General features: G+C 73.3%; 207 protein-coding genes, 4 tRNA genes and 1 pseudogene. 92 read left to right on the top strand and 120 right to left on the bottom strand.

The window, feature by feature from the left end:
• The first annotated feature begins 84 nt into the window (after nt 1–84).
• The 10 genes and pseudogenes from IFT90_RS01330 (at nt 85) to IFT90_RS01285 (ending at nt 9,462) form a co-directional block, all read left to right on the top strand.
• Nucleotides 85–735, top strand: a complete 651-nt coding sequence (locus tag IFT90_RS01330; protein ID WP_371741027.1) for a response regulator — start codon at nt 85–87, stop codon at nt 733–735.
• Nucleotides 732–1,910: a sensor histidine kinase gene (locus tag IFT90_RS01325; protein WP_371812041.1), complete on the top strand. Its 1,179-nt coding sequence runs from the start codon at nt 732–734 to the stop codon at nt 1,908–1,910. The genes IFT90_RS01330 and IFT90_RS01325 overlap by 4 nt, the downstream gene beginning before the upstream one ends.
• A gap of 117 nt (nt 1,911–2,027) precedes the next feature.
• Nucleotides 2,028–2,570 carry a flagellar protein FlgN gene (locus tag IFT90_RS01320; protein ID WP_123547621.1) on the top strand — a complete coding sequence of 181 codons (543 nt, stop codon included), beginning with the start codon at nt 2,028–2,030 and terminating at the stop codon, nt 2,568–2,570.
• Complete coding sequence (gene flgK / locus IFT90_RS01315) at nt 2,570–3,985, top strand: flagellar hook-associated protein FlgK (protein ID WP_192041373.1); 1,416 nt, start codon at nt 2,570–2,572, stop codon at nt 3,983–3,985. Before IFT90_RS01320 ends, flgK begins: the two co-directional genes overlap by 1 nt.
• A 17-nt stretch (nt 3,986–4,002) precedes the next feature.
• Nucleotides 4,003–4,872 carry a flagellin gene (locus IFT90_RS01310; RefSeq protein ID WP_370544925.1) on the top strand — a complete coding sequence of 290 codons (870 nt, stop codon included), beginning with the start codon at nt 4,003–4,005 and terminating at the stop codon, nt 4,870–4,872.
• Nucleotides 4,869–5,261, top strand: a complete 393-nt coding sequence (fliW, locus tag IFT90_RS01305) for a flagellar assembly protein FliW (protein WP_133738192.1) — start codon at nt 4,869–4,871, stop codon at nt 5,259–5,261. The genes IFT90_RS01310 and fliW overlap by 4 nt, the downstream gene beginning before the upstream one ends.
• Before the next feature lie 119 nt (nt 5,262–5,380).
• Nucleotides 5,381–6,619: a sorbosone dehydrogenase family protein gene (locus IFT90_RS01300; RefSeq protein WP_192040669.1), complete on the top strand. Its 1,239-nt coding sequence runs from the start codon at nt 5,381–5,383 to the stop codon at nt 6,617–6,619.
• 239 nt (nt 6,620–6,858) lie between these two features.
• Nucleotides 6,859–8,103, top strand: coding sequence for a tetratricopeptide repeat protein (locus IFT90_RS01295; protein ID WP_192040668.1), 1,245 nt, complete (start codon nt 6,859–6,861; stop codon nt 8,101–8,103).
• A 72-nt stretch (nt 8,104–8,175) separates the two neighbouring features.
• Nucleotides 8,176–8,550, top strand: a pseudogene (locus IFT90_RS16760) (SprT-like domain-containing protein); the annotation flags it as partial.
• A 267-nt stretch (nt 8,551–8,817) separates the two neighbouring features.
• Entirely contained in the window at nt 8,818–9,462 is a 645-nt protein-coding gene (locus IFT90_RS01285) for a CGNR zinc finger domain-containing protein (protein ID WP_192040666.1), read from the top strand.
• A 195-nt stretch (nt 9,463–9,657) separates the two neighbouring features.
• Here the strand turns inward: IFT90_RS01285 and IFT90_RS01280 are convergent, their stop codons facing one another.
• The gene (locus IFT90_RS01280) at nt 9,658–9,963 is read right to left on the bottom strand and encodes a DUF427 domain-containing protein (RefSeq protein WP_123547613.1); all 306 of its coding nucleotides are present in this window, start codon (nt 9,961–9,963) and stop codon (nt 9,658–9,660) included.
• Between the two features lie 51 nt (nt 9,964–10,014).
• Nucleotides 10,015–10,719, bottom strand: a complete 705-nt coding sequence (locus IFT90_RS01275; protein WP_192040665.1) for a hypothetical protein — start codon at nt 10,717–10,719, stop codon at nt 10,015–10,017.
• Between the two features lie 243 nt (nt 10,720–10,962).
• On the opposite strand from IFT90_RS01275, the gene IFT90_RS01270 reads away from it, so the two are divergent.
• Nucleotides 10,963–11,454: a hypothetical protein gene (locus IFT90_RS01270; protein WP_192040664.1), complete on the top strand. Its 492-nt coding sequence runs from the start codon at nt 10,963–10,965 to the stop codon at nt 11,452–11,454.
• Nucleotides 11,455–11,495: 41 nt separating this feature from the next.
• On the opposite strand, the gene IFT90_RS01265 is transcribed toward IFT90_RS01270, so the two are convergent.
• Nucleotides 11,496–11,822, bottom strand: a complete 327-nt coding sequence (locus IFT90_RS01265) for a DUF4333 domain-containing protein (RefSeq protein WP_192040663.1) — start codon at nt 11,820–11,822, stop codon at nt 11,496–11,498.
• A 172-nt stretch (nt 11,823–11,994) separates the two neighbouring features.
• On the opposite strand from IFT90_RS01265, the gene IFT90_RS01260 reads away from it, so the two are divergent.
• The 3 genes from IFT90_RS01260 to IFT90_RS01250 all read left to right on the top strand — a co-directional run bounded on the left by IFT90_RS01260 (nt 11,995) and on the right by IFT90_RS01250 (nt 15,362).
• A complete protein-coding gene (locus IFT90_RS01260) occupies nt 11,995–12,621 on the top strand; it encodes a DUF1684 domain-containing protein (protein WP_146903578.1) in 627 nt (208 codons plus the stop codon).
• 56 nt (nt 12,622–12,677) lie between these two features.
• Nucleotides 12,678–13,082, top strand: coding sequence for a hypothetical protein (locus tag IFT90_RS01255; protein WP_192040661.1), 405 nt, complete (start codon nt 12,678–12,680; stop codon nt 13,080–13,082).
• A gap of 411 nt (nt 13,083–13,493) precedes the next feature.
• Nucleotides 13,494–15,362: a DEAD/DEAH box helicase gene (locus IFT90_RS01250; RefSeq protein WP_192040660.1), complete on the top strand. Its 1,869-nt coding sequence runs from the start codon at nt 13,494–13,496 to the stop codon at nt 15,360–15,362.
• 256 nt (nt 15,363–15,618) lie between these two features.
• Here the strand turns inward: IFT90_RS01250 and IFT90_RS01245 are convergent, their stop codons facing one another.
• Together IFT90_RS01245 and IFT90_RS01240 are read right to left on the bottom strand one after the other, a co-directional pair.
• The gene (locus tag IFT90_RS01245) at nt 15,619–16,533 is read right to left on the bottom strand and encodes a hypothetical protein (protein WP_192040659.1); all 915 of its coding nucleotides are present in this window, start codon (nt 16,531–16,533) and stop codon (nt 15,619–15,621) included.
• A 147-nt stretch (nt 16,534–16,680) separates the two neighbouring features.
• The gene (locus tag IFT90_RS01240) at nt 16,681–17,238 is read right to left on the bottom strand and encodes an NUDIX hydrolase family protein (RefSeq protein WP_146902586.1); all 558 of its coding nucleotides are present in this window, start codon (nt 17,236–17,238) and stop codon (nt 16,681–16,683) included.
• Between the two features lie 100 nt (nt 17,239–17,338).
• Between IFT90_RS01240 and IFT90_RS01235 the strand changes: the two genes are divergently transcribed.
• Both IFT90_RS01235 and IFT90_RS01230 read left to right on the top strand, forming a co-directional pair.
• A complete protein-coding gene (locus tag IFT90_RS01235) occupies nt 17,339–18,040 on the top strand; it encodes an alpha/beta hydrolase (protein ID WP_192040658.1) in 702 nt (233 codons plus the stop codon).
• A gap of 101 nt (nt 18,041–18,141) precedes the next feature.
• Entirely contained in the window at nt 18,142–18,819 is a 678-nt protein-coding gene (locus IFT90_RS01230; RefSeq protein ID WP_192040657.1) for an SIMPL domain-containing protein, read from the top strand.
• A gap of 34 nt (nt 18,820–18,853) precedes the next feature.
• On the opposite strand, the gene IFT90_RS01225 is transcribed toward IFT90_RS01230, so the two are convergent.
• The gene (locus IFT90_RS01225) at nt 18,854–20,011 is read right to left on the bottom strand and encodes a GNAT family N-acetyltransferase (protein WP_192040656.1); all 1,158 of its coding nucleotides are present in this window, start codon (nt 20,009–20,011) and stop codon (nt 18,854–18,856) included.
• A 134-nt stretch (nt 20,012–20,145) separates the two neighbouring features.
• On the opposite strand from IFT90_RS01225, the gene IFT90_RS01220 reads away from it, so the two are divergent.
• Nucleotides 20,146–20,598: a DUF1810 domain-containing protein gene (locus tag IFT90_RS01220; protein ID WP_192040655.1), complete on the top strand. Its 453-nt coding sequence runs from the start codon at nt 20,146–20,148 to the stop codon at nt 20,596–20,598.
• Nucleotides 20,599–21,026: 428 nt separating this feature from the next.
• The gene (locus IFT90_RS01215; RefSeq protein WP_192040654.1) at nt 21,027–21,878 is read left to right on the top strand and encodes an SDR family NAD(P)-dependent oxidoreductase; all 852 of its coding nucleotides are present in this window, start codon (nt 21,027–21,029) and stop codon (nt 21,876–21,878) included.
• A 376-nt stretch (nt 21,879–22,254) separates the two neighbouring features.
• Here IFT90_RS01215 and IFT90_RS01210 read toward each other — a convergent pair whose 3' ends face one another.
• Both IFT90_RS01210 and IFT90_RS01205 read right to left on the bottom strand, forming a co-directional pair.
• A complete protein-coding gene (locus IFT90_RS01210; protein WP_192040653.1) occupies nt 22,255–23,148 on the bottom strand; it encodes an SDR family oxidoreductase in 894 nt (297 codons plus the stop codon).
• A 200-nt stretch (nt 23,149–23,348) separates the two neighbouring features.
• A complete protein-coding gene (locus IFT90_RS01205) occupies nt 23,349–24,329 on the bottom strand; it encodes an aldo/keto reductase (RefSeq protein WP_192040652.1) in 981 nt (326 codons plus the stop codon).
• Between the two features lie 143 nt (nt 24,330–24,472).
• Here IFT90_RS01205 and IFT90_RS01200 point away from each other — a divergent pair, with 143 nt between their 5' ends.
• Nucleotides 24,473–24,895 (top strand): hypothetical protein, encoded by a 423-nt coding sequence (locus tag IFT90_RS01200; protein WP_192040651.1) that lies wholly within the window; start codon nt 24,473–24,475, stop codon nt 24,893–24,895.
• Here IFT90_RS01200 and IFT90_RS01195 read toward each other — a convergent pair.
• Together IFT90_RS01195 and IFT90_RS01190 are read right to left on the bottom strand one after the other, a co-directional pair.
• Nucleotides 24,876–25,163 (bottom strand): hypothetical protein, encoded by a 288-nt coding sequence (locus IFT90_RS01195; protein WP_192040650.1) that lies wholly within the window; start codon nt 25,161–25,163, stop codon nt 24,876–24,878. The two genes, IFT90_RS01200 and IFT90_RS01195, sit on opposite strands and share 20 nt — an antisense overlap.
• Nucleotides 25,160–25,804 carry an FMN-dependent NADH-azoreductase gene (locus IFT90_RS01190; protein ID WP_192040649.1) on the bottom strand — a complete coding sequence of 215 codons (645 nt, stop codon included), beginning with the start codon at nt 25,802–25,804 and terminating at the stop codon, nt 25,160–25,162. The genes IFT90_RS01195 and IFT90_RS01190 overlap by 4 nt, the downstream gene beginning before the upstream one ends.
• A gap of 110 nt (nt 25,805–25,914) precedes the next feature.
• On the opposite strand from IFT90_RS01190, the gene IFT90_RS01185 reads away from it, so the two are divergent.
• The 3 genes from IFT90_RS01185 (at nt 25,915) to IFT90_RS01175 (ending at nt 32,710) form a co-directional block, all read left to right on the top strand.
• On the top strand, nt 25,915–30,927 hold the full coding sequence (locus IFT90_RS01185; protein WP_192040648.1) for a DEAD/DEAH box helicase: 5,013 nt from the start codon (nt 25,915–25,917) through the stop codon (nt 30,925–30,927).
• A gap of 210 nt (nt 30,928–31,137) precedes the next feature.
• Nucleotides 31,138–31,914, top strand: coding sequence for an Fpg/Nei family DNA glycosylase (locus tag IFT90_RS01180; RefSeq protein WP_192040647.1), 777 nt, complete (start codon nt 31,138–31,140; stop codon nt 31,912–31,914).
• 139 nt (nt 31,915–32,053) lie between these two features.
• On the top strand, nt 32,054–32,710 hold the full coding sequence (locus tag IFT90_RS01175) for a peroxiredoxin-like family protein (RefSeq protein WP_192040646.1): 657 nt from the start codon (nt 32,054–32,056) through the stop codon (nt 32,708–32,710).
• A 128-nt stretch (nt 32,711–32,838) separates the two neighbouring features.
• Here the strand turns inward: IFT90_RS01175 and IFT90_RS01170 are convergent, their stop codons facing one another.
• Nucleotides 32,839–34,371: an APC family permease gene (locus IFT90_RS01170; RefSeq protein WP_192040645.1), complete on the bottom strand. Its 1,533-nt coding sequence runs from the start codon at nt 34,369–34,371 to the stop codon at nt 32,839–32,841.
• A 206-nt stretch (nt 34,372–34,577) separates the two neighbouring features.
• Between IFT90_RS01170 and IFT90_RS01165 the strand changes: the two genes are divergently transcribed.
• Complete coding sequence (locus IFT90_RS01165) at nt 34,578–36,461, top strand: PQQ-binding-like beta-propeller repeat protein (RefSeq protein ID WP_192040644.1); 1,884 nt, start codon at nt 34,578–34,580, stop codon at nt 36,459–36,461.
• A 153-nt stretch (nt 36,462–36,614) separates the two neighbouring features.
• Here IFT90_RS01165 and IFT90_RS01160 read toward each other — a convergent pair whose 3' ends face one another.
• The gene (locus IFT90_RS01160) at nt 36,615–36,770 is read right to left on the bottom strand and encodes a hypothetical protein (RefSeq protein WP_192040643.1); all 156 of its coding nucleotides are present in this window, start codon (nt 36,768–36,770) and stop codon (nt 36,615–36,617) included.
• Nucleotides 36,771–37,054: 284 nt separating this feature from the next.
• Between IFT90_RS01160 and IFT90_RS01155 the strand changes: the two genes are divergently transcribed.
• Entirely contained in the window at nt 37,055–38,731 is a 1,677-nt protein-coding gene (locus tag IFT90_RS01155; RefSeq protein WP_192040642.1) for a PQQ-binding-like beta-propeller repeat protein, read from the top strand.
• A 143-nt stretch (nt 38,732–38,874) separates the two neighbouring features.
• Here the strand turns inward: IFT90_RS01155 and IFT90_RS01150 are convergent, their stop codons facing one another.
• From IFT90_RS01150 to IFT90_RS01135, 4 genes are all read right to left on the bottom strand, one after another.
• Nucleotides 38,875–40,968, bottom strand: a complete 2,094-nt coding sequence (locus IFT90_RS01150; protein WP_192040641.1) for a glycosyl hydrolase — start codon at nt 40,966–40,968, stop codon at nt 38,875–38,877.
• Between the two features lie 224 nt (nt 40,969–41,192).
• Nucleotides 41,193–41,924: an HlyD family efflux transporter periplasmic adaptor subunit gene (locus IFT90_RS01145; RefSeq protein ID WP_148050099.1), complete on the bottom strand. Its 732-nt coding sequence runs from the start codon at nt 41,922–41,924 to the stop codon at nt 41,193–41,195.
• On the bottom strand, nt 41,921–44,239 hold the full coding sequence (locus IFT90_RS01140) for a glycosyltransferase family 2 protein (RefSeq protein WP_244638738.1): 2,319 nt from the start codon (nt 44,237–44,239) through the stop codon (nt 41,921–41,923). The genes IFT90_RS01145 and IFT90_RS01140 overlap by 4 nt, the downstream gene beginning before the upstream one ends.
• 559 nt (nt 44,240–44,798) lie before the next feature.
• Nucleotides 44,799–45,710 (bottom strand): hypothetical protein, encoded by a 912-nt coding sequence (locus IFT90_RS01135; RefSeq protein ID WP_192040640.1) that lies wholly within the window; start codon nt 45,708–45,710, stop codon nt 44,799–44,801.
• Nucleotides 45,711–45,819: 109 nt separating this feature from the next.
• Here IFT90_RS01135 and IFT90_RS01130 point away from each other — a divergent pair, with 109 nt between their 5' ends.
• On the top strand, nt 45,820–46,275 hold the full coding sequence (locus IFT90_RS01130) for a hypothetical protein (RefSeq protein WP_192040639.1): 456 nt from the start codon (nt 45,820–45,822) through the stop codon (nt 46,273–46,275).
• Between the two features lie 25 nt (nt 46,276–46,300).
• The gene (locus IFT90_RS01125) at nt 46,301–46,993 is read left to right on the top strand and encodes an SDR family oxidoreductase (RefSeq protein WP_192040638.1); all 693 of its coding nucleotides are present in this window, start codon (nt 46,301–46,303) and stop codon (nt 46,991–46,993) included.
• Between the two features lie 67 nt (nt 46,994–47,060).
• On the opposite strand, the gene IFT90_RS01120 is transcribed toward IFT90_RS01125, so the two are convergent.
• The 12 genes from IFT90_RS01120 to IFT90_RS01065 form a co-directional block, all read right to left on the bottom strand.
• Entirely contained in the window at nt 47,061–47,993 is a 933-nt protein-coding gene (locus IFT90_RS01120; protein ID WP_192040637.1) for a hypothetical protein, read from the bottom strand.
• Between the two features lie 1,227 nt (nt 47,994–49,220).
• Nucleotides 49,221–50,159, bottom strand: a complete 939-nt coding sequence (locus IFT90_RS01115) for a hypothetical protein (RefSeq protein WP_192040636.1) — start codon at nt 50,157–50,159, stop codon at nt 49,221–49,223.
• 245 nt (nt 50,160–50,404) lie between these two features.
• Nucleotides 50,405–53,992, bottom strand: coding sequence for a hypothetical protein (locus tag IFT90_RS01110; protein WP_192040635.1), 3,588 nt, complete (start codon nt 53,990–53,992; stop codon nt 50,405–50,407).
• Entirely contained in the window at nt 53,989–54,297 is a 309-nt protein-coding gene (locus IFT90_RS01105) for a WXG100 family type VII secretion target (protein WP_123547579.1), read from the bottom strand. Before IFT90_RS01105 ends, IFT90_RS01110 begins: the two co-directional genes overlap by 4 nt.
• Complete coding sequence (locus tag IFT90_RS01100) at nt 54,294–54,689, bottom strand: WXG100 family type VII secretion target (RefSeq protein ID WP_192040634.1); 396 nt, start codon at nt 54,687–54,689, stop codon at nt 54,294–54,296. The genes IFT90_RS01105 and IFT90_RS01100 overlap by 4 nt, the downstream gene beginning before the upstream one ends.
• Before the next feature lie 65 nt (nt 54,690–54,754).
• Nucleotides 54,755–55,048: a WXG100 family type VII secretion target gene (locus tag IFT90_RS01095; RefSeq protein ID WP_158614657.1), complete on the bottom strand. Its 294-nt coding sequence runs from the start codon at nt 55,046–55,048 to the stop codon at nt 54,755–54,757.
• A gap of 153 nt (nt 55,049–55,201) precedes the next feature.
• Nucleotides 55,202–56,047, bottom strand: coding sequence for a hypothetical protein (locus IFT90_RS01090; RefSeq protein WP_192040633.1), 846 nt, complete (start codon nt 56,045–56,047; stop codon nt 55,202–55,204).
• Entirely contained in the window at nt 56,041–56,370 is a 330-nt protein-coding gene (locus tag IFT90_RS01085) for a hypothetical protein (protein ID WP_123547575.1), read from the bottom strand. Before IFT90_RS01085 ends, IFT90_RS01090 begins: the two co-directional genes overlap by 7 nt.
• A gap of 108 nt (nt 56,371–56,478) precedes the next feature.
• On the bottom strand, nt 56,479–57,072 hold the full coding sequence (locus IFT90_RS01080; RefSeq protein ID WP_192040632.1) for a hypothetical protein: 594 nt from the start codon (nt 57,070–57,072) through the stop codon (nt 56,479–56,481).
• A gap of 94 nt (nt 57,073–57,166) precedes the next feature.
• Entirely contained in the window at nt 57,167–57,781 is a 615-nt protein-coding gene (locus IFT90_RS01075) for an FHA domain-containing protein (RefSeq protein ID WP_192040631.1), read from the bottom strand.
• Between the two features lie 212 nt (nt 57,782–57,993).
• Nucleotides 57,994–62,403 carry an FtsK/SpoIIIE domain-containing protein gene (locus IFT90_RS01070; RefSeq protein ID WP_192040630.1) on the bottom strand — a complete coding sequence of 1,470 codons (4,410 nt, stop codon included), beginning with the start codon at nt 62,401–62,403 and terminating at the stop codon, nt 57,994–57,996.
• The gene (locus IFT90_RS01065) at nt 62,400–63,713 is read right to left on the bottom strand and encodes a hypothetical protein (RefSeq protein WP_192040629.1); all 1,314 of its coding nucleotides are present in this window, start codon (nt 63,711–63,713) and stop codon (nt 62,400–62,402) included. The genes IFT90_RS01070 and IFT90_RS01065 overlap by 4 nt, the downstream gene beginning before the upstream one ends.
• A gap of 81 nt (nt 63,714–63,794) precedes the next feature.
• Between IFT90_RS01065 and IFT90_RS01060 the strand changes: the two genes are divergently transcribed.
• The 3 genes from IFT90_RS01060 (at nt 63,795) to IFT90_RS01050 (ending at nt 66,896) form a co-directional block, all read left to right on the top strand.
• Entirely contained in the window at nt 63,795–64,637 is an 843-nt protein-coding gene (locus tag IFT90_RS01060; protein ID WP_192040628.1) for a hypothetical protein, read from the top strand.
• The gene (locus IFT90_RS01055) at nt 64,627–65,379 is read left to right on the top strand and encodes a hypothetical protein (RefSeq protein WP_192040627.1); all 753 of its coding nucleotides are present in this window, start codon (nt 64,627–64,629) and stop codon (nt 65,377–65,379) included. Before IFT90_RS01060 ends, IFT90_RS01055 begins: the two co-directional genes overlap by 11 nt.
• 65 nt (nt 65,380–65,444) lie before the next feature.
• Nucleotides 65,445–66,896 (top strand): glucose-6-phosphate dehydrogenase, encoded by a 1,452-nt coding sequence (locus IFT90_RS01050; protein WP_192040626.1) that lies wholly within the window; start codon nt 65,445–65,447, stop codon nt 66,894–66,896.
• A gap of 156 nt (nt 66,897–67,052) precedes the next feature.
• Here the strand turns inward: IFT90_RS01050 and IFT90_RS01045 are convergent, their stop codons facing one another.
• Nucleotides 67,053–67,850, bottom strand: coding sequence for a transglutaminase family protein (locus IFT90_RS01045; RefSeq protein WP_192040625.1), 798 nt, complete (start codon nt 67,848–67,850; stop codon nt 67,053–67,055).
• Nucleotides 67,851–67,969: 119 nt separating this feature from the next.
• Between IFT90_RS01045 and IFT90_RS01040 the strand changes: the two genes are divergently transcribed.
• Together IFT90_RS01040 and IFT90_RS01035 are read left to right on the top strand one after the other, a co-directional pair.
• Complete coding sequence (locus IFT90_RS01040) at nt 67,970–68,266, top strand: hypothetical protein (RefSeq protein WP_192040624.1); 297 nt, start codon at nt 67,970–67,972, stop codon at nt 68,264–68,266.
• A 101-nt stretch (nt 68,267–68,367) separates the two neighbouring features.
• Complete coding sequence (locus tag IFT90_RS01035) at nt 68,368–68,640, top strand: hypothetical protein (protein ID WP_192040623.1); 273 nt, start codon at nt 68,368–68,370, stop codon at nt 68,638–68,640.
• Nucleotides 68,641–68,770: 130 nt separating this feature from the next.
• Here IFT90_RS01035 and IFT90_RS01030 read toward each other — a convergent pair whose 3' ends face one another.
• The 3 genes from IFT90_RS01030 to IFT90_RS01020 form a co-directional block, all read right to left on the bottom strand.
• On the bottom strand, nt 68,771–69,709 hold the full coding sequence (locus IFT90_RS01030; protein ID WP_244638739.1) for a hypothetical protein: 939 nt from the start codon (nt 69,707–69,709) through the stop codon (nt 68,771–68,773).
• A gap of 434 nt (nt 69,710–70,143) precedes the next feature.
• Nucleotides 70,144–78,540, bottom strand: a complete 8,397-nt coding sequence (locus IFT90_RS01025; RefSeq protein ID WP_192040622.1) for an SdrD B-like domain-containing protein — start codon at nt 78,538–78,540, stop codon at nt 70,144–70,146.
• A gap of 238 nt (nt 78,541–78,778) precedes the next feature.
• On the bottom strand, nt 78,779–79,084 hold the full coding sequence (locus tag IFT90_RS01020; RefSeq protein WP_192040621.1) for a DUF1653 domain-containing protein: 306 nt from the start codon (nt 79,082–79,084) through the stop codon (nt 78,779–78,781).
• A 56-nt stretch (nt 79,085–79,140) separates the two neighbouring features.
• Here IFT90_RS01020 and IFT90_RS01015 point away from each other — a divergent pair, with 56 nt between their 5' ends.
• Complete coding sequence (locus IFT90_RS01015; protein ID WP_192040620.1) at nt 79,141–79,812, top strand: hypothetical protein; 672 nt, start codon at nt 79,141–79,143, stop codon at nt 79,810–79,812.
• Between the two features lie 185 nt (nt 79,813–79,997).
• Here IFT90_RS01015 and hxlA read toward each other — a convergent pair whose 3' ends face one another.
• The gene (gene hxlA, locus IFT90_RS01010) at nt 79,998–80,621 is read right to left on the bottom strand and encodes a 3-hexulose-6-phosphate synthase (protein WP_123547560.1); all 624 of its coding nucleotides are present in this window, start codon (nt 80,619–80,621) and stop codon (nt 79,998–80,000) included.
• 49 nt (nt 80,622–80,670) lie between these two features.
• Complete coding sequence (hxlB, locus tag IFT90_RS01005) at nt 80,671–81,279, bottom strand: 6-phospho-3-hexuloisomerase (RefSeq protein ID WP_192040619.1); 609 nt, start codon at nt 81,277–81,279, stop codon at nt 80,671–80,673.
• A 110-nt stretch (nt 81,280–81,389) separates the two neighbouring features.
• Between hxlB and IFT90_RS01000 the strand changes: the two genes are divergently transcribed.
• From IFT90_RS01000 to IFT90_RS00990, 3 genes are all read left to right on the top strand, one after another.
• A complete protein-coding gene (locus IFT90_RS01000; protein ID WP_371812038.1) occupies nt 81,390–82,295 on the top strand; it encodes a LuxR C-terminal-related transcriptional regulator in 906 nt (301 codons plus the stop codon).
• Nucleotides 82,296–82,424: 129 nt separating this feature from the next.
• On the top strand, nt 82,425–82,970 hold the full coding sequence (locus IFT90_RS00995; RefSeq protein WP_244644727.1) for an RNA polymerase sigma factor: 546 nt from the start codon (nt 82,425–82,427) through the stop codon (nt 82,968–82,970).
• Nucleotides 82,960–84,222 carry a hypothetical protein gene (locus tag IFT90_RS00990; RefSeq protein ID WP_192040618.1) on the top strand — a complete coding sequence of 421 codons (1,263 nt, stop codon included), beginning with the start codon at nt 82,960–82,962 and terminating at the stop codon, nt 84,220–84,222. The genes IFT90_RS00995 and IFT90_RS00990 overlap by 11 nt, the downstream gene beginning before the upstream one ends.
• A 188-nt stretch (nt 84,223–84,410) precedes the next feature.
• Here the strand turns inward: IFT90_RS00990 and IFT90_RS00985 are convergent, their stop codons facing one another.
• Both IFT90_RS00985 and IFT90_RS00980 read right to left on the bottom strand, forming a co-directional pair.
• Nucleotides 84,411–85,814 carry a carboxylesterase family protein gene (locus tag IFT90_RS00985; protein ID WP_192040617.1) on the bottom strand — a complete coding sequence of 468 codons (1,404 nt, stop codon included), beginning with the start codon at nt 85,812–85,814 and terminating at the stop codon, nt 84,411–84,413.
• Nucleotides 85,811–86,779, bottom strand: a complete 969-nt coding sequence (locus IFT90_RS00980) for a LysR family transcriptional regulator ArgP (protein WP_199861620.1) — start codon at nt 86,777–86,779, stop codon at nt 85,811–85,813. The genes IFT90_RS00985 and IFT90_RS00980 overlap by 4 nt, the downstream gene beginning before the upstream one ends.
• A gap of 69 nt (nt 86,780–86,848) precedes the next feature.
• Here IFT90_RS00980 and IFT90_RS00975 point away from each other — a divergent pair, with 69 nt between their 5' ends.
• A complete protein-coding gene (locus tag IFT90_RS00975) occupies nt 86,849–87,481 on the top strand; it encodes a LysE/ArgO family amino acid transporter (RefSeq protein ID WP_371812036.1) in 633 nt (210 codons plus the stop codon).
• A 135-nt stretch (nt 87,482–87,616) separates the two neighbouring features.
• Complete coding sequence (locus IFT90_RS00970) at nt 87,617–87,874, top strand: hypothetical protein (protein ID WP_192040616.1); 258 nt, start codon at nt 87,617–87,619, stop codon at nt 87,872–87,874.
• A gap of 195 nt (nt 87,875–88,069) precedes the next feature.
• Here IFT90_RS00970 and IFT90_RS00965 read toward each other — a convergent pair whose 3' ends face one another.
• The 3 genes from IFT90_RS00965 to IFT90_RS00955 all read right to left on the bottom strand — a co-directional run bounded on the left by IFT90_RS00965 (nt 88,070) and on the right by IFT90_RS00955 (nt 89,415).
• Nucleotides 88,070–88,327: a hypothetical protein gene (locus tag IFT90_RS00965; RefSeq protein ID WP_192040615.1), complete on the bottom strand. Its 258-nt coding sequence runs from the start codon at nt 88,325–88,327 to the stop codon at nt 88,070–88,072.
• A 130-nt stretch (nt 88,328–88,457) separates the two neighbouring features.
• Nucleotides 88,458–89,048 carry a dienelactone hydrolase family protein gene (locus tag IFT90_RS00960; protein WP_192040614.1) on the bottom strand — a complete coding sequence of 197 codons (591 nt, stop codon included), beginning with the start codon at nt 89,046–89,048 and terminating at the stop codon, nt 88,458–88,460.
• 79 nt (nt 89,049–89,127) lie between these two features.
• Nucleotides 89,128–89,415 (bottom strand): hypothetical protein, encoded by a 288-nt coding sequence (locus IFT90_RS00955; protein ID WP_192040613.1) that lies wholly within the window; start codon nt 89,413–89,415, stop codon nt 89,128–89,130.
• A 337-nt stretch (nt 89,416–89,752) separates the two neighbouring features.
• Here IFT90_RS00955 and IFT90_RS00950 point away from each other — a divergent pair, with 337 nt between their 5' ends.
• Nucleotides 89,753–91,072 carry an NAD(P)/FAD-dependent oxidoreductase gene (locus IFT90_RS00950; RefSeq protein ID WP_192040612.1) on the top strand — a complete coding sequence of 440 codons (1,320 nt, stop codon included), beginning with the start codon at nt 89,753–89,755 and terminating at the stop codon, nt 91,070–91,072.
• 103 nt (nt 91,073–91,175) lie between these two features.
• Here the strand turns inward: IFT90_RS00950 and IFT90_RS00945 are convergent, their stop codons facing one another.
• Nucleotides 91,176–92,654, bottom strand: coding sequence for an MFS transporter (locus IFT90_RS00945; protein WP_197980773.1), 1,479 nt, complete (start codon nt 92,652–92,654; stop codon nt 91,176–91,178).
• A gap of 115 nt (nt 92,655–92,769) precedes the next feature.
• Here IFT90_RS00945 and IFT90_RS00940 point away from each other — a divergent pair, with 115 nt between their 5' ends.
• The gene (locus tag IFT90_RS00940) at nt 92,770–93,372 is read left to right on the top strand and encodes a TetR family transcriptional regulator (protein WP_192040611.1); all 603 of its coding nucleotides are present in this window, start codon (nt 92,770–92,772) and stop codon (nt 93,370–93,372) included.
• Between the two features lie 23 nt (nt 93,373–93,395).
• Here the strand turns inward: IFT90_RS00940 and IFT90_RS00935 are convergent, their stop codons facing one another.
• On the bottom strand, nt 93,396–93,887 hold the full coding sequence (locus IFT90_RS00935; protein WP_192040610.1) for an FBP domain-containing protein: 492 nt from the start codon (nt 93,885–93,887) through the stop codon (nt 93,396–93,398).
• Between the two features lie 471 nt (nt 93,888–94,358).
• Here IFT90_RS00935 and IFT90_RS00930 point away from each other — a divergent pair, with 471 nt between their 5' ends.
• Nucleotides 94,359–94,676: a hypothetical protein gene (locus IFT90_RS00930; protein WP_192040609.1), complete on the top strand. Its 318-nt coding sequence runs from the start codon at nt 94,359–94,361 to the stop codon at nt 94,674–94,676.
• Nucleotides 94,677–94,708: 32 nt separating this feature from the next.
• On the opposite strand, the gene IFT90_RS00925 is transcribed toward IFT90_RS00930, so the two are convergent.
• The gene (locus IFT90_RS00925; protein ID WP_244638770.1) at nt 94,709–95,047 is read right to left on the bottom strand and encodes a helix-turn-helix domain-containing protein; all 339 of its coding nucleotides are present in this window, start codon (nt 95,045–95,047) and stop codon (nt 94,709–94,711) included.
• 191 nt (nt 95,048–95,238) lie between these two features.
• Here IFT90_RS00925 and IFT90_RS00920 point away from each other — a divergent pair, with 191 nt between their 5' ends.
• The gene (locus IFT90_RS00920; protein WP_192040607.1) at nt 95,239–95,889 is read left to right on the top strand and encodes an NAD(P)-dependent oxidoreductase; all 651 of its coding nucleotides are present in this window, start codon (nt 95,239–95,241) and stop codon (nt 95,887–95,889) included.
• 80 nt (nt 95,890–95,969) lie between these two features.
• Here IFT90_RS00920 and IFT90_RS00915 read toward each other — a convergent pair whose 3' ends face one another.
• Nucleotides 95,970–96,845, bottom strand: a complete 876-nt coding sequence (locus IFT90_RS00915) for an SDR family NAD(P)-dependent oxidoreductase (RefSeq protein WP_123547542.1) — start codon at nt 96,843–96,845, stop codon at nt 95,970–95,972.
• Nucleotides 96,846–97,246: 401 nt separating this feature from the next.
• Here IFT90_RS00915 and IFT90_RS17235 point away from each other — a divergent pair, with 401 nt between their 5' ends.
• From IFT90_RS17235 to IFT90_RS00895, 4 genes are all read left to right on the top strand, one after another.
• Nucleotides 97,247–98,767: an Ig-like domain-containing protein gene (locus tag IFT90_RS17235; protein ID WP_192040606.1), complete on the top strand. Its 1,521-nt coding sequence runs from the start codon at nt 97,247–97,249 to the stop codon at nt 98,765–98,767.
• A gap of 48 nt (nt 98,768–98,815) precedes the next feature.
• Nucleotides 98,816–99,808 (top strand): NAD-dependent epimerase/dehydratase family protein, encoded by a 993-nt coding sequence (locus IFT90_RS00905; protein ID WP_192040605.1) that lies wholly within the window; start codon nt 98,816–98,818, stop codon nt 99,806–99,808.
• Between the two features lie 253 nt (nt 99,809–100,061).
• Complete coding sequence (locus IFT90_RS00900; protein ID WP_192040604.1) at nt 100,062–100,727, top strand: SDR family NAD(P)-dependent oxidoreductase; 666 nt, start codon at nt 100,062–100,064, stop codon at nt 100,725–100,727.
• A 251-nt stretch (nt 100,728–100,978) separates the two neighbouring features.
• The gene (locus IFT90_RS00895) at nt 100,979–101,380 is read left to right on the top strand and encodes a cupin domain-containing protein (RefSeq protein ID WP_192040603.1); all 402 of its coding nucleotides are present in this window, start codon (nt 100,979–100,981) and stop codon (nt 101,378–101,380) included.
• Nucleotides 101,381–101,426: 46 nt separating this feature from the next.
• Here IFT90_RS00895 and IFT90_RS00890 read toward each other — a convergent pair whose 3' ends face one another.
• The gene (locus IFT90_RS00890; RefSeq protein ID WP_192040602.1) at nt 101,427–102,095 is read right to left on the bottom strand and encodes a histidine phosphatase family protein; all 669 of its coding nucleotides are present in this window, start codon (nt 102,093–102,095) and stop codon (nt 101,427–101,429) included.
• Between the two features lie 137 nt (nt 102,096–102,232).
• Between IFT90_RS00890 and chrA the strand changes: the two genes are divergently transcribed.
• Nucleotides 102,233–103,492, top strand: coding sequence for a chromate efflux transporter (gene chrA / locus IFT90_RS00885; protein ID WP_192040601.1), 1,260 nt, complete (start codon nt 102,233–102,235; stop codon nt 103,490–103,492).
• A 130-nt stretch (nt 103,493–103,622) separates the two neighbouring features.
• On the opposite strand, the gene IFT90_RS00880 is transcribed toward chrA, so the two are convergent.
• The 5 genes from IFT90_RS00880 to IFT90_RS00860 form a co-directional block, all read right to left on the bottom strand.
• On the bottom strand, nt 103,623–103,793 hold the full coding sequence (locus IFT90_RS00880) for an antitoxin (RefSeq protein WP_192040600.1): 171 nt from the start codon (nt 103,791–103,793) through the stop codon (nt 103,623–103,625).
• A 116-nt stretch (nt 103,794–103,909) separates the two neighbouring features.
• Nucleotides 103,910–105,100 (bottom strand): FtsX-like permease family protein, encoded by a 1,191-nt coding sequence (locus IFT90_RS00875; RefSeq protein WP_192040599.1) that lies wholly within the window; start codon nt 105,098–105,100, stop codon nt 103,910–103,912.
• The gene (locus tag IFT90_RS00870; protein ID WP_192040598.1) at nt 105,097–105,882 is read right to left on the bottom strand and encodes an ABC transporter ATP-binding protein; all 786 of its coding nucleotides are present in this window, start codon (nt 105,880–105,882) and stop codon (nt 105,097–105,099) included. The genes IFT90_RS00875 and IFT90_RS00870 overlap by 4 nt, the downstream gene beginning before the upstream one ends.
• The gene (locus tag IFT90_RS17460) at nt 105,879–106,982 is read right to left on the bottom strand and encodes a peptidoglycan-binding protein (RefSeq protein WP_192040597.1); all 1,104 of its coding nucleotides are present in this window, start codon (nt 106,980–106,982) and stop codon (nt 105,879–105,881) included. Before IFT90_RS17460 ends, IFT90_RS00870 begins: the two co-directional genes overlap by 4 nt.
• Nucleotides 106,979–107,503, bottom strand: coding sequence for a hypothetical protein (locus IFT90_RS00860; protein ID WP_192040596.1), 525 nt, complete (start codon nt 107,501–107,503; stop codon nt 106,979–106,981). Before IFT90_RS00860 ends, IFT90_RS17460 begins: the two co-directional genes overlap by 4 nt.
• A gap of 197 nt (nt 107,504–107,700) precedes the next feature.
• On the opposite strand from IFT90_RS00860, the gene IFT90_RS00855 reads away from it, so the two are divergent.
• On the top strand, nt 107,701–108,462 hold the full coding sequence (locus tag IFT90_RS00855; RefSeq protein WP_192040595.1) for a response regulator: 762 nt from the start codon (nt 107,701–107,703) through the stop codon (nt 108,460–108,462).
• Complete coding sequence (locus IFT90_RS00850; RefSeq protein WP_192040594.1) at nt 108,459–109,661, top strand: HAMP domain-containing sensor histidine kinase; 1,203 nt, start codon at nt 108,459–108,461, stop codon at nt 109,659–109,661. Before IFT90_RS00855 ends, IFT90_RS00850 begins: the two co-directional genes overlap by 4 nt.
• A gap of 129 nt (nt 109,662–109,790) precedes the next feature.
• Here the strand turns inward: IFT90_RS00850 and IFT90_RS00845 are convergent, their stop codons facing one another.
• The gene (locus tag IFT90_RS00845; RefSeq protein WP_192040593.1) at nt 109,791–110,942 is read right to left on the bottom strand and encodes an ATP-binding protein; all 1,152 of its coding nucleotides are present in this window, start codon (nt 110,940–110,942) and stop codon (nt 109,791–109,793) included.
• Nucleotides 110,935–111,630, bottom strand: a complete 696-nt coding sequence (locus IFT90_RS00840) for a response regulator transcription factor (RefSeq protein WP_192040592.1) — start codon at nt 111,628–111,630, stop codon at nt 110,935–110,937. Before IFT90_RS00840 ends, IFT90_RS00845 begins: the two co-directional genes overlap by 8 nt.
• Before the next feature lie 87 nt (nt 111,631–111,717).
• Here IFT90_RS00840 and IFT90_RS00835 point away from each other — a divergent pair, with 87 nt between their 5' ends.
• Genes IFT90_RS00835 through IFT90_RS00815 form a run of 5 tightly spaced genes read left to right on the top strand, consistent with a single transcriptional unit; the run spans nt 111,718 to nt 117,760 of the window.
• Nucleotides 111,718–112,506, top strand: a complete 789-nt coding sequence (locus IFT90_RS00835) for a M15 family metallopeptidase (RefSeq protein ID WP_244638742.1) — start codon at nt 111,718–111,720, stop codon at nt 112,504–112,506.
• Nucleotides 112,503–113,738 (top strand): alanine racemase, encoded by a 1,236-nt coding sequence (gene alr / locus IFT90_RS00830; RefSeq protein ID WP_371812034.1) that lies wholly within the window; start codon nt 112,503–112,505, stop codon nt 113,736–113,738. The genes IFT90_RS00835 and alr overlap by 4 nt, the downstream gene beginning before the upstream one ends.
• Nucleotides 113,735–114,751: an ATP-grasp domain-containing protein gene (locus IFT90_RS00825; protein ID WP_192040591.1), complete on the top strand. Its 1,017-nt coding sequence runs from the start codon at nt 113,735–113,737 to the stop codon at nt 114,749–114,751. The genes alr and IFT90_RS00825 overlap by 4 nt, the downstream gene beginning before the upstream one ends.
• An 11-nt stretch (nt 114,752–114,762) precedes the next feature.
• On the top strand, nt 114,763–116,958 hold the full coding sequence (locus IFT90_RS17455) for a CapA family protein (protein WP_192040590.1): 2,196 nt from the start codon (nt 114,763–114,765) through the stop codon (nt 116,956–116,958).
• Nucleotides 116,959–117,010: 52 nt separating this feature from the next.
• A complete protein-coding gene (locus IFT90_RS00815) occupies nt 117,011–117,760 on the top strand; it encodes a GntR family transcriptional regulator (RefSeq protein WP_371741032.1) in 750 nt (249 codons plus the stop codon).
• Between the two features lie 62 nt (nt 117,761–117,822).
• On the opposite strand, the gene IFT90_RS00810 is transcribed toward IFT90_RS00815, so the two are convergent.
• The 7 genes from IFT90_RS00810 to IFT90_RS00780 form a co-directional block, all read right to left on the bottom strand.
• Nucleotides 117,823–118,989, bottom strand: coding sequence for an alcohol dehydrogenase catalytic domain-containing protein (locus tag IFT90_RS00810; protein WP_192040589.1), 1,167 nt, complete (start codon nt 118,987–118,989; stop codon nt 117,823–117,825).
• Between the two features lie 38 nt (nt 118,990–119,027).
• A complete protein-coding gene (locus IFT90_RS00805) occupies nt 119,028–119,810 on the bottom strand; it encodes a phosphonatase-like hydrolase (RefSeq protein ID WP_192040588.1) in 783 nt (260 codons plus the stop codon).
• Nucleotides 119,807–121,075 carry a TIGR03364 family FAD-dependent oxidoreductase gene (locus IFT90_RS00800; protein WP_192040587.1) on the bottom strand — a complete coding sequence of 423 codons (1,269 nt, stop codon included), beginning with the start codon at nt 121,073–121,075 and terminating at the stop codon, nt 119,807–119,809. The genes IFT90_RS00805 and IFT90_RS00800 overlap by 4 nt, the downstream gene beginning before the upstream one ends.
• The gene (locus tag IFT90_RS00795; protein ID WP_192040586.1) at nt 121,072–122,907 is read right to left on the bottom strand and encodes an ABC transporter permease; all 1,836 of its coding nucleotides are present in this window, start codon (nt 122,905–122,907) and stop codon (nt 121,072–121,074) included. Before IFT90_RS00795 ends, IFT90_RS00800 begins: the two co-directional genes overlap by 4 nt.
• Nucleotides 122,904–123,815, bottom strand: a complete 912-nt coding sequence (gene phnC / locus IFT90_RS00790; protein WP_192040585.1) for a phosphonate ABC transporter ATP-binding protein — start codon at nt 123,813–123,815, stop codon at nt 122,904–122,906. Before phnC ends, IFT90_RS00795 begins: the two co-directional genes overlap by 4 nt.
• A gap of 151 nt (nt 123,816–123,966) precedes the next feature.
• Nucleotides 123,967–124,899 carry a phosphate/phosphite/phosphonate ABC transporter substrate-binding protein gene (locus tag IFT90_RS00785; RefSeq protein WP_192040584.1) on the bottom strand — a complete coding sequence of 311 codons (933 nt, stop codon included), beginning with the start codon at nt 124,897–124,899 and terminating at the stop codon, nt 123,967–123,969.
• 262 nt (nt 124,900–125,161) lie between these two features.
• The gene (locus IFT90_RS00780; RefSeq protein WP_192040583.1) at nt 125,162–126,055 is read right to left on the bottom strand and encodes an EamA family transporter; all 894 of its coding nucleotides are present in this window, start codon (nt 126,053–126,055) and stop codon (nt 125,162–125,164) included.
• 233 nt (nt 126,056–126,288) lie between these two features.
• On the opposite strand from IFT90_RS00780, the gene IFT90_RS00775 reads away from it, so the two are divergent.
• Nucleotides 126,289–126,774: a DUF1772 domain-containing protein gene (locus IFT90_RS00775; RefSeq protein ID WP_192040582.1), complete on the top strand. Its 486-nt coding sequence runs from the start codon at nt 126,289–126,291 to the stop codon at nt 126,772–126,774.
• A gap of 60 nt (nt 126,775–126,834) precedes the next feature.
• On the opposite strand, the gene IFT90_RS00770 is transcribed toward IFT90_RS00775, so the two are convergent.
• Nucleotides 126,835–127,956: an epoxide hydrolase family protein gene (locus IFT90_RS00770; protein ID WP_192040581.1), complete on the bottom strand. Its 1,122-nt coding sequence runs from the start codon at nt 127,954–127,956 to the stop codon at nt 126,835–126,837.
• A gap of 48 nt (nt 127,957–128,004) precedes the next feature.
• Here IFT90_RS00770 and IFT90_RS00765 point away from each other — a divergent pair, with 48 nt between their 5' ends.
• Nucleotides 128,005–128,538: a hypothetical protein gene (locus tag IFT90_RS00765; RefSeq protein WP_192040580.1), complete on the top strand. Its 534-nt coding sequence runs from the start codon at nt 128,005–128,007 to the stop codon at nt 128,536–128,538.
• 60 nt (nt 128,539–128,598) lie between these two features.
• On the opposite strand, the gene IFT90_RS00760 is transcribed toward IFT90_RS00765, so the two are convergent.
• Nucleotides 128,599–129,021, bottom strand: coding sequence for a VOC family protein (locus tag IFT90_RS00760; RefSeq protein ID WP_192040579.1), 423 nt, complete (start codon nt 129,019–129,021; stop codon nt 128,599–128,601).
• Between the two features lie 121 nt (nt 129,022–129,142).
• Between IFT90_RS00760 and IFT90_RS00755 the strand changes: the two genes are divergently transcribed.
• From IFT90_RS00755 to IFT90_RS00740, 4 genes are all read left to right on the top strand, one after another.
• On the top strand, nt 129,143–129,787 hold the full coding sequence (locus IFT90_RS00755) for a TetR/AcrR family transcriptional regulator (RefSeq protein ID WP_192040578.1): 645 nt from the start codon (nt 129,143–129,145) through the stop codon (nt 129,785–129,787).
• 102 nt (nt 129,788–129,889) lie between these two features.
• The gene (locus tag IFT90_RS00750) at nt 129,890–130,747 is read left to right on the top strand and encodes a 3-hydroxyacyl-CoA dehydrogenase (protein WP_192040577.1); all 858 of its coding nucleotides are present in this window, start codon (nt 129,890–129,892) and stop codon (nt 130,745–130,747) included.
• 198 nt (nt 130,748–130,945) lie between these two features.
• Nucleotides 130,946–131,188, top strand: coding sequence for a hypothetical protein (locus IFT90_RS00745; protein ID WP_192040576.1), 243 nt, complete (start codon nt 130,946–130,948; stop codon nt 131,186–131,188).
• A 47-nt stretch (nt 131,189–131,235) separates the two neighbouring features.
• Nucleotides 131,236–132,111, top strand: coding sequence for an aldo/keto reductase (locus tag IFT90_RS00740; RefSeq protein WP_192040575.1), 876 nt, complete (start codon nt 131,236–131,238; stop codon nt 132,109–132,111).
• 278 nt (nt 132,112–132,389) lie between these two features.
• Here the strand turns inward: IFT90_RS00740 and IFT90_RS00735 are convergent, their stop codons facing one another.
• The 7 genes from IFT90_RS00735 to IFT90_RS00710 form a co-directional block, all read right to left on the bottom strand.
• On the bottom strand, nt 132,390–132,599 hold the full coding sequence (locus IFT90_RS00735) for a hypothetical protein (RefSeq protein WP_192040574.1): 210 nt from the start codon (nt 132,597–132,599) through the stop codon (nt 132,390–132,392).
• A gap of 167 nt (nt 132,600–132,766) precedes the next feature.
• Nucleotides 132,767–132,955, bottom strand: a complete 189-nt coding sequence (locus IFT90_RS00730; protein WP_192040573.1) for a hypothetical protein — start codon at nt 132,953–132,955, stop codon at nt 132,767–132,769.
• 284 nt (nt 132,956–133,239) lie between these two features.
• Nucleotides 133,240–134,175, bottom strand: a complete 936-nt coding sequence (locus tag IFT90_RS00725) for a hypothetical protein (protein WP_192040572.1) — start codon at nt 134,173–134,175, stop codon at nt 133,240–133,242.
• Entirely contained in the window at nt 134,172–134,507 is a 336-nt protein-coding gene (locus IFT90_RS17450; RefSeq protein ID WP_371812032.1) for a DUF6527 family protein, read from the bottom strand. The genes IFT90_RS00725 and IFT90_RS17450 overlap by 4 nt, the downstream gene beginning before the upstream one ends.
• Nucleotides 134,495–135,871 (bottom strand): ThiF family adenylyltransferase, encoded by a 1,377-nt coding sequence (locus IFT90_RS00720; protein ID WP_192040571.1) that lies wholly within the window; start codon nt 135,869–135,871, stop codon nt 134,495–134,497. The genes IFT90_RS17450 and IFT90_RS00720 overlap by 13 nt, the downstream gene beginning before the upstream one ends.
• The gene (locus IFT90_RS00715; RefSeq protein ID WP_192040570.1) at nt 135,868–136,251 is read right to left on the bottom strand and encodes an E2/UBC family protein; all 384 of its coding nucleotides are present in this window, start codon (nt 136,249–136,251) and stop codon (nt 135,868–135,870) included. Before IFT90_RS00715 ends, IFT90_RS00720 begins: the two co-directional genes overlap by 4 nt.
• Complete coding sequence (locus IFT90_RS00710) at nt 136,248–136,712, bottom strand: multiubiquitin domain-containing protein (protein ID WP_192040569.1); 465 nt, start codon at nt 136,710–136,712, stop codon at nt 136,248–136,250. The genes IFT90_RS00715 and IFT90_RS00710 overlap by 4 nt, the downstream gene beginning before the upstream one ends.
• Before the next feature lie 92 nt (nt 136,713–136,804).
• On the opposite strand from IFT90_RS00710, the gene IFT90_RS00705 reads away from it, so the two are divergent.
• Entirely contained in the window at nt 136,805–137,008 is a 204-nt protein-coding gene (locus IFT90_RS00705; protein ID WP_192040568.1) for a hypothetical protein, read from the top strand.
• 1,071 nt (nt 137,009–138,079) lie between these two features.
• Here the strand turns inward: IFT90_RS00705 and IFT90_RS00700 are convergent.
• The 5 genes from IFT90_RS00700 to IFT90_RS17445 form a co-directional block, all read right to left on the bottom strand.
• On the bottom strand, nt 138,080–138,820 hold the full coding sequence (locus IFT90_RS00700) for a hypothetical protein (RefSeq protein WP_192040567.1): 741 nt from the start codon (nt 138,818–138,820) through the stop codon (nt 138,080–138,082).
• A gap of 180 nt (nt 138,821–139,000) precedes the next feature.
• A complete protein-coding gene (locus IFT90_RS00695; RefSeq protein ID WP_192040566.1) occupies nt 139,001–139,954 on the bottom strand; it encodes a nucleotidyl transferase AbiEii/AbiGii toxin family protein in 954 nt (317 codons plus the stop codon).
• Nucleotides 139,954–140,649, bottom strand: a complete 696-nt coding sequence (locus IFT90_RS00690) for a hypothetical protein (protein WP_192040565.1) — start codon at nt 140,647–140,649, stop codon at nt 139,954–139,956. Before IFT90_RS00690 ends, IFT90_RS00695 begins: the two co-directional genes overlap by 1 nt.
• Before the next feature lie 393 nt (nt 140,650–141,042).
• Nucleotides 141,043–141,477 (bottom strand): hypothetical protein, encoded by a 435-nt coding sequence (locus IFT90_RS00685; protein WP_192040564.1) that lies wholly within the window; start codon nt 141,475–141,477, stop codon nt 141,043–141,045.
• 208 nt (nt 141,478–141,685) lie between these two features.
• On the bottom strand, nt 141,686–141,961 hold the full coding sequence (locus IFT90_RS17445) for a helix-turn-helix transcriptional regulator (protein WP_192040563.1): 276 nt from the start codon (nt 141,959–141,961) through the stop codon (nt 141,686–141,688).
• Nucleotides 141,962–142,067: 106 nt separating this feature from the next.
• Between IFT90_RS17445 and IFT90_RS00675 the strand changes: the two genes are divergently transcribed.
• Both IFT90_RS00675 and IFT90_RS00670 read left to right on the top strand, forming a co-directional pair.
• Nucleotides 142,068–143,054, top strand: a complete 987-nt coding sequence (locus IFT90_RS00675; protein WP_192040562.1) for a hypothetical protein — start codon at nt 142,068–142,070, stop codon at nt 143,052–143,054.
• A 120-nt stretch (nt 143,055–143,174) separates the two neighbouring features.
• Entirely contained in the window at nt 143,175–143,978 is an 804-nt protein-coding gene (locus IFT90_RS00670) for a hypothetical protein (RefSeq protein WP_192040561.1), read from the top strand.
• A 3-nt stretch (nt 143,979–143,981) separates the two neighbouring features.
• Here the strand turns inward: IFT90_RS00670 and IFT90_RS00665 are convergent, their stop codons facing one another.
• Nucleotides 143,982–144,422, bottom strand: a complete 441-nt coding sequence (locus IFT90_RS00665; protein ID WP_192040560.1) for a DUF488 family protein — start codon at nt 144,420–144,422, stop codon at nt 143,982–143,984.
• A 119-nt stretch (nt 144,423–144,541) separates the two neighbouring features.
• On the opposite strand from IFT90_RS00665, the gene IFT90_RS00660 reads away from it, so the two are divergent.
• Nucleotides 144,542–145,075, top strand: a complete 534-nt coding sequence (locus IFT90_RS00660; protein WP_192040559.1) for a hypothetical protein — start codon at nt 144,542–144,544, stop codon at nt 145,073–145,075.
• A 639-nt stretch (nt 145,076–145,714) separates the two neighbouring features.
• Here IFT90_RS00660 and IFT90_RS00655 read toward each other — a convergent pair.
• A complete protein-coding gene (locus tag IFT90_RS00655) occupies nt 145,715–146,224 on the bottom strand; it encodes a hypothetical protein (RefSeq protein WP_192040558.1) in 510 nt (169 codons plus the stop codon).
• 237 nt (nt 146,225–146,461) lie between these two features.
• Between IFT90_RS00655 and IFT90_RS00650 the strand changes: the two genes are divergently transcribed.
• The gene (locus IFT90_RS00650; RefSeq protein WP_192040557.1) at nt 146,462–147,358 is read left to right on the top strand and encodes a site-specific integrase; all 897 of its coding nucleotides are present in this window, start codon (nt 146,462–146,464) and stop codon (nt 147,356–147,358) included.
• Complete coding sequence (locus IFT90_RS00645; protein ID WP_192040556.1) at nt 147,355–149,274, top strand: hypothetical protein; 1,920 nt, start codon at nt 147,355–147,357, stop codon at nt 149,272–149,274. The genes IFT90_RS00650 and IFT90_RS00645 overlap by 4 nt, the downstream gene beginning before the upstream one ends.
• 240 nt (nt 149,275–149,514) lie before the next feature.
• Here IFT90_RS00645 and IFT90_RS00640 read toward each other — a convergent pair.
• A tRNA-Ser gene (locus IFT90_RS00640) sits at nt 149,515–149,605 on the bottom strand.
• A gap of 214 nt (nt 149,606–149,819) precedes the next feature.
• Here IFT90_RS00640 and IFT90_RS00635 point away from each other — a divergent pair.
• Nucleotides 149,820–150,695 (top strand): SGNH/GDSL hydrolase family protein, encoded by an 876-nt coding sequence (locus tag IFT90_RS00635; RefSeq protein ID WP_192040555.1) that lies wholly within the window; start codon nt 149,820–149,822, stop codon nt 150,693–150,695.
• Nucleotides 150,696–150,796: 101 nt separating this feature from the next.
• On the opposite strand, the gene IFT90_RS17440 is transcribed toward IFT90_RS00635, so the two are convergent.
• Entirely contained in the window at nt 150,797–153,340 is a 2,544-nt protein-coding gene (locus IFT90_RS17440) for an Ig-like domain repeat protein (protein WP_192040554.1), read from the bottom strand.
• A gap of 285 nt (nt 153,341–153,625) precedes the next feature.
• Between IFT90_RS17440 and radA the strand changes: the two genes are divergently transcribed.
• Nucleotides 153,626–154,990 (top strand): DNA repair protein RadA, encoded by a 1,365-nt coding sequence (gene radA, locus IFT90_RS00625; RefSeq protein WP_192040553.1) that lies wholly within the window; start codon nt 153,626–153,628, stop codon nt 154,988–154,990.
• A gap of 156 nt (nt 154,991–155,146) precedes the next feature.
• On the opposite strand, the gene IFT90_RS00620 is transcribed toward radA, so the two are convergent.
• The 4 genes from IFT90_RS00620 to IFT90_RS00605 all read right to left on the bottom strand — a co-directional run bounded on the left by IFT90_RS00620 (nt 155,147) and on the right by IFT90_RS00605 (nt 159,573).
• Complete coding sequence (locus tag IFT90_RS00620) at nt 155,147–155,599, bottom strand: dehydrogenase (protein WP_192040552.1); 453 nt, start codon at nt 155,597–155,599, stop codon at nt 155,147–155,149.
• A gap of 3 nt (nt 155,600–155,602) precedes the next feature.
• Entirely contained in the window at nt 155,603–156,268 is a 666-nt protein-coding gene (locus IFT90_RS00615) for a hypothetical protein (RefSeq protein WP_192040551.1), read from the bottom strand.
• Between the two features lie 111 nt (nt 156,269–156,379).
• Nucleotides 156,380–156,916 (bottom strand): amino-acid N-acetyltransferase, encoded by a 537-nt coding sequence (locus tag IFT90_RS00610; protein WP_192040550.1) that lies wholly within the window; start codon nt 156,914–156,916, stop codon nt 156,380–156,382.
• Between the two features lie 167 nt (nt 156,917–157,083).
• Nucleotides 157,084–159,573: an ATP-dependent Clp protease ATP-binding subunit gene (locus IFT90_RS00605; RefSeq protein WP_146902288.1), complete on the bottom strand. Its 2,490-nt coding sequence runs from the start codon at nt 159,571–159,573 to the stop codon at nt 157,084–157,086.
• Nucleotides 159,574–159,826: 253 nt separating this feature from the next.
• Here IFT90_RS00605 and IFT90_RS00600 point away from each other — a divergent pair, with 253 nt between their 5' ends.
• On the top strand, nt 159,827–160,831 hold the full coding sequence (locus IFT90_RS00600) for an NAD(+)/NADH kinase (RefSeq protein WP_192040549.1): 1,005 nt from the start codon (nt 159,827–159,829) through the stop codon (nt 160,829–160,831).
• A gap of 152 nt (nt 160,832–160,983) precedes the next feature.
• Here IFT90_RS00600 and IFT90_RS00595 read toward each other — a convergent pair whose 3' ends face one another.
• The 17 genes from IFT90_RS00595 to tilS all read right to left on the bottom strand — a co-directional run bounded on the left by IFT90_RS00595 (nt 160,984) and on the right by tilS (nt 178,934).
• Complete coding sequence (locus IFT90_RS00595; protein WP_244644726.1) at nt 160,984–161,922, bottom strand: serine protein kinase RIO; 939 nt, start codon at nt 161,920–161,922, stop codon at nt 160,984–160,986.
• Nucleotides 161,923–162,229: 307 nt separating this feature from the next.
• Nucleotides 162,230–162,721, bottom strand: a complete 492-nt coding sequence (locus tag IFT90_RS00590) for a hypothetical protein (protein WP_192040548.1) — start codon at nt 162,719–162,721, stop codon at nt 162,230–162,232.
• A gap of 810 nt (nt 162,722–163,531) precedes the next feature.
• Nucleotides 163,532–164,557: a sigma-70 family RNA polymerase sigma factor gene (locus IFT90_RS00585; RefSeq protein ID WP_192040547.1), complete on the bottom strand. Its 1,026-nt coding sequence runs from the start codon at nt 164,555–164,557 to the stop codon at nt 163,532–163,534.
• A 394-nt stretch (nt 164,558–164,951) separates the two neighbouring features.
• Entirely contained in the window at nt 164,952–165,152 is a 201-nt protein-coding gene (locus IFT90_RS00580; RefSeq protein ID WP_123547471.1) for a hypothetical protein, read from the bottom strand.
• A gap of 117 nt (nt 165,153–165,269) precedes the next feature.
• Nucleotides 165,270–165,623 carry a GntR family transcriptional regulator gene (locus IFT90_RS00575; RefSeq protein ID WP_133739119.1) on the bottom strand — a complete coding sequence of 118 codons (354 nt, stop codon included), beginning with the start codon at nt 165,621–165,623 and terminating at the stop codon, nt 165,270–165,272.
• Nucleotides 165,620–166,570: a hypothetical protein gene (locus tag IFT90_RS00570; RefSeq protein ID WP_192040546.1), complete on the bottom strand. Its 951-nt coding sequence runs from the start codon at nt 166,568–166,570 to the stop codon at nt 165,620–165,622. The genes IFT90_RS00575 and IFT90_RS00570 overlap by 4 nt, the downstream gene beginning before the upstream one ends.
• 87 nt (nt 166,571–166,657) lie before the next feature.
• The gene (gene lysS, locus IFT90_RS00565) at nt 166,658–168,196 is read right to left on the bottom strand and encodes a lysine--tRNA ligase (protein WP_192040545.1); all 1,539 of its coding nucleotides are present in this window, start codon (nt 168,194–168,196) and stop codon (nt 166,658–166,660) included.
• A gap of 104 nt (nt 168,197–168,300) precedes the next feature.
• Entirely contained in the window at nt 168,301–169,065 is a 765-nt protein-coding gene (locus tag IFT90_RS00560; RefSeq protein WP_123547467.1) for a Rossmann-like and DUF2520 domain-containing protein, read from the bottom strand.
• A complete protein-coding gene (locus tag IFT90_RS00555; RefSeq protein WP_371741036.1) occupies nt 169,062–171,035 on the bottom strand; it encodes a PH domain-containing protein in 1,974 nt (657 codons plus the stop codon). The genes IFT90_RS00560 and IFT90_RS00555 overlap by 4 nt, the downstream gene beginning before the upstream one ends.
• A gap of 113 nt (nt 171,036–171,148) precedes the next feature.
• Nucleotides 171,149–171,628: a PH domain-containing protein gene (locus tag IFT90_RS00550; RefSeq protein ID WP_192040543.1), complete on the bottom strand. Its 480-nt coding sequence runs from the start codon at nt 171,626–171,628 to the stop codon at nt 171,149–171,151.
• 69 nt (nt 171,629–171,697) lie between these two features.
• Entirely contained in the window at nt 171,698–172,168 is a 471-nt protein-coding gene (locus tag IFT90_RS17230) for a DUF3180 domain-containing protein (RefSeq protein ID WP_123547464.1), read from the bottom strand.
• Nucleotides 172,165–172,926, bottom strand: coding sequence for a 2-amino-4-hydroxy-6-hydroxymethyldihydropteridine diphosphokinase (gene folK, locus IFT90_RS17225; RefSeq protein WP_371812028.1), 762 nt, complete (start codon nt 172,924–172,926; stop codon nt 172,165–172,167). The genes IFT90_RS17230 and folK overlap by 4 nt, the downstream gene beginning before the upstream one ends.
• Complete coding sequence (gene folB, locus IFT90_RS00535) at nt 172,923–173,348, bottom strand: dihydroneopterin aldolase (RefSeq protein ID WP_192040542.1); 426 nt, start codon at nt 173,346–173,348, stop codon at nt 172,923–172,925. The genes folK and folB overlap by 4 nt, the downstream gene beginning before the upstream one ends.
• Nucleotides 173,345–175,027, bottom strand: coding sequence for a dihydropteroate synthase (folP, locus tag IFT90_RS17435; protein ID WP_371812027.1), 1,683 nt, complete (start codon nt 175,025–175,027; stop codon nt 173,345–173,347). The genes folB and folP overlap by 4 nt, the downstream gene beginning before the upstream one ends.
• A 90-nt stretch (nt 175,028–175,117) precedes the next feature.
• Nucleotides 175,118–177,109 carry an ATP-dependent zinc metalloprotease FtsH gene (gene ftsH / locus IFT90_RS00525; protein WP_192040541.1) on the bottom strand — a complete coding sequence of 664 codons (1,992 nt, stop codon included), beginning with the start codon at nt 177,107–177,109 and terminating at the stop codon, nt 175,118–175,120.
• 236 nt (nt 177,110–177,345) lie between these two features.
• A complete protein-coding gene (gene hpt, locus IFT90_RS00520) occupies nt 177,346–177,897 on the bottom strand; it encodes a hypoxanthine phosphoribosyltransferase (RefSeq protein WP_123547461.1) in 552 nt (183 codons plus the stop codon).
• 44 nt (nt 177,898–177,941) lie between these two features.
• Complete coding sequence (gene tilS / locus IFT90_RS00515; RefSeq protein ID WP_192040540.1) at nt 177,942–178,934, bottom strand: tRNA lysidine(34) synthetase TilS; 993 nt, start codon at nt 178,932–178,934, stop codon at nt 177,942–177,944.
• 69 nt (nt 178,935–179,003) lie between these two features.
• Here tilS and ppa point away from each other — a divergent pair, with 69 nt between their 5' ends.
• Nucleotides 179,004–179,495 carry an inorganic diphosphatase gene (gene ppa, locus IFT90_RS00510; RefSeq protein ID WP_192040539.1) on the top strand — a complete coding sequence of 164 codons (492 nt, stop codon included), beginning with the start codon at nt 179,004–179,006 and terminating at the stop codon, nt 179,493–179,495.
• A 69-nt stretch (nt 179,496–179,564) separates the two neighbouring features.
• On the opposite strand, the gene IFT90_RS00505 is transcribed toward ppa, so the two are convergent.
• Nucleotides 179,565–180,857 carry a peptidoglycan DD-metalloendopeptidase family protein gene (locus IFT90_RS00505; protein WP_192040538.1) on the bottom strand — a complete coding sequence of 431 codons (1,293 nt, stop codon included), beginning with the start codon at nt 180,855–180,857 and terminating at the stop codon, nt 179,565–179,567.
• 263 nt (nt 180,858–181,120) lie between these two features.
• Here IFT90_RS00505 and IFT90_RS00500 point away from each other — a divergent pair.
• From IFT90_RS00500 to IFT90_RS00485, 4 genes are all read left to right on the top strand, one after another.
• A tRNA-Glu gene (locus IFT90_RS00500) sits at nt 181,121–181,193 on the top strand.
• Between the two features lie 102 nt (nt 181,194–181,295).
• Nucleotides 181,296–181,372 (top strand) — tRNA-Asp (locus tag IFT90_RS00495).
• Between the two features lie 63 nt (nt 181,373–181,435).
• Nucleotides 181,436–181,508 (top strand) — tRNA-Phe (locus IFT90_RS00490).
• Nucleotides 181,509–181,784: 276 nt separating this feature from the next.
• A complete protein-coding gene (locus tag IFT90_RS00485; RefSeq protein WP_192040537.1) occupies nt 181,785–183,308 on the top strand; it encodes a glycosyltransferase family 39 protein in 1,524 nt (507 codons plus the stop codon).
• A gap of 54 nt (nt 183,309–183,362) precedes the next feature.
• Here IFT90_RS00485 and rocD read toward each other — a convergent pair whose 3' ends face one another.
• Both rocD and ddaH read right to left on the bottom strand, forming a co-directional pair.
• The gene (gene rocD, locus IFT90_RS00480) at nt 183,363–184,610 is read right to left on the bottom strand and encodes an ornithine--oxo-acid transaminase (protein WP_192040536.1); all 1,248 of its coding nucleotides are present in this window, start codon (nt 184,608–184,610) and stop codon (nt 183,363–183,365) included.
• Nucleotides 184,607–185,398 carry a dimethylargininase gene (gene ddaH / locus IFT90_RS00475; protein ID WP_123548260.1) on the bottom strand — a complete coding sequence of 264 codons (792 nt, stop codon included), beginning with the start codon at nt 185,396–185,398 and terminating at the stop codon, nt 184,607–184,609. The genes rocD and ddaH overlap by 4 nt, the downstream gene beginning before the upstream one ends.
• 188 nt (nt 185,399–185,586) lie before the next feature.
• Between ddaH and IFT90_RS00470 the strand changes: the two genes are divergently transcribed.
• Complete coding sequence (locus IFT90_RS00470; protein WP_123547455.1) at nt 185,587–186,024, top strand: Lrp/AsnC family transcriptional regulator; 438 nt, start codon at nt 185,587–185,589, stop codon at nt 186,022–186,024.
• Between the two features lie 393 nt (nt 186,025–186,417).
• Here IFT90_RS00470 and IFT90_RS00465 read toward each other — a convergent pair whose 3' ends face one another.
• Nucleotides 186,418–190,047 (bottom strand): proline dehydrogenase family protein, encoded by a 3,630-nt coding sequence (locus IFT90_RS00465; RefSeq protein WP_192040535.1) that lies wholly within the window; start codon nt 190,045–190,047, stop codon nt 186,418–186,420.
• A 41-nt stretch (nt 190,048–190,088) separates the two neighbouring features.
• On the opposite strand from IFT90_RS00465, the gene IFT90_RS00460 reads away from it, so the two are divergent.
• Entirely contained in the window at nt 190,089–190,631 is a 543-nt protein-coding gene (locus IFT90_RS00460) for a MarR family winged helix-turn-helix transcriptional regulator (RefSeq protein ID WP_192040534.1), read from the top strand.
• Between the two features lie 35 nt (nt 190,632–190,666).
• Here IFT90_RS00460 and IFT90_RS00455 read toward each other — a convergent pair whose 3' ends face one another.
• Entirely contained in the window at nt 190,667–191,620 is a 954-nt protein-coding gene (locus IFT90_RS00455) for a DNA-3-methyladenine glycosylase (protein WP_371812025.1), read from the bottom strand.
• A 90-nt stretch (nt 191,621–191,710) separates the two neighbouring features.
• On the opposite strand from IFT90_RS00455, the gene IFT90_RS16630 reads away from it, so the two are divergent.
• Together IFT90_RS16630 and IFT90_RS16625 are read left to right on the top strand one after the other, a co-directional pair.
• Nucleotides 191,711–192,490 carry a GntR family transcriptional regulator gene (locus IFT90_RS16630; protein WP_371812024.1) on the top strand — a complete coding sequence of 260 codons (780 nt, stop codon included), beginning with the start codon at nt 191,711–191,713 and terminating at the stop codon, nt 192,488–192,490.
• On the top strand, nt 192,487–193,221 hold the full coding sequence (locus IFT90_RS16625; protein ID WP_197980776.1) for a sugar transferase: 735 nt from the start codon (nt 192,487–192,489) through the stop codon (nt 193,219–193,221). Before IFT90_RS16630 ends, IFT90_RS16625 begins: the two co-directional genes overlap by 4 nt.
• A 28-nt stretch (nt 193,222–193,249) precedes the next feature.
• On the opposite strand, the gene IFT90_RS00440 is transcribed toward IFT90_RS16625, so the two are convergent.
• Together IFT90_RS00440 and IFT90_RS00435 are read right to left on the bottom strand one after the other, a co-directional pair.
• Nucleotides 193,250–193,903 (bottom strand): GntR family transcriptional regulator, encoded by a 654-nt coding sequence (locus IFT90_RS00440; protein ID WP_192040533.1) that lies wholly within the window; start codon nt 193,901–193,903, stop codon nt 193,250–193,252.
• Between the two features lie 5 nt (nt 193,904–193,908).
• Nucleotides 193,909–194,625 carry a GntR family transcriptional regulator gene (locus IFT90_RS00435; protein WP_192040532.1) on the bottom strand — a complete coding sequence of 239 codons (717 nt, stop codon included), beginning with the start codon at nt 194,623–194,625 and terminating at the stop codon, nt 193,909–193,911.
• Nucleotides 194,626–194,710: 85 nt separating this feature from the next.
• On the opposite strand from IFT90_RS00435, the gene IFT90_RS00430 reads away from it, so the two are divergent.
• Nucleotides 194,711–195,631: a rhodanese-related sulfurtransferase gene (locus IFT90_RS00430; RefSeq protein WP_192040531.1), complete on the top strand. Its 921-nt coding sequence runs from the start codon at nt 194,711–194,713 to the stop codon at nt 195,629–195,631.
• A complete protein-coding gene (locus tag IFT90_RS00425; RefSeq protein ID WP_192040530.1) occupies nt 195,628–196,113 on the top strand; it encodes a pyridoxamine 5'-phosphate oxidase family protein in 486 nt (161 codons plus the stop codon). The genes IFT90_RS00430 and IFT90_RS00425 overlap by 4 nt, the downstream gene beginning before the upstream one ends.
• A 44-nt stretch (nt 196,114–196,157) precedes the next feature.
• On the opposite strand, the gene IFT90_RS00420 is transcribed toward IFT90_RS00425, so the two are convergent.
• Nucleotides 196,158–196,775: a DUF4190 domain-containing protein gene (locus IFT90_RS00420; protein ID WP_192040529.1), complete on the bottom strand. Its 618-nt coding sequence runs from the start codon at nt 196,773–196,775 to the stop codon at nt 196,158–196,160.
• Between the two features lie 138 nt (nt 196,776–196,913).
• Here IFT90_RS00420 and IFT90_RS00415 point away from each other — a divergent pair, with 138 nt between their 5' ends.
• The 6 genes from IFT90_RS00415 (at nt 196,914) to IFT90_RS00390 (ending at nt 202,791) form a co-directional block, all read left to right on the top strand.
• Nucleotides 196,914–197,939, top strand: a complete 1,026-nt coding sequence (locus IFT90_RS00415) for a 6-phosphofructokinase (RefSeq protein ID WP_123548256.1) — start codon at nt 196,914–196,916, stop codon at nt 197,937–197,939.
• Nucleotides 197,940–198,039: 100 nt separating this feature from the next.
• On the top strand, nt 198,040–198,531 hold the full coding sequence (locus IFT90_RS00410; RefSeq protein ID WP_192040528.1) for an NfeD family protein: 492 nt from the start codon (nt 198,040–198,042) through the stop codon (nt 198,529–198,531).
• 133 nt (nt 198,532–198,664) lie between these two features.
• Complete coding sequence (locus IFT90_RS00405) at nt 198,665–200,089, top strand: SPFH domain-containing protein (RefSeq protein ID WP_192040527.1); 1,425 nt, start codon at nt 198,665–198,667, stop codon at nt 200,087–200,089.
• A gap of 27 nt (nt 200,090–200,116) precedes the next feature.
• Nucleotides 200,117–201,088, top strand: a complete 972-nt coding sequence (locus IFT90_RS00400) for an MDR family oxidoreductase (RefSeq protein ID WP_192040526.1) — start codon at nt 200,117–200,119, stop codon at nt 201,086–201,088.
• Nucleotides 201,089–201,277: 189 nt separating this feature from the next.
• The gene (locus IFT90_RS00395; RefSeq protein ID WP_192040525.1) at nt 201,278–201,967 is read left to right on the top strand and encodes a GntR family transcriptional regulator; all 690 of its coding nucleotides are present in this window, start codon (nt 201,278–201,280) and stop codon (nt 201,965–201,967) included.
• On the top strand, nt 201,964–202,791 hold the full coding sequence (locus tag IFT90_RS00390) for an ABC transporter ATP-binding protein (RefSeq protein ID WP_192040524.1): 828 nt from the start codon (nt 201,964–201,966) through the stop codon (nt 202,789–202,791). The genes IFT90_RS00395 and IFT90_RS00390 overlap by 4 nt, the downstream gene beginning before the upstream one ends.
• A 67-nt stretch (nt 202,792–202,858) precedes the next feature.
• Here the strand turns inward: IFT90_RS00390 and hemL are convergent, their stop codons facing one another.
• From hemL to IFT90_RS00330, 12 genes are all read right to left on the bottom strand, one after another.
• Entirely contained in the window at nt 202,859–204,205 is a 1,347-nt protein-coding gene (gene hemL, locus IFT90_RS00385) for a glutamate-1-semialdehyde 2,1-aminomutase (protein ID WP_192040523.1), read from the bottom strand.
• Nucleotides 204,205–205,194 (bottom strand): porphobilinogen synthase, encoded by a 990-nt coding sequence (gene hemB, locus IFT90_RS00380; RefSeq protein ID WP_133739101.1) that lies wholly within the window; start codon nt 205,192–205,194, stop codon nt 204,205–204,207. The genes hemL and hemB overlap by 1 nt, the downstream gene beginning before the upstream one ends.
• A gap of 92 nt (nt 205,195–205,286) precedes the next feature.
• On the bottom strand, nt 205,287–206,084 hold the full coding sequence (locus IFT90_RS00375; protein ID WP_192040522.1) for a uroporphyrinogen-III synthase: 798 nt from the start codon (nt 206,082–206,084) through the stop codon (nt 205,287–205,289).
• A complete protein-coding gene (gene hemC, locus IFT90_RS00370; protein WP_192040521.1) occupies nt 206,081–207,064 on the bottom strand; it encodes a hydroxymethylbilane synthase in 984 nt (327 codons plus the stop codon). The genes IFT90_RS00375 and hemC overlap by 4 nt, the downstream gene beginning before the upstream one ends.
• A gap of 4 nt (nt 207,065–207,068) precedes the next feature.
• Nucleotides 207,069–208,292 carry a ferrochelatase gene (locus IFT90_RS00365; protein ID WP_192040520.1) on the bottom strand — a complete coding sequence of 408 codons (1,224 nt, stop codon included), beginning with the start codon at nt 208,290–208,292 and terminating at the stop codon, nt 207,069–207,071.
• On the bottom strand, nt 208,289–209,026 hold the full coding sequence (gene hemQ, locus IFT90_RS00360; protein ID WP_192040519.1) for a hydrogen peroxide-dependent heme synthase: 738 nt from the start codon (nt 209,024–209,026) through the stop codon (nt 208,289–208,291). The genes IFT90_RS00365 and hemQ overlap by 4 nt, the downstream gene beginning before the upstream one ends.
• Before the next feature lie 151 nt (nt 209,027–209,177).
• Nucleotides 209,178–209,450, bottom strand: a complete 273-nt coding sequence (locus IFT90_RS17220) for a DUF3618 domain-containing protein (protein WP_192040518.1) — start codon at nt 209,448–209,450, stop codon at nt 209,178–209,180.
• A gap of 71 nt (nt 209,451–209,521) precedes the next feature.
• Nucleotides 209,522–209,971 carry a phage holin family protein gene (locus IFT90_RS00350; protein WP_371741040.1) on the bottom strand — a complete coding sequence of 150 codons (450 nt, stop codon included), beginning with the start codon at nt 209,969–209,971 and terminating at the stop codon, nt 209,522–209,524.
• The gene (locus IFT90_RS00345; protein WP_123547434.1) at nt 209,968–210,219 is read right to left on the bottom strand and encodes a hypothetical protein; all 252 of its coding nucleotides are present in this window, start codon (nt 210,217–210,219) and stop codon (nt 209,968–209,970) included. The genes IFT90_RS00350 and IFT90_RS00345 overlap by 4 nt, the downstream gene beginning before the upstream one ends.
• Before the next feature lie 192 nt (nt 210,220–210,411).
• Nucleotides 210,412–211,791, bottom strand: a complete 1,380-nt coding sequence (locus tag IFT90_RS00340; RefSeq protein ID WP_371812023.1) for an NAD(P)/FAD-dependent oxidoreductase — start codon at nt 211,789–211,791, stop codon at nt 210,412–210,414.
• Nucleotides 211,792–211,804: 13 nt separating this feature from the next.
• Nucleotides 211,805–212,860: a uroporphyrinogen decarboxylase gene (hemE, locus tag IFT90_RS00335; protein ID WP_192040517.1), complete on the bottom strand. Its 1,056-nt coding sequence runs from the start codon at nt 212,858–212,860 to the stop codon at nt 211,805–211,807.
• Nucleotides 212,861–212,983: 123 nt separating this feature from the next.
• On the bottom strand, nt 212,984–214,027 hold the full coding sequence (locus IFT90_RS00330; RefSeq protein WP_192040516.1) for an NADP-dependent oxidoreductase: 1,044 nt from the start codon (nt 214,025–214,027) through the stop codon (nt 212,984–212,986).
• 177 nt (nt 214,028–214,204) lie between these two features.
• Between IFT90_RS00330 and IFT90_RS00325 the strand changes: the two genes are divergently transcribed.
• Together IFT90_RS00325 and IFT90_RS00320 are read left to right on the top strand one after the other, a co-directional pair.
• Complete coding sequence (locus IFT90_RS00325; RefSeq protein WP_192040515.1) at nt 214,205–215,497, top strand: glutamyl-tRNA reductase; 1,293 nt, start codon at nt 214,205–214,207, stop codon at nt 215,495–215,497.
• Nucleotides 215,498–215,665: 168 nt separating this feature from the next.
• Complete coding sequence (locus tag IFT90_RS00320; protein ID WP_192040514.1) at nt 215,666–216,073, top strand: NUDIX domain-containing protein; 408 nt, start codon at nt 215,666–215,668, stop codon at nt 216,071–216,073.
• Nucleotides 216,074–216,297: 224 nt separating this feature from the next.
• On the opposite strand, the gene IFT90_RS00315 is transcribed toward IFT90_RS00320, so the two are convergent.
• Nucleotides 216,298–217,173 (bottom strand): serine hydrolase, encoded by an 876-nt coding sequence (locus tag IFT90_RS00315; RefSeq protein WP_192040513.1) that lies wholly within the window; start codon nt 217,171–217,173, stop codon nt 216,298–216,300.
• 122 nt (nt 217,174–217,295) lie between these two features.
• Nucleotides 217,296–219,260: a M13 family metallopeptidase gene (locus IFT90_RS00310; RefSeq protein WP_192040512.1), complete on the bottom strand. Its 1,965-nt coding sequence runs from the start codon at nt 219,258–219,260 to the stop codon at nt 217,296–217,298.
• A 128-nt stretch (nt 219,261–219,388) separates the two neighbouring features.
• Between IFT90_RS00310 and IFT90_RS00305 the strand changes: the two genes are divergently transcribed.
• Nucleotides 219,389–220,654, top strand: a complete 1,266-nt coding sequence (locus tag IFT90_RS00305) for a uracil-xanthine permease family protein (protein ID WP_192040511.1) — start codon at nt 219,389–219,391, stop codon at nt 220,652–220,654.
• A 2-nt stretch (nt 220,655–220,656) separates the two neighbouring features.
• Nucleotides 220,657–221,982 carry an MATE family efflux transporter gene (locus IFT90_RS00300; RefSeq protein ID WP_371812022.1) on the top strand — a complete coding sequence of 442 codons (1,326 nt, stop codon included), beginning with the start codon at nt 220,657–220,659 and terminating at the stop codon, nt 221,980–221,982.
• A gap of 141 nt (nt 221,983–222,123) precedes the next feature.
• Here the strand turns inward: IFT90_RS00300 and IFT90_RS00295 are convergent, their stop codons facing one another.
• Nucleotides 222,124–223,191, bottom strand: a complete 1,068-nt coding sequence (locus IFT90_RS00295) for a LacI family DNA-binding transcriptional regulator (RefSeq protein ID WP_192040510.1) — start codon at nt 223,189–223,191, stop codon at nt 222,124–222,126.
• A gap of 80 nt (nt 223,192–223,271) precedes the next feature.
• Between IFT90_RS00295 and nucS the strand changes: the two genes are divergently transcribed.
• From nucS to IFT90_RS00280, 3 genes are read left to right on the top strand one after another with little or no spacing between them, the layout of a single operon-like run.
• On the top strand, nt 223,272–223,967 hold the full coding sequence (gene nucS, locus IFT90_RS00290; RefSeq protein ID WP_123547425.1) for an endonuclease NucS: 696 nt from the start codon (nt 223,272–223,274) through the stop codon (nt 223,965–223,967).
• A 48-nt stretch (nt 223,968–224,015) separates the two neighbouring features.
• Nucleotides 224,016–224,705: an HAD hydrolase-like protein gene (locus tag IFT90_RS00285; RefSeq protein WP_192040509.1), complete on the top strand. Its 690-nt coding sequence runs from the start codon at nt 224,016–224,018 to the stop codon at nt 224,703–224,705.
• Nucleotides 224,702–225,979 (top strand): MFS transporter, encoded by a 1,278-nt coding sequence (locus IFT90_RS00280; protein WP_192040508.1) that lies wholly within the window; start codon nt 224,702–224,704, stop codon nt 225,977–225,979. Before IFT90_RS00285 ends, IFT90_RS00280 begins: the two co-directional genes overlap by 4 nt.
• Nucleotides 225,980–226,045 lie beyond the last annotated feature (66 nt).

The following is a 226,045-nucleotide window of genomic DNA, read 5'->3' as shown; positions in this document are numbered from 1 at the left end:
GCCTCGTGTCGTCCGGGCAGCCGCACCCCCGCACCCCCGCACCCGCACCCGCACCCGCACCGACACCGAGAGGCGGTCCCGACCGTGACCGACAGCCCCGTCTCCGTGGTGGTCGTCGACGACGAGGGCCTCGTCCGGTCGGGCATCGCCCTGGTGCTCGACGCCTCCCCCGACATCGCGGTCGTCGCGGCCGTGCCGAGCCCCGAGGCGGTCGAGGCGGTCCGCGAGCACGCGCCCGCCGTCGTCCTGCTCGACGTGCGCATGCCGCCGCCCGACGGGTTGACGGTGCTCGCCGCCCTGATGGACCTGCCCGTCCCCCCGGTGGTCGCGATGCTCACGACCTTCGACACCGACGACCTCGTGCTGGAGGCGCTGCACCGCGGTGCGTCCGGGTTCCTGCTCAAGGACACCGATCCCGAGCAGCTCGCCCGCCACGTGCTGACGCTCGCCTCGGGCGGCGTCGTCCTCGCGCCCGGCCTGCGACACCGTCGGCTGTTCCGCGACGCCGGCGACGACTCGCAGACCGCGAGGGTCGCCGGGCTCTCCGCGCGCGAGACGGCCGTGCTGCGCTCCCTGGCGCGCGGCTCGTCGAACGCCGAGATCGGCGTCGAGTGCGGCCTCCCCCTCGGCACCGTCAAGGAGGCGGTCAGCTCGGTCGTCGCCGCGCTCGGGGTCCGCTCGCGGGTGGAGGCCGCGATCGTGGCCGACCGGGCAGGGCTGGTGGACCGAAGGTGAGCGAGAGCGCGGGCGCGGGCCAGGGCCAGGGCGCCAGCCGGGTCGAGCGCGCGGGCACGGACGTCGCCGGGCGGGCAGCCGGTCCGACCGCCCGCGCCGCCCGCCCCTGGCTGTCGGCGCTCGTCGACGTCGCCGTCGCCCTCGGCGCGGGGGCGGGCTCGTCCGTCGTGCTCGTCGACTCCGACCCGGGCAGCGTCGCGCTCGGCGCCGTGGCCTGCGCGGGCCTGCTCGTGCGGCGTCGGCTGCCCTGGGTCAGCCTGCTGCTGACGCTGCCCGCCTTCGCGTGGGCCGACGCGTTCGTGCCCGTGATGGTGGCCCTCTTCACGCTCGGGACGATGCCGTCGCAGCGACGCACGACCGTCGTCGCCGTGGTGCTGTCGGCGCTCGTGCACCTGGTGTCGGTCGACACCTGGGAGTTCCCGGACTTCGTCACCGAGGACGTCGTCGACGCCGCCCTCTACACGGCGGTCCCGGCGTTGCTCGGTGCGTTCCTGCAGGCGCGCCGGTCGCTGGCCGATCAGCTGGGCGCCCTCCGCGCCTCCTCCGCCCGCGAGCGCGAACGCGACGCGCACGACGCGCTCGAGCGCGAGCGCGCCGTCCTCGCCCGGGAGATGCACGACGTGGTCTCGCACCAGGTGAGCCTCATCGCCGTGCAGGCCGGCGCGCTGCAGATGGTCGCCCGCGACGACGAGACCCGCGGGGCCGCGCGCACGATCCGCCGGCTCAGCGTCGCCACCCTCGACGAGCTGCGGTCGATGGTGGAGGTGCTGCGCGCCTCCGGGGGCGACGACCGGGACGCGTCCCCGCAGCCTGCGCTCGTCGACGTGCCCCGGCTGGTCGCCGAGAGCGGGATCGACGCGACCCTCGACCTCTGCCTGCCCGACGACCTGACGAGCGCCCAGCAGCGCGCGCTCTACCGGGCCGTCCAGGAGGGGCTGACGAACGCCCGCAAGCACTCGACCGGGGCCCCGGTCGCGATCAGCGCCCGGGTCGAGGCCGGCACCGTCCTGCTGCACGTCGACGCCGGCCCGGCGAGCGAGCCGCTGCCCGACCTGCCCAGCGCACGCCTGGGCATGACCGGCCTCGGCGAGCGCGCCGAGCTGCTCGGCGGGACCGTCTCGGGCGTCACCCGCGACGACGGCTCGCACCGCCTCACCCTGCAGTTCCCGCTCTGACGCCCGCGAGGGACGCCCGTCGCCTAACGCCGGGGAGAGGGACGCCGATAGTCCCCCGTGCAGAGGACGTCACCGCTCCGCTGCACCACCCGACGACCCCCTGACCGAGGAGGCCCCATGGGCGCGAACGAACTGTCCGCGCTGCTCTGGCGTGAGCGAGAGCTGCTGGAGCTGCTGACCTTCAAGCTGGAGGAGGAGCAGCTGCTGCTCACCGCCGGCCGCACCCGCTGGATCGAGCACGCGACCCGCGAGGTCGAGCAGGTGCTCGAGCGCCTCCGCGAGGCCGGGCTGGCCCGTGCCGTCGAGGTCTCGTCGGTCGCCCAGGAGTGGGGCACGGACGAGGAGGCGCCCCTCCGCGAGATCATCGCCGCGGCTCCCGCAGGCCCCTGGGGAGAGATCTTCACGGCTCACCTGAGGTCGATGACCGACCTCACCGCCCGCATCGCGCAGCTGCGCGACGAGAACGAGCGGTTCCTCCGCGCCGCCGCCCGGGCGACGCAGGAGACCATGGCCACGGCGGCCGACGCGGCCGCCGGCAGCATCTACGACGCCAGCGGCTCGGTCGGGGGCGCCTCGGCGTCGCGCGCCGGACGTGCCGGCGCGGGAGCCGCCTCCGGCAGCCAGGTCTCCGGCGGCCAGCTCTTCGACGGGCGGCTGTGATGGTCAGCACCTTCGGCAGCCTGCACACCGCCTACACCGGCCTCGTCGCCGCCCGCACCGGCATCGACGTGACCGGCCAGAACATCGCCAACGTCAACACCGAGGGCTACACGCGCCAACGCGTCGGCCAGAGCTCGGTCGAGGCCCCGGCCCGGATGGGCCGCTTCAGCGCGGGCGTCGTGCCCGGGCAGGGCGTCGCGGTCGACGCGATCGCCCGCCTCGGCAACGCCGTCGTCGACGGCCAGGTCCGCGGCGCCGCGGCCGCCGCCGGCTACCAGTCGGTGCGCGCGGAAGCGCTGTCCTCCCTCGAGCAGGGCCTCGGCGAGCCGCGCAGCACGGGCATCACCGCCCAGCTCGGCGCCTTCTGGAACTCGTGGAGCGACGTCGGCAGCCACCCCGACCAGACCGGCCCCGCCTCGGTGCTGCTCGGCCAGGCGAAGACCCTCGCTGCGAGCATCGCCTCCGGCCACCAGGCCGTCGAGGACCAGTGGAGCGCCACCCGCGGCACCGCCCAGACCCTCGGCGTCCAGCTGAACGACGCCGCCCGCCAGGTCGCCGACCTCAACGGCCGCATCCGCTCGGCCGTGCAGGACGGCACGAGCGCCAACGAGCTGATCGACGCCCGTGCCCGCCTCACCGAGCAGATCGCCTCGATCGCCGGCGGCACCGTCCGCGACGCCGGCGACGGCACGGTCGACGTCCTGATCGGCGGCAACGCGCTCGTCAGCGGCACCACGGCGCGGAGCGTCGTCGTCGAGGGCGAGTTCGCGATGAGCGCCTCGACCGGCGTGACCGTCGAGTGGGCGCACCGCCCCGGCGACGCCGTGGCCATGGACGGCGGCAGCCTCGCCGGTGCCGTCTCGCTGCTCGGCCCCGCGGCCGGCGGACAGGGCGGCGCCCTCGCCGAGGCCGCCGCGTCGTACGACGCCCTCGCCACGCAGCTCGCGACGCAGGTCAACGCCGTGCACGCCGGCGGCGTCCGCGCCGACGGCCAGCCCGCCGGCCAGTTCTTCGCCCTGGCGCCCGGCGTCTCGGCGGCACGCGGCCTCACGGTCGTGCCGACCGGCGCCTCCTCGATCGCGTCGGGCGGCGGCGCGGGAGCCCTCGACGGCTCCGTCGCGCAGCGCATCGCGCAGATCGGCGTCGGGTCGGGCTCGCCCGACCGCGCCTGGTCGTCGATCGTCGCCGGCATCGGGGCCTCCGCCAAGAGCGAGATGGCCCAGTCGTCGCTCGCCGACCTCGCCGCCTCGTCGGCGAAGAACCGGCAGCTCTCGGGCTCTGGCGTGAGCCTCGACGAGGAGAACGTCTCGCTGCTCAGCTACCAGCACGCCTACCAGGGCGCTGCACGCGTGATGACGGCGATCGACGAGATGCTCGACACGCTGATCAACGGCATGGGCCGGGTCGGGAGGTAGGGACGATGCTGACACGCGTGACGAACCAGATGACGGCGCTGCAGTCGCAGCAGCACCTGCAGGCGGGCTCCGTGCGCCTGGCGCAGGCGCAGGAGCGGGCCACGAGCCTCGACAAGCTGAGCCGCCCCTCCGACGACCCCACCGCCACGGCCGAGGCCCTGCGCGTGAAGAGCCTGCAGTCGGCCCACGCCCAGCACACCCGCAACGTCGCCGACGGCGACGGCTGGCTGAGCACGACCGACTCCGCGCTGATCGCCGCCGACTCGCTGATGGCCAAGGTGCGCGAGCTGACGCTGCAGGGCGCCAACGGCTCGCTGTCCCCGAACGCCAAGGAGGCGGTGGCCGTCGAGCTGGAGGGCCTCAAGGCCGACCTGTTGGGCGTCGCCAACACGAGCATCAACGGCCGCAGCGTCTTCGCCGGCACCTCGGACGCCGGGGTCGCCTTCCGCGCCGACTACAGCTGGACCGGCACCGCCGGCTCCAGCGTCACCCGCCGCATCGGGCCGGAGACGACCGTCGCGGTCGACTCGGACGGCTCCGCCGCGTTCGGCACCGGCGCCTCCTCCGTCTTCGCCCTGATCGACGACATCGCGACCAGCCTCCGCACCGGAGGCGACGTCGCGTCCCACCTGACCACCGTCGACGCCCGTGTGTCCGGCCTGCGCAGCGTGCAGTCCGACATGGGCGCGCGACACGCCCAGCTGCTGAGAGCCGAGGACACCCTGATGGACACGAAGGTCACGCTGGAGGCACAGCGCGCCGGGCTCGAGGACCTCGACCTCGGCCAGGCCGTGCTCGACCTGCAGCTGCAGAACAACTCGTACCAGGCCGCCCTGCAGGTCACCGCGAAGGTGCTGCAGGTCTCGCTGATGGACTTCCTCCGATGAGCGCCGTGACCGCCCCCGTGGCGTTCGTCGCGCCTCCCTTCGGGCTCGAGCCGCTGGTCGACTTCGTCCTCGACGAGGTCGAGGGCGCGACCGGCCTGTTCGCGCTGCGGGCGACGGACACGTCGTCCGAGGTGCGGCTCTACGTGCTCGACGCCGCCGTGCACCTGCCCGACTACTCGCCGGTGCTGACCGACGAGCAGACCACCGGGCTCGACCTGCACGACGCCGCGGAGGCGCTGCTGCTCGTCGTCGCGACCCCCGCGGCCAGCGGCATGACGGTGAACCTGCTCGCGCCGGTCGTCGTCAACACGCGCACCGGCCAGGCCGCGCAGCTCATCCTCGAGGGCCAGGACTGGCCGCTCCGCGCGGAGCTCGCCGCCCGCGCCTGAGCACCGCTCACACGTCACGGTCGGGTGACGGACTCGTCACGGTCGTGCAACGATGCGCCGCACCCGTCGCTCGACCCGCTCCTCCTCGTGTCTGATTGAGGCACGAGGAGGCGCACCCCATGACACGAGACCGGCCCCGACACCGGCCCGCCCGGCGCGCCCGCGTCGTGGTCGCCGGCGCCGCCGTGACGACCTCCCTCGCCCTGCTGCTCGCGGGCTGCACCGGAGGCGACGAGGCGTCCACGGGCACGTCGTCGTCCCGCTCGGCGAGCGACGCCGCCGCACCCGTCGAGACGACGCCGGGCCCCGGTCCGGTCGCGCCGACCACGGACACCACGGCGGTCCGCGTCGCCGACGGAGCCGAGCCGACCGACGTGGCCACCGGCCTCGAGGCCCCCTGGTCGGTCGTGCGGCTCGACACCGGGTCGTCCCTGATCAGCCTCCGCGACAGCGGCCGCGTCGTCGAGCTGACCGGCGACGGGTCGGTCCGCGACGTCGCGACCCTCGACGGCGTCGTGCACCAGGGCGAGTCGGGCCTGCTGGGGCTGGCCGTGCTCGCCGGGTCGCCCTCGTACCTCTACGCCTACCTGACGACCGCCGACGACAACCGCATCGTGCGCGCGCCCCTGACGGGCGAGCCCGGCTCGTACGGGCTCGGCTCCGTCGAGGACGTCTTCACCGGCATCCCGGCCGCCCGCAACCACGACGGCGGCCGCATCGCCTTCGGCCCCGACGGCATGCTCTGGGCGACCACCGGTGACGCCTCCGACGACACCGCGTCGCAGGACGAGACCTCGCTCGGCGGCAAGGTGCTGCGGATGTCGCCGACCGGCGCCGTGCCGAGCGACAACCCGATGCCCGGGTCGCCCGTCTGGAGCCTCGGCCACCGCAACCCGCAGGGCATCGCGTGGGACGCGTGGGGCGGCGGCTGGGTCGCCGAGTTCGGCCAGGACACCTGGGACGAGCTGAACTCCCTCGCCCCGGGCGCGAACTACGGCTGGCCCGAGGTCGAGGGGCGCGGGTCGTCCGGTGCCTCCGGCTCGTCGGGCCGGTTCCTCGAGCCGGTGCTGCAGTGGCGCACCGACCAGGCGAGCCCGAGCGGCCTCACGGCCGTCGGGTCGACCTTGTTCCTCGCGGGGCTCGGCGGCGAGGCGCTCTTCGAGATCCAGGTGCCCGAGGGCGGCGAGGCGACCTCGACCGAGCGGTTCTCGGGCGACGAGTCGCTCGGGCGGATCCGCGACGTGCTGCCGGGGCCGGACGGCACGCTCTGGTTGCTGACGAACAACACCGACGGCCGCGGCGACGCCCGGCAGGGCGACGACCGGATCGTCAGCGTGCCGCTGCAGCCGGTCGACTGAGCGCCGCGGGGGTCCTGCGGGGCCGACCCGCGCCTCCTGCGGGCTGGTCGGTCATCCGCAGCCGCAGCCGCGAAGCGAGACAGATCCTGCTCGGCCGTCACTGGCAGCCCAACTCGCTCGGCCACGATGCGGCGGATCACTCTCAATTTTTGAGAGGCCCGACATCGAAACCGAGAGGACCCGTGCCGAGCGCGCGCCGGACGACCCGAACGAGCACCCTGCGGTTACCCTCGTACTCGATGAGCCAGCACGACTCGAACCCCGGATCCGCGACCGGCAGCACCCGCCCCCGCAGCGTGCCGCCGGGCTCCGACGCGCCCTCGGGCCGCACCTCCCGCCCCGTGCCCGGCGTCGAGCCGATCAGCCTCCGCGCCGCCGTCGACGTGCGGACCGCGGAGGCCCGCCTCACGGCCCTCGGCCAGAGCCGCAGCACCTCCGCCCTGGGCGAGCGCGCCGACCTGCTGCGCACCCTCGGCCGCCTGGACGAGGCCCTGGCCATCGCCGAGGAGGCGTTCCGCCTCGCCCACTTCACCGGCGACCGAGCCGACTCCACGGCGGCGCGCATCCGTCGTGCGCACGTCCTGCGCGAGCAGGGCAAGCTCGAGCGCGCGCTCGGCGACCTGCACACCAGCCGCATCACCGCCTCCACCGAGGAATGGCGCGTGCTCGAGGCCACCGCCGCCGAGCTCGAGGGCTACACGCTCTTCGACCTGGGCCGGTACGACGAGAGCGACGAGGTCCTCACCGCCGCGCTGACGGCCTACGAGCAGGCCGGTGCCGCCCGCGACCGGCTCGACGCGCTCCGCACCGTTATCGAGGGGCTGATGCGGGCCGCGCACGAGGGCCCCGCGCACGCCCGCGAGACCGGCTCGATCACGCCGATCGGCCGGGCCGCGGCGGGCGCCCACGCGGCCGTCGCCTCCCCGCCGGAGGAAGGCGACACGAACCCCTCGGGCCTGCCCCGCGTCGGGGACGGGTCGCCCACGTCCGCTGCCGTCGGGCACGGCGACCAGGGCGAAGGAGGCGCGCAGCAGTCCCCGGAGCACGCGGACGTCCCTGCTCCCGCCTCCGCCGCGCCCGCCCCGACTTCACCCGCGACGCCCGAGTCCGGCGCGACTGCCACGTCGGCCTCGGAGGCCCCTGCCCTGCAGGCCCCTGCGCCGATCGAGCCTGCCCTCGCCGCCGCGATGCGGATCGATCCCGGTGACGCGCCCGCCGCCTCCTCGGCGCCTGCCGCCCCGTCGGAGCCCGTGCTCGACAAGCCGTCGACCCGCGCCGACACCAGCCTCTGGGGCAAGATCTCCAGCCTCGCGGCGAACGCCGCCGGGCACCGCGACCGCGACGGCGAGCGTGCCGTGGTCGTCGACGCACCCGCGGTGGACGACGACGGCGAGCCCCGCCGCGGCGCCACCGGCGTCACCGGGGTCGTCGACGGACTGCCGCGCGACGACGAGCCGACCACCTGGCCGTTCCCGGCGCGCTGACCTGCGCGTCGATGCTGCACCGCACCTCCTCGTGACGCCCCGGGCCGTGCCCTCCCTCGGGAGGCGCTGACCGTGGCCGACCTCGACCGGGTGCGGCGCTGGGCCGACGCCCTGATCGCCCTGCACCTCGACCCTGCCGTGTGGAGCTTCGGCTTCGACGCGGCCAAGACCCGTGCGGGGCTCTGCGACTACGGCAAGAAGCGGATCACCGTCTCCCGGCACCTCGCGGGCAGGTACGAGGACGACGAGATCCACCAGGTGCTGCTGCACGAGGTCGCGCACGCCGTCGCCGGGTCGCGGGCGGGCCACGGTCCGCGCTGGAAGAGCGTCGCGACCGAGCTCGGCTACGTCGGCGGCCGGCTGCACGACGGGGCCATCGCCTCCGAGCTGGCCCCGTGGGTCGGCGTCTGCGCCGCCGGACACGAGCACTTCCGCTACCGGGAGCCGAAGGGCGGATCCCTCTCACATTTGAGAGGGATCCACCCGTCGGCGACCCGGGACTCAGACCCGCGGGGAGTCATCCGCCAGATCTCTCTCGCTTTGCTGCCGCTGCCGCTGCCGCTGCCGCCATGCCCGCAAATGCCGACCGCAGGCCCTCGACACGCCCGGGATTCGCCTCCACACGTGGCGTGTCGCACGTCCGCGGTCGGCATGTGCGGAGCCGCAGAGCAGAGGAGGCGCGGGCCCCGCTGCATAACCAGCTAGGGTGGTCAGATGACGACTGGGCAGTGGCTGCGCTCCGACACCGGCACGCGCTGGTTCTTCGACTCCGGGGCGCTCGCGCTCGACTTCGCGTACCTCGGCGGGTTCCGCGCCGGCTCGCGCCTCGGCCCCGAGTCGGGTCTCGCGCAGCCGATCGACGGCTCGTCGCCCTGGGACGGCCTCCTGCTGCCCGCCGACCTCGACGACTGGCTCGCCGAGCGGTTCCCCGGCATCGGCGGCGGAGCCTCCGACCGCGAGCTCGCGGACGCCCGCGGCCTCCGCGACGCGATCGCCCGGCTGGCCGTCGCCGCGGTCGACGGGGCCTCGCCCGACCCCGGCGACGTCGACATGCTCAACCTGTTCGCCGCGACGCCGGACGTGCCTCCCGCACTCGCCGGGGGACGCCGTCAGGCCGGTGCGGGGCGGCTGCGGCTGGGTCAGGCGCTCGCCTCGGTCGCCCGCGACGGGGTGCGGCTCTTCGACGAGGTGGGGTTCGGCGGCGGGGACGAGTCACGCCTCCGGCGCTGTGCCAACCCGCTGTGCGGTCTCGTCTACCGTGACGAGTCGCGGGCCCGCAGCCGCCGCTGGTGCTCGATGCAGCGCTGCGGCAACCGGGCGAAGGTCCGTGCGCACAGGGCGCGTTCGGCTCAGCGGTGACGCGCCAGCGTCACGCCGAACGCGCCGGGTGAGCCTGCGAACCCGGGTCGGCTCAGCGGTGACGCGCCAGCGTCACGCCGAACCCCCGGGTGAGCCTGCAGCCCGCACGCCCCCACACCACACCCCCGAACGAGCAGCACACCCTCGGATTCGGGGGTGTGCTGCTCGTTCGGGGGTGTGAGGCGACAGGTGCGCCTACTCGACGACCTGCACGTCCTTCCAGAACGCGACGTAGCCGGTGTAGTCCTTGCCGACGCGGTCGAACGACGCGGGGATCGGCGTCGGGTAGCTCCACGCGCGGTCCTGCAGGAGCGTCTCGCCGTCCTTCACGCTGAAGTACTGGGTGTCGCCCTTCCACGGGCAGTGGTACTGGGTGGGGCTCTTCTCGAAGAGCTCGTCGTTGACGCTCGCGGGCGGGAAGTACCAGTTGCCCTCGATCGAGATCAGCTCGTCCTTCGGGGCCTCGGCCACCACGGTGCCGTCGCTCAGAACTGCCTTCATCGTCCACTCCTCTGGTCGGGGGCTCGGTCGGCCCGCGTGCTGAGCAGAACGCTACGCCGACTCGCTCTGTTCCCCGTGCGAACGGTGCGTGCCCGGGGCACCGCCGTCGGCGGCCGCACCGCCGACTCGGCCGGTCGCCTCGGCCACGAAGGGCACGCGGTGCACCGTCGCGACCGCGGCCGGCGTGCGGGCCGCGACCAGCGCCTCCTCGCGTCCGGTCGCCGCGAGCTCGACAGCGGACGAGGAGGCGGTCAGCAAGTGGGACTGCGCCCCCCGCAGCGAGACGGCGGCGGCGCACGCGACGGCGGCCTCGGGCGACGAGAAGTCGATGCCGGAGGCGGCGAGCGCGTCGACCACGGCCCCCGCGGCGAGGACGTCCTCGACGGCGGACCGGAACCCGTCGTCGTCGAGCGCTCCCGCGGCGACCACGGCCACGACCGCGCGGTCGCCCCGCTCGGTCTGGCGCGCGAGGACCCGGCGGGCGACGTCGGCCGAGGAGGCGGCGGTCGCGTGCAGCACGAGCGCCTCGGCGTCCGAGACGGCGGCGACCGCGTCGAGCACGTCGACCGTCGAGAGCAGGCCGTGCCCGTCGAGGACGTCGACCACGACCACGACGTGCGCCCCGGACGCGACGCGGGCCGCACCGGCGACGCCCTGGTCGAGGCGGACCTGGTACTTGGACTGGTGCGGCTTCTGCTGCTGCGGTTCCTGCTGGTGCGAGGCCGTCTGCTGCGGGGTCGTCTGCGGAGCTGTCACCTCCTCAGGGTAGGTCGGGGCGCCTCCTCGGCTCAGCGGGTTGCGCCGCGTTACGCGCCGCGTCCTCGCCTCGGGCCTCTCACTGTTCAGGAGATCGCGACCCGCACCTCCTGGACCGTGCACGACTCAGGACAGCGAGTCACCCCGGTGCGCGACTCAGGAGCGAAGTTCCTGGATGAGGAGAGGAGAGCCGAGCAGGCCCGCCGCGCCCGCCGCCCAGCCCACGGGAGCAGACTCGTCCGCATGCACGTGCAGCTCAAGATCCGACTCGCCTGTCCCGTCGACGCCGCGGCCGACGCCCTGCGCGACCCCGCCGTCATGGTCGCCGTGACCAAGCCGCTGGTGCGCTACCGCTCGCTCGCGCCCGGGGGCTTCCCCGACCGCTGGACCGAGGAGGCGCACCCCGTGACCGCACACATCCTGGGCCTGCTGCCCCTCGGCGACACGCACGTCGACCTCGACTGGCACGACCGTGACGGCGCCTGGATCCAGCGCGACACCGGGAAGGGCACCGCCGGCCAGTTCTCGCGGATGCGCATCGACCACCGCATGGCCGTCTCACCGCTGGGCCCAGACGAGACCCTGCTGCGCGACCGCCTGGTCTTCCACGCCGGGCCGATCGGCATCGCGCTCTGGCCCGGGCTCTGGCTCGTCTGGCAGTGGCGCGCGCTCCGGATGCGCGCCCTCGCGCCGGGCTGGCGCGCACCCGAGGCGCACCCGCGGCACGCAGGCTGACCGCGAGGGCCGGGGCGTGACGCGCCCGGCCCCTCCTGCTCCTACTCCTTCGGCTGCTCGTCGACGGCGACGTCCACGTGGTAGTCCTCGCCGCCGTCGGTGCTGATGGTCACGAGCGAGTCGTAGACGACGTCGTAGCCCGGCGTGTTCACGTCGCAGTGGACCTCCCCACCGTCCACCACGTCGATCGCCTCGTCGCCGCAGTCGACGTCGGGCCGGGTGCCGACGGACTCCTCCAGGCCGTCCGCCACGGTCGTGGCGAACTTGTCGGCCGACACGGTCCGGTTCGCCTCGACGGTGCAGCCGGCGAGGCCGGCGGCCAGCACGGCGATCGTGACGACGCTGCCAGCGGTGTGCAGTGCTCGCATGGTGTTCCCCCTCGTTCCGGGGAACGCCCCTCGCTCCCCGTCGTCGAGTCTGGCACCGACACAGTGCGCCCGGACTACCGTCGCCCGCGTGACCGACCCGACCCCCGCCTCCTCGTCCCCCACCTCCCCGTCCTCCACCGCCGCAGGCGACGCCGGCGCGGCTGCGCCGCTCGTGCCCGACACCGACTCGGGCCTCGCGCTGGCCGCGTGGCGCCGGACGATCCACGGGCTGTACCGGCAGGTGCGCGAGGCGACCGACCTCGAGGCGGCGCACGACCTGTGGCGGCGCACCCGCGACGAGCTCTTCACGACGAACCCGGTCACGCCGCTGCTCCCCGAGGACAGGCCGCACTTCACGGGCCTGCCGACGAAGCCGTACGACGCCGCCTGGCGCTTCGAGGTGCCGATCCTGCCCGCGGAGCCGCACCGCATGGTCGTCGAGACGGGCACCGACGGCGACGTGCCCTTCGACCGGGTCGGCCGGGTCGAGGTGCCGGGCGTCGGCTCGCTCGACGTCTGGCGGCTGCGCTCGTACGGGGGCGGCCTGTTCGTCCCGGTCGGGGACGCGCTCGCCGGCAAGCCGGGCGGCACGTACGGAGGTGGTCGGTACCTGATCGACTCCGTCAAGGGCGCCGACCTCGGGCCGGGCTCGGAGCCGGGCACGATCGTGCTCGACTTCAACTTCGCCTACAACCCGAGCTGCGCCTACGACCCCGCGTGGGCCTGCCCGCTCGCGCAGCCCGGCAACCGCGTGGCCGTCGAGATCCCCGTCGGCGAGCGGTACTCGGGGGCGCACTGAGCCCCGGCACGGACGGTGCGGCAGGGGCAGGACGACCTGTCCGCTAGCGTGGCCCCATGACCGCGACGACGCCGCCCGACGGCTCCTCCTCCGCGCCGCCGGCACCCTCGTCGCCCGAGGTCGTGACGGAGGCGCTGCTCGTGCTCGGCCGCGACCCCGCGAACCCGTTCACGGTCGCCGTCGAGGGCGACAGGATCGTCGCCACCTGGGTGTACCAGGACGCCCGGGGCATGTTCGGCAACAGCCGCTCCAGCTACCGGCTGCGCATCACGCTGCTGCCTGAGACCCATGAGTACAAGCGGTCGGAGATCAACACCGAGCGCAGCGTCGGGACGGCGTCCGGCTCGTACACGTTCAACTCGGCGAAGGTGGTCGGTCCCGTCAAACGGACCCTCGCCGCACACGGCTGGCACCGTCGGAGGACGGCCCTCGGCAAGGCCATCCGCAGCCTCTTCTCCTAGGCCTCCGCGCCCGCCCGGCGTGCGCGCCCTGCCTGCGCGGCCCGCGCCTCCTCGCGTGCCCGCGCCGCACCTCCTCGCGTGCCCGCACCGCACCTCCTCGCGTTCTGCGACGAGTGCCGCTAAGCTGGGGTCACTTGCGAGTCGGCCCGACCGGCTCCCTGCGTCGTAGCACGCCCCTCCTCGCCTCTCGCCCTGGCACACACCCAGGCACCCAGCAGGCGCGCGAAGCTCACTCTGCGGCGAAACGATCGTGCACACCTGCACCGTCGCCACACCTCGAGCCCGGCTACGACAGCCGCTCACCGGCTCTGCACCGCCGTTCTCCGGAACCCCACGACCACGCGTCGGGGCGACCGAGACGCGTGGCCCGCAGCCTCGGCCCGGCTCGACACCTGCCCCTGAAAGGCACGCATGTCACTCACCACCGACTCCCCCGTCGTCCCGGCCGCCGACGCGACCGACGCGCCCGCCGTCTCGTTCGCCTCCCTCGGGGTCCCCGCCCCGATCGTCTCCGCCCTCGCGAAGGACGGCAAGGAGAACGCGTTCCCGATCCAGGTCGACACGCTCCCCGACACCCTCGGCGGACGCGACGTCCTCGGCCGCGGCAAGACCGGCTCGGGCAAGACCCTCGCCTTCTCCATCCCGATGGCCGCCCGCCTCGGCGGCAAGCTCGCCGGCGGCAAGCGCCGCCCCGGCCGCCCGCTCGGCCTCGTGCTCGCCCCGACCCGGGAGCTCGCCACGCAGATCGACGCCGTCCTGGCGCCGATGGCGGCCGCGTACGGCATGAACACCACCACGATCTTCGGCGGCGTCTCGCAGAACCGCCAGGTCCAGGCCCTCAAGTCGGGCGTCGACATCGTCATCGCCTGCCCCGGTCGCCTCGAGGACCTGATGAAGCAGGGCTTCATCAAGCTCGACGCCGTCGAGATCACCGTGCTCGACGAGGCCGACCACATGGCCGACCTGGGCTTCCTGCCCGGCGTCACCCGCATCATGAAGGCCACCCCGAACGACGGCCAGCGCCTGCTCTTCAGCGCGACCCTCGACAACGGCGTGGACAAGCTGGTCAAGCAGTTCCTCCACAACGAGGTGCTGCACTCGGTCGACGAGGCCAACTCGCCCGTCGCCGCGATGACCCACCACGTCTTCGAGACGCCCGACCTCGACAGCAAGAACGCCCTCGTGCAGAAGCTCGCCTCGGGCAAGGGCCGCCGCATCCTCTTCATGCGCACCAAGCACCACGCCAAGAAGCTCGCCAAGAAGCTGACCGAGGCCGGCATCCCCTCGGTCGACCTGCACGGCAACCTGTCGCAGCCGCAGCGCGACCGCAACCTCGCCGCGTTCCAGGACGGCTCGGCTCGCGTGCTCGTCGCCACCGACGTCGCCGCCCGCGGCGTGCACGTCGACGACATCGAGCTCGTGATCCACGTCGACCCGCCCACCGAGCACAAGGCGTACCTGCACCGCTCGGGCCGCACCGCCCGTGCCGGGGCCGAGGGCGACGTCGTCACCCTCGTCATCCCCAGCCAGAAGCGCGACGTCGCGCAGCTGATGAAGAAGGCCGACATCAAGCCGACCACCACGGCCGTCACGACCTCCTCCCCCGAGGTCGCGGCGCTCGTCGGCGAGGTCGCCGCGTACGTGAAGCCCCTGCCGAAGTCGGCCGTCCAGCAGCAGCAGGGCGGCAACGGCGGAGGCGGCGGAGGTCGCTCGCAGGGCGCCAACGCCCAGCGCAAGCGCGCCGCTCGCCAGGACAGCACCGGCGCCCCGATCGCTCGTGCCGACCGCTCGGGTCGTCCCGCTGCGGGCGGCGGGCGTGCAGGAGGCGCGGGTCGCGACGGCGGGCCCGCCCGCTCGGGCGGTCGTGACGGGGCACCCCGTGGCGGTCGTGACGGCGGTCGCTCGCGCGACGCTGCTCCCCGCGGCGGCGCCTCGACGTTCTACTCGACCGAGTCGGGCCGCGGCGCGGTGTCGCCGGTGCGCGACGGCGGCGCTCGTGACGGCGGCGCCCGCGACGGCGCTGCCCGCGACGCCGAGGCTCGCGGCACCCGCCAGCCCGGACGCCGCGCCCAGAGCGACGGCGGCCAGAGCCGCACGAACGCCGTGCGCAACGACCAGGCCGACTTCGCGGCGTCGCAGGGCGAGCGTTCGCAGGGCGGTCGCTCCGGCGGCGGCTCGCGTCGCGCCTCCTCGGACGGCGGTCGCCCCGGCGGCCTCAAGGTCGGCGGACTCGTCGGCGGCAAGCCCCGCAGCGGCGGCGGCCAGCGCGGCGGCCGTTAGGCCCCACGCACCACCTGCACCCACGCCCCCGGGCGGCGCCACCGCGCCGCCCGGGGGCGTCGCGCTGCGCCCGCGCTGCGCTCCCGCGCGCCCGCGCCCGCGCGCCCGCCCGCGAGAACTGCACTTCCGGACCCGCAGGGGGTGCAGCGCCGCGCGCTGCACCCCCGAACCCGCACAACACCTGCAGAACCGCTGGTGCAGTGCCGGACAGGGGGTGCACCGCCCGGCGGGGACCACGCGCTCGGGCGGTACCGCCTCAGCAGACGCCCGCGCGGGCGAGCTTCCGGAGGAGCGGCTCGACCGCGAGCGCCTCCGCCCAGCCCCAGCGCACGACGGTGCGGACGCCGGGCAGTGCACGCAGGGCGTCCTCCCGCAGCTTCTCGTCGACGACGACCTGCTCGGCGGTGCGCCCTGCGCGCATCGCGGCGTCCCCGTACTTCACCTCTCCGTCGAACTCGCCGATCACCCCGCAGCACGGCCACCAGAAGTCGACGAACCCCACGAGCGACCCCTCGGCCGGCAGACGGGCCTGCAGCTCGGGTCGCGTCAACCCCGCGGAGTGCATCGCGGCGCGGCTGATCGACTCCCCGGGCGACTCGGCTCGCCCGTCGGCGAAGGCCACGGAGGCGGCGGCCCGCCGGCTGCCCTGCGCACGACCGTGCTCGGCGAGGACCCCCTCGAGGTCTTCTCGGGAGAACGCGCCGACGGCGAGACCGTGGTCGAGCACGACGACCCCGCTACGGAGGTCCCGTCGGCGGACGACGTCGACCGCTGCCCGTCGCGCCAGCACCGCCGGCAGCCCCTGGACCACGCAGGTCTCGTCGTCCCGCAGGGCCACGGCATGTCGGTGCACGGTCGAGCTGACCTTGGTGCGCGGGCGTCCCCGGGACACGACGTGCACCCGCGTCGGCCACTCGCCCAGCAGCGGGAAGCCCTGCAGCGCCAGGGCCGACTCGTGCGACACGAACGTGTCCGGCCCGAGCCGCGGCACGACCGCGTGCACGCGGGCCGCGTGCCGCTCTGCGCGGGTCAGGGCGGCCCACTCGTCGGCGCGGACGTACGCCCCTGCGGTCAGGCGGACGAGGCGCCCGCGCCGGGCGTCGCGCTCGAGGGTCGAGCTGTCGCCCCCGTCGGCCACGACCTCCTGCCGGAGGATGAGCAGTCCTGACATCTCACGCACGAGATGAGCATGTCGCAGGCGGTCCTCGGGGCGCGACCCGCGCCTCCTCGGCTGTGGACAAGTCGCCCGCCGCACCCTCGGTTCCAGGGGTGCAGCGCTGGTTCAGGGGTGCAGCGATGCCGCCGGCAGCGCAGCGCGCTAGTGCAGCGCGCCGACCGAGGCGAGCGCGCTCCGCAGCAGCGCTCCGCGCCCGCCCTCCATCTCGCCGGCGACGTCGTCCGACGCGGCCTGGTGCGGCGTCAGCCAGGTGAGCTCGAGCGCGTCCTGGCGGGGGTCGCAGGTGCCGGTGACGGGCACGACGTACGCGAGCGACACGGCGTGCTGGCGGGCGTCCGTGTAGACCGACGAGCCCGGCAGCGGGAAGTACTCGGCGACCTGGAAGGGCACCGGCGACGGCGGCAGCTGCGGGAACGCCATCGGCCCGAGGTCCTTCTCGAGGTGGCGGAACAGCGCCGTCCGCAGGCTCTCGCCGTACATCACGCGCCCCGAGACGAGCATCCGCGAGATCGACCCCTCCTCGGAGGCGCGCAGCAGCACCCCGACCTCGGTCACGACGCCCATGCCGTCGGTCCGCACCGGCACCGCCTCGACGTAGAGGATCGGCATGCGCTGCCGGATCGTGTACAGCTCCTCCTCGGACAGCCAGCCCGGGTTGGGGTCGCCGGGCGTGGGGTCGGGGGTCTGCACGGAGCTCATGGCCCCTGTCTACTAGGCCTTCGTCACGGTCGGGTGACGAAACGCTCTCCGAGCCCCGAGGAGGCGCGCGTCCCGCCAGCCCGTCTGGCAGGGTCGAGGCATGGTCACGATCGATCCCGCCCTCGTCCGCTGGTCCGTCGAGGAGCCCGACCGGGCCGGGCGGCCGCTCGTCGTGCTGCTGCACGGCGTCGGGTCGCACGAGGGCGACCTGATCGGGCTCGCCCCCTACCTGCCGCAGAACGTCGTGCTCGCGTCGCTGCGCGCCCCGATGCCGCACGGCGACGGCTTCTCCTGGTACCCGCTCAGCACGCCGGGCGCACCGTCGGCGGGCGCCGTGGACGACGCCGCGGAGGCGGTGCTCGCCTGGCTCGACTCGCTCGGCGACGCGCACCCCTCGGTCAGCCTGCTCGGCTTCTCGCAGGGCGGCTCGCTGTCGCTGCAGCTGCTGCGCCACGCTCCTCGCCGCTTCGAGTTCGCCGCGGTGCTGGCGGGCTTCGTCGTGCCGACCGCCTCCGACGCCGACCCCGACACCGCGGCCGCGTCCGCTGCCCGTGACGAGGCCCTCGCCGAGGTCCGACCGCCCGTCTTCTACGGTCGGGGCGACGTCGACTCGATCATCCCGGTCGCCGCGGTCGAGCGCACCTCCGCCTGGCTCGAGGCGCACGCCGACGCCGAGCAGACCGTCTACCCGGGCCTCGCGCACGGCGTCTCGCAGGAGGAGCTCGCCGACCTCGTCGCGTTCATGTCGCGGGTCACGGCTCCCGCGGTGCTCGACGGCGCGGGCGAGGCGCCCGTAGCCTGAGGCGCAGCCCGGCCCCAGAGGCCGAGCCCGGCCTGCCGAGCGTCGACCGCCGAGGAGGCGCGCCCCGCCCCGGCAGACCGCCCGCCACTCGAGGAGGCACCATGACCACGATCGCCGTCACCGGCTCCGTCGTCCACCGGCACCGCGCCGAGCGGGGGGTCGTGCACCTGTCGCTCGTCGCCGAGGGCACCGACCGTGCGGCCGTCGTCGCCGAGGCCGAGTCGCTGCACGCGCAGGTCTCCGAGCAGGCCACGGGGCACCGACGGCAGGGTGCCGCCACCTGGTGGAGCGCGCAGGACGTGACCGTGGGCCCCGTGGCCCCGCCGGTCCGCTGGGACGCGGACGGCACCTCCTCGGCTCCCGACCCCGACCTGCCCGCCCGCTTCCGGGCGCGATCGGTCGTCGTCGTGCGGTTCAGCGACTTCGCGGCGCTCTCGGCCTGGGTGTCCGAGCTGGCCCGCGTCGACGGTGTCTCGGTCGACGCGCTCGAGTGGTCGCTCGGCCACGACTCGCGGGCGGAGGCCGAGCGGGCGGCCCGTGTCGCGGCCGTGGCCGACGCGGTGACGCGAGCGGGCGACTACGCCGAGGCGCTGGGCCTGTCGCAGCCCGTGCTCGTCGCCGTCTTCGAGCCCGGACTGCGCCCCGGGGCGGCGGGCGGCGCGACGACGTTCGGCCTCGCCCGCGCCGCGATGTCGCCCGCGGGAGGCGGTGGCGGCTTCGACCTCGCCCCCGCCGACATCGAGGTGCACGCCGAGATCAGCGCCGACTTCACGGCGTAGGTCGCGGGCGTCGCCGGAGCGGGGCGGAGCTGGCCTACAGCTTCTTGCTCCACGCCCCCTCGTGCTCGAACGGCACGAATCCCACGGCCTCGTTGACGTCGAGCATCGGCCGGTTCTCCTCCGCGTTGAAGGTGAACACCGCGGGGTGCCCAGGTCGCTCGGCCTGCAGGAGGTCGGTCGTGGCGACCTTGAGCAGCCAGCCGAGCCGGTGACCTCGGTGCTCGCGCAGCACGAGGGTGTCCTGCTGGAACGCTGGTCGCGCGCGGTCGGCCGGCGCCTCGACCTGGCTGAACCCGACGAGCCGGCCGGAGGCGACGTGCTCGACCACCGCCGTGAACCGGGTGCGCGGACCGGAGAGCGAGCGCTCCTCCTCGTCGCGCCAGCGCTCAGCGGTCCAGACGTCCTCCGGCTCGTCGAGGCCGCCGGCGGGGGCGTCCGTGCTCATCCGCGTCTCGAGCGCGGCGAGGTCGTCGACCCAGCGCCCGGGCGAACGGCCGACCCACGTGTGCAGGCGGTAGGCGTCGCCCGCGGCCGACCGGGCGCGCTCGCGGACCGTGCCGAGCGCCTCCTCGTCCGGGGGCAGCGGCAGCCGGCTGCAGCGCATCACCTGGCCGAGCGCCCACCCCCGCGCGAGCAAGAACTGCACCTCGCCGTTCTCGCGCGGCACGGACCCGGCATCGGTGGGGGGAAGGAGGCGCGGCTCGCCCTCGCCCCGGGAGCGCACGTAGGCGATCACCTGCGTCCGCCCCTCGGCGCGGGCGAGCTGCTCGAGGTGCTCGGCCAGCAGCGTGCCGTGGCCGCGGCGGCGGGCCTCGGGCAGCACCGACACGTCGAGCCACGCAGTCGTCGCCGCGTCGCCCTCCCGTCGCGTCTCGTACCAGCCGACCGCGACGAGGCGGCCCTGCTCGCGCACGCCGAAGAGCCGGTGGTCGCTGTGCACCTCGTCGAGCAGGTGGGGGAGCTGCTCGTCGGGCTCCCACGAGAGCTCGTCGGAGCCGATCGCGGCGCGGCGGACGGCGTTCTCGAGGTCGACGGCGGCGACGTAGTCGGCGGCAGCGGGTGCGTCGGCGGCGTCCGGCGACACGGACGCGGGGAAGGGGATCTGCTCGACGACGGCGTGCGTCGGCGTCTCGACGGCGTGCGTCGGCGTCTCGGGGACGGGCTCGCGGCCGGGCTCGGCGGTGGAGGTCATCGTGGTCTCTCGGGCCGCGGGGGCGTGCGGCGGGGACGCACCGCCCGGTCCGGGCAGCCGACCAGACTAGCTCGTGCGGAGGCGGGCGCACCAGCCCCCTGACCCGGCTCCGCCGCGGGGCGTAGACCGGGACGATGACCGACGACGACCTGCTCTCCCGCCACGACCTCGACCGCTTCGTCGACGCCCAGGAGGCGGACGGCACGTACGACCACGCGCTGCGGGAGCTGCGCGCCAGCCGCAAGCGCGGCCACTGGATGTGGTTCGTGTTCCCGCAGGCGGCCGGGCTGGGGACCAGCGCGACCTCGCGGCGCTTCGCCCTCGAGACGGTCGGTGCCGCCCGGGCGTTCCTCGCGCACCCGGTGCTCGGCCCGCGCCTCCTCGACTGCGTCGACGCCCTGCTCGAGCTGCCCGACGGTGCCGACGCTCCCTCCGCCGCAGACGTGCTCGGCGAGGTCGACGCGATGAAGCTGCACTCGTCGCTGACGCTCTTCGCCCAGGCGGACCCCTCCGAGGAGCGCTTCGCCCGCGCGCTCGGCCGGTTCTTCGACGGGACGCTCGACCCGGCGACGCTCGAGCGGCTCTGAGCCGCCGCACCCGTCCCGAACTCGCTGCCGCCTGCCCGGGCACAGCTGCCGGCCGCTGGCCGCTGGCCGCAAATGCCGACCATCTGGCCTCGAAACCGCATCCAGCGACCGGAAAAGCCACTATTGCGGGCTCTCCGGTCGGCATTTGCTGCACTGACAGTCGGCGGCGGTGGCGTTCGCGGTCGGTGTCCGCAGGCGGCGCGGCCCGCGTCCGCTGTTCCGGGGTCGACGCCTGCGGCAGGCGCGGCCCGCGGCGGCGGGAAGCGGCAAAAGCCGACCACCTGGCCTCGAAACCGCATCGGGCGGCCGGAATTGCCACTATTGCGGGCTCTCCGGTCGGCTTTTGCAGCTTCCGGCGGCAGCGGCAGACAGGAGGCGCGGGGCGCCCTGCCCAGGCCGGGCCGCACCTCCGTGGGTACGCTCGATCGATGAGCATCGTCATCGCCGGCTGCGGCGACCTGGGCACCGAGACCGGCCTGCGGTTCGCCGCCGAGGGGCATCGCGTGGTGGGCCTGCGCCGTCGGCCGGAGGTGCTGCCCGAGCAGCTCGAGGGCCGCGCCGTCGACCTGCGCACCGAGGTGCCCGTGATCGACGACGACGCGACGGTCGTCGTGGTCGCCCTCTCCGCAGGCAGCCGCGACCCCGACGAGTACCGGGCCACGTACGTCGACGGGCTGGCGCACGTCCTCGACGGGATCGAGCGCTCGGCGGCCGACCCGCGCCTCCTCGTGGTCTCGTCGACCGCGGTGTACGACGTCGAGGACGGCGGGCTCGTCACCGAGGAGACCCCCGCGACCGGCGGCACGCCCACGGCCGCAGTGCTGGTCGAGGCGGAGGCGCTGCTGCGCGACCGCGCACCGCACGCGACCCTGGTGCGCCTCTCGGGCATCTACGGTCCGGGGCGCGAACGCCTGATCGAGCAGGTGCGCGGCGGGTCGGCGACCCTGGCCGAGACGCCGGGCACGTCGCCGCACACCAACCGGATCCACCGGGACGACGCCGCCGCCGCGCTCGTCCACCTCGCCGGGCTCGCGATGGTCGGGCCGGTCTACCTCGGCACCGACGACGAGCCTGCGCGGCTCGACGACGTCCTGGAGTTCCTGGCCGCGGAACTGGGCGTCCCTGCTCCGCAGCCCGCACCTCCTGCGGGGCGTCAGGCGGGCGGCGACAAGCGGCTGTCGAACGGGCTGCTGCGCGGGACGGGCTTCACGTTCGCCTACCCGACGTTCCGCGAGGGGTACCGGGCCGTGCTCGCGGGCCAGGGCACGCGCTGGTCCTGAGCGCAGCGGGTGCTGGCGCGGACGAGGGCTGGACAGAAGCCCGGACGCGGACGCGGACGCGGACGCGGACGCGGAACACTCTCAAATTTGAGAGTGTCCCTGAGTCCGGGGCCGCAAGGAGGCGGCAACGCGGTCGCGACGGAGGATCCGTCTCGCATTGCGGCACGTGGACCCGACCCCAGCCCCGGCCCTGGCCCTGGCCCTGGCTCACCCGCAAATTCGAGAGTGATCCTCGCGCCGGGACTCGGAGGAGGCGGCAGAACGGACGTGCAGGACAGGATCTGTCTCGGATCGCGACGACACGCTGCCTCGAGGGCGACGAACGGCCCGCCCCGCAGGAGCAGGACGGGCCGTCGTCGACCGCAGGAGGCGCGGCTCAGTGGATCGGCGTGCCGCCGGTCACCGCGATGGTCTCGCCGCTGATGTAGCTGGACTCCTGGCTCGCGAGGAACACGAACGACGGGGCCAGCTCGACGGGCTGTCCGGGACGGCCGTAGGCGGCCTCCGACCCGAACGTCTCGATCTTCTCGTTCGGCACGAACGCGGGCTGCAGCGGGGTCCAGACGGGGCCGGGGGCGACGCCGTTGACGCGGATGCCGCGCTCGGCGAGCTGCTGGGCCATGGCGCGGGTCCAGTTGGCGATGCCGGCCTTCGAGACGGCGTACTCGGCCAGCGAGGGCGACGGCTGGAAGCCCTGGATCGACGAACAGGTGAGGATCGACGCACCCGGCTCCAGGTGCGGCGACGCCGCCTTCGTCAGCCAGAACAGCGGGTAGATGTTGGCCTTCAGGACGTGGTCGAGCGTCTTCGTCTCGAAGTCGTCGATGCTGTCGACGGTCGGCATGACCCCGGCGATGATCGCGAGGATGTCGAGCCCGCCGAGCTCCGAGACCGTCTTCTCGACGACCTCGACGTTGGTCTGCTCGTCCTGGAGGTCTCCGGGAAGCAGCACCGCGGTGCGTCCGGCGTCGCGGACGAGCTGGGCGACCTCCTCGGCCTGGGCCTGCTCCTCGGGGAGGTAGCTGAGCGCGACGTCGGCACCCTCACGGGCGTAGGCGATGGCGGTCGCGCGGCCGATGCCGCTGTCGGCACCGGTGACGAGCGCCTTGCGACCGGCCAGCCGGCCGCTGCCGACGTAGCTGGTCTCGCCGTGGTCGGGCTCGGGCTTCATCGCGTGGACGTCCCCGGGCGCGGACTGCTGCTGCGGCTCGAAGGGAGGCTGCGGGTACTGCTCGATGGGGTTCTGGGGCGTGTACATGTTGTCGGCCATGACCCCGGTCTACGCCGGGGCGGCTGCCCGGCTGGTCAGGTCGCTGTACCCCGGCGCGAGCACGGGCCGGACCCAACCGAGCCCGACGGCGGCCCGACGGCGGCCCGGTGCGAGCGCGACCGCGGCCCGGCCGGGCACACGAGAGGCCCGAGATCGACGTCGGCGCGCGCGCCGGGGTCGATCTCGGGCCTCTCACGAGGTCACCAGCGCGGGTGGACCGCCCCGCGGAAGTACTCGTCGTAGATGCGGACGACCTCGGAGTCGAGGCCCTCCTCGAGCTCGACGTCGCCGGCCGCCGCGTTGGCCTTCGCCTGCTCGACGTTGCGCGCCCCCGGGATGACGGTGCTGACGCCCGGCTGGTCGACGATCCAGGCGAGTGCCGCCTGGGGCACGGTGACGCCGTCGGGCACGGCCGCGGCGAACTCCTGCGCGGCGCGGACGCCCTGCTCGAAGTCGACGCCGCTGAACGTCTCGCCCTGGTCGAAGGCCTCGCCGTGGCGGTTGAAGGTGCGGTGGTCGTTCTCGGCGAACGTCGTCTCGCTCGTGTACTTGCCCGAGAGCAGCCCGCTGGCGAGCGGCACGCGGGCGATGATGCCGACCCCGGCCCGCTGAGCCGCCGGGAGGACCTCGTCGAGCGGCTTGAGCCGGAACGCGTTGAGGATGATCTGGACGGTCGCGACGCCGGGGCGGGCGATCGCGGTCAGCGCCTGCTGCGCCTCCTCGACGGACACCCCGTAGGAGGCGATGGCCCCGTTCTGGACGAGCTCGTCGAGCGCGTCGTAGACGGCGTCGTCGTCGTACACGGCGGACGGCGGGCAGTGCAGCTGGACCAGGTCGAGGGTGTCGACGCCGAGGTTGCGACGCGAGCGGTCGGTCCAGGCGATGAAGTTCTCGCGCACGTAGTTCGAGGGCACCTGGTCGAGGCGGCGGCCCATCTTGGTGGCGACGGTCAGCGGGACATCGGGGTTCGCCGCGCGGAACGTGCTGATGACCTTCTCGCTGCGGCCGTCGCCGTAGACGTCGGCGGTGTCGAAGAAGGTGACACCCGACTCGACGGAGGCGCCCAGCACCTCGAGCGCGTCGCTCTCGCTGACGTCGCCCCAGTCGGCGCCGAGCTGCCAGGTGCCGAGGCCGATGACGGATACTTCGCGGCCGGTGCGGCCCAGGGTGCGACTGTGCATGGTCCGACCCTAGGCGCTGCCGCCGACAGCGGGGCCGACGGCGTGCCCGGTCGCCGCCCCGGGCTCCTCCCCCGCGAGGGGGTTGGCGCCCGGACCGCGAGACCGCCATCCTGGGACCTCACCCCGATCGTCGAGAGGCCCTCATGTCGAGCGAGCTCGTCCCCGTCCCGCCCCGCCGGCCCACGCCTCCCCGTGCGCTGGTCCAGTACGGCGACATCACCCTGACCGAGCACGAGCTCGTGACCCCGTCGGGCACGCGTCCGCTCGCGGGCACGCAGCTCTTCGTCCAGGACTTGTCGCGGACCGATCGCTACACGCCGGGCTGGGCGATCGCCCTCGGCGTCGTGCTGCTCGTGCTGTTCTTCTGGACGATCATCGGCCTGGGGGCGATCGCGTTCTTCTTCGTCAAGGCGGACCGCCGCTCGGGCTTCGTCCAGTTCACCGCGACGAACGGCTCGTTCACCCACCAGAGCTTCGAGCCCGCGCTGCCCGACGGCCAGGCGCAGCTGTTCGAGGCCCAGTCGCGCCTCAACTACGGTCGCGGACTCATCGCCCGGGTCGCCTGAGGCGGGAGCCGCGCCGCGAGCTGGGCCGGTCCGGTCCGGGCCGGTCCGGGCTGCGCCGGTCCACGCTGCGCCGGTTCACGCTGCGGACGAAGGCGTACGCGATCGCGACGAGCACGAAGGCGGCGAGCAACAGCAGGCCGCCCACGCCGGGGCTGCCCTTGGCGAGCGTCACGACGCCGACGACGGCGAGCACGGCCGAGAGGTAGCCGAGCACCCGGGCCGCGACGATCTGCGCGCGGCGGCCGAGGCGGCCGGCACGGCCGCTCACCCGAGTCGGCGCGCGGCGTCGGCGGCCGCCGCGGGCGCCTCGGCCAGCTCGCGCTCGGCTCGCTCGCGCGCCCCGTCGGGCATCGCGATCTGCCCGCTCAGGGTGAGGTTCACGGCGATCACCTCGACGACCATGCCGAGCGTCGACCCCAGGATCTGCTCGAGCACCGGCACCGCGTGGTCCCAGCCCTCGGTCGGCGAGCCGACGTCGTACGAGCCGCCCCGGCTGGTCGCGATCAGCAGCGGACGGCCGAGCATCGGCTGCTGGTCGTCGCCGTCGAAGGGCGCGGTGACCCCGGGCAGGTGCACGTTGTCGAGCCAGGCCTTGAGCGTCGACGGCACCGTGTAGTTGTAGAGCGGGGCGCCGACGACGACCACGTCGGCGGCCGTCAGCTCGGCGATCAGCTCGGCCTGGAGCGCCTCGGCGGCAGGGTCGGGGGCGGCGCCGGGGAGCCGCAGCCGCGCGGGCCAGTGCAGGGCCGGGTCGCTGAGGTGCGGCGGCTGGTCGACGTGCAGGTCGCGGCGCGTCACCGTGTGGTCGTCGCCGAGCGACCGCCAGGCGTCGGCGAAGGAGGCGGTGATCGCGCGCGACCGGCTGGTCGCCGTGTCGGCGGACGAATCGAGGTGCAGCAGGTTCGGCATGCGCCCACCGTAGCGGCGGCCCCCGACGTCCGGGCGCGAGGCCCGGGCAGCCGTCGTCGCGCCGCGCTCTCGGCACAGTGTCGGTGGTCCGGAGCAGGATGGTCCTCACGATGACCGACATCCTCGAGCGCTTCTCCCCCGCGACCCGCGAGTGGTTCCGTGGCGCGTTCGCTGCGCCCACGCTCGCTCAGCTGGGGGCGTGGCAGGCGATCAGCGAGGGCGACGACGCCCTCGTCATCGCCCCGACAGGCTCGGGCAAGACCCTCGCGTCGTTCCTCTGGTCGATCGACACGCTCGCGAGCGGGCCGCCCCCCGAGGTGAAGGAACACCGCACGCGGGTCCTCTACATCTCGCCGCTCAAGGCCCTCGGCGTCGACGTCGAGCGCAACCTGCGCTCGCCCCTCGTCGGCATCACCCAGACGGCCCGCCGGCTCGGCATCGACGCACCCGAGCTCACCGTGGGGGTGCGGTCGGGCGACACGTCCTCCGGCGACCGCCGCCTCCTGCAGCGCACCCCGCCCGACATCCTCATCACGACTCCCGAGTCGCTCTACCTGATGCTCACGTCGGCGGCGCGCGAGAACCTCAAGGGCGTGCACACGGTCATCGTCGACGAGGTGCACGCGGTCGCCGCCACGAAGCGCGGTGCCCACCTCGCCCTGTCGCTCGAGCGGCTCGACGCGCTGCTCGAGAAGCCCGCGCAGCGCGTCGGGCTGTCCGCGACGGTGCGCCCGCCGACCGAGGTGGCCCGGTTCCTCTCCGGCCGCAAGCCCGTCACGATCGTGAACCCGCGCTCGGAGAAGACCTTCGACCTGCGCGTCGTCGTGCCCGTCGACGACATGACCGAGCTGGGCACGGCCGCGCCGCTCGAGGGCTCCGCCGCGGGCAGTGCCCCCCAGGGCTCGATCTGGCCCCACGTCGAAGAGGGCATCGTCGACCTGATCCTCGACCACCGTTCGACGATCGTCTTCTCGAACTCGCGTCGGCTGGCCGAGCGGCTCACCGCGCGCCTCAACGACATCTACCTCGAGCGCACCGGCGCCGACGTCGAGACCCGGGCCGCCGCGCTGCAGGCCGCCGACGAGGCGCGGGGCGAGCTGGTGCCCGCCGGTGCCGTGCCCGAGGTCGCGGCCGGCGCCTCCGGCAGCTCCGACCCCTCGGACTCGTCCACCGTGGTCGATCCCTTCGCGCCGTCCGCACCGGCGAACCCGCCCCGCAACCCCATGGTGGGAGGCGGCGCACCTGCCCAGCTGATCGGCGGCAGCGGGCAGACCCAGGGCAGCGAGCCGCTGCTCGCGCGCGCGCACCACGGCTCCGTCTCGAAAGACCAACGAGCGATCATCGAGGACGACCTGAAGAGCGGACGCCTCCGCTGCGTCGTCGCGACCAGCTCGCTCGAGCTCGGCATCGACATGGGCGCGGTCGACCTCGTCGTCCAGGTCGAGTCGCCGCCGTCGGTCGCCAGCGGGCTGCAGCGCGTCGGGCGGGCAGGGCACCAGGTCGGCGAGATCAGCCGCGGCGTCATGTTCCCGAAGCACCGGGCCGACCTGATCCACTCGGCCGTCGCCGCCGAGCGGATGGTGGCGGGCCTGATCGAAGAGCTGCGCGTGCCGACGAACCCCCTCGACGTGCTCGCCCAGCAGACCGTCGCGGCCGTCGCCCTCGACGAGATCGACGCCGACGAGTGGTTCGAGACCGTGCGCCGCAGCGCGCCGTTCGCGACCCTGCCGCGCTCGGCCTACGACGCGACGCTCGACCTGCTGAGCGGCAAGTACCCCTCCGACGAGTTCGCCGAGCTGCGGCCCCGCATCGTCTGGGACCGCGTGCACGGCACGCTCACCGGTCGTCCCGGCGCCCAGCGGCTGGCGGTCACGAGCGGCGGCACCATCCCCGACCGCGGCCTGTTCGGCGTCTTCATGGTCGGCGAGAAGGCCGCCCGCGTCGGCGAGCTCGACGAGGAGATGGTCTACGAGTCCCGTGTCGGCGACGTCTTCGCCCTCGGCGCGACGAGCTGGCGCATCGAGGACATCACGCACGACCGCGTGCTCGTCTCCCCTGCCTACGGGCAGCCGGGTCGCGTCCCGTTCTGGAAGGGCGACGGGATCGGCCGTCCGGCCGAGCTGGGCCGCGCGATCGGGGGCTACATCCGCGAGCTCGCCAGCTCGTCGACGGACGACGCCACCCAGCGGGTCACGCAGGGCGGGCTCGACGAGCGCGCGGCCCGCAACCTGTTGGCCTTCGTCACGGAGCAGCGCGAGGCGACCGGGCACGTGCCGTCCGACACGACCCTCGTCGTCGAGCGCTTCCGCGACGAGCTCGGCGACTGGCGGCTCGTCCTCCACTCCCCCTACGGCATGCAGGTGCACGCGCCGTGGGCCCTCGCGATCTCGGCCCGCATCCGCGACCAGCTCGGCGTCGACGGCGGCGCGATGGCGGCCGACGACGGGATCGTCGTGCGCATCCCCGACACCGACGCCGAGCCTCCCGGGTCCGAGCTCTTCCGGTTCGAGGGCGACGACCTCGACGCGATCGTGACGGAGGAGGTGGGCGGCTCCGCCCTCTTCTCCTCCCGCTTCCGCGAGTGCGCGGCCCGCGCGCTGTTGCTGCCCCGGTACAACCCCGGCCGTCGCTCACCGCTCTGGCAGCAGCGCCAGCGGGCGTCACAGCTGCTCGACGTGGCGCGCAAGTACCCGCAGTTCCCGATCGTGCTCGAGGCCGTGCGCGAGGTCCTGCAAGACGTCTACGACCTGCCCGCGCTGATGAGCCTCACCCGCGAGCTGGAGACCCGCGCCGTGCGCGTCGTCGAGGTCGAGACCGAGGTGCCCTCGCCGTTCGCCCGGTCGCTGCTCTTCGGCTACGTCGCCGCGTTCATGTACGAGGGCGACTCCCCGCTGGCCGAGCGCCGTGCGGCCGCGCTCTCGCTCGACTCGACCCTGCTGCAGGAGCTGCTGGGCCGAGCAGAGCTCCGCGAGCTGCTCGACGCCGACGTCATCGACCAGCACGAGCTCGAGCTGCAGCGCCTCGCTCCCGATCGCCGCGCCCGCGACATCGAGGGCGTCGTCGACCTGCTGCGCCTGCTCGGGCCGCTGACCACCTCCGAGATCGTCGACCGGAGCTGGCTGGCGACGACCGCCGGCAGCGCGGCGACCAGCACGGTCGAGGGCGAGACCGAGACCGAGGGCGCAGAGGGCGCCGGTGCGGGCGCCCCGGCGAGCGACGCCGTGGCTGCCGAGTCTGCAGAGGCGGCCGAACGGCGCACCAAGCTCGAGGCGGCGCTCACCGACCTCGTCCGCTCGAACCGCGTGCTGCGCTTCACCCACGGCGGCACCGAGCGCTGGGCCGGCATCGAGGACGCGTCGCGACTGCGCGACGCCCTCGGCGTCGCCCTGCCGATCGGTGTGCCGACGGCCTTCGTCGAGCCGGTCGACGACCCGCTCGGCGACCTCGTCGGTCGCTTCGCGCGCACCCACGCCCCGTTCACGCCGCAGATGGTCGCGGACCGGCTCGGGCTCGGCACGGCCGTCGTGCTCGACACGCTGCGCAAGCTCGGGGTGCAGCGGCGCGTCGTCGAGGGCGAGTTCCGACCGCAGCAGCAGGGCAGCGAGTGGTGCGACTCCGAGGTGCTCAAGCGGCTCCGCAGCAGGTCGCTCGCGGCGCTGCGGCACGAGGTCGAGCCGGTCGCGCCCGACACGCTCGGCCGGTTCCTCCCGGCCTGGCAGCACGTCGCCACCGGCACCAAGGGCTCGGGGCTGCGCGGGCTCGACGGCGTGGTGCAGGTCGTCGACCAGCTCAGCGGGGTCGCGTTGCCTGCCTCCGCGTGGGAGACGCTGATCCTGCCCGCGCGCGTCACCGACTACGGCCCCGGCATGCTCGACGAGCTGACGGCGACCGGCGAGGTCATCTGGTCGGGCTCGGGCAGCCTGGCCGGGAACGACGGCTGGGTCAGCCTGCACCTCGCCGACGGTGCGCAGGTGACGCTGCCCGAGCCGCTCGGCGCCGACACCAACGAGCTGCAGCGCGAGGTGCTCGGCGCGCTGGCCGGCGGCGGGGCGTACTTCTTCCGGCAGCTCTCGGACGCCGTGGGCAGCACCGACGACGCGGCGCTCGTCACGGCCATCTGGGACCTCGTCTGGGCAGGGCAGATCACCAACGACACGTTCGCGCCGCTGCGCACCCAGGTGAGCGGCAAGGCGTCCCGTCCCCGCACGCCGACCCGGTCGCGGTCGTCGTACCGCAGCCGAGGGCGGGTGACGATGCCACGCCAGGCCGGGCCGCCGACGGTCGGCGGGCGCTGGTCGCTGTTGCCCCTGGCCGAGCCCGACGCCACCGTGCGCGCCGCGGCACAGGCCGAGATCCTGCTCGAGCGACACGGCGTCGTGACGCGCGGCGCCGTCATGAACGAGGGCGTCCGAGGCGGCTTCTCGACGGTCTACAAGGTGCTGAGCGGCTTCGAGGAGACGGGCCGGGCCCGCCGTGGCTACTTCGTCGAGGGCCTGGGCGCCGCCCAGTTCGCGACCGGGCCGACGGTCGACCGGCTGCGGTCGTTCGTCCGCGACGAGACCGACCGCCGCGACGACGACGCCCTCGCGTCGGCCGGGCGCGGGCGCGAGATCCCCGTCGTGACCCTGGCCGCGACCGACCCCGCGAACCCCTACGGAGCCGCCCTGCCCTGGCCCGGGCAGCCCGCCGCTGCCGAGGGCACCGACGGTGCCGTGGCCGCGGCGGCGGGGCTGACCCGTCCCGACGGAGCAGGCACTGCCCCGGACCGGCCGACCGCCGGCGCGGGCACCGGCACGACCACCGGCACCGGCACCGGCACCGGCACGTCGAAGAAGACCGGCCACCGTCCGGGACGCAAGGCCGGCTCGCTCGTCGTGCTCGTGGACGGACGCCTCACCGTCTACGTCGAGCGCGGCGGCAAGACCCTGCTCACCTTCGGCGAGCCCGACGACCGCGAGCTCGCGCTGGCCGCGGGCTCGCTCGCGTCGGTCGTGCGGACGAGGCTGGGCAAGCTCGCGGTCGACCGCGTCGACGGCGAGTTCGTCCTCGGCACCCGTCTCGGCGACGCCCTGCGCGACGCCGGCTTCGCCCCGACCCCGAGCGGGATCCGGCTGCGGTCGTAGACCGCGCCCGGCCGTCGCCGTGCCGGGGCCGACCACCCCAGTCGTCCCCCGGCGGCGGCGGCACACCGCATCACCACCACTACCAGCACCAGCACCAGCGCGCGAACATCATGCCCGCACCCGCACCTGCACCGCCACCCACACCCACACCCACAGCACCGCACTGCACCGCACCGCACCGCACCGCACCGACCAGGAGGAGCCCGCACCGTGCCCGAGGGAGACACCGTCTACCGCTCCGCCAAGAACCTCGACGCCGTGCTCCACGGCCAGGTGCTGACGGCGACCGACTTCCGCGTCCCGGCGTTCGCCACGGTCGACCTCAGCGGAGAGGTGGTCGACGACGTGATCGCCCGCGGCAAGCACCTCCTGCACCACATCGGCGACCACACCCTGCACACGCACCTCAAGATGGAGGGCTCGTGGCACGTGTACAAGCACGGCACGAAGTGGCGACGGCCCGCGTACCAGGCCCGGGTCGTGCTCGAGACGGAGGAGTGGGTCACCGTCGGCTTCGACCTCGGCATCGTCGAGCTCGTCGCCCGCGACCCGGAGGACTCGGTCACGGCGTACCTCGGCCCCGACCTGCTCGGCCCCGACTGGGACGCCGCGCTGGCCCTGAGCAACCTCGAGGCCGACCCCGGGCGCGAGGTCGGGCTCGCCCTGCTCGACCAGCGCGTGCTCGCCGGCCTCGGCAACGTCTACCGGGCCGAGGTCTGCTTCCTGCGCGGGGTGCTCCCGACCCGTCCGGTCGGCGAGGTCGAGAACCGCCCGAAGATGATCGACCTCGCGCACCGGCTCATCGTCGCGAACAAGGACAGGATCGAGCGCACCACCACGGGCAACCTGCGCGGCACCACCGACTGGGTCTACGGGCGGGCAGGCAAGCCGTGCCTCCGCTGCGGCACGAAGATCGTCCGGGGCGAGCTCGGCGAGTCGGAGCTCGAGCTGCGCGACACCTACTGGTGCCCCCACTGCCAGAGCTGACGCGCCTCCTCGCCGCCCAGCGACGGCGACGGCGTTCGTGACGAACCGTGACGCACCTGGGAACGACCCCGAGGAGGTGCCCCTACAGTCGCACGCACCCGGCCCGCACCCGACGCGCGGCCTCACCGAGGAGCACGCCATGACGACCGACATCGCCACGCAGGTCAGCACGTTCAACGAGGGCTTCACGGCCCAGATCGGCCCCGAGCTCAGCGCCGTCTTCGACGCCGAGCAGCGCGGCCTCCGCGAGGCCGGCGTCCCCGAGGACTCGATCGCCGTCGGCGACCAGGTCGTCGACGCCACGCTGCTCACCCCGGCGGGCGACGAGGTCTCCCTCGCCGAGACGATCGGCGAGTCGGCGGCGGTGCTCGTCTTCTACCGCGGCGCCTGGTGCCCGTACTGCAACCTGACGCTGAAGACCTACCAGGAGGAGCTGCTCCCGACCCTGCGCGAGCGCGGCGTCGCCCTGGTCGCCATCAGCCCCCAGACCCCCGAGGGCAGCGACCTCGCGACGACGAACGGCTCGCTCGAGTTCCCGGTGCTGTCCGACCCGGGCAACGTCCTCAGCCGCGCGCTCGGCATCGTGACCGAGCCCACCGCCGACGCGCGCGCGGCCCACACCCAGCTCGGCTTCGACGTCGCCGACAGCAACGCCGACGCGACGGGCGACATCCCGTTCCCGACCGTGCTCGTGGTCGACCGCGACGGCCGGGTCGTCTTCGCCGACGTGCACGTCGACTACACGACCCGCACCGAGGTCGCCGAGGTCGTCGCCGCCCTCGACCAGCTGAGCTGACCCGGGAGCGCCCGGACGCGGGTGCCCCCGGGGGCGAGCCGACGCGAAAGGGACAAGACGACGCGGGCCCCCGTCGTCTTGTCCCTTTCGCGTCGCTCCGCGCACGCGCCGACCGCAGCCCGCGCACCCTACGGGCGGGGCGCCTCCTGCAGCTCGGCCGCCTGCTCGCGCCCGACGCGCGAGTGCCGCCGTCCGTACGCGAAGTACACGACCACGCCGATCACGAGCCACACGGCGAACCGCGCCCAGGTCAGCGTCGTGAGGTTGAGCATCAGCCAGATGCAGAGCACCGCCGACAGGATCGGCAGGAACGGCACGAGCGGCACGCGGAACGCGCGCGGCAGGTCCGAGCGCGTGCGGCGCAGCACGATGACGCCGATGCTCACCAGGACGAACGCCGACAGGGTGCCGATGTTGATCATCTCCTCGAGCACGCCGACGTCGGTGAGCCCGGCGATGAGCGCGACGACGACGCCCGCGAGCACCTGCACGCGCACGGGCGTGCCGCGCTTGGCGGAGGTCTTCGAGAGGCCGCGGGGCAGCAGCCCGTCGCGGCTCATCGAGAAGACGATGCGGGCGAGGCCGAGCAGCAGCACCATGATCACGGTGGTGAGGCCGACGAGCGCCCCGACGGCGATGACCTTGGCGGCCCAGTCGACGCCGACGAGCTCGAACGCGGTGGCCAGGTTCGGCGTCTCGCTCGAGGCGAGGTCGCGGTACGAGACCATCCCGGTCAGCACCACGGCGACGAGCACGTAGAGCAGCGTGACGATGCCGAGGCCGAGGAAGATGCCGCGGGGCATGGTCTTCTGCGGGTCCTTGACCTCTTCCGCGCTGGTGGCGACGATGTCGAACCCGATGAAGGCGAAGAAGACCAGGGAGGCGCCGGCCAGCAGGCCGAAGACGCCGTACTGGGCCGGGGCGGCCCCGCTGAGGAACGAGAACAGCGACTGCGTCCAGGCGTCGGTCGAGCCCTCTCCGGTGCGCGGCTGCGACTCCGGGATGAACGGCGTGTAGTTCGACGCCTTGACGAAGAAGAAGCCGACGACGATCACGAACAGCACGATGCCGACCTTGATCACCGTGAAGACGCTGCCGACGCGCGAGCTCAGCTGGGTGCCGAGCACGAGCAGCACCGTGAAGACGGCGACGATGAGGAACGGCCCCCAGCTCAGCTGGACCGGCCCGAGCGCGATCGTGTCGGGCAGCGGCACGCCGAACTGCTCGAACACGGTGCTGAGGTAGATGCCCCAGTACTTCGCGAGGACGGCCGCGCCGGTGAGGGTCTCGAGGATGAGGTCCCACCCGATGATCCACGCGAGGAACTCGCCCATCGTCGCGTAGGTGAAGGTGTACGCGCTGCCGGCCACGGGGATGGTCGAGGCGAACTCGGCGTAGCACATGATGGCGAGGCCGCAGGTGACGGCCGCGAGGACGAACGAGATGATGACGCCGGGCCCGGCGAAGTTCGCGGCGGCGTTCGCGCCGACCGAGAAGATGCCCGCGCCGACGGCGACGGCGATCCCCATCAGGGTCAGGTCGGTGACGCCCAGCGAGCGCTTCAGCTTGCTCTCGCCCTCGAGGGAGTCCTGGATCGACGACTCGACGGACTTCGTGCGCATCAGGCCGCGGCGGGCGCTCGGGGGCGGGGTGGTCGCCATGGGTGGCTCCTCGGTGGGCGGACGCGGCCCCCGGCCGGGGGCGACGCGCCAGCATACTGCGGGCTGTGCACGCGCGCGAGGCGGCGTCGAGGAGGCGGACGTCGGCTCGACCACGACCGCCGCGTGACTGGACGGTCGGTCGCGGAGGGGCGGCGGCGGAGGCGCGGGCCGGCCCGGTCGCCCCGGTCCCGACCTAGCATGGAGCCGTGCGGGACGACGACGATCAGGCCTGGCGCCCGGCGGTTCCCGCCCGGGCGTCGGCCGTGTGGGAGCGGGCGTCGGCGCGGAGCGACGGCGGGCCCCGCGCCGCTGAGGTCGACGACGCGGGCGACCTCGCCCCCGCAGCGCCGGACCCGGCCGTGTCGACGGCCGGCCCCCTCCGCCCTCCCGGTCGCGCCTCCTCGGCCCTGACCGGCGTCGCGCGTGCCGCGGCCGCTCGCTGGCGACGGCTGACCCCGACGCGGCGGGTGGCGGTCCTGCTCGGCGCGACCGCCCTCGTCGCCGCCCTGGTGGCGGTCGGGGGCGTCGCGGCGGGGCCCGAGTACGCCCCCGTGGCCAGGGCCTCCCTCGAGGTCGACGACCTCCGCACGGCCCCGACGACGACGGCGTGGAGCGCCGACCTGCGATCGGCCCTCGCGCCCGGCGCGGAGGCGGACTGCGTCGGCTTCGACGGCAGCACGCGGCTCGGCGACGACGACGTGCTCGTCACGACGTCGGCGCAGGGGTACGTGCCCGACTCCGGCTGCGAGGACGCTCCCGGCAGGCTGGCCCGCCTCGACGCGCGCACGGGCGAGGTGCTCTGGGTCGCCGACGTCGCCGAGGCGGTCGGCGTCGACGCGATCGGGCTCCAGGCGAGCGTCGACCCGGCGACCGGGGACGCCCTGGTCGCGGTGCAGTCGATCGTCGGCTCGGGCCTCGCCCGGATCGACACGGAGACCGGGGAGGTGCGGGAGGTGCTGCGCGGACCGCCGGACGACGGCGCGACGGGCCAGGTGGACGAGTCGGACGGATCGGACGGGTCGGCCACGGGCGGCGCCGACGACGGCAGCGACCCCGGCTACGACCCCGAGGGCTCGGGCCCGTCCACCGGCACCGGCACCGGCACCGGCACCGGCAGCAGCACCGGCACCGTCCTCCAGGTGGAGGGCCTCAGCACGACGGCCGTCGTCGTCTCCGAGCAGCCCGTCGAGCGCTTCTCGGACGGAGGGGCCGCCGTCTCCCAGGGCGGCCGCTCGCTCTACCGCCTCTACCGGGCGGACGACCTGTCGGCGCCGACCTGGACGGGGAGCGCCGGCGCCGGGCTCAGCGTGCGCCTGGTCGGCGACCTGCTGGTCATCGACGTGGGCGACGAACCCCTCGTCGTCGACGCGCGTGACGGCGCGGTCGAGCCGCTGCCGGGCGGCCTGCGCAACGTCGAGTCGTGGGCCGCGTCGCTCGACGGGGTCGTGCTCAGCGGGCGAGCCGGGGGCGAGCCGACGATGGTGTCGCTCGACTCCGACGGCGCGCTCCGCTGGTCGGCCCGCCTCCCGTCGACGAGCTACCCGTCCGTGACCGACTCGTGCATCTCGGTCACCGTCCCCGGCGGCGAGGTCACCTGCCTCGACCCCCGCACCGGCGACGAGCTCTGGAGCCGCACGCTCCAGGCCCCGGGCCGCGGCGGCGACGGCGACGGGGGTCCTGGCAGCGGCGAGGCCGAGCAGGTGCAGGCGTACTTCGGCACGGCGACCGACGACGTGCTGGCGGCCGTCGTCGACGCGGACGAGCAGGGCGACCCGAGCGGTCTGGACCGAGGCAAGGAGGTGCACGCCCTGGCCGCGCTCTCCGGCGACGAGCGGTGGGTGACGGAGCTGCCGGTCGCCTCCTACGTCATCGCCACCTCGCGGACGACCGGCTACGCGGCGACGTTCTTCCCGAGCGGCCGCGACACCCCCACCCTGATCGCGTTCGACCTGTCCGACGGCCGCACCCTGTGGACGATCGAGCTCTCGTCGGGCTCGTTCACGTCGGCGTTCTGGGGGCCGACGCTCGTCCGCGTCGACCCCGACGGGGTCGTGCACGGGCTGACGACGGGCGTCGAGCTCGCCGGCTGAGGGTGGTCGCGGCTCAGCAGCACCTCGACGCGGCGTCACGTGCCGGGCTGGCCCGTTCCGGACACGATGACGCGATCCAGCGCGTCACCATGTCCGGAACGCGTCGCCGCAGGCACGGGTCGGTTCCCGCGGACGAGCAGCGGACCGCGCCCGTCAGTTCCCGCGGACGAGCAGCGGGAAGACGAAGACCGCGAAGAGGAAGAAGGCCGCGGTCACGGCGAAGATCACGTAGGTGCCGCGCCCGACCGGGTCCTGGCCGGCGGCCTGGCGGCGGCGCATGACCCGGCGGCGGTACAGGACCTGCATCACGATGAGGACGACCGCCGCGACGGCGAGGATCGAGATGACCAGGGCTTCGATGAGGGAGTCCTTCGGGCTGGGGCGGCGGTGATCGGGCGGGACCAGCTTAAGGGCGGGCGGTTCCGGGCGAGCCGAGAGAGATCCGTCGCCGGACGACCGCGGCTCCGGCCTCCGCAGGGCCGCACGGTGCGGATCACTCTCAATTGTGAGAGTGATCGGCAGGAGGGGGCAGCAAGGGCAGGAGGAGCGGCGGCCGTACCATCGGCGGAGGCGCGCGAGAGGGGACGAGCACCGTGACGGACCACGAGGACACGCGCCCCTTGGGCGACGCGCGGGACGACGAACGCGGAGCGGACGGCGAAGCCCGGGCCCGCGCTGCGCGGCCGGGCGGACGAGGAGGCGGCCTGCGCGCTCGCTGGCAGCGCGCCTCCTCCGGTCGTCGGGCGGGCACGGCCGCCGCGGCGGGCCTCGTCGCGGCAGCCCTCGTCGTCGCCGGGGGGCTCGCCGCTCAGCCCGAGTACCCGGAGGGCGATCCGGCGGACGGGGTCGTCGTCGACGAGCTGCGGAGCGCTCCGGTGGCCGAGGGCTGGCGGATCGACCCTGCAGACCTCGGGGCGACCGACGTGCAGCCCGGCTGCCTCGACCTGCGCGTGCTGGCCCGGGCGGGCGACGACGTGCTCGTCCTGACGACCACGCAGCTCGGCACGGCAACGACGGGCTGCTTCGACCGCGCCGCCCGAGGCGACCGCCTCGCCCGGGTCGACCCGCGCACGGGAGACGTGCGGTGGAGCACGGCGACCTCTGACGTGAGCGACGTCGTCTCCCCCGGGCAGCTCGGCGCCTGGGTCGACGACGACGCGTCGACGGCCGTCGTCGCCAACGGGACGGCCGGACTCGGCTCCGCGAGCTCGACGGTCGCGCGCCTCGACCTCGCGACGGGCCTCGTGCTCGAGCGGTACACGTCGCCGGAGGGCCCGCTCGTCGTGGTGGAGGTCGACGACCGGTGGGTGCTCACGCAGACGCAGGTCGGCGGCGGGGGCGACCGCGGCCAGGGCTTCGTCGACGGACCGGCCCGGACGCTGACGACGGTCCTGGCACGGGAGGACGTGGGACGCGCGGTCTGGCAGACCGCCCTCGGGGTCGACGGGCACGCGGACCTCGTCGGGGGCGGGGTGCTCGTCGTGGCCGACGGCGCAGGGTCGCTCGTCGATCCGGAGACGGGCGCGGCGGCCGTGTGGGGCGAGCCCTGGCGGAGCGACTCGGCGACCACGGTCGACGGGGACGTCGTGTTCGTCGACCTGCTGACGGACGGCACGACGACGACGTCCCCCCAGCGGGTCGCGCACCGGCTCGACGGGCGGGAGACGTGGCGGCGCGACTCCGGGCGGGACGAGGCCCCCGTGCTCTCGGGCGACTGCGTCCTCTTCTCGGAGGGCGCCTCCCTGACCTGCGTCGACCGGGACACCGGCGACGAGCGCTGGACGGTCAGCGGCGACCCCCATCCCGACGGCGTGCCCGCACCGGCGCCCCTCGCGCTCGAGCCCGCGGCGGGGCAACGCGGCGGGGACGTGCTCGCGCGGGCGGCCACCTCCCGAGGGGACGACGGCTCAGCAGGCTCGTCAGGTTCGTCGGGTTCGTCGGGCCGTGAGCAGGCCCTGCTCGTGCTCGACGCCGACACGGGAGCCGAGCGCACCCGGATCTGGGCGCCCGTCGACGCGGCGCCCCTCGCGATGTCGCGCACCGTGCTCGCCGTGACGACCGGGCCTCGCGTGGGCCTGGACGGCGGCGTCCTCGCCGGCGCGGTGGCGGCGTACGACCTCGCCGACGGCCGCGCGCTGTGGCAGCTCACGCCCGGCGAGGGCGACGCCACCGGCATGCGCGACCTGCAGTTCTGGGGCGGCACCCTCGTCGCGGTCGGCGACGACGGCGTCGTCACGCAGCTCGTCGACGACACGCGCGTCGTCGGCTGACGCCGTCCCGGACGCGAGGAACCGCGTTCCGCACCATGGACCGCGAGAAAACGCGGTTCATGGTGCGGAACGCGGTTCGAGGCGGGCGCAGCCGCAGCCACAGCCACACCCGCGGGCGCACCCGCAGCCGCAGCCGCGCGCAGCTAGCCGCGCGCCTGCGCCGCCAGGATCCAGGCCATGGCGTACGACCGCGAGTTGCCGTCGTCGATCCCCGTGTCGGGCAGCGCGGCGAGCGTCGTGAGCGCCGACGCGGCCGCGTCCTTCCCGGCCAGGGCCGAGTACATCAGGACGTAGTCGGCGAGCGGCCCGTCGAAGCCGTCCGGGGCTGCCTCCGCGACGAACGCGTCGACCTGCTCCGCGCCTCCTGCGGCCTCGGCGGTCAGGTAGTCGACCGACGTCGGGCTCAGCGGGATCAGCTGGATGCCCGCGATGGCCGACGGCTCGGCCGAGAACCAGGTCGCCCAGTCCCGCTTGCCGCCCCAGTTGAGCGACACGACCGTGTGGTCGAAGGTCGTCGTGCCGGCCGCGCCCTGGAACACGGGGTCGCTGAGGTCGGGCGCCACGAAGTAGGCGAGGGCCGCCTGGGACTCGGCGCTGAGCATCCAGCTCGCCTCGCCGCCGAGGGCCTCGTCGCCGGTGGCCGATGCCCAGAGCGACAGGCCCGCGTAGGCGCCCACCGCCTCCGACGACGACTCCTGGTTGTTGCCGTCGGCGAACGGCGAGTAGCCGCTGGCCCAGCTGTGCGACCAGAACGGGTCGAACGCGCGGCGGTCGGGGAACGAGCCGTTCTGCGAGCCCGACGCGATGTCGGCGGCGAGGAGGTCCATCACCGGCTGCCAGCCCTGGGCCAGCGAGGGGTCGTCCGCGGCCATGACGCCGGCCGCGTAGAGGAAGTAGCCGTAGTGGAAGTAGTGGTCGTTGAACTCGTCCGAGCCGAACGACGCCGCCTTGCCGACGACGCCCTTCACCGCGGGGTCGTAGACGAAGCACTCCTGGTCGCGCGACTCGCAGCCGTCGGGCTCGGTCCAGAGGTCGAGCTGGTCGACGATGCGCTTCTTGAGGTCGGCCGCCACCTCCTGGTCGTCGAGCTGCACGGCGAGCTGGTAGAGCATCGACGCCCGGTAGAGCGCCTTGCCGCCGTAGTACGTGTCGGCCGCGAAGGTCGGCGTCAGGCTGACGTCGATCTCGAGCTGGTCGCGCACGGAGGCGCGCTCGGCGTCGCTCAGCCCGCTCAGGTCGAGCGCCGCCGAGGCCGTCGTGGTGGGCGCCCCGAACGACAGGCCGGTGCCGATCGAGAGGGGCACCGTCCCGTAGACGGTCGGGTACGTGAGGCCGGTGTCGGTGCCGCCGGCCGCCGGGCCGGAGTCGCCCTGGTGCGGCGCCGCGACGACGAGGGCGTCGCCGCCCGCCGCCGTCACGTAGCCGAGCTCGGTGGTCTGCTGCTGCTGGTCGCCGCTGCCGCTCGTGCCGTACGAGGTGGTGACGCCGGTCAGCGGCGAGGCCGCCGCGTCGAGCACCTGCGTGGTCTGGTCGGAGGAGGCGCCGGCCGGGACCGAGACGAGCACGACCGAGCCCCCCTCGTCCAGCGCGACGGAGGAGGCGTCGGCGTCGAGGGTGCCGCCGGTGACGACGACCCCCCAGGTGGCGTCGCCGACCTCGACCGTCGCGCGGCCGTCGCCGGCCGCCTCGAAGGTGCCGTCGCCGAGCACGGAGAGCGCGTCGGTCTGCGCCGTCGCCGCGGTGTACGACACCGTGGGCGAGCCCTCGGCGATCGTCGTGTGGCCGAGCACGGTGTCGCCGTCGCGGTGCTCCAGGGTGACCGACACGTCGTCGTAGCCGCTCACGACGAAGTCGGACGAGCCGAGGTCGACCGAGACGTCGGTCAGCGCGGGGCCGACGATCGCGGTGGCGGACGGCACCGGGGCGGGCTGGCCGGCGGCGAAGCCGTCGTCGGTCAGCTGGAACGAGATCGGGAACGGGAAGACCGGCATCGGCTCGTCGCCGAAGACCAGTCCCGAGAACCAGCGGTTGGTCGGCGGCAGGACGCCGTCGGCGAGCCGCATGGTCGGGACGTCGGCGACCGACTCCTCGGGCAGGGCGGCCACGAGCGGGTCGACCTGCGAGGCGGGCAGCACGTCGCCGGCCGCGGTGGTGCGGCCCGCGGTGATGCCGCCGTCGGGGCCGGCCGAGCCGTCGTCGCTCGTGCAGCCGGCGAGCACGAGGCTGCCGGCGGTCACGAGCGCCAGGGCCGCGACGAGGCGACCGGCCGGGCTGCGACCGGCCGGGCGGCGGCCTGCGGGGCCGTTCCCTGCGGGGCGGGGGGTGCCGAGGAGGCGCGGCGCGCGTCGGGTGTCGACCCGCGCCTCCTCGGCGTGACGGGTGGTCGCGGCGTCGGTCGAGGGTCCCGAACGACCCAGCCCACGACGACGACCCGTCGTCTCTTCTCCTGCGTCAGCGATGATCAGACCCCGATCTGACGCAGGAAGTCGGTGAGGGAGTCGACGGGGCCGGCGAGCACCCCGTCGTCCCGGAGGTGCAGCTTCGCCTCGACGGGCGTGCCCGGCGTGACGAGCCCGTTGTAGGCGCCCTCGACGAGCTGGTCGCTCGAGACCTGCAGCGTCGTCTCGGCGTCGCCGTCCTTGGTCTCGACGTTCACGACGCCGACCTTGCCCGTGATGGTGGTCTGGTTCGGCAGCATGAGGTCGACCTCGGCGCCGGACTCGATCCGCTCGTAGTCACGCGGCGTCAGCACGAAGTCGGCGGCGACGAAGAGGGTGTCCTCCTTGTCGATGGTGCCGAGCGAGCCGCCGGCCTGGACGAAGCTGCCCTCCTTGAGCAGCACGTCGGCGACGGTGCCGTCGACGGCGGCCTTCAGGGTGAGGGTGCCGTCGGGGGCCACCGAGTAGGTCGCGGTGTCGTAGGTCACCAGGCCGCGCGAGATGTCCTGCAGCAGCGAGAGGCTCTGCACCTCGAAGAGCGTGTCGCCCTCCTTCACCTCGTCGCCGTTCTCGACGTACGAACGGGTGATGGTGCCGCTGTAGTCGGTGCCGACCGAGTACTCCTGGGCGGCGATCTCGGCGCTCGTGCTGTTCACCTGCTGCTGGCGCTGCGTGAAGATCATCGTGAAGGCGGCGACCAGCACGAGCACGACGAGCATGCCGGCGGTCATCTTGAGGCGGTTCATCCAGGTCATGACGTGACCCTCTCCTGCTGGTCGGCGCGGGCGCCGGAGTCGTCGGCGCTGGCGCCGTTGTCGGGGGCGGCGCCGTGGTCGGGGGCGGCGTCGGAGGCGCGGCGGCCGCTGGGCCGGTCGGCCCGGCGTGCTGCGCCGACGAGAGAGTCGGGGTCGTGCTCGGCGGCGTGCGCCAGCGCCTCCCTCTCGTGGGCGTGGGCGAAGGCGCGGGACGCCGCGAGCTCGGCCTGGCGGGCCTGGTCGCGAGCCGTCTGCTCCGGGTCGTCGGAGGGCGTGCGGTCGGCGAGGCGGTGCGCGGTCGCGAGGTCCGCCTCCTTCGCCGCTGCCTGCTCGGCCTCGTCGGCCTGCTGCAGGGCGAGGATCTCCTCGCCGGTGCGCGGTGCGGGCCGCGAGACCTGCGTGCGACGCGACGCGGGCGCCGAGCCGGGAGGCGCGGTGAGCACCACGGGGGCGTCGGTCACCTCGCCGCGCTGCTCGGCCTTCGCGAAGCGCTTGAGCGTGCGGCCCTCGCGCCAGGCGGCGACGAGGAACGCAGACAGGATGAAGGTGTTGAGCAGGTTCCACACGGTCGCCAGCGTCAGCACGCCGTTGTCGGCGTCACGGACGAGCGCGACGCACGAGGTCAGCGTGAGGAACAGCCAGAACAGCACCTGCGGGATGATGAAGTTGAACGGCGACGACACCTTGCCCTTCCGGCCGGTGACGCTCCACGCCTCGTCCTTGCCGCTGATGACGTTCCACAGGGCCTTGACGTAGATCGGGAACGACACGGTGGCGAGCATCAGCACCTCCCAGCGGAACGAGCCGAGCGTGTAGAACGCCAGCACGATCTGCATCAGGTAGAAGCCGGCGTAGAAGAGGAACCACTGCAGCACCGAGATGTGCAGGTTCATCGGGCGGAGGTCGAAGAAGATCTCCATCGGCGGCACCATGAGCAGCAGCAGCGGGGCGATGCCGGTCAGGTAGTTCGTCGCGGTGACGAAGTACTGGAGGCGCTGGTCCATCGTCAGGGTGCGGCGCGGGCTGAGCGGGTTGTGGCGGAACAGGATCTCGAACCCGCCGGTCGCCCAGCGCAGCTGCTGCTTGCTGTACGCCTCGATGGTCTCGGGGGCGTCGCCGACGGCGAGCGTCATGGGGATGTAGATCGACTTCCAGCCGGCCTCGTGCAGGTGCAGGCTCGTCCAGACGTCCTCCGACTTCGAGTCGGTGTCGATGCCGCCGATCTCGTCGATCGCGCTGCGGCGGAAGATGACGTTCGTGCCGACGCAGAAGGCCGCGTTGAAGCGGTTGCGGCCCGGCTGGATGAAGCGGTAGAAGACGGTCTGCATGTAGCCCGCGCCGCGGCTGACGAGGCTCGTCAGGTTGCCGTAGGTCTGAGGGGTCTGCACGAAGGCGACCTTCTCGTCGACGAAGAACGGCACCGTCTCGAACAGGAAGTCCGTCTTCGGCACGAAGTCGGCGTCGAAGATGGCGAAGTAGTCGCCCTTCGCGATGGCCAGCGCGTGGTTCACGTTGCCGGCCTTCGCGCCGTTGCTGCTGAGGCGGCGGATGTAGCGCGCGCCGAGCTGCGCGGCGAGGTCGCGGACCTCGTCGCTGCGGCCGTCGTCGAGCACCCAGGTGCGGTGCTCGCCCTTGAGGGCCAGCGCGGCCTGGACGGTCGTCGCGATCTTGGCGAGCTCCTCGCCGTAGACCGTGATGAACACGTCGGCGACGATCTTCTCGCCGGCGATGCGCATCGGCCAGAGGTGCGGCGTGCCGCGGAGGCCCAGGCGGTCGATCTCGTCCTCGTCGTACAGGGTGTCCTGCGTCGCGTGGAAGTCGAAGTCGCGGGGGTCCTGGCCGCCCGAGAGGATCGTCCACATGGCGAAGAGCGTCTGCACGACGAGGATCGCCTCGGCGACGATGATCATCGCGTAGGGCAGGATGTCGCCGCGGTTGCTCGGGTTCAGCAGGAACTGCGCGTAGAGCAGGATGCCGAGCGTCGCGATCAGCACGAGCAGCACCATGACCGGGCTGTGCGCCCTGCCGCCCTCGGGGCGGGCCGCCACGCTGACGTGGTCGGCCCGCGGCCGAGGAGCGGGCACCGGCTCGCGACGCTGGCCGACGGGTCCGGAGGGTGCTAGGTGCCTCTGGTCGACGGTCGTCGCGGTGTCGGGACGCTCGTCGAGGACGAGGGTGCCGGTGCTGGTGGTGCCGGGTGCGGTGGTGCCGGGTGTGGTTGCGGTGGTGCCGGCCGCGAGGCGGTCGGCGGTGGACGACGTGGTGGCCGACCCCGTTTCCGGGGACAGCGGAGCGTCGCGCATGGTTCGGGACATGCGAGTACTTCTCTCCTGGTTCGGGACTGCGGAGATCCCGGACGGCAGAGAGGAGCCGTTGTCGCCTGCAGACGTCCGGGGAGGGCGTCGGCAGCTGTGGCGACGGGTGCGTGCAGTCGACGGCCTGGGTGTGAGCCGGCGACGGCGGTGAGCGGAGGAGGGTGCCTCCGCGGCTCGTCCTCTCGGACGGGCCTGTCGGGTGCGCCCGGTGGGTCGCCGGGCGGCGGTGGTGCTGATGGAGCGGTCGTCGTGTGGGCCTTTCGGGGGACCTCGCGGCGACTGATCAGAACAGTACAGGCTGGTCTGGAACGGGGTTGTCACCCGTTCGGGGGGTCGTACCCCTCCTGTGGGGCACACGCCCTCCGGGACCCGCGCCGTTGCTGGCCTCATACCCGGCGGTATCGCCCGTCGTGTCACCCGGGCGAGGGACAGACTCACCCGGGGTGCCCGCTCTCACCCGTCGAGCGGCCCGCCCGGAGACGCGGAACCGTGCAGAGGATGCACGTCCCGCAGGCGGGTTCCGTGCAGAGGGTGCACGTCCCGAGGGAGGCGGGCCGGCTCAGGCGCCGACGTCGCGGACCCAGCGCGCCAGGAACTCCGCCCCGGCCTCGTCGTGGATCAGCCCCGTCGCGCTCGTGAGCACCGGGTACTCGGTGGCCGGCACGCCGTCGGCGGGCCGGACGTCGACGTGCGCGACGTCGTGGCCGTTCTCGTGCAGCCAGTCGGCCATGGCGTAGTCGCTGCGCGAGTCGCCGACGGTGCGCCACGCGAGGGGCAGCTCGCCGTCCTCGGCGAGCAGCTCGAGGGCGCGCTCGGCGCCGAGGTCCTTGCCGAGGCGGACCGACTCGATGTCCGTGGAGATGATGGTCGGGTCGACGCGCCACTGCACCTCGCCGCGGGCGTCGCGACGCTCGTCGTCGAGTCGTCGGACCCCCGCGCCTCGCCGGACCAGCGCCTCCATCGCCTTCTCGTCGAACTCGCGCTGGCGGGCCAGGTAGGTGGCCGACTCGACCGTCGTGAGCTGCTCGATCGAGACCATGGCGCGCTTGGTGTGGTCGAAGAAGACCAGGTCGGCGAACTCGGCCGTGACGAGCTCGTCCATCTCGGCGGCGAAGTCGGCGGGCATCGCCAGGGCGGAGTCGACCTGCACCTCGCTCATGCCGCCGGGGCCGTGCTCGGGCCCGATCGAGAACCACGACGCGCCCTTCTCGCAGATGCCGTGCACCCTCGCCCCGGCGGGCAGGCCCGCCGCGATCATCGGGCCGACGACCTCGTCGCGGATGAACGCGTCCGACCGGCCGGTGTTGAAGACGACCGGGATGCCCGCCGCGGCGAGCGCGACGAGGTCTCGCGTGATCTGCGGCAGGGCGATGCTGCGGCTGACCGGGCTGGCGATCGGCCCGTCGACGTCGAGGAGGAGGCCGAGGGGCGGGGGCGTCGAGGAGGCGGTGGACGAGGAGGCGGTGGTCACCGCCCCATCCTCGCAGTCGCGGCCCCCGTCGGCGCCTCGACCGCGCGGAGGACCCGCCCGTCCGCACCAGGTGGGAGGATGGGAGATCCAGACCCCGAAGGAGATCTCCGTGCCGCAGCTGCCCGCACCCGTGATCGCGGCACTCGAGGCCTTCGCCGCGCCCGACGCCCGCGACACCGTCCAGAGCCTGGCCCACGAGGCCGCCGAGGGCGTCGACACCCCCCGCGAGCGCCTCGACGCCCTGCTCGAGTCGGTCGAGTGGGTCGACATGGGCGTCGTGCACCCCATGGCACCCGAGCTGCGCGACCCCGAGGGCGTGCGCCGGCTGCTCTCGGCGATGGGTGCCGACGGGCGCTGCGCCGTGCTCTCGGCCGGTGGCTCGGAGGACGACCGCGACCTCGGCGGCGCCCTCGACCAGGTGCTGCAGCAGCAGTCCGGCGGGGCGCTCGTGGTCTGCCGACCGGGGCCCCTCGCGTTCCTGGTGACCGCCTCCGGCGAGCGCTGGCTGCTCAGCGACCGCGAGCTGCCGCAGCTCACGGGGCCGCTGCCGATCATCCGCGACTGACGCCGCGACGCGTCAGACTGGGGCGATGAGCACCGACGCGTCCCGCCCCACCGCCCTCGTCACCGGAGCCACCCGCGGCATCGGCCTCGCCGTCGCCCGCGACCTGTCGCGAACGCACCACGTCGTCGTGCACGGCCGGGACGAGGAGGCGCTGGTCGCCCTCGCCGACTCGCTCCCCTCGGCCACGCCCTGGGTCGCGGACCTCGCGGGGTCGCCCTTCGAGGCACCCGCGCTCGACCGCCTCGACGTCGTCGTGCACGCCGCGGGGGTGATCGGCGGCGGGACCGTCGAGGGCACGAGCCGCGACGACTGGCGCCGCGTCTTCGAGGTCAACGTCTTCGCCGTCTCCGAGCTGACCCGGCAGCTGCTGCCGGCGCTGCGCGCGGCCCAGGGCACGGTCGTCGCGATCAACAGCGGATCGGGCTTCGCCGCCGGTCCCGGCGGCAGCACCTACGCGGCGAGCAAGTTCGCGTTGCGGGCCCTCACCGACTCGCTGCGCGAGGAGGAGCGTCGGCACGGCGTCCGCGTCAGCTCGGTCCATCCCGGCCGCGTCGACACCGACATGCAGCACGAGCTGGTCGAGAGCGAGGGAGGCCTCTACGACGTGTCGCTCTACCTCGAGCCGCAGTCGGTGGCCGACGCCGTCCGCCTCGTCGTGGACCTGCCCCACGGCGCGACGGCCGAGGTGGTGTCGGTGCGCCCGACCCGTCGCGCCTGACGCCGGTCGACCCCGTCGGGCCTGACCGACCGACGAACGCGTCGGTGCGCCGTGAGGGTCGGGGCGGTCAGGTCGTCGGGAGGGCAGGCCACTCCGGCAGCTGCGTCTGACGGACGGTCGCCTCCTCGAGCAGGTGGCCCGGCAGCTCGCCCTCGTAGACCGCGGCGTCGATCTTGACCAGCTGCAGCCCCTCCGCGAGGTCGGCGTCGTGGTCGGTGTACGTGCCGCTGAGCTGCAGGCCCGTGGCGGTCGGGTACTGGTCGGTGACGCGGTAGCCGAGGCCGTTCCAGCGGGTGCGGATGTCGAGCTCGAAGTACTCCTGCGCGTCGGCGACGTCGATGGTGCGCGACCAGACCATCGGGGTGGTCGGCGTCCAGCCGTCGGCCTCGGCCTGCTCGTCCTGGCGCACGGCGATCACCCGCGTGCCGCCGTCGATCAGGTCGGCGATGCGGACCTCGCCGTCGTCCATCCGGGCCAGGCCGCCGACGAAGCGGCTGACGAGGCGCGGCTGGCGCTCACGCATCGCCTCGATGTCGTCCGCGTAGATCCAGCCCCAGGCGGCGGAGTGGAAGTACGCGAGGTAGGTGCTCGTGCCGTCGGCGGCGATGCGGTGCAGCTCGGCGCCGGCCGGCACGCGGCGGTGCGGGAGCCACGAGAGCGGGATGACGTGGTCGGGGTCGGCGACGAAGCCGTCCCCGCGGAACGGCGGCCGGTCGAGGAACGGCCCGCCGGTGACGTTCTGCGTGGCGCGGTCGGGACCGCCCGTGGCCTTCTCGAGGAGCAGGTTCGCCGTGCCCTCGAACCGCAGCACGTCGATGTGGGGCATGTCGGGCGAGAACGGCGTCGCCGGGAAGTCGAGGCCGTGCGCCGTGATCAGCTCACGCGGCGTGCGCGCGTGGCCGACGGCGCCCCAGGGCACGACGAAGCCGGCCACCCGATCGTGGTCGTGGTCGTGGTAAGCCGCGCTCAGCTGCGGCGTGACGGCTTTCTGCAGGATCATCTGCGCCCCTCCGAGGTCGTGCGGCGACGGCACTGGTCCACCGGTCGCCCGGACCAGGATGGCACAGGAGGCGCGGGCCGCGGGGGCGCCTCCCCCGCCCGGATGAGGCCGTCGTCCTGCGCCACGGGCCCCTAGCCGATCGCTTCGGTGCGGACGTCCTCGAGGTGGTCCTGCCGCACACGGGCGACCCAACCAGCGCCTCCTGCGGGCTCCGGCTCGACGAGGTACCCGTCGGACAGCAAGACGGCCTCGGGGACGGCCCCGCCCCCCGCACCTCGAGCACGTCGCGCGACGTGAACGGGTCCCATGGCCGGGCGAGCTCCACCGACATGCCCGCGACGGTGGCCGCGCTGCGGACGCGCACACGGTCCTCGACCTCGTCGTCGGGCACGGTCCGGGCGCCGACCACGGCGGCCTCCGTGGCGGTCCAGCCCACGTACGCCGGTCCGTCTCCGCGCAGCAGGGGGCCGACAGTGCGCGCCCGTCCGTCCAGACGCCCTGACGTCCGCGCTGCGGCCCAGCACTCGTCCCCCGTCACGGCGAGCACCTCGATCTCGTCTCCCGCCAACTGTGCCGTGCCGTGCCGCCAGCGACGTCTCTCGGCCCCGTCGACCGCAACGGGCTCGCCGCTCCCTGACTGGAAGACACCGCGCATCTGGTCACCGGACGAGGGGACGGCCTCCAGGGAGGACAGCCGTCGGGCACTGCCGTCGGAGAAGGCCGAGGCTCCCATCTCAGCTGCGTTCGTGGCCGAGGGCACGAGCGTGTCCACGGTGGACCTCAAACCGGCCACCAGGTCGAGATCGTCGACGGCCAGCTCGAAGCTCCCGTCGTCCTCGACCCGCTCGACGCCGAACGGCACAGCCCCTCCACGACTCACACGTCCAGCCAGCAGCCACCGGGTGGTGGTCCCTTGCAGCACCACCACTCGATGACCGGACGACCAGGCGGTCGTCATCGTCGACGTGATGGTGGACGTCTCGACGGGCAAGCCCACGACCACGCCGCTCCGCTCGTCCGGGATGGTGACGGTGCCGTCGACGACGGACCCGACCCAGGTGCCACGAGACCTGGCCACCACCTCGCCGTCCACGACGGCGGCGACGCCGGACGGGGCCGGGACCGCCGTCTGTGCTCGCTCCCGAGACGAAGCCACGTGACCACCCCTTCCCGTCGAGACCATCATGGCTCGAACACCCCCGTCGCGCGCTAGGGGGGACCGAGGCCCTAGCCGATCACCTCGGTGCGCACGTCGACGAGGTCGTCGACGAGCACCTGAGCCGTCCACCCGCGCTCGTCGGCCACCGGCTCGATCAGCCGGCCTGTCTCGGTCGTCCAGGCACCGGGTACGGGCCCGTCGCCTCTCACGACCGTCGACCGGCGAGACGCCATCGATGCCCACGGCGCGTCGAGGACGACAGGCCGTCCCGCCAAGAGCCCTGATGTCCGCAGAACTCGACACGATCGGGTCTCGGGCTCGGCCGAGAGCACCGCCGTCCCTGCGGAGGGGGTCACGAACGAGTACGGCTCGTCCAGGACGGGAACAGGCGTGGTGAGGTCGGTCAGACCCCAGGGCGCGTCGACGGGCAACGCCGTGTCCGGTCGCTGCGGAAGATCGGTGAGGTGCAGTTCGTGTCCGAGAGCCCGACCGTACCTGCCCTGCAGCAGGAAGGGCGGCACGGGGTCCTGCCAGGCGCGCTCCGACGCGAAGAGGACCTCGACCCGAGCGGAATCGCACCACCACCCTCGGAGCGGCCGGGGCCAGCAGTCGGTCGAGATCTCGATCCGCCTCGCGCCCCTCCGGGCATCTCGAGGAGCCCTGTCGCCCACGACCCACGATCTGCCGTCCCGCTCGGCCCAGACCACGACCGGCAGCCCGTCGAGCAGGCCGCCCTTCTGCATCCACCCCAGCCGATCGCCCGACCCGACGACCACCTCGTCGCCGCATTCCCCCTCGAACGCGATCGAGGTGCCGTCGCCGACCGTCCGGCTCCCGTGCGGCTCGAAGCTCCGCAGCCTCCTCACTTCAGCACCTCGATGCACGAAGCCACCAGCGACGTGCGTGGTCCCGGCCAGGACGGTGTCGGTCGTGGTCCAGGAAGACACGAGCTCTGACGGATCGTCGAGCGGCTCGACGAACCACGAGCTCCGTTCATCGCGAGTCACGACACCGGCCCGTCGCCGGAGAGCGTCCGAGCCGTAGCCGGAAACGGTCACCGTCCCTGCGGCGTCCCGTCCCAGCTCCACCTCCATGCCCCGCCACCAGGCACCCGTCCGATCACGACGCAGCCCCTCCAGCGCGAGACCCGATGCGATCCGCTCAGGATCGAGCGCCAACTCGAGCAGACCTCCGTGCCAGCCTCTGAGGGTGCTGCCGTCGACGTGGCGGATGCCCGACGGCAGGTGACCCGTCACGGCGATCGCCAGCTCAGCGTCTTCGCGTCGTAGACACGGATCACGATCTGACCGCCCTTGCGGTCGTAGCGCCAGAGTTCAGCCCCGTCGCGCAGGTGAACACCATCCGCGACAGCCTCGGGCGTTGCGTTGCCACGGTGGCCTGCCCAGCCGCTACCTCGAAGCGGATTGTGCACGTTCGCTTCGAGTGCAGCATCGAAGGATTCGCGTCCCGGCGCGTCATTCCTGAAGTGGCGGTCGAGCACAGGGCCGAGAAGCTGCAGCCGCTGCGCCGGTGATGAGCTGTCCCAGACATCCGGCGCTATGGCGTTGCCCGGGCCCGGGTCGGTCCACTGCTGTAGGAGATCCAGTTGCTCGTTCTGCGTCACTGCTGACACGGGAGGCGCCTCGGCCTCGAATCGGATGGCGTACGTCACCGGGTCCGATTTGCTGAAGCCGCTTCCCGGGTAGCCCAGGCCGAGCCTCGAGAATATCCTCGCCGGCGTCATGACCTTCCCAGTCGCGAGACGAGTGACGTGCTCGAACCGAGAGACGAAACCGCCGACCCCGTTCTTGGCTATGAACGTGTCGCCGTTGAGAATCCGTTCGGCACGAGCTGCAGTCAGGACCTTCGACCAGACCCCGGATGATGGGATGTCGTCGATGTCCTGTCGGACAGAGAGCAACGTGTCGATCTCCGCGCGGTTCAGTTCCACGATCGGTCGATCCGTCAGCCCGCGGAAAGAACGACGGTCCAACCCGTGGGCATGCAGGATCTGCTCGAGCCCCGCCCGATATTCACGCGAGGACGTCGCCACCCGCGACTCGGGATAGGTGGGCCCCTTGCCTCTGCCGAGGCCCTCAGGTCGTTCCGGATCGGCCCCGGTGGGTCCGCTCTCATCACGGCCGCTCGAAGCCGGATGCTCGCCCCGCGGCCCTGCACTCTGGTCGCCTCGCGTCGTGACCGCATCCGAGTTCAGTGTCGGCTTGGCCATGAGGAGGGTCGCGCCCGCAGCCGAGGCCGCACCGACTGCGGCCGGCGGCGCATCGGCGATGCCGTCCCCGTGCGAGCTCGGGCTGCCGTCGGCGCCCGAGGACGCAGCGGTGTCGGCCTGCGTCGCGTGCTCGCCGAGGGTCGCGTCGTCCCGCGTGCTCGAGGCCACGTCGACGGGGGTGCCGTCGGTCGTCGACTCGGGAGTCGCCGACGTCGTCGACGCCGAGGCGTCCGGCGACGCCGTGGCCTCGGGAGAGGGCGCCATGGTGTCGCCCTGGGGCGATGCGTGGGCGGCCGCGGCCTCCGCGTGCGCCGCGACATCGGCGTCGATCGCCGAACGCACGTCCGCGAGCTGTGCGTCCGTCGGGATGGCCGAGGCGTCGCCGCTCGACTCCGGGCTGACGCCCAGCTCGTCGGCGGTCACGAGGTCCGTGTCGATCGAGGAGGCGCCGGTCGCGTCCGCATCGGACGAGACGGCCTCCGAGGTGGTCGCCTCGCCGGCCGGCGTCTCCGTGACGGCTCCCTCGGGTGTCGAGGAGTCCGGCGTGGTGCCGGCATCGGGCGTGACGGCCGAGTCCGGTGTCGCCGACGACTCGGGAGTGGCCGTGAGATCAGGAGTGGTCGACGACTCGGACGTCGAGGTCGAGTAGGACGGCGAGCTGTCGGACGCCGACGACTCGGGTGAGGCCGACTCGGGCGTGCCGGAGTTCTCGGACGTGGACGACGAGTCGGTCACCGACGCGTCCGCTGTGGTCTCGGGTGCTGTCGTCTCAGGCGCTGTCGCCTCGGGTGCCGTCGTCTCGGGAGAGCCCGACTCCGACCCGGTGGTCGCCTCCGGGGTGGTGCTGTCGATCGGTGCTGCCTGGCTCGTGCCGTCGCCAGCCGGTGCGGCGTCGGGGAGCGACGTGGTGTCGACGTCGGCGACGTCCGTGCGGACGGGACCGGCGCCTCCTGCGCTGCTCGTGCCTCCGCCCGCGTTCCCCCCGGCCGCGACCGCCGGAGCATCCGAGCTCGTCGACACGGCGCCACCGCCGGCGACGGAGGAGGCGGCGGGTGCAGCCCCGCCCCCAGGCGCAGGGGCGGGAGAAGAAGGTGAAGAGACCCCGTCGCCGACCGGCCCGTCAGGTGCACCGCGATCCATGAAGCCGCTGTCCTGCGAGGCTGCGTTGCGCTCGGCCAGGAACGTCGGCGAGACGTTCTCGCCGTCGCGGCCAGCGAGGGCCGCGTCGGCGTCGAAGCCGAGACCCGTCCCGCCGCGCGCGTCGATCGCCGCGCCGACGCCGTGGCCGCCGGCGCCCATCGCGGAGCCGGCTCCCATGCCGAAGAGGGCGGCGAGGCCGGCGTTGAAGTCCTCGCCCTTGATGCGGGACTCGGTGTAGCCGCCCGCGACTCCACCGGCGGCGCCCTCGGCAGCGCCCTTGGCCGCCTCGGTCGCCGTGGCGCGGAAGAACGTCGGCTGCACGGCGTGACGCCCGGCGCGTCGCCCGAAGGCGGCCGCGAAGCCCGCGCCCACGCCGCCGCCGGCGACGCCGCCGACCACGCCGCCCGCGAGCGTCGCGAGCAGGGAGTCGACCGTGATCTCCTCGCCGTTGCGAGCCGACACGACGACCGAGGAGGCAGCACCGCTGATGGTGCCCTTGACGACCTCGGCCCCGAAGCGCCAGTGCATCGGTCCGTGCTCGAGCTTCCGCAGCACGCTCGACGCCTTGAGGAACTTGTCGGCGGGGATCCGGTTGATGATCTTGAGCTTGCGGATCAGCTCGGCGATCTTGACGACCCAGCGAGCGATGGTCGTCGTGGCCTTGGCCGCACCGGCGAGGGCGCCGACGCCGAAGGTGACGAAGGAGAGCGCCACGGAGATGCCGATGTCGATGGCCAGCTCGATGGCCAGGCTCTCGAGCATGCTGCGGATCTCGGCCCAGGTGTCGTCGATGTTCTGCGCGAGGTCGTTCAGCGCGGTCTCGTTGCCGCTCGCCGCCTCGGAGAACTCGCCGATCATGTTCTGGATGGCGGTCCGCACCTCGTCGGCGACGCCGCTCTGTGGCACCTCGGACGCCGCCAGCTCGACGAGACTGCTGCCGAGGCGCGACTTCGCCCGGTCGAGGTCGGTCGCGAAGGTGCCCCAGGCGAGGGCGGCCGCGCGCAGCTTCTCCGTGTCGCCTCGCGGGAACACGACGCCGACGGCGTACAGGGCGCCCTCGACGAGCTCGGCCAGTTCCCCGAGACCACCCGGGATGGGGTTCGACCCGAGCGCGGACGGCGGCACCGAGGCGGACGGAGTCGTGCTGGCGGGGATCTCGATGCCGCTCGTGCCGGGCTTTCCTGCCCCCGTGAGCTCCGCCTCCTTGTAGGCGGCGCCGGTGCCGGCCAGCAGGCCGTCGAAGCCCTGGAGGAACGACGCGATCGCCTCCGTGCCCTTGGCACAGCCCTTCGCGGCGTCGTCGTAGTCCGGGCTCCAGTCCTCGGCGAGCTCGTCGTCGCCGGCCATGCCCGCCGACCCGCTCAGCGAGCTGGAGAGGCTCGTCCAGGCGGCGGTGACGTCGGACGCGATGGTCGACATCTCGCTGCCGTCGGTGACGAGCCCGAACGCGTTCAGCCTGACGGTGGTCACGGCAGCTGCCCCCTGAAGTCGTTCCACTGCGTGTCGAGCTGCTCGACGGCCGACTCGTAGGCGGTGTGCGCGGTCGTGGCCTGCTGGTGCAGGGCCTCGGCGGACTGCGTCAGCGCCTCGGCACCGGCGGCCCACTGCTCGAAGCTGCCGAGGAACGCCGCCATCGCGGGGCCCTGCCAGTCGTTCGGCAGCATGTAGGCGAAGGTGCTCGCGCCCTGCTTGAGGGCGTCGCAGTACTCGGTGAGCGACTGCATCTGGTCGACGAGCTGCTGCAGCGTCGTCGTGTCGGCCTGCTGCTCGCTCATCGGGCGTCCTCCCCGGCGGGGGGCGACTGCCGGTCGGCGGGGACGGCCTCGCTGAGCCCGGCGGACGCGGCGGCGGGACGGACGGCCATGGCCCCGGCGCTCTCGGAGAACCCGCCGCTCAGGCCGGACTCGGTGCTGCCGTAGCCGCCCTCGGCAGCCTGCAGGCGCCCTGCGAGGCTCGAGAGCACGGTGCGCAACGCGGTCGCGCCGGCCTGGAACTCCTGCCAGTTCTTCTCGAAGAGGGTGGCGTCCTCGCCCTCCCACGACGAGTCGACGACGCTGCGCACGACGGACCCTGTCTCGGCGACGTGCGCGTCGAACGTGCTCACGACCGACTGGAGGAGGTTCGCGACCTCGCCCAGCGATTCTGTCCTGACCCGGTACTGGACCATGTGACTCCCCCTACGCCGTCACCGCCGCCCGCTGGTGAGCAGGCGGCGTCGACGGCGGATGACTGCTAGCCGCGGAACGTGCCCGAGATCGAGTTCTCGGACTCCTCGTACGAGAGGGCGGCCTGGCTCAGCAGCTCGCTGATGCCCTGCAGGCTCTCCTTCAGCTGGATCGCCGACTGGTCCCACTGCGAGTACAGCTCCTGGAACGACTGCGACGCCGCACCCGACCAGTCGCCGCCGACGAGGCCGTCGACGAGGGACTTGAGGTTCTGCAGCTGCGACTCGATCGACTGCGATCCCGAGGACAGCTGGTTCGAGACGCCTGACAGTGAATCGGACGTGACGCGGATGTCGGCCATGGTTCTTCCTCCTGAACGCTCGTGTACACGGGACGCACCGGTGGTGTCGCCCCCGTGTCCCCCCTTGGACGAGGCACACAACTCCGGCAGCATAGCGACGATCCGTCATGCTGTCAGGGCGAGCTTAGGGCGGGGCAGAACGATCCGTCCAGATCAGGTGCGCGACTGTCCCCCGGACGCGTCGGCACCCGTGCCCGCGGCCGTGCCGTCGACGCCCGAGTAGTCGAACACGTTCGAGATGCGCATCATGTGCTCCGCGAAGCGGGTCGCGTCGCTGTCGAGGCGCGTGGGGATGCCACGGTCCTCGCACTGCACGGTGAGGGCGAGACCCAGCCGGGGCATGGCAGACGGGTCGCTCTGGTCCGTGGCGCTGTCCATCGAGAACGAGATCACGCCGAACTGCGGACCGTCGTGATGGGCCCACGTCTGCACGACGCGACGGTGCGATCGTCGCGGGAGGCGCCTCCTCACGGCCTTCCCGTCGGAGAGCACCACGTTGATCTGGACCGAGTCGGCGCCGTTCTTCGCCGCGAACCTCGCCGCGGCGCCCTGCAGCCCCTTCGCGGCACGCATCGCGTCGGCCTTCGCGTGCGCGTCCACGAGGAAGATCCCGAGCACCTCGGGCCACGGGATGGTGCCGACCCCCTGGACCGGCGTGTGGAGGCCCTCGTCGGACACGCCGAGGGCGAGTCCGGGCTCCCCGCCGGACTGCGCCATCAGCATCGTGCGCCGGTGGAGGGCCGTGAGGGCGTAGATGACCATCACGAGAGCGAGCACGCTCCCGAGGACGAACGGGCCGAGACGGCCCCACCACCAGAGCGCCGCGACGAGCACGACGGCGAGGCCGATCATGAGCGCGGCGGTGACGACGTTGCGACGGACGATGTCGTGCCACCGAGCGGGCAGGTAGCGGACCTCGTAGCGCCCGCCCCCCGCGAAGAAGTCGCGCCAGGTCTGGCGCCTGCGCTCGTCCTCAGGCGAGGCCGCGGGGCTCACCACCCCGGCATCCCCGCGCACGCCTGGCCGAGCTGGTCGAAGCCGCGCACCGGGTCGGTGAAGGCCTGCCAGGCGCGACGCGGGTCACGGGACTCGACGCCCGCCTCCATCTCGGCGAGCACGGCGGGGGCGGAGGCGGCCCACGCGTCGAACGCCGGGGACGACGTCGTCGACGGCGCCGAGGCCAGCACGGCGCGGACGCCCTCGACCGCGGCCTGCACGCGCACGAGCGCCCCGGGGTTCCCCTGCGCCAGCATCGTGGCGCTCATCAGCTCGATGGTGGGCGCCTTCAGCGCCGCACACGTGGTCTCCAGGTCGTCGGTCACGTCTCTCCCCCGTCGTCGATCGAACTGCTCCGATGGTAGCGAGAGGGGCTGCCGGTCGGGGCTGGTCGGACTCGATCGGGCTGCGACCGAGGCCGGCCGCGCCGGCCGTCAGCTCGCGTCGACGACCCAGCTCGCCTCGGCCTGGCTGCGGCCGTAGCGGCCGCCCATGCTGAAGTTGTCGAAGACGACGAGGCTCGGCTCGGCCCCGGCAGGGGCGGTGAGCACGACGCACGTCGTGGCGGAGCCCTGCGACAGGTCGGGCGCGACGGCGCGCCCCTCGAGCGGGCAGTCCGCGGTGAAGTCGTCGTCGAAGGCCAGCACGCCAGGCAGGCGGTCCCCGTGCACGAGCTCGTCGTCCACCATGAGCCCCCAGTACTGGCTGCCGAAGCCGGGATCGCCCTCGGGCGGGATCGCCCCCTCGGTCACGGCGAGGTCGACGGTCGCCAGCCAGACGTCGACGCCCGCGGCGTCGAACTCGTCCCACGAGGCGACGTCCTCGGGATCGGCCCGTGCGATGTCGGTCACGGTGACCTCGACACGGGTGTCGTCAGCCGACGAGGTGAGCGCCGGGTTGACCGTCACCGTCGAGCCGAGGTCGAGGTCGCTGTGGTCCGCGATGTTCACGCAGCCCGAGAGGCCGAGCACGGTCACGGAGGCGAGGGCGACGAGGGCCAGCAGGGAACGGCGCGGGGTCGTGGTCACGCCGACAGCCTAGGGCTCGTCACGGTCTCGGCCCACGTCACGGTCTCGGCCTCGTCGCGGTCTCGGCCGCGTCTCGGACCGGGCCTCGCCTCGGTCAACCGACGGCGACGGTCGCGCCGACCGAGCCCAGCTCGAGCTCGTCGCCGGGGCGCAGCGCGACGGGCCGCCCCTCGACGCACTCGATCTCGACGCCGGCTCGGTGCACCACGGTGCCGTTGCCGGAGCCGCGGTCGGTCACCACGAGCTGCCCGTCGACGACGTCGAAGGCGGCGTGGGCGCGCGAGGTCGACCGCTCGGGGTCGGTCACCGCGAACGCGGCTGCCCCGGCCTCTCCCGCGGCCTGCTCGGGACGACGACCGACGACGACCGGGCCGTCGACGACGAGGCGCTGCCCGGTCGAGAACGCCACGATGAAGGTCGCATTCGCGACGACGGGCGAAGGAGGCGCGGGCACGGCCGCCGGGACCGGTGCGGCAGCAGCCGGCGCGGGTGCGGCCACGGGTGTCGCCGCTGATGCGGCCGCCGGGGCGGCGGCAGGCCGCGCGACCGGCGGCACCGTGCGCTCGAGCGGCGGCCGCGTGCTCGCCACCGGTGCCGGCAGCGGCGCCGCGACCGGCGCCCGGCCCGACGTCACGAGCTGCCCGCACGAGAGGCAGAACATGCTGTTCGGGCGCAGCTCGGCCCCGCAGTACTCGCATCGCGATGCCATCAGCCGTCAGTCCCCGTCACGTCGTCCCCTCGAAGCCGTCCCCCACGATACGCGACCCGCCGGGCCCGCCTGGCGTGCCGGGCCCACGCCTTCCCGCGGCGTGGTGAGCCGGCGAGAGATGCGCTCCCCCGCCCGTCGGAGAGCACTTCTCGCCGGTTCACCGTGACCGCTGTCGGCGGCGCAGCGGCACGGCGGCACGGAAGGAGGCGGCGTCAGCGCGTCACGTCGGGCACCTGCACCTGCGCCCAGCGGCCGCCGCTGTGCAGGGCCCCGCCGCCGGCACCGGTGCGACCGACCATGAACTTGGGGATCTTCTGCCCGAAGAGCTGCGTGCCCACGAGGGCCGACGTCGGGGACAGCACCAGCCCCTCCTGCGTCTTCCGCACCTCGCCGTACGGCCCCGAGAACGTCTTGCCGGCCGCGTCGGGCGACACCGCCACGACGAAGGCCAGGCGATCGCGGTGCGCCATCAGCGCCTGCTCGAGCGGGGTGTCGCGGAGCGTCTCGACGTCGTCCACGACGACGGTGAGCACGACGCCGTCGCCGACGCGGGCCACCTCGGCCGCGAGGTCGTCGCCGGCCGACGGCGACGACGGCGAGACGGCGAGCGGCACCTCGGCGGTGCGCGCCCAGCGCGACAGCGGGGACTCGCGCGTCGCGACGACGAGCACGGGCCGCGCGTCCCACATCAGCTGGTGGGCGATCGACGCCAGCGTGGTCGAGCGGCCGGTGCCGCGGTCGCCGACCACCGCGAAGCCGCCGATCGCGGGCCAGTCGATCGTGTACCGCGACAGCACGTCGCCCCCGACGCCGACGGTCGGCGACTCGGCCGGCGACCAGGAGGCGCGCGGCAGCTCCGCGGCGTCGCTCAGCAAGAGCGCCCCGGGCAGGGCGTCCACGCGGAACGGGACCGGCAGGGCAGGGTCGCGCGGGGCCGCCTCGAACGCGGCCCGCGCCTCCTCGACGATGTCGCGCAGCACGGCCGTCTGCGCCTCGGCCGAGGCGTCGCGGCCGATCACCGCGACCTGCGCCTCGCGGGCGCTCGCGCCGAACATGAGCCGTCCGGCGGGCACCGTCTCGGGCAGCTCGCGGATCATCACGCCGGCGCCGCGGTAGTCGTTGACGTCGCGCAGCGGCAGCACGTACTGGTCGCCGATGAAGCCCGACACCCGGTCGCCCGAGACGGTGCGGTCGGCGGCCATGACGACGCGGATGCCGACGCCGGGCCCCTCGCGGAGCACGCGCGTCACCTGGTCGCGGAACAGCACGAGCTCGTCCGACTGCAGGGTCGAGGTGACCCGCTCCCAGCCGTCGACGGCCACGACGACGAACGGCAGGCGGTCGGCCGGCTCGGCCCGGCGGCGCTGCTCGACCACGCTGCCGACGGAGGCGCGCGACAGCACCGTCTGACGTCGCGACAGCTCGTCGAGGAGGCGCGTCATCAGCCGCGGCAGCCGCGTCGGCTCCAGCGCGGTCACCACGGCGCCCGTGTGCGGCGCCCGGGCCAGCGGCAGGAGCCCGCCGTTGCCGTAGTCGACGACGAAGAGATGCAGGTCTGCCGGGTCGTGCGCCCGGACGGCCTGCGCGAGCAGGGTCCGCAGCGCGGTCGTGCGGCCCGAGAGCGCCGAGCCGATGAAGAGCAGGTGCGAGCCCGCGGCGACGTCCCAGACGAGCGGGCGCTGCGTCTGCTGCGCGGGCACGTCCTCGAGGCCGATGACGAGCTCGTGCGGGTGCGCGGCGGTGCCGGTGCCGTCGGGGGCGGGGGCGTCCGCGGCGGACGAGACCACCGCCTCCAGCGGGAGCATCGTCGGCAGCGGCAGCAGCCAGGGCGACGGGTTGGCCGGCACGCCGAGCAGCCGCGTCGCCTCGGTGACGAGGTCGACGAGGGCGCGCAGGTCGGTGTCGTCCTGGTCGACCCCGGCCGACGCGGCCCCCTGCGAGGGGAACCGCGGCTGGTAGCCGACTGCGCGCCAGTCGAGCTCGGCGAGGGCAGGCAGCACCTTGCGCGTCCGGTGCGCCCCGGGGCGTACGCCGGCGACGCGGGCCGTCTGGAACGCCGCCGGTGCGACGCCGACCCCGGCGCGCACGAAGCCGCGGCCGGGCGTCGCCACGCCGATGAGCGACGCCTCGGGCGAGCCGAGCACGTCGGTCGAGTCGGCGCGGTCGGTGACGCGCAGCGCGACGCGGAGGTTGATGTTCGACTGCATCTCGGGCGTGATGACGCCGCTCGGGCGCTGCGTCGCGAGCACGAGGTGCACGCCGAGGGACCGGCCGACGCGGGCGATCCGCACGAGGCCGTTGATGAAGTCGGGGTGCTCGGTCTTGAGCTCGGCGAACTCGTCGATCACGATCATCAGCCGGGCCAGGCCGAGACGGGCCGCCGTCGCCGGGTCCTTCGACCAGGCCGCGTCGACGTCCTTGACGCCCAGCTCGGGGCGGCGCAGCACGGTCTCGCGGCGCTTCAGCTCGGCGTCGAGCGACTGCAGCGCCCGCTCGGTCTCGCGCGCGTCGAGGTTCGTGACCATGCCGACCGTGTGCGGCAGGCGCGAGCAGTCCTCGAACGCGGAGGCGCCCTTGTAGTCCACGAGGACGAAGTTGAGGGCGTCGGGCCGGTTCGCGAGGGCGAGCGAGACGACCCAGGTCTGCAGGAACTCCGACTTGCCCGAGCCGGTCGTGCCGGCGACGAGCGCGTGCGGGCCGTCGGCGGCGATGTCGACGGCGAACTGCGAGTCGGGCCCCGCGCCGACGACGACGGCGGTGCGCCGCGGCGAGAGCTGCCAGCGGTCGACGATCGCCTGCGGGTCGTCGAGGTCGACGCCGAGCAGCTCGGTGTACCGGACCGACGTCGGCAGCATGCCCTCGTCGCCGACGCCGCTGACGTGCTTGATCGAGCAGAGGCTGCGGGCGATCTGCTCGGCCGCGGGCAGCGAGAGCCCGTCGAGCAGCACGTCGGGGTAGTACGCGGCGTCGGACTCGAGGCGGGCCAGCGAGTGGTCCTCGCCGTCGACGACGACGACCGTGCGCGACTCCTCGGGCAGGCGGGTGCGGTCGGTGTCGATCGCGATGACGTGCACGTCGGCCTGCCCGCCCGACTCGAGCAGCGAGACCATGCCGGGCAGCATGCGGAACCGGCGGGCGCCGTCGACCACGACGACGACGGTCGAGTCGAAGGCGGCGGAGCCGCGCTCGGTCGAGGCGCGGAGGCGCGCGGTCGTCAGCGCGCTCAGCTCGCGCAGACGGTCCCGCCGGGTGTCGTCGGTGTTGCCGACGAGGGCCACGACCGACGAGCCGGCCTGGGCGTGGGGCAGCCACTGCACCCACTCCCAGAGGGCCGCGTCGTCGTCGTCGCAGAGCACGACGACCTGCGCGTCCCGCGGCGAGCGCAGGGTCGCGAACGAGGCGAGCATCGCGCGGACGGCGCTGCGCGCCGCGTCGGGGGCGCCGGCGAGGCCGACGACGCCTGCGGAGAGGTCGACCGCGACGGGCGAGGGGGCCACCCCGACGTGGCGAGGCGTCGCGCGGTCGCGGCTGCCGCCTCCTTCGAACCGCACGTCGAGCGGCACCTCGGTGACGCCGACGCGCACGTGCACGGCGTCGGCGTCGCGCTTGCGGCGCTCCCAGAGGCGCGAGAGCGGCAGGGTCGCGACGTCGCGCACGACCACCGGGTCGGGATGGGCGTACCAGCGGTCGAGGCGCTGCTCGCGGACGAGCCGGGCGATGCGCGTGCGGCCGTCGACGATGTCCTGCTGCCACTCGTCGAAGGTGCGCACGCCCTTCTTCTTCGCGCGGGAGCGCGAGGTGAGGAACGTGCCGATCACCATGACGGGCGACGCCGCCGCCATCATCAGCATCACCGGGCGGTTGAAGACGAGGGCCATCGTCACCCCGAGGATCACGGGGATCACCGCCGACAGCCACGGCAGTGGCGTCTTGTCGGCGTCGTCGGGGCGGTCACCCGGCAGCACGACGACCGGCGGCGTCGTGGCGGGCGAGATGCGGGAGGTGCGGTTGAAGCCCCGCATGCCGACCTCGTCGGGCGCGGTGTCGGCGTCGCTCCACGGGGCGAGGCCGATGCGCACGACCGAGCTGCCCAGCTGCACAACGTCGGCGGGGACGATCCGCCCGTCGCCGGTGAGCGGCTCGCCGTTCACCGCGACGCCCGCGGCGCCCTCGACGACGGAGAGGCGTGCGGCGAGCGGTCCGCGGCGGGCGCCGCCGACCTCGTCGACGGCGTCGAGCGTGAGCGTGACGTGGTGCCCGGCGAGCCACGGGTCCGCGATGCGCAGGTCGGCCCCGGCGCCGCTGCCGATGCGCAGCGGGGTGCCCGCGGCCAGCGGGACGACCTCGCCGGCGAAGGGGCCGCCGACCACCTCGAGGCGGGGCTGGCCCGGGTGCAGGGCGGGCGCCTCCTGCGGGGGCAGGGTCTGGCCGTTGAGCACGGGCGCGTCGACGAGTGCGGTGTCGGGGTGGACCGTCGGGGCCACCAGGGAGGGGTCGACGCCGAGGCTCTCGGCGACCTCGGCGACGGAGGTGTCGTCCGTCACGTCGAGCAGGACCGAACGCGGCGGCCCGGCGGGGGCCCCGGCGTCGTCGGTGTCGCGCAGGCTGAGTCGCAGGGTCACGGGGTGCCTCCGAGGCGGTCGAGGATCGAGACGAGCGGCGCGAGCAGCACGGGCGCGTCGGGGGCGCCGTCGTCGCCGTCGTCCGCGGGCAGGGCGGGGACGAGGGTGCGGACGGCGGCGGCGGCGTCTCCGCGGCCGGGGACGGGCGCGACGCGGGCGGGGCCGACCGGCAGCGCCTCGGCCGAGTCGGAGCCGGCCCGCACCAGCGTCACGCTGCCCGTCGCCTGGCGGCCGTCGGGCGTCACGACGTGGAACGCGAACTGGTCGACGTCGGGGGCCGGGTCGTCGTCGGGGGCCGGGTCGTCGTCGGGGGCCGGGTCGTCGTCGGTGCCCGCGGGCGGCGTGTAGACGGCCTCGTCGCCCGAGCAGCGCACCGTGCCGGCGGCGGGCACGCCGCAGCCGAGGAGGCGCGGGGCCTCCGCCGCGTCGCCGCCGCGGGACGGGCCGGCGAAGGTCAGGTCGTCCAGGTCGACGACCGTGTCGCCCTGCTCGGCGAGCGGCACCGTCACGGCGAGCGCCTGCAGCGGCCCGGCCCCGGTCGCGCCCGCCCCGGTCGCACCCGCCCCGGTTGCGCCCGCAGGAGAAGCGGTGAACGCCACCGTGAGGCTGGTCGTCTCCGACCACTGGTCCTGGGCGTCGCGGAGCCGGTACGACACGACGGCGTCGCCGACGAAGCCGGGCGCCGACTGCACGGCGAGGTGCGAGGGGGTCGCCCGGGCCACGGCCGCGCCCTCGGGCGAGACGCCGCGCACCTGGAGGCGGGCGCCGACGCCCTCGCAGCCGTCGCAGCGGACGAGGAGGTCGGAGAGCGGCACGAGCGCGACCGCACCGGAGTCGAACGGGTGGTCGTAGACGAGCTCGGGAGCGGCAGGAGGGGTGGGCGGCGCCTGCTCGACGCGGTACGAGACGGTCACGCGGGTGGGGCCGGTGCGCAGCTCGACCGGCATGACGACGGTGCCCGCGTCGGGGTCGTACTCGTCGACCGAGAGGGTCAGCCGGCTCGGCTCGCAGCCGAGCTCGACGCCCTCGGGCGGGACGACGGCCGAGCAGTCGGCGACGGTCCACCCCTCGGCCATGGGCACCTCGGCCTCGTCGCCGAAGGGGATGCTCACGAGGCCGGGATCGGCGGGTGCCTCGGCCTCGCCGGGCGCTGCGGTCGAGCCCGGCGCCGCTGCGGTCGAGCCGGGCGCTGCGGCAGTCGAGCCTGGGGCTGCGGCGAGCGCCGGCCCGGCCGTGCCGGTGAGCAGCGCCGAGGAGGCGGCGGTCGCGACGACCACGGCGAGCACGGCGGCACGCAGAGAACGTCCCACTCCCCGGCTCCCCTCTCGTCGAGTGATCCATATACTAAGGGCCACCGTCGACAGACCGGGCGGTGACGGCCCAGGGGGACCATGAGCGACGGACAGCACCGCGGGGGCGGCTCCGAGGACGAGTCCGAGGGCGTGCGGGCGGCCGAGGTCGACGACGACTTCGAGCTGACCGTCACGCGCGGCCGCCGGGCCCGGCGCGCTGCTGACGTCCCGGTGGACTCGGCCGAGGCTCCCCCGACGTCCTCAGCGCCGCCCGCCGCCGCGGCGGCGCTCCCGCCGATGCCCGCCTCCTCGCTCCCGCCCGCCCCCGCCTCCTCGCCCCCCGTCGCCTCGGGGCCCCTCGCCCCCTCCTGGACGACGGCGCCCGGCTCGCTCACGGCGTCCCGGCTCGGCTGGGAGCCGGGAGCCCCGCGGCTCGGCGAGGGCGGCGAGGCGGTCGAGGCCGCCCCGAAGAGGCCGCTCGGCAGCGAGATCGGCGTGCTGCCCGAGCTCGAGCACCGCGAGGAGAAGAAGCGACCGCTCTGGCGCCACCCCGCGTTCATCGTGTCGGGCGTGCTCGCCGTGCTCGCGGTCGGGGTCGGGGCGACGCTGATGATCCTGTCGCTCACTTCGGCCGGCCCGCCGCAGGTCACCGCGCTGACCGTCGCCGTCGGCGAGGGCAACGTGCGCCTCACGTGGGACGGCCCCGACGTGCCCTACGACCTCTACGCCGTCGCCTCCGACGGTGCGGCGACCGACCTCACGCAGCTGGTGCGCGGCACCGAGGCGTGGATCCCCCGGGTCGGCGGCCTGGTCACCGACGACTCCTGCTTCGTCGTGCGCGCGGCCGAGGCGACCGCGGGCGACCCCGTCTCGCTCGAGCCCGCCGACCTGGGCGACCAGTCGGCCCAGAGCGTCTGCGTGGCCGACGCCGATGCCGGCTGACGGCTGGTCGCGGCGACGCCTGCTCGCGGTCGCGGCCCTCCCGCTCGCCGGGGCGCTGCTCGCGGGCTGCGGGTCGGAGCCGCCCGCCGTGCCGACGCCCACCGGCATCGCCCTCCCCGACGTCGAGCTGTCCGACCCCGACCGGAACGGCCTCGAGTACCTCGACGGCCCGACGGCGCTCGACTCCGTGCTGCGCTCGGTCCGCACCGCGACGTCCGTCACGATGGCCGGCACCTTCACCGAGCTCCTCGCGGCGCCGCAGGGGTCGGACGTGCAGCCGGAGGGCCGCGTCCTCGGCGTGTCCTTCGTCGGGACCGCCTCCGACTACTCCGCACGGGTCGAGGTCGAGGACGACTCGGGCGTGCAGACGACCTACGTCCGCACCTCGGGTGCCGACTCCGAGATCACGACGGACGGCGCCTCCTGCGTGTCCGCCGCCGACGACGCCGTGACCCGGTTCGCCCCCCTGCTCTCGCCTCCCACCCTGCTCTCGACCCTGCTGCGCAGCGGCGACGCCGCGGTCACCGTCTCGACGGGGGCCGTCGTCGAGGGAGGCCCGGGCGAGCCCGACACGGTCGAGCTCGTCGTCGGGGACGACACCTCGGTCGTGGGCACCCTCGTCGTCTCCGCCGAGGGCGAGCCGCGGCCCGTGTCGTTCACGGCGGCCGACACGTCGGGGCGCGCGGTCTTCTCGTTCAGCCAGTGGGACGAGCGCGCCAGCCTGCCCGAGCTGGGCTGCTGAGCCGCCGGCGGCGCACGACGAGAAAGGCAGGGCACCGCACCGGCGCGCGGTCTAGCGTCGTCCGCATGACGACCGCGACGCGACAGACGGCCAGCACCCCCGCGACGGAGGCGACCATCGGCGACGAGGGCGGGCCGAGCAGCGAGCCGGTGACGCTCCTGATCCTGGGCGCGTCCGGCGACCTGGCCGCCCGCCTCCTGATGCCCGGGCTCGGGGGGCTGCTCGCCCACGAGCCGGTGCGACGCGTGCAGCTGATCGGCGCCGGCGTCGAGGAGTACTCGGACGAACAGTGGCACCAGCGGGTCGTGGACTCGTTCGCGAGCGTCGAGGCCGCCGGGCCCGCGGTCGACGCCCTGCTCGCCTCGACCCGCTACATCACGGCGGACGTGACCTCGGCCGACGCCCTGACCACGCTGCTCGACGCCTGCGAGGCGCCTCCCGCCATCTACTTCGCGCTGCCGCCCGCGATCACCGAGAAGGCCTGCGAGGCCCTGAAGCAGGTGCAGCTGCCCGAGGGCACCGCGCTCGCCCTCGAGAAGCCCTTCGGCACCGACGTGGCGTCGGCCGGGCACCTCAACGAGCTCGTGCTGCAGCTCGTCCCCGAGGAGCACGTGCACCGCGTCGACCACTTCCTCGGCCGGGCCACGGTGCTCAACCTGCTCGGGCTGCGCTTCGCGAACCGCCTGATCGAGCCGATGCTCAACAACCAGCACGTCGAGAGCATCGACATCGTCTACGACGAGACCCTCGGCCTCGAGGGCCGGGCCCGCTACTACGACCACGCCGGCGCCCTCGTCGACATGATCCAGAGCCACCTGCTGCAGGTGATGGCCGTGCTCACCATGAACGCGCCCTCGACCCTGACGGCCGTCGACCTGCGGGACGAGAAGCAGCTCGTGCTGCGCGCCACGCGCCTCCTCGACGGGGACCCCGTCGCGAACAGCCGTCGCGCCCGCTACACGGCCGGCACCATCGAGGGCCGCGACCTGCCCGCATACACCGCCGAGGAGGGGGTGGACGCCTCGATCGAGACCGAGACGCTCGCCGAGATGGTCGTCGAGGTGCAGAACTGGCGCTGGGCCGGCGTGCCGATCCGGCTGCGCTCGGGCAAGGCCCTGGCCTCGAGGAGGCGCGAGATCGTCATCACCTTCCGCCCGCCGACCCACGTGCCGCGCGAGTTCGTCGGCGGCGGCACGCCGGACCGCCTCCGCATCGCCATCGCCCCCGACGAGATGTCGCTCGAGCTCAACGTCAACGGCCCCGGTGACTCGTACGACCTGTCGCGGGCGACCCTGCACGCCGAGTTCGGCCTCGGGGACCTCACGGCCTACGGCGAGGTGCTCGCCGGGATCCTCGACGGCGACCCGACCCTGTCGGTGCGCGGCGACTCGGCGGTCGAGGGGTGGCGCATCGTCGCCCCCGTGCTCGACGCGTGGCGCGCCGGCGACGTGCCGATCGACGAGTACCCGGCGGGCACGGCCGGCCCGTCGTCCTGGCCCGCGGTCGAGGACGACTGAGCGGGCCGCTCAGCCGAGGGGCGTCCTCCGTGCTCCGTTCCGGACAGGATGCCTCGGCGTGCCGGGGCATCTCGTCCGGAACGAGGCATCGAGGGCGAACGTCGACTGCTCAGCCGACGCTCCTGGCCCGCGGTCGAGGACGACTGAGCGGGCTGCTCAGCCGAGGCTGACGAAGGCGGTCACGTCGTCGCGGGGCAGCTCGTCGGCGACGGCGGCGACCTGCATCGACGCGACGGTCACGGCGGCGCCGTGGCTCGTGAGGAACGCGGTGTCGCTCGCGTCCCGGCCGGTCGCGATGCGCAGCAGCGTGCTGCGCGGCGCGAGCGTCGTCGCGTCGACCACGTGCCACTCGTCGTCGACGAAGGCCTCGGCCACGGCGTGGAAGTCCATCGGCGACAGCCCCGGCGCGTAGACCGACACCAGCCGGGCCGGGACGTCGAGCGCGCGGAGCAGGGCGATCACGAGGTGCGCGTAGTCGCGGCAGACGCCCTGGCGGTCGAGCAGCGTCTGCACGGCGCCGTCGGTCGGCGCGCTGGCACCGGGGACGTAGGCGAGGTGCGACCCCACCCACGAGCTGACGGCCGCGAGCAGGTCGCGACCCGCGAGGCCGCCGAACTCCGCCCGCGCCGTCGGCGCCAGGGTGTCCGACTCGCAGTAGCGGCTCGGGCGACGGGAGCGCACGAGGTCGAGCTCGTCGACCGGAGGCGGGGCGAGCCTCCCCTCGACGACGACACGGTAGTCGACGAGCACCCGGCCGGCACCGACGTCGCACAGGTGCAGGCGGGTGCCGTGCTGGTCGACGAGCTCGCGCACGGCGACGGGGGCGCCGTCCTCGGTGACGACCAGCGCCTCCTCGGCTCTCTGTTCGTACAGGGCCGAGGCGGCGACCGACAGGACGAACTCGGCCGGGCCGGCGACGTCGAACTCGAGACGGGCGGAGGCGGTGCGCTTCATGCCCCGAGCCTGGCAGGCCCGCGGGTCGGGGCCGAGTCGGGCGTGCGTCGCGCATGTGAACTCGTCGACGGGACCACTCGACGGGCGGGGTGCCGGACGCGTGCGCTTGGATCGAGGGCATGCCCTCCTACCGCGTCCTGCTCTCCGTCGGCTCGTTGCGACCGGGAGCGCGGCCCGACGCGCTGCTGCCGAGCGCTGCCGCCTCCGCCGCCGAGCACGCCACCGTCGAGGCGAACGACATCATGATGGTGCGCGGCGAGCCCCAGCTCGTCGTGCGGTTCACGGGGACGGACGACGACTTCGCCCTCGGGGTCGGCGCCGCGGTCGAGTCGACGGTCGACCGGCTGGCCGAGGTGCGCGGAGCCCGGGTCACGCGCCGCGACGGCGGCGCCTGGACCCTCGTCGGCGCCGTCTGACGCACCACGCCCCGCCGGGTGGTCGGATGTCGTCGTCCCCGGTGAGCGCGACGACAGTTCCGGACCACTCGGCGGATCCCGCTCGTGCGTAGGCTCGACGCATGGACGGCAGGGGCGGCAGGGGCAGGACGGGCAGCGCAGGCAGGACGGCACGCGCCGTGACGGCGCGAGCCGTGACGATCCTGTCCGTGGCGGCGCTCGCCGCCGGGGCGCTCGCGGGCTGCGGCGAGCGCGACGACCCCGTCGTGACGCCGACCCCGTCGCCGGTGAGCCCGACGGCGACGCCCGAGCCGGCCACGCCCGAGCCCTCGCTGGAGGCGCCGGTCACCACGGACAAGCCCACGGACCGGCAGACGATCCCGCCGCAGAACTAGGTCACGCGGCTTGCGGCGGAGGCTCGGACCGACAGGAAAGGTCCTCCCCGAGCTCGGGGAGGACCTTCTCCGACGGTTCAGCGCGCCCGTCACCCCCGTGACGGGACGCGGCCGAGACCGGCGGGCGTGCTCAGTACCAGTTGACCGACTGGCTGTGGCCCCAGGCGCTGCACGGGGTGCCGTAGGCGCGCTCGATGTAGTCGAGGCCCCACGTGACCTGCGTCGTGGCGTTGGTGGCCCAGTCGGTCCCGACCGAGGCCATCTTGCTGCCGGGGAGCGCCTGCGGGATCCCGGCGGCTCCGCTGCTCGGGTTCGAGGCCTTGTAGTTCCAGCCCGACTCCTTCTGCCACAGGTTCACGAGGCAGCCGTACTGGTCGCTGCCCCAGCCGTACTTCGACGACGCGAGCTGCTGGGCGGCGGCCTTGGCGGCCGCGGGCGTGTTCGCGGCGGCCTGGGCGGCAGCGGCCGCGGCGGCGGCTGCCTCGGCGGCGGCCTGCGCCTCGGCGGCAGCCTGGGCCTCCGCGGCGGCCTGGGCGGCAGCTGCGGCGGCGGCGGCCTGGCGGTCGGCCTCGGAGGCGGCGGCCTGAACCGTCTGCGCCGTCGTCGCCGTCTCGGCCACGCGGGCGGCGAGCGTGTCGGAGTCGAGGTTCTCGTAGTCCGCGAGCGACGCGACCGAGGTCTCGAGCGCGCTGGCGTCGACCTTGTCCTTCGTCGAGGTCACGACCTGCGAGGCGATGTCGATCGTGGACTTCGCCTGGGCCTCGGCGAGCGAGTCGGCGATCGCCTCCTCGTTCTGCTTCACGCTCTCGGCGTGGGCCGCGGCGACGGCCTCGGCCGACGGGGCGCGGTTCACGAAGGCGAAGCCGGTGCCCGCGACGATCGCGACGGCGGCGACCGCGGTCACGCCGACGAGGCGGCGGCGGCTCGCGCGGCGACGGCTGGCGGCGATGGCCCGGCGAGTCAGCGGCGCGGCCGCGGTGCCGGTGGAGTCGTCGGTGGTGGAGCGGGTGGTGCTTGCGGTGCTGGTGCTGCGGGCGCCCTCGGGGGCGGGGGTGTTCTCGGAGGTCATGTCGTCCCATTGCTCGGCCGGCCTGCTCGGCGCGCCTCGGTCGGGGGCACGTCGACTCACCTCTGCGCCTCGGGTGCGCAGCACCGCGGGAGGCGCGGTGCACGACGGCACGGCCGGGGAGTCGGTCCCGGAGGCGGCCCGGCCGTTCCGCCCACGGGCGGACCGGTCGACCGGCAGGTGCTGTCGAGGTGACGGGTCGGTGTCGGTTCCAGCGGGGCCTCAGGGCCCGGCACGTCCGCCCAGCGCTGCCGAGGGGTACGGGCGGGCGCGGGCGAAGCGACGAGCATGCACCACGAGCCTGAGTGTCCCCGCAGAATCCTGGTCGCTGCTCGGTCCGGACCCCTCGGGAGTGGCCAGTTGGCGGGGTCTGGCACGACTCAGACGCCCACCAGGTGGCAAGTCGAGGGTCATCGTCGCCCGCAGGAGGCGCCTCCTCAGTCCTCCGTCACGGTGCGGCGGCGACGGCTCGGGCGACGGGAGACGACCAGGGCCGCGCCTCCGGCGACGAGCAGCGACAGCCCCATCAAGAGCACGCCGCCGAGGTCGGAGCCGGTGAAGGCGAGGCGCTGCGCGGTCAGGCCGGTGAGCACCTGCTCGGAGCCGCCGGGCGCGAGCGTGAACGTCGTGCGCACTCCCGTGCTCGGCCGCGTCCCCGCGGGGACTCCGTCCATCGACACCGTCACCGTGTAGTCGCCGGCGGGCAGACCGCCGACCGACCAGCTGCCGTCGGGTCCGGTCGTCACGACGATCGTGACGGGCCCCTCGGGTCCGCTCCAGACGATCGTCACGCCGACGCCTCCGACGCCCTTCTCGCCCGGGTCGCGCACTCCGTCGCCGTCCGCGTCGTCGAACACGACGCCTCCGACGCTGGCCGTGCCGCGCACCACGAAGTCGACGTCGAGCTGCTGCTCGCCGGCGTCCAGCTGCACGGTGGTCGCCGTCGGGGTGCCGCCGTCGAGGTCGGAGGCCGGCACGGTGCCCGCGGGCAGGGTCGAGGGGTCGTAGCTGACCCGCACCGCGCCGGCCGGGAGACCGTCGACGGTCCAGGAGCCCGACGCGTCGGTCGTCCGCGTCAGCACGAGGTCGTCGGGGGTGTCGAGGGCTCCGTCGGCACCGGCCAGGCGCACGGTGACGACCACGCCGCCGACGCCGGGCTCGTGCGGGTCGCGCACGCCGTCGCCGTCGACGTCGAGCCAGACCGAGTCACCGACCGACGCGTCGGCACGGAAGCCGAAGTCCTGGTCGAGGTCGGCCTCGCCAGCCGCCAGCGTCGTCGTGCACGTCGGCACGGAACCGGAGCCGGTCCCGGTCCCGGTCCCGGCACCAGGGTCGGAGCCCGAGCCCGAGCCCGAACCCGAGTCCGACCCGGCCCGCGTCGTCGTCAGCCCGGCGGGCACGCCGGCCGTCAGCTCGACCCGGAACTCGCCGGCGGCGAGGTGCTCGACCAGCCAGCGGCCCTGCTCGTCGGTCACGGTCGTCTCGACCCGGTCGTCGGGCGAGCCGAGCACGCCGTCGACGCCGGCCCAGGTCAGGGTCACCGTGACGCCGGGGATCCCGACCTCGTCGGCCCCCTGACGGCCGTCGCCGTCCTCGTCGAGCCAGACCGTGTCGCCGATCGAGCCCGCCCCGGCGAAGCCGAAGTCCTGGTCGAGGTCGACCACGCCGCCGACCAGCTCGACCGCGCTGCGACCGTCGGCCGATGCGTCACCCGCACCGTCCGACCCGCCCGTGGCGTCCGCACCGTCCGCGTCGCTGCTCGGCGTGAGCCCGGCGGGCACGCCGCCGACCACCGCGACCGTCCAGCGGCCGTCGGGCAGGCCGTCGACCCGCCACGAGCCCGCGGCGTCGGTCGTCGTCGTCAGCACGACGTCGTCGCCGCCGCCGGCCACGCCGTTCGGGCCGAGCCAGGTCAGCTCGAGCTGCACGCCGGGCAGGCGCGGGTCGCCGGCCGAGTCGGTCCCGTCCGCGTCGCGGTCCCAGAAGACCCTGTCGCCGAGGGCGTTCGTGCCTCGGTAGCCGAAGTCCTGCACCAGGTTCGACGCGCCTCCCGCGATCTCGACCTGCGAGACGTTCGGGGCACCTCCGTCGGGGTCACCGGTGTTCACCGCGGCGAGGGCCACGCCGCCGTCGACCGACACCCGGTAGCGGCCGTCGGGCAGCAGGGTGAACAGGTACGAGCCGTCGGCCGCGGTCACGGTGGAGAACAGCTGGTCGTCCGCGGTGTCGAGCACGCCGTCGGGGCCTGCCCAGGTCAGCGAGACGGGCTGGCCCGGCACGGGCTGCTCGTCCGCCGAGCGCACGCCGTCGCCGTCCGTGTCGAGCCAGACCGAACTGCCCACGGAGGCGCCGCCCGCGAACGCGAAGTCGGCCGTCCGGTGCGCCGTGGCGACCGGCAGCTCGATCGTCGTGACCCCGTCCGGGCTGGCGTCCTCGTCGCGCACCAGGCCGAGCCCGGCGGGCACGGAGGCGCCGTCGACGCCCACGCGGTAGCTGCCCGCGGGCAGGCCGTCGACCAGGTAGCTGCCGTCCGTCGCGGTGACGGCCCCGAACCCGGCGTCGTCGGCCGTGTCGAACCGGCCGTCGGGGCCGGCCCAGAGCACGTCGACCCGCACGCCGCCGAGGCCGCGCTCGTCGCCGTCGAGCACGCCGTCGCGGTCACGGTCGAGCCAGACGACCCGGCCGACGCTGCTGTCGCCGCGCAGGCCGAAGTCGGCGTCGTCGACGGTCGTCCCGGTCCGGGCGACGACGACGGTCGTGGCCAGGTCGAGGTCGGCGTCGCGTTCGTGCACCGACGACAGGCCGGGCAGCAGCGTCGTGCGGTCGACCACGACCGAGAACGAGCCGAGGGGCAGCGAGCCGACCGACCAGGCCCCGGAGGCGTCCGTCAGCACCGAGGGCAGCGTCACGTCGTCCGCGGTGCCGGCCGTGCCGTCGGGCCCGGCCCAGGTCACCGTGACGCGCACGCCGGGCAGGCCGGGCTCGTCGCTCGTCTGCACGCCGTCGCCGTCGCGGTCGCGGTCGAGCCAGACCCGGTCGCCGATCGTCGAGTCGCCGCGGTAGCCGAAGTCCTGGTCGAGGTCGACGGAGCGCTCGCTCGAGAGGGAGGTGCGCGAGACCCCGTCGGCCGGGCCGGCGGCGTCGTGCGTCGGCACGAAGCCGGGGGCGACGCCCGAGGTCACGGCGACCGTGTGGTCGCCGTTCGGCAGGTCGCGGACGAGCCAGTCGCCCTCGTCGTCGGTGACGGCCGTGAAGACGAGGTCGTCGGCCGTGCCGAGCACGCCGTCCGTGCCGAGCCAGGTGACCGTCACGCCCACGCCGCGCAGGCCGGGCTCGCCGGGCTGCTGCACGCCGTCGCCGTCGCCGTCCCACCACACGCGGTCGCCGATGCTCGAGGTGACCTCGTAGCCGAAGTCGGCGGTCAGGTGCGGGGCGTCGCCGGCGGCGAGCACGACGCTCGTCGTGCTGTCGCCTCCTGCGGGGACGTCGCCGGTGCCGTCCGCGGTGCCGTCCTCGTCGAAGCTCGAGGTCGCGCCCTCGGGCAGCGCGCCCGTGACGGTGACCCGGTGCTCGCCGGGCAGGAGGTGGTCGACGAGCCACGAGCCGTCGGCGCCCGTGACCACGGGGACGACCGCGTCGTCGGCCGTGTCGAGCTCGCCGTCGGCGCCGGCCCAGGTGACCGTGAGCTGGACGCCCACGAGCCCCTGCTCGCCGTCGTCCTGCACGCCGTCGCCGTCGCGGTCGAGCCACACGCGGTCGCCGATCGCGCCCGTGCCGCGCCAGCCGGTGTCCTGGTCGACGAGCTGCTGGCCCGCGCCGAGCACGAGCGTGCTGGTCGCGGTGCGGCCGCCGAGGCCCGAGACGCCGGCAGGGCCGGACGCGAGCAGGTAGCCGGCCGGCAGGCTGCCGACCCTCACCGAGTAGTTCCCGGCGGGCAGGGCGCCGACCGACCACGCGCCGGTCTCGGCGTCGCTGTCGCGCTCCCACTCGACGTTGTCGTCCTCGGTCGCGAGGTCGCCGTCCTGGCCCGCCCACGTCACGAGCACCTCGGCGCCGCCGATGCCGGGCTCGCCCGAGCCCTGGCGACCGTCGCCGTCGCGGTCGGCCCAGACGAGGTCGCCGATCGAGCCGTTGCCCACATGGCCGAAGGAGGCGTCGGTGCGGTCGGCGCCCTCGGCCAGCGTCAGCACGGCCGAGTTCGCCGAGGCCACGCCGTCGAGGTCGTAGCTCGGCACGAGGCCCGCGGGCAGGGTCGCGGGGTCGACGTCGACCCGGTAGCTGCCGCCGGGCAGGTGGTCGACCTTCCACGAGCCGTCGGGGCCCGACGTCGTCGGGTGGCGTTCGTCGTCGGCGGTGCCGAGCACGCCGTCGGCGCCGGCGAAGACGACGGTCACGCCGACGCCCGAGAGCCCCGGGTCGCCCGCCGTGCGGGTGCCGTCGCCGTTCGCGTCGAACCAGGTCGAGCCCGCGAGCGAGGCCAGGTCGACCTCGATGCCGACCGTGTCGGCGTCGAGGTCGTGGTAGGTCTCGTAGTCGCGGCCGTCGGTCGGCTGGTCCGCCACGCCCGCGTACGACGCCACGTCGGCCGTGTTGGCGAGCTCGGGGCCGGCGACCTCGTCGGCCGAGCCGAGGCCGGCGGGGACGGTCAGCCGGTAGACGACCGTGCGGGTCTCGCCCGGGGCGACGGGGCCGTCGATCGTCCAGCTGCGGACGGCGCCGGTGACGGTGCCCGCGCCTCCCTCGACCGGGGTGAAGCCCGTGAAGCGCGTGTCCGGCGCGTCCGTGACCTGCACGTCGTAGGCGGGGCCCGTGCCGACGTTGGTCACGGCGACGCGGTAGGTCAGGGTCTCGCCGGGCACGGCGCGACGGGTGTCGGCGTCGCCGACCTGCCCGTCGACGCGCTTGTCGAGCACGAGGCGCGGCTCGACGACGGTGACGGCGGCGGTCGACGCGAGGCTCGTGTAGTCGTACGAGGCCGCGACCGGGCGCGAGGCCGGCTTGCCGTCGATCTTGTCGGTCTTGTCGAACGCGACCTGCGCGACGTTGGTCAGCACCTGGCCCGACGTCGTCGACTTCTGCGCGTACGCGGTGTACTCGAGGTGCACGACGCGCTCGGCCGCGGCGGCCGTGACGTCGCCGAGCCAGAAGCCGATCGTGCCCGTGCTCGGGGTGCCGAGCATCGACGCGGTGAGCGACGGGTCGCAGGAGGCGCAGGTCACGGCCGTGAGGGAGCCGAAGGCCTGGCCGCTCGGCAGCGTGTCGTGCACGGTGACGTCGTAGGCGGAGACACCGGCGGGGACGCGCACGTCGAGCGTGTAGGTCGTGAGCTCGCCGGTCGTGCGGCTCGTGGCCGCCGGGTCGCCGAGCGCCTTGACGACCGACAGGGAGGGGCCGGTGACGGTGTCCTCGGCGGTCGCGGAGTAGCTGCGCTCGCCCTCGACGGGGCCGTCGAGCGAGCTGCCGACCGCCGTGGCGACGTTGCGGATGCGGGTGTCGCCGACCGTCTCGTCCACAGTCGCGCGGAAGGTGAAGTCGGCTGGCGAGGCGCCGGGCGCGACGTCGATCTCGGGGAACGTGATCGTGCGGCTCGACGGGTCGTAGCTGCCGCCGTCGACCCAGGTGAGGCCCTGCGGCAGCACGTCCGAGACGACGACGTCGTGCGCCGTGGACACGGCCGTGCCGGCGGGGTTCCGCACCCGGAGCGAGTACGTGACCGCCTGGCCGACGACGACCTTGCCGGCGGTAGCGTCGTCCGTCTTGGCGAGGGTGAGGGCGGGCTCGACGACGGTGGTGGTGACGGGCTGGAGGTTGGAGCGCGTCCGTTCCGGGGTCGACGCCGTCGCGCCGGCTGGCCACCACGTCAGTGTGCCCGTGTTCATGAGCGCATAGCCGCGGACGACGGCCGGGTCCGCCGCCGAGTCGACGACCGTGGCCGTGATGGTGAGCACCACCACGTCGGCGTCGCCCCGCTCGCTGACGTAGACACCCTGCGCGTTCGTCGGGAGGTCGAAGGACACGCGCTGACGGAGGCGGTTCGCCGAGGCGACCGTCGCGGGGGCGGCGGGCCCGCCGTTGATGCTGGCCGTGGGCACGCCGACGACCTGGAGCCCCTGAGGGAGCTGGTCGACGATCGACGGTGCGACGCCGGCCGACGAGCTGTACAGCGAGACTCCGCCGGGGATCGTCGTCGTCACGAGGTAGGTGATCTGAGACCCCACCGGAGCCCTAGCGACGTCGACGTCCTTCGCGACCGTGGGCTCGCCGGCGCGGACGGTCGAGGTGGCGTCGGCGCGGGCCGCGTTCGTGGTCGTGAGGGTCTTGTCGACGTTGTTCGACGGCGTGTAGGTGTAGGGGGTTCCCGTGTTCGTCCCGCCCTGGTACTGGCGCACGCCCGCCGTGTTAGCGAACGTGTCCGAGGCAGCGATGCCGGCCGGCACGGCGACCGAGTAGGTGAGCACGAGCGTCCCGTTCGTCGTCCCCGACCTCGCCGGCACGGTCAGGCCCGACCAGTCGATCCGTGAGCGCGGGCTCTCGTCCGTCACCACGCCTCCTGCGGTGACCTGGCTGACCTGGCCGGCAGTCCAGCCGGCGGGCAGCAGGTCGCGGACGCTGACCTCGGTCGCGGGCGCGTGGCCCGAGTTCGAGACGGTGACCGTGTAGCCGACCGTGTCGCCGCCCTGCACGGTGGTCGGCGTGGCCGTCTTGGCCGTCGTGAGCTGGGGCTCGGTCCAGACCGCGTCGGCCTGGTCGCGCAGCTGGAACACGGCGCCGGCCGTGTTCGTGAAGGTGAGCTTGGCGAGGTTGGCGGTGATGTCCCCGTCGGCGGCCGCCGCCGGGTCGCTGATGGTCGAGGTGACGATCGCCTGGAAGACGTTGCCCGACGCCTCGTCGGGCAGGGTCCAGGAGATCACGCCGCCGTCGGACACGGCGTCCGGACGGGCGGCCGTGTGGCCCGCGCCGTACGCGGCGCCCACGAAGGCGAACCCGGCGGGCAGGAAGTCCTTCACCGTGGTCGACACCGTGTTGAGCCCGACCGGGAACGTCGCCTCGATCTTCCAGCAGACCGTGTCGCCGGGACCGTACGAGGGGGCTGCGCCGCCCTCGGGCACCCAGGAGGCGGTGGTGCAGTCGGCCGTCGTCTGCGGCACCGCTACATGCTTGGTGAGCACGACGGCGGCCGCCTCCTGGCCGGCGGACGAGTCGTCCGGGGTCGCGAGCACGTGGGTGCGCAGCGCGTCGGGCGTGCTGCGCGCGTCGACGAGGGTCGACGTGGAGGTGAGGTCGACGCGGTTGGTCCACGAGTCCTCGGCGGCGACCGGGCCGACGCCGCTGCGGTACGAGCCGAGCGTGGTCGTCGTGAAGTCGATGGTGAAGGCGCCGTTCGTCGCCGTGAAGGCGGGCACCGTCCAGGTGATCGCCTGGGTCCACGGGCTGGCCGTGCCCGGGGTGGTCGAGACGGGGGCGAAGGCCGTGCCCGACTGGCGGTGCGTGGCGGAGCCCGCGTCGTACGACAGGCCGTCCGGGATCGTGTCGACGACGGTGAGGTCGCTCGTGCCCTGCGCGTACTCTGAAGTGGCGATCGCGAGGTGCCAGTTCGTCGTGGCGCCCTGGCGGATCGAGCCCTGGTCGTCGCCGCTGACGCCGCGGGTCTTGACGATCCGCACGTCCTCGGCGCTGACCGTCGCGGTCGCCGACGACGTGTAGACGGTGCCCTGCCAGCTGCCCGACGTCGTGGCGCTGTTCGTCAGCGGCTGCTCGTCGCGGGTCTCGCTGCCGGTGTTGTTGTCGAGGTTCGCCGTGGAGAGGCCGGTCGCCCCCGCAGCGGGCGCCCCGGCGGGGAACAGCTCGTTCTCGCGCAGCGGCACGGCCGCGGCGTAGCGCAGGGTGGTCGTCGCGCCGGCGGCGAGGTCGCCGAGGCCGGTCCACTCGACCCGCGTGTACACGCCGAGGGCCAGCGGTCCGGCCGTGCCGTCGGGGTCGACCCGGACGGTGCTGACGCTCGCCGGCTCGCGGCAGAGCCCGGCCGTGTCGGGCAGCGGCCGGGAGTCGAGGCGGGGAGCGCCCGGGTACTCGACCGTGCCGGCGGCGCTGTTGTCGACGCTCGTGCAGCCGAGGAACTCGAGGCCGGCAGGCAGGAAGTCGACGATCGAGAAGCCCGTCGAGCGGCCGACCTCGTTGTTCGTGACGGTCAGCGTGTAGGTCGTGGGGTGGTCGTGCACGCCGCGGAGCAGCTCGCCCTCGGGGCTCGAGTCCTCCTTCTTGTCGAGCTTGAACGGCACGAGCGTGGTCGTCGAGGCGGCGGTCGCGCTCACGACGGCCGGGTCGGCGACGGGCGCGCCGGCGGCGTCGAACTTCGGCAGCGTCCGTGCGGCCGAGCTGACGAAGGCGGCGCCGGAGGTCGTCACGACGGCCCCGACGGCCGCCGTGGTCGTGTACGAGTACGTGGAGGCGACGGTGACCCCGGCCTGCAGGTCGGCGACGTTCGACCAGATCAGCTTCGTCGTGCCGTCCGCCAGCTCGACGACGCGGCTCGGCGAGCCGAGGCCGGCGTCCGCCGAGGCGAACGTGGCACCGGCCGGGATCACGTCGGTCAGGGTCAGGTTGTAGCCGGGCGTCGAGGTCGCGTTCGAGGCCGTGAGCGTCACCGCGACGGCGTCGCCGACGAGGGTGCTGGCGGGCGCGGACTCGGTGAGGGTCACGGCGAGCCCGTCGGCCGCTCGGGCGGCGGTCGGCGCGACCAGGGCCGGGACGGCGAGCCCCGCGAGCACGACGGCGACCGCGAGCAGGAGGCGCCAGAGCGCGCGCGGGAGGGCAGGGGCGACGGGACGGGGCACGGGTGACTCCAGGAGCTCGCCCGGCAGCCGGGCGCGAGGCGCCTCGTCCGCGGGTTCAGTCGCGGGCAGCACCGCCGCGGATCGGGACGCGGCAGTCCTCATTGTGGAGGACCCCCTGGGGGCGGGCAACGAGTCGCGGTCCCCCACTTCGGGGACTGACGGGACCCCGTTCCGGGGGACGCCGCCCGTCCGCACTCCGGCCGCCACAGGTGGGCGCGAGCGGCCCCGGCCGCGGCGGCTAGGGCTCCGTGCCCGGCTCCGGCTGCAGCTCCGGCTGCTCCGGCTGCGGCTCCTCGCGGACGAACCGGGGCCCGTCCCAGCCGTCGCGCGTGACGCGCTCGACGAACTGCGCCACGGGACGCACCCAGCGCGAGCGGTCGCCGTAGAGCGTGCGGTAGAAGACCAGCGCCTCCTCGGTGTCGACGTGCCGCCCGGTGCCGATCACCTCGTAGCGGCCGCCCTTGAAGTGGCGGTAGGTGCCGGGCGCAGGAGGCGCGGGCTCGGCGGAGCGGTCAGGGCCGGCGGCGGAGGGGGTCGCGGTCACCGCACCAGGCTAGGCCCGCGCTGGCCGGCGTCGGTCGTGCCCCCTACGATCGCGGCATGGCACTCCTCCACCAGGCCGAACTCGTCCCGTCGAAGCTCGAGGCCCTCGCGGCCTGGGCGCCGAGCCAGCCGTGGTTCGAGGGCGACCCCGGACCGCTCGAGAAGGTCGCGGCGTTCCGCCTCGACGACCCGGCCGGCGAGGTCGGCGTCGAGGTGCTGCTCGTCCGCGCCGGCGACGGCCCCGTGCTGCAGGTGCCGCTGACCTACCGGGGCGCCCCGCTCGAGGGCGCCGACGCCTTGCTGGTCGGCACGATGCAGCACTCGGTGCTCGGCGAGCGCTGGGTCTACGACGGGTGCGGCGACCCCGTCTTCGTCGCGGCGACCGTCGCGGCCGCGCTCACCGGCGACGGCCAGGCCGACGAGGTGCTGCAGAGGGCCGACGGCGAGCGCGTGCCGCACGAGCAGACGATGGTCGTCGTCGGCAGCGGCACGGCCGGCGCCGAGGTGCCGTCGACCTCGCTGCGGGGCACCCGCGTGGTCGACGGAGCGACCGTGGTCGACGCGGGCTCGTGCACCCTCGTGGTCGCGCGGACCCCCGACGGCGGCGGCTCGCCCGCCTCCCTCGCCGAGGCCGCAGGAGGCGTGCACGACGACACGACGCAGGTCCTGTCCGCGACGTGGCCGGGCCACGACGCCCCGACGACGCTCGCCGTCGTGCTGGTGCACTGACCACCCTCCTCATTCAGGAAGATGGCTCCTGCGTCGTGCACAGGGGGGACCAAGAGGCCTGGATCGTGCACGGATCAGGATCCGTCACGGCACCCTTCCTGAATCGAGTCATGTGCACGAACACGAGCAGGAGGCGCGGTGCAGGCCTTGCCTGCACCGCGCCTCCTGGGCGTACTCGCGGTGCGCTACTTGATCGCGGCGCGGATCTCGCGTGCGGCGTCCGCGACGTCGTCGGCACCGTAGATCGCGGCGCCCGCGACGGCGACCTGGGCGCCCGCGTCCTGCACCGAGCCGACCGTGGCGGCCTTGACGCCTCCGGCGACCGAGAACGGCACGCCCGACGCCTTGCCGGCCTCGAGCAGGGCCTCGAACGTGAAGCCGTCCTCGGCCTGCTCGTCGAGGCCCGCGTGCATCTCGACGAACTCGGCGCCGAGGGCGACGACCTCCTTGGCGCGGGCGGCCTTGTCGTGCACGCCGATCAGGTCGACGACGATGCCCTTCCCGTGCTCCTTCGCGGCCTTGACCGCACCGGCGATGGTGCTGTCGCCCGCGACGCCCAGCACGGTCACGAGGTCGGCGCCGGCCTTGAACGCCTCGCCGGCCTCGAGCTCGCCGGCGTCCATCGTCTTGAGGTCGGCGAACACGACCTTGTCGGGGTGCGCCTCCTTGATCGCGGTGATGGCGCGGAAGCCCTCCGCCTTGATCAGCGGCGTGCCGAGCTCGATGATGTCGACGCTGGGCGCGGCGGCGGCGGCGAGCTCGAGGGCTGCCTCGGTGGTCAGGGTGTCCATGGCGAACTGCAGCTTCATGTGGTGCTCCTTCTTTCGGGGTGGGACGTGTCGGACGAGCAGCCGGGGGCTACTCGAGGTTGGCGTGGCGGGGCCACATGTCGTCGGCGCTCTGGCCGGAGCGCTGCCACAGGGCGTGGAACAGCGCGTCGCCGACGAGCACGACGACCTGCTCGAAGAGGCCGCCGGCGTACTGCGCCGAGGCGGAGCCCGAGCGGTCGAGCTTCTCGGCGGCGGGCACGAGCACGACGGCGGTCGCGACCTCGGCCAGCGGCGAGTCCCCGGCGGTGGTCACGGCGGCGACCCGGGCACCGGCGTCGACGGCGGACTGCGCCGCGCTGACGATGCCGCTCGTCGTCCCCGACCCGCTCGCGGTCAGCAGCACGTCGCCCTCGCCGATCGCGGGGGACGTCACCTCGCCGACCACGTGCACGGTCAGGCCGAGGTGCATCAGCCGCATCGCGGTCATCCGCAGCGCGAGGCCGGACCGGCCCGCGCCGTGCACGAAGACGCGCCCGGCACCGGCCACGAGGTCGGCCACGGCGTCGAGGCCGTCGGGGTCGGTCTCGACGACCGCGCGCACGGCACGGTCCACCTCGGTGCGCACGAGCTCGAGCGCGTCGGCGGTCGAGGAGGCGGTGGCCGAGGAGGCGGGGGAGGTGCTGTCTGCGTCGGGCATGCCCCAAGCCTGCTCCCGTCCACCTCCGGGTGCGCTGCCCGTCGGGGCGGGCCGACCTGCCCGAACGGGTAGGCGGGGCCGTTCGGGTAGGGGCCGGGTAGGGTGGCGCCGTGCCCGACCTGCCGACGCCTCACCTCTCGGGCTCCGGCCTGCCGGCGTCCGGGCCTGCGTCGGCCCCGCCGAGCTCCGGCCCGCCCGCGCCCGACCTGCCGTCGGCCGCCAGCCGGGCCGCCGTCGCCCGGCACGCCCGCACGGTCTCGGAGCTGCTCGACCGGCACGCACTGACGCTGGAGTCGCTGCTCGCCACCCTCCGCTCCGGCCGGCTCGACGACCGTGCCGCCCGCACCGTCGCGATCGAGGTCGCGGCGGCCGCCGTCGTCGAGCTCCGCTCCGAGACGGACGGGCAGCGCGCCTTGCAGCTCGAGCCGGTCGTCGGGGCCTTCGCGCGCCTCCGGGACGACCTGCGCCCCCTCGTCCGTTTCGGCGAGCTCGACGTCCAGTTCGTCGAGCCGCCCGCGACCGGGCGTGCACTGCCGGGCGAGGTGGCCCACGCCGCCAGGACCATCGTGCGGAGCACCGTCCTCGCCCTCGTCGACGACGGCCGCGCCCGACGTGTGCGGATCCAGTGGGACTGCGACGGCCTCAACCTGCTGATGGCGGTGCGGGACGACGGGGCGGGCGAGCTCACCGCGCACGACGACTCGCTGCGGCCGGTCGCGGAGCGGGTCTCCGCCCTCGACGGCACCCTGTCCGTCTCGTCGACGCCCGGGTGGGGATCGGACCTCGCCGTCAGCCTCCCGCTCGACCCGCCGGCCGAGCCCGGGTCGCTCGACGAGGCGGTGTCGCTCAGCCCGCGCGAACGGGACGTGCTGCGGCTGGTCGCCTCCGGGGCCCGCAACCGGGCGATCGCCGAGTCGCTCGGCATCAGCGAGAACACCGTCAAGTTCCACGTCTCGAACCTGCTGCGCAAGGCCGGGGCCGCGACGCGGGCCGAGCTGACGGCGCTGGCTCGCTAGCTCCCCCGGGGCGCCGCTCCGCACCTCCTGAGTCCGCGCCTGCCGCCCTCGAGGCACGCGCCGGACTTTCTCGACGATTTCTGTCAGACCTCGGCGATCTGCGACATTCCTGTAGTGAGGGGGGCAGACATGGACATGACGACGGAGAACGACTCCGACCTCGTCCGACGCACGTCGGGCGGGGACGAGCGGGCGTTGTCGGAGATCTTCGACCGCTGGGCGCCGACGCTGACGCGCTACGCCTGGGCGCTCGCCGACAGCAAGATGGACGTGGAGGAGGTCGTGCAGGACACGCTCGTCACCCTCTGGCGCCGCTCGGCCGAGATCACCCTGCACGACGGGTCGCTGTTGCCGTGGCTGCTCGTCGCCTGCCGCAACCACGCGATGAACCTGAGGCGCAAGCGGCAGCGCACCGAGGCGGACGAGCTGCCCGCCGAGCTGATCGCCCCCGCCGACGACGACGCCCAGGAGGCGCGCGAGCGGCTCCGCTGGGTCCGTGCCGAGATCGAGGCGCTCAGCCCCGTCGACCAGCAGATCTGCGAGCTGTGCCTGATCGAGGGCCGCAGCTACGCCGAGGCCGCGAAGCTGCTCGGGCTGAGCGTCGGCGCACTGACACAACGGGTCTCCCGGACCCGGACACGACTGAGGAAGGCGGTGATCCGCGATGGACGTTGAGCCCCCCACCGGAGACGACCTGAACCGCATGCTCGTCTCGATGAAGCAGGACGTGCTGCGCCGCGCCGCCGCCGAGCCCCCTGCGCGACGGCGCCCCTGGGCCCGTCGCCACCTCGGCCTGACCCTCGGCCTCGTCGCCCTGCTCGGCGTCGGGGGCGCAGGAGGCGCGCTCGCGCTGGTGCTGCCCTCGCCGTTCCAGGCGTCGCCGGCCGCCACCCCCACGAGCACGCCGTCGGCCACGCCGACCTCACGGCCGACGCCCTCGGCCGCTCCGAGCCCGTCGGCCCCGCCCCCGCAGACCGTCCCCGCGCCCGCCACGGGAATCGACTGCGCGACCCTGGGCGACCGCGCGCAGGTGACCTCCCTGGTGCCGGCCGCCCAGCTCGTCACGGTGCAGCCGGGCTACTGGGGTTCGGGCGACGCCGCCTACCGGCAGGCGGGAGTCCTCGACTGCCGCTGGACCGCCGAGGGCGCGGAGCTCTCGGAGGACGTCGTCGAGATCCGGATCTCGCCCGCGGCGGACCGGGGCAGGGAGTGGATCTCGGGGCTGACGCAGTCCGGCCTGCCCGGCCTGCAGGTGGGCGACGTGTCGGCCGCCCGGTGCGAGGACGACTACGGCACGAGGTGCAACGCCTCGCTGGTGTCGGGTCCGTGGTGGATCGAGCTGTCGTTGGGCGCGACCGTCACCTCCGCCCCCGTGACGACGGAGACGGCGCGGGCCGCCGCCGGCAGCGTCGTCACGGTCACCGACGCGCTCACGCCGGGTGCGCCCTGGGCCGGTCAGGAGTCGTCGTGGGCAGGGACTTCCTGCGCTGCTCTGCCGTCGGGCCGCACCGTGGGCGAGCTCGCGGGCTCGCCCGACATGGGCGACGTCGTGGAGCAGGGATGGACGCCCGCGACGGGCATCCGCCAGACCCAGGCGTGGTCGACACGGTGCTCCTGGACGATCGCGTCGGCGGACGACACGCAGCCGGACGGGTACGTCAGCGGGGTGACCGTGGAGTTCGTGTCGGGGAGCGCGTGGGCCTACGGACGGGAGACCGTGCCGGGGACCCCCGTCGAGGTCGCGGGGGCCGACTCGGCCACCCTCGTCTGCTACTCCCACGAGGGAGCCTCCTGCTGGGTGGACCTGGTGTCGGACGGCACGTGGGTCCAGGTGCTGGCATACGTCGACCCCGAGGACTCGGGGCTGCTGATCCCGCTCAGCGAGGCGGTCCTCGCCGCCCAGGCCGCTGCCTCCGGACGGGGCTAGTCCGGGACGAGCAGCCCTGCGGGGCAGCCCCTGCGGGGGCACGGAGACCATCCGGCGCGGGGGCGCCGGACGGGCCGGTCGTCGGGGAGGGACGGCCGGCGAGAGGGGGGAAGACGCGGGAGCGTCGGGTCGAGCACGAGGGGCACCGACCCGCCGCTCCCGTTGTCGCGTGCGCGGTGCGGCAGCGCTCAGCCGCGGTCGAGCACCAGCGCCTGCGACGCCCCGGCGGCGGCGTCCGCCGCGACGGTCCCGGTCCGCGCGAAGTCGGCCCAGATCTGCCGGACCCGACGCCCGAGGCGGTCGACCTCCGCCCAGTCGGACTCGCCCAGCAGGGCCGACCTGCCCCACGCCTCCTTCGTCCCCAGCAGCAGCGGCAGGTCGGTGATGTGGGCGGCTCCGTAGCGGCTGCCGCGCGGAGCCCAGCTCAGCTCGTACCGCACGGCACGACCGCCGGACGCGCGGTGCCGGTCGACGAAGCGGCGCGCGTCGCGTCCGTACACGGCCCCCGTCGTCGCCCGGACGAGCACGCGGCGTACGAGCCCGCCGACGACGGGCAGGCTCGTCAGCACGTCGAGCGGCCGGACGAGGGGCACGTAGAGCCCGGTCTCCTCCGTCGTCGCCCCCATCAGCAGGTCGACGTGCGGGGCGACGTCACGCCAGGCCGCGTCACGGTCCTCCTCGGCGGGCAGGGGGGCGCGGCCGTACTGCGGGCCGAACGGCATGCCGCCGCGCAGCCCGAAGCGCAGGGCCGCGCGCTCGGCGGGGGGCTGCCCCGCGAGCAGCTCCTCGACGGTGGCGTCGGGGTCGGGGGCGCCGACGACCCGCAGCATCGCCCGCGACATCGCGGACCGGCCGCGACCGAGCCCCAGCGGGGCGCTCTGCACGATCGCCCGGCGGAACAGCCCGCGCGCCCCGTCGCTGATCATGAGGTGGGCGATCGAGTCGCCGCCCGACGACTGCCCGAACAACGTCACGGTGTCGGGGTCGCCGCCGAACGCGTCGATCGTGTCGTGCACCCAGCGCACCGCCTCGAGCTGGTCGAGCAGCCCGAGGTTCGACGGCACCCGGTCGCCGTCGCCGAGGAACCCGAGGACGCCGAGCCGGTAGGTCACCGCGACCACGACGACGCGCTGCTCGACGACGAGCGAGCGCGGGTCGTAGACGCCGAGGTCGCCTGCGCCGTTGACGTAGGCACCGCCGTGGATCCACACCATGACGGGGAGCCGCTCCCCCGGGGCGAGGTCGGCGGGCAAGGTGATCGACAACGCCTGGCAGTGCTCGGAGTCGACCATGCCGCGGGCCGCGTCGTCGAAGAGCACCTGCATCGCGGGCGACGCCAGCTGGGGCGAGGCAGGCGCGCGCTCGAAGGCGAGGAACGGCACCGGCTGGCCGTCGTCGCCGACCGCTGGAGGCGCTGGCCGGGGAGCCTCGAAGCGCTCGGCCACCGCGTACGGCACGCCCAGCACGCGCACCACGTCGCCGTCGACGCGCCCGACGACGGTGCCGACCCGCGTCTCGAAGGTGCGGGTCTCCGCGGTGGGGGTCTCCGCGGCGGGGGTCTCGGGGGTGCGGGTCTCGGGTGCGCTGCTCACCGGCTCACGCTACGCGCGCCTCCTGTGCTCGAGGGCGCCCCGCACGCCGGCAGCAGCACCTCCGCCGCCGAGCGCCGCACCGACTCCGTCAGCGTGTCGAGCAGCCGCGACGACAGGGCCCAGCGCTGCCAGTACAGGGCGAGGTCGACGTGCTCGCCGGGCGCGAGCTCGACCAGCGACCCGTCGGCGAGCAGGTCGAGGCACTGCGCCTCGGGCAGCAGCCCCCAGCCGAGGCCGAGCCGGGCGGCGCGGGCGAAGTCGGCCGACGACGGGACGAACGTCCGCGGCGGCCGCGGGTCGTAGCCGAGCGAGGCCCGGAGGAACCCCCGCTGCAGCTGGTCCGACCGGTCGAAGTCGAGCATCGGCGCGGCGTCGACGCGGCCCATCGTCGGAACTCCCCCGAGCCACCGGTCGACGAAGCCGGGGCTCGCGACCGCGCGGTACCGCATCAGCCCGAGCGGCTCGGACGAGCAGCCCTGCAGCGGCTCCCGCGTCGACGTGACCGCGGCGAGCACCGTGCCCGAGCGCAGCAGCGAGGTCGTGTTCTCCTGGTCCTCGCGGTGCAGGTCGAACACGGCGCCCACCTCGGGCGGCAGGGCGGCGAGCGCCTCGAGGAACCAGGTCGCGAGCGAGTCCGCGTTGACCGCGACGGCGATCGACGTGCCGAGCCCGCCCGGCCCGCCGGCGCCTCCTGGACCGCCCGCGCCGGCGCCCAGCTCGACCGCGGCGTCGTCGGCGAGCAGCTGCACCTGCCGGGCGTAGCGCAGCACCACGTCGCCGGCCGCGGTCGTCACGACGGGCGTGGTGCGCTGCACGAGCACCTGTCCCGCGATGCGCTCGAGCTGCTTGATGCGCTGCGAGACGGCCGACTGCGTCATGTGCAGCCGCTGGGCCGCCGCCTCGAAGGTGCCCTCGTCGACGAGGGCGCGGAGGGTCACGAGGTGCTCCGAGGCGAAGGTGATCATCAGCAGAGCTTATGCAGCATCACGAACATGAGCTAGAGAGATGCGGTGACTGCTCCCTAGCGTCGGGGCGTGACCTTCTCCTCCCTCCTGCTGCCCGCCCTGTTCGGCATGGGCACCGGCCTCGCCCTCATCGTCGCGATCGGCGCCCAGAACGCGTACGTGCTCAAGGTCGGCCTGCAGGGCGTCAACCGGGTGATCCTCCCCGTCATCGCCGTCTGTGCGGCGAGCGACGCGGTCCTGATCATCGCCGGGGTGGCCGGCGTCGGAGCCCTGATCGCGGCAGCCCCGCAGGCCCTCATGGTGGTCCGGATCGTCGGGGCCGCGTTCCTGCTCGTCTACGCGGGGTTCGCCGCGAAGCGGGCCATCCGGCCGTCCGGTGCGCTGCAGGCCGAGGGAGGCGCGGTGCAGCCGAGCAGGAAGACCGCCGTCGTCACCGTGCTCGCCCTCACCTGGCTGAACCCCCACACCTACCTCGACACGATCGTGTTCCTCGGCTCGGTGGCGAACCAACAGCCGGGCGACCTCCGCTGGTGGTGGGCGGGCGGGGCCATCGCGGGCAGCTTCCTGTGGTTCGCGGTGCTGGGCCTCGGCTCGCGCCTCCTCAAGCCGTTCTTCGCGAAGCCGTCGTCGTGGCGCGTGCTCGACGGCCTGATCGCCGTGGTGATGACGGCGCTGGGGCTGCGGCTGCTGCTCGGGGCGTGACGCACGCCTCCTAGGTCGGGGCATTGTTTTGAACTATTCAAGAAAGCGCGCTAGGGTGGTGCTCACGCCGACGGAGACGAGCACCTCGCCCTCACCCGACCGGCGGCCCTCGTCTCCCTGAACGAGGAGGCCCCCATGGACCGCACCGCATCGACCACCCCCGCCCAGCCGTTCCCGCTCGGCGGCCGCTACGTCAGCACCACCCGCCGCGACGAGCCGATCGGCTCGTACGTCTCGACCGCGCACCGCGACACGGTCACCATCGGCGCGTACGTCTCGCCGTCGGTGCAGCGCACCTCGCTCGGCCGGTACGTCCGCGCCCAGCTCAGCGCGCTGAGCACCCGCACCTCGACGGTGCGCACGCACACCGGCTCGATCGTCCTCGGCCGCTAGGCCCTGGCAGCGGCTCCGAGCGCCGCCGGGCACGCCGGGTCGGCCCCCACGAGCTAACGGAGGGCGACCTGCGCCGCACGGTCCACGACGAACGACCCCGCCCGGACGACGGCACCGCACGCATGCGGTGACCTCGTCCCGGGCGGGGTCGTCGTGCGTCGCGCGGGCCTTCCCGCGCGACGGCCGACGCGGTCGCTAGACCGCGTCCGAGCCGGTCACGCCGGTGCCGCTCGTGCCGGTGCCGTCGGTCGGTGCGGGGCCGCCGCCCGCACGCGGGACGCTCTCCGTGCCGTCGTCCTCCGACGAGTCGTCGTCGGCGACCGCTCCCTCCGCGTCGCGGAAGGCGCCCTGCTGGCCGAGGGGCGAACGACCGTCGGCCTCGACGCCCGAGCCTGCGTCGAGGTCGGTCCCGGTCGTCGCCTCGTCGTCGTGCGCGTTCGTGCTGTCGCTCATGTCTGGCCTCTCGCTCGTGTCGTCCCGCAGGGTCGCCCTCGGTGTCGAGGTGCTGCGGCCACTCCACTCTGGCCCGGAGGCGCGGGCCGGGACCCAGGGAGGCGGACCTGGCCCCCGGGAGGCAGGCGGGCTAGTGCCGGGCGAGGAACGCCAGCGTGCGCTCCGTGAGCAGCGCGGCCGCCTCCGGCCGGTACGCCGCCAGCGACGAGTCGGCGAAGAGGTGCTCGCTGCCGGGGTAGGTGAACACCTCGGCGTCGGCCGTGGCGTCGTCGGCCCGCAGCTGGGCCACGAGCTCCCGGGCGGCGTCGAGGTCGCCCTCGTCGGCGAAGAAGGGGTCGTGCTCCATGCCGTGCACCTGCAGGGCGAGGCCGGACGGCCAGGTGCCGAACTCGGCGGCGGGCACGCAGGCGTGGAAGAAGAGCGCGCCGCGGGCACCGGGACGCGACTGCGCCAGGTGCTGCGCGGGCAGGACGCCCAGCGAGAAGCCGGCGTACACGACGTCGGCGTCGAAGTCGGCGGCCGAGCGGACCCCGCGGGCGGCGACCTCGCCGACGCCGAGGCCGTGCACGAACTCGAGGCCCTCGTCGATCGAGTCGAAGGTGCGGCCCTCGTACAGGTCGGGCGTGTGCACGACGTGGCCCGCGGCCCGCAGCGCGTCGGCGAAGGCGACGACCCCGCGGGTCAGGCCCTGGGCGTGGTGGAACAGGACGACCTCGGTCACGGCTGCGCGCCTCCTCGACTGCCGTCGGCCCGGTGCGCGACGGTCGTCACGACCCTAGCCCGAGCCCGGGAGCCCGCCGTCAGCGGTGGAGGCGGCGGCGACGACGTGCGGGACGGTCGGCGGAGAAGAGCGGGACGACGGGCGCGAGCGGCCGGTCGTCCGGGTCGGTCGCGTCCGACGACGACGCGTCCTCGGTCAGGTGGCTCGTCTCCGTGTCCGCGTCGTCGTCGATCACGAGCCCGGCGATCTCGGCGCCGAGGGGGACGAGGTCCTCGAGGGACGCCACCAGCCGGAGACGGTCGTCGCCCTCGCGGTCACGGCGGACGACGGGCGACGCGTCCCGACGCCACAGCACGTAGCCCTTCACGGGCGCTCGCCCTGCACGCAGCGGCCTCGACGGTGGTGTCCTGTCACGACGATTTGCCCCCTCGGCCGTCCGCTCGCGCGGGGCCCTCTGATCCGGTGACGACGACCCTACGCCGCCCGGCCGCGCTGCGGCCGCGTGCTGGGGCATGCTGGCCTCACCCCGGCCGCACCCAGGCCGCGCGCCGAGGCTCGACGACACCCGTTGCACAGCGTGCAGGACGGTGTCCGGAGGGCCCTCACAGGCGAGTAGCCTGACACGGGCGGAGGAACCAGCCGCCTGCAGATCGGGGTCACCGGCGACCTCCGCCACGAACCGAGCACCCCGCAGGAGCACCCTCATGTCCGACGACCGCACCTCCGACGCGCACGTCACCCGGCCCCACGTCGTCGTGGTCGGCGGCGGCTTCGCCGGCATCGCCACGATGCGCGCCCTCAAGGACGCCGACGTCGACATCACGCTGATCGACCGGCACGTCTACAACATGTTCCAGCCGCTCATGTACCAGGTCGCGACCGGCGGCCTCAACGCCGGCGACGTCACGTACTTCCTCCGCAGCCTGCGCTCGAAGCAGTCGAACGCCGACTTCCGGCACGGGCTCCTCACGACCGTCCGGGCCGACGAGCGCGTCATCACGCTCCGCGACGGCGAGGAGATCTCGTACGACGCGCTCGTCCTCGCGAACGGCGTCAACACGAGCTACTTCGGCACCAAGGGCGCCTACGAGTTCGCGTACTCGATGTACTCCCGCTCGCAGGCCCTCCGCATCCGCGACGAGCTCTTCACGCAGCTCGAGAACGCGGCGGCGTCGCAGGGCAGCGGCGAGGTGCGGGTCGTCATCGTCGGCGGCGGCGCGACCGGCGTCGAGATGGCCGGGGCGCTGGCCGAGCTGCGCGACCAGGCCCTCAAGGACGCCTACCCCGAGATCGACGCCTCGAGCATCACGATCACGCTGGTGCACCGCAGCGGCGAGCTCCTCAAGCCGTTCGCGCCGCGCCTCCGCCGCTACGCCGCCAAGGTGCTGCGCAAGCGCGGCGTCGACCTGCGGCTCGACACCGGCGTCGACGAGGTCACGCCCGACGGCGTGCACACCACGTCGGGCGAGTTCATCCCGGCCGAGCTCGTCGTCTGGGCGACCGGCGTCGCCGCGCACGCCGAGGTCGCCGCGTGGGGCGTCCCGCAGACCCACGGCGGCCGCATCCAGGTCAACGACGACCTCACGGTCAAGGGCCTCGACCGCATCTGGGCCGCCGGCGACATCGCGGCCACCGACGAGGCCCTCGCCCAGCTCGCCCAGCCGGCCATCCAGGGCGGCGAGCACATCGGCGAGCAGATCGAGCGCCTCCTCGCCGGCAAGCCGTCCACGCCCTTCAAGTACCACGACAAGGGCACGATGGCCACCGTCGGCACGAACGCGGCCGTGGTTCAGCTGCCGAACGGCTTCACGATGACCGGACCGGTCGCCTGGCTGCTCTGGGTCTTCGTGCACATCACGAGCCTGCTCGGCAACGGCAACCGCCTGTCGACGCTGACCCACTTCTTCGTCCGCTACATGTGGGCCCTGCGCAAGCGCGCCATCCCGATCGTCGGCGACGTGCGCCCGGTCCGCCCGAACGGCGACCGCGCCCCCGAGAAGTGGCAGACCGAGAAGGCCGAGTAGCCCGGCCGCTCCCGGAGCGAAACGCGAAACACCCCGGAGTGGACCATCCACCCCGAAACGACGGGGTGCATGGTCCACTGCGGGGTGCGGGGCGCAGCGGGGCTCAGCCCAGGTGCACCACGGGGCCGCTCGGGAGCAGCTCCTCCTTCGTGCCGCGGATCATGAAGAACGAGATCGGCGCGGCGACGAACGCGGCCACCGCGGCGGCGACGAACGCCGCCGAGTAGCCGTCGACGAGCGCTCCGAGCCCGCCCGCGGCGCTGCCGGCCACGGCCGACGCGTACAGGTTCGTGTAGACGGCGAGCCCGATCGAGCCGCCGATCTGCATCATCGCGTTCGAGGTGGCGCTGGCCGCGCCGGCCTCGTGCGGAGCGACCCCGGCGAGCGCGAGGTTCTGCATCGGCACGAAGATGCCGGCCAGGCCGACGCCCATCACGATCAGCGGGGGCAGCACGTGCGTCGCGTACCCGCCGTCAGCCGTGATGAACGACAGCCAGAAGAGGCCGGCGGCGGCCACGATCGGTCCGACGATCATGAGGAGGCGCGGCCCGATCACCGGCAGCAGCTTCGTCAGGATCGGGGCCATCACCATGATGACGAGCGTCATCGGCAGGGTCGCGAGACCGGCCTCGAGCGGGCCGAAGCCCAGCACGATCTGCAGGTGGAACGTCAGGTAGAGCAGGGCGCCGATCATGACGCTGCCGACGATCAGCTGCACGAGGAACGCTCCGCCGCGCACGCGGTTCGTGAGCACGCCGAGGGGCAGGAGGGGGTGGTCGCTGCGCTTCTGGACGAGGACGAACAGGGCGAGCAGACCCGCGCCGAGGGCGATGAAGCCGATCACGACGGGGCTGCCCCAGCCGTCCTCGGCCTGGGTGAAGCCGTAGACCAGCGACGCGAGGCCGAGGGCAACGACGACCGTGCCGACGACGTCGAGCCGGTTGTCGCCCTCGGCCTTGCTCTCGCGCACGACGAGCGCGGCGGCGACGATCGCGACGATCACGATCGGCACGTTGACGAGGAGGCACCAGCGCCAGCTGACGAACTCCGTGAGGACGCCGCCGAGCACGAGGCCGACGGCCGCGCCCGCACCCGAGATCGCGCCGAAGACGGCGAAGGCGGTGTTGCGCTCGCGTCCGCGCGAGAAGGTCGTGGTGAGCACGGCGAGGGCGGCCGGCGCGAGCAGCGCGGCGAAGACGCCCTGCAGCGCACGGGCGGTGACGAGCAGCTCGCCGGTCGAGACGAGCCCGCCGAAGGCCGACGCGGCGCCGAAGCCGACCATGCCGACGATGAAGGTGCGCTTGCGGCCCCAGAAGTCGGCGATGCGGCCGCCGAGCAGCAGCAGGGCGCCGAAGGCGAGGGCGTAGGCCGTGACGACCCACTGGCGGTTCTCGTCCGAGAGGCCGAGCTCGGCCTGGGCCTGCGGCAGGGCGATGTTGACGATGGTGCCGTCGAGCACGACGACGAGCTGCGCGAGCCCGACGATGACTAGCACCCACCAGCGGCGGGCGGACGCCGGTGCGTCGGACGGAGGTGCGGTCTGGTGCGACCCGGTGGCGGGCCGTGCTGCTGAGGTGGTCACAGTTCTCCTGGTTCTGGTGCCCTGAGTCTCGGGGCGCTCCACGACGGGCGGCCGTCGTGGACCCCGCGATACTACCTACTAGTTGGTTGGCTTCGTAAGGGGCTATCGTCGGCGCATGGCCTACGACGCGGACGAGACGCGCCGCCGCATCCTCGCGGCGGCCACGGCGGAGTTCGCCGAGCACGGCCTCGCCGGCGCCCGCGTCGACCGGATCGCCGCGGCGGCCGCCTGCAGCAAGGAGCGCCTCTACGCCCACTACGGCGACAAGGAGTCGCTCTTCACGGCGGTGCTGAACGCCTCCTTCGCCCACCTCGGCGAGGCCGCCTCGGCCGACTTCGACTCCGTCGAGGACTTCGCGGTCGCCGTCTTCGACCACCTCGTCGACAACCCGGCCAACCAGCGCCTCCTCGCCTGGGCCCGGCTCGAGCAGCGGCACGACTGGGCGGCGTCGTTCGGGGTCCTCGAGAGCGTGCGCGCCACCTCCGTCGGCCACCTCGAGCGCCTCGTCGGCACCGCCGGGTCGACCGACGCCTCGGCCGCGTCGGCCCCGTCGGCGGAAGCGCCGCCCTGGGCGCCCGACGACCTCTTCGCCCTCGTGCTGGCGATCGCGTCGGCGTGGGTGCAGCTGCCGGGCCTGCCGGACGACCAGCCGCGGACGCCCGACGTCGCCGCCCAACGCGCGATCGTGCGCGTGGCCGTGGGGCGCCTCCTCGACTGACGTCCCACGCCCTCGCGCGCGGGTCAGCGCCCGTCGACCACCGTCCGGGCGAACCCGGCCGTCCGCTCGCGCAGGCTGAGCACCCGCTGCTCGACGGCGGCCGCGACGTCGAAGCCGAGGTACGCGGGCGGCGGCGGTCGGTGGGCGTTCGCGCTGCACTCGAACCCGGCGCAGACGAGCGTCCCGACGGTGTCGCCGTTGCGTCCGGCAGCACCGGCCCGCTTCGCGCTGAAGAACGCGACCGGAGCCGGCAGGGTCACGTCCTGGCACCAGCTGCACTGGGCGCGGGACCGGGTCGTGGCCTCCGCCTGGCGCAGCACGAGGCCGACCGGCTCGCCGTCGACGGGCACGACGACGTAGGCGCGGCGGGGCAGCTTCGGGTCGCGCCAGCCGACGAACTCGAGGGAGTCCCAGTCGAGGGCGTCGAGGTCGGGCGGGAGCACGAGGTCGGAGGTCTCCTTGCGCGAGGCGTTCGCGAAGGAGGCGCGGAGGGCGGGGGCGGTCAGGGGCAGCATCAGGGGTTCACCAGTCGGTAGGGGTGCTCGGGCACCGGGCCGCGCGCACCTGCCCCGGCCCTGCCAGGACGTGCCCGCACGACGAGTGGTCAGCTCCGGTCGTTCCCGCGACGGGGAAGGACGATAAGTGACCACTCGACGGCCGGGCAGGCCCGTCGAGGGGGCGAGGAGGCGCGCGCACGACGGCGAACACGAGCGGTGATCAGGGGAGGAGAGAGGAGGGGAGTCGACTGTGCGACTACCTGCCGCCGGCGGAGGATGCGCCGACGACCTCCTGACGCCCCGAGGGCTGCGCGACTGCGGTGATGATCACGGGTCGACGATACGTCTCGTGCCGGGCTGCGTCCACCCCGGGGCCCGCGGCCCGGTCTGCCGGGCCGCCGCATCGCTGGCCCACCGCTGCGACAGGCCTCAGAGATCCCGTCGAGAGGCCCTTTCGGCCCGGCACGTCCGGCTGCCAGGATGACCGACATGCTGCTCTCGACGGTCCGGTTCCCCGCCTCCTACGACCTCGTCTGGAGCCTCGCCCTGGGCGTGGTCGCACTCGGGTTCGTCGCGGTCGTGGTGCTCGTGGTGGTGAACGTCGTCCGCGCCCGGCGGAACGGCATCAGCCCGCTGACCTCGCAGGTCGACATCGCAGCCCGGCTGCTGCAGTCACGGGCTCTGCAGCCCGACCGCTCCCTCGACGATCGGCTCGTCGAGCTCGACGATCTCGCCGCACGCGGCGTCATCAGCACGGACGAGCACCGCGAGGCCCGCGCCGCCGTGCTCCGCGGCGACCGCAGCTAGCGGACCGGCCCGACCGCCCACAAGCCCTGACCTCAGCCCTGCGCGTCCGCCCCGGCGCCGACCCGCTCGTCGTACTCGGCCCAGGCGCCGGAGACCTGCCCGAAGTGCGCGATCGACCACTCCTCGAGGGCGCGCAGCGGCGTCCGGAGCGTCTCGCCCGCCTCCGTCAGCTCGTAGACGACGCGTGGCGGGACCTCGGCGAAGACGGTTCGGGTGACGAGCCCGTCGCGCTCGAGCCCCCGGAGGGTCTGCGTCAGCATCTTCTGCGAGATGCCCTCGATGCGCCTCCGGATGTCGGAGAAGCGCAGCGGGCCCGTGCCGAGGGAGCCGACGACGAGCACCGTCCAGCGGTCGCCGATGCGGTCGAGCAGACGGCGCGACGGGCAGCCCGCGGCGTACGGGTCGAGCGGGGGCGGACCGCCCGCGGGAGGAGCGGGAGCGGCTGCCGGGGCAACGTCCGAAGGGGTGATGGTTACCAAAAAGTGCCTACTTCCCATCAGTGACCAATGGACCTAGCGTAGCCGCGAAGCCCCACGGACAGAAGAACCAGAAGGAGAACGCCATGACCCGCATCACCGTCGTCGGAGGGACCGGCTACGCCGGCAGCGCGATCGTCGCCGAGGCCGCGCGCCGCGGACACGAGGTCGTCTCGGTCAGCCGCAGCGTGCCCGCCGAGGAGGCCCGCGTCGAGGGCGTCCGCTACGAGACCGGGTCGCTGGTCGACGCCGACGTGCGCGCCCGCGCCGTGGCCGACGCCGAGGTCGTCGTCTCGAGCCTCTCGCCCCGCGGCGAGCTCGACGGACGCATCGTCGAGGTCGACCGCGAGCTCGCGGCCCTCGCCGAGCAGCACGGCGCCCGCTTCGTCGTCGTCGGCGGCTACAGCTCGCTGCGCCTCGAGGAGGGCGGGCCGCGCCAGGCCGAGACCGGCCAGATCCCGCCGGAGTACGCCGGCGAGGCGCTGCAGATGAACGAGGTGCTGGGCGAGCTGCTCGCCAGCGCCGCGTCGCTGGACTTCACCTTCGTGTCGCCCGCGATGCAGTTCGGCGCGTACGCGCCCGGCGAGGCGCTGGGCCGCTACCGCGTCGGCGGCGAGGTCGCGTTCACCGACGAGGCCGGCGTCTCCGCCGTCAGCGGCGCCGACTTCGCGCTCGCGATCGTCGACGAGCTCGAGACGCCGGCGCACCGCCGCGAGCACATCTCCGTCGCGTACTGACGCGAGCCGCGTCGAGGACGCGAGGGACGACGGAGGCGCGGGTCAGGATCACCTGACCCGCGCCTCCCCCGCGTCCCCGCTCAGGCGAGCGGGTCGGACGGGATGCCGAGCAGGTCGGCGCTCCGCTCCCACAGGTCGCGCATCAGGTCGCGGTCGCCGGCCTGCGCCGCGACGCGGCCCGGCGCACGGAGCCGGTCGAAGTAGTTGCCGCTCGGCGCGGGCACCGTCGGCGCCGCCGCGAGCCGCACCAGGGGCTCGGCGCCCTGCTCGGTCGACACGGCCGCGCGCTTGGCGAAGGTGGCGACGGGGCCGTTCCCGCCGAAGCCCGAGGCGACGAAGCCGGGGTGGAACGCGAACGCGTCGACTCCCGTGCTGCCGAGGCGACGGGCGAGCTCACGGGTGAACAGGATGTTGAGCAGCTTCGAGGTGCCGTAGGCGCGGAACCCGCCGTACCAGCGCTCGTGGTCGCCGTCGAGGTCGGCCAGGTCGACCCGGCCGAAGAGGTTGCCGGCGCTCGAGGTCTGGACCACGCGGACGGTGCCCGGCGCGTGGTCGGCCGCCGTCTCGACCATGCGCGGCAGCAGCAGCGAGGTCAGCAGGAACGGCGCCAGGTGGTTGCCCTGGAACGTCAGCTCGAACCCGTCGGAGGTGCGCTGGCGCTCCGCGATCGTGGCCCCGGCGTTGTTGGCGAGCACGTGGATGCGGGGCAGGTCGGCCAGGAGCTGGTCGGCGAGCGAGCGCACCGAGGCGAGGTCGGCGAAGTCGGCGAGGTAGGCGGTGCCGCCGACCTCGTCGGCGACCGCGCGGGTGCGCTCGGGGTTCCGGCCGACGACGGCGACGGTGGCGCCGAGCTCCGACAGCGCACGGGCGGCCTCGCGGCCGATCCCGGAGCTCGCTCCGGTGACGACGACGGCGCGGTCGTCGAGGCGGCCAGGGGCAGGGAGGGTGACGGACATGACCTCGACGGTAGACCGTGACCGCCTGGGGGCGTCGTGCACGATCCCCGCGCCCGCTCGTCCGGGTGCCTGACCGGGCCCTGACCAGGCCCTGGCCGGGATGCGGACGGGCCCCGGTCCGAGCGCGTACCGTTCACCGGGTCGAAGGCGTCACCATGCGTCTTCACCGGCCGGTGTTGCTCTGCTCCCCTGCCCGTGAAGCTCAGATGCGGACAACATCGACCCGGGCACGGCCACCTGCGTGGTGGTCGTGCCCTCTCTCTGCCCGGGAGGAGTCCCGCCCTCGGTCAAGCTCAGGCAGGACACCCCCGTCCAGGGGGCAGCGACACTGCGATACCCGCTGGTAGCGTCTCGAGCGGATCGTCAAGCAGATGATGATCCCTCGACCCGAAAGATCCGACGTGACTTCTCCCTCCCCGCGCGCCCTGCGTGCGTACTCCTCCGTCGGCGCTCTCGCAGTCGTCGCCGCCCTCGCCCTCTCGGGCACGAGCACCGCGGCGGCCGCCACCGGGCCGACCTGCCTCGCCGGCACCTGCACGGTCGTCTTCGACCTGACCGGCGCCCCCGAGTCGTTCGTCGTGCCCCAGGGGGTCAGCGCCGTCACGGCGACCGTGACGGCCGGCAGCGGCGGCAGCGAGGTCCGCGCGAGCGACGGAGTCGCCTACCCGACGGGCGCCGTCGGGGCCGGCGGCACCGGCGGGGCCGTCACGGGCAGCTTCCCGGTCACCGGCGGCCAGTCGATCACCGCGGTGGTCGGGGGCGTCGGCGCGGACGGAGTCCCGAACAGTACCACCGGCGCGGCCGGCGGCTACGGCGGCGGCGGCACGGGCGGCGCGCTGACCAACGGCCAGACGCACAACAGCGGCGGCGCCGGCGGCGGCGGCTCGTTCCTCTTCCTCGACGACGCGCTGCAGATCGCGGCGGGCGGCGGCGGCGGCGGGACGAGCATCGAGGGCGGCGAGGCCATCGCCGGAGGCGCGGGCGGCAGCACCGGAGCGGGCGCCGACGGCACGGCGAACACGGGCGGACGCCCGAACTACTCGGCGACCGGCGCGACCACGACCGCGCCCGGAGCGACGGCGACTCCCGGCGGCGCGCCGGCCGAGTACCCGGGCTCCCCGGCGAGCACGACCCCGACGACGACGCCGCTCGCCCTGGCCACGGCCGGTGCCGGTGGCGTGAACGTCGAGGGCGGTTTCTACGGCACGGCGGGCGGCGGCGGCGGCGGCTACCTCGGCGGCGGCGGCGGTGCCTCCGACGGCCCCGGCGGCTGGGTCGGCGCCGGAGGCGGCGGCTCCGCCTTCCAGGCCGTGACGGTGACCGGCGTGGCCGCGCTGGCACCGCACGTGGGCGACGGCAGCGTTGTCGTCAGCTACGCCGAGCCGGTGGCCACCACGACGACCCTCGTGGTCACCGGGTCGCCGACCGAGTCGTCCCCTGTCACCCTGACCGCGACGGTCTCGCCCGCCTCCTCGACCGGCACGGTCGTCTTCGCGGCCGGTGCGGTCGCGCTCGGCAGCGCACCCGTCACCGGGGGCGTCGCGTCGCTGACGGTCACGCTCGCCGCCGGCGACTACTCGGTCGTGGCCTCGTACTCGGGCGACGCCACCTCGTCCGACTCGGCGTCCCAGCCCCTCGCCTTCACCGTCGCCGCCGCGCCGGTCGCACCGCCCACCACTCCGACGGACCCCACGGTCCCGACCGTCCCTGCACCCGCCGCCCCTGCCTCCCCGGCGGCGCCCGTGGCCGCGCCGGCCGCGGGACCGGTGGCCGCGACGCCCGTGGCGACCCGTTCGGGAGATCTCGCCTTCACCGGCCAGGACACGACGCCCGGCCTGCTCGCCGGGGCGGCGCTCCTGCTGAGCGGCCTCGCGCTCCAGGCCCTCGTCCTCCGACGTCGCCGAGGCACGCAGGCCGACTGACGCCGGCGCGCGCCACGGGCGCGCCGGCGACCGGGCAGACTGGTCCGCATGCGCAAAGTGCTGGTGCTCGGCGGGACGGGGTGGCTCGGCCACGAGATCGCGCGGCAGGCGGTGGCCGACGGAGCCGACGTCACCTGCCTCGCCCGAGGCAGCGCAGGAGGCGCCCCCGACGGAGCAGCGCTGGTCCGGTCCGACCGCACCCGCCCCTGCGCCTACGACGCGGTGACCCGCGTCGACCACGAGTGGGACGAGGTCGTCGAGCTCGCGACGCCGCCCGACCTCGTCGAGGGAGCCCTCGACGCCCTGGCCGCACGCGCCCGGCACTGGACCCTCGTCTCGTCCGTCAGCGTCCACGCCCGCGACGACGAGCCCGGCGCCGACGAGTCCGCCGAGCTCGTCGCGGTCGGCGAGCGCCCCGACGACGCTGCTCCCGACCTCTATGCGCAGCAGAAGGCCTGGGCGGAGCGCACCTCCGCCGCCCGGCTGGGCGACCGCCTCCTCGTCGTCCGGCCCTCGCTCGTCGTGGGACCGGGCGACCCGAGCGACCGGTTCGGCCACTGGCCCGCGCGGATGCTGCGCGGCGGCCGCGTGCTCGTGCCCACGACCGAGGGACGCTGGGCGCAGGTGATCGACGTGGCCGACCTCGCGGCGTGGGTGGTGCGGGCGGGCCGTGATCGCCTCCTCGGCCCGGTCACCGCTGCCGCAGAGCCGGTGCCCCTGGCCGACGTGCTCGAGGAGGCGCGGCTCGCGGCCGGCACCGACCCCGAGCTCGTGCCGGTCGACGACGCCTGGCTGCTCGAGCACGACGTGCGGTGGTGGGCGGGCCCCCGGTCGCTGCCGCTGTGGCTGCCGCTCGAGGCGTCCGGCTTCGCGCGGCGCGGCACGGCGGCGTTCCGTGCCGCCGGCGGCACGACGCGCCCCCTAGCCGAGACGATGCGACGCGTGCGTGACGACGAGCTGACGCGCGGGGTCGACCGTCCCCGCCGTGCCGGCCTCGCCCCCGACGAGGAGGCGGCGCTGCTGCGCGAGCTCGCCCGCTGACCCAGCCCGGCCGCGCAGCTCGCGTCTGCACCCCGCGAACCCGCGCACACCCTCGAGCGCGCCGAGGGGTCTGCGCGGGTTCGAGGGGTCTGTGCGCGTCAGCCGCGGCCGCCATGCACCCCGGAGTGGACCGTGCACCCCGTCGTGTCGGGGTGTTTAGTCCACTCCGGGGTGCATCGTGCCGCTGCGCCGCACGCCGAACGTTCCCTGGCAGGGCACGTCACGCCTCCGACGCCGTCCGTAGGGTCGGGCCATGACCACACTCGCCATCATCGGCGCCGGCCAGGGCCTCGGCCTGGCCGTCGCCCGCCGCTTCGCCCGCGAGGGCCTCAGCATCGCGCTGATCGCCCGCGACCAGGCCAGGGTCGACGAGCTCGCCGCGACCCTCGCCGCCGAGGGGCACACGGCCGCCGGCTTCGTCGCCGACGTGCGCGACCGTCCCTCCCTCGTCTCCGCGCTCGAGCAGGCCGCCTCCCGCCTCGGCCCGATCGAGGTGCTGCAGTACAGCCCCCTCCCCGCCAAGGAGTTCATGCGCCCCGTGCTCGAGACCGTCGCCGACGACCTCGTCGGCCCGGTCGAGTTCTCGATCTACGGCCCGGCGACGGCGGCGCACCAGGTGATCCCGGGGATGCGCAGCATCGGCGGGGGCACGCTCCTCTTCGTCAACGGCGCCAGCGCGGTGCGACCGCGCGACGGCGTCACCGGCACGGCGGTCGCGTTCGCGGGCGAGAGCGCCTACGCCGAGCTGCTTCACGGCGCCCTGGCGTCCGAGGGCATCCACGTCGGACAGCTGATCATCCCGCTCGGCATCGGCGGCGGCGACCCGGCCCACGAGCCCGACGTGCTCGCCGACACCCTGTGGACCATGCACGCCGAGAAGGGCGACTTCCGCGTCTACGCGGCGCCGCTGCCCGACTGACGCGGGCCCCAGGCCCTGGGGCGAAGGAGGCGCGGTGCCCGTCGGGCGCCGCGCCTCCTTCCGTCCTGCCAGCCACCGGCGTGGTCCCTCCCCCGCACCACGCACGTGCCGCACCTCCACAGGGGCACCAGCAGGGCACCCCGCGCGCCGGGACGTCGTCGTAGCGTCGAGGTGCGCCTCGCGGTCAGCCCCGCGGCGGCGCGAGCGGCCGCCGCCCGGTCGGCCGCTCCCCCGACGACCGAGGAGCACCCGTGCAGATCGTCCCGAAGAAGCCGACCGTCAAGAACCCGTCCGAGCAGTTCACCGGCGACGTCTGGCTCGACGCGATCGCGTCGCCGCAGCAGGAGGGCGACCGGATGACGGTCGTGAAGGTGCGGTTCCTGCCCGGGGCCCGCACGGCCTGGCACTCGCACGCGAGGGGTCAGACCCTGCACGTCACCGAGGGCGTCGCGCTGCTCGGCTCACGCGACGGCACCGTGATCGAGGCGCTGCCGGGCCAGACGGTCTACACGCCGCCCGGCGAGGAGCACTGGCACGGCGCCACGCCCGACGACTACATGGAGCACCTCGCCATGATCGAGTCGGCCGACGACCCGTCGACGACCACGACGTGGCTCGAGCACGTGTCGGACGACGACTACCGGCGCCCGTAGCCCGAGCAGACCCGAGGCCCGAGATCGAACCCGAACCCGCAGGCGGTCAGTCCCCGTCGGCCGCCTCGCCGAGCGCCTCGCCGGTCGGGTCGTTCGGGGCGGCGACGCCGACGGGCGCACCCTGCCAGCTCACGACCGTCCAGCCGGCCTCGGGCGAACCGGTGACCTCGATGACGCCCGTGTTCTCCATCTCGGTGCTGGTCGTGAACTCGGGGTCGACGTTGAGCGCGCGGCCGCCGAGCCAGACGCGGGTGGCGGCGCCGTGGCCCACGACGACCACGGTGGCGTCGTCGTCGTGCAGCGCGACGACGTCCGCGATCGCGGCGTCGAACCGCTCGAAGAACGCGTGGCCGTCCGGGGCACCCGGGGCCGAGGCCGTGAGGTCTCCCCCTGCCCAGGCGACCAACGGCAGGACGTAGCCGCGGAGCGCCTCCTCGTCGGTGCGGTCCTCGAGGTCGCCGGCCTCGATCTCGTGCAGTCCGTCACGGACGACGACGTCGAGCCCGAGGCGGGCGGCGAGGGGGGAGGCGGTCTGCTGGGCACGGACGAGGATCGACGCGTAGACGGCGTCGATCCGGTCGTCGCCCAGCGTCCCGGCGAGGGCCTCGGCCTGTTCGCGACCGAGGTCGGTGAGGTCGGGGCCGGGGGCCGCGCTGGAGACGGCACCTGCGGCGTTGGCGGTGCTCTGGCCGTGTCGGACGAGGAGGATGCGCACGTCGTCGAGTCTTCCACGGCTCGGATGTGACGGAAGTCCCAGGGGCCGGGTCGCGGCACCCGACCGTCACCTCCTGGTCACCGTCCGTCCATCCCAGGCCGCGGCGGCAGGCCGCGACATCAGCGACCATGGGATCGATGGACCAGACCGGCGACAGCCCGCAGGAGGCGCCCCCGCGCCCCGGCACCGCGGCCGAGGTGCTCCGCGCCTTCGCCGTGCTCGGCGTCACGTCGTTCGGCGGCCCGGTCGCGCACCTCGGCTTCTTCCGTGCCGACCTCGTCGAGCGCAGGCGCTGGCTCGGCGATGCCGACTACGGCGACCTCGTCGTGCTGGGGCAGTTCCTCCCCGGTCCGGCCTCGAGCCAGGTCGGCTTCGGCCTCGGCCTGCTGCGCGCCGGCCCGGTCGGCGCCCTCGCCGCGTTCGCAGCCTTCACCCTCCCGTCGGCCCTCCTCATGCTCGCGGTCGCCTCGGGCGTCGGATTCCTCGAGGGTCTTGTGGGTGCCGCGCTCGTGTCGGGCCTCACGATCGGCGCGGTGGCGATCGTCGCGCACGCCGTCGCGGGGATGGCCCGCTCGCTGGCTGCCGACCGGACCCGCGCCTCCGTCGCCGTGGTCGCCGCCGTGCTCGCGCTCGCGCTGCCGGGCTCGGCGGGGCAGCTCTCCGCGATCGCCGTCGGGGTGCTGGCGGGGCTGTGGCTGCTCCGCGGCGCGAGCGACCCGGCCGGCGGCACGGACGCCTCCCCGCCGGAGGCACCCGCGGCGTGGGCCGCCGCCGTCCCTCGGAGGGCCGCCCTCGCCTGCCTCGTGGCCTTCGGCGCGCTGCTCGGCGGCCTGCCGCTGCTCGCCCGCGCGACGGGCTCGGAGGCGATCGCACTGGTCGACGTCTTCTACCGGTCAGGGGCCCTCGTGTTCGGGGGCGGCCACGTGGTGCTGCCGCTGCTGCAGGCGGGCCTCGTCGACCCGGGCTGGGTGACCGAGGAGGCGTTCCTCACGGGGTACGCGGCGGCCCAGGCCGTGCCCGGCCCGCTCTTCACCCTCGCCACCTACCTCGGCGCCGTGACGACGCTCGGCCCGGGAGGTGCCGTCGGCGCCCTGCTCGCGACGCTGGCGGTCTTCGCGCCGGGCCTGCTCCTCCTCGTCGGGGTGCTGCCGTTCTGGGCGGCGCTGCGCGGCCGCGCCTGGCTGCGCGGCGTCATGCGGGGCGCGGGGGCCGCGGTCGTCGGGCTGCTCGCGGCCGCGCTCTGGGACCCGGCGGTGACGACGGCGATCACGTCGACCGGGGCGTTCTGCCTCGCGCTCGTGTGCTTCGTGCTGCTGACGGCGTGGCGGACCCCGCCGTGGGCCGTCGTGCTCGTCGCCGCGGCCGGCGGCCTCGTGCTCGCGGCTGCGGGCACGTGAGACGTCGCCCGTGTCACGGGCGGCCCGACGGCGGACAGACCCGACGCCGAACGACCTGACGACGAAGAGGCCCGACGACGAACGACCCGGCGCCGTTCCGGGCACCGGGTCGTTCGTCAGGGGCGTCGGCTCAGTGGCCGACCTTGCCGTCGGCGGCGTCGCCGGCCTTGTCGATCTTGTCGTCGTACTTGCCGCCGGTCTTCTGCGAGGCGGCCTGCTCGGCCTTGTCGATCCCCGCGTCGGTGACCTTCTCGCCCTTGTCGCTGCTGAGCGCGTCCTTCGCGCTGTCCATGAGACCCATGTCGTCGTCCTCTCGTCGTCGGCCCGCCCAGAGCGGACCTCCACCAGGAGACTCCGCGACGCTCGTCGCCGTCCGGACGCGCAGGCAGGTCACAGGCCGGGGACGACGGCGCGGGCTCACGACTGCAGGGCCTCCGTCGGCGGCGTGCGCGCGGCGCGGATCGCCGGCCACAGCCCGGCGACCGCGCCGATCACCAGGGTCGCTCCGAGGCCGGCGCCGAGCACGGCCGGCGGCACGGCGAGCGGCCACCCCCGTGAGGCCGCGAACACCGCGGTGACCGCCAGGCCGAGCACGATCCCCCCGACCCCGCCCAGCAGCGACAGCAGCAGCGCCTCGGCGAGGAACTGGTCGCGCACGTGGGCCTTCGTGGCCCCGAGCGCGCGACGCAGCCCGATCTCCCGGCGCCGCTCGAGCACGGAGATCACCATCGTGTTCGCGACGCCGATCCCCCCGACGAGCAGGGCCACCGACCCCAGCCCCACGAGCAGCCCGGTGAACGCCTGGTCCGCCGCCTGCTTGGCCGCGAGGGCGTCGGAGGGGCGCGCCACGCTCACCTCGGAGGGCGCGTCGGGCCGGATGGTCGGCGCGATCAGCTCGCGCACCTCGTCGACCCGCTCGTCGTCGACCCTGAGGTACACCGCCGAGGGCGGGACGGCGGCGCCGGTGAGCACCTCGGCGTCCCGCTCGCCGATCAGCGCGGAGCGGTCGACGTCCGACGCGAGCGGCGAGGGCTCGAGCACCCCGATGACGAGGTGCTCGGTCTTCCCGACGAGCACGTGCTGGCCGGGCCCGCTGACGCCGAGGGCCTCGGCGGCGGCCGATCCGAGCACCACGGTGGGATAGGACGCGGTCCCGTCCGTGAACCAGGTGCCGGCGGCGAGGTCCGTGCCGAGCACGTCGAGCAGCCCCGAGGAGGCGGTCCGCACCGTGATCCCGCCCGTCTCGCCCTCGGGCACGGCGGCGCTGCGGTAGACGCCGACCCCGGCGACGACACCCGTCGACGCGACCGCCTCGACACCGTCGACCCGGGCTGCCGACCCCAGCGTGGTCAGGGGCAAGGGCGTCGCCTCGCCGAAGAGGTCCTGCCCCTGGCTGGCCTCGAGCAGGTTGGTCCCGAGCGTGTCGAGCTGCGCTGCGAGCCGAGCCTGGCTCGAGGTGGAGATGCCGACGACCGCGATCATCGCGGCGATGCCGATGGCGATCCCGAGGGCGGAGAGCAGGGCCCTGGTGGGACGGGTGAGGAGTCCGGACGCTCCCAGGCGGAGGACGTCCGCCGGGAGCAGCCGCGATGCGGTCGGGTCGGTCACGAGAGGGCTCCTCTGCTCGGGGCGGGCGACGGCACGGTGCCCGGGCCCGGCGCCGGCGTAGTCGGCGACGAGCTGTCGTCCACCACGTGGCCGTCCCGGATGGTCACACGGCGGGGAAGACGAGCTGCGAGGTCGGCGTCGTGGGTGATGACGATGATCGACGTCCCCTCCCGGTGCAGCTCGTGCAGCAGCTCGACGATGCCGGCGCCGGCGCGGCTGTCGAGGTTGCCGGTGGGCTCGTCGGCCAGCAGCAGGGGCGGCCGGTGCACCACGGCCCGGGCGATCGCGACGCGTTGGCGCTCCCCGCCCGACAGCTGGTTCGGCTCGTGGTCGAGCCGGTGCCCGAGCCCGACCCGCTCGAGTGCCGCCGTCGCCCGCTGGCGTCGCGACCGCTGCGGCACGCCCGAGTAGAGGAGCCCCGCGGCGACGTTGTCGACCGCCGAGACGCCCTCACTGAGGTGGAACTGCTGGAACACGAAGCCGATGCGGTGGGCCCGCAGCCCCGAGAGGGCGCGGTCGCTCTGGGCCGCGACGTCGACACCGTCGATGAGGACGGTCCCCGTCGTCGGCCGGTCGAGGGTGCCGAGCACGTTGAGCAGGGTCGACTTGCCCGACCCGGACGGGCCGACGACCGCGAGCAGCTCGCCGCGCTGCACGGTCACGGACACGTCGGCGAGCGCGACGGTCGGTGGCCGGCCGTAGGTGCGTCCGACGTCGCGGAGCTCGACGACCGGGTCGGGTGCAGCCCCCGCGGGCGTCGGCACAGCTGCCGTGGTGCTCATGCGGGCACCACGACCTCGTCGCCCTCGGAGACGTCGCCCGAGACCTCGACCCGGTCGCCCGCGAACAGGCCGACCTCGACGGGCACCAGGCGTGAGCCTGAGGCCCCGCCGACGACCTCGACGACGAACCCGCCGCCGCTGGCGGCGCCGAGCGCCGTGACCGGCACGGACAGGACGCCCTCGCGGACCTCCGACCGGAACCCGACCTGCACGGCGGCAGCCGTCAGGTCCCCGGCCGCGGCCGGGTCGTCGAAGGACACCGAGACGGCCACGACGGTCTTGCCGTCGGCGTCGCGGGGCGCTCCGACACCGGTGACCCGGCCGGCTGCGGACCCGCCGGTCGGCAGGTCGATCGTGACGACCCCGTCGAGGCGGGCGAGGGGCGAGCCGACCGGCAGGTCGACGGTGACGACGCGGTCCCCGCGGGAGGTCGGGTAGAGCGGTGCCCCCGCACCGACCTCGTCGCCGACGGCGACGCCGGCCTCGCCCATGGTGAAGGTCCCCGTGACGAACTGGATGCGCCCCTTCTCGAGGGCGCCGGTGCGCGGCAGCCCGAGCTCCTTCTGCCACGCCTTCACGGCGGTCTCCGTGCGGGCGTCGAAGTGGTCGTTCGCCGTGCCCTTGAGGAAGCCCCAGGCGACGAGGCTGCGCTCGAGCTGCCCGACGTCGGGCCCGTCGGCCATCCCGGACTCGAAGCTGCGCCACTGGGGCAGCGCCCCCTCGACGGCGAGCACGGGCGTGTTGTCCACCCGGTACAGCACCGAGCGGGACGTGAGCTCCGTCCCGGGGGCAGGCAGCTCCGTGACGGTGCCGCCGAGCCCGGCGACGATCGCCGGTCCGCCGAGGAGGCTGAGCTTGCCGGCCTTCTGCGTGACACCGGTGAGGTCGCCTCGGGTCACCTCCGCCGTGGCCGTCGGGGCGGCCGCACCCGCGCCGGACTCGCCGTCGGCATCGGCGGCGGCCCCGCCCGGCGAGCCGACGAGCACGATTCCCGTGACGACCACGGCCGCGGTCGCGACGGCGGCGACGGACAGCCACACCCAGCGGCGTCGGCGCCCGCGACCCGGAGCGGTGCCGGCGTCGTTCTCGACCGAGGTCACTTCCGCACCGTGGTGGAGCCGTTGCCCGCTGCTCCGCCGCAGGCCTCGAGGACGTCGGCAGGGACGTCCTCGGCGCCGTTGCCGAGGCCCGAGCCGCCCTCGCTCGGGTCGGCGACGTCGTAGCCCTTCTCCCGCAGGCACTTGGCGGACTCGCGGGCCTGCGCCTCGTACTCCTCCTGGTCCTTCTTCTCCTGCGCCGTCACGGGCCGCGGGCCGAGCTCGTCCGTGACCTTCTCCTGGCACGTCTCGAAGGCCGCGTTCAGCACGTCCATGTCGATGTCGGCGGAGAAGCCCTGCTGCATGCCGTCGGCGGTCGGGTCCGGGACGTCGATGCCCTCCTCGCGCAGGCACGACGCGTGGGCGACGTCCCACTTCTGTGCGTCGGCGGAGACCTGCGAGTCGCTCTTCACGTCCGGCGTCGCGTCGCCGTCGCCCGAGGTGCAGGCGGCGAGGGCGACGACGAGGAGGGGCACGGCGGCCAGGGCGAACAGCGCACGGGAGGTGCGGGAGGAGGTGGTCATGGTCGGTTCCTTCGCTGGAGGAGGTGCGGGGCGACCACGCGGCCGCTCCCGGTCCGCTCGGAGAGGGACGACGACGATCCCACCGTCCAGCGCGTTGCGAGGTCGTAAGCAGCCCGCTTTATGCTGACGTGACAGATCACATGTGACACTTCCTCCGGAAGCGCATCCGCTGCCGTCGCCCGACCGAGAGGAACTCCGTGCGCGTACTGGTCGTCGAGGACGAGCCCTGGCTGGCCGAGGCCGTGCAGACCACGCTCGAGCGCGCGTCGATGTCGGTCGACGTCGCGCCCGACGGCGAGGCCGCCCTCGAGCGCCTGGCCGTGGTCGACTACGACGCCGTCGTGCTCGACCGCGACCTCCCCGGCGTGCACGGCGACGACGTCTGCGCCACGATCGCCGCGACGCCCGGCGGTCCCGCCGTGCTGATGCTGACCGCCGCCGGCGCCCTGCGCGACCGCGTCGGCGGCCTCGAGCTCGGCGCGGACGACTACCTCACGAAGCCGGTGGAGTTCCCCGAGCTCGTGGCCCGCCTACGGTCGCTGGCGCGACGCCCTCGCCGGGCGGCGCCTCCGGTGCTCCGCTGCGGGTCGCTGCACTGGGACCCGTTCCGGCACGAGGTCGAGCGCTCCGGACGGCACGTGCGGCTGACCCGCAAGGAGTTCGCGGTGCTCGGCGTGCTGCTGGCGGCCGAGGGCGGGGTCGTCAGCGCCGAGCACCTGCTCGAGAAGGCCTGGGACGAGAACGCCGACCCGTTCACGAACTCGGTCCGCGTCACCATCTCGAACCTCCGTCAGCGGCTGGGCGAGCCGTGGATGATCCACACCGTGCCCGGCGTCGGCTACCGGCTGTTGCCGGACACGGAGACGGGCACGCACACGCACGCGAGCACGGGCACCGACGCGGCGACCCGCACTCGTGGCGGCGCCTCGGACGTCGGCCGCACGGGACTCTCCCGGTGACCCGCCGCGGCACCGGCACCTACTGGCGGCGACGCCGACTGAGCGCGCGGGCGAGGCTGACCCTGACCTTCACGGGGCTGCTCTTCGTGGTCGGCGCCGCGATCGTGACGAGCGTCGTCGTGGTCATGCGGTACCTCCCCCGCTACGCCATCACCGCCGTCGTCGGCCCCTCGGTCGACATGCGCCCCAGCGAGGTCACGGCCCCGACGTCGGCCCCGGCCTTCGACGGCGTCCCCGCGACCCCCGACGCGACCACGCTGATCTCCGACTCGCTGACCATCAACGGCGAGGGCGACCTGCTCCGCGTGCTGCTCACGACGTCGCTCGTGGTCTTCGTCGTCGTGCTCGCGCTGGGCGCCTGGCTGAGCTGGGTGCTCGCCGGGCGCCTCCTGCGGCCCCTCGACCACCTCGCCGACGCGGCACGCGAGGCCGAGCTCGGCCAGACGAGCAGGCGCCCGACGCTCGACCACGACCGCCTCGCGCTGGCCGGTCCCCACGACGAGTTCCACCGCCTCGCGAGCGCCTTCGACGACATGCTCGAGCGCCTCGACGGCTCGTACCGGGCGCAGCAGCGCTTCGCCGCGAACGCCTCCCACGAGCTCCGGACCCCGCTGGCGACGACCCAGGCGATGCTCGACGTCGCCCTCGCCGAGCCGCAGAGCGTCGACGTCGAACGTCTCGGCACGCGGCTGCGCGAGACCAACACCCGCAGCCTGAGGACGGTGGAGGCGCTGCTCACCCTGGCGGACGCCACCGCCGGCCAGGGCGACGACCGCCCCGTCGACCTGCGCGAGCTCGTCGTCGACGCGCTCGCCCGGGCTGAGCCGACGGCCGCCGCGGCCGGCACCACGCTGGTCGACGACCTCGAGCCGGCCGTCGTCGAGGGAGACCCCGCGCTGCTCGCCGCCCTCGTGACGAACCTCGTCGACAACGCGCTGCGGCACGGGCGCCCCGGCGGCCGGGTCGAGGTCGTGCTCCGGGGCCGCCTCCTGAGCGTCGCCAACGACGGTGACGTCCTCGAGCCCGACGAGGTCGCCCGCCTGACCGAGGCGTTCCACCGAGGCGCCCGTCGCGTGCACGGCGCCGGGGGGCACGGACTCGGCCTGGCGATCGTGCAGGCCGTCTGCGACCGCCACGGTGCCCGCCTCGAACTCGTGCCGAGGCGCGCAGGCGGGCTCCGCGTCGACGTCGAGTTCTGAGTCAGTCGCCGGTCATCTCAGCCCGCCTCACACCAGCTGGTCGCTGAGGACGACGGCGACCGTCACGCCGCACGCCGCACGACGCCGCACGACGCCGCACGCCGACGACGCCGATGCATCGCGCCGTGGTCAAGGACTCGGGGCGACGGATGCGCGCCCGAGTCGCACCCGGACGACGAGACCGCCGCCGGGCCGGGGCGCGAGGTCGAGCCGTCCGCCGTGAGCCCGCACGACCGCGTCCACGATCGCGAGGCCGAGGCCCGTGCCGCCGTCCCCGTCGTGCAGGCGGGCGGCGCCGCGCTGGAACGGCTGCGTGAGCGTCGGCACCAGGTCGCGGGGCACCTCCTCGCCGGTGTTGTCCACGACGAGCTCGACGTGGTCGCCGTCGACCCGGGTCCGCACGTGCACCACGGCCGGCTCGACCGAGCGGCCGTCGCCGTGCCCGGCGCCGGCGCCGGCGCCGTCGACGTTGTGGACGATCCCGTTGTGCACGAGGTTCGTCACCACCTGCAGCAGCAGCGCCGGCGAGCCCGAGGTGGCCGCGGCCTCGCCCGAGGCGTCGAGGGCGACCCCCCTAGGCTCGGCCAGCGGCAGCAGCGTCTCGACCGCCTCCTCGGCCAGCAGGGAGAGGTCGACGACCTCGCGCACGGCGGGGAGCTGGTCGGCCCGGCTCAGCAGCAGCAGCGCCTCGGTCAGGTCGACGGCCCGCGTGTTGACCGCGCTGAGGCGCTCGACGAGCAGGGCGGCATCACGGGACGGGTCCTCCCGCGCGACGTCGAGCAGAGCCCGCGTCACGGCGAGCGGGGTCCTGAGCTCGTGGGAGGCGTTGGCCGCGAACCGCTGCTGGGTCTCGACCTGCGCCTCCACCGTCGCCAGCATCGCGTCGAAGGCGTCGGCCAGGTCGCGGAACTCGTCCGAGCGGCCGGGGAGGTCGACCCGGTGCGAGAGGGACCCGGCCTCGACACGGCGGGCGGCCTCGGCGAGCCGCTCGAGCGGGGCCAGCACCCGGCCCGCGAGCAGCCAGCCGCCCACCAGGCCGAGCACGAGCAGGACCGCGAGGGCGAGACCGGCGCGGGGCAGGAACGCGTCGACGAGGTCGCCGCGCCCGGGAACGAAGCTGCCGTTGTAGTCGGGGCGCCGGGGCACGTAGCGCAGCAGGAACAACCAGACCACCGCGAGGAGGAGCAGGCCCGTGACGACGACGACGCCCGCGTAGCTGAGCGCGAGGCGCACGCGGACGCTGACGCCGCGGTGCCTCGGCGCCGCGGGGGGCCTAGGCACGGTCGGGGGCCTCGGGCGCGGCTGCCGTTCCGACGTCGATCCGGTAGCCGACGCCCGGCACCGTCGCGATCACCCACGGCTCGCCCAGGCGCTTGCGCAGGGCCGACATCGTGATCCGGACGGCGTTCGTGAAGGGGTCCGCGTTCTCGTCCCAGGCCCGCTCGAGCAGCTGCTCGGCGCTGACCACCCCGCCGCCCGCCCCGACGAGCACCTCGAGCACCGCGAACTGCTTACGGGTCAGGGCCACGTGGCGCCCGTCGCGGTGCACCTCACGTCGGAACGGGTCGATCCGCAGCCCGGCGAGCTCGGTGACCGGCGGGCGGTGGTGGGTGCGCCGCCGGTCGAGCGCCCTCAGGCGGAGCACGAGCTCGCGCAGGTCGAACGGCTTCGTGAGGTAGTCGTCGGCGCCGGCCTCGAAGCCGGTCGCCTTGTCGTCCAGCCGGTCGGCCGCCGTGAGCATGAGCACGCGGACGCCGCTGGCCGAGGCGACGATGCGCTCGGCGACCTCGTCGCCCGAGGGGCCGGGCACGTCGCGGTCGAGCACGGCGACGTCGTAGCTGTTGAGGTCGAGCAGCGCGAGGGCCGTGTCGCCGTCGCCCGCCACGTCGGAGGCGATCGCCTCCAGCCGCAGGCCGTCGTGGATCGCCTGGGCCAGCAGGGGCTCGTCCTCGAGGATCAACACGCGCATGCGCTCGATGGTACGAGCAGGGAGGTATCCGCCGCGTATCGGAAATGCTTAACGTCACGGCAACGGCCCCTGCCGTGCACTGGGACCATGTCCGACACCGCTCCGCTCCCGATCCCGGCGCCCCGCACACCCCTCTCGGCTCCTGCCGACGCGTCCGCACCCGCCGACGCATCTGCTCACCGCCGTCGGCGGCTCGGCGCCCGCGACCTCACGCTGATGGTGGCCGCTGCCGTGCTCCTCGTGGCCGCGCTCGTGGCCGCCGCCTGGGCGGGCGTCGCGTTCTCCGGCGGCGCCCCGGTCGGCAGCGGCAGTGCCGACGGCGGCAGCTTCGGCGGCCGAGCGGGCGACAGCGGAGCCGGCGGGCCGGTCGACGGCGCGGTCCTCGCCGGCGACGGCGATCCCTCCCGCGACCAGGACGCGACCGGGGAGGCGGGTGGGGTCGTCCCCGACGGCACCTCGGCCTTCGACGTCGACGTGCCGGGGGTCGCGGGGCTCGACCCGCGCCTCCTCGACGCCCTGCAGCGCGCCGCGACCGCCGCCTCCTCCGACGGCGTGGACGTCGTCGTCAACAGCGGCTGGCGCTCCGCGGCCCACCAGGAGCAGCTGCTGCGGGACGCGGTCGCACAGTACGGGTCGGCCCGGGAGGCGGCGCGCTGGGTGTCCACGCCGGCCACGTCCGCGCACGTGAGCGGCGACGCGGTCGACATCGGCTCGTGGGACGCGACCGACTGGTTCTCCCGGAACGGCGCCGCCTACGACCTCTGCCAGATCTATGAGAACGAGACCTGGCACTACGAGTTGCGGGACGGTGCCTCGCGGACCGGCTGCCCGCCGATGTACCGCGACCCGACCGAGGACCCGAGGACGCGCGCGTGAGCGCGGCGTCCGCCCTGCGCGTGCACGACGACGCCGTCCGGGCCAACACGGCGCACTTCGCCGCGCTGACCGGCGGCCGGCTGATGGCCGTGCTCAAGGCCGACGGCTTCGGCCACGGCTCGGTGGCGGCGTCGGTGATCGAGAGCGGCGCGCGGTCCGTCGGCGTGACGTCGGTCGAGGAGGCGCTGGCCCTCCGCGCCGAGGGCGTGCGCGTGCCCGTCCTCAGCTGGCTCAACGCGCCGGACGCCGACTTCGAGGCCGCGATCCGCGCCGACGTCGACCTGGCCGTCCCCGGACCCGAGCTGCTGCACGCGGTCGCCCGCGCGGCCCGCTCCGCCGGGCGACCGGCCCGCGTGCACCTGCACGTCGACGTCGGCATGGCCCGGGACGGCTGTCCGCCCGGTGCGTGGCGCTGCCTGTGCGACCTCGCCCGGGAGCTGCGGGCCGCCGGCCAGGTGCGCGTCGTCGGGGTGATGGGGCACATGTCGTGCGCCGACCGCCCGGGCGACGAGCAGAACGAGCGGGAGCGCCTCGCCTTCGACGCGGCGCTGCGGACCGCGAGGAGGCGCGGGCTGGCCCCCGCCGTCGCCCACCTCGCCGCGACGGCGGCCACCGTGACGGGTGCGGGAGCCGGCTTCGACCTGCACCGCATCGGGGCGGGGCTCTTCGGGATCGACCCGTCGGGCACCTCCTCGGCCCTGCGTCCGGCCCTGACGCTCACGTCGCACGTCGTGTCGTCGCGGGGGGCCTCGGCGGGGACCGGCGTCGGGTACGGCCTGGCGCACGTGCTGGCGCGACGCACGAACCTCGCCCTGCTCCCGATCGGCTACGGCGACGGGCTGCCCCGGACGGCCTCGCACCGCGCCGAGGTGCTGGTCCGCGGCCGCCGACGACCCGTGGTCGGCCTCTTCTCGATGGACATGGTCGTCGTCGACACGGGGGACGACCTCGTGCGGCCGGGCGAGCCCGCCGTCCTGTTCGGCCCGGGAGAGGGCGGCGAGCCCACGGTGGCCGACTGGGCCCGCTGGGCCGACACCGTGCCGCACGAGATCGTCACGCGGATCGGCAGCCGCGTCGCGCGGGTGCACCGCACGACCGATGCCTCCGTTCCCGCCGCCTCCGCGCTCCGCGCCTCCTCCGTGCCCGGCCGCTCCCCCGCGCCCCGCCCTTCCTCCGCGCCCCGCGCCCCCTCGATCCCCCTCCCCTCCGACGAAGCAGGAGCCCTCGCATGACAGGACAGAAGACCGTGACGACCGACCGGGAGAGCCCGCGCGTCGCCGTGATCGGGGGCGGTGCGAACGGCGAGCACGAGGTGTCGCTCGCCTCGGCGGCGGCGGTCACGCGCGCGGTGCGCGAGCTCGGCGCCGAGGCCGTCGCGCTCACCGTCGACCGCGAGGGCGGCTGGCACCTCGAGGGCGAGGGCGCCGTCACGCCCGCGCAGGCCGTGGCCGTGCTGACGGACTGCGCCGTCGCCTTCCCGGTGCTGCACGGCGTCGACGGCGAGGACGGCGCCGTGGCCGGGCTGCTGGTGATGACCGGGGTGCCCTTCGTCGGCTCGCCGGTGCGGGCAGGCGCCCTCGCCGCCGACAAGTGGGCCACGAAGCTCGTCGCCGAGGCGGTCGGCGTGGCCACCGCCCCGGGCGTCCTCGTGCGCGCCGGCGACGGTGTCTGCCGCGGCGGCGGCCACGGGCCGCACGGCATCACGCTCGCGCCGCCGCTCGTGGTCAAGCCGACGTCCGCCGGGTCGAGCGACGGGGTGTCGGTCGTCGCCGACCTCGCCGAGCTGCCCGCTGCGGTGGCCCACGCCCGGACCGCCGGCGAGCTGGTGCTCGTCGAGTCGTTCGTCGAGGGCCGCGAGGTCGACATCGCCCTGTTCCGCGACGCGGGCGGCGTGCTGCGCGCCGGGTCGACCCTCGAGATCGGCGTCGACCCGCACGGGGTCTTCGACCGCGACAGCAAGTACGACGGGAGCGCCGAGTTCAGGCTGCCGGCCCGCCTCACGCTCGCCGAGCACACCGCGGTCGAGCGGACGGCCCGCCTGCTGTACGACGCGCTCGGCTGCGACGGCGTCGCCCGCTTCGACTTCTTCGTCACGGACGCCGGCGTCGTGCTCAACGAGGTCAACACGTCGCCGGGGTTCACCGAGCGGTCGCAGGTCCCCCGGATGTTCGAGGCCGTCGGCCTCGGCTACGTCGAGCTCGTCGGGGCGCTCGTCGACGCCGCGCTGACCGGCGGTCGCGCGTGAGCGTCGCGGCCGTGAGCGCCCCGGCGTCGTCCTCGTCGCCCGCGTCGCGCGAGGGCTGGGCCGACGCGCTCAAGGGCCTGCTCGTCGTCCTGGTGGTGCTCTGGCACGTCGTCCTGAAGAGCACGCTGCAGGTCGACTGGCAGCTCGGCCTGCCGGTGCCGGGGGCCTGGGGCCTCGCCGTCGACGCCGTCTGGCCGTTCCTCATGCCGGCGTTCGTGCTGGTCTCGGGCGTGTTCGCCGCGGGTGCGCTGGCCCGGCCGTGGTCGGCGGTCCTCCGGCCACGAGTGCTGCGCTTCGCCTGGCTCTACCTGCTGTGGTCGCTGATCCACACGGCCGCCCTGTGGGCGTTCCCCGAGTTCCCGACCTTCGTGCCCCGCAGCGTGGCCGAGTTCGTCGAGGCCGTCACGATCAGCCCGATGAGCACCTGGTACCTCTACGCCCTCGTGCTCTACTTCGTCGTGGCGAAGGCGCTGCGCCGTGTGCCGCCGGTCGTCGTCGTGGCGGCCGCCGCCGCGCTGTCCGTCGTCGTCTCGTCCGGGCTCGTCGAGGTGGTGTCGAACCGGGGGCAGCTGCTCGGCGACCTCGTCTTCTTCGTGCTCGGCGCCTCCCTCGCCCCGTGGCTCCGCCGGGTCGTGCCCGGCGCGCGCCTCCGGGTCGTCCTCGGGCTGGTGGCCGTGTACGCCGCAGCGTTCGCGGCCGTGCGCGTCACCGGCTCCGCGGCGGTGCCGGGTGCCTGGCTCGTCCTGTCGCTGCTGGGGTCGGGCGCCGTCCTCGCGGCGTCGCCGTGGCTGGCGCGGATCCGGGTCGTCGGCCCCGTGCTGGTGCGGCTCGGACGGCGGAGCCTGCCGATCTACCTGCTGCACATGCCCCTCCTGGCCCTCGCCGACCACCTGCTCGCCGAGCCGCTCTCGGGGGCGCGGGTGGGCGCGAAGCTCGTCGCCGCCGCCGCGCTGCCCGTGGCGCTGACGGCGGCGCTCGTCGGGATCTGCCTCGTGATCGACCGGCTCGCGGCCCGCGACGGTCTCGGCTGGCTCTGGGACCTGCCGGGGCGACGCACGGCCCGGGCGGCCGAGGTCGACCGCCCGCACCCGCCGGCGGGTCGCTCGGGTCGGACGCCGCGACGGTCAGGTCGGGCGCCCTGGCGCGCCGGCGCCGCCGTGCTGCTGCTCGTGCTCGGCGGCGTCGCCGGCACCCGTGCCCAGCAGCTCGCCGGCTGCACGGTCGACCTGCCCGCGCGGCCGGCCGCCGTCGAGGGGCAGGTCAGCATCGGCGCCGTCGGCGACGTCCTCATGCACGACGTCGGGCACCGCGTGCCGGCCGACGGAGGCGCGAGCCACCTCGACGAGGTGCGCCCCTGGTTCACCGAGGACCTCGTCACGGGCAACCTCGAGCAGGTGATCGCCGACGACACCGGGTTCGACAAGTGCGCCGCCGGCAGCGACTGCCTGGCGTTCCGCAGCGACCCGGGGACGGCGGCGCACCTCGCCGGCTTCGACCTCATGAACATGGCGAACAACCACACCGGCGACTTCGGCCCGGCCGGGTACCGCGAGACGAGGGAGGCGCTGGCCGGCCAGGGCATCGCCGCCGTCGGCGAGCGCGACGAGATCGTCTGCACCCGGATCGGCGGCACGGTCGTGGCCGTCGTCGGCTTCGCCCCCTACGCGGGCACGAACCGGGTCACCGACCTCCGGCACGTGCGGAAGGTCGTGGCCGCGGCGTCGGCGGCCGCCGACGTGGTCGTCGTGCACGGGCACATGGGCGCCGAGGGCCCGGACGCGAACGTGGTCCGTCCCGGCCCGGAGCAGATGTTCGGCGAGGACCGCGGCGATCCCGTGGCCTTCGCGCACGCCGCCGTCGACGCCGGCGCGGACCTCGTGGTCGGGCACGGGCCGCACAGCCTGCGCGCGGCCGAGTTCCGCGACGGGAAGCTCATCGCCTACAGCCTCGGGAACTTCGGCGGCGGGGGCGTCTTCGGGGCGGAGGAGGCGACGCGCCACGGCGTGCACCTCGACGTCGTGCTCGACGCGGACGGGTCGTTCGTGCGGGGGCAGCTGAGGTCGGCACGGTTCGACTTCGCGGACGGCCGGCCGGTCCCGGACCCCGCGGGGAAGGCAGCCGACCTCGTGCGCGAGTTCGGCGAGCGCGACCTGCCGACGACGGCGCCGCTGATCGGGCCCGACGGCGAGCTCTCGCCGCGCGGGTGAGGCGGCGGCGCGCACGCCGGGGCACGACGGCCACGATCGGTAGGCTCCGAGCGTGGCCAGCTCCCTGTACGACCAGATCGCCGACGACCTGCGTCGCCGCATCCTCAGCGGCGACCTCGCGGTCGGCGACGACGTGCCCAGCGAGGGCGAGCTCGCGGAGCAGTGGCGCACCTCCCGCGGTCCCATCCGCAACGCCCTCGCGGCGCTGCGCAGCGAGGGCCTCGTCGAGACCCGGCGCGGTCGACCTGCCCGCGTCGTCGCCCGCAAGGCGCACCACCCCGTCGACGTCTCGATCCCGTTCACGAAGTGGGTGCGCGACGTGGGCGGCGAGCCGGGCGCCCGCACCCAGGAGGTGTCGCTGCGGCGCGCGGACGACGAGAAGGCGAGGGCGCTGGGCATCGAGCCCGGAGACCTCGTCGTCGACGTCGTGCGGCTGAGACTCGTCGACGGCCGCCCCACGATGCTCGAGCGCCTCACCTTCATCGAGGAGGTCGGCCGAGTGCTCTTCGACGTCGACCTCGACACGGTCTCGATCACCGAGTACCTCGACTCGCGGGGGTTCGGCTACGACGACATCGACCACGAGATCGACGCGGTGGCGGCTGACGAGCTCGACGCCGAGCTGCTGGGCGTCGACCTCGGGACGCCGATCCTGCGGCTGCACCGCGTGACCCGCGGCCGTGACGGCCGCACCTTCGAGGCCTCCGACGACCGCTACCGCAGCGACATCGTCCGCTTCACGGTCGCGGCGTCGGGCCGCGCCCGCGAGGGCGGCCACTTCATCCGCGCGATCGGCGCCTGAGCACCTGCTCGACCGGCGCGTGACCCGAGGAGGCGGCGGTGCGGCCGTGAGGGAGAGCCCGGTCAGGTCGGGCGGACGCCCACCCGCACCGAGCCGCCCGCCGCGGCAGCCGTGATGCCGGCGTCGAGGTCGACCAGCGCCACGGTCTCGCCCACGAGCTCGGCGAGCGGCCAGGCCGCGTGCCGCTCCTCGACGAAGCGGGCCGCCGCGACCAGGTGCCGCGGCGCGTAGTTGTGCACGCCCCGGATCGTCACGAGCCGTCGCACCACGCTCTCGGCGTCGAGCGGCACGGCCGGCGCGGGGAACACGCTGCCGACGAGCACGGCGACCCCGCCGGTCCCGAGCAGGGCGAGCGCGGAGGCGACGGCGTGCGGTGATCCGGACGCCTCCACGGCCACGAGGGGGGCGCCTCCTGCGGTGCGGAGCGCGTGCTCGACGCTGTCGTCCGATCCGGGCGTGACGGTGGGCGACGCCGTGGCGACGGCCCCGAAGCGGGCGGCGAGCGCACGTCGCGACGCATCGGGGTCGACGACGACGACGCGGGCCCCGGCGTCGGTCGCCATGGCCGTGGCCGTGAGCCCGATGAGCCCCGCGCCGAGCACGAGCACCACCGACCCGGCGAGGTCGACGACCTGCGCCGCCGAGTCGAGGGCGGCCCTCGCGGTCGCCGTGCCGCAGGAGACGGGGGCGAGCAGCGCGGCGTCGAGGTCGTCGGCGACGGGGACGACTGCGGTGCCGGCACGGACGTGGACGTGCGTGGCGAAGCCGCCGCTGAGCTCCCAGCCCGTGACGAGCCGTTCGTGCCCGTACTTGAGCACCGACTCGCACTTCTGGGGCAGGCCCCGCCCGCAGCTCGAGCAGCGTCCGCAGCTGACGGTGAGCGACCAGACGACCCGCTGCTCGGGCACGAGGGGCGTCCCGTCGACGGCCACGGCCCCCGCGCCGACCGCGACGACCCGGCCGACCTGCTCGTGGCCGAGCACGAGCGGCGCCGGGGCCCCGCGGTCGCCGCGGGTCGTGTGCACGTCGGAGCCGCAGATCGTGGCGAGCTCCACGGCGACCAGCAGGTCGCCCGGGGCCAGGTGCACGCTCGGCACCGCGACCGCGTCGTGCGGGCGACCGGGCTGCGTCCAGACCATCGCCGTGGGCGCCGGGTCGAGACGAAGGTCGACGCGTCCGGACGGCGCTCCCGGAGACGCGGCCTGCGCCTCCTCGCCGGTCGAGGGCATCGAGCGCGTCGTGAGTGCCGAACGCGAGGAGGCGGTCGTCACGAGACCGGGACCGGGCTCGCGATCGCCGTCGCCGTCGCGGTCGCGGTCGCGGTCGCGGTCGCGAGCAGAACCGCGAGCTGCGGCAGCCCCGCCAGCTCGCGCACGCTGTCGAGCACGACGTCGGCGCCCGCGGCGAGCAACTGCTCGCGGGTGTGCGCACCCGTCGTGACGCCGACGACGAGCCCGGCGCCCGCCGCACGGCCCGAGAGCACGTCGCTCGCCGTGTCGCCGACGACGACGACCGAGGCGACCGACGACGCGCCCGTGCGCAGCAGCGCCGTGAGCACGAGGTCGGGCGCGGGCCGACCACGACCCGCGTCGACGGGCGACAGCGCTGCGTCGACCTGCCAGCCGAGGGCGTCGAGCAGGCGATCGCGCGTCGCGGGGGCGAAGCCGGTCGTGAGGACGACTGCGACGCCGGAGGCGCGCAGCGTGTCGATCAGCTCGCCCGCTCCCTCGATCGGGTCGACGCCGAGCTCGTCGACGAGCTCCCCGTAGGCGACCTCGAACTGCTCGGCGGCGCGCTGCGCGACCTGCTCGTCGCCGCCGGCCAGGTGCCGGAACACGTCGATCTTCGACTGCCCCATCGTGTCGCGGACGTGCTGCAGCGCCTCCTCGCGGGTCAGCGACGGGCCGAGGTCGACCCGGTCGGCGGTGCGGACGAAGGCCTGCTCGACGATGCCGTCGTCGACGACGGTCGTGCCGGCCATGTCGAGCACGACGAGCTCGACGGCGGGCGCGGCGGAGGCAGGGCGGGAGGGGGTGGTCTCGATGCTCATGAGCGGCTTCCTGTCAGGACGGAGGGGAGAGGTGCGGAGTCGTCGGAGGGCGACGCGGGGAGCGAGAGCGCCGCGTCGGAGGTGCCGGCGGGCGAGAGCGCCGCGTCACGCCCGCCGTCGAGGTGGCTGCCGACGACGTGCTCGGCGAGCCCGAGCCCGGTGGTCATGCCGATCCCCGTGGCGACGACGGTCACGAGCACGCCCGGCTCGACCTCGTCGACGACGAACTCGTCGCGGCCCGAGGCGTAGACGCCCTGCCAGCGCTCGGTCACGACGGGCTCGGCGCCGAACAGCGCCCGGAACTCGTCGAGGAACGCCACGGAGGCGCGCTCGTCCTGGAACGGCGAGATCGCCGCGCCCTTCTGGTGGCTGTCGCCGACGACGACCGAGCCGTCGGGCAGCTGCGTGTACATCTGGTTGAGGTCGAGCGCGGCGAGGTCCGGCCGCTCGGCGTGCAGCCTCGCCCGCACCTGGTCGGCCGCGACCGTGCCGGCGAACGCGCTGTAGCGGATCAGCGACCACCCGGTCAGCAGCGGCGCGACGAGCGGCCGCGCGAGGTCGGCCCGCACGCGGAGCATGTCGAGTCCGCAGCGCTGCAGCTCGGCGCGCTCGGCGAGGTCGGGCAGCAGCTGGTCGAGGTCGTGGTTCGTCGCGACGACCACGGTGCCGGCGTCGATCGGTCCGCGGCTCGTCTCGACGCGCCCGCTGCGGACCGACCCGACGGAGGTGCGGGTCAGGAAGCGCACCCCTCGCGACTCGAGGTGCCTGCGGATCGCATCCGCCGCCTCCCGCGGGTCGACCTGCAGGTCGTACGGCAGCAGCGCGCCGCCGAGCGTGACGCCCGGCGAGACCGGGGCGAGGGCCCGGAGCTCGCGCTCGTCGAGCGGCTCGATCTCAGGCCGGTCGCCGAGCAGACGCTCGGTGCGCGCGGCGGCGAGCTCGTCGAGCAGCGCGAGCTCGTCGAGGTGCCGGGCGGCGACCAGCGTGCCTCGCTCGGAGGCCCAGAACCCGGCGTCGCGGGCCAGCCTCAGCCAGAGCCCGCGGGCGGCGATCGCGTGGCGACGCGCCTCGCCGCTCTGCGGGGTGAGGCAGAGGTGGCCGAAGTTGCGGATCGTCGAGCCGCCGATCACGGCCGAGCGGTCGACCACCAGCACCGACAGGCCGCGGTCGACGGCGGCGAGCGCCGCCCCCAGGCCGACGATGCCCGAGCCGACGACGACGACGTCGTGCGCAGGCGCCGCGTGGAGCTCGGCACGCGCGCTCATCGCAGCACCTTCCGCATCCACATCGCGAGCCCCTCGACGGCGAGCACGGTGACGAGGATCATCAGCACGATCGCGGCCACGGCGCCGTAGTTCGACCCCTGGCTGGCGTTGAGCAGGTAGTAGCCGACTCCCCCGGCCCCGACGATGCCGAGCAGCGTCGCCGCGCGGATGTTCGTGTCGAGCATGTAGAAGGTGTGGCCCACGAGCGCACGGGTTCCCTGCGGCAGGGTCGCGCCGGCGTAGACCTGCAGCCGGGTGGCGCCGGTGGCGGAGAGCGCGCGCTCGGGGCCGGCCGACACCTCCTCGAACGAGTCGGCGATCAGCTTGCCGAGCAGGCCGACGCCGCCGAGCGCGAGCGCGAGGGTGCCGGCCTGCGTGCCGAGGCCGGTGACGACGATCAGCACGATGGCGAGGATCACCTCGGGGACGCCTCGGATGCCGACGAGCAGCAGGCGCATGCCGCTGCGCATCCCCCGGCTCGGCGCCACGTTGCGCGCGGCGAGCGAGCCGATCACGACGGAGGCGACCAGGGTGAGCAGCGTCGCGGCGAGCGCGATCGCGATCGTCTCGCCCATCGCGGCGATCATGGTCGTCGTCTCGTAGCTGCCGAACGAAGGCGGCCAGAACTGTACGGCGACGGCGGGCACGCCGCTCCACACGGTGACGAGGTCGGACCAGGCGACGTCGCAGACGAGCACGCTCGCGACGACGACCGCCACGGCGATCGCGCCCCACGACGTGTCCCGCACGCGGGTGCGGTCCCAGGGGCGGCTGAGCATCGTGTCGACCGAGACGGCGGGGACGGGGGCACGGGTCGCGTCGTCCGCAGCAGGCGCGGCAGCGCGGGAGGCGCGGGTCGCGTCGTCCGCGCCCGTCACGCCCGCAGGTGCCCGGCCGGCCGTCTCGGGGACGACCGCGGCGGACGCCCCGGCCGCGCGCCTCCTCGTGGCCCGCCGCACGACGCGGTCGCCGAGGCCGCGACCGGTCGGCGCGACGCCGAGCATGGCGGCGCGCACCGAGCTGGAGACGATCTCCATGACGACGCAGAGCACGAAGATGACGAGCGCGTAGCCGAGCCCCAGGCCGTAGTCGAGCGACTTGAAGGCGAACGACATCTCCATGCCGAGGCCGACCACGCCGACGTAGCCGAGGATCACGCTGCCGCGCAGGTTGATGTCGTTGCGGTGCAGCACGGTCGCCACCCACGAGGGCAGCACCTGGGGCAGCACCCCCGCGGTGAACTGCTGCAGGCGGGTGCCTCCGGCGGCGCGGACCGCGGTGCGCGGCCCCTCGTCGATCTGCTCGATCGCGTCGGCGAACAGCTTCGAGATCATGCCGACCGAGTGCAGGCCGATGGCGAGGATGCCCGGCAGCGTGCCGAGCGAGAAGAGCAGCACGAACACCATCGCGAGCACGACGTCGGGCACGGCGCGGGCGAGCACCGTGACGAAGCGGGCGGCGGCACGCCAGGCGGGTCCGGGCGTGGTGTTCGAGGCGGCGAGCACGGCCACCGGGACCGACAGCACGGCGGCGAGCAGCGTGCCGCAGATCACGAGGCCGAGCGTCAGCGCCGTGAGCTGCAGCAGCTCGCCGAGCGGCGGGAACTCGATCGCCCCGACCCGGCCGAAGAAGCGCTCGGCGTTCGACCAGCTCTGCAGCATGCGGGCCGGGTCGATCTCGACGCTGCGGAGCGCCACGACGCTCAGCCCCAGCAGGGCGACGATCGTGAGGCCGGCGGCGACGCGCTCGGGCGAGACCCGGCGACGAGGAGGCGCGGCGACGGGCGCCAGGACCTGGTCGGTCGTGCGCGGGCGCTCGGTCACGGCGGTCATCGGACGGCGTCCCCGGCGGCGGCGGTGCCTGCGGCGCTGCCGGCGCCTGCGGTGCTGCCGGCCCCGGCCAGCTCCAGCTCGATGGCCTCGAGCTGGCCGGTGCTGGTCGCGACGCGGCCGTAGATCTCCATGACCTGGGCCTTAGACAGCCCCTCGGTCTCGGTGTCGAGCACGACCGCGCCGTGCCGGAGCCCGACGATGCGGTCGGCCCACGAGAGCGCCAGGTCGACCTGGTGCAGGCTGCAGATCACGGTCAGGCCCTCGTCGACGGCGATCTCGCGGATGAGCGCCATCACCTGGTCGCTCGACTCGGGGTCGAGGGAGGCGACGGGCTCGTCGGCCAGCAGCACCTGGGGCCGCTGCATCAGCGCACGAGCGATGGCCACGCGCTGCTGCTGGCCGCCCGAGAGGGTGTCGGCACGCTGGTAGGCGCGCTCGAGCAGGCCGACGCGCTCGAGCCGGGCGAGCGCCTCGGCCCGGGCCGCGCGTCCGTACGACCAGAGGCCGAGACGCGGGCCCCGCACGGCGGCGAGCGAGCCGGTGAGCACGTTCTCGAGCACCGTGAGCGAGGGCACGAGCTCGAACTGCTGGAAGATGAAGCCGACCTCGCTGCGCAGCTCGCGGAGGGCGCGGCCCGAGAGCGCGGTGACCTCGCGGCCGAGCACGTGCACGGTGCCCGACGTCGGCCGCTCGAGGCCGTCGACGTGGCGCAGCAGCGTCGACTTGCCCGAGCCGGAGAGGCCGAGCAACACGACGACCTCGCCGCGCCGGACCTCGAGCGACGCGCTGTCCAGAGCCGTCGTCGTGCCGAAGCGCTTGGTGATGCCCTCGAGCGAGACGACGATCTCGGCGGGGTCGGAGGCGGCCGAGGGAGCGGCCGGGGCGACGGGGTCGGCGTGCGGGGTCATGACGTCTCCAGGGGGCTGGGCGGTGCGGTCGGTGCGGTGCGCGGGAGGCACGGGGCGGTGCGGGAGGTGCGGATCGGTGCGGGGCGGTGCGGATCGCGGGAGGCGCGGCGACGGTCGGGACCGTCGCCGCGCCTCCGTCAGGCAGAGGCCGTCAGGCCTGGCACTGCGTGGCGTTCGTCTTCTCGCAGATGTCGCGGATCTGGTCGTAGTACGCGTCGTCGACCGGCGTGGTCTGGAAGAACACGGCGCGGAAGCCTTCGCTGTCGGCGCTCTCGATGCCCGCGGCGACCATGTCGTCGGCGGTGACGTTCGAGAGGATGTCCTTCAGCTGCTGCTTGACGTCGTCGGGCAGGGTGTCCGACTCGACGATCGGGGCGCCGGGCACCATCTGCTCGTCGATGACCTCGACGGCGTCGCTCTTCGCGACCTCGCTGTCCTCCGCGAAGCCGGCCTCGCACTCGGTGCCCTCGCCCACCTTCTGGACGCTGACGTCGTGCTTGCCGGCGAAGACCGGGGTGACGTCCTTCTCCGGGTCGATGCCCGCCTCGAGCAGCGCGTAGCTCGGGAACAGGTAGCCCGAGGTCGACGACGGGTCGACGAAGCAGATCTTCTTGCCCGCCATGTCGTCGATCGACGTGATGTCGCTGCCCTTCGGAACGATGGCCTGCGAGAAGTAGCCGGGCTCCTGGCCCTCGGCCGTGGTGATCGACGAGATCGGCGTCAGCTCGGCGCCGTTGTTCGTGGCGGTCACGTAGGTGAAGCCCGAGAACGACGCGACGTCGATCTGGCCGGCGATGCTCGCCTCGATCAGCGCGGCGTAGTCGGTCGACTCGTGGTACTCGACGGTCTTGCCGGTCTCCTGCGCGATGTAGTCCATCAGCGGCTGGTAGTTCGTCTCCGTGTCGACCGAGTCGGGCACGACGCCGAAGACGAGGGTGCTCGAGTCGACCGCGTAGCCGCCGGCGTCGTCGGGCGACCCGGTGCCCTCGGCGGAGGAGGCGGCGGTCGAGCAGCCGGCGAGGGCGGTGGCGAGCAGCGCGGTGCCGGCGAGGGCGATCGCGGCGCGGGAGCGGCGGAGGGTCATGACGGCCTTTCAGAGGGGAGCGGGACGTCACGATGCTGACACGCGGCTACCCGACATAGGAACCTATCTCGGGGCTAGTTCAGGCAGAGTTCACCTCTTGTATGCCGAACCCGGCGCGCTGGTGCGCGTTGCGCGCGGCGGGATCGTCGAGGTGACGCTCCGGAGGCGTCGGGCGGGGCACGATGCCCCCGACGCGTCATGTGCATTGCGGACGGGCCTGGGCGCGGCTCGACGCGCGGCGCGCGATACGGCTCGGCGCCGCTCAGAGGGCGAGGAGCGCGATGCCGCCGAGCACGACGACCGACGCCGTGAGCCGCTTCGCCACGGACCCCTCGCGCAGCACCAGCGCCCCGAACACGGCGACCATCACGACGCTCGTCTCGCGGGCGGGGGCGACGAGCGCGACCGGCGTCGTCTGGATCGCGACGAGCACGAGGATGTACGACATCGGCGACAGCACCCCGAAGGCGAGGACGCGCGGCCAGTGCGCCCTGACCACGTCGAGCAGCTCGCGGCGCCGACGGCCGAGCGTCGCCGTGTAGAACACGACCTCGACGCCCGTCACCCCGACCATGAACGACACCGGCGAGAGCTCCCAGGTGCGCAGGGCGTGGGCGTCCCAGATCGTGTAGGAGGCGATGGCCAGGCCGGTCAGGAGGCCCCAGGCGATGCCGGGGTCGAGCCGCCGCCTCCTGCGGGGTGCCGCGTCCGCGACCGGCGCCGGCGCCTGCCGGGGGCGACGGTCGATCAGGCCCGTCGCGACCACGCCGGCGACGACGACCGCGATGCCGACCGCGGCGAGCGCCGACAGCCGCTCGCCGAGCAGGAGGACGGCGAGCACGGCGCTGACGGCCGGCCCGGTGCCGCGGGCGGTCGCGTAGACGGTGGAGAGCGACCCGGCGGCGTAGCCGCGCTGCAGCACGACCATGTAGACGACGTGCAGCACCGCCGAGACTCCCGCGCCGAGGGCGAGGCCCCCGACGCTGCCGCCGAGCCCGCCCGTGAACGGGACGACGGGCAGCCAGAGCACGGCGCTGGCGACGGCGCCCCACCAGAGGAACGGCGTGCCGATGCGGCTGACCCCGTGGGCGACGACGTTCCACGACGCGTGGCAGACGGCCGCGGCGAGGACGAGGAGGAGAGCTGTGCCGGACATGAGATCGGACCCTTCGACCCGACGCAGGGCGCGTCGGCAGGATCCTCCAGGCTTTTGTCCGTTCAGATGACGGCGGGGCGGTGGCGCCCGGCCGTGGCGCCGCTCGGACCAGTCGGATCGTGAGACCCCGGAACCCTAGGCGCTGTCGGTCGGGACCCTAGCAGGCCCGTGTGACGCGCTCGCGACGCTGCCGCCGTCGACGGCTGTTCACGTCGGCTCGCTAGCCTCCGGCCATGAGCGGACTCGTGCCTGACCTCGTCGCCGTCGTCGCGCTGCTCACGAACGGACTCGTGGCGGGCCTCTTCTTCGCCTTCGTGGTCGCGGTGTCGCCGGGGCTGCGTCGGGTCGACGACGTCGCCTTCACCGGGGCGTTCCGCACGATCAACGCGGCGATCCTGCGCCCGTCGTTCCTCCTCGTGTTCGTCGCGGCACCCGCCTCGGCGGCGCTGCTCGCGGTGCTGCACGTCGTCGACGGCAGCTCGGCGAGCGCGTGGGCCGCCGGGGCGGCGGCCGCCTCGGTCGCCACCTTCGTCGTCACGGTCGCGCGCAACGTGCCGCTGAACGAGGCGCTCGCGCGGGCGGACGTGTCCGGCCCGGCCTCGGCGAGCGCCGCGCGCCGTGCGTTCGAGCCGCCGTGGACCCGGTGGAACACCGTCCGCACGCTGACGGGCGTCTGCGCCGTCCTCGGCCTCGCAGCCACCGCGGTCGCGGCCGCCTGACCCGTCTCGGCGCCAGGCATCGCTGCGCTGCTGGCTGCCCCGCCCCTCGGCCGGAACGGGCTAGGCCCCGGCTGAGCCGAGCGCGATAGCCTCGCGCAGGTCGGCCGCGAACTGCTCAGGCCGCTCCCACGCGGCGAAGTGCCCGCCCGCCGAGTGCTCGTGGAACGCGCGCACGTCGAACAGCCGCTCGGCGAACGAGCGCGGGGCGTTCGCCAGGTCGCCGGGGAAGATCGACAGCACTGCGGGCACGGCTGCCTCGACCGGCTCGTTGGTCGAGGGCTCCCGCAGCGCGTAGGCGCCGAACGACGTGCCGATCGTGCCCGTGAACCAGTAGGCGGAGACCCAGGTGAGCACGTCGTCGTCGCCGAAGACCGCCTCCATGCCGCCCGCGACCGAGCGGTCGCTCCACGACCAGAGCTTCTCGCCGATCCACGCGAGCAGGCCCGCCGGGGAGTCGCCGAGCGCGACGGCGAGCGTGCCCGGCTTGGTCGCGTGCTCGTGGGCGTAGCCGCCCTCGGTCGCCTGCCACTGCTCGCGGCGGTCGGCGTAGGCGCGCTCCTCGTCGGTGAGGTCGTCGGGCAGCTCGGCGGCGAGGTGCCCCTGCGGCACGTCGGTCAGGTGCACGGCCGAGACCGCGTGGCCGTGCCGGCGCAGCAGCGCCTCGGCGACGCCGGCCCCGATGTCGCCGCCGCTGACCACGTACCGGTCGTGCCCCAGCTGCTGCATCGCGGCCGCGACCACGTCGGCCATGTCGACGCCCGACATGCCCCCGGCAGCCGAGGAGGCGCTGAACGGGTACCCGGGCAGGGCCGGCACCACGACGGTCGCGTCGCCCAGCAGCGGCAGGACCTTCTCGAAGCGCAGCACCGAGTCGGGCCAGCCGTGCAGCAGCACCACCACCGGGGCGTCGGGCGCACCGCGCCGGTGCACGACCCGGAGCGGGACGGCACCGTCGACGAGCTCCCACGGCAGGTCGAGGACCCGCTGCTCGTGCACCCGCCAGTCGTACCCGTCGGCCCAGCGGGCGAGCAGGCGCTCGAGCCACGCGACGTCGACGCCGTGCCGCGGCTCGAGCCCCGCGGGCAGGTCGACGCGTCGTCGGCGGGCGAGGCGTTCCCGGAGGTCGACCACCGCCTCCTCGGGGACGCGTGCCGGGGCTGCGCTCTGCGCGTTCGTCTGCATGGCCGCACCCTACGACCCGGGGCCGACACCGGGCGTTACGATCGCGGCATGGGGACCGAGGGGGGATCGGAGCCGGCAGACACGGAGCCGACGACGAGCACGCAGCCGATCGACGAGACGAAGCCGAACGCGGGGTGGGTGTTCTTCGCCGTCATGGCCGTGGCCATGTTCCTGTGCGTCCTCACGGACGTCCCCAGGACGACCCTCGGGGCCGACGTGCTGCTCGCCGTGCTGGGGGCCCTGATGGCCGGACTCGCGGTCGTCCTGCGGCGGAGCTGGTTCCGTCTCTTCGCCGACCGCATGGAGTACAGCTCGCTGTCGGGCAAGGCCCGGGTGATGTGGTTCCGCGACGTCGAGGAGGCGGTGCTGCGGGAGGCTCCCTTCGGCGGCGGGCCGACCCTGAAGGTGCGCTCCCGCACGGGCCAGAAGCTCAGCTGGGATGCCAACCCCAGGAAGAACGACCCCGGGATCGTCACCGAGAGGCGGCTCAAGGCCGTCTACGAGGCCCTGGTCGCCTACGGCGTCGAGGTGGACTCGCAGAACTACATGCGGACGGGGCCGTTCCGCATGTGGCGCGTCTGACGCGGACGACAGCCGGCGACCACGTGGCTGCCTGACGCCGTCTCCCTGGCCGACGACCGCCTACTGCGCCGCGACGGCCTCCGGGCCGTCCGCGGCGGCGACCGGGTCCATCCAGCCGAGCTCGAGGACGTTGCCGTCCGGGTCGGAGAGCTGGCGCTGGTACATGAAGCCGAGGTCGTTGGCCGGGCGCTCCTCGACGCCGCCGCTCGCGAGCCCGGCCGTGGTCATCTCGTCGACGCGGTCACGGCTGTCGACCATGAGCGCGGTCATGGTCGACACGGTCGTCGAGGGGTCGCCGGCGGGTCGGTCGGTGAACGTCTGGAAGTAGTCGCGGACCAGCAGCATGAAGGCGGCCTGGTCCTCCTCGACGACGATGCAGGCGGCGGCGTCGTCGCTGAACGCGGGGTTCTGCGTGAAGCCGAGCGCCGTGTAGAACGCGACCGCGCGAGGCAGGTCGGTCACGGGCAGGTTGACGAACATCATGGGGACTCCCTCGTCGGTGATGCGCTGGTGCTCGCGATGGTCCTCCCGGCACGGCTCGTCGTCAAGCACGCCACCAGAACGGGGTCTGGCCCCGACCGCCGCCGCCTGGTGAGGTGGATCAGTGACCGACGTGCCCTCGCTCCCCCGCCCTGCCTCCCCCCTCGACGAGGACACCGAGCTGCGGGTCCGCGTCGTCGAGGCGGTGATCGACGCGTTCCGCACCCGGGCGTTCCACGAGACCGACGTCGACGTGGTCTCCGAGCTGGCCGGCGTGCCCGTCGAGACGGTGCGCGGGCTCTTCCCGAGCTGGAACGGCCTCGTCATGGCCGCCGTCGACCGGTGGAACGCCGAGCGCATGCGCCCGGTCATCCCCCTCATGCACGCGTACGGCACCGTGCGGTTCCTCCGCGGCATCGTGGAGCGCAACGTCCACGACCCGTCGCTGATGCGCCTCCTCACCTCGCTCCTGAACGTCGCCGCGACGCCGGGGCACCCCATGGCGCCGACCCTGCAGCACGAGTGGCGCAAGTTCCACGCCCTGATCCTCGGCGGCCTCACCACCGACGTCGAGGTCGGACGCGAGCCGGAGACGATGGACCCGGTCCGCGGGGCCGAGCAGCTCATCGCCCTCTACGAGGGGCTGCAGATGCAGTCGATGGTGCGACCGGAGATGGACCTGCTGGCCTCGTACGACCGAGGCGTGACGCGCCTCCGCGCCGGCTGGTCGCAGGACTACGTCGAGCAGGTCTGGGACCTCGACAGCTGATCGTCGGCGGCTGTCCACCGACAGCTGCCGTCCGGTCGCGGAGGAGTAGACCTCGATGAGGCGGGCGCCACGAGGCGCGCCCCCTCGAGAGACTGGAACCCCATGACCACGTTCAGCCACGTCACCGTCGTCGGCGCCGGCGTCCTCGGCGCGCAGATCGCCTTCCAGATCGCGACCCACGGCGTCGCCGTCCGAGCCTGGGACGTCGACGACGACGCCGTCACGGCCGCCGAGGCCCGCCTCCGGTCGATCGTCGAGCAGTACGTCGGCGACCTCGGCGACGAGCACCGGCAGGCAGCCGAGGAGGCGGTGGCCGGGATCGCCTTCACCACCGACCTCGCCGAGGCGGTCGCCGACGCCGACCTCGTGGTCGAGGCCGTGCCGGAGACGCTCGAGCTCAAGCAGGGCGTCTACGCGCGGCTCGCCGCCGCGGCGCCCGAGCACACGATCTTCGCGACGAACTCGTCGACCCTGCTGCCGAGCCAGCTGGCCGACGCGACGGGGCGCCCGGAGAAGTTCCTCGCGCTGCACTTCGCCAACCACATCTGGCGGCAGAACACGGCCGAGATCATGGGCAGCCCGCGGACGGACCCTGCCGTCTTCGACCAGGTCGTGGCCTTCGCGGGCGAGATCGGCATGGTGCCGATCCCCCTCCACAAGGAGCAGCCCGGCTACGTGCTCAACTCGCTGCTCGTGCCGTTCCTCGGCGCGGCGTCCGAGCTCGTCCTGCGCGGCGTCGCGGACCCCGAGACGATCGACGCCACCTGGCGCATCGGCACCGGGGCGCCGATGGGCCCGTTCCAGATCTTCGACATCGTCGGCCTGCGGACCGCCTACGCGATCTCGGCGGCGAGCGACGAGGAGGGGGCCCAGCTCTGGGCGGACCACCTCAAGACCAACTACCTCGACCAGGGCAAGCTCGGGGTCGAGTCGGGCGAGGGCTTCTACTCGTACCGGTGAGCGGGGCGGGGCCGTGCCGGTGAGGGTGCGGGGCCGTGCCGGGCGTCGCCGAGGGCCCGGCCGCTCGGCGGGGCGGCGGGCGCCGGGGCGCCGACTCGGCACAGTGGCGTTGGATGGACGGGTGATCTGGACAGCTCCCTTCTCGTCCCCTCTGTGCAGTCGGACGCGCCTGGCGGCTCCTGTCCGGAGGAGGGACCGGTGACCGTGGGGGCGACAGCGGCCGCGGTGGGCGCTGTCCTCTTCATGGTGGTGGGACTCGGCCTCGTGCTGTTCCGTCACCCGGTGGCGCGGCAGATGCAGCGTGAACGCAAGCGGCTCGGCCTCCACCTCGGCTCGGAGAGCCAGCCGGGCATGCTGCTCGTGGTCGGCCTCTTCTTCGTCGCCGGGTCGATCGTCGTCCTGCTCGCGACCTCCACCGACCTGTTCACTGGCTCGGCGTAGCTTCCCCGTCTGATCCCGGGAAGAACGTCGAGGAGCAGACTGCGTCCATGACCGACACCACCACGAACCGTCCCGCCACCGCCTCCGGCACCTTCAGCATCGGTGGGGACCTGCCCACCACCCGCCTCGGCTACGGCACCATGCAGCTCACCGGCCCCGGGGTCTGGGGCGAGCCGAGCGACCGCGGAGAAGCCGTCCGCGTCATCCGCCGGGCCGTCGAGCTCGGCGTGACGTTCTTCGACAGCGCCGACGCCTACGGCCCTGCCGTCACCGACGGCCTCCTCCGCGAGGCCCTCCACCCCTACGCCGACGACATCGTCATCGCCACCAAGGTCGGCAACACCCGCCAGGGCCCCGACCAGTGGACTCCCCTCGGCGTCCCGGCCTACCTCCGTCAGCAGGTCGAGATGAACCTCCGCCACCTCGACGTGGAGCGCATCGACCTCCTCCAGCTGCACCGCATCGACCCGAACGTCCCCCTCGAGGACCAGATCGGCGAGCTGGGCGCACTGCGCGACGAGGGCAAGATCCGCCACATCGGCCTCAGCGAGGTCAGCATCGACGAGGTGAAGGCGGCACAGGCGGTCGCCCCGATCGTCTCCGTGCAGAACCTCTTCAACCTGACCGACCGCTCCGCCGAGCCGCTGCTCGACTGGGCGACCGAGAACGGCTTGGCATTCATCCCCTGGTTCCCGCTCGCCACCGGCGGCCTCACCGGTTCGGACAGCCCGCTCACGAAGCTCGCCGAGCAGCACGAGGCCACCCCGGCGCAGCTGGCCCTCGCCTGGCTCCTCAAGCGCTCGCCCGCGATGCTGCCGATCCCCGGCACGTCGAGCATCGCCCACCTCGAGGACAACCTCGCCGGCGCGACCATCGAGCTCACCGACGCCGAGTTCGACGCGCTGACGGACGCGGTGAGCTGACCCGAGACTGCGTCTCGGATCCCTCCGGAGCACGCGAGACGAGAAAAGCCCCGGAACCCAGTGAGACTGGGTTCGCGGGGCTTTCTCGTGGCGGGCTGCTTACGAAACTCGAAAAGGCCCAGAAACCCGGGGGTGCGCGAATCGGACCCTCGACGCCATCCTCCGGATGACCTTCGAAAATCCTCTGACGATACAGCCGCCGCAAGGTGTGATCGCGCGAGGCAAGCTAGAGCACGCGGGAGCGCAAGGACTAACCCTTGCACCCCGGCGCGGCGCTCCTACTTGCTGACGCGCGGCCTGACAAAGAGAAGGACCAGTCCAAGGATCGCTAGCAGTGGCGCGACGATCCACATGACACTCTCGACGGGAGTGATCCCACCCACACCTCCCGTTGAGTCCGCGATGAGGCCACCCTGAAATGCGAGGGCAGCCGCCGCGAGGAGGAGCACGATTCCACTGGAGAGGAGAGCGACAGAGACGATCTTCATGGTTGCAGCCTTCTACTTAATGCCTGGCGTCTGATTTGCGGTGCTTACCAATTGCAGAGGTGGCTGAGGGGGTTCGAACCCCAGCCGGAGTTGTTGGCTCGGAACTTCTCGAGGTTCGTCGTGGTGACAGCGACCAGGTGATCGGAACGCACATTAGTCTGTGCGCCCTACGAGGTTCCGGCGGTGAAGTAGACGACGGCAACTACGACGTCTACAAGAGCGAGCGCCAGGATCGCCACCCCCGCAACGTAGCGACTACGCGTACTCAGCCCCTTCTTGCTTCCTTGGCGGTACGTCAGGAAGAGAATGCCGACAACTATCAAGGCACAGGACACAACTGGAACGATGACGATCACGACACAGTCCTAGCAGCCGCCGAAGAAGTAGGCCCCGGCAGCGAGTGCGCCTGCGGCCGTCGAACGGCAGCGGTCGTCAAGCCGCCCGCAGTGTTCGCCGGACCCCCCGATGGGTATCCCGTTCGCAGGGAGCGTCGCGACGGTGTCGAGACCCGCGCCAGATAGATGGCAAGGATTGCGGCCACCACACTCCTTGTCCATCGACGACGGCTCAATGCCAAGACGAATGTCTCCTCCGCTGGCTGGAACGCAGTTCACGGAGCTGACGCTCTGGCGCGCACGTCTCAGGACATAGCGAGGGAGGCCCAAGAACTCTCGAAGAGCTTGACCTTGCCGGTGGTGGACCATAGCTGCAGGCAGAACAGCCGCCAGTACTGGGTCCACAACTCATCATGCGGGGCGAGATAGGTAACGTTCAGGCCGAGACCACGAGCGGTCTCGTGAGAGATCATCTGTCCGTGTGAGTGCCATTTCTTCGTGTCGCTGAGTTGGTTCGCGATCTCGGTCGCACGGCCGTCGTCCTTAATCATTGCCTGGCCCAGGAGGGCTTCGGCGATGGAGTGCGACCGTTTGACCATGCGCTCGAGTTTGCGAACGGTGGCCGGTTCCATCTTGTCAAGCATCAGGCGGGCGACGGCGTCGTTGGGTTTGTGATTGAGCCGGTCTGCGTGCAGGTGGAATGCGTCGAGGTAGCTCTGCGCGGAGAGCGTTTGGACGTGACCATTGGAGTCGGGCAGGTCTACTTGCGGGTCGATCGCGCCGAGCTCGGATGAGTCAGACATGACGATGGTGTTCGCGCCGAGCGCGATGAGCGTGGCGGCGCTCTTAGCATAGTCGGGGACGATGACCCGGACGGGCGCGGCGCCGGCCCGTTTGCGGACTAGCTGAATCAGTTTTTCGGCCGCGTCGATGTTTCCGCCTGGGGAGTGCAACAACAAGTCGATGGCGGTGCCAGGGGTGATGTTGTGCAGCAGATCGACCATGCCTACGACATCTGTGCGGTCAATTTGTGGATGGGAGGCGACGTAGCAGATGAGGGAGGTGTCAGTGACCTTCTCGATTTCTCTAATGAGGGTCTGCCGGGCGTAGCGTTCGGCGTTCATTGCTTCATAGAGCGGTGTGCGGGTGGGGCCCTTGGGTGCCGGGGCCGGTTCGGGGCGCGGCGAGGGTGTAGGAACGTACCCGTTGTGCTCTGCGGGTTCAGCGTCAGGGGTGGTCATCGTCGATCCGTTCGTTCAATCCAGCGCACGCGGCCTTCACGTATAACGTAGTGACAGTGCCCGATGGGGCTGCGCTCATCGACACTGGGGTGCAGGGTGAGCGGGTAAGTGGTCCCGACGCGCCAACGAGGAATGTGGCCGGCGTCGAGGTTGAGCATTACGCGGTGTCCGCGCCGGCACGGGCAGTCGAATACCAGCCATTTAGGGTGACTGGGGGTGCCAACAATGACCCCATGTCGGGCGGACAGTCGTTCGGGAATGTCTGCGGCGGAGCGCGCGGTGGCGTCGGCTTTCAGGCGCCGCCAGTAGCGCAGCCGGTTCAGGATGCCCAATTTAGACCCAGGAACATATCGGTATCAGTGCCAACCCGGCGGGTCGACGGGTCGCAGTAATGGCTGGGGTGAGGGTCCTCGATGTTGCCGCGAAGAGTCCGATCGTGGATGTAGAGGATCAGCTCGGATGGAGTGGGGGTGTCGCCGTAGCCGACGAGGCGTTCCAGCAGTTCGCTGACGGCAGTCGCGGCAACGAGGGTGGTAAAGGTAACCACTGCGGGTTCGACCCCGGGCAAGGCGGGCGCGTATCCCTCTTTCTCGAGCCGCTGCTGTTCGTCGTCGGAGCGGGTCTCCGCCTCGGCGAGGGCGAGGTCGATGCGGCCCCGGCAGGTGAGGCATGCCGCTCCGGGGTGCAAGGTGGTGACCCGGCCGAACACGCCGGAGATGAGCCCGTTCTGATCTGCGGGGAGCTGCACGCCGCAGTCGATGACGGGAATTAGGTAGTAGTACGGCAGCCGCGACAGGCGCAGGCGACCGGCATTGTCGTCTGTGCACCCGAACACGATGTCCGCGCCGATGAGAGAGCGGGCGATGCTCTCGGTGAGGATGGACCCCTGAATGCGGGTTGTGTGAACGCCCTCGGCGATGCGTTCAAGGTGGTCCCCGAGGACGTCGACTTTCGGACGGTCTACGTCGGCGGGCGTGGAGCCGTAGACGCGGGTCGTGTTGGAGTTGGAGAGGTGGTCCGGGTCGATGAGGATGAATGAACGGACGCCGAGGCGGGCGAGCTGTTCAGCTGTAGCGGAGCCGGTACCACCGGCGCCGATGATGGCGACCGTAAGGCCACCGATGGTGGCTTGGATGCCATCGCCGAAGGCGCGAATGTTTCGATCGAACAGGGCCCTGTCAGCGCCAGCCGGAGCGTCGTAAGCGGGACGGAAGATCCACCGCTGCCCACTCACGGCGAGACGAGTGATCGGGGTGGTGATTTGTCCGCTGAGAGCGCCGGTGAAAGTGAGCGCGCCACCGTCGTGACTGACGACGAGGTAGCCGTACTGGTCCGTCTCGGTGCGGTCGCCGAAGAGTGATTCAAGCTGCTCGTTGACGCCACGGTCGTGGATGCTGGGCCGGGGGATGGCCCGATCGCCGGGGTGACTATGCACCCAGAGTGCGATCATGCCGCGGTCGCGGGCAGTCTTCAGGGCGTGGATGTAGCCATCAGAAGTGATCTGCAGGGCCCGGTCGGTGCGGATCTCATATGCGTCGTCGGGGACGGCGATAAGGTCGTTGCCGAGCAGGATGACGGTGCCGTCGTCAAGGGTGAGCTGGTGGGCGAGCAGGACGGCGCCGGTCTCGATCGGGTTGGTTGCCATGGCCACTAGCCCGTCGTGGAGGGGCCCGGCTAGGCGGAGGGTGGCGCTCATGCGGCCGCGCTCCCCAGTTCGTTGCGCAGCAGCCGCACGTAGCTTTCTAGGGAGTCGATCCCGGACCGCCACGCAGCAGGGTCCAGGTGCCGGGACCAGCGCTGCCAGCTGCGGCCGTCGTGCGTCTCGATGACTTCGGTAGCGGGGATAGATTGCCCACCGACGGCGGTGAGGTGGGGGATGACCCACCACATGTCCGGCGGGGTGTCGGGGTAGCTGGCCGAAAGGCGGAACAGCACGCTTGCGGTGCTGACGTTCAGCCCGGGTGGCAGGGGGAAGTCAATTAGCTCGACATTCAGCATGCCTGTGCCGTCCTCGAAGACCCGGTGGGTGATGCCGGACTCGTCGAGGAACTCGCGGTCCGGCTCGGGCAGCTTCACGACTCCTGTCCGGGGTTGATGCGGCCAGGAGCGGTGAAGAACCGCATGCCGTCCTTGAGGCGGACGATGTCCTCGTCCTGCACCTTGACGTCGCGCTTATCGGGGACGTCGCGCCAGAGGTCGCGGTCAACGGCGACGTCGGGGCTCGGCACGGTGCGCAACTCGGCACCAGTCATCTTCCGCACATACAGCTCGTACTCGACGCGGTCGATGCGGATGGTGATGGCATCGATCTCGGTGAAGAACCGCATGCCGTCGACCAGATCGACGGTGGCGGCCGGGTCGAGTTCCTGGTCCTGCTCGTCATCGATATCGAGCCAAAGGTCTTCACCGTCGGGAACAGGCGGCTGGCGCAGCGCTCGGAGCGCGGCGACCTGGGTGGGGCCGGCAGCGATCTTGTAGGGCTCGCCGTCGATGTGGATGGTGATCTTCTTCGCGCGGGCTTCTGCCTGTGCGTCCATGGAGTACTCCTTAGGTAGCGGTGGATTGACACCAAGATACCACAACACCGAGACAGGTTGAGATTTTTTTGATCCGGTGGCAGAATCAGGGCATGTTGGGGCAGAAAGCAATGACCATTCGCCTGTCGGCCGCACAGGCCGACCAGCTCGAGACCGTCGCGAGCGTTGAAAATCAGCCCGTGTCAGATGTCATCCGGGCCGCGATCGCGAGCCATATCGAAACCGTGAGCAAGGACGAGAAGTTTCAGGAGGGTCTGCGCGAGCGCATCGAGCGCGCGCAAGGTTTATTGCGCTGACCAGCCACTCTGAGGCAAGGATCCGACCGAACACTGACCAGTTGGGTGCCTTGCTCACGCGTCACGTGATCTGGGAGGGCGTCAAAGAAAACGATCGGACAGCCGCAATCGCCTTTTTAATTAGACATCGCTGACTCGCCGACGAGAAAGCAGTGCACGTTCTGGAGTGCCTACGGCGGCCCACTTCCCCGCATTGGCCTTGGGGGCGCGGGACTCGGTCCGCCCGTCTGCATCCATTAATTGCTCAGTGGTCCGCTCCCGCACGCTGTCTTGGCGCTCTTCCGTCGCCTGCGCAAGCCGGGGTATGCCGCACCCGACGGTGGCCCAGACGTCGTCGCCGCTGTCACTGAGGTCAGGGACGCGGTGCAAACCGCCGAAGGTGGCGTCTCGCAGGCGATCATCGCCTTGTAGCAGGCCACGAAGGCGCCGACCTCCGTGAAAATTAAGACAGCTGACAACGCCGTCGCCTCTGCTCACTGCGCTCTGAATGTTGCCGCAGCGGCGCAACCTGTGGACGGTACCGAAGTGGCCGATCTTCGGGACGCCCTCAGTCTCGCGGTGACTGTACGGAGAGCGCAGGGGATTCCCGCGGACGCAAGTGTTGAGCGCGGAGCGGCCCGCTCTGCACGCCGAGGCGGAAGCCGGCCGCATCGCCATCAAGGTGGTGGCCGTCCCCTAACGGCCACGGAGGTGGGAGTCGCGACTGCACGTCATCTGGACTCCTCGTGTAGCCCTGGCAGCCAAGAGTTGCTGGCGAGGTGGTGCCCGGCTCGCCACCCGAACCGCTCGGCGCCCCGCTGGACTCACTCAGTGGTGGCGAGCCGAGAGATTACGTCCTGCCGGCTCTCCGGGTCATGGAGTTCGAGCGCCGGGCGGTCATCGCATGAAGTCATCGGGCGATGCGCTGCTGCGCCAAGCAGGCGAACGAGGCCTCATCTCGAGGCCGCAGAAAACCAGCCTGGCCATCTAGAGGCGTGAGAATTCCGTGACCCCCTCCGTGTTCCCTAGAAGAACAAATTGGTAGCTCCGGGGCGGGTGGCGGAGTCGGACGTCATGCCTGCCAGGCGCCCCTCACAGCCACAAGAAGAGGGTGAGTCCGTACGTAACAACCATGGTCCCGGCTAGGAGCATGAGGCCAAATTTGGCTCCTACCTGTGCGGCCTCAGCGATACCTCGACGCCATGCGCCAGCTCGTTTCGATGTGCGAAGGCGACCAGTCCACCGATTCTCGAGTGTGCCGACGACAGCGGTCGCCTCTCCCGTAAGCCCGACCCCTTCTAGGTCAATGAGCCACATGACCACCATATGCAGCATGCAGACAAGGACGACCGCACCCAAGACGCGCAGGATGGTCAGCTGCGCCTCGTCGCTGAAAAGAGCCTCAAGAGCCAGGGAGGGGCTTTCCTCGTCGGCTGTGGCCGAGACCCCCACGCCGACAGCTGTTCCGATGACGAGAGAACCGATGAACACCGTCACGCTCCACACGCTCTTGCCAAAGGCCACGGCGCGATCAAAGAGAGCGCTCGTCTCCCGCAGCTTCCTTCGAGGCGGCACGGACGCAAGTATCAACAGCCCCGGAAGGACCGCCGCGCCCAACACGCCTGCCCAGGCTCCCAGCACGACACCGCCACTAAACGACGCAATCGCAGCCGGAGCAGTGACCACTGCGATGAGGATCGCAAGCCCAAGCGCAGCCGCAAGGGCGTCCCCAACGATGACGAAGCATCGAGCGGCGATGGAACCTCTCGAGGTCGGAGGAGAGCCGACGGGCTCAGAAACACCGGCGTGGTCCGTGATCGACGCATTGTCCATGCCTGAAATATAGGGCTCCCCCGCGACGTGTACGTCTCGGCTTCCAGAAGCGCACTTTGGGAGGACATGAGAACGGGTCAAGCGCAGACGCCAGGTTCCTTACGCAGACTTGCGAGTCTCAATCTGTGTGATGGCGAACCGATCGCCCTGCTGTTGGTCTCTCGCCACACGACGCCAGAGCTAGGCGTGTGACTCCTCAACAGTCAGCAGATCCCGGTGCGCCAGGACGCGCTCGGTTACTTCGCTCCACGAGGGCCTTGGCGCTCCGGGCGCGCACAGCTCTGCACAGGCCTGATCGAACGCGGTCTCGAGGAGACCCTGGATGTCGGGGTCTGTGAAGCTGGGCGAATCGGCTAGGGACCCAGTGATTGGTTCCGTGCCTTGGCTGTACCAGCGCTGGGATACCTCCTCGCAGTCCCGAACCATAGACGTCATCGAGTCGGGCTGGTCCTGCAAGTAGGCACGCGCGGGGGAGGCGTCCCCCAGCAGCTGGTAAATGTCGTAAAAGTGGCGTGCGCCCCGCCCGCCGCCGACCACCCTGCCGTCCGAAAGAGCAAAATCCCCAATGTTGGAAGCAGCAAGGAGTTTCTCAACAAGAGTTCTGGCGGGGTGAAGAACAGTGACTTCGAAAGGCTGCATGTCCGGGCCCGCGAGCCCCAGGCCAGCATCGGCGAGGAGGGGTTTGATGAACTTCTTCTCCTGGGGCAAGGGTCCGCCGCGGCGGCCGGACTCAAGCTGAATTGATTTGCTGATTCCTGCGGCCGACTGCGTGCGCCAAGCCGGCTGCACATTTACCTTGCGCATCAGTCCGGGCGCTTGCTCGAGGACTTTGGTCGTGGCCACTCCGACGGCGGCCATGCCAGCAGCATCGATGGCGTCAAGAATGAGCTCCACACGCTCAGGCGTATCCTCGGCGGGATCAATCAGCAAGTCGATGTCTTCCGAGAACCTGTCAATTAGCGCATACGCCTTGGAGAGGCTTGTTCCACCTTTGAAAACAACTTCGTCAGGGTGCTCCGCGAAGATTTGACGGAGAGTTCGCGTGACGTAGAAGTCCTTCTCGAAGTGGCGAGGGGAAACGCCTGCACGGGTCGCCGCCTCAAGGGACGCATCGCTTACTAGACGCGCATCCATTACGCGGCGATCCCGGCCAAGGCACGTCGGGTCGTGGCTTTCGACGCGGACGGCTTAATCCGCTGAGCGGCCTCATCTTTTCCCGCCACATGCAACACGTGCCGCAGCCGGTCTCGGACTGGGCCATCTTCGCCGGCGGATGCCTTCACGAGTCGCGCGCAATCCACCTCACCGTCGAGCAGCATCGAAGACATGTGATTGACAGCATCCTTGGGCGACCCCTCGAGAACGTCCGTCCAGTCCCCCAGAACCTCGAGGAAGGCGACTTCCAACGGGGTGAGACGGGCGGCTGCCCGAGGCGTGCGACGGGCGCGGTCAACGAAATGAATTCCCCGCACCGAACGGGGCTTTGCAACGGGGACGGCAATCGTCTCAACCGCGGGAACTTGCGTGTTCAAGCCCAGGGCGTTTGAGGCACTCAAACCAGCCCATCCAACCCCCTTGCTGTGAAAAATGGCACGAGTGAGTTGGAGGCTGTCAGGACGACTCATACCCCAGGGGCGGCGCGTCCCGCGCCAGTAGATGCCGTGATGGACCGCAAGAAGATCCCCTTGCCGCGCCATGCGCTGCAAGGCTGCCGTCACTGCCGACGCCGAGTAGTCAGGAAAGTCCGAGGTCGTCCAAGAGCGGGCACCGCCGCGCAGAACACGCGTGCGGACCGCGTGGGCGACGCTCACGGTTTTGGTCTGATTCATGGCAACTCCCTACGTATGAATCCAGGGTACGCATTCAGACATTACGGGTCAAGGATTCCACTGAAGGGTCAGCACTCGTATGTGCCCGTTAATTCCAGACTCGACCAACGGGCGACGCATCCATGGCCGCGAAGGGTTGTCCTCGATGAGCCCACCCATCCCCAATAACCGCGGGTAGGACATCTGCGATCACGGCGAATGTACGGCCTAAGCGGGACCCTGGCACGGCCGCTAGGGAGACCTGATAATCCTGCGGTTCGCCTTCGTTGGCTGTCGAGGAGGTAGTCATGGGCGAAATGTGCAGCCGACGGGTGACGCTCTAGCCTGCCGGCGCCGCCGCCGCCGCCGCCGGCTAGAAAGGCAGAAGAATTGCGGCGACTGGCACAATCCGAATCAGTTTTGACTACCAACCGAGCGCTCGGGCATGAGGTGCGCGGCGCTAAGCACGGCCTCTTGTGCCTCAGGACTTGATGCGACATACGAACCAATTTCCGAGGTGATCGCCACCCAGGTCCCCACGCGATGTCGGACGTCCCGCTCGAGACGTTCGCGGCCTACGGCATCGCATTCCCCCTCAAAAACGAAGCACCGCAGCTGGTCGTAGACGTGATCCCAACTGACGCTGAGACTGACTCGCTGGCTGCTGTCGAGGCGTTCGAAGCGAACGAGGCCGAGAGGTCGACCGCCTTTCATCCCCAGATCAGCGCCGACGAATCGCCACTCGTTTGCGTGTCGACTGTTGTCGGCGGTCCACACTTGAATCGAACCAGGGGCCCGATCGAGGCCCTGAATAAGCAGCTGGCCCTCCGCAACATCCTCGTGCGACATCCTGCTCCCTCCCCTTTGGCTGCCATCCTCACACCGCTGCAGCCAGAGCGGTAGTAGTAATGGCCACCGAGTGGCCTAAGGGATGATGCTCTCAGCCCAACCACTGGTCCCCAGTCAGCCCAGGCCCTTCTCCTCGAGGGCAAACCTTTGCGCCAACGTACGTTCAGTCGATTGCTCGCCTAAGCGTGCGCGGAATGTAGGCAAAGGCTCACGCTTGCTGCGGCCAAAGGCGTGCATCGAGGCCGCGTTCGAGCTTGGCGATGGTCTCGAGGTCGGGCCACACCTGCCCAGCGAGAACACTCAAGAGGGTTGTGTGGGTGATGCCGGAAGCCTCAGCAACTGAGCGAATACTGCGTGTACCGACCTCTCGGCGCACATTTACCGCGAACCGGCGGGCGACTTCGCCTACCGGGTCGCCAGACGGCACGTCCGGCCACGGGGAAGGCGCAAGCGCGACCGGTTTTGATCGCACGCTTCGTCCCATGCGTCAAGGCTAGGCGTCCTGCAACGGCCCCACGCTTCCCCAAGCCATCCTAACACAGATTGGTCATTGAAATGACCATAGGATCGTGGCGTTAGAGGGAGGAAACGTGACCGGCACGAAAGGCGGCAATAGGCGCGAGCAGCAGCTGTCAGCGCTGTGTGATCTAGCCGAGATCCCCATCGACTTTCAAGTCACCCAGCACTACGACTACACGCCGCAGATGCCAGCCGAGCACTGGAACGCGATCGAGGATTTTGTTCGCCGGGTCGTCCAACGAACCGCTCCCCTCACCGCCTACTCCGAGAAGCAGCTCTACCCGGCAGCCTCACGCCTAGCCCTCTTCGCCTGGGGTACCGCAGGCCTACCTCTCGAAGACGGTGTCATCTTCGATCCAGGCGTCATTGAGCGGTTCACTCGAGCTGAGCTTGCGGCTTACAGCCACGCTGGACGGAACACGATTCGTGCGCGCCTGCGCCGTATGTCTGAAGCCCTTCTTGGCGCCGATGCTGCCGGACGCTTCCGGGCTCTGGGCAAAGCTGAGGCTTCGCGGCCGTACTCCCCTGCGGACGTCGCTTCACTTCGCAGCTGGTCGACAGCGCAACGACAACTCGAAAGGCGGACAAGCGCCGCCGCTCTCCTCGCCCTTGGGCTTGGAGCGGGCCTCACCGGGCAGGAAATCATCCGGCTCAGGGTCGAAGACATCACAGAGGATGCGGACGGGGTGCTGGTTGGCGTGACGGGTGACGGTGCGAGGGACGTCCCGGTCCTCCATCAGTGGGAAGATTTCCTGCTTGAGCGGATGCGGTTCGTGGGCCCGAGCGGCTGGGCGTTCCGATCAGGGCAGCGCGGCGGCAACGTGAACCTCGTCACTGACTTTGCCTCTCGAACGCCGGCACCATCTCTGCCGCTTCAGGCGCGGCGCATGAGGGCGACATGGCTGACCGAGCACCTCGTGGCCGGGACCCCGTTAGCCGCACTGCTCCCCGCGGCGGGTCTGGAATCCGCCGGCGCGCTCGACAGGGTCCTGCAAGCCATCCCGCCCGCTTCGGGTGCAGCAGAACGCCTGGCGCTCAGGTCGCCGAAATCTCCCTAAGCACCTCACGATTGGCGCAGCCAAGCCGACGAAGAGGATCCCTACGCCTGCATAGACTTGGCAGAACCACGCGTGGGTGCGTGGGGCTAGTCGAGCTTGGGGGAGCAGATGCGCGAGCGCATGAAGGTGTTGATCACAGTGAAGGCCGCACCCGAACCGTCGAAATCGTACGGCGACACGGTCTGCGTTGCCGGCATCCGAGTCGACCGCGAACCCCACGAGTGGATTCGCCTCTACCCCGTGCCATTTCGACACCTTGCCACTGAGGAACAGTTCTCCAAGTACCAAGTTGTCGAGCTCGACGTCAATCCGCCCCAGCGAGACTCACGAGTGGAAAGCCGTCGCCCTGTATGGGGCAGCTTGACCATCGGCGAGGCCGCCCTAAAGGTGCCCGCGCGGGCAACCGTGCTCGAGCCCATGCAGACCAGAACCATGTGTGAGCTCGTCGCAGGCGTGCAGGCCAACATGAACGCTCAGTCTCTTGGGCTCGTGAGGGTGCGGGAGCTGCAGCGCTTTGAGATCACGGACCATCCAGGTTGGACCCCCGACCAGCAAGCGTCTATATCGGCTTCCCTGGAGCCCACGCTCTTCGACGACCCTGACGCTAAGCCGGTGCCGGCCCTGGAAGCGCCCCGCCTGCGGGTTTACTACAAGTACCTCTGCATGAGTGAGGACTGTGGCGGGCACCGCCAGAGCATCCTCGACTTCGAGATGTCAGCCCTGCAATACCGAGGCAGACATCTGCCTATCGAGGAGCTGAAAGCCCGAATCACCACGAAGTTCCGAGACGAGAAGTTTGGGACGGACAAGAGGACATCTCTTTTTGTGGGCAACATCGCGGACCCGATGAAGCGGCGGAGCTTCTCCGCCCTCGGGGTCTTCACCGTTCCGGCTGGATCGGACTACTCCAGCACGCTCTTCTAGCCGCTACGCGGGCTGACGAAGCTGCTCGACGACTGCCAGAACGATCGCTCGGTGGCACGTTGACTCATCTGCCTCGAAGCACATGACAGCGACCTTGCGATATTCGGCGAGGGATGAAAGCTCAACCAGGGCAGCCCGGGCGGAGTCGGACTTTAACTCCTCGGAGTACCGCGTCCGGCTGAGCTGGCCAGCCTCATCTTCAAGTGCGAACCCCGCCCGGTTGTCCTTCGGGTTGCCGAGCGCCCTCAGGTGTCGGTACTCAATACCTGCACCCGCCAGCGCGGAAGCCAGCGCAACTTTTGAAAAACCACGCTTTCTAGACAGTGGGTTTAGGCGAACGTCAACTACCACCTGAACGCCGCGAAGACGCAGTCTGCTGATGAATGCGTCGATGTCGAGGCCTTCATAGCCGACACCGAGCAGGGCGCCCGAGGTTGTGGTCATGCCTCCCAGTCAAGCATGCACGCCACGTCACTCCTGCCCGGGCTTCGTCGAACCACGCCTTTTGCTGATACTCCCGTGGCGCTGGCTCTAGCGGCACCGGGCAGCAGATGGTAAATGTAATGACCGTGACCGAGCCCGCCGACGCCGACCAAGTCCCGCCGCCCCGCTTCAGCCTGCTGAATATCCACCGAGACCGCCTCGACCTCAGCACGCTCCTAGACGGCAAAGCCACCCCGGGCGCGGTGTGGACCGCCGCACCTCAAGGGACAGTGCACGGCCTCAGCATCGAGCTCGACGGTCAGCGAGCAGAAGTCGCCCTGGACCTCCACACCCTCGCGATCACGGAAACTAGCAGCGACGCAGCGCCCGAGAGCCTCCGGGAACTAGCCCGCGGAACGTACCTCCGCTACCTGCACACGTGCCTCACCCTTGGGGCCTTTGCGTTCGAATTCATCCCTACAGAGAACCCGGCAGGAACCGTGAAGCACGAATCCCTCAGGCTCGCCAGCGCAAGCCTCGGAGCCGAATGGCTCGGACAGCTCCCCACCGTGAGACGTGTGGCCTCCCGGCGTCTGCCGCTCCGCTCCGAGCTGACCGTCATCGAGACACCTCTGCCCCAAGGCAATGTGGACGTCCACGACAGCCGGACTTAGGCCTCGTGATCGACATCGACATGCGCTGCGACTATGGCAGCACCGCTCAAGGCAAGCTCTTGGCTAGCTGGCCGCGATGCCGGCACCGTCACGACGCTGCAGCTCATCGTTGGTGTCCCCAGGACATGGGCAGACGTCGCCTTGTCGGACGTGCCGGAAAGGAGACAGGAGTGGCTTTGGGCACTTCTCCGAAGTTCAGGAAAAGCGGCCTCCCAAAGGTCGCGATTTCTCTTTGGGAGCATTAGGTGCCTCTACAGCAGCCTGACTAAGTCGGCGTTGAGATGCTCCGCCTGCTCAGCTGGCGTTCCCACCCGTACGACTGCCTGGTAGAGCTCGGCTATGTGGTCAAGATCATCGAGCCTGCTGCTGTTGTGCGGTCCCCAGAAGAGTTCAAGAGGGAGAGTGAGAGTCCCCGAACGCGGCCCAGTCAAGTCAGCAAGACTCTCCGGCTTGGACGCTCCCATGACATCCTGAATGAAGACGCGGTTTGCTGCCTCGGTTACGTGACTCCCTCCCCCTCTGTTGGTGTGGTCTTGGTAAGTCCATGCGCAGCACGCTGGCGATTAACGCCGGTCGATGCCCGCCAGCGTGCGCATGGCCGTCACCAAACCACACGCGCAAGGGAGAACCGTCCCCCAGCTACAGCAACGAGAGCGCAACTCCCCCGACCAGCCCCAGGAGGGCCGAGAGGACAGCTGCATAAGACACATAGAGCCAGCCGCGCCGTCGAGCGATTTGGTTCCTAAGTGCATTCGCTCGTGCGCGAAGCCGCCTAAGGAGGAGTTCGCGAGGCGAGGTAACTTGCCCGACAGCATGAATTTTCGGGTCGTAGATCGGGGCAATGGTCTCATCCTGGCGAGTTCGGACGAATGCTGCGACAAAAGTAGCGATGACCGCGACGCTTGCCAGCATGAGCGACCACACCAGCGCTGGCGCTTCTGCGGCCCCGAAGGAGGCCAGTATCGTCGCGTCGGCCGCAACGACGAGCGCACACACCACGAGGGAGGCACTCACTACTTTGTCGAGTTCTTCGGATCGCGTCTCGAGCATGTCGTGTTCGCGTTCGGCCAAGAGAAGTTCGTGATCCGCCCCGTTTGATTGATTGCTCGCGGGTCGCAGATGGGCAAGGACAGAGTCAAGAGTGAGCATGATTCAAGCTTAGGACGGGGTCAGATCGGCACCCCCGAGTGAGGGGTGCCCCAGGCAATTTCGTAGGACCTGACGATTCGACGCTCTTCGCCTCCACGAACCCTGGCTGAGCCCTTGCAAGTTGCCGCATGCCCTAATTACGTGAGCAACTCCCCCCTTACCCCTTCCCCCGCAGCGATACGTCTAACACACTCTGGTCATACTAATGACCAACTCGCCGAGGAGGTGCGCGACGCGATGGATAAGTACCGCCCGCAGCTCGCGCCAGCCCGCTGGGCGCCCATCCGCGACTTCGTCCTCGAGCTCGCCAAAGAGCTACACCCGCCGACCCCGAAGTACGCCACGGACGTCTGCAGTTTCTTGGCCCGCCACGTCGACTGGGCCCTCACCACCGCTGGTCTCACCCTCGACCGGGAGGACATGTTCCTTCCCGCCCTCATGCACCGCTCCGTCACCGAGACGTACACGTCCCCCAAGACTCGGCAGTTGATGGAGGCCCGGCTGCTAAAGGTCGCGGACGCTATCGGCGAGGACGGTCGCGTTCACCGCCTCCGGGTCTCGGTCGAGGACGTTCAGCCCTACACCCGCGAGGGCCTCGTTCACGTGTCGTCGTGGGTGGTGTCGCAAGCTGACCCCACCAAGCGCCGGTACGGCTACGCGATGCTCGCTTTCTGCGGCGGGGCAGGGCTTCGAGCAGCCGAACTGGCCGAGCTGCGAGCAGGGGATGTGACCCTCACGACTGAGGGGTATGTGGTGGCCGTGCCGGGTGACTACGCACGGAGCGTGCCTGTGCACCCGGACTGGACCATGAGTGCCGAGAAAGCTCTTGAGGGAATCAAGGCCGACGACCACGTCATCGGCGCCGACCTCTCACCCGAACGGCGCCGACACCAGCTCTCTCACTTCGGCCGCCACCGGCGAACGGGTGCCGGCAAAGGCAAGGTGTTCATCGGCGCGGAGCGACTGCGTGTGACCTGGGTCATCCAGATGCTCGACGCCCTCCCCCTCGCCACCCTCGTCCACATCGCCGGCTACAAGAACCCCTCCTCGCTTGTGCGCTACATGGGCCACAGCACCCTTATGCCCCAGGACGAGCTGTTCGCAGCGATGCGCCAGACGGTCGTGACCCGATGACCGCGGCGGTGGAGAACCACGATGACCTCGAGGCAACCGAGGTCGGCGACGACGTGATGTTCGATCTTGGCGGCTTCTCCGAGGATGAGATCCGGGCATCGTCAGGCCGGATGACGATGTTCACCGCGAGCATGGTCGCCCAGTACGCCCGCCGCGTCGACGCCGCAGGCATCGTTCCCCTCATCGAACAGTGGCGACAGGAAGACAGCTACGGGCGCGCACCCGGTGGCCGGCCGCCGATGCTGGACGACCGCATGATCCTCATCGCCTCGATGCTGCTCATGCGCGAGGAGAGCCCTCTCCTCGTCACCAACCTCCGAGACCTCTTCTGGCGGCGCCTGGACCACCGCGGCCGCGACACCATCGGCATCAGCCACCTGAAGCCCACCGACGATGACGACAAGGACGCCTACAACTGGTACTTCCGTGTCTGGCGGGCCCTGCACCGCCTCATCGACACAATCGACGCCTGGCCCGTCGAGAAACGCCAGCTGATGACTCTCGCCGAGCGAAACCGCCAGTTCTCCCTCCGCGACCAGAACATGGTGCGGCTGAAGAAGGAGCGCAACAAACGCTTCACGAACACGATGCTCGAGATGACCCTCAACGAGCAGCCAGAAGAGCTCCGCATGAAGTGGCAGGGCGCCCTGTCAATCGACCAGACGTCCATTCGGGCACCAAGCCAGCGGAAGCCGTGGGGGCGAAACAAGAAGACCCGCGAGGAGATGCCGCGCTTCAACCCGAAGACGCGGGAGGAGATGCCGCGGCACATGCTCGAGATCGACGCGATCCCCTACCCGGCGGACAAGTCAGCGCCGAACAAGGACCACACCACGGCGACCGATGGCAAGAGCGGGTCGTTCCGCGGCTGGCCTTTGTCGTACATGGGCAACATCATGATGCAGGCCATCGAGGACCCCTCCCGGCCTGCCGAGCACCCGCAGCTCATCATCGCTGGCGGACTCGGCCGCATTGGAGCCGAGGTCTCCGAACACACCATCTCGGCCGTCGACTCCGTCCTCGAGCGCGGCCACAAGATCACGCGTCTGACCGCTGACCGCGGGTACAACGGCGGCATGAAGAAGGAGAACTTCCACCTCCCCATGAAGGAGCGTGGCATTCCGCTCGTCGTCGACTACAACACCAAACAGCGCGGTATCAAGGGACAGACCGCCGGTTCCATCCAGGTCGAAGGCGCGCATTACTGCCCGGCCATGCCCAAGAACCTCATTCAGGCGACCGTTGACGTCGAAGCACCCAAGTCGGCTGCGGACAACATCGATCCCGAGACCTACTACAAGCGCATCGACGAACGGGTGCACTACAAGCTCCGCCGGAAGGAGAAGCCCGACGCGGACGGCAACGTCCCCATGATGTGCCCGGCCGTCGGCCCGAACGCCACCGTCGAGTGCCCCCTCAAGGAGCTCCACAACAAGGCTCCGGACAAGCCGCGCCCCGTCGTCCTGAAGCGGAACCTGCCCGCCGTCCCCGACAAGATCTGCACTCAGACCTCCGTCAAGTTCGCCCGTGAAGACGGCATCGAGACCGAGCAGGCGCTGCACTACGGCAGCCGTGAGTGGCACGAGATCTACGAGCACGATCGCAACAGCATCGAGAGCATCAACGCGTACCTCAAGACCGGACCCGAGCGCATGGACGAGTCCGCCGGCCGACGCGTTCGCGGTCTCGCCGCCCAGTCCTACATCTTCACGATCATGATGGTCACCACCAACCTGCGACGCATCGCCAAGTTCATGAACACCCGCCGGAAGGCGCAGCCGAAGACGCCGCCGCCGATCCAGCGAAGCCGCGACCGGAACAACCTCACGAACTACAGACGCTGGTACGACCGGGTCGATGGCGTCTTCGAAGAAGACCTGCCCCCGGAGGAACCCGCTCCCGAGCTTCGGACTTAGCGAGCCCACTCCCTTCTGACACTTCACCTAGCAAGACCGGACAATCTGCCGCGCCCGAAAGGCGCGGCTTTCGTCATGTCGGGCTCGGGAGCGAACGGTCACAGCTCAAGGGACCAGGGTCGCAGGGGTCGAAGTGGTGAGATCAGGCCCCAGAGACGAGAAAAGCCCCCGGAGATCCGGGGGCTTTCTCTTAGAGGCTAGTTACGCAAACGGATTTCGCCAGTTCCGTAATGAGCCCCGTGGCGGTACCGGTGGGATTTGAACCCACGGTGGAGTCAACCCCCACACATGTTTTCGAGACATGATCCTTCGGCCGCTCGGACACGGTACCGGGAGAGAGCTTAGTACATCCGCGCCCCCGTGTCGAAACCCGCCTCCGGCCACCGTGAACCGGCAAGGAGTGCTGCCCCGAGGCCGGCAGCGAGCGCTTCGTGACGGTTCGCCGCGCCTCCTCGAGAGGCCGCAGATCGACCCCGGAGACCCCGGCGAGGTCGATCTGGGGACTCTCGCGGCTCCGACCTGACCGCCGGGCGTACGCTCCCCGCATGCCCACCCGTCACCCCCTCGCCTTCTTCTCCGGAGTCGGCGTCACCCTCGCCGCGGGCGGGGCCCTCTTCGCCGTCTGGCGTCGCGCCCTCCGCAGCCAGCGCTCCGCCGCCGCGACCCTGAACGACCTGCTTCCGGTGCACTCCGCCTGGTGGCGCGACCGCTTCGACCGCAAGGGCAAGCTGCTCTACGTCGCTCTCGGCGACTCGACCGCGCAGGGCATCGGGGCGTCGAGCCCGGCGCGCAGCTACGTGGGCAGGTTGTCGGTGCGGGTCCGGCACGCGACCCGCACCTCCGTCCGGGTCGTCAACCTCAGCGTCAGCGGAGCCACCACGTGGCTCTGCCGCAAGGACCAGCTGCCCAAGCTCGAGAAGTACCAGCCCGACATCGTCACGGTCGCCATCGGTGCGAACGACATCATCGACTTCGACGCCGAGACGTTCGAGCGCAACCTGCGGCACATCTACGAGGCGCTGCCGAGCCACGCGATCGTCGCCGACCTGCCGACGATGTGGATCCCCGAGCGCGAGCACCACATCGCCGAGGCGAACGCGATCGTGCGGCGCCTCGCCGACGAGCTCGGCCTGACCGTCGCACCCCTCTACGACACGACGCGCAAGCAGGGGCTCGTGCGGACGTTCCGCAACTCGGCGGGCGACCTGTTCCACCCGAACGACCGCGGCTACCGCGTCTGGGCCAGCGCCTTCGAGCCGGCCATCGCCGCCCGCGTCGCGCGGATCGCTGCCGACCACGCCGTCACGGACGCCGACGCCAGCGTGCACGACGCCGCGACAGCGGGCTCGACGGCCCGCACCGCCGAGCGTGCGGCCGCCCGCGCCTCGGCCCGCGGCACGGAGACGCTGCCCCGCCGCTGACCCGCCGCTGACCCGGGTCGCGACGACCCCCGCGCCCCGAGGCCGCGGGACCGGGCCCGCCGTCAGGCCGTGCCTGGTCCCGGCAGCCGAGGAGGCGCCTCCTACCGGACCGTCAGCGTCGCGGCCTTCGAGGTGCTCCCGCCGACGTTCGGGGTGCCCGAGTACACGACGACGATCGGGTAGGTCCCCGGCTTGCGGAACGCCGGCACCGCGAGGGTGACCTTGCCCGCGGAGGCCGCGGTCAGCGTCGCCGTGCCGATCGTGGTCGAGCCCGACTTGAGGGCGACGGTGCCGGTCGGGGCAGCCACCCCCGGCACCGTGACCGTGACGGTCGCCCGCGACGTCAGCACCTTCGAGACGGGGGCCGTCGGCAGCGAGACGGCGGCCGTCGAGGGGGCCTTCGTCACCGAGAACGACTGCGTCGCGCTCGTGGACGGCAGGGCCGCCGCGGCCGACGGCGTGAAGTCGGCGACGAGCCGGTGCGAGCCAGCCCTGGTGCTCGCGGGGGCGACCCACGACGCCGATCCTCCGGTCAGGGCCACCTCGGCTGCGGCGACGCCGTCGAGGCGGAACACGACCTTGCCCGTCGCGGCGCTGCCGGCGATCGGGTCGACGGAGGCGGTGGCCGTCACCCGGCCGGACGAGGCGTGCACCTGGGTGGCCGAGTCGAGGCGGAGCGTCGTGCTGGTCGAGGCCTTGTCCACCGTGACGACGGCGGTCGACGAGGTCGAGGCTGCCTGGTCGGCGCCGGCCGGCGTGAACGTGGCCCGCAGCGAGTGGGCGCCCGGCTGCAGCGAGGCAGGGAGGCGGAAGGCCGCCGTGCCGTCCTGGGCGACCGGCACCGTGGCGAGCGTCGTCGTCCCGTCGAGCACCGCCACCGAACCGGACGGCTTCGCGCCTCCTGCGACCGCGACCGTCGCGGTGAGGGTCGCCGTCGTCGACGAGCCCCACGTCTGGCGCGCGCGGTCGGCGCGGAGGGCCGTCGTCGTCGCCGCCGTCTCCTGCTTCGGCGCGGGTCGGCCCGCGGTGTCGCCCACGGGCGCGGTCCCCGTCGGCGTGCCGCCGGCGAGGCTCACGTCGAGCACGGCCCCGCCCGAGGGCGAGGTCGAGGTCGAGCGGACCGTCACGGTGAAGCCCCCGCCGGTGCTGGTGAAGCTCTCACCGGCGTCGAGGTGCGTGTCCCGGCGCGTCAGGTCGCCCGCCTTCACGGGTCCGGCGGCCACGACGGCCGTCGAGACCGACGAGCCGAACAGCGGCATCGCGCGCAGCACGCGCACCTCGCCGACGGCACGGTCGCCGTTGAGGGCGCAGCGCACCAGCGTCGTGTCGAGGGAGGAGCACCGCGGCGACGCGCCCCGGAACTCGGCGCTCGTCGCGTCACGGCCGCTCGCGGTGCGGTACTCGACCCAGTAGGTGTCGCCGCTCAGCGGGTCGACGACCTGCACGGCCCGGCCACCGGCGGTGGTCGCCGCGCCGTCGAGCGCGCCGACCGTCACCTGCTGCCGGGTGCCCGGCTCGCGGAGCGTCGTGGCGTCGACCTGGAAGCCGGCGCGGAGGCGCTGCGGCGTCGAGAGGTGCGGTCGCGCACCCGAGACCGAGTAGCCCATGATGTCGAGGAAGTCCGCGTACTCCTCGACCGGGCACGCCACCGAGGTGTCGGTGTCCGCCGCGTGCGCGAAGTCCGAGAGGGGCGCGTCGACCGTGGTGGAGCTGCGGCACATCCCGGCGCCGGCGTGGCCGAAGCCGAGGTTGTGGCCGAACTCGTGCATCAGCACGGGGACGCCGAGCGCGGTGTCGGTGCCGACCGAGCTGAAGATCTCGCCGCCGCCGCCGCCGACGGTGCCGAACGCGGCCGAGCCGCAGGTCTCGCGGGTCAGGACGAGGAGGTGGTTGTCCGTACCGGCCCAGCGGTACGAGGCGAAGGCGCCGCCGAACGCGGTCGTGTGCACGGAGTCGAGCACGGCCGACGGGTCGCACGTGCTCCTCGACAGCGACGTGCGCTCGATCCCGCCGAGACGCACGTCGACGGTGCCGCCCGACTCCTCCCACCAGAAATCGTGCAGCTGCTGGATCGCGGTCGTGACGGACGCGTCGTCGGGCGGGGTCGCGGCGTCGTCGGCGGTGGTCGTCGTGACGGTCGCGATGCTCACCGAGACACGGTGGACGACGGCGACGGGAGCGGCCTGGGCCGACTGCGTCGGCTGCTGCGCGCCGCCTCCCTCGACCGCCGTCTGCTCCGCGACCTCGGCCTCGCGCGCCTCGACCTCCGCCGCCTCGGCGTGCAGGTGCGGCGCCGTGACGGGGGTGGAGGGGACGGCGATCATGTCGTCGGTGAGGTCGGGCGCGGCGGGGGTGCCGCCGCCGGCGGCCGGCGCACCGGACTCGTCGGGGACCGCGGGCACGTCCGGGACCGCTGCCGCCGACGTCGCCACCGGCGCGTCGGACGCGGTCGGCGCGGACGTCGTCGTGGGGGCGGCGGTCGGCGCAGGCGTCTCCGTGGGGACGGCGGTCGGCGCGGACGTCGCCGTGGGCGCGCCGGTCGGGTCGACGGCCGCGTACACCGACTGCCCGTCGACGAGGCCGCCGGTGACGATGACGGCCGCGACGAGCACGGCGGACGCACGGATGAAACGAGGGGTGGGCACAGCGGACTCCAGTCGTGCGGGGAGCTGCGCGGTCGTCGGGACCGCACGCTCGTGAGCGCAGGGTCGTCGGGACCGCGCGCTCGTCGACGCGGGGTCGTCGGGACCCCGCGCACGTCGCGCGGTCGTCGGGACCGCGCGTTCACCGCGACTTCGATGCAAACACAGGGACTTCACCCCCCGAGCCCCCCACAACGGGTCCAGTTCGCTCTCCGGACACGGTGCGCGCCCCCACAACGGGGCCGAGGAGGCGCCCCCGCTGTCGGACGTCCCACCTAGGCTCGCAGCATGCCTCGCCCCACCACCCCGCCCTTCCGCTGCACCGAGTGCGGCTGGACCAGCCTCAAGTGGGCCGGCCGCTGCGGCGAGTGCCAGCGCTGGGGCACCGTGGTCGACGTCACGTCGGCGCTCGTGAGCACCCGGGGCACCGCCCCCGTGCCGGTCGGCGGCGACCGGGTGGCGCGTCCCATCACGCAGGTCGAGGCCGGGGCCGTCGCGTCGTGGCCGAGCGGCATCGCCGAGTTCGACCGCGTCCTCGGCGGCGGCATCGTGCCGGGCGCGGCCATCCTGCTCAGCGGCGAGCCCGGGGTCGGCAAGTCGACGCTGCTGCTCGAAGTCGCCTCGCGGGCTGCCGCGACCGGCGCCCGCGTGCTCTACGTGACCGCAGAGGAGAGCGCGCAGCAGGTGCGGATGCGGGCGCAGCGCACCGGGGCGATGCACGACGACTTGTTCCTGGCGGCCGAGGTCGACCTCGCCGTGATCCTCGGGCAGATCGAGCAGGTCGACCCGCAGCTCGTCATCGTCGACTCGGTGCAGACGGTCTCGTCGTCGTCGATCGACGGGATCGCCGGTGGCACGTCGCAGGTCCGTGAGGTCGCGTCGACGCTCATCCGCGTCAGCAAAGACAGGAACCTGCCGGTGCTGCTGGTGGGGCACGTGACGAAGGACGGCACGATCGCCGGCCCGCGCCTCCTCGAGCACCTGGTCGACGTCGTGTGCCAGTTCGAGGGCGACCGGCAGACCTCGCTCCGGTTCATCCGGGCGCACAAGAACCGCTTCGGGCCCACCGACGAGGTCGGCTGCTTCGAGATGACGGGCGACGGCATCGCCGAGGTCGCGGACCCCAGCGGGCTCTTCATGTCGCGCAGCGGCGCCCCGGTCAGCGGCACCTGCATCACGATCGCGATGGAGGGGCGGCGTGCGCTGCCCGTCGAGGTCCAAGCGCTGATCGTCGCCAGCAGCACTCCCCAGCCCCGACGGGTCGTCAACGGCGTCGACTCCTCGCGAGTGGCGATGTTGCTCGCCGTGCTCGAACGGCGGGCGGGCATCCGCCTCGGCGACGCCGACGTCTACGTGTCGACCGTCGGCGGCATCAAGATCACCGAGCCGGGGGCCGACCTGGCGATCGCGCTGGCCCTCGCGAGCGCCAGCCGCGACGTCAGCTACCCGCACACCATGGCAGCGGTGGGCGAGATCAGCCTGGCGGGCGAGATCCGGCCGGTGTCGTCGCCGAGGCAACGAGCGAGCGAGGCGGGCCGGCTGGGCTTCAGCCAGCTCGTCGACGCCGAGTCGGGCAACCTGCGCGAGGCGCTGCGCCGCGCGTTCAGCGCGGCCAGCACGCCTCGTGAGCGCGAGCTCGACGGCGCGTTCTAGGCGCCGCGCCGCTTCGCCGCCTCCCGCGGCCCGGCCCGGCCCGGCCCGGCTCACGAGCTGCTCGCAAAACACCCGTAAAGGGACAAAATACCCTCGGGCCCGCGGGTGTTTTGTCCCTTTACGGGTGTATCTCCAGCGCGCCTGCGCCGGCGCCTGCTACTTCAGGGCCTTGAGCAGGTCCTCGGGGGCGGCGGCCATGGTGTGCGGCCCGGCGATGTCGAAGAAGACCTGTTCGAGCACGTCGAGGTGCACCTCCATGAACGCGCGCAGCGCGTCGGAGTCGTAGAGCATCACCTCCAGGTCGGGGTCGTCCGGGACCATCGCGGCGTACGCCTCCGCCGAGGAGAAGAGCAGCAGGATCCGCTTGTCGGTGTTCTCACGGCCGAAGACGCGCACCTGCTCGGCGGCGACGGAGACGGGCTCGGCCGAGTCCGCGTCCGCTGCGGAGTCGGCCGCGTCAGCACCGTCGGCCTCGGCATCAGCGCGCGGGACCACGAGCTTCGGCACGACGACCACGTCGTGCCGCAGGGCGAACGCGACGGCGGCGACGTCCTGGCTGGCCAGGGCCAGCTCGAGCGCCTCGGAACGGGGGGAAGCAGCTTCGGTCATCGCTCAGTTCAGGATCATGGGGGCGGTGTCGGCCGACGTGATGTCGCCGACGCTGACGGTCAGGCGGTACGTCGCGCCTCCTGCGGGCACGGCCTGCCGGGAGTCCGCGTCGCAGGTGTCGGTCGTCGACCGCGTCCTGTCCCAGGCGATGGCCGGGGTCGAGAGGGTCTGGCCGGCGGTGAGGGTCACGTCCTGGTCGGTGGGGTCGACCTGGCAGTCGGCGGACGACCACCACTGCTCCTCGCCGCTGGTCACGACGAGCTTCTGCTGGCCCGAGCCGAGGTTGATCACGCAGTCCGACGAGCCGGTGTTGGTCACCGACATCGAGATCTGCGGCAGCTCGGTGGGGGCGAACACCTGCTTGTCGACGACGGGGACGAGCTCGATGGCGGTCGCGGCGCAGCGGGCCCCGTCCTCGGCCGTGGCCTCCGTCGACGACGGATCGGGGGTCGCGTCGGCGGCCGGTGCGGTCGCGGCCGCCGAGGGCGCCGGGTCGGCGGCGGGGGTGCTGGTGGCCGCGGCACCGGGCTCGTCGCCCGAGGCGCCGGGCCGCACGACGATCAGCACGACGACGACGATCGCGACGACCAGGCCGAGCAGCACGAGGGCTCGGCGACGCCAGTACACCGAGGGCGGCTGCGGGCCGGTCGGATTCGTGAACGTCGACATGCGCACAGGTTAAGTGCTGGCCACCGCCCTGCGGCGGACGCTGGCGGCGTGTGGGCCTGGGAACTTCTGCCGAGCACGCAGGAGGCGGGCGTGCGGCCGGGCGGGACGCGGTCAGTCCGCGAGCGGCGGCAGCGCCTTGAGCATGCGCGAGTTGCCGAGGGTGTTCGGCTTGACCCGGGCCAGGTCGAGGAACTCGGCGACGCCCTCGTCGGTCGAGCGGACGAGCTCGGCGTAGACCTCGGGCGGCACGAGCCCGTCGTCGCCCACGTTGAGGTAGTCGTGCTTCTCGAAGAAGTCGACCTCGAAGGTGAGGCAGAACAGACGGCCGATCTCGAGGCGCCGGGCGGCGCCCTCCAACGAGTCGAGGAGGCGGTGGCCGACTCCCCGGCGGATCCAGGCCGGGTCGAGGGCGAGCGTCCGGATCTCGGCGAGGTCGTCCCACATGACGTGCAGCGCCCCGCAGCCGACGGGCACCCCGTCGGGGCCGACGGCGATCTGGAACTCCTGCACGTCGCCGTAGAGGGTGACGAGGTCCTTGCCGAGCAGGATCCGCTTCTGCACGAAGGGCTCGCAGAGGCGCTGGATGTGCGGCACGTCGCTGACGACGGCGTCGCGGACGGTGATGCCGTGCTGGTCCGCGGAGGTCATCCCCCGAGCCTACCCAGCCGGGGGCTCCCGCGACGGGCCGTCCCGGGGAGCCGGCCCGCGCCTCCTCGTCGACCGCCCGGCGCACGCGAGAGGGCGGCCCGGCCGAAGCCGGACCGCCCTCTCAGCGGATCACGGGGAGCTGACGCTCCCGACGAGCTGGCTCGCGCCTAGCTCTCGATCTCGGGCACGTCGCCCACGAGCACCTCGTCGCGGCCCGGCTGGCGGGTCGTCGTGAAGACGAACTCGCCGTCGACCCAGTCGACCAGCACGTGGTCGCCGGCCGTCAGGTCGCCCGTGAGGATGCGCTCGGACAGGCGGTCCTCCACCTCGTGCTGGATCGCACGACGCAGCGGACGAGCACCCAGGGCCGGGTCGAACCCGATCTTGATGAGCTGCTCCTTGGCGGGCACCGTCAGCATGGCCGTCATGTCGCGGTCGAGCAGACGGTCGCTCAGGCGCTTGATGAACAGGTCGACGATCTGCAGCAGCTCGGGGTTCGACAGCTGCGGGAACACGATGGTGTCGTCCACGCGGTTGAGGAACTCGGGCTTGAAGTGCTTCTTCAGCTCCTCGTTGACCTTGGCGCGCATGCGGTCGTAGCCGGTCGCGGTGTCGCCCTCGATCTGGAAGCCGACGGGACCGCCGGCGATGCCCTTCGAGCCCAGGTTGGTCGTCATGATGATGACCGTGTTCTTGAAGTCGACCACGCGGCCCTGGCCGTCGGTGAGACGTCCTTCTTCGAGCACCTGCAGCAGCGAGTTGAAGATGTCCGGGTGGGCCTTCTCGATCTCGTCGAAGAGGACCACGGAGAACGGCTTGCGGCGCACCTTCTCGGTGAGCTGGCCGCCCTCCTCGAAGCCGACGAACCCGGGAGGGGCACCGAAGAGCCGCGAGACGGTGTGCTTCTCGCCGAACTCCGACATGTCGAGGCTGATCAGCGCGCCCTCGTCGTCGAAGAGGAACTCGGCGAGCGCCTTGGCCAGCTCGGTCTTGCCGACGCCCGTGGGGCCGGCGAAGATGAACGACCCGGAGGGGCGGTTCGGGTCCTTGAGGCCGGCGCGCGTGCGGCGGATGGTCTTGGACAGGGCCGCGATGGCCTCCTCCTGACCGATGACGCGCTGGTGCAGGGCCTGCTCCATGAAGACGAGACGCGAGGTCTCCTCCTCGGTGAGCTTGAAGACGGGGATGCCCGTCGCCTGGGCCAGCACCTCGGCGATGATGCCCTCGTCGACGGTTCCGCCGGCTCCGGCCTCGCCCGAGCGCCACTGCTTCTCGAGACGGAGACGCTCGCCGAGCAGCTTCTTCTCCTCGTCGCGCAGCGAGGCGGCCTTCTCGAAGTCCTGGTCCTCGATCGCGCCCTCCTTCTGGGCGCGGACGCCGGCGATGCGCTCGTCGAACTCGCGCAGCTCGGGCGGTGCGGACAGGATCGAGAGGCGCAGGCGGGCGCCGGCCTCGTCGATCAGGTCGATCGCCTTGTCGGGCAGGAACCGGTCGCTGACGTAGCGGTCGGCCAGGTTCGCCGCCGACACGATGGCGCCGTCGGTGATCGAGACCTTGTGGAACGCCTCGTACTTGTCGCGGAGGCCCTTGAGGATGTTGATCGTGTGGGGCAGCGACGGCTCGTTGACCTGCACCGACTGGAAGCGTCGCTCGAGGGCGGCGTCCTTCTCGAAGTGCTTGCGGTACTCGTCGAGCGTCGTGGCGCCGATCGTCTGCAGCTCGCCTCGCGCCAGCAAGGGCTTGAGGATCGACGCGGCGTCGATCGCGCCCTCGGCGGCACCCGCACCGACGAGGGTGTGGATCTCGTCGATGAAGACGATGATGTCGCCGCGGGTGCGGATCTCCTTGGTGACCTTCTTCAGGCGCTCCTCGAAGTCACCGCGGTAGCGGCTGCCGGCGATCAGCGAGCCGAGGTCGAGCGAGTAGAGCTGCTTGTCCTTGAGCGTCTCGGGCACCTCGCCCTTGACGATGGCCTGCGCGAGGCCCTCGACGACGGCGGTCTTGCCGACGCCGGGCTCGCCGATCAGCACGGGGTTGTTCTTCGAGCGGCGGGAGAGGATCTGCATGACCCGCTCCATCTCCTTCTCGCGACCGATGACCGGGTCGAGCTTGTTGTCGCGCGCGGCCTGCGTCAGGTTGCGGCCGAACTGGTCGAGGACCTGGCTGCCGCCCTGCGCGCTCTGCTGCTGCTCGCCTCCGACGGCCACCGCCTCCTTGCCCTGGTAACCCGAGAGGAGCTGGATGACCTGCTGGCGGACGCGGTTGAGGTCGGCGCCGAGCTTCACGAGGACCTGGGCGGCGACGCCCTCGCCCTCGCGGATCAGGCCGAGCAGGATGTGCTCGGTGCCGATGTAGTTGTGGCCGAGCTGCAGCGCCTCGCGGAGGCTCAGCTCGAGGACCTTCTTCGCACGGGGCGTGAAGGGGATGTGGCCCGTGGGCTGCTGCTGGCCCTGGCCGATGATGTCCTGGACCTGCTCGCGCACGGCGTCGAGCGAGATGCCCAGCGACTCGAGGGCCTTGGCGGCGACGCCCTCGCCCTCGTGGATCAGCCCGAGCAGGATGTGCTCGGTGCCGATGTAGTTGTGGTTCAGCATCTTCGCCTCTTCTTGGGCGAGGACGACGACGCGACGGGCACGGTCGGTGAATCTCTCGAACATCTCTTGACTCCCTCGGTGGCGGGGTGGTCGTCGCCACCAGTACGCGGTCGACACCTGCATTCGGTGCCGGTCTACGGAGAGCGTAACCAGCGCCTCCCCCGCAGGTCATCCCTGTTCGCTGGGGGCGTGACACCCTGTGAACCAGGGGGACAGACGAGGAGGCGGGGGCCGGGTCGGCGGGCTCGGGCGCGGGAGGCGCGGGCCGGGTCGGCGGCGTCAGCCGGGCGACAGGGGCGCGGTCTAGCCTCGCCTCATGGGCAACCTCGTCGTCGGCCTCGTGCCGCACCCCACCAAGTCGGTCCGCGACTCCGTCGACATCCTCTGCGGGTGGAAGCAGCGCGGCGAGGTCGCCGGCGGCCACGTCCGCCTCGTCGCGCAGGCCGCCGACGAGTCGCGCATGCAGGGCGGCGTCGAGCTGATCGACGAGCAGGAGTTCCGCGACACGGTCGACGTCGTCGTGGCCCTCGGCGGCGACGGCACGATGCTCGGCGCCATGCGGCTGGTCGCCGACCGGCCCGTGCCGGTGCTCGGCGTGAACTACGGCAACGTGGGGTTCCTCGTCGAGGTCGAGCCGCACGAGCTGCCCGCCGCCCTCGAGCGGCTCGCCGCCGAGGACTTCTCGCTCGAGCCGCACCACGCCGTCGAGGTCGTGCACACCGCGTCGGGCACCGAGAACCGGTTCCTCGCCTTCAACGACGTGTCGATGGCGCGTCGCCCCGGCGAGGGCGTGGTCACGGCCGACCTCGTGCTCGACGGCACCCCCTACGGCTACTACAAGGCGGACGCCGTCGTCGTCGCGACGAGCGCCGGCTCGACCGCCTACAACTACGCCGCGGGCGGGCCGATCCTGTCGCCCGCCGTCGCGGCGACGCTGATCACGCCCGTCGCGCCGATGTCGGGCATCGACCGCTCGGTGGTGCTCGGCCCGCTCGAGCAGCTGCGGTTCCAGATCGGCAGCGGCACGCACTCGGCGGCCCTCGAGGTCGACGGCCGCGTCGTCGCCGACGTGAGCGACGGCTGCGTCGTGTCGATGTCGCTGCGGCCCGAGGCCGGACAGGTGATCCGCCTCGACGCCGGGCGGCACGCCACCAAGGGGCGCCTGAAGCTCAGCCTGCTCGACCTGCCCCTGCGCGAGGACCAGCTGCTCGAGCTCGTGCCGAGCGACGTCCGCGCCAAGTTCAAGGCGCGCACGGCGCACCGCCGCGGGGCGGCCGGCGCCGAGGCGACCGAGGTGCTCTCGCCCACCCCGACCAGCTGACCCGCGCCTCCTGCCGGCTCGACCCGCGCCTCCTGTCTGCTCGACCCGCATCCCCTGCCTGCCCGGCCTGGTGAACCGTCACGACCTGTCGTCTGGCGGGTCTGCGGCAGCACTCCTCGACGGTTCACGGCGGCCGCGGCGGCCGCCGGGCCCTAGCCGAAGACCTCCCCCAGGGCCTCGGCGAAGAGGTGGTGGTGCGAGCGCTCGAAGCCGCGACGACCGAACCACTCGCAGACGTTGCGGCAGTCGCGCTCGAGCAGCTCGGCGCCCTGCGGGTTGCTCGCGACGTCGACGAGCTGCGGCACGTCGATGACGACGACGCGCCCCTCGTGCACCAGCAGGTTGTACGCGCTGAGGTCGCCGTGGGCGAAGCCGGCACGGGCCAGGACCAGGACGATCTCGGCGACCTGCTCGAACAACGGCCACAGGTCGGCGCTGTCGGCACGTGTCTGCGCCAGGCGGGGCGCGGCGGCCGTGCCGTCGCCGATGAACTCCATCAGCACCTCTGTGCCCGAGATCTGCACCGGGTACGGCACCGGCAGGCCGAGTGCGTGCATCCGCCCCAGGGCGTCGAACTCCGCGGCGGCCCAGAGGCCCGCCTGCACCCGGCGACCGTGGGTGGAGCCGCGCGCCATGGCGCGGCCGTCGCGGGTGTTGCGGGTGCGACGGCCTTCTCGGTACTGGGAGGAGCGGTGGAAGTCGCTCTGCTCCGGGCCGCGGTAGCGCTTGGCGGCGAGCAGCACGCTGCGGCCGCCGTCGAGGGGGCCGAGCTCGACGTCGTCGGGCACGGTGCGGTCGATGAGGAAGAGGTCCGCCTCCTTGCCCGACTTGACGACGCCGAGCTCGGTGTCGACGGCGGCGGCCGAGGTGACGAGCCAGCTCGGCCACGGACGGGGGCCGCGCTCGGTCGGCGTGGCCGCCGGCCAGGTCGACCACCGCTGGCCGTCGACGGGCTCGGCGGTGCTGAAGGCGGGGACGACGAAGTCGTCGGGGATCGGGGACGAGTGCGTAGTCGGCGACGCTGAGGCCGTCGGTGGCGCCGGCAGGGTCGTGGACGGTGTGACGACGGAGTCGTCGGGGTGAGAGGACAAGCGGTTCTCCTGAGGAGGGGGCCGCTCATCGGCGTGCGCGAGGCGCAGCGTCTAGACGGCGACCCGGGTGTGAGGGGGGTTCGCGTGTGCGATGACGACGGCCATGCTCATCACCCCTCTCGTGCAGCTCCTGCGGCATGCGCTGGTGTGCGCCTGCTCGTCCGCGCCCACGGTACCGCCGCCGCGCCTCCCCCACCACCCCTTTCCTGGGCCCAATCCCCTCTCCCCCTCCCTCCACGGGCCCAGTGGTCACGAACAGTCGTTCCGGCAGCGGTGAAGGACAGAACGAGACCACTCGACGGAGTCGTCAGCCAGAGAGGACACGCCGGACCCGGCCGACGAGCTCGCGCGCAGACGCCCCCCGCAGATCGGCATCCGTGACTCGGATGGTCCGCCAACCCGCGTCGGCGAAGCGCTCCCGTCGGCGGATGTCGCGGCGCCATCGTTCCGGGTCACGTCGGTGCTCGTCGCCCTCGTACTCGATCGAGGCCCGCTCGTCCGGGTAGCGGAGGTCGGGCTTGCCGAGGTAGCGACCGGCCCCGTCGTAGGTCTTGGTGTTGATCTCGGGCTCGGGGAGTCCTGCTCGGACGAGAAGGAGGCGGAGCTCCGTCTCCTTCGGGGACTCGACGCCGATGCGCACGTGCGTGAGTGCTCGTCGGGCCGATCCGACTCCACGTGCCCGACCGCAGGCGGCGAGGTGCTCCTCGATGTCGGTCGGTGCTCGCTCCCGCGCCTCCGGCCACGGCGACCACGAACCGCAGAGGGCGTCGCCGACCGCCACGAGAGCGTCCAGGGGCAACTGCGAAGCTGCCTGCACGAACGCCGTCAAGGGGTCGACGACGGGAAGGTCCCCGAGGGTCCGAGCCGTGTCGACGCCGAGTCCGCGATGTCCGACGATGCCTTCCCGCCGAGGACCGCGCCCTGCTGAGACGGAGACGTGCAACAGGGTCGGTCCAGACGCGTCGCCGAGGACAGGGAACGAAGGGAGCGGCAGGCCCCAGATGGCGAGTGCCGTGACATGGGAGAAGCACCATCCTGGTCGCATCCCAGGCAGGAACAGCCGAGCCACGTCCTGGACGTGACCCACCGAAGCCGCTCGGAGGGGCGCCCGGACCCCGTGGTGTGGACGGAACAGGTCCCGGCCCCGGAGTCGCTCCCGACCGAGCCCCGCATCGAGTGCCTCCGACACGGAGAAGGGCCGGGCGGACACTGACGGAGGCAGATCGATGCGGGGCATGCGACGAGCATCGGGGCGATGTAGGGCGGGTGGCCCAGGAACGTGGACGTCCTGTGGGGACGGCGCACGCCTCGTGGGGTGTGGAGGGTTCTCCGCTCGACGTCGAGTGGTCCGTTCTCGTGCTTGCTGCGGCTGAGGGGCCCCAATTGGGACCAGTCGAGCGGAGACGCCCGGTGAGCCGGCATGCCGGGCCGTCCTGGGGTCAGATTTCGTTGTTCACGAGGAGATGAGGGCCGAATTGGGACCGCTCAGGGGCGGGAATGACGAGGGCCCATCACTCGGGGATGGGACGACCGAGACGCCGCAACGACCGAGGGCCGCTTCCCCGGGTGGACGGGGAGGCGGCCCTCAGGCACTGCAGGTCGCGCCGGCCTACTGCAGGTACAGCTGCAGGTCCTGGCTGACGGCCTTCGCGAACATGCGGAGACGGGCACGGCTCTCGACGCGCGAGACGGCCTGGCGCGAGCTGTGCACGCGCTTCGAGATCTCGTCGAGGGTCATGGGCTGGTCGTCGTCCAGGCCGAAGCGCATGCGGATGACGCGGGCCTCGTCCTCGGGGAGCGTCGCCACGAGAGCGTGCATGTCGCGGTTCAGCAGCGAGTTCTCGGTCGCGGCCGTGGGCGAGGGGGTCTCCTCGTCCTCGATGAAGTCGCCGAGCTCGCTGTCCTCGGCGTCGCCGACGACGGTGTGGATCGAGACGGGCTCGTGCGAGCGCGACTTGAGCTCGACCAGGTCGGCGACCTCCATGGCGACCTCCTCGGCCACCTCCTCGACGGTGGGCGCACGGCCCAGGTCGACGGTGAGGTCGCGCTCGGCACGCGAGATGCGGTTGATGCGCTCGACCGTGTGCACGGGGATGCGGATGGCGCGCGCCTTGTCGGCGAGGCCGCGGGCGATCGCCTGGCGGATCCACCAGGTGGCGTACGTCGAGAACTTGTAGCCCTGCGTGTAGTCGAACTTCTCGACCGCGCGGACGAGGCCGAGGTTGCCCTCCTGGATGACGTCCATGAAGGGGAGGCCACGCTGCGTGTAGCGCTTCGCGATGCTGACGACCAGGCGGAGGTTCGCCGTGATCATGCGGTCCTTGGCACGCTCGCCGTCGTGCTGCAGCCAGCGGAGGTCGCGCATCATCTCGGCGTGCGCCTTGGTGCGGTTCTTCTTGACGGCGTCGGCGGCCTGGAGCTCCTTGAGCTTCTCGCCGGCGAACAGGCCGACCTCGATGCGACGCGCGATCTCGGTCTCTTCTGCGGCGTCCAGCAGCGGCATGCGGCCGATGTGGCGGAGGTAGTCGCCGACCTGGTCGGTGGATGCACCGCGGACCTGGGACAGGACCTCGACCTCGGGCTCGTCGGTGGTGTCTGTGGTGGTGTTGCGCGTGGTGACGGATGTGATCGTCATCGTTCTCTCCCTGCTCGAGGTCTGACTGGTGTCATGTCGAATAGTTCGTGAAGCTCTTCGGCGTTGTCACAAGTCTGGCGCGGGGCAGGGTCTCGGGAGAAGTCGCTGAGGCCCTTCGCAAGGCAGTTCTGTGCGTGCGTACAGGGTTTCGAGCCATTCGGGGGACGGGGGAGACCAGGCTTTGACGTGCGGGGCCACCGGGTGTATTACGCGAATCGAGCCTGCGGGGTACAGTGCGTGCCGTTCGCCTGAGCCGAGGGCAGCAGACGGGGTACAGGGACGCCTCCGACGCCCTGGAAGCGGCATTCCCGGGGTACAGCGAACGCCCGCCGACAGCGTCGACGGGCGTGCAGGTGAGCCGCAGGCGGAACGCCCGGGGCGAGACTCGGGAGGCTCAGGAGGCGCGGGTCGCGCCGGCCTCGCCGCGCTCGAGGGCCTCGGCCCGCTCGCGCTCCTCCGCCTCGATCTTCGCGTAGGCGGACCGCTCGGTGCGGTCGGCCCGCAGCAGCGAGCGCACGACGAACCAGAAGATCAGGCCCACGACGATCGTCGGCGTCACGGCGAAGATCGCGGCTCCCAAGAAGGTCTCTGGCATGCGTCGAGGATAAGCCAGGTCCGGGGCCCGCGCCTGAGGATGCGTCGAGGCCGAACCACCTGAGGCTCTAGGCGCACCGAGGAGGCGCCCCGCGCCTCCTGCGGGACCGCCCGCCCCTCAGGCCGACGCGTCGAACGCGGCGTCGACGAGCCCGCGCGCCGTCGCCGCGTCCACCCCGAGGCGGCGGAGCCGGCCGACGAAGTCGGCCGCCGCGGACCGCGCCTCGGCCTCGGCACCGCCCGCGGTCACGAACGTGCCGTGCCGACCGCGGGTCTCGAGCACGTCCGCCTGCTCCAGCTCGCGGTACGTGCGGGCGACGGTGCCGGGCGCGATGCCGAGGTCCTCCGCGAACCGCCGCACGGTCGGCAACCGGGCTCCGGCGGCCACCTCGCCCGAGCCGATCGCGGCAAGCAGCTGCTGCCGGAGCTGCTCGAAGGGAGGCACCGACGAGCGCTGGTCGATGACGATCACGGCAGGTTCCCCGCACTGCCGGCAGGGGCGGCGACGGAGGGGCGGCGCGGCTCCCACAGGCGCCGCCACCAGTGGAGGTGCGGCTTCGTCGCCAGGGCCCAGATCACGACGCCGAGCGCGAGCGCCAGCAGAGCGGCGACGCCGAGCCCGAGGACCCCCACGACGAGGTTGCCGACCGACCCGGGGCCCCCGCCCGCGGCCGCGTCGCCGAGGACGGTCAAGGTGCCGGTGAGCCCGACGAAGCCGAGGACGACGGGAGCCGTCACGAGGTCGCGCAGCGCCATCGACCGGAGCGCGTCGTCCCAGGCGAGGTCCAGCTCGGACACGGCCGGCTGCCCGCGGTCGACGAGGCGCCTCATGACCACCTCGGTCGTGACGAGCCCGACGACCGCGACGAGGGCGGTCACCCCGGGGACGCCCGTGACCCACTCGGCGAGAGCGGTCGGAGGGAGCGCGCCGCCGAGGCCGGAGACGGCGGCCACGCCGCCGACGACGAAGGCCACGAGCGCCAGGCCCACGACGAGGCGCGCGCCGACGAGCTCGGGCGGGCCGACATAGTCCGCCACACGAGGAGGCGCCGTCCGGGCGACGCGGACCGCATCGGCGGCCGGACGGGGCACCGAGCCGACGGCGGCCACGGCCGCGCCGACGCCCGTGCCCGCGAAGCCCGCGACGAGCACGGTCGCCGCGGCGAGGGGCGACTGCCGCAGCTCGGGCAGCAGCAGCCCGACCGTGAGCGCCGCCGCGACCACCACGCCGCCGCCGAGCCCGACTCCCCAGGCACGACGGCGGAGGCGGGCGCGGACGAGCGGCTCGACCTCAGGGGTCACCGGCAGGTTCATGCGGGCGGCCAGCTTCGCGAGCTGTGCCCCGTGCCGACGGGGAGACGCCGTGTCGACGGCGATGACGACCAGCGACGCGACGAGCAGCAGGTAGATCCAGAACATGGGCCCTCCCGGGTTTTTGTATCAGGTTCGTACCAATGTACTGACACAGACTCGGGTGGTCAAGGAGCGCCGCGTCGCGCCCTGCCGCTACTTGACCAGCGGGAACAGGATCGTCTCGCGGATGCCGAGCCCGGTGATCGCCATGAGGAGGCGGTCGATGCCCATGCCCATGCCGCCGCTCGGCGGCATGCCGTGCTCGAGGGCACGGAGGAAGTCCTCGTCGAGGCGCATGGCCTCGGCGTCGCCGCGGGCCGAGAGCGCGGCCTGCTCGACGAAGCGCTCGCGCTGCACGACCGGGTCGACGAGCTCGGAGTACGCCGTGGCGAGCTCGAAGCCGCGCACGTAGAGGTCCCACTTCTCGACGACGCCGGCCTTCGAGCGGTGCTGGCGGACGAGAGGGCTCGTGTCGACCGGGAAGTCGACGACGAAGGTGGGGCGGTCGAGCGAGGGCTTGACGAAGTGCTCCCACAGCTCCTCGACGAGCTTGCCGTGCGTCTCGTGCGGCACGACCAGGTCGACGGTCGCGGCGAGGCGCTGCAGCTCGGACACGGTCGTCAGCGGCGTCACCTCGACGCCGGCGGCCTCGCTGAGCGACTCGTACATGGGCACGCGGGCCCACTCGCCGCCGAGGTCGTACTCGGTTCCGTCGGCGAGCGTGACGAGGTGGGTCCCCGCGACCGCGAGCGCCGCCTCCTGCACGAGCTGCTGCGTGAGCCGGGCCATCTGCTCGTAGTCGCCGTAGGCCTGGTACGCCTCGACCATCGCGAACTCGGGCGAGTGCGTCGAGTCGGCGCCCTCGTTGCGGAAGTTGCGGTTGATCTCGAAGACGCGGTCGATGCCGCCGACGACGGCGCGCTTGAGGAACAGCTCGGGCGCGATGCGGAGGAACAGCTCGGTGTCGAACGCGTTGCTGTGCGTCGTGAAGGGACGCGCCGCCGCGCCGCCGTGCATCGTCTGGAGCATCGGGGTCTCGACCTCGAGGTACTCGTGCTGGTCGAAGGTGCGGCGCAGCGACGAGACCGCGGCGGCGCGGGCGCGCACCGTGGCGCGGGCCTGGTCGCGGACGATCAGGTCGAGGTAGCGCTGACGCACCCGCGTCTCTTCGCTGAGCTCGCCGTGCAGGTTCGGCAGCGGCAGGATCGCCTTCGAGGCGATCGCCCACTCGCTCACCATGATCGACAGCTCGCCGCGCCGCGACGAGATGACCTGCCCCTCGACGAAGACGTGGTCGCCGAGATCGACGAGGTCCTTCCACTCGGCGAGCGACTCGTCGCCCACCTCGGCGAGCGACACCATCGCCTGGATGCGCGAGCCGTCGCCGGCCTGCAGCGCCGCGAAGCAGAGCTTGCCGGTGTTGCGCGCGTGCACGACGCGTCCGGCCAGGCCGACCACCTCGCCGGTCTCGGCGCCCGCCTCGAGCTCGGCGTGACGCGCCCGCACGGCGGGGATCGTGTCGGTCAGCGGGACGCCGACCGGGTACGCGTCGCGCCCGGTCTCGAGCAGCCGGGCACGCTTCTCGAGCCGCACCTGCTTCTGCTCGGAGGCCTCGCGAGCCGCCTCGGCCGCGGCGGCGGCCACGGCGGCCGCGTCGTCGGAGGGGGTGGTGGTCTCGGGGACGTCGGTCATGTGCAGGGGCTCCAGCGGGGTGGTGGGGGACGGAGAGACGAGGGAGGCGAGGACGCGCGTTACGGGCTGCGACGGCGACGAGCGGACGAGGAGGCGCGCAGCCGTCAGGCGCCGAGGCCCCCGCCGAACGGGGACGGCGGGTCGTCGAACGCCGCCATGTCGATGGTACCGGGGCCGCTCGAGCCGCCGGCGACGCCCAGGGCGCGGTCCATGGCCGAGCGGACCAGGGGCGCGATGAGCCGGCCGGGCTCGGGGACGCCGAGCTCGGCGAGCATCGAGACCGACTGCGTGACGATCGCGGCGGAGAACTCGGTGGCGGTCGCCACGGCCTCGGCGTAGCGCGGCCGGTCGGCCTCGCTGACGAGCACGGGCTCGGCGCCCATCTCGACGACGAGCGCCTGCCCGATCGGCTGGACGGGCCCGGGAGCGGTCACGGCGCACCACGCCTCGCGGAGCCGGACGAGGTCGATCGTCGTCCCCGTGAACGTGAGCGCCGGGTGGATCGCCAGCGGGATCGCCCCCGCGGCGAGCGCCGGCCGCAGCACCTCGAGGCCGTGCGCCGCCGAGGTGTGGACGACGAGCTGGCCCGGCTGCCAGACGCCGGTCGCGGCGAGGCCCTGCACGAGGTCGGCGAGCTGGTCGTCGGGCACCGCGATGAGCACGAGCTCGCTGCGCTCGACGATCTCGGGGACCGTCAGCACGGGGACGCCCGGGAGGATCGCCTCCGCCCGGTCGAGGCTGCGCTCGGACACGGCCGAGATGCCGACGATCGCGTGGCCCGCGGCGGCCAGGGCGGCGCCGAGCACCGGCCCGACGTGGCCGGCGCCGATCACGCCGACGCCGAGGCGGCCGCTCTGCTGCGGGCTCACGGGCGCGGCTCTTCTCGCGGTGCGTCACGGGGTCCATCGGCGGACGGAGACAGATCCTGCTCGCCAGCGCTGGTCGGCGGGGCACCTGCACTGCCCGAGGACGGATCACTCTCGAATTTGAGAGCAGGGGCAGCAGGGGCGGCAGGGGCGACGGGAGCCGAGGAGGTGGCGGTCGGGTCCGCAGCGACGGGAGCCGAGGAGGCGCCCCAGCGGTGGGTGCGGTCGGCCCGGGCCGAGGTCACCGCGTCCCGCGCGGCACCCTCGAAGAACGCCAGCGCGTCGTCCTGGTCGAGCGCGCCGATCGTCGCGATGATCGGCCCCTGGACGGTGTGCAGGTGCACGGCCGCGAGCCGGAGGCGACGCAGCAGCGGGCCCTGCGACAGGCCGACGCTCTGCATCCGGGGCAGCGGCACGACGACGAGCTCGCGCCAGATCGCTCCCTTGCGCAGCAGCAGGGCACCCGGAGCCGTGCGGAAGCCGTTGCGGCGCCAGGAGAACCAGCGCAGCACGGCGGCCCGACGGGGCGACGTGGTGAAGCCGCCCTCGCTGCCGCGTGAGGTCAGGCCGTCCTCGACGAGCGAGAGGGTGTGCGAGGCGCGCTCGTGCACGACGGCACGCTCGGGCTCCACGAGCGCAGGCCCAGTGCCCGCCGTCTCGGGGCCGGCGACGGACTCGGCCGACGGGGCCGACGCCTCCTCGGCCCGCTCCTCGGCACGCTCCTCGGCCTGCACCCCGGCGGCGGCCACGCCGACGAGCTCGGGCAGCACGAGCTCGAGCACGCGCCGCACGTCCGTCTCGTCGCCGACCGGCAGCAGCGTCGAGTTGCCCTGCTGCCCCGAGCCGTCGGTCGACGAGCGCGAGGCCCGGTTGATGCTGATCTGCCACCAGCCGAACGGCCGCCACAGCAGGGGCTGGCTCACCCTCACCGAGTGGATGCGTCCGGGCGGGAGCGTCTCGTTCGTCGTCGAGAACAGCCCGTAGCCGATGCGGATGCCGTCGCGGGACGACGAGATGCTGTAGCGCAGCGACTTCGTGACCCGGTTGACGTAGTACCCGCTCGAGCCGAGCACGGCGGGCAGCAGGGCGAAGAGCAGGAAGAACTCGCCTGTCAGCCGCACGCTGACGACCACGGCGATCGCGGCCGCGACGAGGAACAGCGTGTACCCGCTGAGCAGGACGGAGCCGACCAGGCGACCGACGTCCACCTTCACGACCGACTCGGGAGGCGCCCCCTGCGGGTCGAGGCCGTCGGAGAGGAAGTCCTGGGCGCGCTGCTCGACGAGCCCGACGAAGCGCTGACGGGAGTCGGCAGGCGCGACGTGGCCGGGCACCGCGTCGCCGGGCACGGCCTGGCCGAGCGCAGGCTGGCCGGGCGCGACCTGCCCGGGCACCGCCCCACCGGCAGGAGGCGCAGCCTGCACGCCGTCGACGGCCGACCGCTGCACGCCCGAGGCGCGCCGCAGGATCTCGCGCCGCAGGTCGTCCGCCGCCGCCGAGCGGAGGTAGGCGAGCGAGACGTTCGCGTCGTCGCCCGCCTGGCTCACCTCGAGCTTCGCGGCGCCGAAGACGCGCGCGAGCACCGGCCGCTGGATGTTGATGCCCTGCACCCGGTCGAGCCGCGCCCGCCGGTCCGTGCGGAAGACGACGCCGCTGCGGACCTCGACGATCTCCTCCGTGACGCGGAACGTGTTCATCCGCCACGACAACCAGAAGACGAGCACGAGCACGGCGACCACGACGAGCACCCCGAGCAGCACGAACCCGAGGTACCCGTGCTCGACGACGTACCCGAACGGGTCGCCCTCGCCGTCGCCGTCGGGGCGCCGCCCGCCCGGCACGAAGAAGCCGACGACCCACTCGCGGGCGTTGTTGACGATGATGCCCAGCACGACGATCAGGGCGATGCCGCCCTTGAGCAGCGGGGTCGCCGGGTGCAGGCGGTGCCATTCCCCGTCGGTGAGCTCGGCCACCGCGGCGGGCGCGGCAGGCGCGGCGGACCCGCCAGGCGCGGGCGCGGCAGGCGTCGCAGGCGTCGCAGGCTCGTCCGCAGGAGGCGGTGCCCCCTCCCCCGGCAGCGGCCCGCTCACAGCCCCGCCCGGCGGGACTCGGCGAGCTCGACGAGGCGGTCGCGCAGCGAGTCGGCCTCCGCCTCCGGGATCCCCGGGATCGTCACGCCCGACGACGCCGCCGCCGTGACGAACTTCAGGTCGCTGAGACCGAGGGCCCGCACGACGGGGCCGCGGTTGATGTCGATGAGCTGCATCCGGCCGTAGGGCACGGCGACGAAGCGCAGGTACAGGATGCCGCGGCGGACGAGCAGGTCGTCCTCCCGCAGCTGGTACCGGATCGAGCGGACGCGTCGGGGCACGAACGCCATGACGACGACCATCACGACCACGACGGCGGCGGTGATCGCGTAGCACCACCAGGCGCCGATGAACCAGAGCGGCGTCGTGGCGGCCGCGGCGAGCAGCCCCGTGATCAGCCAGCCCACGAGCTCGGGCCAGACGTACTTGGGCGAGATGCCGGTCCAGGCGGCCTCTGCCACGTCGAGTCGGTCCATGGCGCGTACCTCCGGGTCGGCTGCGGGTCGCCCTGCAGCAGTGCTGTCGGCGGGGCTGCCGGCCTGCGGTCAGGCCGCCTGGGCTCCTGGTCCGCCCTCGTCGTCCCCGGGCGGCACCGTGCACATGTGCTCGGCGACGATCCCGGCCGCGAGGAGGCCGAGGCCCCCCACGACGGCGACGATCGTGGGCACCACGGAGCCTATCGCCACGTCCACGCCGCGCGTCGTCATGAAGGCGAGCACCCCCCCGCTCGCTCCCGCGAAGAGAGCGCCGGCCAGGCTGCTGGCCTTCGCGAGCAGCAGCACGCGGGTCGCGTAGTACGGGTCGATCCGCTCCTTCTGCGTGCCCTTGGCGACGCGGCGCACCGGCAGGGCCATCGTCACGACGATGCCGCCGATCACGAGCAGCACGAGGCCGAGCACGATCGACGGCACGATCGAGGGCTGGCCGGACGACACGAGTGCAGCGTCGACGACGAAGCCGCCGACGAGGGCCACGAGGGCGAGGCCGACGAGCGTCGCGGGACGGGTGTGCCTCACGAGGCTCCTCCCGCCGAGTCGGGGTCGCGGGCGGGGGCAGGGGCGCGGGCGTCGTCCGGGCCGGACGCGTCGTCGAAGGCGTCGTCGGAGGCGTCGTCGGACCCGGGGGCCGGGGCCGAGGAGGCGCGGGCCGGCAGGAGCAGGCCGGTCGCCCCGGGCACGGGCCGGGTGCGGTCGGGCAGCGCGGCGAGCAGGTCGGCGACGCGTCCCCGGGTGCCGAGCCGCGCCTCCTCGTCGACCTGGAGCCACGGCTCGAGCACGAACGCGCGCTCGGCTGCACGGGGGTGCGGCAGCGTGAGGCGCTCGGTGTCGAGCTCGAGGTCGCCGAGCACGACGACGTCGAGGTCGAGGGTCCGGTCGCCCCAGCGCTCGTCGCGTACCCGGCCGTGGTCGTGCTCGATCGCCTGCAGCGCGTCGAGCAGCGCCAGGGGCTCGAGCGTCGTCTCGACGAGCGCGACGGCGTTGAGGTAGGTGGGCTTGCTCTCGTCCGGGCCGTCGAGCGTCACGGCGACCGACGACACCGGCGAGGAGGCGGCGGTCACGGTCACGCCCGGGGTCGCCGCCAGCGCGGCGACGGCGTCGCGCAGCAGCTCGTCGCGGTCGCCCAGGTTCGAGCCCAGCGCGACCACGCCGCGGCGCACGACGGGCGCGGCCCCGGCGCCGGCCGCGCCGCTCGAGCCGCTCGAGCCGCTCGAGACGCTCGAGACGCTCGAGACGCTCGAGACGCTCGAGACGCTCGAGACGCTCGCGCCGCTCACGGGCGCTCCCGCACGACGGTGAGCGACACGTCGCCGAAGGGCACGGTGATCGGGGCGCCCGGCTTGTGCACGGTCAGCTCGACCCGCGCGGCGGCGGGGTGGCTGAGCACGAGGGCGGCGAGGCGCTCGGCCAGGGTCTCGATCAGGTCGACGGGGTCGCGCTCGACCGCGGCCACCAGCTGCTCGGCGAGGACGCCGTAGTGCACCGTCTGCGCGAGGTCGTCGTCGTCGGCAGCCGGGGTCGTGTCGAGGTGCACGACGGCGTCGATCACGAACTCCTGCCCGTCGCGGCGCTCGTGGTCGAAGACGCCGTGGTGGCCCGTGGCGCGGACGCCGAGCAGCCGCAGCACGTCGAGCCCGACGGGTGCCGTGCGGACCGACGGCGCCTCGTCGGGCCCGCGCCCGTCGCCCGCCGCGCTCACGCGTGCCTCGCCGAGCGGGCCGGGCCCGACCCGCGCTGCCACGCCTGCCAGACGTCGAGGGCCGCGCGCGTCGACGCGGCGTCGTGCACCCGCACCGCCCAGACGCCTGCCTGTGCGGCGAGCACGCTGACGACCGCCGTGGCCGCGTCGCGGTCGCGGGGCTCGGCGCCGTCCGGCAGCAGGTCGCCGAGGAACCGCTTGCGCGACGCGCCGACCACCATCGGGTGACCGAGCCGGCCGAGCTCGTGGAGGCTGGCGAGCACCTCCCAGTTCTGGTCGGCGTCCTTCGAGAAGCCGAGGCCGGGGTCGAGCACGATCTGGTCACGGTCGACGCCGGCGTCGACGAGGTCGTCGACGCGGCGGCGCAGCTCGTCGCGCACCTGGCCGGCCACGTCGTCGCCCCGCATGCCCGCGGTCGCGTCGGCGAGGTGCCCTCGCCAGTGCATCGCGACGAACGGCCGGCCGGTGTCGGCAGCGACCTGCGCCATGTAGCGGTCCGCGAGGCCGCCGGAGACGTCGTTGATGACGTCGGCGCCCGCGTCGACGGCGGCGAACGCGGTGGCCGCGTTCATGGTGTCGATGCTCAGCCGGACGCCCTCGGAGGCGAGCTCCCGGATGACCGGCAGCACCCGACGCTGCTCCTCGACCGGGTCGACGCGGCGGGCGCCCGGCCGGGTGGACTCTCCCCCGACGTCGACGATGTCGGCCCCGGCGGAGACGAGCTCGCGAGCGTGGCGCAGGGCGTCGTCGAGGCCGACGTAGCGGCCGCCGTCGCTGAACGAGTCGGGTGTGACGTTGAGGATCCCCATCACGAGCGTGCGCGAGACCGTCACGGAGCCGCGGTCGTCCCGCGTCGCGCCGGTCGCGCGCACGGAGGCGGCGGGGCGCTGGACCGGGATCGCCCGCGTCGCGACGTCGCGCGGGTCGACCTCGTCGGCGCGGCCGCGTGCCCGGCGGCGTGCCCGGGGGCCGGAGGCGGCAGGAGCCGGCCGCGAGTGCGCACCGGTGTCGGCAGCGCGGGCGGAGTCGGCGACCGCAGCGGCGGCCACGTCGTCGGCCTCGAGCCGGAGCAGCTCGGCCCGGTCCTCAGGAGGCGCGGCGTGCGAGGCGACGCGGGTGCGCTCGCGAGGTGGCCGGCCGGGCTCGTCGAGCTCACGGGCAGGCGCGTCGACGAGGCCGGGCGCGGCGTGCGACCCGGACCGCGTGCGCGTCGCGTCGCCGCCGGGGAGCGGGCCGTCGTAGCGACCGCCGACCACGAGGCGTCGCCCGGCGACGTGGCCGGAGGCGGCCGTCGGGGCAGGCGCTCCGGACGCGGCGGGAGCAGTGGAGGCCCGCGGCGCGACGGCCGGCGGCACGCCCGGACGGGCACCCGCGGGCGGGGTCGGCACGGGCGGGTGCTGCCGGGCGGGCGCCTGCGCCGGTGCCTGCGCGGCCGACGACTGCGTCGCCGGGGTGTGGGTCACGGGCGGCAGCTGGGCGGGCGGCCGGACGGCGGCGCGCTCGTCCAGCGACAGGGCGAGACGACGCTCGGCACCGGCGGCCGGGGCGCTGGCCGGAGGAGGCGCGTCGACGACGACCGGGTCCGGGTACCGCTCGCGACCACGCGGCCGCTTCCAGGCACGCGGCTCGGACGCGGCGGACGACGAGCGGTGGTCACCGTCGGACGGCGAGTCGGTCACGGGGAGGTTCCTCCGATCAGGGCCACGGGTCGAGAGGCAAGGCTACCGATCCGGGCGGACGCGGTGCGCCGCCCGGATCGGCCTGCGTGCCTAGGCCGTGGCGATGCCGGGGGTGGTGCGCGGCGGGCGCTTCCGCGAGGGCGCCTCCTCGGGCTCGGAGCCCACTCCGCCGTCGACGGCCGCGGCGTCGACCGGTGCCTTGGTCGGCATCGGGATCGCGGGGCGGTCCGACACGGGACGCTTGTCGCTCGAGAGCCACTGCGGACGCTCGGGCAGCTTCTTGACGTCCTTGAAGATCACCGCGAGCTCGTCGTGGTCGAGCGTCTCCTTCTCGAGGAGCTCGGCCGCGAGGTGGTCGAGGATGTCGCGGTTGTCGTTGATGACCGCCCAGGCCTCGTCGTGCGCCTGCTCGAGCAGCACGCGCACCTCGGCGTCGACCGTCTCGGCGATGGTCTCGGAGTAGTCGCGCTGGCCCATGTCGCGGCCCATGAACTGCTCGCCGGAACCCTGGCCGAGCTTGACCGAGCCGACCTTGTTGCTCATTCCGAACTCGGTGACCATCTTGCGGGCGGTGCCGGTGGCCTTCTCGATGTCGTTGGAGGCACCGGTGGTGGGGTCGTGGAACACGAGCTCCTCCGCGACGCGGCCGCCCATGGCGTAGGCCAGCTGGTCGAGCAGCTCGTTGCGGGTGACGGAGTACTTGTCCTCGAGGGGCAGCACCATCGTGTAGCCGAGGGCCCGGCCACGCGGCAGGATCGTGATCTTGGTCACCGGGTCGGTGTGCCGCATCGCCGCCGCCGCGAGCGCGTGGCCGCCCTCGTGGTACGCCGTGATGAGCTTCTCGTGGTCGTTCATGATGCGGCTGCGGCGCTGGGGGCCGGCCATGACACGGTCGACCGCCTCGTCGAGGGCGCGGTTGTCGATCAGCTGCGCGTTCGAGCGAGCCGTCAGCAGGGCCGCCTCGTTGAGCACGTTGGCGAGGTCGGCACCGGTGAAGCCCGGCGTCTTGCGGGCCAGCACCTCGAGGTTGACGGAGGCGGCGAGGGGCTTGCCCTTGCCGTGCACCTCGAGGATCTGGCGGCGACCGTCGAGGCCGGGGGCGTCGACGCCGATCTGGCGGTCGAAGCGGCCCGGACGCAGCAGGGCGGGGTCGAGCACGTCGGGACGGTTCGTCGCAGCGATCAGGATGACGTTGGTCTTGACGTCGAAGCCGTCCATCTCGACCAGCAGCTGGTTGAGGGTCTGCTCGCGCTCGTCGTTGCCGCCGCCGACGCCGGCGCCGCGGTGACGGCCGACGGCGTCGATCTCGTCGACGAAGATGATGGCCGGCGAGTTCTGCTTGGCCTGCTCGAAGAGGTCGCGCACGCGGCTGGCGCCGACGCCGACGAACATCTCGACGAAGTCGGAGCCCGAGATGGAGAAGAAGGGCACGCCTGCCTCGCCGGCGACGGCGCGGGCGAGCAGGGTCTTGCCGGTGCCGGGAGGGCCGTAGAGCAGCACGCCCTTGGGGATGCGGGCGCCCACGGCCTGGAACTTCGCGGGCTCCTTGAGGAACTCCTTGATCTCCTCGAGCTCCTCGATGGCCTCGTCCGCGCCGGCGACGTCGGTGAACATCACCTGCGGCGTCTCCTTCGACGCGAGCTTCGCCTTGGACTTGCCGAACTGCATGACCTTGCTGCCGCCTCCCTGCATGGACGACAGGAGGAACCAGAAGATGACGCCGATGATGAGGAACGGCAGGAGGACGCTGAGCAGCGACACGAACCAGCTGGTCTGCGTGACGGTGTCGTCGAAGTCCTTCAGGTCCGCGTCGTTGATCGCGGTGACGACCTCGTCGCCGCGGGGCGTCGAGTAGTAGAACTGCTGCTGCGCGTCGCCGTCCTTGAGGACGAGGTCGACCCGCTGCTCGTTGCTGAAGATCGTGGCCGACGAGACCTTGTCGTCGTTCAGGGCCTTGAGCCCCTCCTGCGTCGACACCTGGGTCGTGCCGGAGGCGCTGATGACGCTCCAGCCGATGCCGATGCCGATCACCGCGATCACGATGTAGATGATCGGTCCGCGGAACAGTTTCTTGAAGTCCATGTCAGTACGGGCGACGCCCGACACCTTTCTGCAGGAAGAACGTGAGCGAAAGGCTACAACGGGCCGCCTAGGGGCCCCATGGGTGTTCGCTCATAGCGGGCTGCCCGCTCCCGTACTGGGGTGGTGGACGAGCCTCAGCTGTAGACGTGCGCGGTGGAGCTGAGGGGGACGCGCCAGCGTCGCCGCGACCCCAGCGCCGAGGGAGCCTTCGACCGAGGGCCCCGAGCGACCCGGCTTCAGCTGTAGACGTGAGGCGCCAGCACCCCGACCCCGCGCAGGTTGCGGTACTTCTCGGCGAAGTCGAGGCCGTAGCCGACGACGAACTCGTTGGGGATCTCGAAGCCGACGTACTTGACGTCGACGTGCACCTTGGCGGCCTCGGGCTTGCGCAGCAGCGCGAAGATCTCGACGGAGGCGGCACCGCGGCTCTTGAGGTTCTCGAGCAGCCACGAGAGCGTGAGGCCCGAGTCGATGATGTCCTCGACGATGATCACGTCGCGGCCGTGCAGGTCGGTGTCGAGGTCCTTGAGGATGCGGACGACGCCCGACGACTTCGTGCCCGAGCCGTACGACGAGACGGCCATCCAGTCCATCTGCGCGTTCAGCTTGAGCTCGCGCGCGAAGTCGGCCATGACCATGACGGCGCCCTTGAGCACGCCCACCAGCAGCGGCTCGCGCCCGGCGTAGTCGACCTCGACCGCACGGGCGACCTCGGCGATCGCCGCGTGGATCTGCTCCTCGGTGTACAGGACGCTGGTCAGGTCGCTCTCGATGTCGCTGAGTTCCATGGTCGGGCGTTCTCCAGTCGTGAGGGGGAGGGAGGGGCGGAGCCTCAGGAGGCGGCGGTCGCGGCGAAGTGCAGCGCGCCCCCGGTGCGCACAACTGTAACGCCCGGCAGGGACACCGCTCCCTGGCCGTGCCAGTCGGTGACGAGCCGGGCGACCTCGAGGGTCTGCGCGCGGCTCAGCGTCAGCGCGAACTCGCTCTCGACGGCCAGGCGGATCAGCCGCTGCCGCAGCGCCGCGGGGTTCGCGGCCAGCGACCGGACGTCGAGCGAGATGCCGGCCTCGGCGTGGTCGGCCACCTCCTCCGCCTGCTCCTCGGCGAAGTGGTCGAGCGCCTCCGAGTCCTCGCGCAGCTGCGCCGCGGTGCGCACGAGCGCCTCGGCGACGCCGGGCCCCAGCTCGCGCTCGAGCACGGGCAGCACGGTCGTGCGGACGCGCACCCGGGCGTACGCGGGGTCGTCGTTGTGCGGGTCGTCCCACGGCTCGAGGCCGAGATCGGCGCAGGAGGCGCGGGTCGCCTCGCGCCGGACCGCCAGCAGCGGCCGTCGCCACCGCCCGGACGCGGCCTCCATGCCCTGCAGGCTCGTCGGGCCGCTGCCGCGGGCGAGGCCGAGCAGCACAGTCTCGGCCTGGTCGTCGAGGGTGTGCCCGAGCAGCACGGCGACGGCGCCCGTCTCGGCGGCGACCGTCGTGAGCGCGGCGTAGCGGGCCTCGCGGGCGGCGGCCTCGGGGCCGCCCTCGGCGCCGACGTCGACCAGCCGGACGACCACGGGCGCGAGCCCCAGCGCCGAGGCCCGGGCAGCGGCAGCCTCGGCCACCTCGTCCGAGCCCGGCTGCAGGCCGTGGTCGACGACGACCGCACCGGCCGTGAGCCCGGCGCGAGGGGCCTCGAAGGCGGTGGCCGCGGCGAGCGCGAGCGAGTCGGCGCCGCCGCTCAGCGCCACCAGCACCAGGTCGCCGGTCGCGAGGCCTGCGAAGGAGGCGCGGACGGCACGTCGGACGTCGGCGACGGCTGGGGTCAGGCGCGGTCTCTCGGGCATCTTGTAACGTTACCGGCAGCCGCCGACCGGCCTGGTCGGCGTGCCCCCGAGACTGAACCAGGAGCACCCATGGCCGCGTACGACGCCGTGATCGAGATCCCCAAGGGAAGCCGCAACAAGTACGAGGTCGACCACGAGACGGGTCGCGTCTACCTCGACCGCGTGCTCTTCACCGGCTTCGTCTACCCGACCGACTACGGGTTCTTCGAGAACACGCTCGGGCTCGACGGCGACCCCGTCGACGTGCTCGTGCTGCTCGACTACCCGCTGTTCCCGGGGGTGGGCGTCAAGGTCCGTCCCGTCGGCGTCTTCAACATGACCGACGACGGCGGCAGCGACGCCAAGGTCATCGCGGTCCCCGCGAAGGACCCGCGCTGGGAGCACATCCAGGACGTCACCGACGTGCCCGAGTACCTCCGCAAGGAGATCGAGCACTTCTTCGAGCACTACAAGGACCTCGAGCCCGGCAAGTGGGTCAAGACCGAGGGCTGGGGCGACGCCGCCGAGGCCGAGGCCATCGTCGAGGCCGGCATCGTCAAGCTGGCGGCCGAGGGCCACTGACCCGCGCCTCCCGCACACGACGAAGGGCCCGACGCACGAGCGTCGGGCCCTTCGTCGTCGCCCGTCGGGCTAGAGGCGGATGCCCCGCGCCGACATGAACGGGACCGGGTCGGCCGCGACGCCGCCCTGCCGCGTCTCGAAGTGCAGGTGGCAGCCGGTCGAGTTGCCGGTCGAGCCGACGGTGCCGATCCGCTGGCCGACCTCGACGCGCTGGCCGACGGACACCATGATCCCGCCGTTGACCTGGTGGCCGTAGCCGGTGCTGACGCCGCCGCCGTGGTCGACCTGGACGAAGTTGCCGTAGCCGCCCATCCAGCCCGCGTAGCTGACCGTGCCCGCGGTGGCGGCGAAGATCGGCGTCCCGCAGGCGGCGGCCAGGTCGGTGCCGGCGTGCAGCACGTAGGCGTGGGTGACCGGGTTGACGCGCATGCCGAAGCCGCTGACGACGTTGCCGCCGGAGGGGCGGGTCCAGCCCGCGCTCGAGATGACGCCGGCCGGGGTGCCGTTGGTCGGGCTGCCGTACTTGGCCGCCTCGGCTGCCGCAGCGGCCTCGGCCGCCTTGCGCGCCTCCTCGCCGGCCTGGAACTCGGCCTCGGTGGTCTGCAGGTCCTGCTGCAGGATCGCGAGCTGCGCCTCCAGCCGGGTCTTGTTGTCCTCCTGCTCGGCGAGCGCGTCGGCGGCGGCCTGCGCCGCCTCGTTCGCGGCGGCCAGGGCGACCCGGGCCTCGTCGGCGAGCTCCTCGAGGGCGGCGGCCGCGACGGCGGCCTGGTCGCTGAGCGACTGCGCGGTGTTGCGGTCCTGCGTGGCCTGCGAGTAGATGCCGTCGGCCTGCTCGGTGAGCTTGCTCATCGCGCCGAGCTTGTAGAGCAGCTGGCCCGCGTCGCCCGGGTCGGCGATGAGGCTGCTGCTGATGCCGTCGTTGCCGCCGGACCGTCCGAGCTGGGCGGCGAGCTGGCCGGCCCGCTCCTCGCTGGCGGCGGCGACCTTCGCGGCGTCGTCGGCCTGGGCCTGCAGCTGGGCGGTGCGGAACTGCGCGTCGTCGTAGGCGGTCTGCGCCGCCTGGAGCGCGTCGCCCTTCTGCCGGGCGTCCTCGTTCTTCGCGTCGAGATCGGCGTCGAGCTGGGTCAGCAGGCCCTGGAGCGTGTCGATCTCCCCCTGCTTCGCGGCCGTGTCGCCGCGGGCGGCCTGCACGTCGGCCCAGGACGGGTAGTCCGCCGCGTGGGCGGCCTGCGGCGACGCGACGCCCGCGCCGACGAGCAGGGCGACGGCCGCGAGGGCGGCGGCGATGCGCGCGCCGTGCGGGCCGCGGTGGACGGCGAGGGCCGAGGAGGCGCGGTGGCGGAGGGTGCGGCTGGAGGTCATCGAGGTTCCGATTTCGTCGTGCACGAGGTCGAGCTCGCCCGGGAGGCCCGAGCCGTCCGATCGTCCGTCGATCTCGCGACCGACGAACTGTGGAGTACAGGTCGAAGGTAGACGGCCCCGTGCCGACCCGCCAGCAGGTCGCGCCCGGCGGCGAGTCGTGTCGAGCAGCGGCCGCCACGGGGCCCGTCGAGACCGTTTTGCGCGGAGGGTCTCCGATCTGTATGCTTGCTCCTCGGTTGCCTGTGGTTCCTCGTGGACCACTCGGCCCCATCGTTTAGTGGCCTAGGACACCGCCCTTTCACGGCGGCAGCACGGGTTCGAATCCCGTTGGGGTCACGGTCCGACCGAGAAGCTCCGGTTTCTCCTTCTGACCAGGTCCGGGTAACATCAGCATCGCAGCAACATCAGCACGAAGCAGTCACACAGCATCACCAGTTTGGCCCTGTAGCGCAGTTGGTTAGCGCGCCGCCCTGTCACGGCGGAGGTCGCCGGTTCAAGTCCGGTCAGGGTCGCCAAGGCGAGTCACTCGTCTGGAGGGCACGTCCCTCCGAGAGACCAGCTCACGAGCTGGACTCCACGGCTGGGTAGCTCAGTTGGTAGAGCGTTCGACTGAAAATCGAAAGGTCCGCGGATCGACGCCGCGTCCAGCCACATCACGAAGCCCCCGGTGAAGCCGGGGGCTTCTTGCGTCGATCTCCGGTCGTGGACGCCGTCGTGGCCAGCGGTCCCGGACGCCAGGACGATACGCTCGGGACAGATGCTCGACAGCACGCACTCCTCCACCGCACCGACTGACGATCGAGAGGTCCACGGATCGATGCCGTGCCCCGCCACGCTGGCCTCCGCGACAGAGGTCCGCGCACAGGCAGGACCCGTGTCGCCTGACGGCCCGGTGTCGTGGACCGGCCCGGCGTCGACGGGAGCCGCGTGAGCATCGGCCACGACCCGGCCGTCGTCCCCTCGCGCAGCCGCTGGCTCGACCCGCTGCTGGCCGGCGTCGCGGCGCTGGTCGTCGGGTTCGCCGCCGCCTGGGTCCCCTCCTACTGGAGCGACGAGGCCACCACCCTCCAGGCCGCGCGCCTCCCCCTGCCTGCCCTGCTCGCGTTCCTCGACCAGCGCGACCTCGTGCACGGCGCCTACTACGTCTTCATGCACCTCTGGACGGGCCTGCTCGGCGAGAGCACGTTCGTCACCCGGCTGCCGAGCGCGGTCGCGGTCGGCGTCGTCGCGGCCGGAGTGCTCGTGCTCACGCGCATGCTCACCGACCGCCGCACCGCCCTGCTCGCCGCCGGCATCTCGGCGGTGCTGCCCCGCCTCACGCTCGAGGCGACCGAGGCGCGCCCGTACGCGCTCACCGCGGCCGTGGCCGTCTGGCTCACCGTGCTGGTGCTCGTCGCCTCCCGCCGGCACCAGAGGAGGTGGTGGATCGGCTACGGGGCCGCCCTCGCCGGCGCGATAGTCACCTTCGTCCCGCTCGGGCTGATCGTCGTCGTGCACGGGGTGTTCCTCGTCCTCGCGCCGGCCCAGCGCCGTCGTCGGGGAGCCCGCCACCGCCTCCTCGGCTGGTCCATCTCGACCGGCTCGGCCCTGCTCGCCTCGGCGCCGGTGATCGGCACCGTGCTCTCCGAGCGGACCAGGCTGCTGACGGCCGACGACCCGTCGACGGGCTCCGACATCACCTGGTACACCGTGCTCGTCGAGCCGTGGTTCGCGACGTCCGTGACGTGGGCCGCCATCGCCGTCGTGCTGCTGATCCTGCTCGGCACCCGCCTGCGGGACAGGTCGCGCACCCCCGGCAGCGTCGTGCTGCTCGGGGCGCTCTGGGCCGCGATCCCCACGGGCCTCATGCTCGTCCTCGGCGTCGTGCTCTCGCCCGTGTACCAGGCGCGGATCGTGACGTGGTCGTCACCCGGCATGGCCCTGCTGCTCGCCGTCGCGATCACCGGGTTCCGGCGTCGACGGATCAGCATCGCCCTCATCGCGCTGCTCGTCGTGGCCTCCGCCCCGACCTGGGTCGCTCAGCGGCTGCCGGCGGCGAAGGGCGGCGGCGCGGACCTCGCACAGCTCTCGACGTACATCGAGAGCCAGGCCCGACCGGGCGACGCGTTCCTGCTCGACGCCACCGGCACGGTCTCGACGAGGCCGCGCCAGGCCCTCTACGCGTACCCCGACCGGTTCGACGAGCTCGACGACCTGGCCTTCGTCCGCAGCGGCATCCCCGAGGGGCGCTTCACCGACGTCACGCTCGACCTGGAGGACGCCGACGACGCCGTCGTGCTCCGCGAGCGCCTCGACGGCGTCGACCGGCTCTGGATCGCCCGGCTGCAGACCGACGCGCTCGACGACGCCGACCGCCGCACGCTCGGGGGGCTCGGCTTCACGAACGCCCAGGAGCACCGCACGGCCCGCAGCGTCGTCTACCTCTTCGTCACGCCGACCGGCCGCGGCTGAGGCGCCCGCGCGACTGAGGCGCGACGCCGCGGGGCGCGACGCCACGCGGGGCGCTCAGCCCCGGCGCAGGTCGCGCAGCACCGAGCCGAGCGTCGACACGAGCTCGTCGACCTCGTCCTCGGTGATCACGATCGGCGGAGCGAGGCGGATGGTCGAGCCGTGCGTGTCCTTGGCGAGCACCCCGCGGCGCATCAGCTCCTCGCAGACCTCGCGGCCGGTGCCGACGGCCGGGTCGATGTCGATCCCCATCCACAGTCCGGCTCCGCGCACGGTCACGACGCCCGAGCCGACGAGGGCCTCGAGGCCGTCGCGGAGGCGGGTGCCGAGTCGCGTCGCGCGCTCCTGCCACTCGCCGGTCGCGAGCATCCGCACCACGGCGAGGCCGACCGCGGCGGCGAGCGGGTTGCCGCCGAAGGTCGAGCCGTGCTCGCCGGGCCGCAGCACCCCGAGGACGTCACGGTCGCCGACCACGGCGCTGACGGGGACGATGCCGCCGCCGAGTGCCTTGCCCAGCAGGTACAGGTCGGGCACCACGTCGACCAGGTCGCAGCTGACGGTGGCGCCGGTGCGCCCGAGCCCCGACTGGATCTCGTCCGCGATGAACAGCACGTTCCGCTCGCGGGTGATCCGACGCACCTCGGGCAGGTACGACGCGGGCGGCACGACGACGCCGGCCTCGCCCTGGATCGGCTCGATCAGCACGGCGACGGTGTCGTCGTCGATCGCGGCCTCGAGCGCGGCGGAGTCGCCGTACGGCACCGTCACGAAGCCGGGGGTGTACGGACCGAAGTCGGCCCGCGCCTCCTCGTCGTCGGAGAAGCTGATGATGGTCGTCGTGCGCCCGTGGAAGTTGCCCGCCGCCACGACGATCTTCGCGGCCCCGGGCCGGACGCCCTTGACCCGGTAGCCCCAGGCACGGGCGACCTTGATGCCCGACTCGACGGCCTCGGCGCCCGTGTTCATCGGGAGAACCATCTGCTTGCCGAGCAGGGCGGCGAGCTCGGCGGCGAAGGGGCCGAGCTGGTCGTTGTGGAACGCCCGGCTCGTCAGGGTGACGCGGTCGAGCTGCTCCCGCGCCGCCGCGACGAGCGTCGGGTGGCCGTGGCCGAAGTTGACCGCGGAGTACGCCGCCAGGCAGTCGAGGTACCGGCGCCCCTCGACGTCGGTCACCCAGGCGCCCTCGGCCGTCGACACGACGACGGGCAGCGGGTGGTAGTTGTGCGCCAGCGAGGCGTCCTCGACGGCGATCGCCGCGGCGGTGGACGAGGAGGTGCGGGTCGTGTCGGTCGTGTCGGTCGTCATCGTCGCAGCTCCAGGGTGCAGCACTTCACGCCGCCCCCGCCGAGCAGCAGCTCGGACAGGTCGACGCCGATCGGGTTGTAGCCGCGCTCGCGCAGCTGGCGCTCGAAGCCGGTGGCGGCCGCGGCGATCACGACGTTGTAGCCGTCGCTGTACGAGTTGAGCCCGAGGATCGAGGCGTCCTCCTGGCCCACGAGCACGGCGTCCGGGAACCGCTCGCGCAGCACCGCGAGCGACGGCTCGTCGAAGGCGCTCTCGAGGTAGGCGATGTTGTGGACGCCGTCGACGGGCTCGGGGTCGAGCACGGCGATCGCCGTGTCGAGGTGGTAGAAGCTCGGGTCGACCAGGGTGAGGCCGACGACCTCACGGCCGAAGACCCGGGCGACCTCGGCGTGCGAGTCGGACGCGCTGCGGAACCCGGTGCCCGCGAGGACGACGTCGCCGACAAGGAGGAAGTCGCCCTCGCCCTCGTTGACCTCCTCGGGCACGACCACCTCGAAGCCGGCGGCGGCGAACCACTCCATGTAGGCCGGCCCCTCGGGCTGGCGTTCGGGGTAGGTGAAGCTCGCCCCGTAGGCCTTGCCGTCGAGCACGAAGCCTCCGTTGGCCGAGTAGACCATGTCGGGCAGGCCGGGCAGCGGGTCGATCAGCTGCACGTCGAAGCCGAGCCCGAGGTAGGTCTCGTAGAGTGTCTGCCACTGCTCGACGGCGCGCGAGGTGTCGGTCGGCACCTGCGGGTCCATCCACGGGTTGATCCGGTAGCTGACGGTGAAGTGCTCCGGCCGGCACATCAGCACGCTGCGGTGCGACGCGCGTCTGGTCGGCGGCTGCGGGGCCTCGGGAGAGGGCTGGACGGTCTCGGCGGCGATGCTCACGGAGTTCAGTGTCACACCGACAACGCGCACGTTGGCTGCTCTCCACGCAACGATCGTGCGCCTGCGCTACCCCTCGCGCAAGAAAATAGCGTACAGTGCCCGATGTGGACAATCTCGACTACGGCATCATCGACCTGCTGAGGCAGAACGCCCGCGCGGGCTACGGCGACATCGGGTCGTCGGTGGGCCTCAGCGCCTCGGCCGTCAAGCGCCGCGTCGACCGCCTGGTGGCGGACGGCGTCATCAAGGGGTTCACCGTCCAGGTCGACCCGGCCGTCGAGGGCCTCGGCACCGAGGCGTTCGTCGAGCTGTTCTGCCGGGGCACGGTCTCGCCCGCCGAGCTGCAGCGCATCCTCAGCACGGTGCCCGAGGTCGTCGACGCCGGCACCGTCACGGGCAGCGCCGACGCGATCGTGCACATGCGCAGCCGCGACATCCCCTCCCTCGAGGAGGCGCTCGAGCGGGTGCGCAACGCCCCGAACGTCGACCACACGCGCAGCGCCATCGTGCTGTCGAAGCTGATCAGCCGCCGCACCGCCTGAGGCTGCGCCACCTGCCGCCTCCGCCACCGCCACCGCAAATGCCGACCGCGCCGCCCCCGCCCGCCGTCCGCAGCCGCCGCCTCCGCAAATGCCGACTGCGCCGATCCCAATAGTGTGAAATCCGGGTACTGGGGGTGCTCAGCGGGCTCGCTGGTCGGCATTTGCCGAGGCAGGCGGGCGCTGCGGGCAAAGCGAGAGAGATCTGTGGCCGCGAGGCCGATCTGCGAGGCCGATCTGCGGGGCGGGTCGCGCTCGGCGGGGCGGATCACTCTCGAATTACGGGGGTGGTGGGCAGCGGGACGGGACGCGGAGGCGCCGTCCGGGCCCGCAGGCGGCTCAGGCCCGCAACCGGGCAGGCCTGGGGCCTGGCCCGAGGGCCCGGGCCCAGGCCGCTCAGATCCTGAGGTCGCGCAGCTCGGGGTCGACGAGCCCCGACCGGTGAGCCGTGACCGTCACGCTCTGCTCGCGCACGAACGTCAGCAGCTCGACCCGGCCCTCGTCGGTGACGTCGCCGCCGTGCACCACGACGTCGACGCTGCCGCCGACCGCACGGGCCAGGGCCCGGGGGTCGCCCCCGATGAGCCGCACGTGCAGGTCGCGGTACGCGGCGACCGCGGCGTCGTCGGGCGGGGGGACGTCGCCGTCGCCGTCGCCCTCGACCTCGGCGGCCGGGTCGCGCGACCCGGTCGCCCGGGCGAGCAGGCTGAGGTCGTCCAGCTCGTGCGTCGCCTCCCGCGCCTGGAGCAGACCGGCGGAGGCGCGGGCCAGGAAGGCCCGGTCGCTCTCGACCACGACGGCGCCGACCCGCATCGGCGACGCCGGCGAGTGCAGCAGCTGGACCAAGGACGCCGGCACGGGCACGGCCGAGCTGACCGTCACGGGCGCGCGCACCCGGGCCGCCGCGACGAGGAGGCGCACGAGGTCGGACAGGTCGGCGTCGGACGACAGGCGGAGGAGCACGGGCCGCGGCCGGTAGCGCGTCACGTTGCGCTCGACCCGCAGGTCGGAGTCGTCGTGCGCCACGCCGACGTGCGCCTGCCAGGCGCGCTCGTCGCTGACCGCGCCCGACCGGACGCGGTCGAACTGCTCGAACGACAGGGACGACCGGGCCGCCTCGATCACGGGCACGACCACGTCGGGGACCCCGGTGAGGCGCAGCGACGGGTGGGGCTCGCGCGACAGCCGCCACCACGAGCCCTGCGCGAGCAGGCCGTCGGGACCGCCCGGCGCGACCGCGGGGCCCACGACGGAGCGCCCCCACGAGGCGGCCGGCCGACGACGCACGACCATCGGCGACGTGGGTCGCCCGACCACGAGCGTGCCCGCCCGGACGCGTCGCAGCCACGTGTCGACCTCGTCGACGTCGAGGCTGTGCAGGGCGGCCGAGCCACCGGCGCTCAGGCTCTGCTGCAGCTCGATCGCGGAGTCGAGGTCGTCCACCTCGACCAGGCAGAGCACGGGCGCGGCGGCGGCGGCGGTGCGGGCCGCCCCCTCGGGCGTCACGCCGACCTTGACGCCGGGCGACCACAGGCCGCCGTCGTCGTCGAGCTGCCGGGGCTCGACGAGCCAGCTCTCGCCGGGCGCCAGGACCGTGAGCGCCTCGAGAACGGCGCCCTCGGCCGGGTCGATCAGGGGGCCGACCTGCGTCGTCGCGTCGTCGGGCCAGCCGGTCCGCAGGCTCGCCGCCGCGTCGACGAGCTGGCGGCGGAACCGCTCGGCGTGGGCGGCCGAGCCGACGAGCAGTGCGGTGCGTGAAGCCGACGGGGCCTGGCCCGCGAAGCGGAAGGCGCCGGCCACGAGGTCCGCCGCCGCGAGGTCGGCGTCCGCGCTCGGGGTCACGACCGCGACGGCGGCCACGGCCACCTCGGCGACGAGGTCGAGGTCCGGTCGCCACGACCGCAGCTGCCGCGCCTGGTCGAGCGAGCCCGTCAGCCGCACCCGGTCGACGGCTGGGTGGCCCACGAGCCGGCGGCCGGCCTCGGAGTCGAGCTCGAGGTCGACGAGGACGAGCAGCGAGCGCGGCACCCCCGCGCCCCAGAGCACCTCGGCCAGGACGGCGGCGGTGCGGCGCGACTCCCGCACCGGGCAGAGCACGACCGCGCTGCCCGCGGCGAGCGCGGCGAGGACGGGCCCCGCCGCGGACACGAGGGGCGCACGCCACGAGGGGACGACGACCGTCAGGCGAGGAGGCGCGTGCCGGGCACCGAGGAGGCCCGCCTCGCCGCGGGCGAGGCCGGCGTGGTGCCGCGCCGAGTCGACTGCGGCGCTGACCTCGGGGTCGGCGCCGTCGAGCACGGAGCCGGTCTCGCTGACGAGCACCTCGAGCAGGGCGGCCCGCTGACGCGCGACGCCGTCGGCCGCGAGCTCGAGCAGCTCGGCGCGCGTCGCCGGGTCTTCGCGGCCCCAGACCGCACCGGCCTGGGCGGCGTCGGTCACGAGCTCGTCGACGAGGGCCGCGCCGTCGTCGCCGTCGACCTGGGCGGCCTCGATCGCGTCGAGACCGGCGTCCGACCGGCGAGAGGCGGCGAGCACGCGCCGTGCCCACGCGCGGTTGCCCTCGAGCCCGGGATCGGTGTCGGGCTCGTTGCGGAACGAGGACGAGCCGTCGAGGTCGAGGTCGGCCCCGGCGAGGTGAGGGCGGGAGCGGTCCTGACGACGGGCGGGCAGCGGCACGTCGCCGTCGTCCGCGGCCTCCGCCGCCGCGGCGGCGTCGCGGTAGCGCACGGCCTCACGGTCGAAGACCGTCCCCTCGGGGGCGAGGTCGGCCGTCGCGGCGAGGGGCGAGCCCGGCGCGGCGACCTCGGCGAGGCGGCGGACGACGTGGTCGGCCGCGGCCTCGAGGTCGCCGTGCTGCACGATCGGGGCCCGCACGACCAGGTCGCCGACCTCGGCCCGCACCGCCCGGAGGAGCCCCCGAGACGTGCCGAGGGGCATCTCGATCGTGAGGTGCTGGGTCACCTCGCGCCGCTTCGCCAGGGTCCAGGCGTGGGCCACGACGAACGGGTCGTCGGTGACGAGCCCCAGGTGGGCGAACTCGGCCGACACCGGACGGAGGGCGTGGTCGAGCACCCGGAGGAGCGCGGCGTCGGCCTCGGCCCTCGACGTGTGGGTCGCGACCGGCCAGTCGTGCAGCGCGGCGTCGACGGCCTCGAGCGCGACGCCGCCGACGGTCAGCCGGACGCGGATGGGCGCTCCGCCGCGGGCCACGCGTCCGCGGGCCCAGTCGGTCAGCAGCTGCAGGGACGCCAGGGCGTCGGGCACGTCGGCCTGGATCTCGATGCCGGCCTCGAGGTCGGCCAGCTGCGGCTGGTCGAGGAGCCGGGTGAAGACGTCGATGGCGAGGTCGAGGTGCCGGTGCTCGCCGACCTCCAGGTCGATCGTCCTCGGCGGGTCGGACGCGAGCGCCAGCTCGTAGAGCGGGGTGAGCGCCTCGACCGCGGCGGAGGCGCGCTCGTCGGCGCCCCAGGCCGCGCCCGTCCCGACCACGGAGGCGACGGGCACGGAGACGTGGTGCACGTCGTCCCGCTCGAGCAGCGCACGGGTCGCCTCGACCCTGCGGCGGGCGGCAGCCTCGCCGAGAACGGGCTCGCCGAGCAGGGCGAGGTCGAGGCGGGCGCCGTCGGCCGCGGACGCGAGGGCCGGGCCGAGCTTGTCGGGGGCCGCCTCGACGACGAGGTGCTGCACGAGCCGTCGCAGGGCCTTCCGGGCGACGGGCACGACGGTGCGCGGAGCCAGCGGGCCGAAGCCGCCGCCCGCGGCGACGGCGGCCTTGAGCTGCCACGGCAGCGAGGCGGGCATGTCCCGGCTCAGGCGGTCGAGCTGCCGTGCGGCCACCGCAGGGTCCTCAGGACGCACCACGCGGTCCGCGAAGGCCACGGCGAAGGCGAGCCCGTCGGGGTCGCGGAGCAGCGCCGCGAAGCGCTCTGCCGCGGCGTCGCCCGGGACCGAGGACGCGACGACCAGCCACCGTCGCACCGTGTCGACGACCTGGGAGGTGAGATCGGCGGCGCGCACATCGGACATGGGTCGAGGATAGGCCGGACCCCCGTCCCTACACTGGGCGAATGGCCGAGCGACTCTCCGACGACGAGTGGGCCGTCTGGGACGCCTTCTACTCGATGCGCCGGCGTCTCGACCGTGCCCTCGAGCTGAGGCTGCACGACGACTCCGGCGTCTCGGCGCCCGAGTACGAGATCCTCGTGGGCCTCGGCCGCAGCGACGACCGGCGGCTGCGGGTGCGCGACATCGCCGAGCAGATCGGCTGGGAGAAGAGCAGGGTCAGCCACCAGGTCACGCGCATGGAGAAGCGCGGCCTCGTGCGCCGCACCGACTGTGCGTCCGACGCCCGGGGCACCTGGGTCGAGCTCACCGCCGACGGCCGCCGGGCGATGCTCGCGGCGACCCGGGGGCACACCGCCGCGATCCGGCGCTACTTCGTCGGGGCGCTGGACGACGACGCCGCGATCCTCGAGTCGTTCTCGCGGCGCGTGCTCGAGGCCATCGGCGACGACGCGTCTCCCGACCACGCGACCTCGCACGACCACACCGCGTCGCCCGACCACGCCGCGTCGGGGGACGACCCCGGAGTCGTGGCCCGCGCCTCCTAGTCCGCACCCGGGCGGGATCGCGCCCACCGGGCGGCTCAGTGCCGGCGGTGGTCCTGGATCGTCATGCGGGGCCCGAACCTCGGCTTCGCGAAGCCGCTGGCCCCGATGAGCCGCACGACCCGCTCGCGGTGCCCGCGCCACGGCTCGAGCAGCTCGAGCATGCCGTCGTCGTCGACGGGCCGGCCGATCAGCGCCCACCCCACGAGGGCGGGGAGGTGGTAGTCGCCGACGCTCGGCGAGTCGGCGTCCCCCAGCGCACGCTGCGTCGTCTCGGCCGACGTCCACACGCCCACGCCCGGCACCGAGCGCAGCCGGGCCTCGGCCTCGGGCCCGCCTCGGCCGAGGTCGACCACCCGCTCCAGCGAGGAGGCGACGGCACAGACCCGCATGACGGTCGCGGACCGCTGCGGCCCCACCCCCGCCCGGTGCCACTCCCAGCTCGGCACACGGCGCCACGTCTCGGCTGAGGGCGGCACCACCATCCCGTCGGGAGCCGGACCCGGGGCAGGGTCGCCGTGCGCCCGGACGAGCTGACGCCAGGCGCGCCACGCCTCGGTGCTCGTCACCTTCTGCTCGAGGACGGCCGGCACGAGCACCTGCACCACCTGTCGGCCACGGGTGAGCCGGAGCCCGGGCGACCGCCGGCGGGCCTCGCGGAGGAAGGCGTTGCCGGAGACGTCGAGGCCGCCCCAGTCGTCGCCGTGGCCGAGCAGCTCGGGGACGCCCTCGATCAGCCACTCGGCACCCGGCCCCCACGCCGTCGCGCGCACCTCGGACCGTCCGCCCGCGAGGCACAGCGTGCCGGGACCGGAGGGCGTGCGGACGGCACGCCACACGCGCTCGCCCTCGACCCGCCAGGCAGGGTCGCCCGCTCCCCTCGCCAGCGTCCGCAGGGTCGCCCGGACGTCGACGGGGTCGGCCGGTCGGTAGACCGTCTCGACCGGTCGGAGGGGGGCGGCGCCGACGGACGCCTCGGGGACCAGGACCACCCGGCGATGGTAACCCGCGCCTCCGTCAGCCCTGGTGGTCTCGTACCTACGTGTGATATTTTGCGTACTCCACATTGGAGGAACATGCCTGTGCCGGCCTACGCCACCCGCCATCCTCGACGTCTGCTCCGCGACCTCACGTTCGAGACGATCCGCGACGCCATCGTCGACGGCACCCTGACCCCGGGCGAGCGGCTCTTCGAGGACGACCTCGCCGCGTGGCTCGGCGTCTCCAAGACGCCCGTGAAGGAGGCCCTGGCCCGGCTGTCCGCACAGGGCCTCGTCCAGATCGAGGCCAACCGCTTCACCCGCGTCGCCACCGCGGACGACCTCGACCTGCTCGACACGCTCGAGCTGATCGGCGTCCTGCACGGCGAGGCCGTCCGGTCGTTGCCGCGCACCGTCTCCGAGGGCGCCGCCCAGCGCGCCGACCGGGCGCTGGCCGTCCTCGACGCGGGCCCGACCTGCCTCGGCCTCGTCGAGGCCAGCGGGGCGTTCCTCGAGCTGGCCGGGAACCCGCTCGTGAGGCGGGCGGCCGAGCCCCTCGACATCCGGGCCGCGTTCCTGTGCCGCCACCTCGCCGTCGACTGGTCGCGCGCCTCCGTCGCAGGCCACCTCGGCGACCTGGGCAGGTCGTTCCGCACCCGCGACTGGCCGAGCGCCGCCGACGCGCTCCACCGCGTCTTCCGCCGGTCGTCGCTGCACGAGGCGATCGTGCCCCGCCCGTCCGCGACGCTGTCCGTCACCGGCCACTCGGCCGGCGCGGCCCCGGCCCCCGTCGCCCCGACCGGCACCTCCCCGTCGGTCACCGACCAGACCGACGTCGACCCGATCGGCACCCGACCCCGCATCCCGGCGGTGCGCCGGTGACCGCCACCCTGTCCACGACGCGCCGCGGGGCGACGAGCGACGCCACGGGAGACGGCCACCTCGCGCGGTCGTCGACGTCCCGACGGCACACCGGCGACGCCCGCCCGCCACGACCGATCGAGGCCCCGGCCCGTCGGGGCGCGGCCCGGCGCGGCAAGCGCGTCGTCGACGCGGTCGCGGCCCTCGTCGGCCTCGTGGTCCTCCTCCCCCTGCTCCTCGTCGTCGGCCTCGCGGTCCGCCTCGACAGCGGCGGCCCCGCGCTCTTCCGTCAGCAGCGCACGGGTCTGCACGGGCGCGAGTTCTCGATGCTGAAGTTCCGCTCGATGCGTGCCGAGCAGTGCGCACCACCTGAGGGGCGGCACGACGGGGCCGGCCCGCTGTTCAAGCTCCATGCCGACCCCCGGGTCACCAGGGTCGGCCGGGTCATCCGCCGCTACTCGATCGACGAGCTGCCCCAGCTGGTGAACGTCCTGCGGGGCGAGATGAGCCTCGTCGGCCCGCGTCCCGCGCTGCCGTGCGAGGTCGCCCTCTACGACGACCGGGCACGCCAGCGGCTCCTCGTGCTGCCCGGCCTCACGGGCCCCTGGCAGGTCGGCGGTCGCTCCGACCTCGACTGGGACGCGAGCCTCGCCCTCGACCTCGGCTACGTGCACCACTGGACGGCGGCGACCGACCCCGTGCTGCTGCTCCGCACGGTCGGCGCGGTGCTGCGACCGGTCGGCGCCTACTGACGCAGGAGCCCGCACCGGCGCGGCGCCCTCAGGCCGTCGCCACCACCCGTCGGGTGAACTGCGACACGGCGTCGCCCCAAGCGTCGGCGTCCCGCGCGACCAGGGCCGCGACCGACGACGCCGCGAAGTCGTCCCACGCGCACAGCTCGACGACGCAGCGACGCGACAGCAGGCCGTGGGCGAGCCGCAGCTCGGCCACGTCGAGGGCGGACGCCACGACCTCGCTCGGCGACCTCGCGGCGAGCCCGCCGACCGCCAGGCCGAGGCAGCACAGCAACGCCCCGGTGACAGGACGGCCGGAGGCGCGTCGCACCAGGGGCCGGACGGCCGCCACGCTCGAGACGACGTCGTCGAGGGAGCGCGCGTCGAGCCGCGGCAGCACCCCCACGGCGGCCGCCCGGTGCAGGGCGGCGACGGCCGACGCGCTGTCCCTCAGCCACGAGCCGTCGGGGTCTCGCACCCTCGTGTAGCGGTTCGCCGACAGCTCGACGAGACCGACGCCGCGCAACCGGTCGAGGGCGCTGCGGATCGGCGTGCGGGAGACCCCGAGCCAGGCCACGAGCTCGTCGTCGTGGAGGTGCTCGCCGGGCTCGAGGGTGCCGTCGACCACGGAGTCGCGGAGCACGCGGAACGCGTCCTCGCTGAGCAGCCGTCGGTCGTCGACCCCCGGGGCGAGGTCCACGCCGCTCACCGTCGCCACCAGGACGACCGCGGGGCCTCGAGGGCGGGTCGTGACGCGGCCGTCCGCCGTGCGAGACCGTCCAACGCCGACCGCAGGAGGCGGGGGTCGCCCGCCCGCACCGCCGCGTCGACCTCGTCGAGGCACGCCTCCAGCGGGCCGACGTCGAGGCCCCGCCCGAGCGCGGCGGCCTGGTGTCGCAGCCGGGCGCCGAGGTCACGGAGGAGCTGCTCCGTGACCTCGGGCAGCCCGTCGCCCTCCAGGTGCGCCACGCAGGCGAACGCGGCGTCGACGACGGCCCGAGACTCGGCGACTCCCGGGCTCGGCGACTCGCGGAACGCCGCGAGGGCGTCGGCGCAGCGCGCGAGCGACCGGCGGGCGTCCCGCGACCGTTCCGGGGAGAGGAACCCGTGCCCGGCGCGCGGCAGGTCACGCCAGAGCGAACAGAGCGCCACGACGAGATCGGGGACGACGGCGGGGCGGAGCCGGGCCACGCGCGTCCAGCGCTGCGGGGCCGCCTCCACGAGGCCGATCCGCTCGAGCCGGACGAGCGCGGTCCGGATGGGAGTGCGCGACACTCCCGACCAGGCCTCGAGGTCGGCGTCGCGCAGTCGCGAGCCCGCCGGCAGGTCTCCCGAGACGATCGCGGCCAGCAGCCTGTCGTGGACCTCGTCCTTGTGCAGACGCCGGGCGATGACCCGACGTCGTTCGAGCGGAACGGGCACGGCGCCTCCTCGTGTGTGGCACATGGCGTGTACAACACTAGGGCACAGATGCCCTGTCGGCGATCCCGTCGACTACGATCCAGCGGTGTCCGTCTCGAAGATCGTCCTGTTCTACGTGTTCGTGCCGCTGGCCGACCCCGACGCCGTGCGGCTCTGGCAGCGCGACCTGGCCGAGTCGCTCGGCCTCCGGGGCCGGGTGCTGCTCTCGCCGGACGGCGTGAACGGCACCCTCGGCGGCGAGATGTCCGACGTGGCGCGCTGGCTCCGCAAGACCCGGGAGTACGTCCCCTTCCGCGACCTCGACGTCAAGTGGAGCGACGGGGGCGCCGACGACTTCCCGCGGCTCTCGGTGAAGGTCCGCGACGAGGTGGTGACGTTCGGCGCACCCGACGAGCTGGTCGTCGACGGGTCGGGCGTCGTGGGCGGCGGCACGCGCCTCACGCCCGAGGAGCTGCACGAGCTGGTCGCGCGCGAGGACGTCGTCTTCCTCGACGGCCGCAACGAGTTCGAGTCGCGGATCGGCCGGTTCCGCGACGCCGTCGTGCCGGACGTCGCGACGACCCGCGAGTTCGTGGCCGAGCTCGACAGCGGCCGGTGGGACCACCTCAAGGACGAGACCGTCGTCACGTACTGCACGGGCGGCGTGCGCTGCGAGGTCCTCAGCTCGCTGATGGTCTCTCGGGGGTTCGGCCGGGTCTACCAGCTCGACGGCGGCGTGGCGCGCTACGGCGAGCGCTACGGCGACGACGGCCTGTGGGAGGGGTCGCTCTACGTCTTCGACCGGCGCGGGTCCGTCGAGTTCAGCGACCACGCCGCCGTCGTCGGCCGCTGCTCCGTCTGCGGCGAGGCGACCAGCCGGATGCAGAACTGCTCCGACCTGCAGTGCCGCGAGCAGCTGGTCGTGTGCGAGCCGTGCGCGGGACGCGACGTCGTCCTCTGCGACCCGCACCGCGCCTCCGGCGACCGGACGCCTCCCCGGGCCCCCGGCGTAGCGTCTCCCGCATGACTGAGACCAACGACATCTCCCGCGTCGCCGAGGTGCTCGACGCCGGGCGCATCGGCATCCTGACCACCCGCAGCGGCCACGGCCGCCTCGTGAGCCGACCGCTCGCGATCGTCGACCGCGACTTCGACGGCAAGGTGTACTTCTTCACCCGCGACCCCTCCCCCAAGGTCGACGACATCAAGGCCCACCCGCAGGTCAACGTCGCCGTCGAGACCGGCAAGGGCTGGCTCTCGCTCGCCGGCGAGGCCTCGGTGACGAAGGACTCCGCGCTGGTCGACGAGTTCTGGACGGCCGGCGCCGAGGCGTGGTTCGACGAGGGACGTGACGACCCCACCGTCGCCCTGATCGAGGTCGACGTCGACACGGCCGAGTACTGGGTCAGCAACGAGCCGAAGGCCGTGACCCTGCTGAAGTACGCCAAGGCGGCGCTGACGGGTGGGCACCCGAAGAACGTGGCGGACACGGGCACCGTCCAGCTCTAGCCAGGGTGCCGGGCAGCGCTCGGCGCACCCCGACGGGCGCACGGTCAGCCGCAGGTGACCGTGCGCCCGTCCGCGTCGACGTAGTCGCCCGGGCCGAGCTGCGCACAGGTCGACGAGAGCTGCGTCACGTAGTCGACGGCCGAGATGCCCCACACGAGGCTCGCGACGATCACCACGCCCGAGAGGACCATGCCCACCAGCGCCAGGGTCGGGGCGTGGCCCGCCTGTCGGGACCTCCGCGCCGAGACCAGCCCGAACACGAGGCCGAGGGGCGCGGCGAAGACGCCGAAGACGACCGAGGCGATCGCGAGCCCGCGTCCCGGGTCGTCGCTGCGGGGAGGCCGGCTGTCCCAGAGGTCGTCGTCGTCGAACGACGTGAAGTACGAGCCCTGGCCGCCTGCGGCGTGGGGCGAGGACGAGGAGGCGCCGGCCGACGAGCTCGTCGGCTGCGGTGCCCAGAGGCTCGCCTCGTCCGACGGGGCCGGCGCCGGGGCCGGGGGCCAGGCCACCTCGGGCACGGCGGCGGCCTCGTGGCGGGCCCGCGCCTCCTGGTGCAGGGTCGGAGGCGGCCCCACGACGGACTGCCCGCGCTGCTCGCCCGGCACCGGCCGTGCGAACCGCGCCCACGGCGACGGCGGCCGCGGCGGGGGATGGTCGGTCATGCACCGAGGGTAGTACGCCGACTCGTGCTGCCGACCGTGCGGGCGCGGGCGTGCAGGGACCCGCGCACGCAGCCCCGTGCGCCATGATGGGACGCACCTCGGCCCGACCCCGGGCCCGACATGCGACGGAGCGACACGATGCGGATAGGGATCCTCACCAGCGGCGGCGACTGCCCCGGACTCAACGCGGTCATCCGAGGGGCGGTGCTGAAGGGGACGCAGATCCACGGCCAGGAGTTCGTCGGGTTCCGCGACGGCTGGCGCGGGGTCGTCGACGGCGACGTCATGCCCCTCACCCGCAAGGAGATCCAGGGCATCGCGAAGCAGGGCGGCACGATCCTCGGCACGAGCCGCACCAACCCCTTCGAGGGCGCGGGCGGGGTCGAGCGCATCACCGAGAACCTCGAGCGCTTCGGCATCGACGCCATCATGGCCATCGGCGGCGAGGGCACCCTCGCGGCCGCGAAGCGCCTGACCGACGCCGGCCTGAAGATCGTCGGCGTCCCCAAGACCGTCGACAACGACCTCGGCGCCACCGACTACACCTTCGGCTTCGACACCGCCGTGCAGATCGCGACCGACGCCATGGACCGCCTGCGCACCACCGGCGACTCGCACAGCCGCTGCATGGTGGCCGAGGTGATGGGCCGGCACGTCGGGTGGATCGCCCTGCACTCGGGCATGGCCGCCGGCGCGCACGCCATCCTCATCCCCGAGCAGGCCACGAGCATGGACCAGATCGTGGCGTGGGTGCAGTCGGCCTACGACCGCGGGCGCGCGCCGCTGGTCGTCGTCGCCGAGGGCTTCGTGCCCGACCACGAGAGCGACGCGCACTCCGAGCGCGGCCTCGACGCGTTCGGCCGCCCCCGCCTCGGCGGCATCGGGGAGGCGCTGGCGCCGATCATCGAGGAGCGCACGGGCATCGAGACGCGCGCGACCACCCTCGGCCACATCCAGCGCGGCGGCACCCCCACCTCCTACGACCGCGTGCTCGCGACCCGCCTCGGCATGGCGGCCAGCGACTCGGTCGTCGAGGGCCGCTGGGGGCGCATGGTCGCCCTGCGCGGCACGGACATCGTGCACGTGTCGTTCGAGGAGGCGCTCGACAGCCTGAAGACCGTGCCGCAGCACCGCTACGACGAGGCCGCGATCCTCTTCGGCTAGGGCGCGGGTCGCTCCTCCCCCGGGGTCGCGAGGCATCCGTCCGTCCGGGCTCCGCCGCGCAGGCGATGCGCGGCGCCTCCGGACCTGTCAGTCTCGACGCATGATCACGTTCATCGTCGTGGGGGCGGTCGGGCTCGTCGTCCTCCTCGCCAGCATCGTCGTCGGCGACCTGCTCGACCTTCTCGACGTCGGCGACGGCCTCGTCTCGGGCGTCGCGCTCGGCGCCGCCCTGTCGATCTTCGGGCTGGCCGGGCTCGTGACCACCCAGGCCGGTCTCGACACGGTCTGGACCTATGTGGTCGCCGTGCTCGTGGCGGCGGCCGTGCTCGTGCTCGTGCAGCTCTTCGTCCGCCGGGTCACCCGGCGCGAGAGCGGCGGCCACTGGTCGCCCGTCGGCTTCACCGGCACCACGACCGAGGCGACCACGCCGAGCGGCGGCGAGGTCCGCCTCGACGACGTCCGCGAGCTCGAGCGGCGCCTCGCCTACAGCGACGCCCCGATCGCCCGGGGGGTCCGCGTCCGGGTCGTGGCCGAGACCGGGCCCCGCGTGCAGGTCGAGCCCGTCGAACCGGCGGGCCCGGTCGCCCCGTAGGCCCGTCGTCCCGTAGCCCTCGCCGCGCCGCAGCCGCCGGCCCACCTCGCCGCACCGGCGCACCCCGACAAGCACCGTTCCCGCCCAGCACCGCTCCAGCCCTGCACCACCCCGCCCCTTGGAAGGAAGCCCTGTGGACTTCATCACCGGAAACACCAGCGTCGTCGCGGTCGTCGTCGCCGTCGTCATCGTGCTCGCCCTGCTGTCGTTCGTCGCCAGCCGCGTGCGCCGCGTCCCGCCGAACGAGGCGCTGATCGTCGTCGGCCGCGGGGCCGAGCGCTCCGAGGGCGGCGGCATCTCGAGCCCGCAGAAGGTGATCATCGGCGGGCGCACGTTCGTCTGGCCGATCTTCCAGGAGGGCTTCACGCTCTCGCTCGAGCAGTACCAGACCCCGGTCGAGGTGCAGGCGATCGACGCCAACTACATCCGCACCGCCGTCAAGGCCACCGTCAACTTCAAGGTGACCGGCACCGAGGACGGCGTCCGCCGGGCGGCCCAGCGCTACCTGCTGCAGCAGCAGCAGCTGCCCGTGATCGTCCAGCAGTCGCTCGAGGGCTCGATCCGCGGGCTCATCGGCGGCCAGCCGGTCGACGACCTCGTCAAGAACTTCTCGCGCCTCGCCGCGGACGCCGTGAACGAGACGAAGGGCGAGCTCGCCGAGCTCGGCCTGCAGATCGAGACCATGAACATCCGCGAGATCGAGACGCCCGGCAGCACGTACCTCGCCGACCGCGGACGCGCGGAGGCGGCGGTCGCCAAGCAGAACGCCGACGTGGCCGAGGCGGAGGCGGAGCGCATCGCGGCCCTGGCCCGCATCGGCAACACGCAGCAGACGGCCGAGCGCCAGCTGCAGCTCGACGTGCGCCAGGCGCAGATCAAGGCCGAGACCGACCGGGCCAACGCCGAGGCGTCGGCCGCGGGCGAGCTGGCACGCGCCACGCAGGACAAGCTCGTCGCCGAGCAGGAGAGCATCGCCGTCGCCGAGCAGGCGAAGGTCAACCAGGAGCGCCTCAACATCGACGTGCGCCAGCCGGCCGAGGCCGCCGCCTACGCCTCGGTGCAGAACGCCGAGGCCGAGCGCGACGCGGCCAACGCCGCCGTCGAGGCCGAGGCCTTCCGCCGCACCCAGCTGGCCGACGCCGCCCGTGCGGCCGCCGAGAACGAGGCCGCCGCCGTCGAGGCCGCCGGTCGCGCCGAGGCTGCCGCGATCAGGGCGAAGGGCCTCGCCGAGGCCGAGGCCGTCGACGCGCTGGCCGAGGCCCAGGGCAAGTTCGGCCAGGCGGCGCTCGCGTCGCAGGTCATCTCGCGCCTGCCCGAGATCGCCCGCGAGATGGCCGCCCCGATGGGCAACATCGACGCCCTCACGGTCGTCTCGACCGACGGCGCGAACCAGCTCACGAAGTCGGTCGCGAGCAACATGACCCAGCTGCAGGACGTCGTGAAGGCGACCACCGGGCTCGACCTCGTCGGCGCCCTGGGCGGGTTCCTGGGCGCCCAGTCCGGCGCGTCCGCCGCCGCGTCCCCGCGCACGACGACGCCGCCGGTCGACCAGCCGTAGGGCGCCGAGGCCGCGTAGCGTGACGGCATGCGTGCCGTCGTCGTCGAGAAGGGTCGGCCTGCTGCCCTGCAGCAGGTCGACCGGGCCTTCCTCGGGCAGGGAGACGTCGTCGTCGACGTCGCCTGGTCGAGCCTGAACTACAAGGACGGCATGGCCCTCTCGGGCGATCCCGGCATCGTGCGGACGAGTCCCCTCGTGCCCGGCATCGACCTCGTGGGCACCGTCGCCGAGTCGTCCTCCCCCGACTGGTCGCCGGGCGACCAGGTGCTGCTCAACGGCGCCGGCATCGGCGAGGGCCGCCACGGCGGCTACGCCGAGCAGGCCGTCGTCGACGGAGCGTCGCTCGTCGCCGTGCCGGAGGGGATCTCGCCCCGGCAGGCCGCCGCCGTCGGCACGGCCGGGTTCACCGCGATGCTCAGCGTCCTGCGTCTCGAGCGCGATGTGCGACCGGCCGACGGCGACGTCGTCGTGACCGGCGCCGCCGGCGGCGTCGGGTCGGTGGCGATCGCGTTGCTGAGCGGTCTCGGGTACTCGGTCACCGCCTCCTCGGGACGGGCCGACGAGCAGCGCGACTACCTGACGCGCCTCGGCGCCTCGAACGTGATCGACCGCGGCGAGCTCGACCAGCCCGGCCGCCCGGTGCAGTCGGCCCGCTGGGCCGGCGGGGTCGACTCCGTCGGCAGCCACACCCTCGCGACCGTGCTCGCGCAGACGGCCTGGGGCGGCACGGTCACCGCCTGCGGGCTCGCCCAGGGCAGCGACCTGCCCACGACGGTGCTGCCGTTCATCCTGCGCGGGGTCTCGCTGGTGGGCGTCAACTCCGTCGACGCCCCCGTCGAGCTCCGCCGCGAGGCCTGGCGGCGCCTCGCCGCCGACCTCGACCTGGGGCTGCTCGACGAGCTCACGACCGAGATCGCGCTGGCCGACGTGGTCCACCACGGTCCGCAGATCGTCGCGGGGTCCGTGCGCGGCAGGATCGTCGTCGACGTCCGCCGCTGACCTGCCGGGGGCCGCGTCGCTGTGGTCCCCGTCCAGGCACCGCCGCTAGGCTCGCATGATGTATCGGAATGTCCGATGCGTCCCCGCAGCACCCCCAGCACTCTGCAGCACCCCGCCCACCACGGCGGCACAGCGCCAGGCACAGGGAGCCACGCCGTCCGCCCCTTCTCTCGACATGGAGCAACCCGGATGCCGATCCCGAAGACGACCGACCAGCCGCAAGCACCCCGTCGCCTCCTGCGCGACGTCGTCTACGACAAGATGTTCGCGGCGATCATCGACGGCACCCTCGAGTTCGGGGAGCGCCTCAACGACGACCAGCTCGTCGCCTGGCTCGGCGTCTCCCGCACCCCCGTCCGCGAGGCGATCGCGAAGCTGGCCGAGCAGGCGCTCGTCGACATCGAGGCGAACCGGTACACCCGCATCGTCGACCCCACCTTCGACGAGTTCGTCGACACGATGGACGTCGGCTACGCCGTCTGGTCGCTGCTGCTCGAACGTGCCGTGCCGAAGCTCAGCAGCGCCCAGCGCGACGAGATCGTCCGCCTCCTCGACGCCCGTGCGGACGCCTTCGCCGCCGAGCAGGACGAGGACGTCGCGGGCATCGTCCGGATGAACGCGATCCTCCTCGAGGCGGCGGCGAGCTCGTCGCTCGTCCGCCTCTGGGCCAGCGGCGGGCCCCGCCTCCTGCTGCTCTCGCGCCGCCCGGTCGCGAACGCGGTCTTCGACCACGCGCAGGCCCGCGCCTTCACGGTCGAGCTGCGCGACGCGGTGCGCGACGGCGACGCGGACGCGGCGGCCGCGGCCGTCCGCCTCCAGCCGTCCCGCCTGCAGGGCTGGTTCGACGCCGTCCGCGAGGCGGGCGTCTACCGGGCATGACGTCGAGCGCGTCGAGCGCGTCACGCTCCGTGCTCGACGCGCGCGCCGTGCTCGACGTGCGTTCCGTGCGGGTCGTGCGCCAGGGGCGCGACCTGCTCCACGACGTCTCGCTCCGGGTGCGTGCCGGCGAGCACTGGGCCCTCCTCGGTCCGAACGGCGCCGGCAAGACGACCTTGCTGGCGCTCTGCGGCGCGCAGGGCCATCCGACCTCCGGCACCGTCGACGTGCTCGGCCGGCGCCTCGGCCGGGTCGACCTCCGTGAGCTGCGCCAGCACGTCGGCCACGTCGACCCCCGTCACCGCATGCTCGGGGACAACACCGTCCGCGAGGTCGTCCTCACCGGAGCGACGGGCAGCAGCGACCCCGCGATGCGGTGGTCGCCGACCGCCGTCCAGGAGGCGCGTGCCGACCTGCTGACCGCCTCCGTCGGCCTCGGGGCGCGCCGCGACAGCCGCTGGAGCGTCCTCTCCCAGGGCGAGCGCGGCCGGGCGCTCATCGCCCGAGCGCTGCTGGTCGAGCCGGCTCTGCTGCTGCTGGACGAGCCGGCCACCGGCCTCGACGTCGCCGCCCGCGAGCACCTGCTCGACACCGTCGACGCGCTCCGCCGAGAGCGCCCCGAGAGCGCGTCGGTCACGGTCACGCACCACCTCGAGGACCTGCCGGCGAGCACCACCCACGCGCTCCTCCTGCGCGACGGGCGCGTCACGGCGTCGGGCACGGCCGAGTCCGTGCTCACGTCGGAGCTCGTCTCAGCGGCCTTCGACCACCCGCTGACGATCGATCGCGTCGACGGGCGCTGGCTGGCTCGGGCGCGCCGCCGCTGACCGGCTCGCGGCCCGCGCCGCTCGGCCCCGCGCCGCTCGGCCCCGCGCCGCTCGGCCCGCCCCGCGGCTACGCGCCGGGGGCCGTGGCCGCCGCGGCCGCCCGCGCCGCAGCCGGCACGGCGTCGAGGATCCGCGACACCGTCGCGTCGTCGTGCGCGGCGGTGACGAACCACGCCTCGTACACCGAGGGAGGCAGTGCCACCCCGGAGTCGAGCATCGAGTGGAAGAACGCCGGGTACCGCCAGGTCTCCTGTGCCCGCACGTCGTCGTAGTTCCGCGGCGGGGTCGCCGTGAAGGCGAACGAGAACAACGAGCCCGCGTGCTGGACGCTGTGCTCGACGCCCTCGGCCGACAGGGCCGCGGAGACCTCGCGCGACAGCGTGTCGGCGACGGCGTCGAGCCGGGCGTAGATCTCCGGGGTCGCCAGGCGCAGGGTCGCGATGCCCGCCGCGACGGCGACGGGGTTCCCGCTGAGCGTGCCGGCCTGGTACACGGGGCCGGTCGGGGCCAGGTAGTCCATCACGTCGGCGCGGCCGCCGAGCGCGGCGAGGGGCATGCCGCCGCCGATCACCTTGCCGAAGGTGACGAGGTCGGGCTGCCAGCCGGCGCCGTCGGGCACGACCTTCGACGCCTCGAGGCCCCACCAGCCGGCCGGGCCGACGCGGAAGCCCGTGAGCACCTCGTCGACGATCAGCAGCGCGCCGTGGCGGCTCGTGATCTCGGACAGGCTGCGGTTGAAGCCACGGTCGGGCGCGACCACACCCATGTTGGCGGCCGCCGCCTCCACGATGACCGCCGCGATGCGCGGGCCGTGCTCGTCGAACACGGCGCGGACGGCGTCGAGGTCGTTGTAGGGCAGCACCAAGGTCTGGGCCGCCGTCTCGGCGGTGATGCCGGCCGAGCCGGGCATCGAGAGCGTGGCGACGCCGGACCCGGCCTCGGCCAGGAGGGAGTCGGAGTGGCCGTGGTAGTGGCCGGCGAACTTCACGAGCAGGTCGCGACCGGTGTAGCCGCGGGCCAGGCGGATGGCCGTCATCGTGGCCTCGGTGCCGGTCGACACCATGCGGATCTTGCCGATCGGGCGGGCGTCGCCGACGGCCACGCGCTCGCGCACCAGCTCGGCGAGCTCGGTCTCGGCGGGCGTCGACGCGCCGAACGACAGGCCGCGGGCCGCCGCCTCCTGCACCGCGCGCACCACCTCGGGGTGGGCGTGCCCCAGGATCGCGGGGCCCCACGAGGCCACCAGGTCGACGTACTCGCGGCCCTCGGCGTCGGTCACGTGCGGGCCCTTGGCCCCCACGAGGAACCGGGGCGTGCCCCCGACGCTGCCGTAGGCGCGCACCGGGGAGTTCACGCCGCCCGGGATCGACTGCTTCGCGCGGGTGAAGAAGTGCTCGTTGGCGTGGTCGCCCATCAGATGTCTCCCTTGCGCAGGCGGGTGGCCAGCTCGGTGGCCCAGTAGGTGAGGATCGCGTCGGCACCGGCGCGCTTGATCGACAGCACGCTCTCGTACGACGCGGCGTCGAGGTCGATCCAGCCGTTCGCGGCGGCGGCGTGCATCATCGAGTACTCGCCGCTGATCTGGTACGCCCAGACGGGCACCGGGCTCATCGCCGCGGTCTCGGCCAGCACGTCGAGGTAGCTCATCGCCGGCTTGACCATGACGATGTCCGCGCCCTCGGCGATGTCGAGCTCGACCTCGCGGATGCCCTCGCGACCGTTGGCCGCGTCCTGCTGGTAGGTGCGCCGGTCGCCGACGAGCGTCGACTGCACCGCCTCGCGGAAGGGGCCGTAGAAGGCCGAGGCGTACTTGGCCGCGTAGGCGAGCAAGGCCGTGCCGCCGAAGCCGGCGTCGTCGAGGGCCTCGCGGGCCGAGCCGATCTGGCCGTCCATCATGCCGCTCATGCCGATCAGCTGCGAGCCGGCCTCGGCCTGCACCACGGCCATCTCGTCGTAGCGGACGAGGGTCGCGTCGTTGTCGACCGAGCCGTCGGCGGCGAGCACGCCGCAGTGGCCGTGGTCGGTGAACTCGTCGAGGCAGAGGTCGGTCTGCACGACGAGGGCGCCCTGCGCCGCGTCGACCGCCACGCGCGTGCCGACGTTGAGGATCCCCTCGGGGTCGGTGGCGCCCGACCCGACCGCGTCCTTCTCGAGCGGCACGCCGAACAGCATGACGCCTCCCACCCCGGCCGCGGCCGCCTCCTCGACGGCACGCGGCAGGCTCGAGAGGCTGTGGTGCACGACGCCCGGCATCGAGCTGATGGCGACGGGCTCGTCGATGCCCTCGCGCACGAACATCGGCAGCACGAGGTCGGCCGGGTGCAGGCGCGTCTCGGCGGTCAGGCGGCGGAGGGCAGGAGTGGCGCGCAGCCGGCGGGGCCGCACGCGGGGGAACTGGGACATGGTCCTTCTCGGGTCGTCGATGGTCGTCGATGTCGGGACCCCGGCACGGTCGAGCCGAGGAGGCGCGGTGCGGGCACCGCGGGAGGGTCGCGTCAGCGACCCCCTCCGTACGCGTCGTCGAGGTCGGCCGTGCCGCCCGCGACGGCGTTCTCGACCACCGCCTCCACCAGGGCCGCGGCGGAGCGCGTCTCGGCGATGAGGTGGACGGGCAGCCCGGCCGCACGGGCGTCGAACGCCGTGCGCGGGCCGATGCAGGCGACGACCGTGTTCTCAGGCAGGGGCGCCAGCTGGGCGGCGATCTGCCGTGCGACGCTGCCCGACGTGACGAGCAGCACGCTGATGTCGCCGGAGGCGACGTCGCGCACCACGTCGTCGGTGACGGGCACGCCGACGGTGCGGTACGCCGAGACGAACTCGGCGTCGAAGCCCCGGGCGGACAGGCCGGCGACCAGGGTCGGCTCGGCGATGTCGGACTGGGGCACGAGCACGCGCCCGGCGACGAGCTCCGACGGCCACTCCTTGACGAGGCCGCGGGCGGAGTTGTCGCCCTCGGGGACGAAGTCGACGTGGTAGCCGGCGAGCGTCAGGGCTGCGGCGGTCGTCTCTCCGACGGCCGCGATGCGCGTCGCGGGGATGGGCCGGATCCCGTTGCCGACGAGCACGTCGACGGTCGTGGCGCTGGTGACGACGAGCCACTCGTAGACGCCCGCCTGCAGTCGCGCCAAGGCGGCGGCGAGCAGCTCGGGCGTCTCGGCGGGCGCGAAGTTGATGAGCGGCGCGATGACGGGCGCCGCGCCGTACGAGCGGAGGGACGCCGAGACGCCGTCGCCCCACTTGCCACCGCGCGGCACGAGGACGCGCACGCCCTTGAGCGGCTTGGCGGCGGTCACGACGCGCTCCCCAGGGGGTCCCCGCCCGAGGGCCCGCCGCCGATGGGCGCGAGCTCGGCCGCGCCGAGCTCGAGCAGCTCGTCCACGACGCGGCCGGCCACCTCGTGGACGTCGGCGAGCTGGGCCGTGACGGGCCCCTCCTCGAGCGACACCGCGTGCGACGAGCTGATGCGGCGCGAGCCGTCGGGGCTGTAGACCGTGGCGCTGAGCAGCAGCAGGCCGGCGTCGACGACGGCGGTCGCGCCGATGGGCGCCGAGCAGCCGGCCTCGAGCCCGGCGAGCACCTCGCGCTCGGCGGTGACGACGAGACGGGTCTCGACGTGCTCGATGGCTCGGAGCCCACGGGCCAGGTCGTCGCTGGGGTCGCCCTCGCGCACCTCGACCGCGAGCGCTCCCTGGCCGGGGGCGCTGGGCCACGGGCCGAGGCCGAGCAGGTCGGTCACCGAGGTCGAGCGGCCGAGACGGCCGAGGCCGGCGGCGGCGAGCACGACGGCGTCCAGGTCGTCCTCGAGGCGACGGAGGCGGGTGTCGACGTTGCCGCGGATCGGCACGACCTCGAGGTCGGGACGCCGGGCGAGCAGCTGGGCCACGCGACGCGGCGAGCCGGTGCCGACCTTCGCGCCCTGCGGCAGCGTCTCGAGGGTGAGGCCGTCACGGGCGCAGAGCGCGTCGCGGGCGTCGGCCCGGCCCGGGATCGCCCCGATGTGCAGACCCGGGTGGGAGGCGGTCGGCAGGTCCTTGAGGGAGTGCACCAGCACGTCGCACTCGTCGGCGAGCAGCGCCTCGCGCAGCGCGCTCGCGAACACGCCCGTGCCGCCGAGCGAGAGCGACTCGCCCGTCGCCTGGGTGCGGTCGCCCTCGGTGTGCACGCGGACGAGCTCGACGTCGTGGCCGGTCGCGGCCGCGAGGCGCTCGGCGACCGTGGTGGACTGCGCGACGGCCAGCGCGCTGGCCCGGGTGCCTACTCGGAGTGTCGCCACGCTCCTACGGCACCAATCCCGAGACGGCGGGCTTGAACCCGAGGCGCACGTTCTCGCAGCAGCCCGGGCGGCACACGTCGTACCAGGGCCCGATGTCGGTGAGGTGCGGACGGTCGTCGACGGGCGTGCCCTCGACGCGCTCGAGGACGAGGTCGACGAGGCCGGTCACGTAGTTCGGGTCGATGCCGGGGGTGGGGGTGCGCGTGGCCCAGAAGCCGTTCTTCTCGCTGGTCTCGAGCGCCTCCTCGTCGAGGTCCCACATGACCTCCATGTGGTCGCTCACGAAGCCGAGCGGCACGATGACGACGGCACGCGTCGGGCCGCCGGCGAGGTCGTCGATGGCGTCGTTGATGTCGGGCTCGAGCCACGGCATCGAGGGCGGGCCGCTGCGCGACTGGTAGACGAGCTGCCACGGCACGGTGGTGCCGCCGCCGGCGGGCAGGTCGAGCCCGAGACCGGCCTCGGCCGCGGCCATGACGACCTCGGCGACGGCCTTGTGCTGGGCCGCGTACGCGCCCTCGTCGTCGAAGCCGCGCGCCTCGGGACCGCTGCGGGCGGCGTCGGTCGACGGGATCGAGTGCGTCGCGAAGAGCACCTGCACCTCGGTCGCGAGGTCGAGGTCGGCGTTCTCAGCGCGGGCCTTCTCGAGGCCCTCGCGCACGCCGTCGATGAACGGCTGGACGAAGCCGGGGTGGTCGAAGAACTGACGCACCTTGTCGATCATGATCTTGCCCTCGAGCCCGGTGGCCTCGAGCGCCATCGCGAAGTCCTCGCGGTACTGGCGGCACGAGCTGTAGGACGAGTAGGCGCTGGTCGCGACCGCGATGAGCTTGGTGAAGCCGCGCTCGTCAGCCTCGCGCACGGCGTCGGCCATGTACGGGTCCCAGTTGCGGTTGCCCCAGATCACGGGCAGGTCGATGCCGCGCCGCGACAGCTCGCCCTCGAGGGCGGCCTTGAGCTCGCGGTTGTGCTCGTTGATGGGGCTGACGCCGCCGAAGTGGCGGTAGTGCGTCGCGACCTCCTCCAGGCGCTCCTCGGGGATGCCGCGGCCGCGCGTGACGTTGCGGAGGAACGGGATGACGTCGTCCTGGCCCTCGGGCCCGCCGAAGCCGGCGAGGAGGATCGCGTCGTAGTCGGTGGGCACGCTGACGTGCTCGGGCCCCTGCGCTGCGGCGGGGGTGGCAGCCCGGACGAGCTGGCCGTTGGTGATGCCGGTGGTGTCGGTCACGACAGGACCTCGATGATCTCGGTGGTGGTGATGCGACGGCCCGTGTAGAACGGGATCTCCTCGCGGACGTGTCGGCGGGCCTCGGTGTAGCGGAGGTCGCGCATGAGGTCGACGAGCTGCACGAGCTCGGGAGCCTCGAGGGCCAGGATCCACTCGTAGTCGCCGAGGGAGAAGCTGGCCACCGTGTTGGTGAGCACGGCGCGGTGCTCGGAGCCCTGCTTGCCGTGGTCGGCGAGCATCTGACGGCGCTCGGCCTCGGGCAGCAGGTACCACTCGTAGCTGCGGACGAAGGGGTAGACCGTGAGCCACGCCTCCGGTTCTTTGCCGCGCATGAACGCGGGGCTGTGGCTCCGCGAGAACTCGGCGTCGCGGTGCATGCCCATCGCGTTCCAGGTCGGCAGCAGGCCGCCGAGGACGTCGGTGCGCAGGAGGCGGCGGTACGCCGACTGGATCGCCTCGGGGACCTCGCCGTGCAGCCAGATCATGACGTCGGCGTCGGCCCGGAGGGCGCTGACGTCGTAGAAGCCGCGGACGACCACGCCCTCGGAGGCGAGGGCCTCGACGAGCTCGTCGAGCTGCGCGACGTCCTCGTGCTCGGGGGCGTACGGGTTCTGGGGGTCGCGTCGGAGGACTGCCCAGAGGGTGTACCCGAGGCGCTCGGCGCCGGGGCGCTCGGCAGGAGGGGAATCGGACGTCGGCAGCTCGGGGACTGGCGAGTCGGCGCTGTGACTCATGGAGCCATTCTCCACCTGTGCGGGCTGGGAGCCCAACCAGGTTGCGACGTCGTCGAGCGATCTCCGGCCGGTCGCCCGGGGGCCGTCCGGCGGGGGCCGTCGGACGGGCTCGCGGCCGGGCTGTCGGTCAGGGCGACCGGACGGCCGCCGGTCAGCGCGACCGGACGGCCGCGACGACGACGCCCGCGAGCGCCAGCGCGGCGACGCCGGCACCCGCGACCCAGGGCAGCGGGTCGCGCGAGAACGACGACTTCGCGCGGTGGCCCGCGATCCCGAGCTGCTTGGGGACGTTGAGCTTGTCCTCGAGCTCGTTGAGCGTGGCGGCCAGCTCGGCACGGGTGCGGTCGATGTGGGCCTGGATGTCGCTGCCGTCGGCCTTGTCGGCCTTGTCGCTGCTGTCGTTCTTGGCGGTGCTGTCGCTCACGGGGTCTCCGATCGGTGCGGGCGGGGAGGAGGGGTCGAGCGGGGCTCGCAGGGAGTCGCGGAGGCGGCGGCTCAGAACTCGGTGACGTCGTGCCCCGGGATGGTCCCGACGCCCTTGACGGCCTTGAGGTCGCGCTTGAGGCTCGCGATCGTCTTCTCCGGCACGGCCGGGAGGCCCTTCTTGATGCTCCTGTAGCCGAGGAACGCCAGCAGGGCGGCGACGACGAGGAGCACGAAGGCCACGATCAGCGCCGACAGCCAGCCGGGCAGCCAGATCGCGATCAACAGGACGATGCCCGTGAGCAGCACCCCGAGCATGGCGAAGACGAAGACCAGCGCGCCGACGAGGAACCCCGCGCCGATGCCGAAGGCCTTGAGCGTGCCGATGATCTCGTACTTGAGCAGGGCGAGCTCGCCCTTGACGAGGTCGGTGACCAGGCTCGGGACGTCCTGGACCAGGGCGAAGAACGAGCGCGACTTCGAGCCGCGTCGGACCTTGTCGCTCCGGGTGGAGTCGGTCACTTCTTCTTCTTCCCGCCTCCGACGGCCTTGACGGCCACCGTCTTCACGCCGTTGACGACCGCGTCGACCGCGTCGGCGGCCTTGGCGCCCGCGAAGTCCTCGGCCTTGACGACCTGCCGCTGCACGGCGCGGCTGTTCCACAGCTTCGACGAGTTCGCGGCGATCTGCTCGTAGCGCTCGTGGCCGGCGCGAGCGCCCAGCACGAATCCGACGGCTGCTCCGGCGACGAAGATCAATTTGCCTCGCATGTCGCTCCATTCATGTGTGGGGGCGCACGGACCGGTGCCCGATGCGCTGTCCCAATGTAGCCCGGTGCCGCCCGCCGCCGCCCGGACGCGCCCGTGCTCGGCCGCCGCGCCGCTCGAGTTGCCCCGAACGGTCGCCCAGGGCCCTCGCACCCGACCGTTCGGGGCAAGTCGACCACGAGCGAGCGCGAGTGGTCAGCGGGCGACGAGCTCGGCGGCGACGCGACGCGCGTGGGCGATCACGGCGGCGAGCCCCCGACCGGCCACGGCGCCGCCGACGCGGACGACGCCGTCGGGCAGGGACGAGGAGGCGCCCGCCGCCTCCTGCGGGAGGGGCGCGGACCACTCGACGCGCGCCGCGTCCTCGACCGTGGCGGGGTCGAGCGACAGCCCGAGCAGCACCGACGCGTCGGCGAGCGCCGTGGAGCGCAGGTCGTCGTCGCTCGTGGCCGCCGTGACGACCGGGGAGTCGTAGCTGAGCCGGAGGACGTGCCGACCGTCGGCCCGCTCCGCGAGCCACGGCCACTTCGCCGTCGCGTGGGTGAGCGCCTTGGCGCGCACGCCGTCGGCGCCGGGCGCGACGAGCACCCCGGTGCCGCGGGGCGCCGCGTCGAGGCGGTCGTCGCGCAGCACGAGCGTGGCCAACGTGATGAGTCCTGCAGCGTGGGCGGGTCGTCCGCCGAGCACGCGTCCTGCGCCGTCGCCGACCGCGAGCACGACGACGTCGGCCTCGAGGCGCTCGGGTGTCGCCCCGTGCTCGTCGTGCGCGACGTCGTCGCTGCCGGTCAGCGTCACCGAGCGGGCGTCGAGCACGGCGACGTGGGCGCCGAGCCGCACCTCGACGCCGAGGCGGTCGAGCTCGGCGACCAGCGCCTCCGCCAGGCTGGCCATGCCGCCGCGCAGCCCGGCGACCGCGGACCCCGCCGGCACGAGCGCGCGCACGCTGAGGACGGCCGCGGCCAGCGAGCCCTCCCGCCGCAGCGCCGCCCGGAGGCCGGGGGCGACCCGGTCGACGGAGAGCAGGTCGGGGTGCACGGAGTGGACCCCGCCGATGATCGGGGTGACGAGCCGGTCGAGCACGGCGTCGCCCATCCGGACGCGGACGAGGCCGCCGACCGAGGTCTCGTCGGCGCCGACGTCGCCCGCCGCCGCGTCGAGCCGCGCCGCCTCGGCCGTGCCCGCCGCGCCGACGACCGCGACGACGTCGTCGGCCGTCAGGTCGCCGGGGATGCCGAGCAGGCCCGTGCGGGGCAGGGGGAAGGCCTGTCCGGCGCCGTGCTGCACCCAGGCCCCGCGCGGGTCGGGCAGCACGACGTCGCCGCCGAGCCCGAGCGCGTCGAGGTACGCCTGCACCGTGCCGCCGCGCGTCGCGAAGCTCTCGGCGCCGGCGTCGAGGGGCAGGCCGCCGACGACGTGGCGGCCGACCTCGCCGCCGAGCCGGTCCGAGGCCTCGACGAGCGTGACGGCGACGCCGGCCGCCGCGAGGTCGCGCGCGACGACGAGGCCGGCGACGCCGCCGCCCACCACGAGCGCACGCTGCGTGGCCGCCCCGGAGGAGCGGGTCGCCTCGGTCACGGTCGCGCGCCTCCTACAGGGTGTGGGCCAGCGCGACGATGCGGGTCAGCACGTCGGGGTCGGTGTCGGGTCCGACGCCGTGGCCGAGGTTGAGGACGTGCGCAGGTGCGGCACGGCCACGGCGGACGACCTCGCGGACGTGCGCCTCGAGCACCGGCCACGGCGCCTGCAGCATCGCGGGGTCGATGTTGCCCTGGACGGGCACGTCGCCGCCGAGTCGCCGCGAGGCCTCGTCGAGCGGGATGCGCCAGTCGACCCCGACGGCGTCGACCCCGACGCCGTGCATGGCGCTCAGCACCTCGCCGCTGCCGACGCCGAAGTGGATGGTCGGGACGTCGAGGTCGGCGACGTGCGACAGCGCGCGGGCCGAGAACGGCGCCACGTGCTGCTCGTAGTCGGACAGCGACAGGCTGCCGACCCACGAGTCGAAGAGCTGGGCGGCGCTGGCCCCGGCGAGCACCTGGGCTCGGAGGAACGCCCCGGTCACGTCGGCGGCCCAGCCGAGCAGGGCCTGCCAGGTCTCGGGGTCGCTGTGCATGAGGGCGCGGGCGCGGATGTGGTCCTTCGACGGGCCGCCCTCGACGAGGTAGGCCGCCAGCGTGAAGGGGGCGCCGGCGAAACCGATCAGGGGGGTGTTGCCCAGCTCGGCCACGGTGCGGGCGACGCCCTCGGCGATCGGGGCCAGCGCCTCCTGCTCGAGGGGACGCAGCGCGGCGACGTCGTCGGGCGTGCGGATCGGCTGGTCGAGCACGGGACCGCGCCCGGCGACGATGTCGACGCCGACCCCCGCGAGCTTGATCGGCACGACGATGTCGCTGAAGAAGATGCCGGCGTCGACGCCGTGCCGACGGACGGGCTGCAGGGTGATCTCGCTCGAGAGCGCCGGGTCTAGGCAGGCGTCGAGCATCGCCGTGCCGACGCGCAGCGCGCGGTACTCGGGCAGCGAGCGGCCGGCCTGGCGCATGAACCAGACGGGCAGCACCTCGGGCCGGTCGCCGCGCAGGGCACGGACGAGGGACGAGGAGGCGGTGCGGCCGGAGAGGAGCGGGTGCGTGTCGGGCAGGGTCACGTGCCCCAGTGTCCCACCCGCCCGCTGGGCGGCGCCGGGATCGAGGTGACGCGGCCGAGGGGTGCGCGTCGGACGCACTCCCTCGGAGCGTCACCTCGATGTCAGCTCGAGGTCAGACCGAGGTCAGACCGCGACGACCATCTTGCCGACGTTCTCGCCGCGCATCAGGCCGGTGAACGCGTCGAAGGCCGAGTGGATGCCCTCGACGACGGTCTCGTCGTGCACGACCTCGCCGGCCGCGAGCCACGGGCCCATCTCGGCCTGGAACGCCGGAGCGACGTGGCGGTAGTTCCCGAGCGTGAAGCCCTTGAGCATCAGGCCGCGGGTCACGATGTTCGTGGTGCCGGTGATGCCGACGGGCGCGCCGGTCGCGTTGTAGCCGGCGATCGAGCCGCAGAGCGCTGCCCGGCCGCCGTCCTTGAAGCTGGCCAGCGCGGCCGACAGGTGGTCGCCTCCGACGTTGTCGAAGTAGAGGTCGATGCCGTCGGGCGCGGCCTCGGCCAGCAGCTCGGCGACGTCGCCGTCCTTGTAGTTGAACGCGGCGTCGAAGCCGTACTTCGAGGTGAGCAGCGCGACCTTCTCGGCGCTGCCGGCACTGCCGACCACGCGGGAGGCGCCCTTGAGACGGGCGATCTGGCCGACCATCGTGCCGACCGCGCCCGCGGCGCCCGAGACGAAGACGACGTCGCCCTCGCGGATGCCCGCGATCTCGGTCAGCCCGACGTAGGCCGTGAGGCCGGTGAGGCCGAGCACGCCGAGGTAGGCGGAGAGCTCGACGCCGGGCGCCGGCTCGACGGCCCGGAACGACGAGGAGGCGCCCTGCGCGACGTCGCGCCAACCCAGGTCGTGCTGCACCACGGTGCCGACGGGCAGGTCGTCGGAGGCGGACTCGACGACCCGGCCGATCGCGCCGCCGGTCATCGTCTCGCCGAGGGCGAAGGGCGGCACGTACGACTTCACGTCGTTCATCCGGCCGCGCATGTACGGGTCGACCGAGAGGAACTCGTTGGCCACGCGCACCTCGCCCGCCGCGAGCGCGGGCAGCTCGACCTCGACCTCGCGGACGTCGTCGGTGGTCGGCTCGCCGTGCGGGCGGGCGACGAGCTGCCACTGCGTGCTGGTGGCGGCGCTGCCGGCGTCGGTGGTGCGGGTGGTGCCTTCGGTCATGGTGGTGCTCCTCTGGTCGTGCGGGGCCCCGGTGATGCGAGGCCGTCTGCCAGGCTGACAGGCGCCTCCTGAACGCGCGCTGCAGAATGTGCAGCCTGTGCACGGATCGCCTGTGCACAGCCTCGACATCGAGGCAACCCCCGGGTTCGACCGGCGCATGAGAGTTATCATCGACGGGTGCTCATCTGCCTCACGGCGTCCCACCGGAACGCCAGCTTCGACCTCCTCGAGAAGTTGAGCATCGGCGCACCCTCCGCGGCGAGCACGCTGGTCGACGCGAACGACTTCGTGGGCGGGGCAGTCGTGCTCGCGACCTGCAACCGGTTCGAGGCCTACGTCGACGTGGAAGAGCCGCTGACGGCCGCCGCCTCCGTCGCGGTCGAGGCCACCATCAGCACCATGAGCGAGGCCAGCGGCATCGAGGCCGACGAGATGCGCGACAACGTCCGCGTCATCACCGGCGACGAGGTCGTCGAGCACTTGTTCGCCGTGAGCTCGGGCCTCGAGTCGGTCGTCATCGGCGAGGACGAGATCTCGGGCCAGGTCCGCCGGGCCCTCGAGGCCGCCCGCATGCGCGGCACGACGTCGCGTGACCTCGAGCGGCTGTTCCAGAAGGCGTCCCAGACCTCGCGCGGGGTCAAGAACCGCACCAACGTCGGCGGAGCCGGGCGCTCGCTCGTCCGCCTCGCCCTCGAGCTCGCCTCGTCGCGGGTGACCGACTGGTCGCAGGCGCGCGTGCTCATCGTCGGCACCGGCCAGTACGCCGCCACCACCGTGGCCGCGCTGCGCGACCGGGGCGCGGCCGAGCTCGCCGTGTTCTCGGCGTCGGGCCGCGCCTCCTGGTTCGGGCTCAAGCACGACCTGCGCCCCTTCGACGACCTGGCCGAGGCCATCTCGTGGAGCGACGTGCTCATCACCTGCACCTCGACCACCGAGCCCGTCGTCGTGCCCGAGGTCGTCGACGCCTCGCGCCGCCTCGTCATCGACCTCGGCCTGCCCCGCAACGTCGACCCCCTCGTCGCCCGCGTGCCCGGGGTCGAGCTTCTCGACCTCGAGACCATCAGCCTGCACGCCCCGATGGCCGAGCTGACCGCCGCCGACGACGCCCGCGCACTCGTCTCGAGCGCCGCCGCCGAGTTCCACGCCGTCGCGGCCGAGCAGTCGCTCACCCCGGCCGTCGTCGCGCTGCGCCGCCACGTCTTCTACCTGCTCGACGCCGAGATCGAGCGCGCCCGGTCGCGCGGCGACTCGTCCGAGCGCACGGAGTCGGCGCTGCGCCACCTGGCCGGCGTGCTGCTGCACACCCCGTCGGTCCGGGCCCGCGAGCTCGCCCGCGAGGGACGCGGCGAGGAGTTCCGCGACGGCCTCGAGTCGCTGTTCGGCCTGACGGACACCCGGGCCGCCGCCGTCGAGCCAGCCGTGCTGCGCCCTGCCGACGACGAGCGGCTGCGCCACCGCGACGTCGGCTGAGCCTCCCCTCGCACCTCCGCTCTGCCCTGCTCTTCCTACGCGTAGTCTGCGCGTGATCCGGTGGTGAGGGCCTCGAGACAGCAGCAAGTCGGGGTGCGCCAGCGCAGAACACTCGCGTCTTGAGGGGCGTGTCGCGAGCACGGCTCCGTGATGCCCGAGGATGGGGGGATGGACCCGATCGTCGTCAGTGCCCTCGTGCTGGTGCGCGACCGGCGCCTCCTCATGGTCATGGCTCGCGGACGCGACGTGCTCTACCTCCCCGGCGGCAAGCAGGAGGCAGGCGAGACCGGCGAGGACGCCCTCGTCCGCGAGACCCGCGAGGAGGTCGGCCTCGAGCTCGACCGCTCGTCGCTCCGCGAGCTCGGCACCGTCCGGACCCAGGCCCACGGCGAGCCCGAGGGGCGCGAGGTGCACATGCGCCTCTGGTCGGCGAGGCCGACGGACGCCGGAGCCGAACCGTCTCCCTCGGGCGAGATCGGCGCGCTGCACTGGGTCACGTCGGCGGACGCGCACCGGTGCCCTCCAGCCGGCGTCGAGACCCTGCGCGTCGTGGTCGAGCTCGACCTGATCGACTGAGCTGCGCTCGCCCCCGGGCCCCTGCCGCAGCTGCTGCCGCTGCCGCTGCCGCTGCCGCTGCCGCTGCAGAATCCGACCTCGAGTGCTGCAACAACGGGAATTCCCCGTATTGCACAGCCCTCTAGGGCAGAACGCTCGGCATTTGCTGGTCGGCATTTGCTGGTCGGGATCTGCCGGGCGGCACCTGCGAGACGGGAGCGGAGCGGGCGGGCGGGCCGACCGCGCTAGCGGACGCGTGCGAGCAGGTCGACGCCGACCGCTCGGGCCGCGGCGAGCACCCGGAGGCGGCGCTCGAGCGTGAGGTCGTCGAACGTCACCGTCACGGCGTAGGCCACGCCGCCCAGCGGCCCGCGCAGCACCCCGAGCTCGGAACGGACACCGCGGTCGCTGCCCACCGCGTTGACGAGCTGCAGGTCGTGGTCGGTCCGGCGGTGCGACACGGGGTCGAGGCCGAGGGGCGCCGCGACGAACGACAGGTCGACCCCGAGCGACAGCCAGCCGAGCACCCGGCTGCTGACCGCGGACCCGACCACCTGCCCCTGCGCGAGCAGGGCCGTCAGCTGGGCGAGTTCCCGGGTCGAGCCGACGGAGGGGGCAGGCGCGTCGTCGGGACCGCGCTCGGACCGGATCTCGTCGAGCAGTGCGGTGTTGCGCATGCCCAGGTCGTCGGCCCTGGCCCGGACCGCCTCGAGCCCGACCCTGGCGAGCAGCGCGTTGACGGCGGCGGGGTCGCGCACGGCCCCGACGAGGGCTGCCGCGTCGGTGACGGCCAGCCGACGTCGCTGCAGGTACGACCAGATGCCGCCGCCGCCGAGGGCCGCCCGGCTGCCCGGACCGGCGATGCGCTCGAGCTCGTCGAGGGCGCCGAGCTGACCTGCCTCGATCTGCGCGCTGACCTCGATCAGCAGCAGCACCGCTCCGAGCTGGCCGACGGGCAGCACGACGCGGTCGTCGACGGCGAGCAGCTCGGTGCCGTCATCGAGGTCCCAGACCGACGCCGAGACCCGCACGCCCTCGGCCGCGAGGTCGCCCAGGGCCGTCAGCGCGCGCCCGAGACCGGCCGGCGGCGAGGGCGGCGCGTGCCGCCCTGCCTCGACCACCTCGTCCGCCCGGCTGCTGTGTCGACCGGACCGGCCACCCCGACCCGGCACACCCTGACCGGGCAGCCCCTCATGGCCGGGCAGTCCCTCCTGGCCGATCGGGCCCTCCGCGGGCGGCACGGCTACCAGATCGTGACGCGCTGCTCGGCGGGGAGCCAGAGCGCGTCGGACTCCGTCAGCTCGAACGCGTCGTAGAAGTCGTCGATGTTGCGCACGATCTGGTTGCAGCGGAACTCGTTGGGCGAGTGCGGGTCGATCGACAGCAGCCGGATCGCCTCCTCGTCGCGGAGCTTGATCTGCCACGCCTGCGCCCAGCTGAGGAAGAAGCGCTGCGCCCCCGTCATCCCGTCGATCACCGGCGCCTCGGCGCCGTCGAGCGAGATCAAGTACGCGTCGTAGGCGATGGACAGCCCGCCGAGGTCGCCGATGTTCTCGCCGATCGTGAGCGCGCCGTTGACGTGGTGCTCGGGCACCTGTGCCGGGGCGAGGGCGTCGTACTGCGAGATGAGCGAGGTCGTGAGGCGCTCGAAGGCCTCGCGGTCCGCCGGCGTCCACCAGTCGGTGAGCTTGCCGTCGCCGTCGTACTTCGAGCCCTGGTCGTCGAAGCCGTGGCCGATCTCGTGCCCGATCACGGCACCGATGGCGCCGTAGTTGGCCGCGGCGTCGCGGCTCGCGTCGAAGAAGGGGAACTGGAGGATGGCCGCGGGGAACACGATCTCGTTGAAGCCGGGGTTGTAGTACGCGTTGATGGTCTGCGGCGTCATGAACCACTCGTCGCGGTCGATCGGCTGGCCGATCTTGCCCAGCTCGCGGTCGAAGCCGACGACGGCCGAGGCGCGGACGTTGCCGACGAGGTCGCCGGGGTCGACCTCGAGGGCCGAGTAGTCGCGCCACTTCACGGGGAAGCCGATCTTGGGCGTGAACTTCTCGAGCTTGTCGAGGGCGCGCGCCCGCGTCTCGTCGGTCATCCACGACAGGTCGGCGATGCTGCGACGGTAGGCCTCGACGAGGTTCTCGACCAGCACGTCCATCGCCTCCTTCGCCTCGGGCGCGAAGTGGCGCTCGACGTAGATGCGGCCGACGGCCTCGCCCATGGCGCCCTCGACGAACGAGACGCCGCGCTTCCAGCGGGCCCGCTGCACGGGGGTGCCCGTCAGGGTGCGCCCGTAGAAGTCGAAGTTCGCCTCGACGAAGGCCGACGACAGGTACGCGGCGAACGAGCGGACGACCTGCCAGCGCAGCCAGTCCTGCCAGGCCGGGAGGTGCTCGTCGGTCATCAGCCCGGCGAGGCCCGTCACGAACGAGGGCTCGCGCACGACGACCTCGTCGAACACGCCGGCGGGCGCGCCCACCGCGACGCGCCACACGTCGAGGTCGACGCCCTCGGCGAGCGCGGCCGCCTCGGACCACGGCAGCAGGTTGTAGGTCGCGTCGCTGTCGCGGGTGGCGACGTTGTCCCAGTGGTGCGACGCGATGGCGGTCTCGAGCTGCATCACGCGTGACGCCCGCTCGTCGGCGTCGTCGAGGCCCGCGAGTCCCAGCATGCGCGAGACGAAGGCCACGTAGGAGGTGCGGATCGCCTCGCTCTTCTCCTCGCGGTAGTAGGACTCGTCGGGCAGCCCCAGGCCGCCCTGCTCGACCTGCACGACGTACCGCGTGGGGTCGCCCGGGTCGTTGTCGACGAAGAGCTGGACGAAGCTCGCGACGCCCTGCTTCTCGAAGGCGCCGACGAGGCGGAGCAGCCCGGGCACGTCGTCGACGGACGCGACCGTCTCGAGGAGCGGGCGCAGCGGCTCGGCGCCGAGCGCCTCCACCCGGGCCTCGTCGGTGAAGCTGGTGAACAGGTCGCCGACCTTGCGGGCCTCGGTGCCCGGCTCGGCCGACTGCGACTCGTGCACGATGTCGCGGACCGCCGCCTCCGCCTCTTCTGCGAGGAGGTAGAAGGAGCCGTAGCGCGCCTTGTCGTCGGGGATCTCGGTCCGCTCGATCCACCGCCCGTTGACGTGGCGGAACAGGTCGTCCTGAGGGCGCACGCCCGGGTCGAGCTCGTCGGTGGTGATGCCGGAGGACAGCGCGTCGGTCGTCATGTCCGTCAGCCTAGGCGGGGCCGGCGACGCCGCGCCCGACGCGGCAGGGCCTGTGCAGAGCGCCCTGCCCCTCCACAGGCGCGGTGCAGGAAACGAGCAGGAAACAGCGCGCCGCTACAGTTCTGCCCATGGCACTCCCCTGGGCACTGCACGGCGACGGCAAGACGGTCGACTCCACCGAGATCGTCGCCCCGGAGGAGCGGCTCACCTGGCCGCGCACCATCGGCCTGGGTGGTCAGCACGTCGTCGCCATGTTCGGCGCGACGTTCCTCGTGCCGATCATCACGGGCTTCCCGCCGAGCACGACCCTGCTCTTCTCGGGCATCGGCACGCTGCTGTTCCTCATCATCACGAAGAACAAGCTGCCGAGCTACCTCGGCTCGTCGTTCGCGTTCCTCGCGCCCATCGGCGCCGCGACGGCGGTCGGCGGGATCCCGCTCGCGCTCAGCGGGATCATCGTCGTCGGCGCCCTGCTGGCGATCGTCGGCGTCGTCGTGCACCTCGCCGGCACGCGCTGGATCAACGCCCTGCTCCCCCCGGTGGTCAGCGGTGCCATCGTCGCCCTGATCGGCTTCAACCTGGCGCCCGCGGCGCGCGACAACTTCGCGCAGGCGCCGCTCACCGCCGTCATCACGCTCGCCGCCGTCGTGCTCAGCGCCGTGCTCTTCAAGGGCCTCCTCGGCCGCCTGTCGATCTTCGTCGGCGTCGTCGTCGGCTACGTCGCCGCCGTGCTGCTCGGCGAGGTCGACTTCAGCGCCGTCGGCGATGCCGCCTGGATCGGGCTGCCGACCTTCACGGCGCCCGCGTTCGACCTGGCCCAGCTGCCGATCTACCTCGGGTTCCTGCCCGTCGTGCTCGCCCTCATCGCCGAGAACGTCGGCCACGTGAAGGGCGTCGGGCAGCTGACGAAGCGCGACCTCGACCCGCTGACCGGCCGTGCCCTCTTCGCCGACGGCCTGAGCACCGTGCTCGCCGGTCTCGGCGGCGGCTCGGCGACCACCACCTACGGCGAGAACATCGGCGTGATGAGCGCCACGCGCGTGTTCTCGACCGCCGCCTACTGGGTCGCGGGCGTCGTCGCGATCCTCCTCGGCCTCTCGCCCAAGATCGGCGCCGTGATCTTCACCATCCCGCCGGGGGTCCTCGGCGGCGTGACGACGGCGCTGTACGGCCTGATCGGCGTCATCGGCATCCGCATCTGGGTCGAGAACAAGGTCGACTTCAGCCGCCCGAAGAACCAGCTGACGGCCGGCGTCGCCCTGATCATGGGCATCGCCGACTTCACCTTCGCGCTCGGCGGCGCGAGCTTCGGGGGCATCATCCTCGGCACCGTCGCCGCGATCGTCGTCTACCACCTGATGACCGTGGTCGGCCGCCTCCGCGGCACCGACTAGACGTGCGCCTCCGGTCGCCGCTCGACCGCGAGATCCTCCGCCTGGCCGTGCCCGCGCTGGGCGCGCTCGTGGCCGAGCCGCTGTTCCTCCTCACCGACACGGCCCTCGTCGGGCACCTCGGCTCCGTGCCCCTCGCGGGCCTGGGCGTCGCGAGCGTGATCCTGCAGACGGCCCTCGGCCTGCTGATCTTCCTCGCCTACGCGACGACCCCGACCGTCGCTCGGCGCCTGGGCGCGGGCGACCGCCGCGGAGCGATCCGAGCCGGCGTCGACGGCCTGTGGTTCGCCCTGTTCGTCGGCGTCGCCATCGCCGTGGCCGGGGCGTTCGTCGCCGAGCCGCTCGTCGGCCTCTTCGGGGTCGACGCCGACGTGGCCCGCGCCGCGACGACCTACCTCTCCGTCTCGCTGATCGGCCTGCCGGGCATGCTGGTCGTCATCGCGGCGACGGGCCTGCTCCGCGGCCTGCAGGACACCCGCACGCCGCTCGTCGTCGCCGGCGTCGGGTTCGCCGCGAACGCCGCCCTCAACGCGCTCTTCCTCTACGGCTTCGGCTGGGGCATCGCCGGCTCCGCGGCGGGCACCGTCGTCGCCCAGTGGGGCATGGCCGCCGTCTACGTCGTCATCGCCGTCCGGGCGGCGCGCGACGTCGGCGCCGACCTGCGTCCCGGCCTCGCCGGGGTGGGCCGGACCGCCCGCTCGGGCGCGTGGTTGCTGGTGCGGAACGCGGGTCTGCGGGCCGCGCTCGTCGCGACCGTCGCGGCCGCCGCCTCCTCGGGGGTCGCCGGGCTCGCGGTGATCCAGATCGCGCTGACCCTGTTCAGCACGCTCGCGTTCGCCCTCGACGCCCTCGCGATCGCGGGGCAGGCGATGGTCGGGCACGCGCTCGGCCAGGGCGACCGCGACCGCGTGCGGGCGATCACTCGGCGGCTGATGCTGTTCGGCGTCGGCGGCGGCGTGCTGCTCGGCGCCCTGCTCGCCGCGCTCGCGCCGGTGCTCGCGCCCGTCTTCAGCAGCGACGAGGGCGTCCGGGCCCTGCTGCCCTCGGTCGTGGTCGCGATGGCCGTCGGGATCCCGCTGGCCGGCTTCGTCTTCGTGCTCGACGGGGTGCTGCTCGGCGCCGGCGACGCGCGGTACCTCGCCGTCGCGAGCGTCGTCAGCGTGCTGGTCTACCTCGCGCTGCTGCTCCCGGTGGAGGCGCGGGTCGGTCCCGGCACGGCCGGTGCGGTCGCGCTCTGGCTCACGTTCGGCCTCGGCTACATCGGTGCCCGTGCGGTCACGCTCGGCCTGCGCGCCCGCACCGACCGGTGGATGGTGGTCGGCGCGCGCTGACCGGCGACCGCGGCGTCAGGCGCGCGTCACTCGCCATCCTCGGGGTCGACTTGCCCCGAACTGTCGCCCGGCGGGCTGGCGAGCAGCCGTTCGGGGCAACTCGAGATGCCGGTGCTCGGAACGAGCCGGGGACGGGCGTGCTCAGGCGCGCGGCGGAGCCGTCGTCGAGCCCGGGCGGAACACGCTGGTGAAGATCGTGCCCGTGGCGGCCCCGCCGGCGAGCAGCGCGAGCACGGCGCGACCGGCCGCGCGGCCCTTCTCGACGGCGGGCTGCACCACCGTGGTGAGGTCGGCGGCCCGGGGGTCGTCGAGCCGCACCCCGTCGTAGCCCACGACGCTGAGGTCGCCGGGCACCGAGAGGCCCAGGTCGGCCGCCGCGGCGATGACGCCCGAGGCCAGCAGGTCGCTCTGGGCGATGATCGCCGTCGGGCGCTCGGACGCGGGCACGTCGAGCAGCTGCGTGCCGGCCCGGTGCCCCTCGGACGTCCAGCTGCCACGTGTGACGAGCCCGCCGGCGTCGGGGTAGACCAGGCGCGTGCCGCGCAGCCGCTCGAGGGCAGGCCAGGTCGTGCCCGCCGCGACCCGTGCGTCGGTGATCCCCCCGGTCTCGCGGCCGGGGCCCAGCTCGAGCGCGACGACGGCGACGCGGCGGTGCCCGAGGTCGTGGAGGTGCTGCGCCAGCAGCCGGGACGCGCCCACGTTGTCCTCGCCGATGTCGAGCACGCCCTCCATCGGCGGCGCCTCGATCGACACCAGCGGGATGCCGCGACGTCGCACCGTCGACACGGAGGCGTCGAGGCGCGTGCTGCAGCCGAACAGCACGAGCGCGTCGACCGGGGCGTCGAGCAGGCGCGTGTGCTCGCCCTCGGTCTCGGTGAGCAGCAGCAGGCTGTTGTCGGCGGGGCCCGTGACGTCGGCGATGCCGTCGAGCATCGCCACGTTGATCGGGTCGCGGAAGGCGTTGCTCAGGGTGTCCTCGAGGACGGCGCCGACGATGCCCGAGCGGCCGCGGCGCAGCGACCGCGCGCGGGGGTCGGGCCCGCCGTAGCCGAGGTCGGCGGCGACGGCCAGCACGCGGCTGCGCGTCTCGTCCGAGACGGGGCCGGCACCGCTGAAGGCCAAGGAGGCGGTGCTCGCGCTGACCCCGGCCGCCCGCGCGACCGCGGCGAGGGTCGGCCTCGCGGCGACGTCGCCCTCTGCCCGGCTCATGGTGCCGCAGCCTAGCCGACGGCCCCGGGGCAGAGCCGGGCCCGGACGGCGCCGGACCGCGCGGACCGTAGGATCGTCGGGTGCGTCTCGTCATTGCCCGCTGCTCGGTCGACTACGCCGGCCGGCTCAGCGCCCACCTCCCCCTCGCCACCCGCCTGCTCATGGTCAAGAGCGACGGCAGCCTGCTGGTCCACTCCGACGGCGGCAGCTACAAGCCGCTGAACTGGATGAGCCCGCCGTGCACGCTGACCGTGCTCGAGCCCGACGCCGACCAGCAGGAGGCGGGGGTCGTCGAGCTCTGGAAGGTCACGCAGGCGAAGACCGCCGACATCCTCGTCGTGTCGATCCACGAGGTGCTGCACGACTCGTCCCACGAGATGGGCGTCGACCCCGGGCTCACGAAGGACGGCGTCGAGGCCGACCTGCAGAAGCTGCTCGCCGAGCAGATCGACCTGCTGGGCGAGGGGCACGTGCTCGTCCGCCGCGAGTACATGACCGCCATCGGGCCGGTCGACATCCTCGCCCGGGACGCCTCGGGCGCCGCCGTGGCCGTCGAGCTCAAGCGCCGCGGCGACATCGACGGGGTCGAGCAGCTGACGCGCTACCTCGAGCTGATGAACCGCGACCCGCACCTGGCACCCGTCACCGGCGTCTTCGCCGCACAGGAGATCAAGCCGCAGGCCCGCACCCTCGCGCACGACCGCGGCATCCGCACCCTGCTGCTCGACTACGACGCGATGCGCGGGCTCGACGACTCTCACTCGCGGCTGTTCTAGCGGCTCCGCCCGCGGCCGGAGCTCCGCGGCGCTCGTAAGCTGGAGGCGATGACTCCCTCCTACACGGCCGTCCTGTTCGACCTCGACGGCACCATCGCCGACTCCGCGCCGGCGATCACGGCCAGCCTCGCGCACACCATCGCCTCGCTCGGCCTGCCCGTGCCCGAGCAGTCCGAGCTGATGGCGTGGGTCGGCCCGCCCCTGCCGCAGAGCTTCGAGGTGCGCCTCGGCCTGACCGGCGACCGACTGGCGGAGGCGATGCGCACCTACCGCGCTCACTACCTCGCGAACGGCGCCCTCGAGGGCGAGATCTTCCCGGGCGTCCGCGACCTGCTCGCCAGCGTGCACGCCGCGGGGCTGCCCACGTCGACGGCCACCTCGAAGCCCGAGACTCCGGCCACCAAGATCCTCGAGGCGCACGACCTCGTGCAGTACCTCGACCTGATCACCGGGGCGTCCGACGACGAGGTGCGCAACACGAAGGCCGACGTCGTCGCCGAGGCCCTCCGCCGCCTGCGCGAGCGCGGCGCCGACGTCTCGCGTCCGGTGCTGATCGGCGACCGCCACCACGACGTCGAGGGCGCGGCCGAGCACGACGTGCCGACCATCCTCGTGACCTGGGGCTACGGCGAGCCCGCCGAGCACGTCGGCGCCGTCGCCGTCGCCTCCGACGTGCGCGAGGTGGCCGACCTGCTCGGCATCGAGCTCGTCACGGCACCCGTGCGCGGCGCGGCGTGAGGCAGGCCGGCTCGGCCGCGGTCCGCTCGCCCGCCGCCTGGCTGCTCACCCTCGCGATCGTCCTCATCGCGCTCAACCTGCGCGGCCCCATCGTCGCCACGGCGCCCGTGCTCGGCCAGATGAGCGCCGACCTCGGCCTCACCGCCGTCGTCGCCGGGCTGCTGACCAGCATCCCCGTGCTCTGCTTCGCCCTCGCGAGCCCGCTCGCCTCGAGCCTGATCGTCAAGGTCGGCGCCGAGCGCGCCGTCAGCATCGGCCTCGCCGGGGTCCTGCTCGGCACCGTGCTGCGCGCCCTCGGCACCTCGTCCTGGCTCTACGTCGGCACGATCGTGATCGGCATCGCGATCACCGTCGGCAACGTCGTGCTGCCGGTCATCATCCGGCGCGACTACACGCCCGAACGAGCGGGCTTCGTCACGGGCATCTACACGTCGGCGCTCAACGTCGGGTCGATGATCACGTCGCTGGCGACCGCCCCGATCGCCTCGGTCGTCGGCTGGCCGGCCGCGCTGGTCGGCTGGGGGCTGCTCGCCGTGCTGGCGGTGGCCGTGTGGGCCGTCGCGGTCGGTCCGCGGGTCGCGCTCGGCGTGGGGGCACGTTCCGGGAGCGGGGCGGTCGACGCAGGAGGCGCCTCCTCGGCCGACGTCATGACCGGCGGCATCGACGTCGTCGAGGCCGCTGCCCACGAGGCCGACGCGGAGGCGCGGCGCCGGCCGCTGCTGCGGCGCTGGACCACCTGGGGCCTCACCCTCGCGTTCGCCGGCCAGGCCTTCGCCTACTACGGGCTCACCGCGTGGATGCCCACGCTGCTCGGCGACGAGATCGGCCTGACCCGCGAGGCCGCCGGCGCGAGCTCGTCGGTGTTCCAGATCATGGCGGTCGTCGGGGCGCTCGGCGTGCCGCTGCTCGCCCTCCGTTGGCGTCCGTCGGCGGTCATCGCGCTGATCGGCGTGCTCTGGACGGCCATGCCGCTCGGCCTCTTCTTCGCGCCCGAGCACTGGCTGATCTGGTCGATCTTCGGCGGCGCGGCCCAGGGCGGCGGCATCACCATCATCTTCATCGTCATCGTGCGCATGGCCACGACCGGCGACGACGCCCGTCGCCTCTCGGCCCTCGTGCAGGGCGGCGGCTACGCCATCGCCTCGCTCGGGCCGCTGGCGATCGGCGGGCTGCACGACGCCTCCGGCGGGTGGGAGCTGCCCATGGTCGGGATCTTCGTGTCGGTGCTCGTGCTCGGGGTCAGCGGCGTGCTGTCCGCGCGACGCGTGCGCTGAGCCGGCGGGTTGCCGTCACCAGCACGTCGCCGTCGGCAGCACGTCGCCGTCGGCAGCTCGTCGCCG

It is taken from the genome of Frigoribacterium sp. CFBP 8766, assembly GCF_014841435.1.
GTDB lineage: Bacteria > Actinomycetota > Actinomycetes > Actinomycetales > Microbacteriaceae > Frigoribacterium.
The sequence above is the reverse complement of the archived record's forward strand: the minus strand, read 5'-3'. Positions and strand labels throughout refer to the sequence as shown.

Bases quoted from the DNA above. Each gene is read 5' to 3' on its own strand.
- IFT90_RS00915 (WP_123547542.1), bottom strand. From the start codon at position 96,845: ATGTCCGTCACCCTCCCTGCCCCTGGCCGCCTCGACGACCGCGCCGTC.
- IFT90_RS00635 (WP_192040555.1), top strand. From the start codon at position 149,820: ATGCCCACCCGTCACCCCCTCGCCTTCTTCTCCGGAGTCGGCGTCACC.
- IFT90_RS01220 (WP_192040655.1), top strand. From the start codon at position 20,146: ATGACCGACGACGACCTGCTCTCCCGCCACGACCTCGACCGCTTCGTC.
- chrA (WP_192040601.1), top strand. From the start codon at position 102,233: ATGGACCAGACCGGCGACAGCCCGCAGGAGGCGCCCCCGCGCCCCGGC.
- IFT90_RS00415 (WP_123548256.1), top strand. From the start codon at position 196,914: ATGCGGATAGGGATCCTCACCAGCGGCGGCGACTGCCCCGGACTCAAC.
- IFT90_RS00390 (WP_192040524.1), top strand. From the start codon at position 201,964: ATGACGTCGAGCGCGTCGAGCGCGTCACGCTCCGTGCTCGACGCGCGC.
- IFT90_RS00505 (WP_192040538.1), bottom strand. From the start codon at position 180,857: ATGACCTCCAGCCGCACCCTCCGCCACCGCGCCTCCTCGGCCCTCGCC.
- radA (WP_192040553.1), top strand. From the start codon at position 153,626: ATGCCTCGCCCCACCACCCCGCCCTTCCGCTGCACCGAGTGCGGCTGG.
- IFT90_RS00615 (WP_192040551.1), bottom strand. From the start codon at position 156,268: ATGTCGACGTTCACGAATCCGACCGGCCCGCAGCCGCCCTCGGTGTAC.
- IFT90_RS00420 (WP_192040529.1), bottom strand. From the start codon at position 196,775: ATGACCGACCATCCCCCGCCGCGGCCGCCGTCGCCGTGGGCGCGGTTC.
- IFT90_RS00775 (WP_192040582.1), top strand. From the start codon at position 126,289: ATGAGCGGACTCGTGCCTGACCTCGTCGCCGTCGTCGCGCTGCTCACG.
- hxlB (WP_192040619.1), bottom strand. From the start codon at position 81,279: ATGCCCGACGCAGACAGCACCTCCCCCGCCTCCTCGGCCACCGCCTCC.
- IFT90_RS00780 (WP_192040583.1), bottom strand. From the start codon at position 126,055: ATGTCCGGCACAGCTCTCCTCCTCGTCCTCGCCGCGGCCGTCTGCCAC.
- IFT90_RS00690 (WP_192040565.1), bottom strand. From the start codon at position 140,649: ATGAATCAGACCAAAACCGTGAGCGTCGCCCACGCGGTCCGCACGCGT.
- IFT90_RS00605 (WP_146902288.1), bottom strand. From the start codon at position 159,573: ATGTTCGAGAGATTCACCGACCGTGCCCGTCGCGTCGTCGTCCTCGCC.
- IFT90_RS01035 (WP_192040623.1), top strand. From the start codon at position 68,368: ATGGACGGCAGGGGCGGCAGGGGCAGGACGGGCAGCGCAGGCAGGACG.
- IFT90_RS00825 (WP_192040591.1), top strand. From the start codon at position 113,735: ATGACAGGACAGAAGACCGTGACGACCGACCGGGAGAGCCCGCGCGTC.
- IFT90_RS00705 (WP_192040568.1), top strand. From the start codon at position 136,805: ATGTTGGGGCAGAAAGCAATGACCATTCGCCTGTCGGCCGCACAGGCC.
- IFT90_RS01285 (WP_192040666.1), top strand. From the start codon at position 8,818: ATGACGACTGGGCAGTGGCTGCGCTCCGACACCGGCACGCGCTGGTTC.
- IFT90_RS01170 (WP_192040645.1), bottom strand. From the start codon at position 34,371: ATGGCGACCACCCCGCCCCCGAGCGCCCGCCGCGGCCTGATGCGCACG.
- hxlA (WP_123547560.1), bottom strand. From the start codon at position 80,621: ATGAAGCTGCAGTTCGCCATGGACACCCTGACCACCGAGGCAGCCCTC.
- IFT90_RS00650 (WP_192040557.1), top strand. From the start codon at position 146,462: ATGGATAAGTACCGCCCGCAGCTCGCGCCAGCCCGCTGGGCGCCCATC.
- IFT90_RS01270 (WP_192040664.1), top strand. From the start codon at position 10,963: ATGCACGTGCAGCTCAAGATCCGACTCGCCTGTCCCGTCGACGCCGCG.
- ftsH (WP_192040541.1), bottom strand. From the start codon at position 177,109: ATGGACTTCAAGAAACTGTTCCGCGGACCGATCATCTACATCGTGATC.
- IFT90_RS00920 (WP_192040607.1), top strand. From the start codon at position 95,239: ATGACCCGCATCACCGTCGTCGGAGGGACCGGCTACGCCGGCAGCGCG.
- IFT90_RS01175 (WP_192040646.1), top strand. From the start codon at position 32,054: ATGACGACCGACATCGCCACGCAGGTCAGCACGTTCAACGAGGGCTTC.
- IFT90_RS00700 (WP_192040567.1), bottom strand. From the start codon at position 138,820: ATGGACAATGCGTCGATCACGGACCACGCCGGTGTTTCTGAGCCCGTC.
- IFT90_RS00735 (WP_192040574.1), bottom strand. From the start codon at position 132,599: ATGAAGATCGTCTCTGTCGCTCTCCTCTCCAGTGGAATCGTGCTCCTC.
- IFT90_RS00610 (WP_192040550.1), bottom strand. From the start codon at position 156,916: ATGACCTCCGCGGACCAGCACGGCATCACCGTCCGCGACGCCGTCGTC.
- IFT90_RS00425 (WP_192040530.1), top strand. From the start codon at position 195,628: ATGACTGAGACCAACGACATCTCCCGCGTCGCCGAGGTGCTCGACGCC.
- hemL (WP_192040523.1), bottom strand. From the start codon at position 204,205: ATGGGCGACCACGCCAACGAGCACTTCTTCACCCGCGCGAAGCAGTCG.
- IFT90_RS00835 (WP_244638742.1), top strand. From the start codon at position 111,718: ATGTCCGACACCGCTCCGCTCCCGATCCCGGCGCCCCGCACACCCCTC.
- ppa (WP_192040539.1), top strand. From the start codon at position 179,004: ATGGCCGCGTACGACGCCGTGATCGAGATCCCCAAGGGAAGCCGCAAC.
- IFT90_RS00795 (WP_192040586.1), bottom strand. From the start codon at position 122,907: ATGACCGCCGTGACCGAGCGCCCGCGCACGACCGACCAGGTCCTGGCG.
- IFT90_RS01250 (WP_192040660.1), top strand. From the start codon at position 13,494: ATGTCACTCACCACCGACTCCCCCGTCGTCCCGGCCGCCGACGCGACC.
- IFT90_RS00810 (WP_192040589.1), bottom strand. From the start codon at position 118,989: ATGCCCTCGACCGGCGAGGAGGCGCAGGCCGCGTCTCCGGGAGCGCCG.
- IFT90_RS00800 (WP_192040587.1), bottom strand. From the start codon at position 121,075: ATGAGCGCGCGTGCCGAGCTCCACGCGGCGCCTGCGCACGACGTCGTC.
- IFT90_RS00930 (WP_192040609.1), top strand. From the start codon at position 94,359: ATGCTGCTCTCGACGGTCCGGTTCCCCGCCTCCTACGACCTCGTCTGG.
- flgK (WP_192041373.1), top strand. From the start codon at position 2,570: ATGGTCAGCACCTTCGGCAGCCTGCACACCGCCTACACCGGCCTCGTC.
- IFT90_RS00725 (WP_192040572.1), bottom strand. From the start codon at position 134,175: ATGACCACCCCTGACGCTGAACCCGCAGAGCACAACGGGTACGTTCCT.
- ddaH (WP_123548260.1), bottom strand. From the start codon at position 185,398: ATGTGCCGGCCGGAGCACTTCACCGTCAGCTACCGGATCAACCCGTGG.
- IFT90_RS00880 (WP_192040600.1), bottom strand. From the start codon at position 103,793: ATGGGTCTCATGGACAGCGCGAAGGACGCGCTCAGCAGCGACAAGGGC.
- IFT90_RS01045 (WP_192040625.1), bottom strand. From the start codon at position 67,850: ATGAAGCGCACCGCCTCCGCCCGTCTCGAGTTCGACGTCGCCGGCCCG.
- IFT90_RS00980 (WP_199861620.1), bottom strand. From the start codon at position 86,779: ATGATCACCTTCGCCTCGGAGCACCTCGTGACCCTCCGCGCCCTCGTC.
- IFT90_RS01215 (WP_192040654.1), top strand. From the start codon at position 21,027: ATGAGCATCGTCATCGCCGGCTGCGGCGACCTGGGCACCGAGACCGGC.
- IFT90_RS00295 (WP_192040510.1), bottom strand. From the start codon at position 223,191: ATGAGCCGGGCAGAGGGCGACGTCGCCGCGAGGCCGACCCTCGCCGCG.
- IFT90_RS00950 (WP_192040612.1), top strand. From the start codon at position 89,753: ATGTCCGACGACCGCACCTCCGACGCGCACGTCACCCGGCCCCACGTC.
- IFT90_RS00860 (WP_192040596.1), bottom strand. From the start codon at position 107,503: ATGACCACCTCCTCCCGCACCTCCCGTGCGCTGTTCGCCCTGGCCGCC.
- IFT90_RS01040 (WP_192040624.1), top strand. From the start codon at position 67,970: ATGCCCTCCTACCGCGTCCTGCTCTCCGTCGGCTCGTTGCGACCGGGA.
- IFT90_RS00665 (WP_192040560.1), bottom strand. From the start codon at position 144,422: ATGACCACAACCTCGGGCGCCCTGCTCGGTGTCGGCTATGAAGGCCTC.
- IFT90_RS00310 (WP_192040512.1), bottom strand. From the start codon at position 219,260: ATGACGACCGACGCGCTGTCCTCCGGCATCACCACCGACGAGCTCGAC.
- IFT90_RS00580 (WP_123547471.1), bottom strand. From the start codon at position 165,152: ATGCCAGAGACCTTCTTGGGAGCCGCGATCTTCGCCGTGACGCCGACG.
- IFT90_RS00770 (WP_192040581.1), bottom strand. From the start codon at position 127,956: ATGCAGACGAACGCGCAGAGCGCAGCCCCGGCACGCGTCCCCGAGGAG.
- IFT90_RS01245 (WP_192040659.1), bottom strand. From the start codon at position 16,533: ATGTCAGGACTGCTCATCCTCCGGCAGGAGGTCGTGGCCGACGGGGGC.
- IFT90_RS00740 (WP_192040575.1), top strand. From the start codon at position 131,236: ATGACCGACACCACCACGAACCGTCCCGCCACCGCCTCCGGCACCTTC.
- IFT90_RS00330 (WP_192040516.1), bottom strand. From the start codon at position 214,027: ATGACCGAAGGCACCACCCGCACCACCGACGCCGGCAGCGCCGCCACC.
- hpt (WP_123547461.1), bottom strand. From the start codon at position 177,897: ATGGAACTCAGCGACATCGAGAGCGACCTGACCAGCGTCCTGTACACC.
- IFT90_RS01230 (WP_192040657.1), top strand. From the start codon at position 18,142: ATGACCACGATCGCCGTCACCGGCTCCGTCGTCCACCGGCACCGCGCC.
- IFT90_RS00620 (WP_192040552.1), bottom strand. From the start codon at position 155,599: ATGACCGAAGCTGCTTCCCCCCGTTCCGAGGCGCTCGAGCTGGCCCTG.
- IFT90_RS01280 (WP_123547613.1), bottom strand. From the start codon at position 9,963: ATGAAGGCAGTTCTGAGCGACGGCACCGTGGTGGCCGAGGCCCCGAAG.
- IFT90_RS00345 (WP_123547434.1), bottom strand. From the start codon at position 210,219: ATGCGAGGCAAATTGATCTTCGTCGCCGGAGCAGCCGTCGGATTCGTG.
- IFT90_RS00585 (WP_192040547.1), bottom strand. From the start codon at position 164,557: ATGACGATCACATCCGTCACCACGCGCAACACCACCACAGACACCACC.
- fliW (WP_133738192.1), top strand. From the start codon at position 4,869: ATGAGCGCCGTGACCGCCCCCGTGGCGTTCGTCGCGCCTCCCTTCGGG.
- IFT90_RS00750 (WP_192040577.1), top strand. From the start codon at position 129,890: ATGACCACGTTCAGCCACGTCACCGTCGTCGGCGCCGGCGTCCTCGGC.
- IFT90_RS00660 (WP_192040559.1), top strand. From the start codon at position 144,542: ATGACCGTGACCGAGCCCGCCGACGCCGACCAAGTCCCGCCGCCCCGC.
- IFT90_RS00410 (WP_192040528.1), top strand. From the start codon at position 198,040: ATGATCACGTTCATCGTCGTGGGGGCGGTCGGGCTCGTCGTCCTCCTC.
- IFT90_RS00785 (WP_192040584.1), bottom strand. From the start codon at position 124,899: ATGACCCTCCGCCGCTCCCGCGCCGCGATCGCCCTCGCCGGCACCGCG.
- IFT90_RS00970 (WP_192040616.1), top strand. From the start codon at position 87,617: ATGGACCGCACCGCATCGACCACCCCCGCCCAGCCGTTCCCGCTCGGC.
- IFT90_RS00935 (WP_192040610.1), bottom strand. From the start codon at position 93,887: ATGCTGCCCCTGACCGCCCCCGCCCTCCGCGCCTCCTTCGCGAACGCC.
- IFT90_RS00570 (WP_192040546.1), bottom strand. From the start codon at position 166,570: ATGTTCTGGATCTACCTGCTGCTCGTCGCGTCGCTGGTCGTCATCGCC.
- IFT90_RS00760 (WP_192040579.1), bottom strand. From the start codon at position 129,021: ATGATGTTCGTCAACCTGCCCGTGACCGACCTGCCTCGCGCGGTCGCG.
- IFT90_RS00550 (WP_192040543.1), bottom strand. From the start codon at position 171,628: ATGGACCGACTCGACGTGGCAGAGGCCGCCTGGACCGGCATCTCGCCC.
- IFT90_RS00870 (WP_192040598.1), bottom strand. From the start codon at position 105,882: ATGAGCACCACGGCAGCTGTGCCGACGCCCGCGGGGGCTGCACCCGAC.
- lysS (WP_192040545.1), bottom strand. From the start codon at position 168,196: ATGACCGACGTCCCCGAGACCACCACCCCCTCCGACGACGCGGCCGCC.
- IFT90_RS00320 (WP_192040514.1), top strand. From the start codon at position 215,666: ATGGACCCGATCGTCGTCAGTGCCCTCGTGCTGGTGCGCGACCGGCGC.
- IFT90_RS00400 (WP_192040526.1), top strand. From the start codon at position 200,117: ATGCGTGCCGTCGTCGTCGAGAAGGGTCGGCCTGCTGCCCTGCAGCAG.
- IFT90_RS01120 (WP_192040637.1), bottom strand. From the start codon at position 47,993: ATGATCCTGCAGAAAGCCGTCACGCCGCAGCTGAGCGCGGCTTACCAC.
- IFT90_RS00765 (WP_192040580.1), top strand. From the start codon at position 128,005: ATGGGGACCGAGGGGGGATCGGAGCCGGCAGACACGGAGCCGACGACG.
- IFT90_RS01320 (WP_123547621.1), top strand. From the start codon at position 2,028: ATGGGCGCGAACGAACTGTCCGCGCTGCTCTGGCGTGAGCGAGAGCTG.
- IFT90_RS01185 (WP_192040648.1), top strand. From the start codon at position 25,915: ATGACCGACATCCTCGAGCGCTTCTCCCCCGCGACCCGCGAGTGGTTC.
- IFT90_RS01125 (WP_192040638.1), top strand. From the start codon at position 46,301: ATGAGCACCGACGCGTCCCGCCCCACCGCCCTCGTCACCGGAGCCACC.
- IFT90_RS01255 (WP_192040661.1), top strand. From the start codon at position 12,678: ATGACCGCGACGACGCCGCCCGACGGCTCCTCCTCCGCGCCGCCGGCA.
- IFT90_RS00905 (WP_192040605.1), top strand. From the start codon at position 98,816: ATGCGCAAAGTGCTGGTGCTCGGCGGGACGGGGTGGCTCGGCCACGAG.
- IFT90_RS01190 (WP_192040649.1), bottom strand. From the start codon at position 25,804: ATGCCGAACCTGCTGCACCTCGATTCGTCCGCCGACACGGCGACCAGC.
- IFT90_RS01240 (WP_146902586.1), bottom strand. From the start codon at position 17,238: ATGAGCTCCGTGCAGACCCCCGACCCCACGCCCGGCGACCCCAACCCG.
- IFT90_RS00965 (WP_192040615.1), bottom strand. From the start codon at position 88,327: ATGAGCGACAGCACGAACGCGCACGACGACGAGGCGACGACCGGGACC.
- IFT90_RS00695 (WP_192040566.1), bottom strand. From the start codon at position 139,954: ATGGATGCGCGTCTAGTAAGCGATGCGTCCCTTGAGGCGGCGACCCGT.
- rocD (WP_192040536.1), bottom strand. From the start codon at position 184,610: ATGACGACCGACACGACCGACACGACCCGCACCTCCTCGTCCACCGCC.
- hemB (WP_133739101.1), bottom strand. From the start codon at position 205,194: ATGTCCCAGTTCCCCCGCGTGCGGCCCCGCCGGCTGCGCGCCACTCCT.
- IFT90_RS00600 (WP_192040549.1), top strand. From the start codon at position 159,827: ATGGGCAACCTCGTCGTCGGCCTCGTGCCGCACCCCACCAAGTCGGTC.
- hemQ (WP_192040519.1), bottom strand. From the start codon at position 209,026: ATGAGTCACAGCGCCGACTCGCCAGTCCCCGAGCTGCCGACGTCCGAT.
- IFT90_RS01060 (WP_192040628.1), top strand. From the start codon at position 63,795: ATGAGCGACGGACAGCACCGCGGGGGCGGCTCCGAGGACGAGTCCGAG.
- IFT90_RS00685 (WP_192040564.1), bottom strand. From the start codon at position 141,477: ATGTCGCACGAGGATGTTGCGGAGGGCCAGCTGCTTATTCAGGGCCTC.
- IFT90_RS01295 (WP_192040668.1), top strand. From the start codon at position 6,859: ATGAGCCAGCACGACTCGAACCCCGGATCCGCGACCGGCAGCACCCGC.
- IFT90_RS00305 (WP_192040511.1), top strand. From the start codon at position 219,389: ATGGCACTCCCCTGGGCACTGCACGGCGACGGCAAGACGGTCGACTCC.
- IFT90_RS01075 (WP_192040631.1), bottom strand. From the start codon at position 57,781: ATGGCATCGCGATGCGAGTACTGCGGGGCCGAGCTGCGCCCGAACAGC.
- IFT90_RS01235 (WP_192040658.1), top strand. From the start codon at position 17,339: ATGGTCACGATCGATCCCGCCCTCGTCCGCTGGTCCGTCGAGGAGCCC.
- IFT90_RS01095 (WP_158614657.1), bottom strand. From the start codon at position 55,048: ATGGCCGACATCCGCGTCACGTCCGATTCACTGTCAGGCGTCTCGAAC.
- IFT90_RS01140 (WP_244638738.1), bottom strand. From the start codon at position 44,239: ATGTCCCGAACCATGCGCGACGCTCCGCTGTCCCCGGAAACGGGGTCG.
- phnC (WP_192040585.1), bottom strand. From the start codon at position 123,815: ATGACCCCGCACGCCGACCCCGTCGCCCCGGCCGCTCCCTCGGCCGCC.
- IFT90_RS01050 (WP_192040626.1), top strand. From the start codon at position 65,445: ATGACGACCGCGACGCGACAGACGGCCAGCACCCCCGCGACGGAGGCG.
- IFT90_RS01105 (WP_123547579.1), bottom strand. From the start codon at position 54,297: ATGAGCGAGCAGCAGGCCGACACGACGACGCTGCAGCAGCTCGTCGAC.
- IFT90_RS01210 (WP_192040653.1), bottom strand. From the start codon at position 23,148: ATGGCCGACAACATGTACACGCCCCAGAACCCCATCGAGCAGTACCCG.
- IFT90_RS00940 (WP_192040611.1), top strand. From the start codon at position 92,770: ATGGCCTACGACGCGGACGAGACGCGCCGCCGCATCCTCGCGGCGGCC.
- IFT90_RS01205 (WP_192040652.1), bottom strand. From the start codon at position 24,329: ATGCACAGTCGCACCCTGGGCCGCACCGGCCGCGAAGTATCCGTCATC.
- IFT90_RS01300 (WP_192040669.1), top strand. From the start codon at position 5,381: ATGACACGAGACCGGCCCCGACACCGGCCCGCCCGGCGCGCCCGCGTC.
- tilS (WP_192040540.1), bottom strand. From the start codon at position 178,934: ATGCCCGAGAGACCGCGCCTGACCCCAGCCGTCGCCGACGTCCGACGT.
- IFT90_RS01100 (WP_192040634.1), bottom strand. From the start codon at position 54,689: ATGGTCCAGTACCGGGTCAGGACAGAATCGCTGGGCGAGGTCGCGAAC.
- IFT90_RS01055 (WP_192040627.1), top strand. From the start codon at position 64,627: ATGCCGGCTGACGGCTGGTCGCGGCGACGCCTGCTCGCGGTCGCGGCC.
- IFT90_RS00285 (WP_192040509.1), top strand. From the start codon at position 224,016: ATGACTCCCTCCTACACGGCCGTCCTGTTCGACCTCGACGGCACCATC.
- IFT90_RS17445 (WP_192040563.1), bottom strand. From the start codon at position 141,961: ATGGGACGAAGCGTGCGATCAAAACCGGTCGCGCTTGCGCCTTCCCCG.
- IFT90_RS00990 (WP_192040618.1), top strand. From the start codon at position 82,960: ATGGACGTTGAGCCCCCCACCGGAGACGACCTGAACCGCATGCTCGTC.
- IFT90_RS00720 (WP_192040571.1), bottom strand. From the start codon at position 135,871: ATGAGCGCCACCCTCCGCCTAGCCGGGCCCCTCCACGACGGGCTAGTG.
- IFT90_RS00840 (WP_192040592.1), bottom strand. From the start codon at position 111,630: ATGCGCGTGTTGATCCTCGAGGACGAGCCCCTGCTGGCCCAGGCGATC.
- IFT90_RS00645 (WP_192040556.1), top strand. From the start codon at position 147,355: ATGACCGCGGCGGTGGAGAACCACGATGACCTCGAGGCAACCGAGGTC.
- IFT90_RS00655 (WP_192040558.1), bottom strand. From the start codon at position 146,224: ATGCTCACTCTTGACTCTGTCCTTGCCCATCTGCGACCCGCGAGCAAT.
- IFT90_RS01200 (WP_192040651.1), top strand. From the start codon at position 24,473: ATGTCGAGCGAGCTCGTCCCCGTCCCGCCCCGCCGGCCCACGCCTCCC.
- IFT90_RS00995 (WP_244644727.1), top strand. From the start codon at position 82,425: ATGGACATGACGACGGAGAACGACTCCGACCTCGTCCGACGCACGTCG.
- IFT90_RS01225 (WP_192040656.1), bottom strand. From the start codon at position 20,011: ATGACCTCCACCGCCGAGCCCGGCCGCGAGCCCGTCCCCGAGACGCCG.
- IFT90_RS01145 (WP_148050099.1), bottom strand. From the start codon at position 41,924: ATGACCTGGATGAACCGCCTCAAGATGACCGCCGGCATGCTCGTCGTG.
- IFT90_RS01265 (WP_192040663.1), bottom strand. From the start codon at position 11,822: ATGCGAGCACTGCACACCGCTGGCAGCGTCGTCACGATCGCCGTGCTG.
- IFT90_RS00465 (WP_192040535.1), bottom strand. From the start codon at position 190,047: ATGTCCGATGTGCGCGCCGCCGATCTCACCTCCCAGGTCGTCGACACG.
- IFT90_RS00670 (WP_192040561.1), top strand. From the start codon at position 143,175: ATGAAGGTGTTGATCACAGTGAAGGCCGCACCCGAACCGTCGAAATCG.
- IFT90_RS00900 (WP_192040604.1), top strand. From the start codon at position 100,062: ATGACCACACTCGCCATCATCGGCGCCGGCCAGGGCCTCGGCCTGGCC.
- IFT90_RS00395 (WP_192040525.1), top strand. From the start codon at position 201,278: ATGCCGATCCCGAAGACGACCGACCAGCCGCAAGCACCCCGTCGCCTC.
- IFT90_RS00460 (WP_192040534.1), top strand. From the start codon at position 190,089: ATGGCCGAGCGACTCTCCGACGACGAGTGGGCCGTCTGGGACGCCTTC.
- IFT90_RS01030 (WP_244638739.1), bottom strand. From the start codon at position 69,709: ATGACCTCCGAGAACACCCCCGCCCCCGAGGGCGCCCGCAGCACCAGC.
- IFT90_RS00710 (WP_192040569.1), bottom strand. From the start codon at position 136,712: ATGGACGCACAGGCAGAAGCCCGCGCGAAGAAGATCACCATCCACATC.
- IFT90_RS01015 (WP_192040620.1), top strand. From the start codon at position 79,141: ATGGCACTCCTCCACCAGGCCGAACTCGTCCCGTCGAAGCTCGAGGCC.
- IFT90_RS00805 (WP_192040588.1), bottom strand. From the start codon at position 119,810: ATGAGCATCGAGACCACCCCCTCCCGCCCTGCCTCCGCCGCGCCCGCC.